The sequence below is a fragment of the Comamonas sp. F1-6 genome, from assembly GCF_039581415.1.
GTDB classification, from domain to species: Bacteria; Pseudomonadota; Gammaproteobacteria; order Burkholderiales; family Burkholderiaceae_C; genus Comamonas; species Comamonas thiooxydans.
The window spans coordinates 1-173,596 of the sequence record NZ_JBCPWN010000010.1 but is presented as its reverse complement, the minus strand read 5'-3'; the positions used below and the strand labels follow the sequence as shown (position 1 = coordinate 173,596).

The window sequence follows — 173,596 nt, the reverse complement described above, 5'->3', positions numbered from 1 at the left end:
ACGTTGCGCACATTGCTTTCCACGGTCAGCACGGCCCCTTGCGCTTGGCCAGCTTGTCGCTGCTGGCGACCAGCCAGCGCAGATAGCTCATGCGCGCCGCTGTGGAGGCGAACTCCAGCTCGGGCGGCGCGCCCGAGCCCGCCACGGCCGCGCTGAGCGCCGTACGCACGGAGTCGGCCAGCGGCTCTTCGAGCTGCCCGCCGGCCCAGGCCGCCTTCGGCCACAGCCAGCCGGCCGCCGGAGCGGCCAGCGCAGCGGCAGTCCTCAGGCAATGGCGTCGGCTCAGCAGGGTTTCGGGCATGGAAACAGCAGCTTACAGGCCCAGGCGGCTCTTGAGGTGAGCCAGCACCTCATTCGTCGCCAGCTTTGTGGCTTCTGTGTCACGGCGCTGCTGGTACTCGACCACGCCTTCCTTCAGGCCACGGTCGCCCAGCACCACGCGGTGGGGCACGCCGATCAGCTCCCAGTCGGCCAGCATGGCACCAGGGCGCTCGTCGCGGTCGTCCAGGATCACGTCCACGCCCAGTGCCAGCAGCTCGCCGTAGAGCTTCTCGGCCTCGGCCTTCACGGCCTCGCTGCGACCCATGCCGATGGGGCAGATCACCACGGTGAACGGCGCAATCGCATCGGGCCAGATCATGCCGCGCTCGTCGTGGTTCTGCTCCACGGCAGCGGCGGGCAGGCGGGTCACGCCAATGCCGTAGCAGCCCATCTCGAAGTGCTGTGGCTTGCCGTTGTCGCCCAGGAAAGTGGCCTCCATGGCCTTGGAGTACTTGGTGCCCAGGTAGAACACATGGCCGATCTCGATGCCGCGCTCGATCGCCAGCTCGCCCGCACCGTCGGGCGAGCGGTCGCCCGCCACCACATTGCGCAGATCCGCCACCACGGCGGGCTCAGGCAGGTCGCGGCCGAAGTTCACGCCGGTGATGTGGAAGTCTTCCTCGTTGGCGCCGCAGACCCAGTCGGCCATCACGGCCACATCGCGGTCCACCACGATGTTCACGGGCTTCTTGAGGCCGATGGGGCCCAGATAGCCGGGCTTGGCACCGAAATGCTCTTCGATCTCGCCTACGGTCGCGAAACGGAAGCCCGCCAGGCCCTCGACCTTGCCGACCTTGATCTCGTTCATCTCGTGATCGCCGCGCAGCAGCAGCAGCCACACTTGCGACTTGACGATCAGACCCTTGTCGTCGAGCTCGTCCGTGGCCAGCACCAGCGACTTCACGGTCTGCGCCAGAGGCAGACCCAGCTGCTCGGCCACGGCTTCGCAGGTGCTGTTGCCGGGCGTGGCGACCTTTTGCATGGCCTGGACGGCGGCAGGACGGGCCTGGGTGGGCGCCAGGCTCTCGGCCTTCTCGATATTGGCCGCGTAGTCGCTGTTCGGGCAGTACACGATGGCGTCCTCGCCCGTGGAAGCGATGACCTGGAACTCCTCGCTCAGATCGCCGCCAATGGCGCCCGAATCGGCACGCACGGCGCGGTACTGCAGGCCGAAGCGGTCGAAGATGCGCTTATAGGCTTCGCGCATGGTCTGGTAGCTGATCTGGGCCGCATCGCGATCCTTGTCGAAGGAATAGGCGTCCTTCATGATGAACTCGCGACCGCGCATCAGGCCGAAGCGGGGACGGCGCTCGTCGCGGAACTTGGTCTGGATCTGGTAGAGGTTCTTGGGCAGCTGCTTGTAGCTCTTGAACTCCTGGCGCGCGATATCGGTGACCACCTCTTCGGACGTGGGCTGGATCACGAAATCACGGCCATGGCGATCCTGGATGCGCAGCAGCTCGGGGCCCATCTTCTCGAAACGGCCGGTTTCCTGCCACAGCTCGGCAGGCTGCACCACGGGCATGGTGGTTTCAATGGCGCCGGCGCGGTTCATTTCCTCGCGCACGATGGCCTCGACCTTGCGGATCACGCGCAGGCCCATGGGCATGTAGTTGTAAATGCCAGCACCCAGCTTTTTGATCATGCCAGCCCGCATCATGAGCTTGTGGCTGACCACTTCGGCGTCGGCCGGAGCTTCTTTCAGGGTGGAGATGAGAAATTGGGAGGCTTTCATGGAACTGGCAATTCAGTGGAAATAGGCATGGCCCGCTTGTCGATCACAAGGGGCCATGCATAATGAACACAATTCAAAAATTTGGGGTTTGATTATGCTTGACCGGGACGGATTTCGCCCGAACGTCGGCATCATCCTGCTCAACCAAAGAAACCAGGTGTTCTGGGGAAAACGCATTCGCACCCACAGCTGGCAGTTTCCGCAAGGTGGCATTGATCGGGGTGAGACACCCGAGCAAGCCATGTTCCGCGAGCTGCACGAGGAAGTGGGGCTGAAGCCCAATCACGTTCGCGTGGTTGCCCGCACCAGGGACTGGTTGCGCTACGAGGTGCCAGACAGGTACATCCGCCGCGACGCGCGCGGGCATTACAAAGGCCAGAAGCAGATATGGTTTTTGCTTCAACTGGTCGGGCATGACTGGGACTTGAACCTGCGTGCCACCGACCACCCTGAGTTCGATGCCTGGCGTTGGAATGACTACTGGGTTCCTCTGGATGTGGTGGTCGAATTCAAACGCGGCGTCTATGAAATGGCGCTGACCGAGCTGGCGCGCTTTCTGCCGCGCGGCGAGCAGCAGCGCAACCGCTATCTGCGCAGCGGCATGCGGCCACGCGATCAGGAGGCAGGCCAGACCACTGGCGGCACTCCCCATCCTGGGCAGCACCATCAGGTCATGTACCCTGCCCGCACAGGGAGCTTTCGCATCAACCCCGGCATAGAGCTGCCGCCCGGTGCCAGTTTTGACCCGGACCCGCAGACCGGCATAGACAATCCGCCCGATCACAAGCCTCTGCAATGAACAAAGCCGTAATGCCTCACAGCATTACGGCTTTTTTGTCGGCGGCCTGGGCTCAGTGTCCTGCCACCACCATATTGTCGCGGTGCATCATTTCGGGACCTGCCGAGTAGCCCAGCAGCGACTCAATCTCCGAGGAGCTCTTGCGGCACAGCAGCCGCGCCTCGGCGCTGGCATAGCTGGCCAGACCACGGGCGATCTCGGCACCGTTCTCATCACGCACGGCAATCACTTCGCCGCGCGAGAAATCGCCCTCCACGGTGATCATGCCTATGGGCAGCAGGCTCTTGCCTTCATCGCGCAGCTTGGAGACGGCACCCGCATCCACGGTCACCGAACCGCGCAGCTGCAGATGGTCGGCAATCCACTGCTTGCGCGCCTGCATCTTGTGCGTGTTGGCAACCAGCAGCGTGCCTATGGACTCGCCACGCGTCAGACGCAGCAACACGTCTTTCTCACGTCCCCAGGCGATCACGGTGGAAGCACCGGAGCCCGCCGCACGCTTGGCCGCCAGGATCTTGGTGATCATGCCGCCCGTACCGATGGACAGGCCCGCACCACCGGCCATGGCTTCGAGCTCGGGGTTGCCGGCTTCGGCCACGTCGATGAACCTGGCATCGGGGTTCTTGCGCGGATCGGCGCTGTAGAGACCGCGCTGATCGGTCAGGATGACCAGTGCATCGGCCTCGACCAGATTGGCCACCAGCGCGCCCAGGGTGTCGTTGTCGCCGAAACGGATCTCGTCGATCACCACCGTGTCGTTCTCGTTGATGACGGGCACCACGCCCAGTTGCAGCAGCGTCAGCAGCGTGGTCCGGGCGTTCAGATAGCGCTCGCGATCGGCCAGATCCGCATGGGTCAGCAGCACCTGGGCGCTGGGCACGCCTTCGCCGCGCAGCTTGGTCTCGTACATCTGGGCCAGGCCCATCTGGCCGACGGCGGCTGCGGCCTGCAGCTCATGCACTTCTGTCGGCCGCGTGGCCCAGCCCAGGCGCTTCATGCCTTCGGCAATGGCGCCACTGGAGACCATGATGACTTCGCGTTTGACGCCGTCTTCACCATTCACCAATGCCGCCAACTGGCGGCTCCACTCTTCAATGGCGGCCTCATCCAGACCACGACCTTCATTCGTAACCAGGCTGGAGCCGACTTTGACGACGATGCGACGGGCATCACGCAGCACATTGGAAGACATGAGAATTTACAGTGTTTTAAGCCTCTGGCGCTTATGGGTAAAGCGCAACAAGCTATTAAATTCAAAGCAAAACAGCGCACCAAGTGCGCTGCTGGGTTATACCCTCTAGCTTATTCCGGATCGTAAGAGGCGAAACGCGGATCGGTCATATCCAGACCAGAATCCTCACCTCCCGCAAAGCGAGGATCAATCTCCTTGGGTGCCTGCTCCGCGAGTTGCTGGTTGTGCACATGCTCGAAGATCTTGCGGATCAGCGGCTCGCAGCCTTCACGGGTCAGCGCCGAGATCTCGAAGACCGGGCCCTTCCACTTGAAGCGCTTGACGAAGTCCTTGACCTTGGCAGCACGCTCTTCCTCGGGAACCATGTCCAGCTTGTTAAGCACCAGCCAGCGCGGCTTGTCGTAGAGCTCGGCGTCGTACTTCTTGAGCTCGGCCACGATGGCCTTGGCCTGCTCGACCGGGTCCACGCCCTCGTCGAACGGTGCAATGTCCACGATATGCAGCAACAGACGCGTGCGCTGCAGATGGCGCAGGAACTGGTGACCCAGGCCCGCACCTTCGGAAGCTCCTTCGATCAGACCGGGGATGTCGGCCACCACAAAGCTCTGCTCGGCGGCCACGCGCACCACGCCCAGATTGGGATGCAAGGTGGTGAAGGGATAGTCGGCGATCTTGGGACGGGCGTTGGAGACGGCCGTGATGAAGGTGGACTTGCCCGCATTGGGCATGCCCAGCAGGCCCACATCGGCCAGCACCTTGAGCTCCAGCTTGAGGTTGCGGCGCTCGCCAGGATAGCCGGGAGTCTTCTGGCGCGGCGCACGATTGATGGCGCTCTTGAAACGCAGATTGCCGAAACCGCCGTCACCGCCCTTGGCGATGGTGATGACCTGGCCGGGCTCCAGCAGCTCGAACAGCACTTCGCCGGTATCCGCATCGCTGATGATGGTGCCCACGGGCATGTTCAGCGTGATGTCGTCGCCGGCGGCGCCGAACATGTCGGAACCCATGCCGTGCTGGCCGCGCTTGGCCTCGTGGCGACGCGAATAGCGGTAATCCACCAGCGTGTTCAGGTTCACATCGGCCACGGCATACACATGACCGCCACGGCCGCCGTCGCCACCGTCGGGGCCGCCAAATTCTTTGTATTTCTCGTGCCGGAAAGACACGCAACCATTGCCGCCGTCACCGGCCGCAATGTCGATAAAAGCTTCGTCAACGAACTTCATGAGGCATCCAGTCTACAAAATCAGTGTGCACCAGAAGCTCCGGGCCACACCTGAGTGGTCTATTACCATGCCCCATCTGCCAGAAATCTGCTGCCTGGAGCCTTTTCAAACAACAAAGCCCCGACAAGTCGGGGCTTTGTTTGAGTCAAAGACGACTTATGCAGCCGTGATGTTGACTGTTTGCTTGGACAGAGCGCCCTTCACACCGAACGACACGTGGCCGTCAACCAGTGCAAACAGGGTGTGATCCTTGCCCACGCCAACGTTCTCACCGGGGTGGAACTTGGTGCCGCGCTGACGCACGATGATGGAACCAGCTGTCACCAGCTCGCCACCAAAGGCCTTCACGCCCAGCATTTTTGGCTTGGAATCACGTCCGTTACGCGTAGAGCCGCCGCCTTTTTTCTGTGCCATGACTTAGCTCCTAAAATTAAGCAGCGATTGCCACGATTTGCAGTTCGGTGAACTGCTGACGATGGCCTTGGCGCTTTTGATAGTGCTTACGACGGCGCATCTTGAAGATGTGCACCTTGTCGTGCTTGCCGTGAGCAACCACAGTTGCCTTTACAGATGCACCGGACACCAGGGGGGCACCAACCTTGATTTCAGCGCCGTTGCCGACGGCCAAAACTTGGTCGATCACGATTTCCTGGCCTACGTCCGCAGCAATCTGTTCTACCTTGATCTTTTCGCCAGCTGCAACGCGATACTGCTTGCCGCCGGTTTTTATGACTGCGTACATTGAAAACCTCTAAAGTCTGAGAGTTCCATGAAATGATTTCCACGGAGCCGGCAATTCTAGCACGCATGCATTTTTTCTGCTGTCATACCCCTAGGAACCGATTCAGGATCTCCGGAGGCCGCGCGGAATGGGATGCCACGCAGGTGCGTGGCAAGGCTTGCTCCTTGCAAGCGACCGCAATGCCACAGACTGCCCGCAAAGCCTCTGTTCACTTGAACGGGCTCTGAGGACACCACGCAAAACCCTGTTGCATCTTCCTATAATCGTGAGTCCACTTGGCGGTTCATCACCTTGACTACAGAAATTTCCACATCCAATCCGCTTGCCTTGATCGCAGATGACATGCGCGAAGTGGATATCGTCATTGCTCAGCGACTGACAACCAGCGTCCCCCTGATCGCACAGATCTCCCAATACATCATTGCAGCGGGCGGCAAGCGCCTGCGCCCGGCGCTGCTGCTGCTGATCGCCGGTGCCCTGGGGCATCAGGGCAAGAACAAATACATTCTGGCCGCCGTGGTGGAGCTGATTCACACCGCGACCTTGCTGCACGACGATGTGGTGGACGAATCCACGCTGCGTCGTGGCAGGGCCACGGCCAACGAGACCTTTGGCAACCCTGCCAGTGTTCTGGTCGGAGACTTTCTGCACACCCGCTCCTTCCAGATGATGGTGGAAGTGGGCAGCATGCGCGTGCTGCAAATCCTGTCCGACGCCACCAACGTGATCGCAGAAGGCGAAGTCCAGCAGCTCATCAATACCCATGATGCTTCGCTGAATGAAGCCGGCTATCTGCACGTCATCCGCTCCAAGACCGCCCAGCTCTTCGAGGCCAGCGCCCAGCTGGCAGCCGTGCTGGCGGGTGCCACGCCTGAAGTGGAGCAGGCCTGTGCCGCCTATGGCCAGGCACTTGGAACGGCGTTCCAGATCATTGACGATGTGCTGGACTACACCGGCAACACTCAGGAAATGGGCAAGAACCTTGGCGATGACCTGCGCGAAGGCAAATGCACCCTGCCCCTGATCGCCGCCATGCAGCGCGGCAGCGCCGAGCAGGCCGCCATCGTGCGCAACGCCATCGAACAAGGCTCTACGGATCAACTGGATGCCGTGGTGGAAATCGTGCGCAGCACCGGTGCCCTTGACGTCGCCCGAGCCGCCGCGCACGCGGAAGCCCAGCGCGCCATTGATGCACTGGCCTCGCTGCCAAGCAATGCATACACCGCAAGTTTGCTACAATTGGCCTCTCAGCTTTTGGAGCGCCGCACCTGAATCGCCAGGTGCACCACGGTGCTCGACAAACAAAGCCTGCGGGGTGTAGCTTAGCCTGGTAGAGCGCTACGTTCGGGACGTAGAGGCCGGAGGTTCGAATCCTCTCACCCCGACCAATCTCATTTTTGTCGCAGTTTCTTGCGCCATGTTCAATGACGCGGCATTGACGCATGCATGCGCGCCTGGCGACCTGCCGTTTGCCACAACAAGAATGGTAGGATAGATCCTCTACTCCCCTCCCAGACTTGGATACATGGCTGCTGCCGACACTCTGCAAAAGAACACTCCTGCGCCCATTGCCATCCCAGGTTTAGGCAGGGCCCTGATTTCTGCAGGAAAGGTTTCGCAGCAAGCCGCCGAGAACGCGGCCAAGAAAGCCGCCACAGGCAAGACCCCGTTCATCACCGAGCTCAGCCAGTCTGGTGAAATCAGCGCGCTGGAAATTGCCGAAACCATTTCCATGATGTTCAGCACTCCGCTGCTGGACCTCAACGCCATCGACGTCCAGCAACTTCCGCGCGAGCTGCTGGACCCGAAAATCAGCAACGCCTATCGCGTGCTGGCACTCAGCAAGCGCGGCAATCGGCTCACCATCGCCACGGCAGACCCTACTCAGCAGGAAGCTGCCGAACAGATCAAATTCACGACTCAGTTGCTGGTGGACTGGGTGGTTGTCGAGGCCGACAAGCTGCAAAAGCTCGTCGAGCAGACCGGCAAGAGCGTCAGCGAATCTCTGGACACCTATTCCAGTTCTGGGGACTTTGACTTTGACGACGTCAAGATCGAGGATGCCCCCGAGGAAAAAGACAATGCCGTCGGCGCCGAGGTCGAAGATGCGCCGGTCGTCAAGTTTCTGCACAAGATGCTGCTGGACGCCTTCAATATGCGCGCGTCCGACTTGCACTTCGAGCCCTACGAACACAATTACCGCGTGCGCTTTCGTATCGACGGCGAGCTGCGCGAGATTGCCTCTCCTCCTATCGCGATCAAGGACAAGCTGGCTTCGCGCATCAAGGTGATCTCGCGCCTGGACATCTCGGAGAAACGCGTTCCGCAAGACGGCCGCATGAAGCTCAAGGTCGGCCCTGATCGCGTCATCGACTTTCGTGTCAGCACCTTGCCCACGCTGTTTGGCGAAAAGATCGTGATCCGTATTCTGGACCCGAGCTCGGCCAAGATGGGCATCGATGCCCTCGGCTACGAACCCGAGGAAAAAGAGCGCCTGCTCAAGGCCATCAACCGCCCCTACGGCATGATTCTGGTTACCGGCCCCACGGGCTCGGGCAAGACCGTGTCGCTCTACACCTGCCTGAACCTGCTCAACCAGCCGGGCGTGAACATTGCCACCGCCGAAGACCCTTCCGAAATCAACATGCCCGGCGTCAACCAGGTGAATGTGAACGAGAAGGCCGGCCTGACCTTTGCCGCTGCGCTCAAGTCCTTTCTGCGCCAGGACCCGGACATCATCATGGTCGGTGAAATCCGTGACCTGGAAACCGCCGACATCTCGATCAAGGCCGCCCAGACCGGGCACCTGGTGCTGTCCACGCTGCACACCAATGACGCTCCGACCACGCTGACGCGCATGCGCAATATGGGCATCGCCCCTTTCAATATTGCCTCCAGCGTGATCCTGATCACCGCCCAGCGTCTGGCGCGACGCCTGTGCGCGCAGTGCAAGGAACCCGCCGACATACCGCACGACGCCCTGATCGATGCCGGCTACGACGAAGCCGAACTCGACGGCAGCTGGGTCAGCTACAAGCCTGTCGGCTGCCCTGCCTGCAACAACGGCTACAAGGGACGTGTCGGTATTTATCAGGTGATGCCCATCAGCGAAGAAATTCAGCGCATCATCCTGCGTGACGGCAGCGCCCTGGAGATTGCCGCACAGGCCAAGGCCGAGGGAGTACGCTCTCTGCGCGGCTCGGGCCTGCATAAAGTCAAGCTGGGTCTGACCTCACTCGAAGAAGTGCTGGCGGTCACCAACGAATAAAACCAGTATCAGTGAGGGAACGCCATGGCAAGCGCAGCGTCCAAGGGAATCAAGGAATTTCTCTTCGAGTGGGAAGGCAAGGACCGCAACGGCAAGATCGTTCGCGGCGAAACTCGTGCCGGCGGAGAAAACCAGATCCAGGCCATGCTGCGCCGCCAGGGCGTGACTCCGTCCAAGATCAAGAAGCGCAGGACCCGCGGCGGCAAGAAGATCAAGCCCAAGGACATTGCGCTGTTCACTCGCCAGCTGGCCACCATGATGAAGGCCGGCGTGCCGCTGCTGCAGTCTTTCGACATTGTGGGTCGGGGTAACACCAACCCTAACGTCACCAAGCTGCTCAACGACATTCGATCCGATGTGGAAACCGGCACCTCGCTGAGCGCTGCCTTTCGCAAGTTTCCGCTCTATTTCAACAGCCTCTACTGCAATCTGGTGGAGGCCGGCGAGGCCGCAGGTATTCTGGAATCGTTGCTGGACCGTCTTGCCACCTATATGGAAAAGACGGAAGCCATCAAGTCCAAGATCAAGTCGGCGCTGATGTACCCCACATCGGTCATGATCGTGGCCTTCGTCGTGGTGACCGTGATCATGATCTTCGTGATCCCTGCCTTCAAGGAGGTCTTCACCTCCTTTGGCGCCGACCTGCCCGCGCCCACGCTGCTGGTGATGGGCATCAGCGATTACTTTGTTCAGTACTGGTGGCTGATCTTCGGCGTGCTGGGCGGCGGCATCTATTTCTTCATGCAGGCCTGGAAGCGCAACGAGCGCGTGCAGCAGTTCATGGACCGCACCATACTCAAGCTGCCCATCTTCGGCGTGCTGATCGAGAAGTCCTGCGTGGCCCGCTGGACGCGTACGCTGTCCACCATGTTTGCCGCCGGCGTGCCGCTGGTCGAGGCGCTGGACTCCGTGGGAGGCGCCTCGGGCAACTACCTCTACAGAAATGCCACCGACAGGATTCAGTCGGAAGTCTCCACGGGCACCAGCCTCACGGTTGCCATGGCCAATGCCAACATCTTCCCTTCCATGGTGCTGCAGATGTGTGCCATCGGCGAGGAGTCGGGCGCCATCGACCATATGCTGGGCAAGGCAGCCGATTTCTATGAAAGCGAAGTCGACGAAATGGTGGCGGGCCTCTCCAGCCTGATGGAGCCCATCATCATCGTCTTCCTGGGCACCTTGATCGGCGGCATCGTGGTGTCCATGTATCTGCCTATCTTCAAGCTGGGTCAAGTGGTCTGATGATTTCCGAACTGGTGTTGAATGCCGCTGCCGGCGGCGTGCTGGGCTTGCTGATCGGCAGCTTTCTGAATGTGGTGATCCACCGCCTGCCTCTGATGATGGAGCAGGAATGGCATGCCGAAGGTGCGCAATGGGCCGAGGAACAAAAGGACAAGGGCGCCAGAATCGAGCTGCCGCCGGCCAAGCCTGCCATCACGCTGAGCCAGCCTCGTTCGCGCTGCCCGCATTGCGGCCATCAGGTCGCCTGGTACGAGAACATTCCCGTGCTGAGCTACCTGTTTCTGCGCGGACGCTGCGCCGAGTGCAAAAAGCCCATCAGCCTGCGCTACCCTGTGGTTGAGCTGGTCTGCGCCGCGCTGTTTGCCTTCTGCCTGGGCCGCGACGGCCTGACCGCCACCGGCTTTGCCTGGTGCGGCTTCAGCGCGGCGCTGCTGGCGCTTGCACTGATAGACTGGGACACCACATTCCTGCCGGACTCCATCACTCTGCCCCTGCTCTGGGCCGGCCTGATCGCCTCCGCACTGCAGTGGACCAGCGTGCCTCTGCAACAATCGCTGTGGGGCGCCGTCGCAGGCTATATGTCGCTATGGCTGATCTTCTGGGCCTTCAAGCTGGCAACGGGCAAGGAAGGCATGGGCTACGGCGACTTCAAGCTGTTTGCCGCACTCGGTGCCTGGTTTGGCTGGCAGGCACTGGTACCCATCATTCTCATGGCATCGGTCGTGGGCGCCGTCATCGGCATTGCACTCAAGATCAACAGCAAGCTGCGAGAAGGCGGCTATGTGCCCTTCGGCCCTTTTCTTGCCGGCGGCGGTTTCGTCAGCCTGATCTGGGGCCCGCAGGCGGTGCTCAGCTTTGCAGGCCTGTAAGCCATGAGAGTCGCACCTGAGCGCTCACCATTCAGACTGGGGCTGACGGGCGGCATCGGCAGCGGCAAAAGCACGGTTGCTGCCAGGCTGCAGGCATGCGGCGCGACGCTGATCGATGCCGACCATATCTCGCGCAGCCTGACGGCAAGCGGCGGCATGGCCCTGCCCCTCATTGCTCAGGCTTTTGGTGCCGACCTGATCGACGCACAGGGCGCCCTCAACCGCGCCCGCATGCGTGAGCTGGTCTTCGCCGATCCGTCCGCGCGCCAGCGCCTGGAAGCCATTCTCCACCCCCTGATCGCCGAGCAGACCCGGCAGCAGCATGAAGCAGCCGTGGCTGCGGGCAGCAAACTCATCGTGCACGACATTCCGCTGCTGGTCGAGTCCGGCCACTGGCGAACACGCCTGGATGGCGTGCTGGTCGTGGACTGCCGCGAAAGCACTCAGACAGAGCGCGTCATGGCACGCAGCGCTCTCACACGCGAGGCCGTGCAGGCCATCATCGACGCCCAGGCCACGCGTGCCCAGCGTCTGGCCACGGCCGACTGGGTCATCTATAACGATGACGGGGTCACAATCGGAACTCTCCACGCATATACCGATCAAATCGCTGCATGGTTCGGGCTATGATGCAGACCATGGCTTGGCCTGTGCGTGTGATCGCCGCATGTGCACGTTGACCGCTGATTCCTGTGCACCCCGAGGAGCCCAGCAAACGTGATCCTGTACGAATATCCTTTTAACGAGCGTCTGAGAACTTATCTGCGTCTTGAGCAGCTGTATCGCCGTCTGCGCGAGCTGCTGACCCGCGCGCATTCGGTCGATCATCATTTCGCCCTGATCACCATCTTCGAGATCATGGATGTGGCTTCGCGCAGCGATCTGCGGGCCGACGTCATCAAGGACCTGGAGCGCCAGAAGCATCTGCTGGACGTGTTGCGCGACAACCCCGATATTTCCCAGCACATGCTGCACCAGGTGGCGCGCCAGGTGGAGAGCTGCTTTGCCACCATCAATGCACAGACCGGCAAGACCGGCCAGGCGCTGACCGAAAACGAATGGCTGATGTCCATACGCAGCCGTGTGGGCATACCCGGCGGCACCTGCAGCTTTGACCTGCCGGCCTATCACGCCTGGCAGAACCTCGATCCGCGCTACCGCCAGCGCGACCTCGAAGACTGGGCCGGCGAGCTGACCCCGCTGGGTCAGGCGCTTGAGCTGATCCTGCAGCTGCTGCGCGAAACCGGCATTCCCCAGCGCGTGGTGGCCGAGCAAGGCGTGTTCCAGCAGGCCATGCCGGCCGGCCGCAGCTTCCAGCTGCTGCGCCTGCGCATAGAGCCGCATCTGAATCTGGTGCCGGAAATCAGCGGCAACCGCCTGCTGGTGTCGGTGCGCCTGCTCAAGCTGGCCCATGGCAGCAAGCCCCAGCCCAGCAATGACGACGCCACTTTCGAGCTCACGCTCTGCGCATAAGTCCCCGGCAGTCTTCTCGTCCCGATTGAGCCGCACATTGCGGCTCAATGGCTTTCAGGGTCGGCCACCCGTGTTTTCCAGCTGTGATACATCTACGCCATGAGCACTGACAAGCAATCCCCCACCATGGTGAAATGCCCGACCTGCGGCGGCCCCAGCGTTTTTTTGCCCAGCAACAAATTCCGCCCCTTCTGCAGCGAGCGTTGCCGCAATATCGACCTGGGCGCCTGGGGCAATGAAGAGTTCCGCGTCCCGGCTCAGACGCCTCCCGAAGATGCGCCGTTTGGTGATCCACGCACGGAAAACTAAGCAAGGCAGCAAAAAACAAGAGCGCCTTGCGCATGGAATGTCTTGATTTCAGCTTGATTGACCAAGAAAATCGAGATTCAACCAGAGCAAGGCGCTCTTTATTTCAGAGCATACCGCTTCAGACCAGAGGCTGCTGCGCCTCGTAATGGCTTTGATCAAAGACCAGGCCGCGCTCCTCGCTCAGCCATTGCAGCACGGGATAGGCACCAGGCAGGACGGGGTGCACATCGAGCGGCAACTGCTGCCAGGCCATTTGCTGGCCCTCGCGCATCTCGAACTCGCCCGTCCATTCCGTCACCTTGCACCAGTGCAGACGCACCAGCGCATGCGGGTAGTCATGCTCGGTCACCTTCCAGGCATGGGCCTGGCCAATGGTCACGCCCAGCTCTTCGATCAGCTCGCGGCGCAAAGCCTGCTCCACGCTCTCTCCGGCCTCCAGCTTGCCGCCAGGAAACTCCCAGTAGCCCGCATAAGGCTTGCCTGCAGGGCGGCTTGAAATCAGCAGCGCCCCATCGGATTCGCGCAACAGCACGCCCACGGCCACTTCCGTGTGCTTGCGCTGCGCCTGTGTTTCAGCAGTCACTTCCACAAAACTCTTTCTTCATTCCAGGTCTGCTTCTTCAGCCAGACCGTCCACATCTTCAATGCGCTTCTTGACCGTCACAGGGCGCTCGTTGCGGCCCGCGTAGTCGCGCGCGAACTGGTGGGCCACACGGCCGCTGCGCGAGCCGCGCTCCAGCGCCCAGACCAGGGCTTCGGGCCTGGCTGCCTCGATGGTGGCCTGGTCCATGCCCAGCGCAGACAGCCACTGCGCCACCACGCGCAGATACTCGTCCTGGCTGAAGGGGTAGAAGCTCACCCAGAGACCGAAGCGCTCGGACAGCGATATTTTTTCCTCCACCACTTCGCCGGGGTGGATCTCGCCGTTCTCGCTTTTTTGCTGCGCCAGGTTGTCCGTCATGTACTCGGGCAACAGATGGCGGCGGTTGCTGGTGGCATAGACCAGCACATTCGGCGTGGCCGCGGAAACCGAGCCATCCAGCATGGATTTCATGGCCTTGTAGCCTGGCTCGCCCTCTTCAAAGCTCAGATCGTCACAATAGATGATGAACTTCTCGCTGCGGCCGGCGACCACGTCGACGATGTCGGGCAGATCGGTCAGATCGGCCTTGTCCACCTCGATCAGACGCAGACCCTGGGGCGCAAAGCTGTGCAGACAGGCGCGGATCAGCGAGGACTTGCCCGTGCCGCGCGCGCCCGTCAGCAACACGTTGTTCGCCGTGCGACCACTGACGAACTGCTCGGTATTGCGCGCAATCTTTTCCTTTTGCACGTCGATGTTCTGCAGATCGGACAGCTGCATGGCGCCCACATGGCGCACCGGCTCCAGCACGCCGCAGCCGTTCGCGCGCTTGCGGTAGCGCCAGGCAATCGCCGCATTCCAGTCGGCGGGCGCCTGCAGGGGCTGGGGCAGCACGGACTCGATGCGCTGCATCAATTGCTCGGCACGCTCGACCAAGCGCTCCAAAGGGTTCATCACATCTTGCACGATCGAATCTCCATCTGTTTTTATAGCTGTTAGCGCTTGCTACTGCTTGACTTCAATGAGAAAAATAACTGAAACCCAATAAATACAAGCGATAGCAGCTTCTCAATTTATAGCCCCATCACTTTAAAACTGGCGCGCCCCAAACCAGAGACAGCGAGCAAGCTCCGCCGCGCAGCGAGGCTGTCGTCCCCCTCCCATAGCGCGCAGCGCGTAGAGAGAGGGGGAAGGCGCGTTGCCCAGGCGGGACCGCCCAGGCAACGCGCCTCAGGGGGTGATCATTTACGACCGGTAATCCGCATTGATCGTCACATATTCGTGACTCAGATCGCAGGTCCACACCGTCTGCGCGGCATCGCCACGACCCAGCAGCACGCGCACCAGGATCTCCTGCTGCTTCATCACGCGCTGACCGTCTTCTTCCTTGTAGGAAGGATTGCGACCGCCATCGACCACCACATGCACATCGTCCAGGTACAGATCGATTTTGGTCTGATCCAGATCGGCAATGCCGGCATAGCCTACAGCGGCCAGGATGCGGCCCAGGTTGGGGTCGGAAGCAAAAAAGGCCGTCTTGACCAGGGGCGAGTGGGCAATGGAGTAAGCAACCAGACGGCACTCTTCCTCATTCTTGCCGCCCTCGACCTTGACGCTGATGAACTTGGTGGCACCCTCGCCATCGCGAACAATGGCCTGCGCGAGTTTTTGCGCCACTTCCAGCAATGCTGCCTTGAGCTGCTCGCCTTCGGCACTGGAGAGCGCCGTGACCTGGGCATTGCCAGCCTTGTGGGTGGCGATCAGCACGAACGAGTCATTGGTGGAAGTGTCGCCATCAATGGTCACGCGGTTGAAGGAGCCGTCGGCCAGTTCCTTGACCAGGGGCTGCAGCAGCTCGGGGGCAATCGCCGCATCGGTAGCCAGAAAGCCCAGCATGGTCGCCATATTGGGGCGGATCATGCCCGCGCCCTTGCTGATGCCGGTGATGGAAACCGTCTTGCCGCCAATGCTGACGCTGCGGCTGAAAGCCTTGGGCAAGGTGTCGGTGGTCATGATGCCTTCGGCAGCCGTGGCCCAGTTATCAGCCTTGGCGGCAGCAATGGCCTTGGGCATGCCAGCCACGATGCGGTCCACGGGCAGCTCTTCCATGATCACGCCGGTGGAAAAAGGCAGGATCTGGCCCGCGTTCAGATCCAGCTCCTTGGCCAGCGCAGCGCAGGTGGCACGGGCATTGGCCAGACCGGCGGCGCCGGTGCCGGCATTGGCATTGCCGGTGTTGACGACCATGGCGCGGATGCCGGTGCCGGCCGCCAGATGCTCGCGGCAGATCTGCACGGGAGCGGCGCAGAAACGGTTCTGGGTGAACACGCCGGCCACCGAGGCGCCTTCGTCGAGCAGGAACACCGTCAGGTCCTTGCGATTGGCCTTGCGCACGCCGGCTTCGGTAACACCAATGCGAACGCCATTGATCGCCAGCAGATCAGCGGCGACGGGAGCGGAAAGATTCACGGACATTTCTGTATGTTCCTGAGAAAAGCCTCCCCCTGAGCCGCTGCGCGGCTTCCCCCTGAGGGGGACGACATCTTCGCCGCGAGGCGGCTCTTGCTCGATGTCTCCGGCCAAGAGCGCGCCCCGTGCAGCAGCCTAGGGGTCGAAAGTTAAAACGTTCCCCATTATCGGAACAAACAGAGGCCTGAACGGACTTGCCGGATTTTGTTGCGCAAAAAGCTGCGCCCCAATGCAAACACGAGCCGCAGCCCGTGTTGTTCGATAACGCATGCTCCAAGCCAGAGACGGCCAGCAAGGGGCGCCACCGCAATGAGTCCCCTTCAGGGGGAAGGCGCCAAGCGCCTCAGGGGGTCAGGACAGCTTGCCGTGGCAAAGCTTGAACTTCTTGCCGCTACCGCAGGGGCAAGGGTCGTTGCGGCCCACGTGCACGCCCTCGGGCATGGCCAGAGGCTCGGCCAGCATCACGTCGTCCTCGATGCTCATGCCTTCGGTTTCCGAGGGCGAGGCATAGCTCATGTGCTCCAGGCTCTGCGCGCCGCGCTCGTTCATGGCGACGGCGGCTTCGTCCATCTCTTCGCGCGAGCGGACCTGGACCGTCATCAGCACGCGGGTGACTTCGGTCTTGACCTGATCGATCAGTTGGCGGAACAGCTCGAAAGCCTCGCGCTTGTATTCCTGCTTGGGCTGCTTCTGGGCATAGCCGCGCAGGTGAATGCCCTGGCGCAGATAGTCCAGCGCAGCCAGGTGGTCGCGCCAGTTGGTGTCGAAGCTCTGCAGCAGCACGGCGCGCTGGAATTGCGTGAAGTTCTCCTGGCCGATCAAGGCCACCTTGGCGTCGAACAGATCGTGGGCTGCCTTGACGACCTTCTCCAGAATGTCTTCGTCAGTGATGGATTCGGAACCCGCCACGTCCTGCTGCAAGGAAAGATCGATCTGCCATTCGCTGGCCAGCGCCTTCTCCAGGCCGGGCACATCCCACTGCTCTTCCATGGACTCGGCCGGCACGTACTGACGCACCAGGTCGGTGATCACGTCCTCGCGCATGGCGGCCAGCATGCCATTCAGGTCTGTGGAATCCAGAATGTCGTTGCGCTGCTGGTAGATCACCTTGCGCTGGTCGTTGGCAACGTCGTCATATTCGAGCAGTTGCTTGCGCATGTCGAAGTTGCGTGCTTCGACCTTGCGCTGCGCCGACTCGATGGAGCGGGTCACGATGCCGGCCTCGATGGCTTCGCCTTCGGGCATCTTCAGGCGGTCCATGATGGCCTTGACTCGGTCGCCCGCGAAGATGCGCATCAACTGGTCGTCCAGGCTCAGATAGAAGCGCGAAGAGCCGGGGTCGCCCTGGCGGCCCGAGCGGCCGCGCAGCTGGTTGTCGATACGGCGCGATTCATGACGCTCGGTGGCGATGATGCGCAGACCGCCCAGTGCCACGATCTTGTCGTGGGCCACTTGCCAGTCGGCACGCAGCTGCTCGATCTGCTGGTTGCGCTCGGTCTCGCTGAGTGCCTCGTTGCTCTCGATGGCCTTGAGCTGCTTGTCGATATTGCCGCCCAGCACGATGTCGGTACCACGGCCGGCCATATTGGTGGCGATGGTGATCATGCCTTCGCTGCCCGCCTGGGCAATGATGTCGGCCTCGCGCTCATGCTGCTTGGCGTTGAGCACCTGATGGGGCAGCTTCTCGCGGGTCAGCAGCTGGTCGATGATTTCGGAGTTCTCGATCGAGGTCGTGCCGACCAGCACGGGCTGGCCGCGCTCGTAGCACTCGCGGATGTCCTTGATCGCCGCGTCGTACTTTTCCTTGGTGGTCTTGTAGACGCGATCGAGCTGGTCCTGGCGCTTGCTGGGCTTGTTGGGCGGCACCACCACGGTTTCCAGGCCATAGATTTCCTGGAATTCGTAGGCTTCGGTGTCGGCCGTACCGGTCATGCCCGACAGCTTCTTGTAGAGACGGAAGTAGTTCTGGAAGGTGATCGAGGCCATGGTCTGGTTCTCGGCCTGGATGGCCACACCTTCCTTGGCTTCCACGGCCTGGTGCAGGCCATCGCTCCAGCGGCGGCCGGCCATCAGACGGCCGGTGAACTCGTCCACGATCACGATTTCGTCGTTCTGCACCACATAGTGCTGGTCGCGGAAATACAACTGGTTGGCACGCAGCGCGGCGTACAGATGATGCACCAGAGAGATGTTGGAGGGGTCGTACAGGGACGAGCCTTCGGCGATCAGGCCGGCATGGGCCAGCAGGCGCTCGGCCGCTTCATAGCCCTGATCGGTCAGGTAGACCTGATGGGATTTTTCATCGACCGTGAAATCGCCGGGCTTGGTCACGCCCTCACCCGTGCGGGGATCGGCTTCGCCCTCCTGGCGCACCAGATTCGGCACGATCTGATTCATGGCCACGTACATGGCCGTGTGATCTTCGGCCGGGCCGGAGATGATCAACGGAGTACGCGCCTCGTCGATCAGGATGGAGTCCACCTCGTCGACGATGGCGTAGTTCAGCACGCGCTGCACGCGGTCGCCGGGCTCGTACACCATGTTGTCACGCAGGTAGTCGAAGCCGTATTCGTTGTTTGTGCCGTAGGTGATGTCGGAGTTGTATGCCTGCTGCTTTTGTTCGCGCGACAGATTGGGCAGGTTGATGCCCACCGACAGGCCGAGGAAGTTGTAGAGGCGAGCCATGGTCGTGGCATCGCGATTGGCCAGGTAATCGTTGACGGTCACGACATGCACGCCCTCGCCCGACAGGGCATTGAGGTACACGGGCAGCGTCGCGGTCAGCGTCTTGCCTTCTCCGGTGCGCATTTCGGCAATCTTGCCGTAATGCAGCGCCATGGCGCCCAGCATCTGCACGTCGAAGTGACGCATCTTCATGACGCGCTTGGAGCCTTCACGCACTACGGCAAAGGCTTCGGGCAACAACTCGTCCAGCGCCTCGCCCTTGGCAACGCGGTCCTTGAACTCCTGCGTCTTGGCGCGCAATGCCTCATCGCTGAGCTTTTCGTACTCAGGCTCCATCGCATTGATGCGAGCGACTGTTTTACGGTATTGCTTGAGCAACCGGTCATTGCGGCTGCCGAACAGTTTGGTGAGGAAATTGGTGGCCATGCGTGCGAAGGCACATTGCTTTTTTGCCTGTTGCGCAAAGCAATGTGTCCAGAATCCCTTGATTGTTGGTCTTCAGATGGGGCCGTCCCTGCGGCAGTCAAGAGCCACACCCGAAATGGGTGAAAAAACCTCCTGACGCACCCCAAACAGGGACAGGACCAAAAAATGATTCTAACCGCGCAAGCCTGCCTTGGCTTTTCGCTACTCCAGAGCACGTATGGGATTGCACTGCACGCGCAAATAGCCGGCACTGCGGCATTCATTCTCGGCTGAGCTAAGCTCGGGCTTGCCCTTGCCCAACTGTTTGCCGCTCGCATGACCATTGTTCGCCGCCATCACGCCGTAACTGCCATCAATGCCATGGAGTCTTCTCCCACATTGGCGCGCCTGGCAGCACTGACTCAGGACTCCAGCAACCGGCTCAAAGCCGTTTTACCCCTGGTTCCGCCCATGCTGCGCGCCAGCTTGCAGGCCGGCCCCATTGATGAAGACGGCTGGTGCCTGATCGTGAAAAACAACGCTGCTGCGGCCAAAGTGCGCCAATTGCTGCCGGCCATGGCGGCTCATCTGCGCACCAAAGGCTGGGCCGTCAACAGCATCCGCATCAAAGTTCAGGCCTGACAAGCCCTTTTTAAAGGCAGAAAAACAAAAAAGGCCTCCGAAGAGACCTATTTGTTTGGTGCCGGTTGTCGGATTCGAACTGACGACCTACCGCTTACAAGGCGGGTGCTCTACCAACTGAGCTAAACCGGCGAAGACTGAATTCTAACGTAGAAATTCAGCCCCAAAAGAAGAATCCTGAAATTTCCCGATCTGCCGGCAAAAACACTGGCCGGACTACTTCACACGCTTGAGCGCCGGACGACCACCAGCGGGTGGCGGCGTACGAGGAGCATCATCTTCGCCGGAAGCTTCTGCTTCCGCCTTGACGGGAACCAGTTGCACCACACGCTCGGCCGAGGACTCCTCATCCGACTCCATGTCGGGCTCGGCATCCTCCATCGATGGCGCATCGTCGTCCTCGGGGACTTCGTCCTCCTCGGGCGGGAAGGCCATGCCCTGGCCGGTCTCGCGGGCATAGATGGCCATGACGTTCGCCACAGGCACCATGATTTCCCGTGGCTGGCCGCCAAAGCGTGCCTTGAATTCAACATACTCATTGCCGATCAGCAGGCCGCTGGTCGCGTCATAGCTGATGTTGAGCACGATTTGACCATCACGCACAAACTCCATGGGCACCTGGGTGCTGCGGTCCACGCGCACGGCAATATGCGGCGTCAAACCATTGTCGGTACACCATTCAAACAATGCCCGCAGCAGATACGGACGGGTTGAAGTCGTTTCAGGGGCTGTCATCTCATTTCCTGACGAATCAAATCCAGAAGATTGCAAAGACAAAAAAGCGGGCAGATGAAGGAAAGCCCTTCAACATGCCCGCTCTGCGCTCATGTGCAATTACTTGCGCATGACCTTTTCAGAGGGAGTCAGTGCTTCAATGTAAGCGGGGCGCGAGAAAATGCGCTCGGCATACTTGAGCAGAGGGGCAGCATTCTTGGACAGCTCGATGCCGTAATAGTCCAGGCGCCACAGCAGGGGAGCAATCGCCACATCCAGCATGGAGAAGTTCTCGCCCATGATGTACTTGTTCTTCAGGAAGATAGGCGCCATCTGGGTCAGGCGGTCACGGATATGGGCACGAGCCTTCTCCAGAGCCTTTTCATTGCCCTTGACGTTGCGCTCTTCCAGAGCGCTCACGTGCACGAACAGTTCCTTTTCGAAGTTCAGCAGGAACAGGCGCACACGGGCACGGTCCACAGGGTCGCCAGGCATCAGCTGGGGATGGGGAAAGCGCTCGTCGATGTACTCGTTGATGATGTTGGACTCGTACAGGATCAGGTCGCGCTCGACCAGGATTGGCACTTGACCATAGGGGTTCATCACGGCGATTTCTTCGGGCTTGCTGAACAAGTCCACATCGCGGATCTCGAAATCCATGCCTTTTTCAAACAGCACAAAGCGGCAGCGGTGTGAGAAGGGGCAAGTCGTTCCCGAATAAAGCACCATCATGGTGGAGACTCCTAAAAATCAAAAAGAGTGGGTTGCCCACGGCACCCCACTCTGCACTAACACGGTTTGGCTGCAGACAACTTCTGCACGGCGGCAAAGCCTATTTCACGTCTTTCCAGAACGCGGCATTCAGGCGCCAAGCGATAAAGATGAAGAAGGCCAGGAAAATCAACACGCCCACCCCGATACGGGTTCGGGTGTTCTGAGCCGGCTCCCCCATCCATTGCAGGTAATTCACCAGATCGCCAACTGCCTGATCGTACTGCACTGCGCTCATCTTGCCAGGAGACACCTGCTCCCAACCCTTGAAGACCTGGGTCTTAGTTCCATGGTCGTCATGCTCTTCGAAGATGGCGCGACGCTCACCCTGCAGCTCCCACAGCGCATGCGGCATGCCTACGCTGGGAAAGGCAAGATTATTCCAGCCCGTGGCCTTGGTGTCATCCCTATAGAAAGTACGCAAGAAGGTATACAGGTAATCAGCGCCCGAGCCGCCCGAGCCGGCACGCGAGCGCGCGATCACGGTCAGGTCGGGCGGGTTGGCACCGAACCACTCCTTGGCTTCCTTGGGATTGATGGCTGCCTTCATGGTCTCACCTACCTTGTCGGTGGTGAACAACAGATTGTCCTTGATGTCCTGATCGGTCAGACCGATGTCCTTCAAGCGATTGAAACGCATGAAGGCAGCGGAGTGGCAGCTCAGGCAGTAGTTGACAAAGATCTTGGCACCATTTTGCAGGGATGCCGTGTCGCTGGTGTTGACTGGCGCCTTGTCCCAGTGGATGCCGCCTTCAGAAGCTTGCGCAGCGCCGGCAATACCCAGGGCTGCAACCAGGGTCAGAATCAGTTTCTTCATTCTTGTTCTCTCCTGCTTCAGTGAGGCTTGAAGGTGACACGCTCGGGCACGGGCTTGGTTTCACCCAAGCGGCTCCACCAGGGCATGAGCAGGAAGAAGCCGAAGTAGAACAGCGTGCCGACCTGCGACACCTTCTCGCCCACCGGCGACGGAGGCTGCACCCCCAGATAAGCCAGGACGACGAAGTTCACCACAAACACTGCATACACATATTTGTGCCAGCTGGGACGATAGCGGATCGACTTGACCGGGCTGCAATCGAGCCAGGGCAAGGCAAACAGGATGATGACCGCACCACCCATGACAACCACGCCCCAGAACTTGGCGTCGATGGACAGCATCATGGCGATGGCACCCAGGGCCACGATGGCGACGGCGCCCTTGGCAAAACCAGGCAGGCGCGACTTGAGAATGCCGTAGCCTGCACCCAGCACCACGCAGGCGATCAGCACATACATCATCTCGCTGGTGATGGCACGCAGCATCGAATAGAAGGGCGTGAAGTACCAGACAGGGGCAATGTGATTGGGCGTCTTGAGCGGGTCGGCGGGGATGAAGTTGTTGTACTCCAGGAAGTAGCCGCCGAACTCGGGCGCAAAGAACACCACGGCCGAGAACAGGAACAGGAACACCGTCACGCCAAAGATGTCATGCACCGTGTAGTAAGGGTGGAAGGGCACCCCATCCAGAGGGCGGCCCTTTTCATCCTTGGGCGCGTTCGGGCCCTTGATCTCGATACCGTCGGGATTGTTGGAGCCCACGTCGTGCAGCGCCAGCAAATGCGCAACGACCAGACCCAGCAGCACCAGAGGCACGGCGATCACGTGGAAGCTGAAGAAGCGGTTCAGAGTCGCATCGCCCACCACATAGTCGCCACGGATCAGCAGAGCCAGATCGGGACCGACAAAGGGGATGGCGGAGAACAGGTTCACGATCACCTGGGCGCCCCAGTACGACATCTGACCCCAGGGCAGCAGATAACCCATAAAGGCTTCAGCCATCAGCACCAGGAAGATGGCGCAACCGAAGATCCAGACCAGTTCGCGCGGTTTGCGGTAAGAACCGTACAGAAGACCGCGAAACATATGCAGATAGACCACCACAAAGAACGCCGAGGCGCCTGTGGAGTGCATGTAGCGGATCAGCCAGCCCCAGGGCACATCACGCATGATGTATTCCACGGAAGCAAACGCCTTTTCGGCATCGGGCTTGTAGTGCATCACCAGGAAGATGCCGGTGACGATCTGGATCACCAGCACCAGCAGCGCCAGCGAGCCGAAGATGTACCAGAAGTTGAAGTTCTTGGGAGCGTAGTACTCCGACATATGGACGCGGTACGCATCGAATGCCGTCGGAAACCGGTTCTCCAGCCAGTTCATGGCCTTCGCTCCGGTTGTGGAGTTCGGGTCGATTTGCTTGAATTCGTGAGCCATTGTTCTTGTCTCCCTCAGGCTGCCTTGGTGTCTTCACCAATCAGCAGCTTGGTGTCGGACAGATACATATGTGGCGGCACTTGCAGGTTGTCCGGCGCTGGCTTGTTCTTGAACACCCGGCCGGCCATGTCAAAGGTGGAGCCATGGCAGGGGCAGAGGAAACCGCCCTTCCAGTCTGCAGGCAGCGAAGGCTGGGGCCCGGCGACGAACTTGTCGGTGGGAGAGCAGCCCAGGTGGGTGCAGATGCCCACGACCACCAGGATTTCAGGCTTGATGGAGCGCGCTTCATTTTGCGCATAGGGCGGCGTGAACTCTTCGGGATGACGCGCCGAGGTCGGGTCTGCCAGTTCGCCATCGAGGCCTGGCAGGTCCTTGAGCTGCTCGGGTGTGCGCTTGATGATCCACACCGGCTTGCCACGCCACTCGACGGTGAGCTTCTCACCATCCTTGAGATTGGAGATATCCACCTCTACCGCAGCACCTGCTGCTTTGGCTTTTTCAGAAGGCTGGAAGGAGCTCACAAAAGGGACGGCCGTTGCCACACCGCCCACGGCACCAGCACATGCTGACGTGATGATCCACGTGCGCTTGCTGGAGTCGACTGGAGAGTCACTCATGGATTTCCTCGAAGTACATCGCTTGATTTGGGGTCAACTGCAAATTCTAGCGGTGGGGTTATGGTTATTCCAGCCCCAGTCCGACGTTGACAACCGCCAAAGTCACGCAATACTGCGCTATCTCAAACTCTTAGTGACTGGAACTGCTTATGGGCATGATGCAAGAATTCCGCGAGTTCGCAATCAAGGGAAACGTCATGGATCTTGCCGTGGGCGTGATCATCGGCGGCGCGTTCGGGAAAATCGTTGATTCCGTGGTCAACGACCTCATCATGCCTCTGGTGGGCCTGCTCTTCGGCAAGCTGGACTTTTCCAACCTGTTCGTCGTTCTGGGCACCATGCCCGAAGGAGTTCCACGCACTCTGGATGCGCTGAAAAAAGCCGGCATTCCCGTATTTGCCTATGGCAGCTTCATCACGGTTGCGGTGAACTTCGTGATTCTGGCCTTCATCATTTTCATGATGGTCAAACAGATAAACCGCCTCAAGCGCGAGGCTCCGCCTGCACCGGAGCAAGCACCCGCTACGCCCGAAGACATTCAGCTGCTGCGCGAGATCCGCGACAGCCTCAATCGCAAGGCCTGAGAGCGTTCAGCCCAGTGATGAAAAGCCTGCTGACCTCCAGCAGGCTTTTTTCATGGCATCGAGCATTCAGCGCGACCCAGCACACTGCATGAATCCATCCGGCAAGTGCTTGGATGCCTGAAGCATTGACGACTGGTGAACCAGCAGTTGAAGTCCCATCAACTCGCCAGGCTGCGGGCCATATGCACGGCTTCAAGCAGGCTGGCCTCATCGGCCACTCCCTGACCGGCGATATCAAAGGCCGTGCCATGGTCGGGACTGGTGCGTACCAGCGGCAAACCCAGGGTCACGTTGATGCCTTTTTCCACACCCAAATATTTGACTGGGATCAACCCTTGGTCGTGGTACATCGCCAACACCACATCGAATTCACCCGGGTGGGCTGGCGTATTTCGCGCCCGCATGAAGACTGTGTCCGGCGCAAACGGTCCCTGCACATCCATGCCTTCGGCCTGTGCTGCCGCGATCGCCGGGGCAATGATTTCGATTTCTTCACATCCGAAGATGCCGCCCTCGCCCGCATGCGGATTGAGCCCTGCCACGGCAATGCGAGGCGTACGTCCCAGGCTCTTGCCCAGCGCCTGATGCGTGATGCGCAAGGTCTGCAGAATCTGCGGCCCTGTCACGGCCTCGATGGCCTCGCGCAGCGACACATGGATGCTGACCAGCACGGTACGCAACTCGTCATTGGCCAGCATCATGCGCACCGGCATCTGCTCCAGCGAAACGCCCGCATGGGCGGCCGCCTCGGCCTGCAGAAGTTCCGTGTGCCCGGGGAAAGTCACGCCCGCCAGATGCAGTGCCTCTTTATGCAAGGGCGCCGTAACCATGGCGGCAATCTCGCCACGCAAAGCCGCTTGCGCGGCCCAGACCACGCATTGCGCCGCGGCCTGCCCGGCAGCCGCGCAAATCTGGCCATAGGGCTGAGGCCCCGCCAACCCCGGCAAGTTCAGCAGCGCGACGGCACCTTCCGGAACAGACCAGGCTTCGCCCGGCTCATCGATCACCACCACGGGCTGGGCAATGGCCTGATCGCCGTCGACGGCCCTGGCGGCCAGCGCCGTGGCCCGGCGCAGAGTCTGCAACTCGCCCACTACAAAGCAGCCGCGCATGGCCTGCGGCGCAGCCCGAAAAGCCTTGGCGATGATTTCAGGCCCTATGCCTGCGCAGTCGCCCTGGGTGATGGCGATGGTTTGGGTTGAAGCAATGACGGACATAGGCATCAGAGTTGCCGCAAGCCTCCTGTTCCAAAGTGCTTGCAGCCATCAAAAGTGAAAGACGAAGGTCCAGGAGCGGATCAGGCCGGGTTGTCGATATCGATGAAGCGGTGCTCCAGCCCGCACTCCTGGGCTACATGGGCAGCCACGGCCGGAGCACCATAGCGCTCGGTCGCATGATGGCCGGCAGCAATAAAGCTCACGCCCATCTCTTGCGCCAGATGCATCTGGGGCTCGGAGATCTCGCCGGTGATATAGGCATCGGCGCCGGCGGCAATCGCGGACTCGAAAAAGCCCTGCGCCCCTCCGGTGCACCAGGCCAGCCTGCGGATCGGCTTGTGCTCCTGCACACCGGCCAGCGTCACCTTTCGCCCCAGCACGCTTTGCACATGCCCTGCCAGAGCGGCGGCATCGGCAAAGTCCACATCGGCCAGCCAGCCCAGGTTCTGCTCGCCAAAGGCCGCCTGGCCCCGCACGCCGAGCCTGGCCCCCAGTTGCGCGTTATTGCCCAGTTCGGCATGGGCATCCAGCGGCAGGTGATAGGCAAACAGATTGATGTCATGCGCCAGCAGCAGACGGATGCGCTCCTTGAGCCAGCCCGTGATGCGACCATCCATGCCGCGCCAGAACAGACCGTGGTGCACGAAGATGGCATCGGCCTCGGCCTCGATCGCCGCCTCGATCAGGGCGCGACTGGCCGTCACACCGCTGACGATGCGACGAATCTCGCTCTTGCCTTCGACCTGCAAGCCGTTGGGTCCGTAGTCCTTGAAGCGTTCGGGCTGCAGCAGCCCGTTGAAAACGGATAACAGGGTGTTTCGCTCAATGCTCATGACTCGATTGTGCCCAAGCCCGCACGCAAACCCGGCCAGCAAGGCTTTGACAGACGTAAAAAGGGCAGCCCAGAGCTGCCCTTTTCCTTTTTATCAGAACAAGTGACTTCAAGCCTTCTTGGCTTGCCAGCCCTTGCAGGCCAGAGGCCAGAAGCCCATGGCCATGCCCAGCACGCCCATGGCCGCCACATAGTGGGCGGGAGCCATCACATCCACCTGCTGCCACACGGACACCAGCATTGGGGTCAGGCCGCCGAACACGGCATAGGCCATGTTGTAGGAGAAGGACAGGCCGGTGAAGCGCACCTCGGGCGGGAAGGCCCGCACACCCACCACGGGCAGCAGCGAGATGGAGCCCACGAAGAAGCCCACGGTCGCATAGTTGCAGATCAGCGATGCCTCGTTGCCAGGCAGGTTCAGGTAGAACAGATAGGCCGTGGCCGTCATGCCGCCCCAGCCGATGAGCATGGTCAGCTTGGTGCCGATCTTGTCGGACAGCCAGCCCCAGAACACGCAGCCTATGGTCAGCGTCACGGTCGCCACGGCATTGGCCTTCAGGGCCATGGCAGGCTCGATGTGGAACACCTTTTGCAGATAGGCCGGCGTGAACAGAATCACCACCACGATCGCCGTGGACAGCACCCAGGTCATCAGCGCCACGACGACGCAGGCTTCCCGGTGGTCGCGCAAGATGGTCTTGATCGGCAGTTCGCGGTCAGCGGCCTTGCGGGCCTGCAGTTCCTGGAAGATGGGGGTCTCGTGCAGGAACTTGCGCAGATACACCGACACCAGACCGAAGACACCGCCCAGGATGAAGGGGATGCGCCAGGCCCAGTCGTGGATCTCGCCCTGGCTGTAGGTGCTGTTGAGCCAGACCCCGATGATGGAGCCCAGGAAAATGCCGCCGGTAATGCCGGAGGTCAGTGCGCCGATCGCAAAGCCGTAACGCTTCTGGGGAGCATGCTCGGCCACGAACACCCAGGCACCGGGCATTTCACCGCCGATGGCAGCCCCTTGCATCACGCGCATCAGCAGCAGCAGGATGGGAGCGGCCAAGCCTATGGTTTCATAGGTCGGCAGCAGGCCGATGACCAGCGTGGGCACGGCCATCAGGAACACCGACAGCGTGAACATCTTCTTGCGGCCCAGGATGTCGCCGAAGTGGGCAATCAAAATGCCGCCGATGGGGCGCGCCAGATAGCCAGCCGCGAAAATGCCCAGCGTCTGCAGCTGGCGCATCCACTCCGGCAGCGAGGCTGGAAAGAACAGGCTGCCAATCACATTGGCAAAAAAGACGAACACCACGAAGTCGTAAAACTCCAGCGTTCCGCCCAGGGCCGATAAGCCCAGGGTCTTGTAGTCCTCCCGGTTCAGGAGACGATTCGTCGCTGCAGCCGGCGCGTCAGCCGATGCAGCGTGGTCAAGCGTAGTCATGGTGTTTCCTAGATCGAACAACAGGACAGCGCGGATAAGGCCGCTGATCACGGGTCAACGTGCAGTGGCAGACCGATTGCGGCGGGCTTCAGATGCAAAGCCACACCAGACCGAATATGAGCACCTTGTGGGCAGTCACTTCAGTAACGGCGGCGTAAGCGCAGTCGAAAAAACATTCTAGGGTTTCCACTCATATATCCTGGACACATAAAACTTTAGGTGCTTGCAGTCCTATAGCCATGGGCCCTGCATTCTGCAAAGCTTTGCGTTATGCATTTGCTTGCAAGCAAATGTTCGCTTCGACGCCTGGCGCAGCCATGCTTCACAATGTGGGCTTGTTCCCTTCACTACCTATACGCATTACATGAAACGCACCTGGTTGCTGTTTTCGCAGGTCGTCACCGTGCTGGTGGCTATCTATTTTGTAGTGGCTACCCTACAGCCCACTTGGCTTCAGCGCGGAAATATCCGTAGCAGTGCCGGTGTTTCGCTGCTGCAGGCTCCATCCACTCCAGCGGGTGAAGTCGCTCCCGGCAGCTTTGCGCCTGCCGCGCGCAAGGCCTCGCCCGCCGTGGTCAGCATCAACACCAGCAAGGCGGTTCGCCACCCGCGCGCCAACGATCCCTGGTTCCAATTCTTCTTTGGCGATCAGGGTCCGCAGGAGCAATCTGGTTTGGGTAGTGGCGTCATCATCAGTCAAGATGGCTACATCCTCACCAACAATCATGTGGTGGAAGGCGCCGACGATATCGAGGTCACGCTGACCGATAGCCGTCAGGCCAAGGCCAAGATCATTGGAACAGACCCCGAGACTGATCTGGCCATTCTCAAGATCGAGCTCGACAAGCTGCCCGTCATCGTGCTGGGCAACTCCGATCAGGTCGCTGTGGGCGACCGCGTGCTGGCCATCGGCAACCCCTTCGGTGTGGGCCAGACAGTGACCAGCGGCATCATCAGCGCTCTGGGCCGCAGCCAGCTGGGCATCAACACCTTCGAGAACTTCATCCAGACCGACGCAGCCATCAACCCCGGCAACTCCGGCGGTGCGCTGGTGGATGCCAACGGCAATCTGCTGGGCATCAACACGGCCATCTACTCGCGCTCTGGCGGCAGCATGGGCATCGGGTTCGCGATTCCCGTCTCCACAGCCAAGATGGTGCTGGACGGCATCGTCAAGGACGGCAAGGTCACGCGCGGCTGGATCGGCGTGGAGCCCAACGAGCTCTCGCCCGAGCTGGCCGAAACCTTTGGCGTCAAGGCCGATGCCGGCGTCATCATCACCGGCGTGCTGCAGGCCGGCCCCGCCGCCCAGGCCGGCATGCGTCCCGGCGACGTAATCGTCAAGGTGGGCGAGACCGCGACCCGCAATGTCTCCGAACTGCTGACGGCCGTGGCCTCGCTCAAGCCCGGCGAAGCCGCCAAGTTCGATGTGCGCCGCGGCGACAGCGAAGTGGTGCTGGACATCACTCCGGGAGCCCGCCCAGCAGCCAGCACCCTGCAGCAACAGGGTCGCCCACGCCGCTGATTGCAGCGCCAACAAACCGAAAAGCCAGCGCTAGCCGCTGGCTTTTTTCATGCTCCGGCCGGGCCAGCCACAACCTCTTCAACACGATTCATCAAGAGATATGACTCAAGCACTGATGGAAAAAATTGCAGACAGTCATCAAAACAAAAGCCCTTGAATTGCTTCAAGGGCTTTGCAGGAGGTCGGGGCGAAGATCAGTGGCCGTCCGAGGATTTCTCCACTTCCGAGCCCGTGCCTTCCTCGGCATCGGGCGCACGCGATACCCTGCTGAACCAGCCGGCGCCCAGAATGCCGATCTCGTAGAGCAGGCACATGGGCAAGGCCAGGGCCAGCTGAGAGATCACATCGGGCGGCGTGATGACGGCAGCAATCACAAAGGCCAGCACCACGAAATAGCCGCGGAAGGCCTTGAGCTTTTCGATCTCCACCAGACCGAAGCGCACCAGCAGCATCACCACGATGGGCACCTGGAAAGCCGCCGCAAAAGCGATGTAAAGCGACAGAATCGCTTCCACATACGAGGCGATGTCGGGCGTGGCCGCCACGCTGGCAGGCGTGAAGTGCTGGATGAACTTGAACATATTGCCCAGCACAAAGAACTGTACGAAGGCAATGCCGGCATAGGCCAGCAGGCTGCCGAACAGGATCAGCGGCAGGGCGAACTTCTTCTCGTGGCTGTACAGGCCCGGTGCCACAAAGGCCCAGATCTGGTACATGATCCAGGGCAGCGCCAGCAGCACGGCCACCATCATCAGCACCTTGAGCGGCACAAAGAAGGGCGAGAAAACGCCCACCGCAATCAGCTTGGCGCCGGGCGGCATATGCTCCTTGATGGGCAGGGCGATGAAGTCGATCAGGCCATCGGGGCCCGGCCAGAACATCAGCAGCCCGACGCCGATCAAAACGCCATACAGGCTGTAGAGCAGGCGGTCACGCAGCTCCATCAGGTGCTGGACAAACGGCTGTTCCGTACCTGCGAGTTCGTCTTCTTTAGAGGGTTCGGACATGGTGCAAAACCGCGCCGGAGCCCGATCGGCCCCACACGCTTGAGAAACAACAACGCCCGCGGATCACGGGCAAAGAGCAACATGCAGGCAGCAGAGCCGAACCCCTGGGGCCGGCCTTGGCCGGCATTGCGGCCGGCAGGCTGCTGAGCTGCATGTTCAATGGAACTTCTTGGGGCGAAAGCGCGCCACGCGCGCCGCACCCGACTGGACCTTGCTGCGTACCCCGGCACGGGCCTTGTACCACTGGGGCACTGCACCGCGCTTGACGCGCCAGTTCTTGCGCGGATGGCGGTAGCTGGGCACCACGCTGCTGTGCGTATCCAGACCGGTGTAGCCGCCTTCTGCGTCATAGGAGCCGAAGGACGAAGCCGAAGTCATGTTCGAGTCGTCGCGCAGGTCCTTGGTCGCATCGCTCCAGTCCTTTTCAAGATCGGAGGCCTGATTGCGCATGCTGGACTCCACGTCCCGCGCGGCAGTCTCGACCGTGTCCTTCATCTTGCGCAGCTCATCGAGCTCCATGGAGCGGTTGACCTCGGCCTTGACGTCGGACACATAACGCTGTGCCCTGCCAAGCAAGGTGCCCACCATGCGGGCCACGCGCGGCAGTTTCTCGGGACCGATGACCACCAGGGCCACGGCACCGATCAGCGCCATTTTGGACAGGCCAATATCAAACATCTAAATGTCAGTCCTGCCGCGATCAGCTCTTTTGCTTGGCTTCCACGTCGATGGTGGCCTTTTCGGCAGCCTGCTGGTTGGCCACTTGGCCGGTCGCAGCATTGGCATCGGCGTCAGTCGCGCCGTCCTTCATGCCGTCCTTGAAGCCCTTGACGGCGCCGCCCAGGTCGGAGCCGATGTTCTTGAGCTTCTTGGTGCCGAACACCAGAACCACGATGAGCAGCACGATCGCCCAGTGCCAGATAGAAAACGAGCCCATGAGAATCTCCTAGAAATTGCAAACCATTTTAGACGGGGCTTGTGACAGATACGAATCAATCACCCAAAAAGCCTGCAGCGCACAGCTCTATCGCCGCGTGCAGGCCCGGTGCGCCGCCTGATCAGCCCTTGAGCCAGGGGCGCGGGCCGCCCATGACGTGCAGGTGCAGATGGTGCACTTCCTGCCCGCCTTCGCTGCCGGTGTTGACCACGATACGGAATCCGCCATCGGGATAAGGGTTGCAGCCCTGCTCCATCGCCAGTTTTGGAGCCAGCGCCATCATGCGGCCCAGCAGGGGCGCATCCTCGGCGCCGACCTGGGCCATGGAGGGGATGTGCTTCTTGGGAATCACCAGAAAGTGCACAGGTGCCCCCGGGTGAATGTCATGGAAGGCGAACAGCTCCTCGTCTTCATAGACCTTTCGCGAAGGAATCTCGCCCTTGGCGATGCGGCAGAAAATGCAATGGGGGTCGTGGTGGTCGTGCATGGTCTCTGGTATCTCTACGGTTCAGTATTCCGGACGCCCTGCGCTATTCATGGCCTAGGAGGCCAGGAAGCAGGCAATGGCGTCGTCCCCTGCGGGGCTATCCCCTATTCTCGTTGAATCGCAGCGTCTGCTTGACGCCAAGGTGCTCGCGGTTGAGCTGCAGCCATTGCTGGCCGCGCTCGCGTCCCAGCTCGAACAGCTTGCGCACCATGCCCATGTCTGCGCGCACCTTGCTTGAGGCGCCAAAGGGCTTGAGCACCGAGCCGCCATCGATGCGGTGCATCAGCACATGCTTGTAGCGCTCGGGGTCCAGGCGCTTTTGCTCCAGCAGCTTGACCACGAACTCGATGGCCCTCAACTCGGCCAGCAAGCTGGCGTTGAAGGTGATTTCGTTCATGCGATCCATGATCTCGCGGGCCGTGTCGGGCGAGACATCGGACTCCTTGGGATTGATCTGCACCAGCAGGATGTCCCTGCTCCTGGTCTCGTAGATCAGCGGATACAGGGCCGGATTGCCCGAGAACCCGCCGTCCCAGTAGCACTCCCCGTCAATCTCCACTGCCTTGAACAGTTGCGGCAGGCAGGCCGAGGCCATGATGGCGTCTGCCGTCACCTGCTCGCCCTTGAAGATCTTGCCGCCGCCCGTGCGCACATTGGTGGCGCAGATGAAGAGCTTGGGCACCACGCTGGGGTGCTCGGGATGCGCCAGCATCTCGAAGTCCACCACCCGGGTGAGCAGCTGTCGCAGCGGGTTGATATTGAGCGGATTGGTCTGATAGGGCGACAGAAACTGGTTGAGCACGCCCATGAACTGCTTGCTGCCCGGCAACGGTGCGGCCCAGAACATCTTGCCCACGCTGCCCATGGTGCCCACGCCCTCCCACAGCTCGCGCAGAGACTGGCGCGCCAGTTGCCGTCCCAGGTAACGGGCATCGTCCACTTTCTTTTCCTGCGCGGCCGCCTGCGCGAAACCATGGGCCAGCGCCACGGCGTTCATGGCACCGGCGCTGGTGCCGCTGATGCCTTCGAAGATCAGTCCGTCATCGTCCAGCAATGCATCCAGCACGCCCCAGGTCAGCGCACCATGCGATCCCCCGCCTTGCAGGGCCAGGTTGAGGGTATGGGAAGTCTCTGCAGCCATGGCACGATCCTGTGAGGGTTGATGAACCAAGCAAGGGGCTTGGGACTCACGCAAGCAAAGAATGCACAGCGGGCATATCCATGGACAAAACACCATGCCCGATTCGAATCCGCTTAAGTCCCGGAGCTTATCCAGCACCGCGAGCATTGCACAGGCCCTGCACTCGTGTCAGCCTGCCACCCCGAATCTGTTGCAGCGCAGCACAACCGCTTGCAAAAACAAAAAAGCCCCGGCCGTACAGCGAGGGCTTGGGTGTCTGGCAAGTGCGGTTCAGGGCTGGATCGCGCGATTCTTGTTCATGGCGATCATGCCGCTGACGATGCGGTAGAGGAACCAGATGGAGATCAGCACCCAGGCAGGGTTGAAGATCAAGAGGCCCAGCAGGAAGAACGGGAAAGTCACCGCATAGAGCACGATGGCCCAGAGCACGCTGCGCAGCCGCCAGGAAAAGTGGCTCTCCTGCCAGGTGCCACGCGCATCATCACGCTTGACCAGATCGATGACAACTGCAATCAGCAACAGCAGCACACTGACCTGCGCGCCCGGGAGCACGGCGGCCACGGCCACGACCAGGTGCAGCAGATAGCTGACCCAGCCCCAGGCCTTCAGGCCCTCGATCTCGGTAGAGCTGCTGCTGCCTACATCGATGATGTCGCGATCGTCATTCATGCGCTTCCTCCTTATTGCTTGGCCGCCCCTTCCTGAGCAGCGCGTTCCTGGGCCTTGCGCAGGGCTTTTTCCTCCAGACCGCTGGTGCCCTCGCGGCGCTCCAGCTCGGCCACCACCTCTGCGGGTGTCAGCCCGTAGTGCGACAGCGCAATCATGGAGTGAAACCACAGATCCGCCACTTCATAGAGGATCTTGCCCTTGTCCGCACCATGATCGACATCCTTGGCGGCCATGACGACCTCGGTGGCCTCTTCGCCGATCTTCTTCAGAAAGGCGTCAGGCCCCTTGTGCAGCAGGCGCGCGACATAGCTTTTTTCAGGGTCGCCACCATTGGCGACCTTGCGGCTTTCGATCACGGCGGCCAGACGGGCCAGTGCGCCCTCGATCGACGCGGTGTTTTGTTCAGACATGACTTTATTTATAGATGGAAGCAGGATCTTTCAAGACCGGATCGACAGCAAGCCACTGTCCGTCCTTGAAAACGCTGTAGAAGCAGGAGTGGCGGCCGGTATGGCAGGCAATACCGGGATCATGCCCCTCTTGCGTGATCTTGAGCAAAACCACGTCGTTGTCGCAGTCGATGCGCATCTCATGCACGGTCTGCACATGGCCGGACTCCTCGCCCTTGAACCACAGCTTGTTGCGCGAGCGGCTGAAGTAGACGGCACGCCCCAGCTCGGCGGTCTTTTCCAGTGCCTCGCGGTTCATCCAGGCAAACATGACCACGTCGCCGCTGCTTTGCTCCTGCGCAATCACGGGCACCAGACCCTGCGCATCCCATTTGACTTGATCGAGCCAGCTCATTGCAGACCTTTGCTTTGTATAGCTGCCAGCGCAGGCCAGCAGCCAACATCAACCATAAAACATATGGAAAGCCGCTTGTAGCCTGCGCAAGCCGCTCTCAAAACAACTTTAGAGACGCACGGGAATGCCGCGCGCGCGCATGCATTCCTTGGCCTGCTGCACGGTGTACTCGCCATAGTGGAAGATGCTGGCGGCCAGCACGGCATCGGCGCCGCCAATGGTCACGCCATCGGCCAGATCTTCGAGATTGCCGACACCGCCCGAGGCGATCACGGGCACGGCCACGGCATCAGCCACGGCACGCGTGAGTTTCAGATCGAAGCCGCTCTTGGTGCCGTCCTTGTCCATGCTGGTCAGCAGGATCTCGCCGGCACCGCGCCTGGCCATCTCTTCGGCCCAGCGCACCACATCCAGCCCCACATTCTTGCGGCCGCCGTGGCTGTACACATCCCAGCCCGGCCCCATGGGCGTGCCGCCGGGACCGATGCGCTGCTCGTCCTCGGGCGTGCGGCGCTTGGCGTCGATGGCCACCACGATGCATTGCGCGCCGTACTTGTCGCTGCAGGCATTGATGGTGTCCGGGTTGGCAATGGCGGCGGAGTTGAAGCTGGTCTTGTCGGCTCCGGCATTGAGCAGGCGACGCACATCTTCCACGCTGCGCACGCCACCGCCCACGGTCAGCGGAATGAAGACCTGCGAAGCCACGGCCTCGATGATGGGCAGAATCAGGTCGCGGCCATCGCTGGTGGCCGTGATGTCCAGAAAGGTCAGCTCGTCTGCACCCTGGGCGTTGTAGCGTGCGGCAATTTCCACCGGGTCGCCCGCATCGCGCAGCTCCAGAAAATTGACGCCCTTGACCACGCGGCCGCCGGTCACGTCAAGGCAGGGAATGATGCGTTTGGCAAGCATGGACCAGTCTCGGAATATCTACGAACAAGGAGGCCAAAGATACCACGGCCTCGCCGCTGCCTAGGGCATCTGCCGACGGCGCCCCCCTGCCGCTGCCATGGCATTGCCAGCTGGCTTCGGCGGCACGCAGCCCGGCCACAGCCATCGCATCGCGAGTCAAACCCGCTCGATTTGAAACGATTCAACTCAGCAGCAGCCCCAATCCATAAAGCGGCACAAAATCCCCGTGCTCCCAATTGAATAACAGTAAACACAGAGCCGGCCTCACGATTTATTGTTTTCAGCCGCAATCTCTTTCCTGCATCGATATTCCGGCTGCGATTAACTGGCGCACATAGGACCATCGCCCACTCCTGACCAGGCATGCCACAAGCGATCCGGAAATAAAGGCACTGATATTCTCAATGAGAAGCCTCCACACCTGCGAGAAGCTGCACTGCCGAGAGCGGCATATGACTGCGTGACAAGCAAAGCTATTGCGGATTGGGCTTCGGCAAGCCGCCTGACGCTAGGGTTGACAGCAATGCAAAGCAATCTCGACCAGGCAGCGAAATACCTTAAATATTGTGTATAAAACCCCAATTCGGCTTCCAAATATTCATGACGTAAAAAGATGTTTCTTTTTACGCCGCCTTCTTGTTCGGATTGTTTTTGCTAGTGAAACTATGAAAAAAATAAATCAATAGTTTTTAATATTTCGACAGTGTTGAACCCATAAATAGTTGACCGAACCCGGAAACCCATCCCATTCGATGAATGTATTCAGGCACAGGTGATCATCATGGATATGAGACGCCAATATTTCGGTACCGACGGAATCCGTGGGCGGGCTGGGTATTTCCCCATCACGCCGGACTTCGCTCTGCATCTCGCCCATGTCGTCGGACGAATGCTTCATCGCAACGAAGAGCGCCCGACGGTGCTGATTGGCAAGGACACGCGTATCTCGGGTCACATGCTCGAAAGCGCCTTGGTGTCGGGCTTCAATTCGTCTGGCGTGGATGTGGTGCTGCTTGGGACGCTGCCAACACCGGGAGTGGCCTATCTCACGCGGGCCTTGCGTGCCAGTCTGGGAGTGGTCATCAGCGCCAGCCACAACACCTTCGAGGACAACGGCATCAAATTCTTCAGCGCCAAAGGCACCAAACTGCCCTATGTCTGGGAGGTAGCAGTCGAGCAAATGCTGCTGGATGAGCCGCATTGGGTCCCGGCAATCGCACTCGGAAAAACCCAGCTCCTGGATGACGCCGCCGGTCGCTATATAGAGTTTTGCAAGAGCACTTGCGACCATGCGTTCACCTTGCGAGGACTGAAGATCGTGGTCGATGCCGGCCATGGTGCGGCCTATCAGATAGCGCCCATGGTCTTGCATGAACTCGGTGCCGAAGTGGTGGCCATAGGCTGCGCTCCCGATGGCATGAACATCAACCAGGGGGCCGGAGCCGCACATCCGGAGCTCCTGGCCACGACTGTTTCCGGTTGCGGTGCGGATTTCGGCATCGCCCTGGATGGCGATGCGGATCGCCTGCTGGTCGTCGATGCCGCCGGGCGGCTCTACAACGGGGACGAGTTGCTGTACCTGATCGTCGCCGACCGCCTGGAGCATGACGAGAGCATTGCGGGCGCCGTCGGCACGCTGATGACGAATATGGCGGTGGAGCGGGCATTCGGGGTGCTGGATGTGGACTTCATGCGCACCAAGGTCGGCGACCGCTACGTGCTTGAGGAGCTCAGCCGCAGGGGCTGGACCTTCGGCGGCGAGGGGTCAGGCCATCTGCTGATACTGGACCGGCACAGCACGGGCGACGGTCTGGTGAATGCACTCCAGATATTGCAGGCCTGCGTGCGCACCGGCCGCACGCTGTCGCAATGGCTGCTGCCGGTGCAGCTCTACCCTCAGGCGTTGCTCAATGTGCACTGGTCGCCAGACCGGGATTGGCGCAGCAATGCCTTGCTGGCACGAGTGCAGGCGCAGGTCGAGGCCGAACTGGGTTCTACCGGGCGTGTGCTGGTGCGTCACAGCGGCACGGAGCCGCTGCTGCATGTGATGGTGGAAGCGCAGGATGGCGATCAGGCCAGCCGCTGTGCCGAGAGACTGGTCACGGCTGCCAGAGACGGTTAGCCCGCCGATGCAGCTGCGCCGCTCATGCAGCAGATAGAGCCGGCACCAATTGTGGCCAGCACGAGGAGCTGGCTGACATACCCCAAGCAGAGCGTGAAAGATGATTTTGAGCAGGTACGAATGAAGAACGTCTGATACCAATTGACTCAAAGGGAGAACGCAATGAATCAGGACTCCGAGGCTCTTCACGCCAAGCCAGACATCGTGCAGTTGCTCATCGTGTCCGGGACCAGGCCCGAAATCATCAAGCTGGCCCCTGTCTATCACGCACTGAAACAGACGCACTGGGCCCGCCCCATCTGGCTGCACACCGGCCAGCATGGCGACATGGCCGCGCAAATGCTGGACTGCTTTCATATCCAGCCCGATCATGTGCTGCAAAGGCAAGGAAGCTCTCTGCTGGAATTCGCCACAGGCTGCAGGGGTCAGCTGGAGTCCGTGCTGACGGATACGAGCTGTGAGGCAGTGATCGTGCAGGGCGACACAGAAAGCGCGTTTCAGGGTGCATTGGCCGGCTTCTATCTCAAGGTGCCCGTCGTCCATGTCGAAGCCGGCCTGCGCACCTACAACCTGCACCGACCTTTTCCGGAGGAAGGCCTGCGGCAAATGATAGGGCGCATCGCCAGCCTGCATCTGGCCCCCACCCCGAGGGCCCAGCAGGCGCTGGAGCGCGAAAACGTGGCCAAGGAAAAGATCGAGCTCACCGGCAACACCGTCGTCGATGCCCAGCTCTGGGCCAGCCAGCATCACCACATCCACCGCCGCATGCAGGGCCGAGGCCATATTCTGGTGACCATGCACAGGCGAGAGAACTGGGGCCCCGATGTAGACCATGTGTGCGAAGCCATTGCCGATATCGCGCGCGAGTTTCCCCAGATGCCGGTGCTGTTCCCGGTCCACCTCAATCCGGTGGTCAAGGAGCCGGTATACCGTCTGCTGGGCGGACTTCCCAATGTCAAGCTGACAGAGCCGCTGGATTACCTGGCCATGCAGCAGGCCCTGGCCGATGCCTGGCTGGTGCTGACCGATTCCGGCGGACTGCAGGAAGAGGCACCGACCTTCAAGGTACCGGTGCTGGTCTTGCGCGACGAGACCGAGCGTCCCGAGGTGCTGGAAGCCGGCTGCGCCGCTTTGGTTGGAGCCGACAGAAGCAGGATCGTTCAGTCCGTGCGCCACCTGATGCATGACGATGCTGCCTACCGGAGCATGCAGGCCAGCAGCAACCCCTTTGGTGACGGGACTGCAGCACAGCGCACCGAGAAAAGACTGCACCAGATGCTGAGGCCTGATCAAGCAGGCCTGGCACAGAAAGCCACAGAAAGGACACCTCATGTCCTGGCTTGACCTGTTCACCGGATACCTCTATGTGCTCAAGAGCATCGCCATCGTCATTGCGGTGGTGATCTTCATCAGCGGACTGGACGATCTGTTCATCGACCTCTTTTACTGGGGGCGGCGCACCTGGCGTGCACTGACCGTGTATTCGCGCCACGAGCAGATGAATCACAAGGCCTTGCTCGGTGTGGACGAGAAGCCGCTGGCCATCATGGTGCCCGCCTGGCAGGAGCATGGCGTGATCGGCAAGATGGCGCAGCTGGCGGCAACCACGCTGGACTATGAGAACTACCACATCTTCATCGGCACCTACCCCAACGACCCCCAGACCCACGCCGATGTGGAGCAGGTAAGAGCCCATTTCCCGAATGTGCACAGCGTGGTCTGCGCACGCCCCGGGCCGACCAGCAAGGCCGACTGTCTCAACAATGTGCTCGATGCCATCTTCCAGTTCGAGCAGCGCTCGGGCATAGAGTTTGCAGGCTTCATCCTGCATGACTCGGAAGACGTGCTGTCCAGGTTGGAGCTGAGACTGTTCAACTTTCTCGTGGATCGCAAGGATCTGATCCAGCTGCCGGTCTACCCCCTGGAGCGGCCGCTGCGCGAATTCACTGGCGGGCATTATCTGGACGAGTTTGCCGAGCTGCATGCCAAGGACATCGTGGTGCGCGAGGCCCTGGTGGGTCAGGTGCCCAGCGCCGGGGTCGGCACCTGCTTCAGCCGCCGCGCCATCACGGCGCTGCTGGAGATGGGCGATGGCGTGGCCTTCGATACCCAGAGCCTGACCGAGGACTACGACATCGGTTTCCGGCTCAAGCAGCTGGGCATGCGCGAGATCTTCGTGCGCTTTCCCGTGCATGACGCGGACCAGCCTACCGATCCCGACCAGCCACGCCGACACGGGCGCAGCGCGCGTGAAGCCAGCGTCATCTGCGTGCGGGAGTTCTTCCCCGATACGCTGAATGCGGCGGTGCGACAGAAGTCCCGCTGGATCACGGGCATCGTGATCCAGGGTTTCAAGACCCTGCGCTGGACCCAAAGCGGTGTGCTGAACTATTTTCTCTGGCGCGACCGCAAAGGGGCTCTCACCAATTTCGCCAGCTTTCTGGCCATGCTGCTGGCGATGCAGCTGATTGCCATCTGGCTCTACCAGCGCCTGGTACCGGACAGCTACCGGTTTCTCTCCATCTTCCAGGGCGACTGGTGGCTGTATGCGCTGCTGGCAGCGAACTTCGTGCTGATGCTCAACCGCATTGTCCAGCGCATGTTCTTCGTCACCAGCTACTACGGCATCGTCCAGGGATTGATGTCGCTTCCGCGCCTGCTATGGGGCAATTTGGTGAACTTTCTGGCCAACTGGCGGGCCATCGCCCAGGCGCTGCAGGCCAAGGATATCCGGCGCATGGCCTGGGCCAAGACCGATCATGACTTCCCCATGCTGGGAGAGGGACCCCGACTGCGCCAGCCCCTGGGACAGATACTGATCGCACAAGGTGCCCTGACAGAGAGCCAGCTGCAGGAAGCGCTGCTGCGCCCCACTCCCGGCTTGCGCCTGGGCAGTGCGCTGGTGCACAAGGACCTGATCAGCACCGCACAGCTGGCAGCTGCAGTTGCCCAGCAGGCTGGTGTTTCATGGGAATTTCTGGGAGAGCGTCTGATCCCCGACGAGATCGCTGCGCTGCTGCCTGCACATCTGGCACTGCATTACAGCGTGGTGCCGCTGCGCGAGGAGGGAGAAACACTGATCCTGGCCAGCGAGTCGGTCATAGACCCGGTCTCGCACGCAGCCCTGGAGCGCAAGCTGGAGAGGCCCGTGCGCTACCTCATTGCCCCCAAGGGAGAGGTCACGGTCGAGCTGCGGCGTCTGTATGCAAGACAACATGGGGAGCCGGCTCGCGAACTGCTGGCCTGGGCCGTGGAGCGCAAACGCGTATCCGCCGAACAGGCGAAAGAGCTGTGGAAATTCTATGTATCGCGGCAGCTGATGCTGGGCGAAGTGCTTCAAGCCCTGGGCCGCATCGACACGGCCGTGCTGAATGCCTTGCTGCTCAGACATGAGCAAAGCGATGACAGCCTGGGCCTGTTCCTGGTGAACCAGGGGGCGTTGACGCAGGCTACGCTGGATGAAGCACTGCGACTGCAGCAACAGCTGCAGGTCACCATGGCGCAACTTTTGCGCCGCCTTGATGCCGCCCCGATCGTGTCCGTTGCTTAGGTGCCAATATATGAAGCTTTCTCGTCCTATTCTGGTTCTTTCCCTGGCATGCGCCACTCCATACGATGGTCTGGCGCAGACGGTGGATCTAGGTCCGGATATCACTCCCAGACAGCGCTTTCAGATCTATCCCCGGATCGACAAGGCGTATGAGGCCATGGCGCGCGGCGATGGCCAGCGCGCCATCTCCGAGCTGCAGCAGGCTCAGCGTCTGGCACCGGACAACACCGAGATCGCCTTGCAGTTGGCCGCAGCCCATCGCCGCTTTGGCCAACCAGCACAGGCCGAAGCTGTACTGAAGGCCCAGCTTCAGCGCCACCCTGGCGATGCGCGTCTGGCCCAGGCTCTGCGCGATATGCATCAGGGAGCCGTTCCGGCCAGACAGCCCGAGTCTCAAGCCCTGCCCGCTCCTGCGGCCAAGGCTCCACCGAAGACGCCAGGCACAGCCACGCCTTCAGCAGCGCCAGCACCGGAGCCGGCAAAGGCTGCCTCCTCGACAGCGGACACCACGCCACGCCCGCGCAAGAGCCCGGCAGCACAGGCCATGCCTGCTGGTTACGCCAAGGCCAGCCAGGCCTATGCCGCCACCGAGCGGCGTGACTTCGCCACGGCCTTGCCTCTGGCAAGGCAGGCCGTAGCTGCGGCCCCAGGGCGTCTGGACTATCAGCGCCTGCTGGTCTACCTGCTCGTAGCGAACGGGCGCTTCGACGAGGCCGAAGCCCGGGCAACAAGGCTGGACAAGGTCAAGCAACTGCAGTCGGACTCCGATTGGCAGATGCTGCGCACATCCATACGTCAGCGCCGCGCACTGCGTCCCTTCGAGCAGGCCTTGCAGGCACGCGAGCAAGGCGACATGGTCAAGGCCCTCAGGTATGCCGAGACCAGCGTCCGAATAGCGCCGGATGCGCTGGCTCCCCGCCTTCAGTGGCTGGGCTTGCTGCTTCAGGATGGGCAGGCAGCCCAGGCGCAGCGCGTGGCAGAGCAAGGGCTGGCACTGCAGAACGATCCAGCACTGCAGGTGCTGCTGGGTGTGGCCCTGCATGCACAGGGTCGCGGCAATGCTTCTGTACAGGCTTTCGACGCTGCACTGGCGGCCCCCCATCTGGCGCGCTCGGAACGGCAGAATTACGGCGTCATTGCCGTTGATGCGGCACTGGCCGCCGGTCAGACCGATCGGGCGCAGCGACTTGTGCAGGCGCTGGAGACGGACAGCAATGCCGACGTCAGCAGCCGCCGAGAGCAGCTCAAGGCCCTGCGCTCCTCAACCATGTCACGCAGCTACGAGCTGCCACTGCCCCTGGTCAACTGCTTCAGCGCCGGCGATGTGCCCGGCTGCGAAATCTGGCCTGGGCAGGAGGCGCCAGACCCGGCATACAAAGTCGCCCATGAGGCCTATCAAGCCTACAGCGATGGGCAATATGCTTTGGCGGCAGAAAAGGCCGGGGCGGCCTTGCAGCTCAACCCCGGACATCTACCCTACCGTCAGCTTCGCCTGCAGGCATTGCTGGCTGCAGGCCAGAAGGCGCAGGCGCTTGAAGAGGTCGATCAAACACTGCAGCTACAGCCCGATGCAGTCGAAGTGCTGGCCTTGCGCAGTCGCCTGCGCCACGAGCAAGGCATGACCGAGGCCGCCAACACCGACGCACGGACGGCATTGCAAATGGGCGGCCTGTCCCTGTCCAGCGAGGTGGACCTGCTGCTTCAGCTGGGGCTGCGAGACGAGGCTGCTGCACGCTTTGCACAGGCCGTCTCGGAGCCTGAGCTGCAGCAAAGCGCCGACCCCAATCTGGCCTATCTGGCCGTCCGCGTGGGGGACGATCGCAGTGCCTTGTCCATCTTCAACCGCGCACGTGACCAGAGCCGCCTGCCGGACACGGCGCTGCGCGATGGCGCCTACGCAGCCAGCAGGCTGGCCGAGAACGAGCAGTCCATCGACTACTTCAAGCAGGCCATTGCCGCAGCACATGAAGGCAGGCTCGCCATGACGCCGCAGCAGCAATATGAGACGCGGCGTGAAGTTGCCGACCGGGACCGCTCCTGGGGCATCAACACCTTGCTGGGCTATCGGGGCATTGCCCTGGGCGCGGCAGGCGCCCAGCCCGGACTCTATGGCGACGTGGCCCAGCTCGTCAGCGAGGTGTACTGGCGCCCGCAGAAGTTCGGCGACGGCCGCTTCTGGGAGCTGTACGGCGGCGCTGCACAAACGGTCTACAGCCGCCACGATGTGCCCACGGGCGGAGAAACCACCCAGGGTGCCGTCGGTGTCCGTGCCAAGCCGCTGAGCGATCACAACCTCATACTCGCGGCCGAACGGCGCGTGCGCATCGGCTCGCTGTCCAGCAACGACTGGTTGCTGCGCATGGGATATTCGGGCGGCATGGGCACCGACCTGCGCGTGGATGTGCCCAGCTGGAACACGTTCAATATGTACGCCGAAGTAGGTCGCTTCATTCATCGCAAGCAGAACTACGCGACGTTCGAAGCCCAAGCAGGGCGCAGTTTCCGAATGGGGGGGAGCGACTCAAGACTGGTGCTGTTTCCGCATGCAGTCCTGGGTGCTGATTACAACTCTGAACGCACAGCCTCGGGCAAGCAAAGCTCGGTTGGCGCTGGCGTTGGTGTGAGCATGCGTTTCTGGTTCCGCGAGGACCGTGACCATGCACCTCGCTCCTACCTCGACCTCTCCCTGCAGTATCGCGCCCGGCTTGCCGGGGACGAACGAGGGAAAGGCGTGTTTCTACGTGCCGCCTTGGTATTTTGAGATGGCACGCCTCTAAGACCCGAACCCATCGCCATTTCTAGAGTTTGTGGAGATGGAGTTCTTCGACATTTTTCTTTCTGCCCTCCAGAAAGGAGGCTCTCATGCACTCCCATGATCAAAGGCAGGCCACGCGCGCGCTGCTCGCGCTGGCGCTGCTGACCTGGGCCAACTGGTCCCTGGCCTCGAACGTCATGCCGCCGCCCTTGCCGCCTGGTGCCTCCCAGATCCGCATGGATATCGGCGCAGCCCCCGAAGAGCGCAAGCGCAATGAACGTGCGCATCACCACAAAGGGCATTTCAAGAAGGATTTCACACGGGATGACACGCTGGATGAACTGCCAAGCAAACCCGGCAACCCATCCCCCGGCAATCCCCCGAAGGACAAGCCCAATCCGGGTGGCCCATTCCGTGGCCAGCAGCAATAGACCTCACCGTGTACTGATCTCAGGAGAGTCTCATGAAAACCCTAGGACGCATTCTTGGGGCATGGCTGCTAGCCATGCTCTTTGCGAGCCCTGGCGCCTTTGCGCAAACAGGTCCGCGCACACTGATCCTTTATGACGCGCCGCCCAATACGGCCTACACCAAGCTCGGCATGGGCTATGCCATCATGCTGCGCAATCTGCTCGGACATTTCGACAGCAAGGTCGATATGCTCCCGGTGCAGAACTACACGGCAGGCAAACTCAGCGGCTACGACGCCACGTTCTATCTGGGCTCGTATTACGACAACCCGGTGCCCGCCGCCTTCATGGCCGATGCCGCCAGCTCGAGCAAGACCATAGTCTGGTTCAAGTACAACATCTGGCAGTTTGCCTGGGATGCGGCCTACGGCTTCCAGTCCCGCTATGGCTTCAACCTGACGGCGCTTCGCGGACTCAATGCCGCACCAACCTCAAGCAACACCACACCGGGGTTCTTCGACACCATCACCTACAAAAACCTGCCCTTTGTCAAATACTACGCATACGACAGCAGCACCGGAGCCGTGAATGCGGATCCCGATGTGGGGCTGACGGCCATCACCGATACCACCAAGGCCCAGAACCTGGTTTCCATGTCCAATCCCAAGACCGGCGAGCAGGCGCCCTATGTGGTGAGGTCGGGCAACTTCTGGTATGTGGCGGATCTGCCGTTCAGCTATATCGGACCACGCGATCGCTATCTCGTGCTGGCAGACATGCTGCATGACATGCTGGGGGTGAACCATGCCGAAAGCCACAAGGCCATGGTCCGTCTTGAAGACGTGAGCGCATTGGTCAGTGTGGCGGCGATGAAATCGCTGACGGACTACCTCTACCAGCAACGGATACCGTTTTCGATTGCGACCATTCCGTACTACCGCGACCCTCTTGGCGTGTACAACTCGGGAGTGCCTATGCAGGTGCCAATGTCACTGGCGACCAACCTGAAGAGAGCTCTCAACTATGCACTGGTGCGCGGCGGCGAAATCGTGATGCATGGCTACACGCACCAGTACAGCAATATGCGCAACCGCTATACGGCCGTGAGTGGCGATGACTACGAGTTCTGGGACATTGTCAACAACAAGCCCGTACCCGAAGACTCGACCGCCTGGGCATTGGGACGTTATCGGGCCGGCCTGCTGGAGTTGTCTCTCAATGGATATCGCGCGACAGCCTGGGAGACCCCGCACTACCATGGCTCGGCGCTGGCCTCCAAGGCCACTACGCAGGTCTTTGCCAAGACTTATCAGCGCGTGGTGTATTTCACCGCAGACAAGCCCAATTTCACTGCATCGGTGGAGAAGGATTTTGCCGTGGGCCAGATCTTCCCCTACCCCATACAGACCGACTACTACGGCCAGAAAGTGCTGCCGGAAAGCCTGGGGAACATCGAATACGACATCTCCCAGATCGATCCGACCTCCTTTTACAACTACACATGGCAGGACATTCTCACCAATGCCCAGTATGTGAAGACAGTACGTGACGGCTATGCCTCGTTCTTCTTCCACCCGTTCTGGCTTGAGCCGCAGGTTGGAACCCCTGGTCTGGCGGACTTCAAGAGCCTTGTCAGCGGCATCTCCAATCTGGGCTTCACCTGGACGGTTCCGAGTCAGCTGCCATGAAAGAAAAGCGCTTTCTCCGAAAGGAGAAAGCGGCTCGATCCATAGATATGACAATGGAACAATGCACCAGACGCGAGGCGCTGGGCCTGGCCTGGGCACTGAGCTGCAGCCTGCCTGACGCACAGGCCAAACCCGGCCTGCGTCTGCCTGGCATGGTCTGGCAGCCCAGTGCCGACACTCTGCGGCCCCATGGAGCATGGCAGCGTCTGGGCATCCGCCGCCTGCTGGTGCAATGGACGGCCGTGGACAATCTGAGCCTGGTGCCCGGCACTTATCTGCCCTCCATGAGCCGCAACCTCCCGGACTGGGAGCGCATTGCTGCAGAGCCCTGGGCGCTGGAGCTGATTCTCGGCCTGGCCGGCATGCATGACGAGGCCAAGGCCCGCGCCAGTCTCGCGGATCTGGCAATGCAGTCCTATGCCTTGAAAGCCGCTATCACGGCGCTGCCACTGCGGGTTGCCGGCTGGTACTTCCCGGTCGAAGTCGATCCAACCTGGGCTGCGCCCAGTCTTCTCACCGAGGTTCTCAACAAGCTGCCTCGTCCGCTGTGGATCAGCGCCTATGACAATGCCAATATGGGTCCCCAGGCGCTGGTTGACTGGATCATGCGCTGGATACCCGAAGATGTGGGCGTGTTTTTCCAGGATGGAGTCGGCGTCCACGCGCGCACTCCCAGCGTGGCACGCGAATACCTGCAAATGCTGACCGCCCATCTGGGCCAGGCGCGTGTTCGTGTGATTGCCGAGGCCTTCCGGCCTGCGCAGGGCGGCGGCTTTCGCAGCGCCATGGCAGAAGAATTCCTGCCGCAGTTGGCGGCCTACCAAGGCTGGACGGTCTTCGCATTCGACGGCCCGCATTATCTGAACCCGCCTCTGGTCGATGCATTGGCGGATGCCCTGAGCACCAAATCCCGATGAGTCGTCATCCGCCTTGCCTCTGCAGCTGCGGCCCATGGAGCCGGCAACAGGGCTGAGCAGGCTGACGGCCAACAGGTCTTCGCACGAGGACAGGCCCAGGCTCGGGGTGGCATCACCCCGCCTCGTTCAAAGCCTCAAACGCATTCGAAGGTTTGCGCCGCATTCCAGCGCTGGTCGGGTCCAAGAACCACAGGGGCATCAATGGCCGCAGCCTCCACACACAGCATTTGCTGCCAGTTGTCGGCCTCCATGTCCTTGAGCGTGGCGCACAGTGCGGGGCCGGGATTCCAGACCACGGTTTCGCTCCAGGACGCATCCTGGGCAAGCTGCAGCCAGGGCCGGCCCGAGCTTTGCAGCTGCAGGGCTGCAGCCGCACGTGGATAGACGCGATCGGTCTCCGCACCGAAGCTGACGCAGCCCTCCTGCGTGACATGGGTGTCCGGCTGAGCCGCAGCAGCATCCCAATAGCTCAAACCTTCGAGACCATGCAAGCTGGTCTGCTCGACCTGCGCAACGCGAAGATAACCGTGCAAGGCCGCTGTAAAAGACAGGTCCTGCCGACCGCGGTTATGCACAGCCAGCTCCACACGCAACGCGCCGGGCCTGAGCTCAATCGTGAGCACTGCCTCAAAGGCGTGCAGCCAGACGGTGCGCGATGCTTCGCTGTCCGTCAGGCGCAAGGAGATTTGCACACCATCCTCGCCCAATGGCCGCGCAGCATCGGCCTGCCAGTGGCTGAGGCGCGCAAAGCCATGCTTGACCAAGGGACCACGCTGGTTGAACTGGGGAAAGCAGACCGGAATGCCGCCACGAATAGCGCTCTTGCCGTCATGGGATGCGCGGGGACTGAGGAACAGGCGCTCCTGCCCCAGGCCGACCCAGGACAGCACCTGGGCACCCTGCAGGCAGATCAGCACCGAATCCCCCTGGCCCAGCTTCAAAGCAATGGCAGGAAGCCCTTTCCAGTCAACGGCCTGGGCCTGAAACGCCAAATCACTCACCCGTGAGCTCGTCCGCACGCTCCTGGCCGGCGGCGAAGTCCAGATCGCCGGTATAGATGGCGCGGCCGCAGATAACGCCCTCCACGCCCTCGTCCTGCACCTTGCACAGCGCTTCGATGTCGGCCATGCCGGCCAGACCGCCCGAGGCGATGACCGGAATCTTCAGCGACTGGGCCAGCTTGACGGTGGCGTCGATGTTGATGCCGCTGAGCATGCCGTCACGACCGATGTCAGTGTAGATGATGGATTCCACACCCCAGTCCTCGAAGCGTTTGGCGGTTTCGATCACATCCTGGCCGGTGAGCTTGCTCCAGCCATCGATGGCCACCTTGCCGTCCTTGGCGTCCAGGCCCACGATGATGTGACCGGGAAAGGCGCTGCAGGCGTCCTGCAGGAAACCGGGGTTCTTCACGGCAGCGGTGCCGATGATCAGGTACTCGATGCCCAGATCGATGTAGCGCTCGATGGTATCCAGATCACGGATGCCGCCGCCCAGCTGCACGGGAATCTCGCCATCGACTTCCTTGAGGATGCTCTTGATGGCCGACAGGTTCTTGGGCTGGCCCGCAAAGGCGCCGTTCAGGTCCACCAGATGCAGGCGACGGGCGCCCGCATCCAGCCATTTGGCGGCCATGGCTGCGGGGTCTTCACCGAAAGTGGTGGACTGGTCCATATCACCCTGAATCAGGCGAACGCAGTGGCCGTCCTTGAGGTCGATAGCGGGGATGAGCAACATGATGGTGATCTGCTAGCAAGTTTGGCCGTCAGAAATGGCCGGTTGAAAAAATCGGGTTGACAGTGAACAAGCCCTGCGATGCAGCGCGCACTGGATTGGGATGGGCTGCGAGGCGCAAACCACAGCCGGGCTGATCGCCCGGCGAGGATTTGCAACGCTGCAGACCGCCCAAGCCAGGGATGCGATGCGCGCAAAGACTGGTTCAATGTTGACCCTTAGGGCTTCCAGCCCAGGAAGTTGCGGAACAGCGCCAGTCCCTGATCCGAGCTTTTCTCGGGGTGGAACTGGGTTGCGAAAATATTATCGCGTGCGACGGCACATGCAAAGAGGCCGCCATAGTCGGTCTCGGCCGCGCAATGCGCGCTTTGTTGCACCTGCGCATAAAAGCTGTGCACAAAGTAGTAGAAGCTGCCGTCTGGAATGCCGGCCCATAGCGCATGGTGCTTGCCGCCCTGCTGCGTCTGCTGCACCTGGTTCCAGCCCATCTGCGGCACCTTGAAACGGCTGCCGTCGGCCTGCGTCCTTCCTTCGAGATCGAACTTGCGCACATTGCCGGGAATCAGTCCCAGGCCCGGCACATCGCCTTCGTCGCTGTGGTCGAGCAGCATCTGCATGCCCACGCAGACGCCGAACAGCGGCTTGTTGACGGCGGCATCGAGCACGGCCTGCTGCAGGCCCGATTCGCGCAGCTCGCGCATGCAGTCGGGCATGGCTCCCTGACCGGGCAGGACCACGCGGTTGGCGGCATGGACCACATCGGGATCGGCCGTGACGACCACGTCCCAGCCGGTATCGGCTGCGGCCGTACGCACCGCCTGCGAGACCGAACGCAGATTGCCCATGCCGTAATCGACCACGGCCACGGTGTTGTTCTTCAAACTCATAGCAGCTACCGCTTATGGAGATTGGTTTTTAAAGACAAACAGCTTTGAAATGCAGTGTAAACAGGCGCAATTCGCTCCTGATTACAGAGCACCCTTGGTCGAGGGAATCACGCCGGCCATGCGCTCATCATGCTCCAGTGCAAAGCGCATGGCACGCGCAAAGGCCTTGAAGATGGTTTCACACTGGTGGTGGGCGTTGAAGCCTTTGAGGTTGTCAATGTGCAGGGTCACGCCGGCGTGGTTGACAAAGCCCTGGAAGAATTCGAAGACCAGTTGCGTGTCGAGCTGGCCGATGCTGCCCGCCGTGAACTTCACATCCATGTGCAGACCGGGGCGGCCCGAGAAGTCGATGACGACGCGGCTCAGGGCTTCGTCCAGCGGCACATAGGCATGGCCGTAGCGGCGAATGCCTTTCTTGTCGCCGATGGCCTTGGCGAAGGCCTGGCCCAGGGTGATGCCGATGTCCTCCACCGTGTGGTGGCCATCGATGTGCAGATCGCCCGCGCATTCGATATCCATGTCGATCAGGCCGTGGCGCGCGATCTGGTCCAGCATGTGGTCGAGAAAGCCGATACCGGAGTTCAGGCTGGCCTTGCCCGTGCCGTCGAGGTTGACGCGCACGGCGACGCGGGTCTCGGCCGTGTTGCGCTGCACTTCGGCAATGCGCGGCAGGTTCTGGGCGATGGAGGGGACGATATTGCTCATAGGCTTTCTTTCAGTGCCGCCAGCATCTGGGCGTTTTCTTCGCGGGTGCCCACGGTCAGGCGCAGGCAGTTGTGCAGCAAGGGGTGCATGGCCGATACGTTCTTGACCAGCACGCCGCGCTGCTTCATCTCGATCTGGGCCTTGCCGGCATCGCGCACGCGCAGCAGCACCATATTGGCTTCGGAAGGCCAGACTTTTTCCACGCCGTCCAGCAGGGCCAGGGCATCGATCAGCGGCTGGCGTTCGGCGCGGATGGCGGCGGCCTGCTCGGCATACAGAGACTCGTGCTGCAACGCAAAAATCGCCGTCTCGCAATTGAGCACGCTGATGTTGTAGGGCGGGCGCACCTTGTCGATCTCGTTGACGATGGCCGAAGGGCCGATCAGATAGCCCAGGCGCGCACCGGCCAGACCGAACTTGGACAGAGTGCGCATCAACAGCACATGGGCGTTGCGCGCGGGGTCGGCCTTCATGCGGGTGATCCAGCTGCGGCTGGCGAAGGGCTGGTAGGCCTCGTCCATCACGACCAGACCGCCAACCTCGGCCACGGCGTCGATCACGGCCTGAACCTTGTCCTCGGCCCACAGCGTGGCGGTGGGATTGTTGGGATAGGCGATATAGGTGATGGCAGGCTGGTGCTCGGCAATGGCGGCCTGCATGGCCGGCACATCCAGGTCGAAGTCGCTCGTCAGATTCACGCCCACGAAATCCAGGCCCTGCAACTTGGCAGACAGCGGATACATCACAAAGCCCGGCATGGGCGCCAGCATCTTGGCGCGGGCATTGTTGCAAGGCTGGGCCGTGGCCAGCGCCAGCAGGGTGATGATCTCGTCCGAGCCATTGCCCAGCAGCACCGATGTGCCGGCCGGAGCACCGGCGTAGTCGGCCAGCATCTGCTTGAGCACTTCCTGGCGCTCGCCGGGGTAGCGGTTGATTTCCAGGCCGCCCAGATGCTCGCCCAACTTTTTCTGCAGCTCGGGCGGCAGGCGGTAGGGATTCTCCATCGTGTCCATCTTGAGCAGGCCTTGCGCGGGCTGCACATGGTAGCCCTGCATGGCGCGTACATCGGCGCGAATGCGTTGCAGGGCTTTGGTCTGGATGTCTTGAGCAGTCATGGGTTCACTCCTTCACACAAGGCTTGCGTTGGCCAATGCAGTCGATACCGATCGCTGCAATTCTGGCGCTCAAGCCTCAAGATTCTGCGTGGCGGCTTGCTCCAGCGGGTGCACCACGGTTACGCCGCCAAACTCCGCCCCATGAGGCAGATGCAGGCTCAGCATCTGGTTGCAGCCGCTGTGCTGGGCGCAGGCCACGGCCAGGCAGTCGCCAAAGTCCAGCGCATGGCGGGCTTGCACGGCCCAGGCCGTCTCCAGCGTGGCGGCGTCGGTCTTCCAGGGCGTCCAGGTCTGGTAGCGGCGGATGGCGGCGCGGGCATCGCCCTGAGGCAGGGGCAAGGCTGCCGTGGTCGCCTGGTCATAGAACTCCACCAGCGCCTGGTTGCTGGTGCGGCCGCTACGGCTGCGCCACAGCAGATCCAGCCATTCCAGCGTGGCCGCATACAGCGCACCGCCGGCCGCATCTTCCGCGGCGATCAGCACCGAGGTATCGACAAATACGGGGTTCACCTGGCCACCTCGGCTTCGGCATTGCTTTGCACTGCAGCACGCTTGCTGCTGGCACTACGCGCCACGGATTTGGCAGACTGGCCGGCAGCTTGCCAGGTGCGCTCATCCGTGCGCCAGGCCAGATAGGCACGCTCGTAGGCATCCTCGCGCTGCATCAGCTCGGCCATGAAGTCACCCAGCATGCGCGAGACGCTGCTGCCGCGCCTGGCCGCTTCAATGCGCGCCCAGTCAAGCACGCTGTCTTCGACGGTGATGGTGACGTTCTTCATGCCTCGCATGGTACACGAATTTCGTGCAACACGAAATTCGTGTGAAATTTCAAATTGCCAGAATGGCCTGCAGGAATCCATACTGCGGAGCAAAAAGCAGTTCGCCAGAAACTTGCCCCTCTGCAAGCGCAGACCCACCAACCGGGAGGAGAAATCATGAGCCAGCCATCCAAGACCGCATGGACCAGACGCCAGATGCTCGATCGCACCGTCCGCGCCGGAGCCGGCCTGGGCATCGCGGCCGGCTCCGGGCTGGCTTTGGCGGGCTGCGGCGGAGACGATGGGCCGGCAAAAGGTCTGAGCGCCGCGGAGGCAGCCCGGCGGCTGCCCGAGCTGGCTGCAACGCTGCGCCGTGTCAGCGGTGTTCCGGGTATGGCCTGGGCCGTGGTCCAGGGCGCGCAAACGCTTGCCGCCCAAGGCCTGGGGCTTTGCGAGACCGGCGGCAGTGCGGCCGTGAATGCCGACACCGTGTTCCAGCTGGCCTCGGTCTCCAAATCCCTGGCCGCCACCGTGGTGGCGCGCCAGGTCGGCCAGGGACGGGTCTCCTGGGATAGCCGCATGCAGGACTTGCTGCCCTGGTTTGCACTGCGCAATCCGGGCAGCAGCGCGGTGCTGACCGTGGGCGATCTGTTTGCCCATCGCAGCGGCCTGCCCGACCATGCGGGCGACAAGCTCGAGGAGCTTGGCAACGGCCAGCAGGTGGTGCTGGAGCGGCTGCGCCTGCTGCCCGTCAAGCCTCTGCGCAGCGAATACGCCTACACCAATGCCGGCCTGACTGCCGCCGCGGTGGGCGTCGCAGGCGCGGCCAACACGGACTGGGCGAGTCTGTCGCGCCAGAGCCTGTATGCGCCTCTGGGCATGACGCGAACCACATCGGTCTATGCCGAATTCATGCAGCAGGCCAACCGTGCCAGCCCCCATGTACGCGCCGATGACGGCAGCTGGCAGCGCGGCACGCCGCGCAATGCCGACCCCCAGTCCCCGGCCGGCGGCGCCAGCTCCAGCGTCAACGACATGGCGCGCTGGCTGTCTCTGCTGCTGGCGCAGGGGCGCTGGCAGGGACAGCAACTGGTCGCCCCTGCAGCCCTGCAAGCCGCCTGGCAGGCCCAGGCGCCGGGAGGGCACTACGGCTTCGGCTTCAATGTCGCAGCGACCGATGGCGGGCTGAATTTCCTCAGCCATTCGGGCGCCTTCATGCTGGGTGCGGCCACCTGCTTCATGCTCATTCCCTCGCTGGACGCCGCCATCATCGTGCTCACCAACGGCATTCCCATAGGCGTTCCCGAAACCCTGTGCCGCCAGTTCGTGGACCTGATGGAAACCGGCCGCCTCACGCAGGACTGGTGGTCGCTGTACAGCGAAAAGATCGCTCCGCTGATGGCGCCCACGGGCTCCCTGCTGGGCCAGCAGCCCCCGTCTGCGCCCCAGCCTCCGGGCGCGCTGCAGCGCTATGCGGGAAGCTATGACAACGCCTACCATGGCCCGGTGCAGGTCAGCCTCGTCGACAACCGGCTGCAGCTGAGCATAGGCCCGCAAGCCCAGACCTATGTGCTGCAGCACTGGAGCGGCAGCCAGTTCTGCTTCGTTCCTGGCAACGAAAGCGCAGCTCCGCACAGCATTTCGCTGGCGGTCTTCGAGGCAGGTGACGCAGCGCCGGCCCAAAGCCTCTGGCTGGAGTTCTATGACGATGACGGATTAGGCCAGTTCAGCAGGCGAATCTGACAGGCGCTGCGGCTGCAGGCGGCAGCGCCACAGCCCTCAGCGCCGGTACTGCGGCGGCGGGGCATATCTGCCGTCGGCGGGAAAAGCCGCAGGCTCGGCCGCACCACGGGGCTCTGGCGCCGGCCGAGCGGCATCGCGCCCCTGCAGGCGGACTTCAAACAGGGCCGCTCCGATCACGCCCACGTTGCGCGCATCGCCAGCCGGGGTATTACCGGCATAGGCGCGCTCCTTGCCGGAAAAACGAAAGGCCGCCACTTCACGCTGGCTCTTGCGAAAACCCTCGATGCGCAGGGTCTCGCCGGGGCGCAGCAGATAGCCGGCATTGCGCACGCTGCCGGCCTGGCCGGTGAGCACATCCAGGCCGTCCACCGTGACCACGACCTCATAGTGGCGCTGGCTGCGGTTGCTGTAGACCAGCTCGTAGCGCTCGCCATGACGGCCGGCCAACTGATAGTCCCGAGCTCCGCGCATGGTGTAGATGGGCAGCGGCCGGCCCTGCCCGTCCTGCACAACCCACTCCACATCGCCGTCGGCCAGCTGCACGCTGAGCTGCTGATCAATGCTGCGCCCAAGGGCGCGGCGGATGCTGGCCTCATCGGAGTAGCGCAGCTGTGCCACGGTGCGCGGGCGTTCGGGATCCAGGCGCGCGGCTTCTACGGTCCGGGTGACCGACTCTCGCCCTTCCCCCCATTGCGTGCCCAGTGTGGACTCGACCCTGGGCGTGCGCGGCGCTGCCGATGCGCTCTCAGCGACCTGCAAGGCATCCTGCGCCGAAGGCGGTGCACCGCACGCGGCCAGCCCCGCGGCCAGCAACAGTCCGCCCAGCAGCCGCCAGCCGCGTTGCTGCCAGGAACTCATGACCTGATTCATCTTCACGCTCCCTTGTTGTGATTGGCTATTAAATGCTGCGCTGCCACGCAGCCCGCCGAGTGTCACAGCAAATCCGCGCATTCCCGCACCATGAAACATCTGGAGATGATTTGCCTCGAAACGGGGGGCATGCCGACCTGCCCGAAAATGAAAAAAGCCGTGGACGGGCCACGGCTGATGGGCAAGCACCGGCGGATTTACTTCAGGCGCATTTCGGCAGCCCTGGCATGGCCCTGAAGGCCTTCGCCATAGGCCAGCACAGCGGCGGTCTTGCCCAGGATCTGGGCACCGGCCTCGCTGACTTCGATGATGGAGCTGCGCTTCTGGAAGTCGTACACCCCCAGCGGCGAGGAAAAGCGCGCCGTGCCGCTGGTCGGCAACACGTGATTCGGGCCGGCGCAGTAGTCGCCCAGGCTCTCGGAGGTGTAGGCGCCCAGGAAGATGGCGCCGGCGTGCCTGAGCAGAGGCTCCCAGCGGTGCGGGTCGCGGCTGGAGACTTCCAGGTGCTCGGGCGCGATGCGATTGCTGATCGCGCAAGCCTCTTCCATGTCCTTGGTCAGAATCAGTGCACCGCGATCGCTCAGGCTCTTGGCGATGATGGCCTTGCGCGGCATCTCGGGCAGCAGGCGGTCGATCGCGGCCTGGACGGCATCGATATAGGCCGCATCGGGACACAGCAGGATGGACTGTGCCAGCTCGTCATGCTCGGCCTGGCTGAACAGATCCATGGCCACCCAGTCGGGCGGGGTCGTGCCGTCGGCCAGCACCAGGATTTCAGAAGGACCGGCAATCATGTCGATGCCCACGATGCCGAACACGCGCTTCTTGGCGCTGGCCACATAGGCATTGCCGGGGCCGGTGATCTTGTCCACCTTGGGCACGGTGGCCGTGCCGTAGGCCAGGGCAGCCACGGCCTGGGCGCCACCGATGGTGAAGGCGCGGTGCACGCCAGCCACATAGGCAGCAGCCAGCACCAGCGGGTTCTTCTGACCCTGGGGCGTGGGCACGACCATGATGATGTCCTGCACACCGGCTACATGGGCGGGAATGGCGTTCATCAGCACGCTGGACGGATAGGCGGCCTTGCCGCCCGGCACGTAGATGCCCACGCGGTCCAGCGGCGTGACCTTTTGGCCCAGCAGCGTGCCGTCTTCGTCGCGGTAGCTCCAGCTCTCACCATTGGCCTTTTTCTGCGCCTCGTGATAGCTGCGCACGCGGCGCGCCGCCGACTCCAGCGCTTCGCGCTCGGCTGCCGGCAAGCTCTCGAAGGCGGCTTTCAGCTCCTGCTTGGTCAGCTCCAGCGCAGCCATGGAATCGGCCTGCAGGCCGTCAAAGCGTGCCGTGTATTCAAGCACGGCGGCGTCGCCGCGCTGCTGTACATCGGCCAGGATGTCGGCCACCCGCTGCTCGATGGCTGCATCCGTGTCCGCCGACCAATGCAGACGCTGCGCAAAATCATGCTCGAACTGGGCATCAGCGGTTGACAGACGGGCGGGGGCAGCTACGAATTCCATAGTATTTACCAGTAGGAAAAATCAGTTGTTCTTGGCGGCAACGGCCTGCGCAAACGCATCGATGATGTGGCGCAGCGGAGCCTGCTTGAGCTTGAGCGAAGCCTGGTTGACGACCAGACGCGAGCTGATGTCCATGATGGGCTCGACCTCGACCAGATCGTTGGCCTTGAGCGTGTTGCCGGTGGACACCAGATCGACGATGGCATCGGCCATGCCGGTCAGCGGCGCCAGCTCCATGGAGCCGTAGAGCTTGACCATGTCCACGTGCACGCCCTTCTTGGCAAAGAAGTTGCGGGCAATCTCGGGGTACTTGGTTGCGATGCGCAGACGCGCGCCCTGCTTGACGGCCAGCTGATAGTCGAAGCCGTTGCGCACGGCCACGCTGACACGACACTTGGCAATCTGCAGGTCCAGCGGCTGGTACAGGCCCTGGCCGCCATGCTCGATCAGCGAGTCCAGGCCCGATACGCCCAGGTCTGCGCCGCCATATTGCACATAGACGGGCACGTCCGAAGCACGCACCAGCACCACGCGCACATCGGGACGGTTGGTGTCGAAAATCAGCTTGCGCGACTTTTCCACATCCTCGGTCACCGCTATGCCGGCGGCGGCCAGCAGGGGCACGGTTTCTTCAAAAATGCGGCCCTTGGACAGGGCTATGGTCACAGGCGTTGCGGTGCTCATGCGGAAATTCTCTCGATATCGGCGCCCAGGGCGCGCAGCTTGTCTTCCATGCGGTCGTAGCCACGATCCAGGTGGTAGATGCGATCGACGATGGTCTCGCCCTCGGCCACCAGACCGGCAATCACCAGGCTGGCCGAAGCGCGCAGGTCGGTCGCCATCACGGTGGCACCGGACAGGCGCTTGCCGCCTTCGATGGTCGCCACGCGGCCGTCGGTGGTGATGCGCGCGCCCAGGCGCACCATCTCGTTGACATGCATGAAGCGGTTCTCGAAGATGGTCTCGGTCACCATGCTGGTGCCTTCGGCCACCAGGTTCAGCGCCATGAACTGGGCCTGCATATCGGTGGGAAAGCCCGGATATTCGGTGGTGCGAAAGCCCTGGGCCTTGAGCTTGCCGGAGGACGCCACCTTCAGGCCGCCATCCACGCACTCCACGCTCACGCCCGCATCCTTGAGCTTGTCGATCACCGCGCCCAGATGGTCGGCACGCGCGTGGTGCAGCAAGGCTTCACCGCTGGTAGCCGCCACGGCGCAGAGGAAGGTGCCGGCCTCGATACGGTCGGCCACCACCTGATGCTCGCAGCCATGCAGCTTGTCCACGCCCTGAATCACGATGTGGCTGGTGCCGTGACCGGTGATCCTGGCCCCCATCTTGATCAGCATCTCGGCCAGGTCGGTGATTTCGGGCTCCATGGCGGCGTTTTCCAGCACCGTCTCGCCTTCGGCCAGCGCAGCGGCCATCAGGAAGTTCTCGGTGCCGGTCACGGTCACCATGTCGGTGGTGATGCGTGCGCCCTTCAGACGCTTCCAGCCTTCGGGCAGGCTGGCATGCATATAGCCGTTTTCCACGGTGATGATGGCACCCATGGCCTGCAGGCCCTTGATGTGCTGATCCACGGGGCGCGAGCCGATCGCGCAGCCGCCGGGCAGCGACACCTTGGCGTGGCCGAAGCGGGCCAGCAGCGGACCCAGGGCCAGCACCGAGGCGCGCATGGTCTTGACCAGCTCGTAAGGCGCTTCGGGCACCAGGCTGTCGGGTGCCACAAAGCTCATGCCGCCACGTTCGCCATGGGTTTCGGTCTGCACACCCATGTTGGCCAGCAGCTTGCGCATGGTGGCCACATCGTGCAGACGCGGCACATTGTGCAGATGCACGGGCTCGGCCGTGAGCAGTGCGGCACACATTTCAGGCAGAGCGGCGTTTTTGGCACCGGAAATGATTACTTCGCCCTTGAGGGGACGACCACCGTGGATCTTGAGTTTGTCCATGGCTTCAAGCCTTGAATGTTTATATGTAAAAAATGCACTCAGCGCTTATGTAGCAAGTGCTGACGGCTATCAATCTTGCGTCTCGACTCGCATCAAGCCTGGGCAGCAGCCCATTCTGCCGGGGTGTAGGTCTTCATGGACAGGGCATGGACTTCATCGGTGGCCATGCGGTTGCCCAGCGTGGCATAGACCAGGCGCTGGCGGCCCAGCAGACGCTGGCCTTCAAACTGTGCAGAAACAATGGTGGCAAACCAATGTCGGCCGTCACCTTCCAGCGCAATATGCTCGCAGGGCAGGCCGGCGGCGATCAGGTCTTTGAGTTGGTCTGCAGTCATGGGGAACCTTTAAGCGCAAAGCTGGCGAAACCGGTCATTGTCTCGCAAGCAGCCCCGCGTCAATTCTAAAAATCAGTTACGAATCTTGTAGCCGATACGCAGCAGGTGCACGGCCAGCGCGCTCACAGCCAGCCAGGCAGCGCCCACGATGGCGAAGCTGAGCCAGGGCGAGACATCGCTCTGGCCGAAGAAGCCATAGCGGAAGCCGTCGATCATGTAGAAGAACGGGTTGACATGGCTGACCGCCTGCCAGAAGCCGGGCAGCGAGTGCACGGAATAGAACACGCCGGACAGAAAGGTCAGAGGCATGATCAAAAAGTTCTGGAAAGCTGCCATCTGGTCGAACTTCTCGGCCCAGAGACCGGCGATCAGGCCCAGCGTGCCCATCAGGGCACAGCCCAGAAAGCCGAACACCAGAATCCACAGCGGCGCGGCAAAATCGGGCACGGCAAAGAACAAGGTGACCACAAACACGCCCAAACCGACCAGCAGGCCGCGCAGAATGGCCGCTCCCACATAGGCGCTGAACCAGGCCCAGTGCGACAGCGGCGTGAGCAGCACGAACACCAGCGAGCCCATGATCTTGCTCTGCACCAGGCTGGACGAGCTGTTGGCAAACGCGTTCTGCAGCATGCTCATCATCACCAGGCCGGGAATCAGAAACGCGGTGTAGGGGATGCGGTCGTAGACCATGACCCGGCCTTCGAGCACATGGCCGAAAACCAGCAGATACAGCACGGCCGTGAGCACCGGTGCGGCCACGGTCTGAAAGCTCACCTTCCAGAAGCGCAGCACTTCCTTCTTGAGCAGGGTCTGCCAGCCGTTCATTGGACACCTCCTGCAGGAGCCTGTGTCCTGGAGCCTTCATTCATGATGTGGATGAACACATCTTCCAGATCCGCGCGGCGGATTTCCACATCCTCGGGGGTCACACCCGCCTCGCGCAAGGCGGCCAGCAGTTGCTCCACATCGACTGCATGGGCGGCGGGAATCTGCACGATTCGACCGGTAACACGCGCTCTGTCGGCCACGGCCTTGGGCAGGGCGCTATCGGTCTTGAACTGCAACACATTGCTGGAAGCCGACTTGAGCAGCTCGCTCATGGGCGAGAGCTTGATGATCTCGCCGCGCTTGAGCATGGCCACGCGGCTGCACAACGCCTCGGCTTCTTCGAGATAGTGAGTGGTCAGCAGAACCGTGTGGCCCTGCTTGTTGAGTTTGGCAATGAAATGCCACAGCGTCTGGCGCAGCTCCACGTCCACACCGGCCGTGGGCTCGTCCAGCACGATGATGGGCGGCTTGTGCACCAGGGCCTGAGCCACCAACACGCGGCGCTTCATGCCGCCCGAGAGCTGGCGCATATTGTTGTGGGCCTTGTCCGTCAGGCCCAGGCTGTCGAGCAACTCGTCGATCCAGTCGTCGTTGTTCTTGACGCCGAAATATCCGGACTGGAACTTCAAGGCCTCGCGCACATTGAAGAAGGGGTCGAACACCAGCTCCTGCGGCACGATGCCCAGCTTGCGGCGTGCATCGGCGTAGTTCGCCTGCACATCGCTGCCCTGCACCAGCACGCGCCCGCCCGTGGCTTGAGCCAGTCCGGCGAGGATGCTGATCATCGTGGTCTTGCCGGCGCCGTTGGGGCCGAGCAGACCGAAGAATTCACCTTCCTCGATATCCAGGCTCACCGATTTGAGGGCCTGAAAATCCCCTTTGGGGGTACGGTAGGTCTTGGAGACGGATTGGAATGAGACTGCGGACATGGAGCCCATGATTCTAGGGCTTGCCCACAGCCTCTGCCTTGGCGGGGCTTAGCCGGACACAGTGATTCGTCAGCCTAGCCCTGCTGAGCGGTGGCGGCCGCATCGGGCACGGGAGCGGGCATCAGCAAGCCGTCCACGCCATACAGCGCGGCCATGGACTGCAGGCCCTTGGGCAGACCCTCGACGACGAGCTGCTTGCCCGCCTCCTGGGCAGCACGCCGGCAGGCCAGCAGCACGGCCAGAGCCGCCGAGTCAAACACCTTGACGGCACTGGCATCCAGCACCACCTGTGCATCCGCATGGCCCGTGACCAGCGGGCGCAGGCGCAGCAGACAGTCGCGCCCCTGACGATAGGTCAGTTCCTTGGGCAGTTGCAGAGGGTTGCTAGCTGAGCGGGCCATGACGTCTGAAGCGCTTTGCTTACTTGTTCGCCATGGCCGGCATGGAGCTGCGCGAGGCCAGGGTCTTGATCAGGCCGTCAATGCCGTTGGCATTGATTTCCTGCGCAAACTGGTTGCGATAGGTTTCCACCAGCCACACACCGAGCACGTTGAAGTTGTAGAGCTTCCAGCCCGTGGCCTGTTTTTCCAGACGGAAATCCAGTTGCACGGGGTCGCCACGGCCGTTGACCTGGGTACGCACCAGCACGTCGGTGTCGCCGGCTGCCATGCGCACAGGCTTGACGGTAATGGTCTGATCGCCGACCTGGGATAGGGCCCCCGCATAGGTGCGAATCAGCAGGGCCTTGAACTCATCCTGCAGCTTCTGGCGCTGCTCGGGCGTGGCCTGACGCCAGGCCGGACCGACAGCGGCCGATGTCATGCGGCGAAAGTCCACATAGGGCATGACCTTCTCGTTGACCAGTGCATTGATCTTGCTGGAATCGCCGTTGCGCAGCGAGGCATCCTTCTTGATGGTCTCCAGCACATCGGCAGAGACGCGCTTGACCAGTGCATCGGGAGCTTCCTCAGCAGCCTGGGCTGCGGGCAGACCCAGATTCAGAGCGAGCACGGCACCTGCTGCCATGCCCCACATGCGACGAGTAATCTTCATTGCGTTTTTTCTCCTAGGCCCGCAAGTGTCACCGCACTCGCGCAGCCTGTGCATCATGTTTGTAACCAAGCTCTACCGGCTCACTGGCCTTCCGGGGGCAGCTTGCCGGCGTTGTCGTCATCATAGTTTTCGAGGCGACCATCGCCGCCGGACGCCGCGCCGCCAATGCGTGAGCGCAGATAGACATCGCGCACCAGGCTGTATTTGTCGAGCGCAACGGAGTCCAGCACATCGCCGGCCTTGAGCAGATTGGCACGGTTGTTGACCATGCGCAGACCGAACAGGCTGTTGCGCCAGCGCACGTCATCCATGGAGTTGGCAGGATAGCCGAAGGCGTCAACCACCAGGCCGGCCGAATCTCGCACCGTGGACGGCCCCCAGAAAGGCAGCACCAGATACGGCCCCGTGGGCATGCCCCAGCGACCCAGAGTCTGGCCGAAGTCCTGCTTATGGCGCTCGATGCCAGCCTCGCTGGCGATGTCGAACAGACCGCCTATGCCCAGCACCGTGTTCACGCTGAAGCGCACCATGGAGTTGTAAGCCCCCTGACCCTGACCCTGCAGCACATTGTTGACGAAGGACCAAGCATCGCCGAGATTGTCGAAGAAGTTGGTCACGCCCTGGCGCGCCACACGCGGCGTCACGGTCTGATAGGCCGTGGCCACGGGCTTGAAGACCGCCTCGTCCACGCCTTCATTGAAGGAATAGATGCTGCGGTTCATGGACTCCAGCGGATCGGCAGGGTTGGCAGGGCCCGTGGTGGTGGCGCAGCCGGACAGCAGTGCGGCTACGGAAACGCTGGCTGCCAGCGCAACGCGCCTGAGCGCCTGATTCTCGTCTGACGTCAATTTCGTCTGTGGGCTTGTTGTAGTCATCATTCTTTCGCTCCCCCGTTGCCTGCGGCAGCGCCGGAATCACCACCCTGCTCCGCCTTGCTGTAGAGAAACTGACCGATCAGATTCTCCAGCACCACGGCAGACTGGGTGGCAGTCACACGGTCGCCTGCCTTGAGGTTCTCTTCGCTGGCGCCCGCTTCAATACCAATGTACTGATCACCCAGCAGGCCGCTTGTCAGAATTTTCAGCGAGCTGTCCTTGGGAAAGGCGTAACGGGTTTCCATGCTCATGGCCACGTCGGCCTGGAAGGTCTGGTCGTTGAAGGTAATGGATTCGATACGGCCCACGACCACGCCGGCGCTCTTGACCGCCGCCTTGGGCTTGAGTCCGCCGATATTGTCAAAACGCGCCGTGATCGCATAGGTCTTCTGGAAATTCAGACTCAACAGATTGGCCGACTGCAAGGCCAGGAACACCAGGGCCAGAGCACCGATCAGCACAAACAGGCCGACCCAGACATCACTTTTCTTTTGCTGCATGATTTTTTACCTCTATCTGCTGAGCAGCCTCAAATGCTGAACATGGTTGCGGTGAGCAGGAAGTCCAGGCCCAGAACCGCTAGCGAGGCCACGACCACGGTACGGGTGGTGGCACGGGAAACTCCTTCAGGCGTGGGCTTGGCCGCATAGCCTTCGAGCAGGGCCACAAAGGTCACGGCCAGGCCGAAGACAAAGCTCTTGAGCACGCCATTGCCCAGATCGCTCCACCAGTCCACGCCCTGCTGCATCTGGCCCCAGAAAGCACCGCTGTCGACGCCGATCATCACCACGCCCACCAGCCAGCCACCCAGCACACCCACGGCGCTGAAGACCGCAGCCAGCAAAGGCATGGTGATCAGCCCGGCCCAGAAGCGCGGCGCCAGAATGCGTTTGACGGGGTCCACCGCCATCATTTCCATGGCTGACAGCTGTTCACCGGCTTTCATCAGGCCGATTTCGGCCGTCAAGGCCGTGCCGGCACGACCCGCGAACAGCAGGGCCGTGACCACAGGCCCCAGCTCGCGCAGCAGGCTCAGGGCCACCATCATGCCCAGCGCCTCGGCCGAGCCATAGCGCTGCAGGATGTAATAGCCCTGCAGACCCAGCACAAAGCCCACGAACAGACCGGAGACGCCGATGATGGCCAGCGAATAATTGCCCAGAAAGTGAATCTGGTCGCCGATCAGGCGCGGGCGCCTGAGCGCCGGCCCCATCAAACCCAGCAGGCGCCACAGCAGGCGTGCGCCAATCCCCATGTTGACCAGCTGGCAGCGCACTGCCAGGCCAATGCGTGCGAGAAAGTTCATGCACGCCTCCTGCTGCCAAAGTCCTCGTCGGCGCTGACGCCCGGATAGTGAAACGGCACAGGCCCCGTGGGTCTGGCATGGATGAATTGCTGCACCAGCGGGTCGGTGCTGGCGCGCACCTCTTCGGGTGTGCCCTGGGCAGCAACGCTTCCGGCTCCCAGAATCACCACATGGTCGGCCACGCGGAAAGTTTCTTCCAGATCGTGGGATACCAGAATCGAAGTCAGGCCCATGGCATCGTTGAGCTGGCGGATCAGCTGTGCCGAGGTACCCAGCGAAATGGGGTCCAGGCCCGCGAAAGGCTCGTCATACATGATGAGTTCGGGGTCCAGCGCAATCGCGCGGGCCAGTGCCACGCGGCGGGCCATGCCGCCCGAGACCTGGGAAGGCATCAGATCGCGCGCACCGCGCAGGCCCACGGCATGCAGCTTCATGAGCACGATGTCGCGAATCAGCTCTTCGGGCAGATCGGTGTGCTCGCGCAGCGGAAAGGCCACGTTGTCGAACACGCTCATGTCGGTGAACAGTGCACCGAACTGAAACAGCATGCCCATGCGGCGACGCGCGGCGTAGAGCTGCTGCGCATTCATGATGGTCACATCCTGGCCGTCAAACAGCACCTGCCCCTGCTGGGCATGGTTCTGCCCGCCGATCAGACGCAACACAGTGGTCTTGCCGCCGCCCGATGCGCCCATCAGCGCCGTGACCTTGCCGCGCGGCACTTGCAGGGACAGATCGCGCAGGATGACGCGGTCACCATAGCCAAAGGTGACATTGCGCAGTTCCACAAAGGGTGCGTTGGGTGACATGCGTGAATAGCCGCTCAAGAGAAAGCAAACTGGTATTGTGCCGACAAGCTCGGCAAAAAGCTCGGGTTAGCCCCAAGTAAACATACATTCGTGAATGTTTCTTCAAGGCATGGCTTGGATCGCAGAGTCATCACTCCTGTTTCAGGAGCATTCAGCGCTTGTTGTGCATGCGCAAACTGCCTTTTTTGCGATATGAAATCGCATCGACAGCTGCGACTTATTTACAACATATTCTGCAGAAACGCCTTGGTGCGCTCGTGCTGAGGCGCCACAAAGAATGCTTCGGACGGGCCTTGCTCGACGATGTAGCCGCCGTCCATGAAGATGACGCGGTTGGCCACCTCTCGCGCAAAACCCATCTCGTGGGTCACGACCAGCATGGTCATGTGCTCCTCGGCCAGCTCGCGCATGGTGCGCAGCACCTCGCCGGTCAGCTCGGGGTCCAGCGCCGAGGTGGGCTCGTCGAACAGCAGAATGTCGGGTTCCATGGCCAGCGCACGGGCAATCGCCACGCGCTGCTTCTGACCGCCTGAGAGATGATTGGGATAGGCATCGCGCTTGGCGGCCAACCCCACCTTGGCAAGCAGGGCCTCGGCCTTGGGAATGATGTCTTCGCGCTTCATGCCCTTGACGATGACGGGCGCCTCGATGATGTTTTCCAGCACCGTGAGGTGGGGAAACAGATTGAAGGACTGAAACACCATGCCCATCTTGCGGCCGATCTTGCGGATTTCGGCATCGCTCACGTACTGAGCCCTGGCCTCACCCTCGGAGCGTGCCAACACCTCGCCTTCGATGCTGATGGTGCCGCGGTCAATCGTCTCCAGGTGGTTGAGGCAGCGCAAAAAGGTGCTCTTGCCCGAGCCGGACGGGCCGATCACGGCCACCACCTCGCCGCGCAGCAGCTCCAGAGAGACACCGCGCAGCACTTCGTTGCTGCCAAAGGCCTTGTGGATGCCCTGGGCGGAAATCATCACGTCAGGCGTCGTACTTGGCATATTTTTTCTCAAGATATTGGAAGCCCCAGGTCAGCACCAGGGTCATGATGAGATAGAAGGCCGCAGCCACGATGAAGGGCGTGAAGCTGAAGTCGCGCTGCACCACGCCGCGCGCCACGCGCAGCAGATCGTTGAGTGCCAGCACATAGATCAGCGAGGTGTCCTTGACCAGGGTGATGGTCTCGTTGCTGACGGGCGGCAGGATGCGGGCCCACATCTGGGGCAGCACGATGCGGCGCATGGTCTGGGCATAAGTCATGCCCAGCACCTTGGCTCCCTCGTACTGGCCGCGATCCACGGACTTGATGCCGGCGCGGAAGATCTCCGCGAAGTAGGCCGCATAGTTCAGCGCAAACGCCACCACGGCGGCGGGAAAGTCGGGCAGGCGCACACCGATGTAGGGCACAAAGGGCAGCGCAAAGTACACGAACAGCAGCTGCAGCATCAGCGGCGTGCCGCGCATCAGCCAGATATAGGCGCCCACGGCGCTGCTCAGCGGCTTGATGCTGGAGATGCGCATCAGCGCCAGCGCCAGGCCCATGGGAATGGACAGCGCCAGCGTGATGAAGAACAGCTTGAGTGTGACAAGGGCACCAGCCGACATGGGCCCCAGGAGCGAGATTACATAGTCCATCAAATGGCCTTCAGTGTGGCGCTGCAGCTATCGAAAGCCCGCCACAGGCACGGGCGTGCGCAGGAGGAAGTGTTTGCACGCATTGTCGTCGCAAAAAAAACCGGCAATGCCAGGCATTGCCGGTGCAGTCCGTCAAAAAGGGATTAGTGCTTGATGACGTCGGCGCCGAACCACTTCTGGGCGATTTCAGCAGCCTTGCCGTCCTTCTTCATTTCGGTCAGCACATCGTTGACCTTGTTGCGAGTGGCTTCGTCGTCCTTGCGGAAGCCCACACCGTAGTCTTCGGTACCGAAGTCCTCGGCCAGCACCACGTAGTTGTCGGGCTTCTTGTTGACGTAGTAGCGACCCACCACCTCATCCACCACTACCACATCCAGACGGCCTGCTTCCAGGTCCATCATGGCAGCGATGTTGTCGCCGAAGAGCTTTGTTTCCTTGAACTTGTCCGACAGTTCCTTGTCCTTGGTCAGGGCAGTCACGGCGCTGGAGCCTTCCTGGGCACCCACGATCTTGCCGACCATGTCAGCCTTGCCCTTGATGGGAGAGCCGGCCTTCACGATGATGATCTGCTTGTTCACCATGTAGGGGTCGGAGAACAGGATCTTTTCCTTGCGCTCTTCCAGAATGGTCAGGCCGTTCCACAGAGCGTCCACACGCTTGCCCAGCAGCTCGGCTTCCTTGGCGTTCCAGTCGATGGGCTTGAACTCCACTTCGATATTGGCGCGCTTGGCGACTTCACGAGCCATGTCGATGTCGAAACCGACCAGTTCGTTCTTTTCGTCACGGAAACCCATGGGCGGGAAGTTGTCGTCCAGGCCCACCACCAGCTTGGCGGCAACTGCCGCAGGAGTGGGCGCAGGAGCTGCAGCGGTGTTGCTTGCGGACTCGTTCTTGCCGCAGGCAGCCAAAATTGCAGTCAGGGCCACCGAGGCCAGCAGGGTACGTTTTTTCATGGCGTCAAAATTTGAAGTGGAAAAAGCGGAGGCAGGGGCTTTGTCTCCCGTCCGGGGCCACCGCAGCCGTCCCGAAGCCGGGCTGCCGCCAGCGCCGAATCCGCTATTGTCGCGCAGACGGGACAGAACGTCACTCGCCGGTCGCAAAACCATCACGACTTAGGCAAAACAGGTTCAGGCAAGACGGCTGCCTCAGAAGACTAGCCGTTGTTGCATTCTTGTTTGCACAAGTCCTCTCCATGTGCAGCTTGCCAAACTCCAGACCATGTCACCACCGTCACCAGACACCAGCCAGCTCCCGCCCGCCTTGCAGCAGGCCTATCGCAACGCGCTCTACCAGGTCGATGCCACCAAGGGCGCTGTCGCACAGACGCTACGCGTGGGCGAGCGCAATGACTGGCTCGAGCAGCAACTGGGACAGCAGCCCATCCAGGCCGCCTGCTATCTCACGGCCTGCAATCCCTGGGGACAGATCCTGGAGCCGGCTGAAAACGCGCGTCGCATGAGTGCTCTGCGCCATGCGCTGGACAGCGATGGCTGGCCGTATCTGGACGGCTGCGGCCAGGATCCGCAAGGCCTGTGGCCCGGCGAAGCCAGCGTGCTGATATGGGGCATGGACGCCCCCACGGCCCGCGCCTGGGGCGAGCAATGGGAGCAGAACGCCGTGCTCTGGTGCGGCGCCGATGCCATCCCCCAGCTGCTATGGCTCAGATAAATCGTTTTGATAGCAGCTTACATACGCTCTTCCTAGTTATCAGTCACAAACCAATCCGAAATCGTTATTAATAAATCGCATGCAGCTATCAATTCAGCCACTAGTCGATTGAGGCCATAAAAAAAGGCGCCCCGGTGGGCGCCTGTGAAAATCTTGAATATGCCTTGGCTCGCAAGGCCTTGGCTCAGCGAGGCAGTTCGCTGGCGCCCATCAGGAACTCGTCCACGGCACGCGCGGCCTGGCGGCCTTCGCGAATCGCCCACACGACCAGCGACTGGCCGCGGCGGATGTCGCCGGCAGCGAACACCTTGGGCACGCTGGTTGCATAGCCGCCGATGAAGTCGGTGCTGGCCTTGGCGTTGCCGCGCGCATCCTTGTCGACGCCAAAGGCTTCGAGCACCGTGGCAACCGGATTCACAAAGCCCATGGCCAGCAGCACCAGATCCGCAGGCCAGACCTTTTCCGTGCCGGGCACTTCGCTCAGCTTGCCGTCCTTGAACTCGACCTGGACGGTGGTCAGGCTCTTGACCTTGCCCTTTTCGCCGCCGAATTCCTTGGTCGAGATCGCGAACTCACGCACCACGCCTTCGTCGTGGCTGGACGAGGTACGCAGCTTGATCGGCCAGTAAGGCCAAACCAGGGGCTTGTTCTCCTGCTCGGGCGGCATGGGCATGACCTCGAACTGGGTCACGCTCTTGGCGCCATGGCGGTTGGAGGTGCCCACGCAGTCGGAGCCGGTATCGCCGCCGCCGATGACGATGACATGCTTGCCGTCGGCACGGATCTGACCCTTGAGCTTGTCGCCCGCGTTGACCTTGTTCTGCTGGGGCAGGAACTCCATCGCGAAGTGCACGCCTTCCAGATCGCGGCCGGGCACGGGCAGATCACGCGACTGCTCGGAGCCGCCGGTCAGCAGCACGGCGTCGAACTCGGCATTGAGCTGCTCGGGGCTGATGGTTTCCTTGGCCCAGTTGGTGACCTTGGAATCCTTGCCCAGACCGTCCTTGCCGGCAATCAGCACGCCGGTGCGGATCTTCAGGCCTTCGGCCACCATCTGCTCGACACGGCGGTCGATCAGGCCCTTGTCCAGCTTGAAGTCGGGAATGCCGTAGCGCAGCAGGCCGCCCACGCGGTCGTTCTTCTCGAACAGGGTCACGTCGTGGCCGGCGCGCACCAGTTGCTGGGCCGCTGCCATGCCTGCAGGGCCGGCACCGACTACGGCCACCTTCTTGCCGGTCTTGTGCTTGGGCAGCAGGGGCTTGACCCAGCCTTCGCTCCAGGCACGGTCGATGATGGAGTGCTCGATGGACTTGATGCCGATGGCGTCGCCGTTGATATTGGCCACACAGGCAGCTTCGCAGGGTGCGGGGCAGATGCGGCCCGTGAACTCGGGGAAGTTGTTGGTGCTGTGCAGCGTGGTGATGGCGTTCTTCCAGTCACCCTGATACACGAGGTCGTTGAAGTCCGGAATGATGTTGTTGACCGGGCAGCCGTTGTTGCAGAACGGCGTGCCGCAGTCCATGCAGCGTGCAGCCTGCACCTTGGCCTGATCGGTGGTCAGGCCGATGACGAATTCCTTGTAGTGCTTGAGACGTTCCGCAACGGGGGCATAGCCCTCTTCGATGCGCTCGTATTCCATGAAGCCGGTGGTCTTTCCCATGATCTTTAATCCTTGAAATCTGTGTTCGCTTGCAGTGCGGTGGCCGCCTGGCCGCCACCGCTTGGAGCCGTGTTTACTTGGCGGCTACTGCTTCTTTCTGAGGAGCTGCTGGCGCTTTCGCAGCTTGCTTTTCCTTCTGTTTGCGTTCAAAGATCTCGCCGAGTGCACGCTGGTACTCGGTCGGGAACACCTTGACAAACTTGGCACGCGCTGCGGCCCAGTTGTCCAGCAGATCACGGGCACGCTTGGAACCCGTCCAGCGGCTGTGAGCCTCCACCATGTTGCGCAGCTGCTGATCGTCGCTTTGGCCGCGGTGCCAGATGCCGGGATCGACACGCGAGACAAACTCGTCGTGCGGCAGCACCTTCTCCAGCTTCACCGAAGCGGTGTTGCAGCGCTCGGCAAACTTGCCGTCCTCGTCGTAGACATAGGCCACGCCGCCGCTCATGCCGGCCGCGAAGTTGCGGCCGGTCTTGCCCAGCACGACCACGGTACCGCCGGTCATGTATTCGCAGCCGTGATCACCCACGCCTTCGACCACGGCCGTGGCGCCGGACAGACGCACGGCAAAGCGCTCGCCGGCCACGCCGCTGAAGAAGGCTTCACCGCTGGTGGCGCCGAACATCACGGTGTTGCCCACGATGGTGTTGGTTGTGGTCGAGCCACGGAACTCATGGCTGGGATGCACCACCACACGGCCGCCCGACAGGCCCTTGCCGGTGTAGTCGTTGGCTTCGCCGCTGAGGTTCAGCGTGATGCCGTTGCACAGGAAGGCACCGAAGGACTGGCCGCCCGTACCTTCGAAGTGGATGCGGATGGTGTCGTCTGGCAGGCCTTCGGCGTGATGCTTGGTCACCGCGCCCGAGAGCATGGCACCGACGGAGCGGTTGACGTTGCGCGCCACTTCCATGATGCGCACCTTCTCGCCGTTTTCGATGGCGGGCTTGCAGCGCTCGATGAGCTTGACGTCCAGCGCCTTGTCCAGCAGGTGATCCTGGCTTTCCACGTGATAGCGGGCCACGTCGGCAGGCACTTCGGGCTGGGCGAACAGACGGCTGAAGTCCAGACCCTGAGCCTTCCAGTGCTCGATGCCCTTGCGGGTGTCGAGCAGATCGGAGCGGCCGATCAGGTCGTCGAACTTGGCGATACCCAGCTGGGCCATGATCTGGCGCACTTCTTCGGCGATGAAGAAGAAATAGTTCACCACATGCTCGGGCTTGCCGGTGAACTTGGCACGCAACACGGGGTCTTGCGTGGCCACGCCCACGGGGCAGGTGTTGAGGTGGCACTTGCGCATCATGATGCAGCCTTCCACCACCAGCGGAGCCGTGGCGAAGCCGAACTCGTCAGCACCCAGCAGAGCGCCGATGATCACGTCGCGGCCGGTCTTCATCTGGCCGTCGGCCTGCACACGCACACGGCCGCGCAGACGGTTCAGCACCAGGGTCTGCTGGGTCTCGGCCAGGCCGATTTCCCAGGGACCGCCAGCATGCTTGATGGAGGACCAGGGCGAGGCGCCGGTGCCGCCGTCGTGCCCTGCGATCACCAGGTGATCGCTCTTGCACTTGGTCACGCCTGCGGCAATCGTGCCCACACCGACTTCGGACACCAGCTTGGTGCTGATGCTGGCGTGCGGAGCCACGTTCTTCAGATCGTGGATCAGCTGCGCCAGGTCTTCGATCGAGTAGATGTCGTGGTGGGGAGGAGGCGAAATCAGGCCCACACCGGGCACCGAGTGACGCAGTGCACCGATGTAGTCGGAGACCTTGCCGCCGGGCAGCTGACCGCCTTCACCAGGCTTGGCGCCCTGAGCCATCTTGATCTGGATCTGGTCCGAAGAGGCCAGATATTCGGCAGTCACGCCGAAACGACCGGACGCGACCTGCTTGATCTTGGAGCGCAGCGAGTCGCCGGCCTGCAGTTCGATATCGGACTCGACCTTGTCCTTGCCGATGATGGAGGCCAGGGTTTCGCCCTTGCTGATGGGGATGCCCTTGAGCTCGTTGCGATAGCGCTTGGGATCTTCGCCGCCTTCGCCGGTGTTGCTCTTGCCGCCGATGCGGTTCATGGCCACGGCCAGCGTGGCATGGGCTTCGGTGGAGATGGAGCCCAGCGACATGGCACCCGTGGCAAAGCGCTTGACGATTTCCTTGGCCGACTCGACCTGGTCCACGGGAATCGCCTTGGCGGGATCGAACTTGAATTCGAACAGGCCGCGCAGCGTCATGTGGCGCTTGGTCTGGTCGTTGATCAGCTGGGCGTATTCCTTGTAGGTGCTGAAGTTGTTGGCACGTGTGGAGTGCTGCAGCTTGGCGATCACGTCAGGCGTCCACATATGCTCTTCACCACGGGCACGCCAGGCGTACTCGCCGCCGGCATCCAGCATGGTTTCGAGCACGGGGTCGTCGCTGAAGGCAGCTTCATGGTTGCGGATGGTTTCCTCGGCGATCTCGAAGACGCCGATACCTTCCACACGGCTGGCCGTGCCCGTGAAGTACTTGTCCACGGTCTCGCTGTTCAGGCCCACGGCTTCGAACAGCTGGGCGCCGCAGTAGGACATATAGGTGGACACGCCCATCTTGGACATGATCTTGGACAGACCCTTGCCGATGGCCTTCACATAGTGATAGATGGCCTTGTCGGCAGTGATGGGCGCAGCTTCGCGGCTGAAGATGTCGACCAGGGTCTCCATCGCCAGATAGGGGTGCACGGCTTCCGCGCCGTAGCCGGCCAGCACGGCGAAGTGATGCACTTCGCGGGCCGTGCCGGTTTCCACCACCAGACCGGCGGTGGTGCGCAGACCTTCACGCACCAGATGCTGGTGGATGGCGGACAGCGCCAGCAGCGCGGGGATGGCCACTTGCGTGGCGCTCATGTTGCGGTCGCTGATGATCAGGATGTTGGCACCGCCCTTGATCTCGTCCACGGCGTGCGCGCACAGCGAGGCCAGCTTGGCTTCCACGCCCTGCTTGCCCCAGGACAGCGGGTAGGTGATGTCGATCGTCGAGCTCTTGAACTTGCCGTTGGTGCGCTTCTCGATATCACGCAGCCTTGCCATGCCTTCGAAGTCGAGCACGGGCTGCTGCAGCTCCAGGCGCATGGGCGGGTTGACCTGGTTGATGTCCAGCAGGTTGGGCTTGGGGCCCACGAACGACACCAGCGACATCACGATCGCTTCGCGGATCGGGTCGATGGGGGGGTTCGTCACCTGGGCGAACATCTGACGGAAGTAGTTGTACAGCGGCTTGTTCTTGTCGGACAGCACGGCCAGCGGGCTGTCGTTGCCCATGGAGCCAATGCCTTCCTCGCCCTTTTCGGCCATCGGGGTCAGCAGAAACTTGATGTCTTCCTGCGTGAAGCCGAAGGCTTGCTGGCGGTCCAGCAGGGACAGCTCGGTCTTGGCAGCGGGAGCCTTGAAGTCGGCGGGGATTTCCACCTCGTCGAGCTTGATGCGCAGGTTCTCGATCCACTGCTTGTAGGGCTTGGTGTTGACGACGTTGGCCTTGAGCTCTTCGTCTTCGATCATGCGACCCTGCTCCAGGTCGATCAGCAGCATCTTGCCGGGCTGCAGGCGCCACTTGCGCACGATCTTGCTATCGGGCACGGGCAGCACGCCGGCTTCGGAAGCCAGGATCACCATATCGTCATCGGTGATGCAGTAGCGCGAGGGACGCAGACCGTTGCGGTCCAGCGTGGCGCCGATCTGGCGGCCATCGGTGAACACGATGGAGGCGGGGCCGTCCCAGGGCTCGATCATCGCAGCGTGGTATTCATAGAAGGCGCGGCGGCGCTCGTCCATGGCTTCGTGCTGCTCCCAGGGCTCGGGAATCATCATCATCACGGCCTGGCTGATGGGGTAGCCGGCCATAGTCAGCAGTTCCAGGCAGTTGTCGAAGGTGGCGGTGTCGGACTGGCCTGCAAAGCTGATGGGATAGAGCTTTTGCAGGTCTTCGCCCAGCACGGGAGAGGCCATCACGCCTTCGCGCGCCAGCATCCAGTTGTAGTTGCCGCGCACGGTGTTGATTTCACCGTTGTGGGCCACATAGCGGTAGGGGTGAGCCAGAGGCCACTCGGGGAAGGTGTTGGTGGAGAAACGCTGGTGCACCAGGCCGATGGCCGAGACGCAGCGCTCGTCGGCCAGATCACGGTAGTACACGCCCACCTGATCGGCCAGCAGCAGACCCTTGTAGACCACGGTGCGGCTGCTCATGCTGGGAACGTAGTATTCCTTGCTGTGCTTGAGGCCCAGGTTCTGGATGGCGGCCGAGGCCGTCTTGCGGATCACGTACAGCTTGCGCTCCAGCGCGTCCTGCACGATGACATCGGCACCACGGCCGATGAAGACCTGGCGCAGGATGGGTTCCTTTTCCTGCACGGTGGGCGACATGGGCATGTCGCGGTTCACCGGCACATCGCGCCAGCCCAGCAGCACCTGGCCTTCGGCCTTGATGGCGCGCTCCATCTCCTGCTGGCAAGCCAGGCGCGAGGCATGTTCCTTGGGCAGGAAGATCATGCCCACGCCATATTCGCCGGCGGGAGGCAGTGCCACGCCCTGCTTGGCCATTTCCTCGCGGTAGAGCTGATCGGGGATCTGGATCAGGATACCGGCGCCGTCACCCATCAGAGGGTCTGCGCCCACGGCACCGCGATGGTCGATGTTTTCGAGGATCTTCAGTGCCCCCAGCACGATGTCATGGCGCTTCTGACCCTTGATATGGGCCACAAAGCCCAGACCGCAGGCATCGTGTTCGTTGCTCTTGGAGTACAGACCGTGGTCCTGGAGATACTTGATCTCGGCAGCAGTCGTCATGGGGAATCCTCTTATATCAATCGCGGGGAACGCAAGATTACGACATGACATGAAGTTATGCAATAAGTATTAATTGGGGTCAGATTCTAATTAATTCCCAACTTTTTTTATTTGCATTTAATTAGGGACATATAAAAATCAAGGAAAGCAATCCAATGAAAACAAGGAGTTGGAAAAACTCCCTACTCCTCGTGCACCGAAGCTGTGCGTGCAGAAGGCCTGCCGGCCTTCTGCCGCTTCACGCGCCGCTCGGTTTTTTGTTGCAAATTTTCAATGAAATCAGGCTCGCCCAGAGCCCAGCCACGCAGTGCGGCATGGCTGATCTGCGCCTGGGTATCGGCATCCAGACCGGCCTCCACGGCCCTGACATAAGCGGCATCCCGGGCAAAGGGCGTGTTGCCCAGAGCCCAGAAAAGCGCGTGCGGGCTGATGAGCGCATCGCTTTGCAGGCCTGCGTTGTGCGCATAGCTGGACCAGGGCCAGTCCACCGCGCGCTGCACCAGCCCGTCGCGCACGGGGTTGAGATCCATGGAGACCATGGTGGCCATCAGCCATTGCTCGGCCTGCAGCACGGTGCAGCGGTAGCGCCCCTCCCAGAGGGTGCCGGTACGCCCGTGCCGATTGTTGAAGTAACGCACATAGCTGCGCCCCACGGCCTGCATGAACTGGGGCACGCCCTGCTCCGTCCTGGGCGTCAGCAGCAGATGGAAGTGATTGGGCATGAGCACATAGGCATGCACATCGACCTCGAAGCGCCGCGCCATCTCGCGCATCAGATCCAGCATGACCAGGCGATCCTGCGCGTCCACGAAGATCTCGCCGCTGTTGTTGCCACGCTGGATGATGTGGTGCGGCATGTTTGCCAGCGTGAGACGGGGAAGACGGGCCATGGAGCGGACTTGAACAGGGGCGACAGGGAAGGCGTTTCGGTCATTATGAAGCGTCGCGCCAGGGCCGACGCGTCCTCAGGCGCCAGACATCACAGATGCATGCGGCCCGAAGCACTCAGCAACTGGCTGATGTGGCGCGTAGCGGCCAGCAACTGCGGCAGCAACCGCTCGCGCATCATCTGCTCGCTGGTGCGGTTGGCCTGTCCGCTGATGTTGAGCGCCGCCACCGTCTGGCCGCGCGCGTTGCGTATGGGGGCGGCAATCGAGATCAGGCCCTCCTCCAGCTCCTGATTGAGCAAGGCCCAGCCCTGCTCGCGCACGCGGGCGATCTCGGCATACAGCTCGTCGTCGCCGGTCAGCGTGTGTCGCGTGAAGGCGCGCTGCTCGCGCCGGGCCATCAGCGCCCGCAGCTCATCGGGGGGCAGCGCCGCCAGCAGCACCCGGCCCATGGATGTCCAGAAGGCAGGCAGTCGCGAGCCCACGCCCAGATTGGTACTCATGATCTTGTGCGTGTGCACGCGCAGAACATAGACCACGTCCAGGCCTTCGAGCACCGCGGCCGAGCATGACTCCTTGACCTCGTACACCAGCGCCTCCATGGCCGGCTCGGCCAAATTCCACAGCGGCGTGGAGCTCAGATAGGCAAAGCCCAGATCCAGGATGCGCGGAGTGAGTGCGTAGTACTTGCCGTCGCTGCGCACATAGCCCAGCGTCTGCAGCGTCAGCAGGATGCGCCTGGCACCGGCACGTGTCAGACCCGTGGCGGCAGCCACCTCGCTGAGCGTCTGCTCCGGCGCCCTGGCGCTGAACGAACGTATGACTTCCAGCCCCCTGGCAAAGGACTGCACATAGCTGTCACCGGGCTTGAGCGAGACCGCTTCGCCCTCGACCGGGGTTTTCCCTGATGTGGTTTTTACAGTCTCCATTTTTATCATCCTTTTCTACAATTCTTTTAGCGAACAAATGTTCTATATACGAACATTTTAGCGCCAATGGCGCAGATCTTTGTGTAGGAAATTGGAGACACCCATGATCAACAAGATCGCCGACTCGGTCGCTCAGGCCCTGTCCGGCATTCAAGACGGCTCCACCGTGCTCATCGGCGGCTTCGGCACCTCGGGCATCCCCGGCGAGCTGATCGACGGCCTGATCGCCCAGGGTGCACGCGAGCTCACCGTGGTCAACAACAACGCCGGCAATGGCGACACCGGCCTGGCCGCCCTGCTCAAGACCGGCCAGGTGCGCAAGATCATCTGCAGCTTCCCGCGCCAGGTGGACAGCTGGGTCTTCGACGAGCTGTACCGCAGCGGCAAGATCGAGCTCGAACTGGTGGCCCAGGGCAATCTGGCAGAGCGCATGCGCGCCGCCGCCGCAGGCATAGGCGCTTTCTTCTGCCCCACGGCCTATGGCACCGAACTCGCCAAAGGCAAGGAAACGCGCGAGATCAACGGCAAGCACTATGTGCTGGAGTACCCCATCCATGGCGATGTGGCCCTGATCAAGGCGGAAAAAGGCGACCGCTGGGGCAATCTGACCTACCGCATGTCGGCGCGCAACTTCGGCCCCGTGATGGCCTCTGCCGCCAAGTTCACCGTGGCCACCGTGCATGACATCGTGGAACTCGGCCAGCTTGACCCCGAATCCGTGGTCACCCCGGGCATCTATGTGAGCCAGGTGGTGAAGATCGAGCGCGTGGCCACCCAGGCCGGCGGCTTCAAGAAGGCGGCCTGAGCCCGCCAAGGTCCAGCAAGGAGATACAAGCGTGAGCTATCAAAAACGAAGCAAGGACGAACTGGCCCTGCGCGTGGCCCAGGACATTCATGACGGTGCCTATGTGAATCTGGGCATAGGCCAGCCGACCCTGGTGGCCAACCACATCCCCGCAGGACGCGAAATTGTTCTGCAAAGCGAGAACGGCATTCTGGGCATGGGCCCGGCACCGGCGGCCGGCTCCGAAGACTACGACCTGACCAATGCCGGCAAGCAGCCCGTGACCCTGCTGCCCGGCGGCAGCTATTTCCACCACGCCGACAGCTTCGCCATGATGCGCGGAGGCCACCTGGACATCTGCGTGCTCGGAGCCTTCCAGGTTTCGGCCACGGGCGACCTGGCCAACTGGAGCACCGGCGAGCCCGGCGCCATCCCCGCCGTGGGCGGAGCCATGGACCTGGCCATTGGCGCCAAGCAGACCTGGGTGATGATGGATCTGCTCACCAAAAAAGGCGAGAGCAAGGTCGTGGCCCAGTGCAGCTACCCGCTGACCGGCCTGGGCTGCGTCAAGCGCATCTATACCGATCTGTGCACCCTGGCCTGCACACCCGAGGGGCTGCGCCTGATCGACAAGGTCGAAGGCCTGGAGCACGCCGAACTCGAACGCATCGTGGGCCTGCCCATCGCGGCCTGAACTTCAGGCCAATCCCGTCTGCACCAGAAGCTCAATTTTCATAACGGAGACATGCCATGAGCAACCAGAACCAAGCCTTTATCTGCGACGCCATCCGCACCCCCTTCGGTCGCTACGGCGGCGCGCTGTCCAGCGTGCGCACCGATGATCTGGGCGCCCTGCCCATCAAGGCGCTGATGCAGCGCAACCCCGACGTGGACTGGACCGCCGTGGCCGATGTGCTCTATGGCTGTGCCAACCAGGCCGGCGAGGACAACCGCAACGTGGCGCGCATGTCGGCGCTGCTGGCCGGCCTGCCCATCGATGTACCCGGTGCCACCATCAACCGTCTGTGCGGCTCGGGTCTGGACGCTGTCGGCACGGCCGCGCGCGCCATCAAGTCCGGCGAAGCCCGCCTGATGATTGCCGGCGGCGTGGAAAGCATGAGCCGCGCCCCCTTCGTCATGCCCAAGGCCGAGTCCGCCTTCAGCCGCAACAATGCCGTCTACGACACCACCATCGGCTGGCGCTTCGTCAACAAGCTGATGAAAGCCCAGTTCGGCGTGGACTCCATGCCCGAGACCGCCGAAAACGTGGCCGACGATTTCGGGATCGAACGCGAAGCGCAGGACCGCATGGCCCTGGCCAGTCAGGAAAAGGCCGCGGCCGCCATTGCGGCCGGCCATCTGGCGCGCGAGATCGTGCCTGTCTCCATCGCCCAGAAAAAGGGCGATCCCATCGTCGTGAGCCAGGACGAGCACCCCCGCGCCACCACCATCGAGGCACTGGCCAAACTCAAGGGCGTGGTACGCCCCGATGGCACGGTCACGGCCGGCAACGCCAGCGGCGTCAACGACGGTGCCTGCGCCCTGCTGCTGGCCAACGAGGAAGCAGCCAGCCAGTATGGTCTGGTGCCGCGCGCCCGTGTGGTCGGCATGGCCGTGGCCGGCGTCGCGCCGCGCATCATGGGCTTCGGCCCCGCTCCCGCCGTGCGCAAGGTGCTGGCCCAGACAGGACTGACTCTTGAGCAGATGGATGTCATCGAGCTCAACGAAGCCTTTGCCGCACAAGGCCTGGCCGTGCTGCGCGACCTTGGCATTGCCGATGACGACCAGCGCGTCAACCAGTGGGGCGGCGCCATCGCCCTGGGTCACCCCCTGGGCGCATCGGGCGCCCGCCTTGCCACCACGGCCGTGAACCAGCTGCATGCCTTCGGCGGCCGCTACGCGCTGTGCACCATGTGCATCGGCGTGGGCCAGGGCATTGCCGTGGTGCTCGAACGCGTCTGATCCCGACTGCGGCAGGGACCGGCCAAGTCCGGCCTGCTGCCGCCCCCTGCCTCCTACACCAAAACAACGACCGCTGGAGTTCAGCTCTTTTCGGAGCTACGCCACCGCGGCAGCCCGCGCCCCGGCCACTGGCCGGCGGTGTCTTGCCTTCTTCCGGAGACCTAAATGTCCAATTCCCTTTCCCTGTCTCGCCGCCGCAGCCTGCAAACCCTGGCAGCAAGCGCCCTGTTTGCTCTGGGCGCTGCTCCCTCCATGGCCCAGACGCCCTATCCCAGCAAGCCCATCACCATGATCGTGCCCTTCTCGGCCGGCGGCACGACCGACATCCTGGCGCGCGTGGTGGGCCAGGCCCTGAGCGCCGAACTGGGCCAGAGCATCATCATTGACAACCGCCCCGGCGCGGGCGGCAATATCGGCGGCCAGGCCGCAGCCCGTGCAGCTGGCGACGGCTACACCCTGTTCATGGGGACGGTGGGCACGCACGCCATCAACGAAGCCCTGTACAAGAAGATGCCCTTCGACCCGGTCAAGGACTTTGCTCCGCTGACCCGCGTCGCCAATGTGCCCAATCTGCTGGTGGCCCACCCCAGCCAGCCCTTCAAGACGGTCAAGGAAATGATGGCCTATGCCAAGGCCAATCCCGGCAAGCTGAATTTCGGCTCCTCGGGCTCGGGCAGCTCCATCCATCTGTCGGGCGAGCTGTTCAAGTCCATGACCCGTCTGGACATGGTGCATGTGCCCTACAAGGGCAGCGCGCCGGCCATCACCGATCTGCTGGGCAACCAGATCGCCATCATGTTCGACAACATGCCCTCGGCCATCCAGCATGTGCGCTCGGGCAAGCTGCGCCCCATCGCCGTGACCACGGCCAAGCGCTCGCCCGAACTGCCCGATGTGCCCACGGTCGCCGAAGCCGGCGTGCCCGGCTATGAAGCCACCTCCTGGTTCGGTCTCTTCGTGCCCGTCAAGACACCTGCCGACATCCAGCAAAAGCTGCATGCCGCCATTGCCAAGGTGCTCAAGGATCCCGCCGTGATCAAGAAGATCAACGACCAGGGCGGCGAAGTCATGATCGACACCCAGGAAGGCTTTGCCAAGTTCATCGACGCCGAAGCCAAGAAGTGGGGCAAGGTCGTCAAGGACTCCGGCGCCAGCGTCTGATCCCCCCAGGTGCCGGCCTGTCCCGGCCCCAGCACTGCCGGCGCATGCCGGCGGTTGCTGTTGCCCTCCCGGGCCCGCGCCTGTCGCAACCGCCCCGTTTTCCGTCTGAAAGTTATTGCCATGTCTTCCCAGAGCGCCTCCCTTACTGACCGCCCTCGCGTGTTGATCACCGGTGGCGGAGCCGGCATCGGCGCCGCCGCTGCCGAGCGCTGCCGCGCCGACGGCTACGAGCCCATCATCATCGACCGCGTGGTCGATCACGTTCCCGGTGGCATACAGGCCGACCTCAGCGATGCCGAGGACACGGCCCGCGCCCTGCGCCAGGCTCTGGAAACCGGCCCCATCACGCGCCTGATCAACAACGTGGGCGTGGTCGTACCCAACGACGCCGCCTCGCAGACCCTGGCCGAGTTCGACCTGGCCGTCTCGCTGAACTTGCGCTGCGCCTTCCAGTGCATGCAGGCCCTGCTGCCCGGCATGAAGCAAGCGGGATTCGGGCGCATCGTCAACATGTCCTCGCGCGCCGCGCTGGGCAAGGACTTGCGCACAGCCTACGCGGCCACCAAGGCCGGTCTGATCGGCATGACCCGCGTCTGGGCGCTGGAGCTGGGCCAATGGGGCATCACGGCCAACGCCATAGGCCCCGGCCCGATACGCACCGAGCTGTTCGACAAGGCCAATCCGCCCGACGCCCCGCGCACGCAGAAAATCATTGCTTCCGTACCTGTCAAGCGGGTGGGCACTCCCGAGGATGTGGCCCATGCCGTGTCTTACATGCTCGACGAGCGCAGCGGCTTTGTGACCGGACAGGTGCTCTATGTCTGCGGCGGCATGACCGTGGGCGTCGCCTCCGTGTAAGCGGCTCGATCCGAGCTGCTGCCCGGGCAAGCCAAGTCCCCAAGCCGCAGATGCATCACCCTCGTCCGGCGCGCACCCTGCAAGCCTTCGGGATCTGGATGCTTTTTAATTTTGATAGCATAAAGCGCCTTTCCCAGAATGATTTCAATGTGTTTTATGCTTGAAACCATTTATGGAAAGGCGACAGAAGCTCTCAATAAGAGAGCCCTCTTGCTTGCCATCTCGACGCGCACAGGCCGCGCCTTTGCTGGCCCTCAGGTATAGCGCTTGGCGCGCAGATTGTTCTTCATCTGCTCCAGCGCCGGCTGCAGTGCCGGCCCGATGCGCAAAGCCACACAGGTCGCCAGCACGTCGATGATGAGCAGGTGCAGCAGCCGCGAGACCATGGGACTGTAGCGGTCGTAGCCTTCGGGATGATCGGCAGCCAGATGCACCTGGCAAGCCGAGGCCAGAGGCGAGCCGCTGGCCGTGATGGCGATGGTGGTGGCTCCGTTCTTGCGGGCGATATCCGCCGCATCCATCAGATCTCGCGTGCGGCCGGAGTTCGAGATGATGACCACGCAGTCCCCCGGCCCCAGCAAGGTGGCGCTCATGACCTGCATATGGCCATCGCTGGTGGCCAGACTGGTCACACCGAGGCGGAAAAACTTGTGCTGGGCATCCAGCGCCACGATGCCCGAGTTCCCGGCGCCGTAAAACTCGATGCGCTTGCCGGTCTGCCAGGTCGCTGCAATCGCCTGCGCAGCCTGCTCTATGGCCGCCGTGCTGGCCGCATTGCGGTACTGCAGAAAAGCGGCAACCGCGTTGTCCACCACCTTGACCATGACATCGCTGGTCTTGTCATCGCTGTCCACACTGCGATGGATGAAGGGCACGCCTTCGCTGACGCTGCCCGCGAGCTTGAGCTTGAAGTCCGCCAGGCCGTCATAACCCATGCTGCGGCAAAAGCGCACCACCGTGGGTTTGCTGACATGTGCCCGCACTGCCAGCTCTCGCACCGGCAGATGCGCGAAGGCCCGCGGATCGGCCAGTACCAAGCGTGCAACACGCTGCTCTGCAGGCGCCAGGGACGGAAGGGAGGCAGTAATCCGATCAAGCATATTGGCGCAGATGAGGTGGAGGCAATGAATGAGTGCAGCAAAAGGCGAGCATAAGACCGAAGCGCCTCATGCCTCGCAAAATGGCAGCAAAACTTGAATATTTCCGCAAATAAATAGGCAAGCGCAAATATTCAGCAGGGTTTGCCTTGATACATCATCAAACAGAGTGGCGGCAGCCTCGTTTTCAATCTGGGATTCACGCTCTACACTTGCTGGTTAGTTTGAAACACAGCAAAGGATGGACATGAATCAGTTGGAGGCGCTCAAGCAATTCACGACCGTGGTCGCGGACACCGGTGATTTTCATCAATTGGCGCAGTTTCAACCGCAAGATGCCACCACCAATCCATCCCTGATTCTCAAAGCGGTTCAAAAGACCGAATATGCGCCGCTGATGCGCGCCACCGTGGCGCAATTCAAAGACCGGGGGCTGGACGAAATCATGGACCGAACGCTGGTGCGCTTCGGCTGCGAGATTCTGAACACCATACCCGGTCGTGTCTCTACCGAGGTCGATGCCCGCCTGTCTTTCGACACCGTGGCCACGGTCACGCGCGCCGAGCGACTGATCGAGCTGTATCAGGCCGCAGGCATCCACACCGAGCGCGTGCTCATCAAGATCGCCGCCACCTGGGAAGGGATTGAAGCGGCCCGCATTCTCGAGCAGCGCGGCATTCACACCAATCTGACGCTGCTGTTCTCCTTCTGCCAGGCCGTTGCCTGCGGCCAGGCCAAGGTCCAACTGATCTCGCCCTTTGTGGGCCGCATCTACGACTGGTACAAAAAGCAGGCCGGCGCGCAATGGGATGAAGCCGCCATGGCCGGCGCCAATGATCCGGGCGTGCGCTCCGTACAGAAAATCTACGACTATTACAAGCACTTCGATGTTTCCACCGAGGTCATGGGTGCAAGCTTTCGTAATACCGGCCAGATTCTGGCTCTGGCGGGCTGCGATCTGCTTACCATTGCACCTGAGCTGCTGGCCCAGCTCCGCGCACAGCAGGACGACGCCATGCCTTTGACCCGCGCCCTGGACCCGGACAAGGCCAGAGCCCAGCCGCAGGAGCGCGTTCTGTATGACCAGGCCTCGTTTCGCTTTGCGCTGAACGAAGATGCCATGGCCACCGAAAAGCTGGCCGAAGGCATTCGCGCCTTTACCGCAGACACCCTGAAGCTGGAAGCATTGATGCAGCAAGCGGCTGCAGATTGACGGAAATTTCCTTTGACGCCTCTTTGTCACGAGCTGCCTGCCTGGCAGGCTTTGCAAACCCATTACCGGGCGCAGATCCAGCATCTGGATTTGCGCCAGGCTTTTGCACAAGACCCGCAACGTCTTGACGCCCTGAGCATGCAGGCGCCACATGTCTTCGCTGATCTGTCGAAGAACCTATGGACTGGCGAGACCGAGGCCTTGCTGAGGCAGCTTGCCGTCGAGAGCCAGCTCTCGAGCAAGCGCGACGCCATGCTGGCCGGCGCAGCCATCAATACCAGCGAGCAGCGCAGCGCGATGCACTGGCTGCTGCGCACTCCTGCAAACGGCGGGCAGCTCGCCCAGTCCCCCGTCCTTCGGTCCTGGTCCCAGGACATGCATTCGGCGCTGCGTGAAGTTCACGACACGCAGGATCGAATGCTCGCCCTGGCCGATCAGATCAGGGGCAGCCAACAGATCACCGATATCGTCAATATCGGCATCGGCGGCTCGCACCTGGGTCCGGAAGTCGTGGTCAATGCCCTTGAGGACTGGATAGACCAGGACAAGAACTTTCACTTTGTATCCAACGTGGACGGCCATGAACTGGGACATGTGCTGCGCCGGGTCAAACCGGAAAGCACGCTGTTCCTGATTGCCTCGAAATCCTTCACCACGGCCGAGACCATGCTGAATGCTCGCTCGGCCAGGCAGTGGTTTCTCGATCATGGCGGCAGCGAAGATCCGCAGGCCCCATGCTCGATCGACCGACACTTCGTGGCCCTCACCACCAATACACAGGCGGCTGCAGAGTTCGGCATACAGCGCACTCTGGGTTTCTGGGATTGGGTAGGCGGACGCTTTTCGCTGTGGTCCGCCATCGGCTTGCCTATCGCCATCGCCATAGGCTCGGCGCAATTCAGGGCGCTACTGGGCGGCGCACACGCGATGGACGCCCACTTTTTCACTGCGCCCATGAAGAGCAATCTCCCGGTGCGCCTGGGACTGCTGGACATCTGGTATCGCAATTTCTGCCAGTTTTCCAGCCGCTGCATCGCCCCATACAGCCATGGACTGCGCCGCCTGACGGCCTATCTGCAGCAACTGGAGATGGAAAGCAATGGCAAAAGCATCAACAAGAATGGCGTTCGGCTCACAGCACCCACGGCACCGGTGATCTGGGGCGAGCCCGGCACCAATGGGCAGCATGCTTTTTTCCAGATGCTGCACCAGGGGCCGGATGTCATACCGGTCGAATTCATTGCCCTGCGCGACGGGGGCAAATACCTGGGCGAGCACCATCAAAGCCTGGTAGTCAACGCGATTGCCCAGGCCCAGGCGCTGATGGTAGGGCGCTGCGGCGAAGGTCTGGAAAAAGACTGCCCCGGCAATCGCCCCAGCAGTTTCCTGATGCTTGAAAGCCTGGACCCCGCCTCTCTTGGCGCCCTGATTGCGCTGTATGAACATCGCATTTTTGTCTCTGGCGCCATCTGGGACATCAACAGCTTCGACCAGTGGGGTGTGGAACTGGGCAAGAAGCTGGCAAAGCAGCTGCATGCCCGCCAGAACCACAATGACTGGGAAGGAGTGGACGCGTCAACGCAGGAGCTGATGAAACGCCTGATGGAAAGTCACTGAGCATCACAAGCAGCGGGCCCGACAGAGCTCATGCTTCAAGCCTGCTCAGATCGCGCTGGTTTGCTGCAAATGGGGATAGCGCACGCCAGCCAGACCTTCCAGTCCAAACTCGGCGAGCAGCTGACGCAAGCGTTGCGCCGCACTGCGCTTTTTCTGTCCCGTATAACGGGCCACAATCAATTCGTTTTTCATGCTGTGCTCCCAGCCCACCAGCTCGGTGACCGTGACCTGGTAGCCGCAAGCCTCCAGATACAGACAGCGCAGCACATTGGTAATCTGACTGCCCATCTCGCGAGTGTGGATCGGGTGACGCCACAACTCGGCCAGCGGAGTGCGCGCCAGACTCATGGCCTTGGTCTGGCGCAGGCATGCAGCCACCTCGGCCTGGCAGCAAGGCACCAGCACCATGGCCTTGGCCTGCTTTTCCAGCCCGAAGGCTATCGCATCATCGGTCGCCGTATCGCAGGCGTGCAAGGCCGTGACCACGTCAAACTGCGAAGGCATGAAGTCTGCTCGCGTGGACTCGGCCACCGACATATTGAGAAACTCCATGCGCTCGAAGCCAAGTTCAGCCGCCAGCTTCTGAGATGCCTCGACCAGCGGCGCCCGCGTCTCGATACCGAAAATCCGGCCCTGAGCCAAGGCCTTGAAATACAGGTCGTAAAGAATGAACCCCAGATAAGACTTGCCCGCACCATGGTCAGCCAGTGTCACGGCATGCCCATCCTTGGACAGCTCGGCAAGCAAAGGCTCGATGAACTGATAGAGGTGATAGACCTGCTTGAGCTTGCGGCGCGAATCCTGATTGAGCTTTCCCTCGCGCGTCAGAATATGCAGAGCCTTAAGCAGCTCAAGGCTCTGGCCGGGCTTGAGCCCCAGTTGCTCGGCGATATCAAGTGCCCCTGCTTTGGCGGGCTTTTGCAGGCTCTGCTTTTTATCAGTCTTGCCCATCACTTCTCTGCCTTCGTCTGACCATGGCCGGTCACGGGGCAGCGGGCCCCGACATCCAGGTCCAGCCAGCCTTCGATGCCGATCTTTTCCAGCGTTTCCATATTGCGCTCGTATATCGTTTCGGCTTCCGGAAACACCTCCACAGCCTTGTCGATGCTGTCTTCGCGCAGCAAGTGCAATATGGGATAGGGAGCACGATTGGTGCAGTTGGTAACGTCGTCCACATCCGTGCCCTCAAACTGAAATTGAGGATGAAACGAGGCGACCTGCAAAATACCACCCAGATCCAGCTCCTCGATCATGGCATCCGCCACTTCAAGAAAGTCATTGAAGTCCAGAAAATCCTGCAGGGCATGAGGCAGTATCAGCAGTGTGGTGTCGCGTTTTTCTGCGTTGGCTTCGGCCAGGGCTTCAAGCTCGCGATGCAGGGCCTCGGCAACCGCCTCTGCATCGGTCGCATCGCTGACGGCATAGTGGATCTGAGCCTTGACATGCACGCCTTTGGCGAAAGGGCATAGGTTGAGACCTATCACGGCCTTTTCCAGCCAGCGCACGGTATCCGCAATCACAAGCTCCGGCGGGAAAGCCTGATCGGCGATGGTTGAAGTTTCGGTCATGACAGGGCCCTCCAAAATGCAAACGGGGGCCATCGCCCCCAAAGAATGCGCACTGGGCGGGAAATATTCCGGCTCTAGATACACAGAACCGCTATTTTAGCGATCCGGCCTGTGCCATGCTCGCCACTGGCAGCAAGACCGTTGGCGAGCTTCCTTCAGGCCTCGCCCAGCAGCCTAAGCCCGGTGATGCGCTCATGTTCGCGCGCTGCATAACGATCCGTCATACCCGCAATAAAGTCTGCCACCACTCGCGCACGTTCATGCAGGGTAGTGACGATATGGGCACGCTGAACAAAGCGCGGCTTCATGCGTTCAGGCTCCACCATATAAGCGGCAAACAGCTCTTTCACAACTTGCTGGGCACTGTTCATGGTCTGCATGACTTGAGGGTGCCGATAGAGCTGCCTGAACAAGAACTGCTTTAGCACCAGGGACTGCGCTTTCATCTCTTCGCTGAAACCGATCAGCGTCCGATCATGCTGACGAACCTCCTGCACCGAGCGCACAGCCGCCTGTTCAATACCGGCCTGTGAGTGATGGATGACGTCATAGACCTGGTCACTGAGCATGCGTCGAATGCTCTCATAGAGCAGCTTGCGCTGAGCATCCGGCAGAGCCAGATCGGGCCAATCCGCCAATGTCGAGGCGTAATAGCGGGCAAACAAAGGCACGGCTTCACGCAGCTGGGCCATGGTGATCAGACCCGATCGAACGCCGTCGTCCACATCGTGGGCGTTATAGGCAATCGCATCCGCCAGATTGCATAGCTGTGCCTCCAGAGAAGGCTGAGTGCCATCCAGAAAACGCTGAGCCACGCCGCCGGGCTCACGTGCATTCAGCAATTGCGCATTGCTGAGCGAGCAATGCTTGAGAATTCCCTCGCGCGTTTCAAAAGTCAGGTTCAGACCGTCAAAGGCAGGATAACGTTCCTCCAACCTGTCCACTACACGCAGACTTTGCAGATTGTGCTCAAAACCGCCATGAGGCTTCATGCACTCATTGAGCGCGTCTTGCCCCGCATGTCCAAAAGGTGTGTGCCCCAGATCATGCGCCAGACAGATGGCTTCAACCAGGTCTTCATCCAGCCGCAAAGAACGCGCGATGGAGCGCCCCAGCTGCGCCACTTCCAGAGAATGCGTGAGCCGGGTTCGGAACAGATCGCCCTCATGATTCACAAAGACCTGGGTCTTGTAAACCAGTCGCCTGAAGGCCGAGGAGTGAACAATGCGATCCCGATCGCGCTGAAAGTCGCTGCGCGTGGGAGCCGGGGGCTCAGCAAAGCGACGCCCGCGGCTTTGCTGGGGATGGCAGGCGTAGGAAGCCAGAGCGGTCATGCAAATCGCCTCAACAACTCGATGCAATGACTCTAACAGCTATGGGCTCGCTTCCCCCAGGGTCTGCTCACATAGCGCCATCCATCAAGCGCAGCAACTGTCGATCACTTCACGCACCAGCGCATCGGGTGCCGACCTCATCACCGCCTTGCCGGGACCATCGATCAGCACAAAGCGGATTTCACCGGCTTCGGATTTCTTGTCGACCCGCATCAGTTCCAGATAGCGACCAGCATTGTCCTGGGCATCGATGACCGCTGCGCGCACCGGCAAGCCCGCTCGCTCAATCAGCTTGCGCAGACGCGAGACAAAGCTCGCCTCCACCAGGCCAAGACGTTGGGACAGCTCCGCCGCCATCACCATGCCTGCCGCCACACCTTCACCGTGCAGCCAGTTGCCGTAGCCCATGCCGGCCTCGATCGCATGACCGAAGGTATGGCCAAAATTGAGAATCGCGCGCAGACCCGCTTCCTTCTCGTCCTGCCCCACGACCCAGGCCTTGATCTCCACACTTCGCTTGACGGCATGGGCGAGCATGTCGCGATCGCGGCGCAGCAGGCCATCCATGTTCTGCTCAAGCCAGTCGAAGAACTGCATATCGGCAATAGGGCCGTATTTGATGATTTCCCCCAGACCTGCGCTCAACTCGCGCTCTGGCAGGGTATCCAGCGTAGCAAGATCGCAGAGCACCAGCTGCGGCTGGTAGAAGGCCCCAATCATGTTCTTGCCCAGCGGGTGGTTGATGGCAGTCTTGCCCCCCACCGAGGAATCGACCTGGGACAGCAGCGTGGTCGGCACCTGCACAAAAGGCACGCCACGCATATAGCTGGCGGCAGCAAAGCCCGTCATATCCCCCACAACACCGCCGCCCAGTGCAAACAGCACCGTCTTGCGGTCGCAACCATGCTGCAGCAGGGCATCAAAAATCAGGTTCAGAGTCTGCCAGTCTTTATGCGCTTCGCCATCGGGCAACACCACCTCGTGAACCTGGGCGTATTGGCCGCTCAAGGCCTGCTTGAGCGCAGACAGATAAAGCGGGGCCACGACATCATTCGTCACGACCAGAGCCGCCGCCGCCTTGGGCAATGCCTGCCAAGTGGAGCTCTGGGCCAGCAAGCCCTCTGCAATCACGATGGGATAGCTGCGCTCTCCCAGATCAATATGCACCGTTTCCACGTTCAACCTCTCTCAAAATACATAGCAGGAACCACACGCAGTGTATTGACCAACAAGCTTTTCAGCGCAATCAGGAATGCTGACCGAGTTCAATCTGCATGGCCACTCGCTGGGCCACCTGCGTGGCGGACAGGCCGCTGCCCGCCACCACAAAATCCGCAACCTCCTTGTAGAGCGGATCTCTGATGGCATGCAAATCCAGCAAGCGCTGCAAAGGATTGTCCACTTGCAACAAGGGACGCTGAGTATCCCGCTGCAGGCGCTTGGCAATCTCATGCGGTGATGCACTCAGATAGACCACCTGTGCATGCTCGGCCAGCTCCTGCCGGTTTTCAGCCTTCAGCACGGCACCGCCACCTGTGGCAACCACCGTTTTCTCAGGTCGCGCCAGCAGCGCTGCCAGCACCTCCTGCTCTACATCCCTGAATCTGGACTCGCCTTCCTTGGCAAAAAAATCGCGAATCGTGCAGCCGATATGCTCTTCGATGGCCACGTCCACATCCACAAAAGGCATAGACCAACGCTTGGCCAAATAGCGTCCGATGGTGGATTTGCCGGAGCCTGGCAAACCCACAAGGGCAATATGAAATTTCTTTAGAACAGTCATCGCGTTACCGTCATCCGCCAATCTGGCCAGCCCATGATTCTCGCAGCCCGCAGATATTACAAATGAAAAGGCCCGCATCAACTCGTGCGGGCCCTATGTAAAAACTGATAACAGTTATTTGCTGGTGCTGCGCGCCTGGCTCAGCATCTTGGGAGTGATGAAAACCAGCATTTCACGCTTGCTCGAAGCCTTGGTGTTGCTACGGAACAAATGCCCCAACACAGGCAGATCTCCGAACAGCGGTACCTTGTTGAGCTGGTTGGTTTCCTCCAGTTCAAAGATACCGCCAATCACGACCGTGCCGCCATTCTCGACCAACACCTGGGTCTTGACATGCTTGGTATCAATGGCGACGCCCTGAGTCGTGGTCTCACCGCGGCTGTCCTTGTTCACATCCAGATCCAGAATGATGTCGCCTTCAGGGGTAATTTGCGGAGTCACTTCCAGCTTCAGCACGGCCTTCTTGAACGAGATGGTCGTGGCGCCATTCGGCGCAGTCACGGAGTATGGGTATTCCGTGCCTTGCTCGATCAATGCCTTGTTCTGGTCTGCCGTCACCAGACGGGGGTTGGAGATGATCTTGCCATCACCTTCTGCTTCCAAAGCAGACAGCTCCAGGGACAGGAAACGCGTCATCGAGCTATTGAAGACAGAGAATGCGACCTGGCCCACAGTGTTGATTCCCGAAACACTGGCTGGCAAGTTGACGAAATTGCCACTGGGGAACTTGGAGCTTGATCCTGATCCGCTGTCAGGCAGGAACTGAGACGATGTCATGGAGGCATTGCTGCCAACAGCCCCTCCGCCAAACTTCACCCCCAGCGAACGGCCAAAGGTATCGCGTGCCTCCACAATGCGGGCCTCAATCATGACCTGGCGCACCGGCACATCCAGCGTTGCCAGCAAAGCCTTCATTTCTTCCAGCTTGGTCGGCGTATCCGTCACAAACAGCTGATTGGTGCGTGGCTCGGAAATAGCGGAGCCGCGCGATGACAGAAAGCGCGTGCTGGACCCTGTACCGCCTGCACCACCGCCGCCTGTCGAAGTCGTGATCTGCTGCAGGATGTCCGCCGCCTTTGCATAGTTGAGCTGGAAGCCTTGCGTGCGCAAAGGCTCCAGCTTCTGGATTTCCATGGCCGCTTCGTAGTCACGCTTGGTACGCGCGTCAATCTCGTCCTTGGGAGCGATCCAGAGCACGGAGCCGGACTTGCGCATGCCCAGCCCCTTGGCATCCATGATGATCTGAAGAGCCTGGTCCCAAGGCACATCCTTCAGACGCAGAGTCAAGGCACCTGTCACCGTATCCGAGGTGACGATATTGAAGTTGGTGAAGTCCGCGATGACCTGCAGCAAAGAGCGCACTTCAATATTCTGGAAATTGAGCGACAGCTTTTCGCCGCTGTAGCCCGGGCCTTGCGTCAACTTGCTGGTGTCGACCTTTTTCTGGCGCACTTCCACCACGAACTGATTGTCGCTCTGGTATGCGCTGTGCTCCCAATCACCCACAGGGTCAATGCGCATCCGAACACGATCGCCTTGCTGAGTGGTCGATATCGTTTGCACAGGCGTACCGAAATCCCCCACATCCAGCTTCTTGCGCAAATTTTCAGGCAGGGCTGTACGCAGGAAGTCCACCGTCAGGCCCTTGCCCTCCTGCCGCAGATCCACCCCCACCTGGCTGCTGCCAAGGCTGACTACAACCCGGCCGGAGCCATCGCTACCACGGCGAAAGTCTATACCGCGAATCGGAGCTGCATCAGAGGCTGCCGTCTTGTTCTCGAACACCGGAGCCATGACAGGAGCCGCAGCTGCAGCGGTTGTCGCGGCACCTGCGGGATCAAGCAAGATCAGCAAAGATTTTCCCTGGCGCTGCAAGCGATAGGTCGTAGCCGTCTTCAGATTCAATACCAGGCGTGAGCGACCCGATGCTTCCACCAGATTTGCCGAACGCAGATTGCCCTGATTGAATTCAAGCAACGACTTGCCCGAGCCATTGCTCACACCCGGAAAATCCAGAGCGATACGCGCCGGAGACTGAACCACGAATCCGGTCGGGTCTGCAGCCAGCGGTTCGGACAGCTCGACACGGACGACCTCGGAGCCAGACTGCAAAGCGCCTGTAACAGCCTCAATGCGGGCTTGCGCCCAAGCTGCCGAAGCAAGCAAAAGGCCGCTCAGGGTCAGACCCCAACGGGCCTTCGCCATAGTGCTGCGATTAATACCCATCATTTGCCGACCTCCTGCAACTCCAAAGTGCTTGTTCTTTCAATCCAGTCACCACCGCCATCCTGGACAATTTCTCTTAGCTGGATGGAGTTTTCCGTAATCTTGGTGATCTTTCCGTAGTTCTGCCCCAGATAGTTGCCGACACGTACCTGATAGAGCAGGCCGCCGACTTTGACCAAGGCCGTGGGCACGTTCTTTTTGTCGAGACTGCCCACCATGGTCATGGTGTCCAGCGGCTCGGCCTCCAGCGGCTCCTTGCGGCGACTCAGCTCTGGCGTGAGCAACGCCGTGCTGATGTTGGATTGCGCAGACTCCTTGCGCAGCACCTGGATCAGCTTGAGCGGATTGAAGGGATCCATGCCATCAGCCCCTGTATAGGCCTGGGGCTTGAAAGGCTTGGGCTCCTCCAGAGGAGTCACGCGAGGCTTGGCATTGGCACGCTCCTGGGCCATCCACTCACGCAGTTGCTCCTCCTCGGAGGAGGTGCAACCCGCCAGCAAAGCACTGCTCATCAGGACCAGCCAGACAGGGCTCAAGAATGCTCTGCTCATTTCTTCCCCTTGGCCGCGTCACGCTGCGCCTTGACTTCGTCCGCATCCAGATATCGGAACGTCCGTGCCGTGGCATCCATGGACAGCACATCCGTGTCCTTGCCGCCCGGGGCGATGGACAGATTGTTCAAGGTCACGATACGGGACAGGAAAGCGATATCCGAGGCAAAAGCACCGATGTCGTGATAGCGCCCCGTCACCTTCAGGGTGATTGGCAGCTCGGCGTAGTACTCCTTGGTCACCATGGCGCCAGGGCGGAATACTTCAAACTGCAGGCTACGTCCCAAGCCGGCCTGGTTGATATCGGAAAGCAGAGCTGCCATCTCCGCCTTGCTGGGCAGTTGCTTTTCCAGCTGCGTCACATACTGCTGCACCTGCTCGCGCTGCTTCTTCAAGCCCTCCAGGCTCACTGCCTTGACCATTTTCCTGGAATAGTCTTCGCGCAGAGTCACCTCGGTCGCACGCTCGGCGTCGAGCTCTGCTTCGTAATCCTTCAGAACGACGAACCACAGCAAGGCTGCGACAGCGACTGCAACGGCAACATACAGCAGTGCCTTGGGCAAGGCTGGCCAGACCGAAGGGTCATTGGGATCCAGATTCCGGAATTGGCGCTGAATTCTCTCTTGCAGCGCAGCGAAATCGATGTCCAGAGATTTCTTCTTTTTTGCCATCACTGCGCCTTCACAGAAGAGCTTGCAGCAAGCAGATTCTTCTCCGCATCGCTGGCCCTGGTCAGATTGAAGCGCAATGTGAATGCAGCTGCACGGCGCTTATCCTTGGCAGTCACATCAACCGTCTTGGCTACAATTTCCATCAGCTCCGGCTTGGAGAACCAGGGCGAGCCATCCGTAAGATTGCGCAGCATCTCGGAAATACGTTCATTCGACTGTGCAGTTCCCTGCATGGTCACCGACAGGCCTTCTTGCTTGATGCTGCTGATGTAGACACCGTCCGGCAGTTGCTTGACCAGCTCATTGAGCATGTACACCGGCAGGTTACGGTCGGACTGCAGATCCTCCACCGCCTTCTGCCGTGCACGCAGAGCGGTGATTTCGGCCTCGAGCCCCTCGATTTCCTTGATCTGTGTTTCCAGGACCTTGATTTCGGAGCGCAGCAGATTGTTCTTGTTCTGCTGGCCCTCGATCATCATCTGGAAGTACCAGTAAATCAGTGCTGCGATCAGCAGTCCACCCAATGCGCCCAGCACCATATTGACCTGAAACGCCTCTTTACGGCGCTTCTTGGCCGCCTCGCGGTGCGGCAAAAGGTTAATCAGTATCACTCTTGAAACCTCCGCATGGCCAAACCGCAAGAGGTCAGATAGGACGGCGCTTCACGCGCCATCTTCTTCAGACGCACGCCGCTGCCAATTTCCATGCCTTCGAAGGGATTGGCAAGACTGCAGGCACATCCAGTCTGCTGGCTGACGGCATCCACCAGCCCCGGCAAGGACGACGATCCACCTGCCAGCAACACATGATCGACGCGGTTGTAGGGAGTACTCGTGAAGAAGAACTGCAACGCTCGCGCCACTTCCTGGGTCAGGCTTTGCACGAAGGGCTTGAGCACACCAGCCGCGTAGTCGTCCGGCAATTCGCCGCTGCGCTTCTTGGCCTCCGCCTCTTCCGGAGAAAAGCCGTACTGGCGTGCAATCAACTGGGTAAGCTGTGCACCGCCAAAGGCCTGATCACGCTCATACAGGACCTCGTCATTGCGAAGCACCTGCATGCTGGTAGTCATCGCTCCCACCTCGAATAGCGCCACGACAGCGTCACGCCCGGCATTGGGCAAACGCGACACCAGACGCGTTGCCGCCATTCGGGCGGCGTAGGGCTCGATATCGATCACCATGGGCTTGAGACCGGCAGCCTCGGCCAGGCCCTGGCGGTCCTGCACTTTTTCCTTGCGCGATGCAGCAATCAGCACATCCACATCGCCAGGCGACACCAGCGACGGGCCTATGACACAGAAATCCAGGCTCACCTCATCGAGCGAGAACGGAATGTATTGATTGGCTTCGGACTCGACCTGAACTTCCATTTCCAGCTCGGTCAAGCCGGCTGGCAAGGTGATCTTCTTGGTAATCACAGCAGCAGCTGGCAACGCCATGGCCACTTGCTTTGTACGCGTTCCGCTTTTCTTGACCAGCCGGCGCACGGCCTCCGCCACCTCATCAAATTTCTCAATATTGCCGTCGGTGATCCAGCCTTTTTCAAGAGGCTCAATCGCACAACGCTCCAGTTGCCACTCGCCGGATTTGCTTTTGGCCAGTTCGACCAGCTTCACGCTGGAGGAGCTGACATCAATGCCAAGCAAAGGTGCAGGCTGACGGCTGAATAAAGAACTCAGAGCAATCAACATGCCCCCCCAAGTTTGTAAGAATGGAAACAAAAGCCAGCAATACCCCGGAATCCTAGCAGCAAGCTATAGCAGCACATGCTTTGCTGCAGCGCTTTTCACCGTATTTCGTGGTCAAAAAAAGACAAACTTGTGTAACGTCAAACCACAAGAACCTCAGCCCTTGCGCATACTGGTGCTTACCCTGTGATTTAGGATTCAATCAAAGCGCGGCCCCACCCCGGCCGCCACGATGCTTTTCCGGGCGGCATTTCTATAATGTCCTACCCCTTGCCAATACTGCGAAATGCCGCCATCAGAACATTCTGCTCACCAGGCACCTGCGCCTGGATCTCAAACTCCCAAAAAACGCATGCACTGGCTGCCGCGCTCCATTTTCTGGCTGATCGGAATTGCCGTCGCCGCTGCCCTGGCCGTTTTGCTGGCCGTGGCCGTGGCGCTGGCCATGGCTTACCCCAATCTTCCAGACGTCTCCGAACTTGCAGACTACCGCCCCAAGCTACCGCTGCGGGTCTACTCCAGCGAAGGCGCTCTGCTGGGAGAGTTTGGGGAGGAACGTCGCACCCTGACGCCCATCAACGAGATCCCCAAGGTCATGACGGATGCCGTGCTGGCCATCGAAGACACCCGCTTCTTCGAGCATGGCGGCGTGGACTACAAGGGCATGCTGCGTGCTGCGCTGGCCAACCTGGGCAAGGTCAAGAGCCAGGGCGCCTCCACAATCACCATGCAGGTTGCACGCAATGTCTACCTCTCTTCCGAGAAGACCTATACCCGCAAGATCTACGAAATCCTGCTGACCTTCAAGCTTGAGCACTTGCTCACCAAGGAGCAGATCCTCGAGATCTACATGAACCAGATTTTCCTTGGCAACCGTGCCTATGGCTTTGCAGCAGCCTGTGAAGCCTATTTCGGCCATCCGCTCAAGGACATCACGGTGGCCGAAGCCGCCATGCTGGCCGGCCTGCCCAAGGCTCCATCGGCCTACAACCCGATCAGCAACCCCAAGCGCGCCCGCATCCGCCAGCTCTACATCATCGAGCGCATGGAGGAAAACGGTTTCATCACCGCAGAGCAGGCCAGGCAGGCCCGCGAAGAGCCGCTCAAGCTGCGTACTGCCGCCAATTCGACCCGTGTACATGCAGAGTACGTGGCTGAAATGGCCCGTCAACTGATCTTTGCCCAATACGGAAGCGACGCCTATACCCGCGGCCTGAACGTCTACACCACTCTCAATGCCGGTGAACAGGAGGCTGCCTACAAGGCTTTGCGCGAAGGCATCATGAACTACGAACGCCGCCAGAAGTACCGCGGCCCCGAGAAGTTCATCACTCTGCCAGTCAACGCTCAGGAGCTGGAAGACGCCATCGACGATGCCCTGGCCAACCATCCCGACAACGGCGATGTGGTTGCAGCCGTGGTGCTGGAAGCCTCGCCGCGCAAAATTGTCGCGGCCCGTGCGGACGGTACCCATTTCGAGATAACGGGCGACAACCTCAAGCCCGCCGAATCTGGTCTCAGCCCCAAGGCACCGCCCAATATCAAGATCCGCCCCGGTGCCGTGATCCGCGCCATCAAGAACGCCAAGGGTGCCTGGGAAATCACCCAGCTGCCCGAAGTCGAAGGCGCTTTTGTGGCCATGTCCACGCAAACCGGCGCCATCCGCGCGCTGATCGGTGGCTTCGACTTCGAAAAGAACAAGTTCAACCACGTGACCCAGGCCTGGCGCCAGCCCGGCTCCAGCTTCAAGCCATTCATCTACTCGGCGGCGCTCGAGCACGGCTTCTCGCCCTCCACCATGATCAATGACGCACCGATCTTCTTCAGTGCGGCAACCACCGGTGGTCAGCCCTGGGAGCCCAAGAACTACGACGGCCGCTACGACGGTCCCATGACCATGCGCACGGGCTTGAACAAGTCCAAGAACATGATCTCCATCCGGTTGCTGCAGGCCATCGGCCCCAAGGCCGGGCAGGAATGGGCGACGCGCTTCGGCTTTGAAGCCGCCAAGCAGCCCGCCTACCTGACCATGGCTTTGGGCGCCGGTTCCGTCACTCCGCTGCAGATGGCGGGAGCCTATTCGGTGTTTGCCAACGGCGGCCATCGCATCAACCCCTGGCTGATTGCCCGAGTGACAGACCACAAGGGTCGCATCCTCTCCGAGTTCACCCCACCAGCGGTGAAGGAGCTGCCCCAGGCCATCCCCGAGCGCAATGCCTTCCTCACCGGCACCCTGCTCAATGATGTGGCACGCGTGGGCACGGCTGCACGTGCCCAGGCCACACTCAAGCGCCCCGACCTGTATGGCAAGACCGGCACCACCAATGACTCGGTGGACGCCTGGTTTGCCGGCTACCAGCCCAGCATTGCCGCTGTCTCCTGGATTGGCTACGACACCCCGCGCAACCTGGGTTCGCGCGAAACAGGTGGCGGCCTGAGCCTGCCCATCTGGATCAATTTCATGCAGCACGCACTCAAGGGAGTGCCGGTGGCCGAAGTGCAAACCCCGCCCGGCGTGGTCAATATGGGCGGCGACTGGTATTACGAAGAAAACGCCCGCAACGGCGGCGTCTCCAGCCTCGGCATGGAAGGCGCCTCCGATCCTGGCAACGCAGGCCCGGGTGCCACCCAACCGCCTGCCGCAGAAGAGCGCAGCCGCATTCTGGACCTGTTCAGAAACTAAGCCCTCCAACAACAAAAAGCCTGCCTCTCATCGAGGCAGGCTTTTTTATTCCAGCACCCTGAATGTTCAGGCCAGGGCCTTGAACTCCAGAGCCATGCCCGACTGCTCGCTTGCATATTGCGTCAGATTGGCAAAGAACTCGCCAGCACCCTTGGTGTCCAGCCAGACTTTCTTGTCTTCGTCAAAGCGATAGTGAAAGCCGCCTGCCTTGGCCGCCAGCCAGATTTCATGCAGGGGTTTTTGCTGGTTGATGACAATCTGGCTGCGATTGGCAAACACCAAAGTCACCATGCCGCCCACACGCTGGGCATCAAGGTCCGCATCGGTTTCGTCATTGATGCGATCACAGCATTGCTCCACAGCCAGCAGAAGTTGGTCGGCGCGATCCAGATATTCGAGGTCAGTCATTACAATTTGCCCATGTTGAAAGCCAACCAAATTTTAGTCAGGAGCATTGCCCTTGCGGCTTGTGCGGCGTCCCTGGCAGCACTTTCCGCCTGCGGGCAAAAAGGCCCGCTCTATCTGCCTACAGATCCTGCGGCGCAGGGTCGCGCCACGCTGCCCGAAACGCTGGGCATTTCCACCAAGCCTTCCAGCGCAGCAACACCTGCAACGAAAGCCACGCCGATAGAGGCCAACGAGATTCCCCAGACCGATGCCAAGCCCTGAGGCTTGATGCACATCAACATGGCGCCCGGACTTACTCTCTAGAGTGATGGCATCTTGTCCTTTGACAAACTGCCATGTCCATTGAGCTCTATCGCGACAAAAACCACGTCTGTCTGATGTTCACCGACCTCATCGAGGAGGACGGTCAGGCGATTCAGGCCAACCAGTTCCTGATCGTGGACAACGGCACGGGCGCCATCATTGATCCCGGTGGCAACCTGGCTTTCAACGAGCTGTTCATGGGCATGTCGCGGCATTTCCCGCCGCAAAAGCTCGCCTATCTGATTGCCTCACATGCCGACCCGGACATCATCGCCTCGCTGGATCGCTGGATGAGCAGCACGCGCGCACAACTGGTCATCTCGCGCATCTGGGAGCGCTTTGCACCGCACTTCACCAAGGTGGGCAAAACGGAAAACCGCGTCATTGGCGTACCTGACTCGGGCGGACGCCTGCCTCTGGGCCACAGCGAGCTGGTGCTGCTGCCCGCGCATTTTCTCCATGCCGAGGGCAACTTCCACTTCTACGACCCCATCAGCAAGATTCTGTTCACGGGCGACCTGGGCGTCTCTCTGACCACCGGCGCAGAAGCGCAGAAGCCCGTCACCGACCTCGCCCCGCATATTGCACGCATGGAAGGCTTTCACCGCCGCTACATGGTCTCCAACAAGATTTTGAGACTATGGGTGCAGATGGCACGGCAGTTGCCCATAGACATGATTGTTCCCCAGCATGGCGCTCCCATCATGGGCAAACAGGCGATTGGCGACCTGTTCAACTGGCTCGAAGGCCTGCAATGCGGAATCGACCTGTTCGACCAGCGCGCTTACCAGCTTCCTTCGGCAGAGATCGACCCGATCTCGCGTCAGGTACGTCCACCGCTGCGCGCCGTGGCAGGTTGATTGCTTCTGAGTGCACGCAGCACTCGCCAGCCGAGCAAGCTACCGAGAATGGCTGCATAGACGGCCACCTCGCCAAAATTGTTCTTGCCGGCGCGCATCCAGAAAAAATGCAGCAAGGCCAGCGGCACCGCCACATAGACTGCTCGGTGCAGCCATTGCCAGCGCTTGCCGCCCAGAGCCCTGAGCATGAACTTTGGCGAGGTGACGGCCAGCACCAGCAGCAGCAGCCAGGTGCTGAAACCCACCAAGATGAACGGGCGCTTGGGAATATCGGCCACGATATCGCCCCAGTCCAGCCCCATGTCGAACCAGGCATAGCAAAGCAGGTGCAGACAGGCGTAGAAGAACACATACAGGCCCAGCATGCGCCGGTAACGCACCAGCAGATTCCAGCCGCTGATCTGGCGCAGCGGCGTCACCGCCAGCACGATGCAGAGAAAACGCAGGGTCCAGTCGCCCGTGCTGCGCAGCAGGGCTTCGGCCGGATTGGCCCCCAGCCCGTCGGTGAACGCCGCATAGAACAGCCATGCACAAGGCAGCAGGCACAGCATGAAGACCAGTGGCTTGGCCCAGGGCTTGAGCAACCAGGCCTGCATCAGTAGAACTTCTTCAGGTCCATGCCCGCATACAGCGACGCCACCTGATCGCCATAGCCGTTGAACAGCAGAGTCTTGCGGCGCTTGGCAAACAGCCCGCCCTCACCGATGCGCCGCTCGGTGGCCTGGCTCCAGCGCGGGTGGTCGACCTCGGGATTCACATTCGAATAAAAGCCGTACTCGTTGCGTGCCGCCTTGTTCCAGGCGGTGCCTGGCTCCTTGTCGGTCAGGCGGATCGCCACCAGCGACTTGGCGCTCTTGAAACCATACTTCCAGGGCACGACCAGGCGCAGCGGCGCACCATTCTGATTGGGCAGTACCTCGCCATACATGCCGAAGGCCAGCAGCGTCAGCGGGTGCATGGCCTCATCCAGCCGCAAGCCTTCGGTATAGGGCCAGTCCAGCACGCCGCTTCTGAGCCCGGGCATCTGGGCCTTGTCGGCCAGGGTGACGAACTCCACATACCTGGCGCCGGAGAGCGGCTGCACTTTCTTGAGCAGTTCGGACAACGAGTAGCCCACCCAGGGGATGACCATGGACCAGCCCTCCACGCAGCGCAGGCGGTAGATGCGCTCTTCCATGGACGCGAGCTTGAGCAGGCTTTCGATGTCCAGGGTCTGTGGCTTCTGCACCAGGCCTTCTATGCGCACCGTCCAGGGCCGGGTCTTGAGCGTGTGTGCATTGCGTGCGGGCTCGTCCTTGTCGAGCCCGAACTCGTAGTAGTTGTTGTAGCTGGTCACGTCCTGGTAGCTGGTGGTCGCCTCCACGGTCATGGCGCCGGCCACCTTGCTGGCCACGCCCTTCAGGGCGGGTAGATGCACGCGATCGGCCGCAGCCAGCGCATCGCGGCCGGCCCAGCCGGCCAAGGTGGCGCCCGCCGCCCCCATGACCAGGGTCTGCAGAAAGTCCCGGCGCTGCAGGTATTGGGTCTGAGGCGTGATCTCGCTGCCCAGTGGATGCTCGAAGCCTTGGTTGCTGTGACGAATCAGCATAGGAATGCTCCCAAACGACAATCAAGAGTAGTGCGATTTGGAAGCCCTCTGCGTCAGCAAAGTTCCCCCGAAGTGCTTAATAAAAAAGGAGCTGCTTGCGCTTGATGATCAAGGGATTCAGAGTATTTTCCATCTGAAATCCTTATTCAATCAGCGCAAGCAGCTCCTGTTTTTTGGAGTGCTTGTTACGCGGCCTACAGCTCGCCGTAGCTGTGCAGGCCCGACAGGAACATGTTCACGCCCAGGAAGGCAAAGGTGGTGACGGCCAGACCCGCCAGCGCCCACCAGGCAGACACCGTGCCGCGAAGACCCTTCATCAGGCGCATATGCAGCCAGGCCGCATAGTTGAGCCAGACGATCAGCGCCCAGGTTTCCTTGGGGTCCCAGCTCCAGTAGCCGCCCCAGGCCTCGGCCGCCCACAGAGCGCCGAGCACGGTGGCGATGGTGAAGAAGGCAAAGCCCACGGCGATGGCCTTGTACATCACGTCGTCCAGAATCTCGAACGAGGGCAGACGGGCCGCAATGCGCTTGCGCGAGAGCAGGATGCCGGCCACGATCAGGGCCGAGATGCCGAAGTACACCATCCAGTAGCTGCCGCCGTTCTCGGTCGCGCCCTTGCGAAAGACGATGGGCTCGAAGCACAGCACCACGCCCAGCAGCCACAGCGGCGCAAGCTTGTACCACTTGGTCTCGGTGGCCTGCTGCTTGATCAGATAGGCAAACGCCACCATGGCAGACAGCGCAAACGTGCCGTAGCCTATGAAGTTGGCGGGCACATGCAGCTTCATCCACCAGCTCTTGAGAGCCGGCACCAGAGGCTGAATCTCATGGGCCTGGCGCACCAGCGTGTACCAGAGCAGAAAGCCCACGGCCGCGCTGACCACCAGCATCACAAAGCCGCCCAGGGCACGCGTGTCGTAATGCTGCTCGTAGTACAGATAGAAGATGGCCGTCATCCAGCAGAACATGACGAACACTTCATAGAGATTGCTGACGGGGATATGGCCGATGTCCGGGCCCAGCAGATAGCTCTCGTACCAGCGCACCATGGTGCCGATCAACGCCATGGCGACAGCCAGCCAGGCCAGGCGCGAGCCCAGCAGCGACATGACCGAGCGCTCGCCCTTGGCAAACACGCCTATCCAGTAGAACGCCGTGCTGATGAAGAACACCATGCTCATCCACAGGATGGCGGACTGGCTGGAGAGGAAGTACTTCAGGCCGAAGACAGTCTCCGACCGTGCCAGTTCGCCGCCATCTCCTCCCTGGTACAGACCGATGGCCATCAGCGAGAAGCCGGCCACGGTCAGCATCAGCACCGCCAGCGGGCGCCAGAACCAGCCCATCCAGATCATGGCCGGGATGGTCGCCAGCAAAATACCCTTCTCATACACATCCATATAGGCGGCGTAGCGCTGCAGCGCATAGCCCAGGCCCACGGCCACCACGACCGCGAACAACCAGTCAAACCAGTTGCGGCGGGCGAAATAGCCTTCGTTCAGAGTCAATGTCGTGGTTGCGGTGTTCATACAGAACCTCCGGGAGTCTTCTTTTGTAAGGGCTTGGCCCCGATCAGCTTGTCGGCCAGCATGACGAACTCGCGGTCGCCATCCATGGTCTTGCGGTTGGTGGACAAGGCCATGTTCGCATGGCTGCCATCATTCGCAGGGGTCAGCCAGATCCAGATGCGGCGGTCACGCACGTACAGCATGGCAAAAACGCCGATGATCAGGAAGAGGCAACCCAGGTAAACAATGTTTTTACCAGGGGCACGCGCCACCTGAAACACGCTTGCCTGGACCTGCTTGAAGTCCTGCAGCATGAAGACAACGGGTGCCGGATAGAACTGCGCGTCGCTGAGCGAGAACACCGATTGCGTCATGAAGGCCTGGGTCTTCTCGTCGTTCTCGAAAGGCTTGAGCCCCGCCTGCTGGCGCACCTGCTGAGCCAGCTCGAACAGCACGCCGTTGAGAATCCGCACCAGCACCTCGCCGGCGCGCTCGCGCTCGGCCTCGGGCACATTGCTGTCCATGAAGTCCGATATCGCCTGCAGGCCACCGAGCTGACGGCCGTCGGGAGCCTTGAGCTTGACGTCCTGACCGGCAAACAGCTCCAGCGCCTTGAGAGCGGACTGCGTCAGCGGCTCGGCCAGCTCGGGTTTGGAGACATCGACCGCCCGCTGCACATAGGCGCGCGCCGCCTTCTCGGCCTGGGCCTTGTTCTGCATGGCCTGGCGCAGCTGCATGAAGGTGTTCATCGTGCCCTCAGGATCGGCAGGCACGCGCAGATAGCGCATCTGGTCGGCCTGATTCTCACGCACGCCAAGCAGGAAGACAGGCTGGCCCTCGCCCGTGTCAACGGGCAGCATATAGTTCTGGAACTCGCGCGCCTGACCCGAGGCATCGCGCAGCTTGTAGCCCACGCTGGGGCCGATATTGCGCAAATCCTTTTTGTCCGTGGTCTTGTGGGCAGCGCCCAGACGCTCGTCGATAGCCTGCTTCAGATCGACCTTGCGCACATCGGTGCCGGCACCGCCCTTGTCCTGGCCGCCGAAGTTCTCCACATTGATGGTGCGCAGCGCCGTGTACTCCAGCGTCACCTTGTCCTGCTGGCCATCGGCCAGCTTGCGCACGAACTCGGTGGAGTTGCCGATCACGCCCTCCACGTCGAAAGGCTGGGAGACGCCGTCCATGGGCACGGCATGCAGCTTGACGCTGGAGCCGCCGTCATCGAAGCTGCTCTGGTAGATCTCTATGCCCTTGTAGCTGGCCGGATGGTTCACTTCCACGCGCTTTTCCAGCTTCTCGCCGGTGGCGCGGTCATGAATCACTATATCGCTGGCAAACAGCTTGGGCATGCCGGTGGAGTAGTACTCCACGATGAATTTCTTGAGTTCCACCGAAAATGGCAGATCTTGCAGCAAGATGCCATCCGATTGATTCAGGATCGCAGTACCGGACTGCGTGCCTTCGGACACCATGAGGTTGCCGCGGAAGGTCGGGTTCTTGATCGACAGACGATGCTCGGGCGCCACGTCCGAGATCATGCCGCCGCCGGTATAAGGCGTTTTGCCGCCCAGTAGCATCTGGGCCCGCACGATGAGATCGCCGTCAAACAGCCCGCCAATGCAGATCAGCACGATCGCGCAATGAGCGGCGATATAGCCCAGCTTGTTGGCCGCACCGGCCTTGGCTGCCAGCATCCAGCCGGTACCGGGCCCGGCCGCCGTATCGCGCTGCTGCATCTTGACCTTCCAGCCGCCAGACACCAGTTGCTGGCCGATGCGCTTGGCCGCCTCTTCGGTGCTGCCAGCCACATCCGCCTCGGCGCGATGGTGGAAGGCCTTGAGGCTTTGCTCGCGGAGGTTCTCCTTGTAGTTGCGGATGTCGGCCAGATATTTGGGAGCATGGCGGCTCACGCACAACGAGGTGCTGATGACCAGGAAGGCCAGAATCAGCAGAAACCACCAGGCGCTGTAGACCGCATTGAGCTTCAGCGCCAGAAACAGCTGCGCCCAGAAGGGACCGAACTGGTTGACATAGTTGACCAGCGGTTCATGTTGCTTGAGCACCGTGCCGATGACCGATGCGATGCAGATCACTGTGAGCAGTGAAATCGCAAAGCGCATGGAGGCCAGCAACTCCAGAGTCGCGCGCACTGCCTGTGAGCGAGAGGAGTCACGATCGCGAAGTGGAAGGTCTGACATGAGGATGAGATAGAGCCGAACGCAAAAAGGCGGGCCATCTGCTGAACTAGCCGATGGGCCCGCCTGACTTGGGGGGTGCCAGATGCCTGAAAGTTCCCGGAGTCACCCGCGCATCTGATGAAAAGGATTTTTAACGCAAGCCAGCTATATAGTCTGCCACGGCCTTGATTTCGCGATCATTAAGCTTGGCAGCAACCTGGGCCATGGGAATGCTATTGCTGCGCTTGCCGTCGCGGAAGTCCGTCAACGACTTCACGGTGTATTCCGCATGCTGACCCGACAGACGCGGGTACTGGGCCGGAATGCCGGAGCCGTTGGGACTGTGGCAGCTCGCGCAGGCGGCAATCTGGCGCTCCTGAATGCCACCGCGGTAAATGCGTTCACCCAGGGCGATGGAGTCCTTGTCCTTGGAGAAGCCGTTCTTGGGTGCCTGGGTATGCAGCCAGGCCGCAATGTTCTGCATATCGCCATCGCTGAGCGTGGCAGCGAAGCCCTTCATCACCGGGTCGTTGCGCTTGCCATCCTTGAACTCGCGCAGCTGCTTGACCAGATACTCGGGGTGCTGGCCTGCCAGCTTGGGCTGCAGGGGAATGGTGGAATTGCCGTCTGCGGCGTGACAGGCGGCGCAAACCGCCCCATAACTGGCTTGCCCTTTGGCAGCATCCGCCTTCACAGGTGTTTCTCCCGCCGAAAATGCGGGGAAGGCAGGTGCTGCGAAAATGGCAGCAGTCAGCAAAGAGGCAAGCAACTTCATATCAAGGGGCTGGGTCTATTGTTGAGAGCGCGAATCCGTCAAATTCTACAATGGGCCTCCCTGAAATAGTTACCGTCATGACCCATGCTTCCCCGGATACCACTGCCGGAAAAACACTTTCTTTGATCGACAGCAAGCTTGCGATGGGCTGGATGCACACCGCGCGCTTTTTCACGACCGCGGCCCAGCTCAACCAGCTGCCCAAGGTCGACGTTCCCGAGATTGCCTTCGTTGGCCGCTCCAACGCCGGCAAGTCCACCGCCATCAATACGCTGACCCAGCAAAAGCAGCTGGCTTTCGCTTCCAAGAAGCCCGGCCGTACCCAGCACATCAACCTGTTTGCGCTGGGCAAGCAGGGCGTGACCGACGCCGTGCTGGCCGACCTGCCCGGCTATGGCTACGCTGCCGTCTCCCGCACCGACAAGGAGCGCTGGCAGCGCGTCATGCTCAACTATCTGATGAGCCGCGAAAGCCTCTCCGCCGTGGTGCTGCTGTGCGACCCGCGCCTGGGCCTGACCGAACTCGACGAAGCCCTGCTGGATGCCATCCGCCCACGCGTGGAGCAAGGCCTGAAGTTCCTCATCGTGCTGACCAAGGCCGACAAGCTGACCCGCGCCGAGCAGGCCAAGATCCTGTCCATCACCAAGCTCAATGCGGGCGGTGGCGAGGTGCGTCTGTTCTCTGCCCTCAAAAAGCAGGGCGTGGACGATGTGGCCCAGTTGCTGTGGCACTGGTGCCACCCCGAGGGGTTGTCCCAGGCAGGTTTGCCCCAGGCGGGAATGCCCCAGGCGGCTCCCGTCACCCAAGCGACGCCCGCAGACGAGACACCTGCGCAAAATCAGCCATAGGCGCTTATCTTGTAAGCGCCAGGAGCTACAAAAAGGAGAGCTTCATGGTCATGACTTGCATGCATACCCTGTCCACAGGGATTGAACTGGAATGCCGCACCAGCGGCGAGCCGGGTCAGCCCCTGTTGCTGTTTCTGCACGGCTTTCCCGAAGGAGCCTTCATCTGGGATGGGCTGCTTGAGCAATTCGGCAACCGCTACCGCTGCGTGGCGCCCAATCTGCGCGGCTATGGCCGCTCCAGCCAGCCCACGGCCATCAGTGACTACCGTGCCAAATATCTGGTGGAGGATCTTGCCGCCCTGATTGCGCTGGAGAGTCGTGACAAGCGCGCTGCCTGCGTGATTGCCCATGATTGGGGCGGTGCCGTGGCCTGGGGTCTGGCCAACCGCTACCCCCAGCAGCTTGAGCGGCTGCTCATACTCAACTCCCCGCATCCCGGCAGCTTCTTGCGCGAACTTCAGTCCAACCCTGTGCAGCAGTCCGCCAGCCAGTACATGCATTTTCTGCGCCGGCCCGACGCCCCCGAGCTGCTGGCCGAAAACGGCTGGCAGCGCATGCTGGGATTCTTTCAGAACCCCGACGGCAGCATGCCCGCATGGTTGACGCCCGAGCGTCAGCAGCAATACCGCGAGCATTGGGATCTGGGCGTGCACGGCGCCTGCATGTTCTACGCTGCCAGCCCGCTGGTGCCCCCCCGACCCGGCGGCAGCGCCGATGAGCTGCAGGACATTCGCGAGCTCAGCCTGCCCGATGAAATGCTGCACATCCCTGTGCCGGTGCGCATTCTCTGGGGCGATAGTGACCTGGCACTGCAGCCCGCCCTGCTGCATGGGCTGGAGCAATGGGTGCCGCAGCTGGAGCTAGAGCATCTCCGGGGCTGCAGCCACTGGGTGGTCCACGAGAGGCCGGAGGCCGTGCAGCGCGCTCTGGCGGAGTTTCTTTCAGCGCCAGCTCGCTCCTGAAAAGGAAGCCTCTGGCGCCCATGCCATCAGGCATGGAAACGATTTAACGTCTATTTCCCGGAGTACAGCGATGGCTCGCCATCGGGGCGCGTCTTGAAGCGTTTGTGCACCCAGTAATACTGCGGCACCATGGTCATGATGGCGGCCTGCAGCTCGCGGTTCATGCGGGCGGTGTCGGCCACATGGTCGTCAGTCGGGAAGTTCTCCCAGGCCGGCGTCAGCTCGGCCACATAGCCTTCAGGCGTCATGCGGTTGTAGAGCGCCACCACCTTGGCCTTGCCCAGACGCGCAAAGCGCGAAAGCGAGGGAATCGTGGCCGTGTTTTCCACCGCAAAAAAGGGCACGAACACCGAATCGTTCTTGCCATAGTCCATATCGGGCAGCAGATACAGCAGCCCGCCCTTGCGCAGGCACTGGATGATGGGCTTGACGCCATCGGCACGATTGAGCATCTTCACATTGCCGAAGCGCTGACGGCCATTCATGAACCAGGCATCCAGGTCCGGATCGGGATTGGTGGCAAAGATGGAGGTGAACTCGCGCTCGGTATTGAGCGGCAGGGCCAGGCCACCGGCATCCATGCTGTAGAAATGCGGTGCGAAGACGATGGTGGGCGTATCGCCCTCCAGTTCATGCGTGGCCCCGACCAGCTTGACACGGCTGCGCACCAGCTCCTCGGAGCCGAACCACAACCAGCTTCTGTCGAGAAAAGTCTGGCAAAAGACTTCAAAAGACTCTTTCGCCCAGGCTTTGCGCTGCGCCTCAGGCACATCGGGAAAGCACAGCTCGAAATTGCGCAGCGCGATGCGCCGGCGCTGGCCCGCCACCACAAACAGCACACGCCCCACAAACTTGCCCAGGCCACGTAGCAGGGGTAGGGGCAGCTTGGCCAGCACATGCATGAAGCCGATGGCGATCTTGCTGGCGCTCATGCCTTCTCCCCCGAGAGTTGCTTGTCTTCACGCGGCTGCTTGTAGCGGCCATAGCCCCACAGGTATTGCTGCGGAGACTGGCGAATGGTGGTTTCCATGGCGTGATTGATCAGCGCCACGGTGGCTTCCAGCGATTGAGATTCGGGCACAGGCAATTCCTCTAGATACAGCGTGTAGCCCCGCCCCCAGGACTTGCGCTCGCACCGCGCCACGATGACCGTGGCCCCGGTTTGCAGCACCAGACGTGCCGCCAATGTCATCGTATACGCATCACGGCCGAAAAAAGGCGACCAGATGCCCAGACCGTTGGGCGGCACCTGATCGGGCAGCAGCCCCACAGCCGCCCCCTGGCGCAGCGCCTTGATCATCTGACGCACACCCGCGAGGGTGGTGGGAACGGCCTGAACGCCAGGACGATTGCGCGCGGTTTCCAGAATTTCGGCCAGCCAGCCCTGGCGTGCGGGGCGGTAAAGCACGGTGATTGCGCCATGCCGATCCGACCAGCGCCGCGCCGCAGCCTGCACGGACATCTCGAAGCAACCCAGATGTGGCGTGAGAAACACAATGCCCTTGCCACGCGCATAGGCCTTCTCGGCCACGGCTCCATTGACGATATCGCAATCCGGCAACTGGCCCAGCCAGATGCGCGGCATCTCGAACACCATGCGACCCGCATGTCCCACTGCAGCCCTGACCTGGGCAAATGCATAGCCAGCCTGGGCGGCGTTGGCCGCAAATCGGCGCCGATAGGTGGGAGATAGCGCCCAGGTCACCCACCCCATGGCAGCGCCAAGGCCATGCAATAGCCATAAAGGCAGTGCAGCAAACAGTCGAAACAGGGAAGGCATTAGAATAGCGGGGTCGCTGAGTTAAAGAGCAACTTGCAGGGCGACGTAAAAACAAAACTGCTAAAGCGTTCGCCAGACTTCGAAGCTCGGGCAACGCAATTGCCCAAGCTACAAGGAGTTATATCAATGGCGAACAGCGATTTTCTGTTTACCTCGGAATCGGTTTCTGAAGGCCACCCCGACAAGGTTGCCGACCAGATCTCTGACGCGATTCTGGACGCTATTTTCACCCAAGACCCGCACAGCCGCGTGGCTGCCGAGACACTGACCAACACCGGTCTGGTGGTATTGGCCGGTGAAATCACCACCGGTGCGAATGTGGACTACATCCAGGTCGCACGCGACACCATCAAGCGCATCGGCTACGACAACACCGAATACGGCATCGACTACAAGGGTTGCTCTGTACTCGTCGCCTACGACAAGCAAAGCCAGGACATTGCCCAGGGCGTGGACAAGGCCAGCGATGACGAGCTGAATACCGGCGCTGGCGACCAGGGCCTGATGTTCGGCTACGCCTGTGACGAAACACCCGAGCTGATGCCAGCGCCCATCTATTACGCGCACCGCCTGATGGAACGCCAGGCCCAGCTGCGCAAGGATGGCCGTCTGCCTTTCCTGCGCCCCGACGCCAAGAGCCAGGTGACCCTGCGCTATGTGGATGGCAAGCCCCACAGCATCGACACCGTGGTGCTGTCCACCCAGCACAGCCCCGATCAGTCGGAAACGGCAACCAAGATGAAGGCATCTTTCACCGAAGCCATCATTGAGGAAATCATCAAGCCCGTGCTGCCTTCGGCCTGGCTGCAAGAGACCAAGTACCTGATCAACCCCACGGGCCGCTTCGTCGTGGGCGGCCCTCAGGGTGACTGCGGCCTGACCGGCCGCAAGATCATTGTGGACACCTACGGCGGTGCCTGCCCCCATGGCGGCGGCGCCTTCTCCGGCAAGGACCCAACCAAGGTGGACCGCTCGGCCGCCTACGCCGCCCGCTATGTGGCCAAGAACGTGGTGGCCGCCGGTCTGGCGCGCCAGTGCCAGGTGCAGGTCGCTTACGCCATCGGCGTGGCCCGCCCCATGAACATCACCGTGTACACCGAAGGCACGGGCGTGATTCCCGATGCGGAAATCGCCAAGCTGGTGGCTGCGCATTTCGACCTGCGCCCCAAGGGCATCATCCAGATGCTGGATCTGCTGCGCCCCATCTACAGCAAGACTGCAGCTTACGGTCACTTCGGCCGCGAAGAGCCCGAGTTCACCTGGGAACGCACCGACAAGGCAGCCCTGCTGCGCGCCGCCGCAGGTCTGAAGTGATTCGGACACCCACTGGGCCTGAGAATCCAAGGGCTTGAGCCTTCAAGCCTCATCAAGAAGCCATCGCGAACCATTGCGGTGGCTTTTTTGTTGTCGGATCAAACCGACAAGGATTTCCCCCGAATGAGCACCGCAAGCCTGCGCCCGGCGGCTTAGGCTTGAAACATCGCTTCAGACAAAGGAGTTCCGATGCTCAAGTGGGCCATTATTTTTGCCATCATCTCCCTGGTGGCCGGTGTTTTCGGCTTTACCGGCGTAGCCGCGGGCGCAGCCGGCATAGCCAAGATCCTGTTCTTTATTTTCATTGCCGTTGCCGTGATCTTCGTGGTTCTGGCCCTACTGGGCATTGGCGCAGTCAGCTAACCGCCCTCCGCTGCACACCCGCCCAAATGCCTGCCTTGTGCAGGCATTTTTCATGCAGACCGACCTCAAAGCCCTCGGGCAGTCAGCGCCAGCGTCTGGCTGAAGCCGGGCTTGGCCCGGTAAAGCTGGGCAGGCCGGTGCGCCCCACCACCCAGCATGGCCCCAGGCACAGCTTCCAGCCAGTCCATCTCGTCCATCTTGCGCCTGAAGCTGACCTTGTTCAGCGGCTCGCCCAGAATGTTTTCATAGACCTGCTGCAGCTGCGGCAGCGTGAAGGTTTCGCCGCACAGATGCACGGGCAAGGAGGAATACAGGCTTTTGCTGCGCACTCGCTCCAGGGCTGCATCCAGAATGGCCCTGTGATCGAACGGCAGCTGCGGCAGGGCCGAGAGCGGCACCACGCTGATGTCGGCACGATCGGGCGGCAGGTTCTGCACGGGCAGCAGAGCGCAATAGGCGATTGCCACCGACCAGCCGCGCGGATCACGCGCCGGACCGCTGAAAGTGGCCAACTGCTCCAGATACGCACCTTCTATGCCCACCTTGGTTCTGAGCACGCGCGCCGCACTGGCCTTGGCGTCCGCATCCTCATCGGTATGAATAAAGCCGCCGGGCAAGGCCCACACCCCGGCAAAAGGCGCAGCCTGACGACGCAGCAGCACGGCATGCAGCTGCTGCTCCACCAGGGTCAGCAGCACCACATCCACACTCACCTGCACCGCTTCCCTGCGCTCATCGCTTTGATTCATTTTTTTACCAACTTCATTTTTCTTGTCTGATTATTTCATATCAATCCAAAAATACTTAGTTGCAAAAATATTTTAAGTGTTTTAGACTGCAGACATTGCATCTCGCATGAAAGCTGAACACCATGAGTCATCCACAAACCCAGCTGCTCATCATTGACCCGCAAAACGACTTCTGCGATCTGCCTGCAGACTGGTGCCCCCACTCACCAGACACTCATCAGCTGATAGCACCCAGCCTTCCGGTGACGGGCGCTCATGCCGATATGCAACGCCTGAGCAGCTGGATGGCAGCCCAGGGAGACAAACTGGGCCAGATCACCATCACTCTGGACTCGCATCAGGCTTATGACATTGCCCACCCCGCCTTCTGGCAGCAGCGCGATGGCCATGCCGTCCTGCCATTCACCTCGATCACGGCAGCGCAGGTCCGTGCCGGCGACTATGCACCGTGCAACGCTGCCGAACGCGAACGCACTCTGCAATACCTGGATCAGTTGGAGACCCAAGGCAGCTACACCCTGATGGTCTGGCCGCTGCACTGCGAGATCGGGAGCTGGGGCCATGGCATGCATGCCAGCGTGCTCGCGGCCTGCCGCCAGTGGCAGCAGTTGCAGCACCGAGCCACCCGCCATGTCTTCAAGGGCATGAACCCCTGGACCGAGCATTACAGCGCCATTCGCGCCGAGGTGCCCGATCCGCAGGATGGCGAAACCGGACTCAACACTGCCCTGCTGGCCCAGTTGCGCCAGAGCAGCACCCTGGTGATCGCGGGCGAAGCCAGCAGCCACTGCGTAGGCGCCACCACCGAGCACATCGTGGAGCACTGGGAAAGCAGCGACTACTCGCGCATCGTGCTGCTGACGGACTGCATGAGCCCGGTCGCCGGATTCGAGGGCGCGCACCTCGACTTCCTGCAACGCATGCGTGCAACCGGTGTACGCTGCGAAACCAGCGCCAGCTTTGGCTTATGAGACAAATCAGCCTCTAGCGCCTATGGATAAAGCGCTAGCAGCTCATATTTTTGAAAAGAAGAACGGCATGAAGCCCATCATCACCAGCCTGCTGGACACCGACCTCTACAAATTCACGATGTGGCAAGCCATGCTGCACCGCCACCCCCAGACCGAGGCCGAGTACGAATTTGTCTGCCGCACGCCCACGGCCTTCCCGCTGGCCGAGCTGTTGCCCGAGGTGGAGCGCGAGCTGGACGCCCTGTGCAGCCTGCGTTTCGACAAGGGCGAGCTGGACTATCTGGCCGGCCTGCGCTTCATGAAGAGCGACTTCATCGACTTTCTGCGCATCTTCCAGTTCCAGCGTGCCTTCATCCGCGCTTGGGCCGAAGGCGACCGGCTCCATATCGTTGCCAAGGGCCCGCAAGTCCATGTGATGGGCTTCGAGATCTATGTGCTGGCCATCGTCAACGAGCTGTACTTCCGCCGCTTCGATGCCGATGCCGCCCTTGTCGAAGGCCGCAAGCGCCTGCAGGTCAAGCTGGCCCAGCTCAAGCATCTGGCTGTCGAGGCCAGGCTGCACAACCCCTTCGAGCTGTTCGACTTCGGCGTGCGCCGCCGCTTCTCGGGAGCCTGGCAACGCGAGGTGGTACAGGCTTTTGCCCAGGAGACCGCGCAGTGGTTCAAGGGCACGTCCAACGTGCTGCTGGCTCGCGACCTGAACCTGGTGCCCATTGGCACCATGGCCCATGAGTATCTGCAGACCTATCAGGCCCTGGGCGTGCGCCTGCGCGACTTCCAGGTGGCCGCCCTCGAGGACTGGGTGCAGGAATACCGCGGCGACCTGGGTATCGCCCTGACCGATACCGTGGGCATGGACGCCTTTCTGGCCGACTTCGACATGTACTTTGCCAAGCTCTTCGACGGCCTGCGCCATGACTCCGGCGATCCCTTCGAGTGGGGCGAGAAGGCCATTGCCCACTATGAAAAGCTGCGCATTGCGCCGCAGAGCAAGCGCCTGGTGTTCTCGGACGGACTGGACCTGGACACGGCCCTGGCGCTCTACCACCGCTTTGCAGATCGCATCCAGTGCGGCTTCGGCATAGGCACGCGATTGACCAATGACATGGGACTGACCACGATCAATATCGTGATGAAGCTGACCCATGCCAACGGCCAGCCCGTAGCCAAGATTTCGGACTCGCCCGGCAAGACGCTGTGCAACGACGAGACCTATCTGGCCTATCTGCGCCAGGTCTTCAACATCCCTGAGCCTGCTGCCAAGGCCGCCTGATTCCCTGGAGAAAACCATGCTGAAAGTCACTCTCGCCCAGCTCAACTACATGGTGGGCGACATCAGCGGCAATATCCGCCGCATGAGAGAGGCCGCAACCAGGGCCGCGGCCGAACAGGCCGACCTGGTGGTGTTTTCCGAGCTGTCGCTGTGCGGCTACTACCCCGGCGACCTGCTGGACGAGCCCAGCTTTCTGCAAAGACTGGATGCAGGTCTGCAGGAGTTGCTGCAGGCCACGTGCCAGTTTCCCGATCTGCACTGGGTCGTGGGCGCACCCACGCGCCACGATGGCCCCGGCAAACCGCTGCACAACAGCCTGCTGGTGCTCAAGAACGGACAGATCCGCCTGCAGTACGACAAGCAACTGCTGCCCACCTACAACATCTTTGACGAGCGCCGCCACTTCGAGCCCGGGGCCGACACGGCCAAGGTGCTGCGCGTGGGCAACTGCCAGGTGGGCTTTCTGGTCTGCGAGGACGGCTGGAACGACCAGGGCGCCGACTACGCCACCAACCCGTTCGTGCGCATGGGCGATGCGGCCCCCGACCTGGTCATCAGCATCAACGCCAGCCCCAGCCACCTGGGCAAGCGCGAGCAGCGTCACGAGATCTTCACCCAGGCGGCGGCACGCCACAAGCTGGCCATCCTCTACATCAACCAGATCGGCGGCCAGGACCAGATCGTGTTCGACGGCGCATCGTTTGCCGTCGAGCCCGAGGCAGGACTGGTTTTTGAAGCCAGGCGCTTCGAAGAAGATGTCTGCACGCTGGAGCTGAATGCGCAGGGCCGGTTTCAGGCCTGCGACGGCACTGCCTTGCCTGCCGTGCCGACGCAAGGCCTGGCCACCATGGAGTTCTACCGTCAGCAGATCGTGCTGGGCCTGCGCGACTATGCGCGCCGCTGCGGCTTCAAGCAGGTGGTGGTGGGCAGCTCGGGCGGCATCGATTCGGCCTTGACGCTGGCCCTGGCCGTCGATGCCCTGGGAGCGGACAACGTGGTCGGAATCACCATGCCGTCGAGCTACTCCTCGGCGGGCTCGGTCGACGACTCCGTGCTGCTGTGCCGCAATCTGGGCATCAAGCTGTACGAGCATCCGATCAAGGAGCTGGTCACCACCTATGCACGCCAGTTCGAGGCCAGCTTTGGCGAGCCGCTCAAGGGCCTGGCACTGGAGAATCTGCAGGCCCGCGCACGCGGCACCACGCTGATGGAGTTTTCCAATGCCTTCGGCCATCTGCTGCTGACCACGGGCAACAAGTCCGAAGTCTCGGTGGGCTACTGCACTCTGTATGGCGACACCAACGGCGGTCTGGGCCTGCTTGGCGATCTGTACAAGACCGAGGTCTTCGAGCTGTCGCGCCATATCAACCGCCATGCGGGCCGCGAGCTGATCCCGCAGACCATCATCGACAAGCCGCCCTCGGCCGAGCTGGCTCCCGGCCAGAAGGACGAGGACAGCCTGCCGCCCTATGCCGTGCTCGACGAGATTCTCAAATGGCATATCGAGGGCCAGCATCTGTCCAGCAAGGAATATGCGCAGGCCGCGGCCTTTGTGGACAGGCTGCGCACAGAAGCCGGCGGCCCCGAGACCATTGCCCGCGTGCAGAAGCTGGTGTTCCGCAGCGAATACAAGCGCCGCCAGGCTCCGCCCATGCTCAGAGTACGCCCACGGGCCTTTGGCACGGGCCGGCAGATGCCGATTGCGGCACACTACGAGTAGCAATGCCCGGCACCTGCTTGAGACTAGCTGGCAAAGCCTTGCTGCACCTCGGGTGCGGCCGAGCGCCTGGCAGCCTGTCTCGAATGCCGACTTTGGCCGTACCGGGCCTGGTTAAACATTTAAAAATGTGAGCTACTCTCGCTTACCCAGTAAGCATTTAGCGCGTTTTTACCAATATTTGCCCTTGCGGGCGCTGATTTCTGTACGGGTTTCGCTCTCATGCCTCAAGCCAGTCCCAACACCTCCAGCAAGCGTGTCATCGCCGCCGCACCCGAGACCCTGCCCACCTCCGTGCCCCTGCATACCGCCGTGCTGATCGGCCGCTTTCAGCCACTGCACAACGGCCATATGGCCTTGCTGCATGCCGCACTGGAGCGGGCTCGCCAGGTCGTGGTGGTACTGGGCAGCGCCTGGCAGGCCCCCAATCCCAAAAACCCGTTCAGCTGGCAGGAGCGCGCGCAGATGTTGCGCAATGCGTTATCGAAAGAGGATGCCGAGCGCGTGCGCTGCGTGCCCGTGCGCGACTATTACAACGAGCCGCTGTGGGTGCATGCCGTACGCGAAGCCGTGCAGGCCCATGTACCCGAGGGCGCGAGCGTGGCCCTGGTCGGGCATTTCAAGGACTCCAGCAGCAGCTATCTGGCCCGCTTTCCGGGCTGGGAGCTGATCAGCCTGCCGCGCCTGGGCCAGTTCGACGCCACGCCGCTGCGCGAAATCTTCTTCGGTGAAGGCGGCGCCTCGCCCGAAACCATGGATGCCGCCCTGGCCAGGCTTTCCTCCCAGATGCCCGAGAGCACGCTGGACTTTCTGCGCCGCTGGGCCCAGACACCGCTGTATCTGCGCCTGCAAAAGGAATGGCATATGCTGCAGGACTACAAGCGGGCCTGGGCCAAGGCGCCTTATGCACCGGTGTTCGTCACCGTGGATGCGCTGCTGCGCTGCCGTGCCAAGGGCCAGGACCAGGTGCTGCTGATCCAGCGCGGCCATGCGCCGGGCCAGGGCCTCTGGGCGCTGCCCGGCGGCTTTCTCGAGCAGCGCGACAGCCTCTGGCAATCCTGCATGCGCGAGCTGCGTGAAGAAACCTGCTCCTCCATCAGCGAAGCGGATCTGCTGGCAGCCCTGCAGGCCGTGCAGGTCTTCGATCACCCGGACCGCAGCCTGCGCGGGCGTACCATTACCCATGTGCACTATCTGGATCTGGGCGTGCAGCCCAGCCTGCCTCCGGTACAGGGTGCGGACGACGCCGCCCTGGCCCGCTGGGTGCCGATTGCCGATCTGCCCCGCATGGAGGCCGAGTTCTTCGAGGACCATTTCCAGATCCTGTGCCAGTTCCTGCCCGTGACTCTGGCTCAGAGCGAGCCCGAGCGCCAGGTCGCCTGATACAACAAAACCATAGCTGCGAGCGCTTTACCATCAAGCGCTTGAGCCACTTTTTCCTAATATTTAATGAGCCAGCTCCATATCCGCCCCGCCACCGAGCAAGACATCGACCTGATCCTGCACTTCGTACGCGAACTCGCCATCTATGAAAAGGCCGAGCACGAAGTCAAGGCCACGCCCGACCATGTGCGTCGCACGCTGTTCTGCGCCAACCCGGCTGTCTTCGGCCTGATCTGCGAGATTGACGGCCAGGCCGTGGGCTTTGCCGTGTATTTCTTCAACTATTCCACCTGGCAGGGCCAGCATGGCCTGTATCTGGAAGATCTGTACATCACGCCTGACGCCCGCGGCCACGGCGCCGGCAAGGCCCTGCTCCAGCATCTGGCCCGGATCGCCATGGAAAAGGACTGCGGCCGCTTTGAATGGAGTTGCCTGGACTGGAATACGCCCTCCATCAAGTTCTATGACAGCCTGGGCGCCCTGCCACAGACCGAGTGGATCCGCTATCGCATGACGGGCTCGGCCCTGCAGGCCATGGCCACGGGTGACAAACAGGCTTGAGCCCCAGGCCAGATCATCCAGAGTGATGTGTGCAGCCCTTCGAAGTGATGCGCGCCCCTTTGCAGATTGAGTGTACGCAACATCAACAATGCGGCGCGTTCGCGCTTGCGCCAAAATGAATGGTTTTGCAAAACAATAACAAAGGCGGCAATCAGTGCTGACCTTTCACACTATCTCTGGAATCCAGAATGCCAAGCTATCAAGAACTCATCGCTCAGAAAAATGCGCTGGACAAGCGCATCGAAGAAGCGCGCAGCACCGAAGCCAAGGAAGCCCTGGCCACCGTCAAGCAACTGATCGCCACCTTCGGCTTTACCTCTCAGCAGGTTTTCCCCTGGAAGCCTGAAGAAAAGAAAAAGGTCGAGGCCAGGTACTACGACCCCGAAAGTGGTGCGACCTGGACCGGCCGCGGCAAGCCCCCAAAGTGGATCGAAGGCAAGGATCGCGGCCAGTACGAGATCAAGACCACGCCCAACGTGGACTTCAGCGCGCCGCGCGACGAAAAAAACCCGTTCCCGGTTCAATAAGCAGCCCGGCCGTTCAGCCGCCAGCAGCCTGCTCCGCCGGCTGCGGTGCCTTGAGCATGCGCACCAGGGCCGCCACGTTCAGGCACTGGATGAGCAAATCGCCGTCATTGGCCCGGATCAAGCGGTCAACCAGCTGATCCGCCGCACCCGCCATTGCAGGGGCCAGTCGCAGCTGCCCGCTCTCGAATCGCGCCACCCCTTCGAGATCGCTGACCAGCACACCCAGCTTGAGCCCCCTGTGCTCCAGCACGATCACCTGGCTTTGCGCCGTCCTGGTCACGGGCTTGCCAAAAAGCAGCTCCCCCAGATCGAATACCCAGACATAGCCAGCCACAACCCCTTGGCTGCGCCGCGCCAGCGTGCCCACGCAATGCGGCAAGCGACCGGCTGAAACGGGGGCGATGGCCGAGGCACTCTGAGCCTCGAGCACGCAGGCAGCATCCACGGCGAGCACGCTGCACCCCACAAAAAAGGTCGCCATCTCCATGCCCACGGCACTGCCCTGGCTGGCCGCCGCCAAGCTTTGCACCCTGGTGTTGCGGCGAGAGACGGCCGCCAGCGCATCGTCCTGCACGGCACCAAACGCCTGCACGGACAAGGCCAGCACCTCTTCGCTATAGCCGTCGCTGCGCTTGAACTCCCGGTAACCGCTGCCCGCCGTGATAGCCACCACGCAATACTGGCCCTGATACACCATGGCGCGGGCCATGCTCTGTCCAGATGCCAGGGCCAGCATCTGCGGCGGCAGATCCAGCTGCATGCCCGGCTGCAGCTGCACATCCGAGGAAGACATGACCAGGCCCGAGCGGTTCAGATAGACCACCCGCCTGCCGCCTGCCGCCTGAACACCGGTCACGCCCTCAAGCATGGCCTTGAATTCACGCTGTGCATGGAACACCAGGCCGATTCCGCCCAGCACCACGCCATCGGCATTGCGTATGGCCGCGTGATAGACATAGGTCGGGCCGTCCTCCTCGTGCTGAACACAAGGGCGCCATGGCGAGACGTGATAGGCCTGGGTCCCGCCCAGCGCCAGAACCTGGTGCAGGCTGTCCGTCTCTATATAGGTGCCCAGCAGCCCACGGATCTCGGCATCGGGGCGGCCTCGCTGACTGACGGCCACGACCCTGCCGCGAACGTCATAGACCATGATTTGCTGGTAGACCGTATACAGGTCGTGAATGGCGGTGAGCAGCGCACAGGCCTCGCTCACCTGATCCGGGGCCGTCTCGCCCAAGGCCAGGTCCTCGAGCAATTCGGACAGCTGCGGCGTCAAGGCCCACCAGCGGCAGTCGTTGGCACGCTCATAGAGATTGCGATCGAGCAGATCCACCAGCAGACTGGTCAACAGGCTGTTGTCTCTCAGTGCGGTGTTGAGCACCGTGCCGTAGAGCGCATCGATGGACTGGGAGAAGACCTCGTTGGTCCGCGCCCCCGTCTCGCCAATCTGCTCCAGCACGGCCTGCAGCCGCGTGTTGTCCATCTGCTTGCCTGCTGTCATGACGCGGCCGTTCCAGACCACACGACGTATGGTGTCCGCTGCGCTGCGTATGGCATGCAGGGGGGGGCAGAAGCGATGTGCATGTGCCAGCAGGCCCTGGGCCACCGCGGCATCCAGCCCATCCAGACCTGCTTGCGATTGAAGACCGAAGGCCAGCTCCAGCGGCGTCATGATCTGCGCCCGCCAGCCCTGGGGGCCCATATAGCCTTGATAGCCTGCCGAGGCCGCCGATTGCACCAGATAGGTGCGTCCTCCATGTACATACAGCGAATCCGCACCATCACGGTGAGGCCGCACGTTCGCACCCACACCAATCCAGTGCGGATCGCTGCTGGCCAGCACCAGTCCCCGATCATCGAGCAACAGGGCGATGCTGGTCTGAGCTTCGGGCGCGCCGCTACCGTCTGTCCGGTCTCGGCCGCTCCAGATGCCTTGCATCTCGCCATCAAAGTCAAAACACAGGCACAGCACGCCAATAGGCTGGCGGTTGCCGGCGTGCAGCATGCGATGCGCATAGATCAACGCGCTGCCGTGCCCTGGCAGCAGGTCGGTGGCACCGAAACTCTGCACAAAGCCCGGGCTTTGCAGAGCGCGGGCAATCAATGTATCCCGGCATGGCTGATCTGCGGCCTGACTCCTCTCGCGCGCACTCGTTCGCACCCGGCCTTCGGCATCCAGCAGCAGAATGTCCGCGTAGACCGTGTACTTGCTTCGGTAGGCACGCAGACGCTGGGTGATGGCCGCCTCGTCGCCATCCGCTGCGGCCATGAACTGGCACAGCATGGCGTCGGTCGCCAGAAACCCCACGTCGGCCGTGCGCTCGTAGAGATTGCGCACCAGGGTATCGATCAGATGCTGTGCCTGACTGGCCAGCCCCGCCGTCACCCCCGTCACCGCCTGCATCACCATGGACTGCACCAGCTCCTGCTCCAGCCGCTCGAAGCCGCCACGCGTGGCGGCCATCATGGGCAACAAGGCCTGCGCTTCCTGAGGGCAATTCATCTTGGCTGAGGACTCTATGAGCCGCCACATCAGATTCAGCTCCCTGAGCGAACTCTCGCAGCGCCCGACCTGGCGCATATGAGGAATGAAGACGTCTGTCTGCAGCAGATCCTGGGCGCGCTGCGCCGGGGCAGTCATGGTTTCTAGAGGCATGTTCTGCCAGAGCAAAAGCCAGGCCTATTTGTAAAAACACGTTACACATGACTAAGAACAAACCCTGTTTCCTCGCAGATTTGTCCTGCGAACGGCTGGGGAGAGGTCTTGAAAGCGCGAGAAATTGCCTTATTATTAGCACTCAATGGGGTTGAGTGCTAACAGCTTGACCCTAGATATTCCGAATGTCGGCCAGGATGGCTGGCAAGTCTTGTTTCAACTTTGTTGATGTATTTAGGAGTTGGTATGAACCTGCGTCCCCTGCACGATCGCGTGATCGTCAAGCGCCTCGAAAACGAAACCAAGACAGCCTCGGGCATCGTGCTCCCTGATGCTGCCACCGAGAAGCCTGACCAGGGCGAAGTGCTGGCTGTGGGTCCCGGCAAGCGCAATGACAAGGGCGAGCTGATCGCTCTGAACGTGAAGGTCGGCGACCGCGTTCTGTTCGGCAAGTACTCTGGCCAAACCGTGAAGATCCACGGCGACGAGCTGCTGGTCATGAAGGAAGACGACCTGTTCGCAGTCGTCGAGAAGTAATCCTTCCCGAACACCTCCCCCTATTCATGGCTGTCGGCGACTGATTGACAAGCGCTGGCAGCCCAATTGAACCCCATTCTTTAGGAGCCAAAAATGGCAGCAAAAGACGTAGTTTTCGGCGGTGAAGCACGTGCACGCATGGTTGAAGGCGTGAACATTCTGGCTAACGCAGTCAAGGTTACCCTGGGCCCCAAGGGCCGCAACGTGGTGCTGGAGCGCTCCTTCGGCGCCCCCACCGTGACCAAGGACGGCGTGTCCGTGGCCAAGGAAATCGAACTCAAGGACAAGCTGCAGAACATGGGCGCCCAGCTCGTGAAGGAAGTGGCCTCCAAGACCAACGACATCGCTGGTGACGGCACGACCACCGCTACCGTGCTGGCCCAAGCCATTGTGCGCGAAGGCTCCAAGTACGTGGCCGCCGGCCTGAATCCCATGGACCTGAAGCGCGGCATCGACAAGGCTGTCGCCGCCCTGGTGGAAGAGCTGAAGAAGCAATCCAAGGCCACCACCACTTCCAAGGAAATCGCTCAAGTGGGCACGATCTCCGCCAACTCCGACTCCGACGTGGGCGAAATCATCGCTCAAGCCATGGACAAGGTCGGCAAGGAAGGCGTGATCACCGTTGAAGAAGGCAAGAGCCTGGCCAACGAACTGGATGTCGTCGAAGGCATGCAATTCGACCGCGGCTACCTGTCGCCCTACTTCATCAACAACCCCGAAAAGCAAGCCGCGATTCTGGACAACCCCTTCGTGCTGCTGTTCGACAAGAAGATCAGCAACATCCGCGACCTGCTGCCCACGCTGGAAGCTGTGGCCAAGGCCGGCCGTCCTCTGCTGATCATTGCCGAAGACGTCGAAGGCGAAGCCCTGGCGACTCTGGTGGTGAACACCATCCGCGGCATCCTGAAGGTTGTGGCTGTGAAGGCTCCCGGCTTCGGCGACCGTCGCAAGGCCATGCTGGAAGACATCGCCATCCTGACTGGCGGCAAGGTCATCGCTGAAGAAGTGGGCCTGTCGCTGGACAAGGTGACTCTGGAAGATCTGGGCCAGGCTGCTCGCGTCGAAATCGGCAAGGAAAACACCACCATCATCGACGGTGCTGGCGCTGCTGACGAAATCGAAGCCCGCGTGAAGCAAATCCGCATCCAGATCGAAGAAGCCACTTCCGACTACGACCGTGAAAAGCTGCAAGAGCGCGTGGCCAAGCTGGCCGGCGGTGTTGCCGTGATCAAGGTTGGCGCTGCCACCGAAGTCGAAATGAAGGAAAAGAAGGCCCGCGTGGAAGACGCCCTGCACGCAACCCGCGCTGCTGTGGAAGAAGGCATCGTGGCCGGCGGTGGCGTGGCCCTGCTGCGCGCCAAGCAAGCCGTTGGCGCCCTGGCTACCGGCAATGCCGAACAAGACGCCGGCATCAAGCTGGTTCTGAAGGCCATTGAAGCACCTCTGCGCGAAATCGTGGCCAACGCCGGTGGCGAGCCCTCGGTGGTCGTGAACGCCGTGCTGAACGGTTCCGGCAACTACGGCTTCAACGCTGCCAACGACACCTACGGCGACATGCTGGAAATGGGTATCCTGGATCCCACCAAGGTGACTCGCACTGCTCTGCAGAACGCCGCTTCCGTGGCTTCCCTGCTGCTGACCACCGAGTGCATGATCGCCGAAGCCCCCAAGGCTGACGCAGCTCCTGCCATGCCCGATATGGGCGGCATGGGCGGCATGGGCGGCATGGGCATGTAATTGCTCTGCTGCTGACCGGGTGGTTTGCTCCACCTGGTTTGCCCACAACAAAAAAGGCCGCATTTGCGGCCTTTTTCTTTTACACCGAGCTTCACGAGCTGCTCTGAGCACAAAAAAGCCAGCCGATATCGGGCTGGCTTTTGTATCCAGAGATTCGCCTTAGAAACGATGACGCAGACCGATGGTGATACCGGTACGCTTTTTCGCGCCATTGGCATCAAGCATCACGCCCGCACCGCCTTTGGTCTTGGTGTGATCCACCGCGAAATAGGCATCGGTACGCTTGGAGAAGGCATAGTCAGCCACGGCAACGATAAAGTCGGCCTTGCCATTGAAGGCGCCAGTCGCCGATCCCGATTGCTTGGCATGGTAGTAATGCAGACCTGCATTGAGCTGCGGCGTGACCTGGTAGCCAAAACCGACCTTGAACATCTCACGCTTGTTGGCAAAATTTCCGGGCGCATTACCCGCGATAAAGCCACCATTGGAAGAGCCTGTCCAATATGCATTGAGCAGGCCGGCGTCAAAAATGGCACCAGCCCCCGCAGCACCGAGACTATCCTTGACCTTGTTCTGGCCGTAACCAGCCATCAGATACAGAGGCCCGGTGCGATAGGAGCCGCCCAGTGTCCAGGCATCCACATCGGTGCCGGCCGGCAAGGTGGAGCGCTGGAAAGCACCACCCACAGAAATGCCATTGGCAGAATAGCGCAGATAGCCGCCTGCGGTTTTCAATGCCAGACCACCTGGCGTCATATCAATACTGCCGCCCTTCTTGGCAAAGGTATTTCCTTCGTCAAAAGAATACTGCAGCCCCGCACGAACCGGCCCGAACTCGGCAACGTACTTCAGCATATTGTTTGCACGCGCGCCCAGAGACATGCCGATTTCAGGCTTGTAGGCATCCATATAAGGCGAATATGGGAACGATGCATAGGTAGAGGTCACCAGATCAAACAGCACGTTGTATTGGCGCCCCATGGTCACCTGACCAAAACTGGTGCTGCGCAAGCCCACCCAGGACTGCGCAAAGTAAGGTTGAGCGGTGCTGGGCGTGCCCGAATCCGTCCAGAAACGATTTTCCAGATTGGCAATAGCCGACAAGCCTCCACCCAGATCTTCCTTGATATTGATACCCCAGCGGCTCTCCGACATGCCGCCACCGATCATTTTGGTCAGACCACTTTTATTCGGACCCTCATTAGTCGTGTGACGAATCGCTGCATCCACAATGCCATACAGTTGCACGCTGCTTTGTGCATAAGCAATCGTCCCCAGCGAACCCAGCACAGCCAAAGCCAATGTTTTTTTCACAAATGAAGATGTCATTGTGTTGCCTCTCTCTTAATTCAATTCGCAAACAGTTGGTGGAAAATTCATTCTAGAAATGCTTTCCTCAACCGCGCGAGCATTGGCACAAGCGCAACACAGGCCTTTCCCTCTGGGGGCAAACCTCTCAGCAAACACCCTTTCAGGTTTAACCCCAGAAATAAAAAAGGCCTGTCTTTCGACAGGCCTTTTGGCTTTTAAGCAGTTACTGGCTTATGCCAGCAATTGATTAGAAAGCGTGGCGGATACCAACTTGCACGCCAGTCTGGTTGCGAGCAGCACCGCTGTCCTTCAGACCGATTTGGTTGCTCACGCCCTTAGCGTTCAGGGACATGAAAGAACCTTCCTTGTTCTTCAGGTAAGCAACGGTACCGTACAAAGCAGTACGCTTGGACAGGTTGTGCACATAGCCCAGGGAGAACTGGTGAGCCTTGGCATCATTAGCCTTTTGGTCATACATAGCGTACTGAGCCTTGACTTCACCCACGCCACCCACAGGAGCGGACACGCCCAGCAGGTATGTGTTGTACTTGTCGCTGCCAGCGCCGTCCCACTTGTACTTCACTTGCTGTGCCAGACCTGCAACCTTGGCAACGCCAAAGTTGTAAGAAGCGCCGATAGACATTTCGTCACGCTTGTTCTGGGAACCCAGCAGCAGTTCGCCGTAAGCAGCAGTCACGCTCAGGGGACCGTTGTCGTAACCAACGTTACCACCAACGTAGCGGCCAGCCTTGGTGTTGCCGTATTGCTTTTCGTCGAAAGCATAGCTCACGTTAGCGTTGAAGCCGTTGAAGTTAGGGGAGGAGTAGGACAGCATGTTGTCCTTACGGATGGTGTTGCCGTCAGCAATATCAGTACCAGCCCAGTCAGCGTAGGACATGTTCTGGCCGATACCGGTGGCGCCGAACAGGTCATACTTCAGACCAGCACGGAAAGTGGGGGTGGTTTCACGACCCAGACGAACTTCACCGAAGTTGCCCGACAGACGCACTGTGGATTCACGGCGGAAATTGAAACCACCAGTGTTGCCGCTGTCGCCGAAGATTTCGCCTTCCAGCCAGAAGCCAGCCTTCAGACCGCCACCCAGGTCTTCAGTGCCGCGCAGGCCCAGACGGCTGGTAGCGTTACCGCTGCTGTGCACGCCGTAACGGCTGCTGTCGCCGGAAGCGTTGTCGACGTAGGAAACGCCAGTGTCAACGATACCAAACAGGGTCACGGAAGATTGAGCCATTGCGGCGCCGGAAGCGGCCAGCACTGCCAGGGCGATCAGAGATTTTTTCATTACGAGTTACTCCAAGGTTTAGAAGGGCGCCGGTTCTATGGGAGAGAGACTTGAGCCTCGAGCTCCACCGGTTTCCCGCGCCAACCTCCTGGTGGGGAAGTTGGGTCTATTGCACCAGACCACCGAGCCCAGCGCAAAGGAATTCACCCAAAACTGCTCGATTCGGCGCGTTTTCGTTGCACTACCGCAACAAACACCAAGCCGCACTAGCGGGCACACCCTTAGGGGTTCCTGCCTAGGATTGCCCCAGCGCAAGTTGCGGATGAGCCACTCTGGTGTACCTTATGTGCATTGACGCCAGACAGGCGCCGCACTGAGTTCTTTTTAGCCATGGACAAGTTACTGACCGCTGCCGACGCAGCTCTTCGCACTCTGTTTGCCGACCCGGTGGCCGCAGAGCGCTCGCCTGCCGCAGGGATCGCCGAAGCCGATCTGAGCGATGAACAGCGCAAGCTCTCCGCAGCCTTGATGCGCGTCAATCATGTGGGCGAGGTCTGCGCTCAGGCGCTATACAACGCTCAGGCCATGGTGACCAAGGACATGGAGTTGCGCGAGCATCTGCTGCATGCCGCTCGCGAGGAAATGGACCATCTGGCCTGGACCCGCGAACGCCTGCATGCCCTGGGTGACAGACCCTCGTTGCTGAACCCGCTGTGGTTTGCTGGCGCTTTTGCCATTGGCACGATTGCCGCCAAATTCAGCGATGCCGCCAGTCTGGGCTTTGTGGTCGAGACAGAAAATCAGGTTTCTGCCCACCTGGCAAGCCATCTGGGTCGCCTGCCCGAGGAGGACGAGGCTTCGCGTGCCGTGGTCGAGCGCATGAAGGATGACGAAGAGCGTCATGCCGCAGCAGCGATCGACGAAGGTGCAATGCAACTGCCTCCGATTGCCCAGGGGCTGATGCGTGTGGCGGCCAAAGTCATGACGATTACAGCGCATCGCATCTGATTAGCGCCTGTTCAACAAAAACGGGCCGTTGAGGCCCGTTTTTTCGATCGAACGTCCAGTTCAGGCTTCGACGATGTCGAAGCCCGTCGTGATTTCGGCCGTCTTGCCCAGCATGATGGTGGCCGAGCAGTATTTGTCGTGGCTCATGGCGATGGCGCGTTCGACGGCTCCGGCAGACAGGTTCTTGCCGCTGACCGTGAACTGCATGTGGATCTTGGTGAACACCTTGGGGTCGGTCTCGGCGCGCTCGGAAGTCAACTGCACGCTGCAGCCCTTCACATCGTGACGGCCACGCTTGAGGATGAGCACCACGTCGTAGGCCGTGCAGCCGCCGGCGCCGGCCAGCAGCATCTCCATGGGGCGAGGAGCCTGATTGCGACCGCCATTGGCCGGGTTCTTCTCGTCCGGTGCGCCGTCCATATTGACCACATGGCCGCTGCCGGTCTCTGCCACAAAGCCCATGCCCGAGCGCGTTCCGGTGGCCGCGCCTGTCCAACTAACCGTGCATTCCATTGTTTTTCCTCTCAAAACTGTTGCAATTTTGCATCAAATACATAAAAACCCGAATCTTTTGATGCACAGAAAACACAAGCCTCATACAATACAACCCAGGCGTTACCTGTGAGGTCAAACCCGCAGGCAGACTGCAGATTACTGGTTAACACCAATCTGTATCGCACCATTTGTCTCCTCCACCTCCTCTAATGGTGGATTCAGCCCCTAGCTCCTGAGCTAGGGGCTTTTTTTCGTGCCTGCTCATCCTGCTTCTCAGAGCAGCAGCATGCACCTCTTGAGCGAGTACTGCAGCGCAGCAAGCAAGCGCCTATCATGGTCGGCTTCCATGCACCCGGCAGGCTGATTACCCTGGCTCTGGTGCTCTGCTTTCGATTTGCACCATGACTCAAGCCCTGACCCCTGCCGATTATCTGACTCGCATCCTCAATGCACGCGTCTATGACGTGGCCGTGGAGTCGGATCTGGACATTGCCAAGAACCTCAGCCGCCGCCTGCACAACAAAGTGCTTCTGAAGCGCGAGGACCAGCAGCCCGTGTTCAGCTTCAAGTTGCGCGGCGCCTATAACAAGATGGCCAATCTGACGGCCGAGCAGCTGCAAAAGGGCGTGATCTGCGCCAGCGCGGGCAACCATGCCCAGGGTACGGCGATGAGCGCCAAGAAGCTGGGCTGCCGCGCCGTGATCGTGATGCCCACCACCACGCCCCAGGTGAAGATCGATGCCGTGATCGCCCTGGGCGGCGAGGCGGTGCTGGCCGGGGAAAGTTACTCGGACGCCTACAAACACGCCGTCAAGCTCCAGAAGTCCGAGGGCCTGACCTTTGTCCACCCCTTTGACGACCCCGATGTGATTGCCGGCCAGGGCACCATCGCCATGGAGCTGCTGCGCCAGTTGCAAAAGCTGGGCAGCCAGCGTCTGGATGCCATCTTCGTGCCCATCGGCGGCGGCGGCCTGATTGCCGGCATTGCCAACTACATCAAGGCCGTGCGCCCCGAGGTGAAGGTGATCGGCGTGCACACCAAGGACTCGAACGCCATGATGCAGTCCGTGCAGGCGGGCGAGCGCGTGGAACTGGCCGATGTGGGCCTGTTCGCCGACGGCACCGCCGTGAAGCTGGTGGGAGCGGAAACCTTCCGTGTCACCCAGGGCCTGGTGGATGACTATGTGACCGTGGACACCGATGCCGTCTGCGCCGCCATCAAGGACATCTTCACCGACACCCGCTCCATCGTCGAGCCCTCGGGCGCCCTGGGCGTGGCGGCCATCAAGCAGTATGTGGCCAAGCACAAGACCAAGGGCGAAACCTACGCCGCCATACTGAGCGGCGCCAATATGAACTTCGACCGCCTGCGCTTTGTGGCCGAGCGCGCCGAAGTCGGCGAGGAGCGCGAAGCCCTGTTCGCCGTCACCATCCCCGAAGAGCGCGGCAGCTTCAAGCACTTTTGCGAGGTGGTGGGCAAGCTGCCCGGCGGCCCGCGCAACGTGACCGAGTTCAACTACCGCATCAGCCACGACAGCAAGGCCCATGTGTTCGTGGGTCTGACCACGCCGACAAAGGGCGAGTCCGAGAAGATCTGCAAGAACTTCCAGAAGAACGGCTTTGAGGCGCTGGATCTGACCTTTGACGAGATGGCCAAGGAACATCTGCGCCATATGGTGGGTGGCCACTCGCCGCTGGCACAGGACGAGCGCCTGCTGCGCTTTGTCTTCCCCGAGCGCCCCGGCGCGCTGTTCAAGTTCCTGAGCCTGATGGCGCCGACCTGGAATATCTCCCTGTTCCACTACCGCAACCAGGGCGCCGACTACGGCCGCATTCTGGTCGGCATGCAGGTGCCTGCCAAGGACCACAAGAAGTTCGACAGTTTCCTCAAAAACCTCGGCTATCCCTGGGTAGAGGAAACCGGCAATCCTGCGTACCAGTTGTTCCTGAAGTAAAACAAAAAAAGGAGTTGCTACCGTATTCCCCACAATGATTTCAGATAGAAAAGAATCTGAAACATAGGAATACCAAGCGAAACCAGCTCCTTTTTTATTCGCAACACCATGCAAGCCCTGCGCCACTATCTGCTGGCCGTCCAGTTCTTCAGCCGCATCCCCGTGGCTGGACGTCTGGCGGCCTGGGTGGGCTGGAGCCCCGAGATGCAGCGTGCCAGCGCCGCGCATCTGCCGGGCGTGGGCTGGCTGGTGGGCCTGTGGGCCGCGCTGCTGCTGGCAGCCCTGCTCTGGCTGCTGCCGGCAAGCCCCTGGTCGCCGCTGGCGGCCGCGCTCATCAGCACCGCCGGCACCTTGTGGCTGACCGGCGGTTTTCATGAGGACGGCCTGGCCGACGTCGCCGACGGGCTGGGCGGCCTGGTCCCGCCCGAGCGCGCGCTGGAGATCATGAAGGACTCGCGCATAGGCGCCTATGGTGTGATGGCTCTGCTCATGGCACTGCTCACCAAGGTCGTGCTGATCGCCCTGCTGCTGTCCGTCATGCAGCCGTTCTGGGGACCGGCGCCGGTACTCATCCTCGTGTGCTGCATTCATGTGCTGTCGCGCTTTGCGCCGCTGGTGCTGATGCGCGGCCTGCCCCACGTCGGCCTGGCCGCGAGCAGCAAGACCCTGCATATCGCGGGCAGGCAACTGGGCTGGCAAGGCATGCTGACCGGCGGCCTCTGGTGTCTGCCGGCACTGGGTCTGCTGGGCTGGCTCGGCGTCTGGAGCTTTGCGCCCAGCCTGCTGGCTGCCATGCTGGTCACCACCTGGCTGATGAAGCGCTGGTTGCTGCAGCGCCTTGGCGGCATGACGGGCGACTGTCTGGGCGCCTGCCAGCAGCTCAATGAGCTGGCGCTGCTGCTGGCCAGCTGCATCTATCTGCGCCAGCTGCTATAGAACGGCCATGAAGACACTATGGCTGGTGCGCCACGCACGTCCCTTGATCGATACCGAGCGCTGTTATGGCCGCCTCGATATCGCCGCCGATGCAGAGGCCACCCGGCAAGCTGCTCAGACCCTGCAGCAATCTCTGCAGCGCCTGCATAGCAAGCTGCAGATCCGGCACTCGCCGCTACAAAGATGCAGGCAGTTGGCGTTGGATCTGCAGGTACTGGAGCCGGATTTCGTCTCCACCCCCGACGGCAGACTGCTGGAGATGGACTTCGGCCATTGGGAAGGCTTGCGCTGGAATGACATCGGCGAAGCTGCCATCGGTGCCTGGGCGCAGGATCTGGCGCGGCACGCACCCGGCGAGGGCGAATCACTGGCACAGATGCTGCAGCGCGTCCACGAGGCGCTGCAGGACGCGCTCAGCAGCGACAGCGAACATATGGTGTGGATCTGCCATGCCGGTGTGGCACGCTGTGCGCAGTGGCTGCTGCAACATGGCCGCCGGCTGCCGCAAAGCCATGAATGGACCTTGCCGGCGCCCGCCTATGGACAGTGGCTGCAGCTCGAACTCAGTTGAAGCTGGCCATGGGCGGCCTGGGCAATTGCAGCACCGTGCTGGCCGGCCCATTGGCAGGGCCCAGTCGCGCTTCGCGCGCCGCCAGAGATTGCAGAATCACGCCATCCTCCACGGCTTCACCTACACGCACGGCCTTGCTGCCCTTGCCTTCCACGGCGATCACCGCGGCACCGCCACCTGTTTCGTGCCCTGCCAGCACCCCCAGCAGCGCATAGCGGCTGGCCACTGGCGCGGCCACGGCGGCAACAGGCGCGGCGACCGCCCCCAAAGCCTTGGCCATGGCCTGGACATTGGCCTGTACCGGCTGCGCAGGCGGGACGACATGTAACTGCTCACTGCCACTGCCGACGAACCGGAGTGTCCAGAACACCACCACCGCAGCGGCAATCGCCCACAGCAGCAGGGTCGTGAGTTTGACCGGCATGGAAAGGCCCTGACCGGTATTGAAAGATTGCAGTCGCATTCGACGATTATGATGGTGCAATACTGCATTTTTCCTACAGTTTCCAATGAGCACCAACTGCCGTCATCCGATGTCTGCTATTCGCCACGCCGCATCGCGCGGCTTTACCCTGATCGAATTGATGGTGGTGCTGGTCATCATTGGCGTGCTGGCAGCGCTTATCGTGCCCAATGTGCTGGACCGCGCCGACGATGCGCGCGTGACCGCAGCCAAGACCGATATCGCCAATATCAACCAGGCGCTCAAGCTCTACCGCCTCGACAACCAGCGCTATCCAACGGCCGAACAGGGCCTGCAGGCGCTGGTAACCAAACCAACCACCGGCCCCGCTCCGCAGAACTGGAAGCCCTACCTGGAAAAGTTGCCCAATGACCCCTGGGGCAATCCTTATCAATACCTGAATCCAGGCGTGAAGGGCCCCATCGACATCATGTCCTTTGGCGCTGACGGCAAGGCCGGCGGCGAAGGCAAGGATGCGGATATTGGCTCCTGGCAATAGCAATGAGCCCCCACGCTCCCTCACAGCGTGTGGTCGCTGCCCCCAGAGGGGGCCCTGACCGGCTGGTGCCGGGGTTTGCCTTGGGGCGGCCCGGCGGCAACCCCGCATGCATCAAATGCCTGTAAAGCCGGCGCGCTCAGCCACAGGGACAGCCAGCAAGGGCCGCCCCGCAGCACAGGCTGTCGTCCCCCGGGGGGGAAGGCGCGCAGCGCTTCAGGGGGGATTCACACTCTTGGAGTTACTGGTGGTGATTTCCATCATGGCGCTGGCGACGGCGGGTGTGAGCCTGGCCATACGCGACAGCGGCGAGCAGCAGCTCGAACGCGAGGCCCAGCGTCTGGCCACCTTGCTCGAATCGGCACGCGCCCAGGCCCGTACCAATGGCGCCCTGGTGGTCTGGCGCCCGATGCCGCAGGGCTTCCGGTTTGAAGGCCTGCCACCCAACGTCAAGATGCCCACTCAATGGCTGCAGACTCCTGTGCTGGTGCAGCCCAATACACCCGTGGTGCTGGGACCGGAGCCGCTGATTCCAAGGCAGAGCATTACCTTGTCACTGCCCGGCAGCAACTCGGCGCCACTGCGGCTGGCCACCGACGGGCTGCGCCCGTTCAGCATTCAAAATCTGCAGGTGACGCCATGAAGCCCGCCCTGCTGCAGCGCGGCTTCACGCTGATCGAGGTACTGGTCGCGGTCGGTATCGTCGGCGTCACCCTGCTGGCTGGCCTGCAGGCCAGCAGCGCCCTGACGCGCAACGCCCAGCGCCAGTCCGACGTCATCCTGGCCCAGCTCTGCGCGCAGAACGAACTGGTGCGACTGCGCCTGTTCAATCAGATGCCTGCCGTCGGCGACACCACCATCCAGTGCCAGCAGGCCGGCAGACAGATGCAGGTACAGCTCAGCGTGCGCCCTACGCCCAACCCCAGCTTCAGGCGCGTGGATGCCCAGGTGTTTTCCGAAGCGGCTGCGGTGCTGCGCGTCTCCACCATCGTCGGTCGCTACTGAATCATGAGCAGCATGCGCAACAGAAACCAAGGTTTCACGCTGATCGAGCTGCTGGTCGCCCTGGCTGCCATGGCCCTGCTGTCCATCATGAGCTGGCGCGGCATCGACGGCATGCTGAGGGCGCAGGAAGTGACACGCGAGCAAGGTGAGCAACACGCCGTCATGCAGACCGTGCTGGCCCAGTGGAATGCCGACCTCAACGCGCTGATGCCGCTGCAGGGTCGCCAGGTGCTGGACTGGGACGGCCAGGTGCTGCGCCTGACGCGCAAGACCAGTGCAGCCGTCGACAACGGGGCGCTCATCGTGGCCTGGAGCCGTCGCAATGTCGATGGCCGCTTCCAATGGGTGCGCTGGCAATCGCTGCCCGCGCGCACGGTCAGCGAATGGAACGATGCCTGGAACCAGGCGGCCCAATGGGGCCGCAATCCTTCCAGCGACCAGATGCGCCGCGAGACCGTGCTGATCCCGCTTGATCTGTGGCGCGTCTACTACTACCGCAGCAACGCCTGGACCAATCCGCAGTCCAGCGATCAGGGCAGCGATGACGGCAGCAGCGTCGGCAGCGACGGCAACCCCGTGCTGCCGGTCGTGCCCGACGGCATACGCATAGAACTGACACTGCCCCCAGGCCGCGCGCTCAATGGAGTGATGACGGTGGACTGGGTCAACCCGCTGCGCTCGAACTCCAGATCATGAAATCCCCCCTGAGTCGCTTCGCGCCTTCCCTCCAGAGGGACAACGCCATCGCTGCGGGGCGGCCCATGCTCGGGGTTTCCGGCTTGGGGTGCGCCAGTTTCCGACGCGCGCGCCAGCGCGGTGCAGCACTGCTGGCAGCCATGCTGACGGTGGTGCTGGTTGCCACCCTGGCCTCGGCCGCGCTCTGGCAGCAATGGCGCGATGTGGAAATCGAGACCGCCGAACGCAATCGCGTGCAGGCCAACTGGTTGCTGCTGGGCGCGCTGGACTGGTCGCGCGTGGTGCTGCAGGAGGACTCGCGCGCCAACCGCAGCAACCCGGTCGATCATCTGGGCGAGCCCTGGGCGGTTCCGCTAAAGGAGGCTCGCCTGTCCACATTTCTGGCAGCCAAGAACAATGTCAGCCAGGTCAATGACGGTCTTGCCGACATGCAGGACGCTTTTCTCTCGGGCGAGATCGTGGATCTGCAGTCGCGCCTGAATCTGCGCAATTTGCTCAGCGGGGCCGACTCGAGCGTGAAGGAGGAGAACCTCAAGCCTTTTCTGCGCCTGTTCGAGCGCCTGGGTCTGCCCGGCAGCTCCGTCATGCAGATCGCCACGGCCTTGCAGCAGGCCCTGCGCGGCAAGAGCCAGGCTGCGGCGCTGATGCCGCGCACCGTCGGGCAACTGGGCTGGCTGGGCGTCGATCCGCGCATCATCGCGCGCATCGAGCCCTATGTCTCGCTGTTGCCCGAGCGCACCATGGTCAATCTCAATACGGCCAGCGCCGAGGTCATCTGGGCCAGCACCGAGGACCTGGACTGGGCCCGCGCCAACCAGCTGGTGCAGTTGCGCGACGCCTCGCCTTTCAAGTCCCTGAATGCAGCGGCTGCGGCCATAGGGCTGACCGGCGTCTTCAACAGTGCCATGCACTCCGTGACCACCAGCTATTTCGAAGCCCGCGGTCGCCTGCGCCTCGGGGACAACGTCTTGAGCCAGCGTTCACTGATTCAGCGCAAGGACATGAACGTGACTACCCTGTGGCAGGAGCACGCCGACTGGGGTATGCCCGCAGTTGCCAGACCCTGACACCCTGATGTCACACTGCCCCCATAGAATGCTGCATCTTCCCTCATGAGCACATTGCTAATACAGCTGTCGGCGAAGCACGCCAACTCCGCCACGGAATATCTCTACGTCCTCAGCGACGATGGCCAAAGCATTCAGCGCAGCGGCCAGGCTGCGGCGTCCCTGCTGCCGGCCACGGGCCGCGCGGCCCAGATCACCGCCGTCATCCCGGTCGCTCAGCTGTCCTGGCATGCCGTCACCCTGCCTCCAGGACTGAATGTGCAAAGCCGGCGCCAGCAGCGTCTGCGCGTCGTGCTTGAGGGTTTGCTGGAAGAAAAGCTGCTCGATGAGCCGTCCTTCATGCACCTGGCACTGGACGCTGGCTCGGCGGCGGGTCAGACCTGCTGGGTGGCTGCCTGCGACAAGGGCTGGCTGCAATCCCATTTGCAGGCCCTGGAACAGCATGGTCATGCCGCCAGCCGTCTGGTGCCCGAACAATGGCCAAGCAGCAAGGCCCAGCTGCTTCTGTCGGGCGACAGCACCCAGCCCCAGCTGAGTGCCACCGGACTGGATGCACAAGCCTGCCTCGTCGTCCTGCCCCAGCATGCCGATGCCGGCCTGTTGCAGCCACTGCTGGCTCGCCTACCCGAGGATCTGCCGGTGCTGGCCGAACCCCATCTGGCACGCAGCGCGGAGACACTGCAGCGCCCGGTCAGTATCTTCACCGCCGCCCAGCGGCTGCTGCAAAGCCATGGCTACGCAGGCGACCTGGCCCAGTTCGATCTGGACCTGGGCGGCAGCACCCGCGCCAAGCGCCGCCTGCTCGATGCCTGGCATGGTTTTGCCAAGGCTCCGCAATGGCGTGCTGCGCGCTGGGCTGCAGGCATTGCCGTCGTCGCCCAGTTGGTCGGACTCAACGCCTGGGCCTTCAGGGAAAACCGTGCCATCGAACTGCGCCAGCAGCAGGCCAAGCAGGTACTTCAGACCACCTTCCCTCACGTGCCCGTCATCATCGATGCTCCGGTACAGATGCAACGCGAACTGGATCTGCTGCGCAGCAACTCCGGCGCACTGTCCGCCAGCGACCTTGAAGCCCTGCTGGCCGCAAGCGCCGGCATTCAGGGCGTGCAGAATGCCAAGAGCCTGCAATACCAGGACAAGCAGTTGCGTATCTCGGGTCTGGACCTGAGTCCCGAAGCAGTGGGCGACGCACAGCAAAGCCTGCAGGCCAATGGCTATATGCTGCAACGCGAAGGAGCAGATCTGGTGCTGAGTGCAAAGGCTAGGCCATGAAGCAGAAAAACGCCTTGAAAACCGCATTGGCTCCGCTGCGCCAGCGCTGGAGCGTCCTGGCCCAGCGCGAACAGAATCTGTTGCTGATCGCCGCCAGCGTCGTGCTGCTGGCCCTGCTCTGGTGGGTGGCACTGGCACCGGCCCTGCACAGCCTGCGCACGGCCCCCGCACGCCATGCGGCAGCGGAGCGCGAGCTACAGAACATGCTGCAGATGCAGGCCCAGGCCGAGCTGCTGCGCCAGCAGCCGCAGGGCAATAGCGCTGATGCGCGCACGCAGCTGGAGCAGTCGCTCAAGACCGAACTCGGCAGCAGCGCACAGTTGCAGTGGCTGGGCAACCGTGCCCAGGTCAGCCTGAGCAATGCCGCCGCTCCCGCCCTGGCCCGCTGGCTGGCACAGGTGCGTGACAACAGCCATGCCTCGGTGGCCGAGATGAAGCTCAACCGCAATCTCGGCGAAAGCGTCGACGGCGCTGCCGTCACACGTTGGAGCGGCAATCTACTGCTCGACTTGCCCGACAACGCAGGTGTACAGAATTAGCCGCGACCATGAGCCTGAGCACCTCACGCACCACCAGCAAAGCCTCGCGCAGACCGCGTGAGCCGGGCGATCCGCGTTCGCCGCGCCGCTGGGCAGTGGGCGGTGCCTTGCTGGGTGCTCTGCTGACGGTGCTGGTCCAGGCTCCGGCGGCCTGGCTGGCCGCAGGCGTGCAATCGATCACAGCCGACCAGGTACAGCTGCAGGAGCCGCGCGGCACGCTCTGGCGCGGCTCGGCCAGGCTGGTGCTCACGGGCGGCAAGGACAGCCAGGACCAGAGCAGCCTGCCCACGCGCCTGAACTGGACACTGCGACCCGGCCTGAGCGGCGCCAGCATCAGCCTGCAAAGCGATTGCTGCACCAGCACCCCGATGCTGGCGCAGTTGCAGCCGGGCTGGAACGCCATGACGGTGCGCTTCAAGGACAGCGTGCTGCAACTGCCCGCCGACATGCTGGCCGGCCTGGGCACGCCCTGGAACACCGTGGCCCTGCAGGGCCAGTTGCGCCTGTCCACCGTCGGGCTGACGATGCAATATCGCGCCGGCCGGGCTACCAGCCAGGGCCTGACGCGGCTGGAAGCGCTGGCCGTATCGTCCAGGCTGTCGTCGCTCAAGCCCCTGGGCAGCTACCGCCTCGATATACAGGGCGGAGACAATGCCCAGCTGAATCTGACCACGCTGGGCGGCGACCTGCAGCTCAGCGGCCAGGGCCAATGGGTGGGCTCGCGCCTGCATTTCAGTGGCGAAGCCTCTGCCAGCCCCGAGCGCGAAGCCGCTCTGTCGAATTTGCTCAATATCTTGGGGCGCCGCCAGGGTGCGCGCTCCATCATCACCTTTGGTTGACACATGACTCAGCATTCACGCACCGCCTGGCAAAACACACTGCATTCGATAGCTGTTGCCTCGCTTGCCGTCTGCATTTCAGCACCTATTCATGCTCAAACCCAGAGCGGACAAGCGAATGCCACTCCCAGTTTGCGACCTGGCGAGCCGGTCACGCTGAACTTCACCAATGCCGATATCGAGGCCGTGTCGCGCGCCATGGCAGCCATCACCAATCGCAATGTGGTGGTGGATCCGCGCGTCAAGGGCCAGATCACGCTGCTGACCGACAAGGCCGTCTCGCCTGCCACTGCCTATCAGCAATACCTGGCGGCACTGCGCATGCAGGGCTTCACGGTGACGGAGTCGGCAGGTCTGTTCAAGGTGATTCCCGAAGCCGATGCCAAGCTGCAGTCCAGCGAGGTCTCCGTCGGCCAGGGCGGACGCGGCAGTCAGGCTGGCGGCGGACAGATCGTCACGCAGATCTTCAAGCTCAACTACGAGAACGCCAACAATCTGGTGCCCGTGCTGCGGCCGCTGATCAGCCCCAACAACACCATCAACGTCAACCCCGGCAACAACTCGCTGATCATCACCGACTACGCGGACAATCTGCAGCGCATCTCGCGCATCATCGCCAGCACCGATGTATCCAACGCCACCGATGTGGAAGTCATCGCGCTGCGCCATGCCGTTGCCGCCGACATGGTGGCCCTGGTCAACCGTCTGATGGAAGGCGGCTCTGCCACCGCAGGCGGCGTGGTCCAGGCCGGAGCCGGCGCGGCAGCAGGCCTGGCGGACACCAGCTTCCGCACCTCCATACTGGCCGAGCCGCGCAGCAACTCGGTGCTGATCCGTGCGGCCAACCCGGCCAAGCTGTCGCAGATCCGCTCGCTGATCGCGCGTCTGGACCAGCCGGCCATGACGGGCAACGGTGACGACGGCAACATCCATGTGGTGTATCTCAAGAACGCCGACGCGGTGTCCCTGGCCGCCACGCTGCGTGCCGCCATCAACGCCCAGACCAGCGCCAGCACCGCCCTGGGTGGCCAGCCGGGCATGACGGCAGCCGCCGGCTCGACCACGAATGCAGCAAGCTCCCAGCCCGTGATCTCGCGCGGCACGGACGGCAGCGCCACCGTAGGCCTGGGCGGCGGCAACAGCGGCCCCAGCTCGCGCTTCGGCACGGCCCAGCAACCCTCCACGGGCGGCATGATCCAGGCCGACCCCACGACCAACTCGCTGATCATCACCGCCCCCGGCCCGCTGTACCGTCAATTGCGCACCGTCATCGACAAGCTCGACGGCCGCCGCGCCCAGGTGCTGATCGAAGCACTGATTGTCGAAGTCTCGGCCGACAAGGCGGCCCAGCTCGGCGTGCAGTGGAGTTCGGTGATCCGCAACAACGGCCGCGTGCTGGGCGTGCTCGGCAACGGTACTTCCATCAGCGGCATCTCGAACATCTTCGGCCTGTCGGGTGCCGTGGGCAATCTGGTCAACGGCACGCCTCTCACCGACAGCCAGGCCTCGGCGATCGGCGGCATGAAGGGCATGAACCTGGGCTTCACCCAGAACGTCAACGGCAACACCAGCCTGGGCGCCCTGGTCAACCTGATGCAGGGCGACGGCGACACCAACATTCTCTCCACGCCCAATCTGATGACGCTGGACAACGAGGAGGCCAGCATCATGGTGGGCGAGAACGTGCCCTTCCCCACAGGCTCCTATACCAACACCGCCGGCACCTCGGGCTCGGTCAATCCCTTCACCACCTATGAGCGCAAGGACGTGGGTACGCTGCTCAAGATTCGTCCGCAGATCAACGAGAACGGCACCATCAAGATGGCCGTCTACCAGGAGAACTCGGCGGTCAAGCAGGGGACGGCGAATGCACAGTCCGGTGCCACCACCACCAAGCGCTCCATCGAGTCGAATGTGCTGGTTGAGGACGGCGCCATCGTGGTGCTGGGCGGCCTGATTGCCGACGAATACAGCCAGAGCCAGGAGCGCGTGCCGCTGCTGGGCGACATTCCCTTGCTGGGCAATCTGTTTCGCAACACCAGCCGCGAGCGCAAGAAAACCAATCTGATGGTGTTTCTGCGCCCCACCGTGCTGCGTGACGCCAACTCCACCAGCCAGCTCTCGCAGGACCGCTATGAGTCCATTCGCGGCATGCAGCAAACCGTGCAGCCCGACCCCAATCTGCTGATGCGCAATGTCAATGCCGCGCCCTTGCTGCCCGCATCCAGCGGTGCTGCACCGGCGAGCGTGCCCAATGTGGCCATCGTTCCCGGGGCCAAGCCCGAGATCGTGGACTTCACGCGCCCGGGTCAGCCCACGGTGAACGGCCAGCCTGTGACCGTGACGCCTGTGACGCCCGCCACCCTGCCCCCGGGCACCCTGTAAGCGAAGGCCAGGCATGCGCTACCCCCTGCCCTATGGCTTTGCCCGCAGCAGCCAGCTGCTGATCGAGGATGACGGCCAGGAGCCCGTGCTCTGGCATGGTCCGCAACCCGACTGGTCGGCCATCTCCGAAGTGCAGCGCAAGCATGCGGTGCAACGCTGGCAGTTGCTGGACAGCGGCGCGCTGGCCCATCGCATCAGCGCGGCCTATGCGCAAAGCGACTCCAGCGCCGCCATGGTGGTCAGCGAGGTCGAGTCCGACGCCGATCTGACGCGCATGATGCAGGACCTGCCAGCCGTGGAGGACTTGCTGGAAACCGCCGACGACGCCCCCATCATCCGCATGCTCAACGCCCTGCTCACGCAGGCTGCGCGCGACGGTGCTTCGGACATCCACATCGAGCCCTACGAGCGCCATTCCAGCGTGCGCTTTCGCGTGGACGGCGATCTGCGCGAGGTGGTTCAGCCCAATCGCGCCCTGCACGCCGCCCTGATCAGCCGCCTGAAGATCATGGCCGATCTGGACATTGCCGAGAAACGTCTGCCCCAGGACGGGCGCATCAGCCTGCGCCTGGGCACGCGAGCCATTGACGTGCGCGTCTCCACCCTGCCCAGCGCCCACGGCGAGCGTGCCGTGCTGCGCCTGCTGGACAAGAGCGAGAGCAAGCTCAGCCTGGAAGCCGTGGGCATGGGCGGCGAGACGCTCAGGCGCTTTACCCATCTCACGGCACAGCCGCACGGCATCGTGCTGGTCACCGGCCCCACGGGCTCGGGCAAGACCACCACGCTCTACGCCGCGCTGCAGCGCATGGATGCCAGCCACAGCAACATCATGACGGTGGAAGACCCCATCGAATATGAGCTGGCCGGCGTGGGCCAGACCCAGGTCAACGCCAAAATCGAGCTTACCTTTGCCAAGGCCTTGCGCGCCCTGCTGCGCCAGGACCCTGACGTGATCATGATCGGCGAAATCCGCGACTTCGAAACCGCGCAGATCGCCATCCAGGCTTCGCTCACCGGCCACCTGGTACTGGCCACGCTGCACACCAACGACGCACCCAGCGCCGTCACCCGCCTGATCGACATGGGGGTCGAGCCCTTTTTGCTGTCCTCATCGCTGCTGGGAGTGCTGGCACAGCGCCTGGTACGCAAGGTCGACCTGAGCGAGCCCAGTGGCTACCGTGGCCGCACCGGCATCTTCGAGCTGCTGGCCGTGGACGATGCGATTCGCGCCCAGATCCATCGCGGTGCCAGCGAGGCCGAGATCCGCGAGACTGCCATGGCTGCAGGCATGCAGCTCATGCGCGAGGATGGCGAACGCCTGGTTCGCGAAGGCATCACCACGCAAGCCGAGGTGATGCGCGTCACGCGCGACTGAGGACCCGAGACTCACTCGCGCCAGCGCAGCATGGCAGGCCCCGTGAGCAGCACGCGCACGAAATCGGCCTGCCGCCCCACACCGACCTTGAGCGCCGCCGATTTGAATTGCGAACGCGCGGTATGGATGGACAGGCCCTGTCTCTCGGCGAACTCCTGCAGGGTCCAGCCATTGATCAGCGCCTGGGCCAGTTGAGCCTCTGCCAGCGTGAGCCGATAGAGATTGCGCAGCAAATCCTGCAGCGAAGGAATGCGCAGCGCCGGATCGCTGATCAGCAGCATGGCAGCACTGCGCTCGCCATAAGGGCTGCTATGTATGGGCAAGGGCGACACCATGACCTGCAACTGCTGTCCGGCCAGCCCTGTGAAGCGGCTGGCCCGCCCGTGGTGCAACGCCTTGCCCAGCCCCGTGGCAACACAGTCCCGCATGGCTTTCTGCAGCCAGCGCTGGTCTGCGGCATTGGTGGCCTGCAGGCTCTCGTCGGCCGCGCGATACATCAGCTGGCTTTGCTCCATCAGGCGCAAGGCCCGGCTGCTGGCATGCATCACGGCCGCACGTTCGTCCAGAAGAACCACGCCTACCGGCAGATCCTCCAGTACGGCCAGCGATGCATTCAGCAATGCCTGGGTACGGTACAGGCGTCGGTGAATTGCAAATGCGCTCTGCAGGTGCGGCATGAGCTGCTGCACAAGGCCCAGCTCTTCGGCGCTGTAGGCACCCACGGCATGCGGCCTGACAACGGTGATGTTGAACGATCGGTCATGCTGATTGTCGACCACGGCCGCGCAGGAATAGAACAGGTCCTGAGGTCGCAGCCAGTCGCCATACCACTCGGTACCGGGCAGGTTCCGGTCGGGAAACAGTGTGGAGGAATTCACCACCGTGCCCGGTCTATGCAGACTCTGGTCCTGCAGCCAGACATTGCACTGACAGTAGTGCGTGGCAAAGCTTTCCAGTTCGGCGGCGGCAAAGCCCTGACTGGCGCCGAAAGTGCCAAAACCCCCGTCCAGATCCACCGTCCGCTGCGCAAAGTCGTTGGCCCAGATGACGCTGGCCGGTGAACGCAGGGCCGCGCCGAACAAGGCCAGAAAGCCCTGCCAGCGCGCCGGCTCCAGTGCCGACTCGTAGATGGCCGCAATCAATGCGGGCAACCGTTCCTGCAACATCAAAGGCAGATGCGCTACCGCCATAGAGCCTCCTTCCAAGGCTCGCCACAGCAAGCACCTCATGGAGCTTCGCTGGGGATTCATTTCATTTACTCACACTTTGAAATAGCTGCAAACCCTTCACCCAATTTGGTGATGTTTTCGCGACAACAAGTGCTTACAAACAACGGCAGCCACTCTATCAACCAAAGGCTGCCATGTCACAAGCACTCACCACAACTCCATTCATCCGCCGCTCGGTGTCCCTGGGCACCCTGGTCCTGATTGCCTCCATTGCCGGCTGCGGCGGCGGCAGCGACAGCGCTTCTCCTGCTCCGTCGCCCGCCCCGGCTCCGGCCACAAAATCGATCTCCACCACCGTGATCGACGGCGCCTTGCAAAACGTCAGGGTCTGCATGGACAGAAACGACAACGGCAGCTGCGACGCAGGGGAGCCCAGTGCCGTCACCAATGCCGCCGGTCAGGCCAGCCTGGAAGTGCCAGAGGCCGATGTGGGCAAATTCCCGATTCTGGCCCTGGTCACCAAGGACTCTGTCGATGCCGACACCGGCGCCGTTCCCGTGGCTTTCATATTGCGAGCACCCGCCGATCAGCCTGGTGTCGTCAGCCCGCTGAGCACCCTGGTCCAGGCGCACAGCCAGGCCACGGGCAGCAGCACCGCCGATGCGGCAGCAGCCATCCAGAGCCAGCTGGGCCTGGGCACTTCGGTGCTGGCGGATTTCACCCAGGACGACAGCAACGCCGGCAAGCTGGCCGCCACCATGGCGCGCCTGATCGTGGTGACCACCCAGACCCAGCTCACCAACACGGCAGGCGCCACAGGCGTCGACGGCGCGCCGCTGACTTCGGTACAGCTCAACGCCGCCGTCAACAGCGTGCTGCTGCAGCAGCTGCAAACCCTGGCCACGGCCGTGCTGGACAATCCCGCCCTCAGCGACACCAGCAGCTCCATGAAGGACAAGCAATCCGCCATGGAAACCGCCGCCCAGCAGGTGGCCAGCGCTTCGGGCGTCACGGCCGGCAATGTGGGCCTGATCGCAGCCATGCAGTCGCAAACCAGCATCCCCGAGGCCGGCGGCCCCACGGCGAGCACGCAGCTGCGCTGGCTCAGCTTTACCGACACCAGCAACTACTACATCCGGGCCTTCGAAGCCACGGCCGAGCAGAACACTCCCGATGCGAACGGCAAACGCTATTTCACGGAGTTCCGCGAGCGCGTGGTCAGCGGCCAGGAGCAGCCCTGGACAAGGCCTCAGATCTATTGGACCGGCAGCGAATGGTTTGCCTGCCCCACGGACTTCGTGCAGCAGGTCACCAGCCTCGCGAGCGGAGAGAGCGAATCCCTATACTGCAAGAGCCTGGTCAGCAGAGCCAAGCAGAGTGTGCGCAATATCGCAGGCCTGAAGATGCGTGACATCGTCACCGAGATCCGCTCCGCCCCCTGGCAGGACTCTGCCGACGGCAGCTTTGCCAACTGGGGCCCGAGGCCCGATCAGCTTCCGGCCGAAACGACCTTCCCCAACGGCTCCACGCTCAGCTATCGCACCGTCACCGACCTGGGCGGCAGCGACTACTACCTGAGCAACAACGCCAACCGCGCCACCATTGCCCGTGCCGACGCACCGAACAACCCTGACACCAGCACCTGGCGCAGCGCCACGCTTGCGGAATTCATCGCCTGGAATGCCGGCGACTTTGCGCCCAATGTCTCGGCCGCCGATGTGCATGGCAACAACTCGCGCGTGCTGGTCAGCCGCCGCGACTATCTCAAGCCCGATGGCAGCGCCGCCTACAAGCGCTATATGGTGGGTTTCGAGAACGGCGGCGAGCAGCGCGCGCGCTTTTATGAATGCGAGGGTGATATGAGCACCTTGCCCAACAACCGGACCCTGTTCATCAACGGCGTGTCCACCTGCAAGACGATCCTGGTCAGCAATTACAGCATCGCCACCCAGGCAGATGCCAAGGTGCTGCGCTTCGCACAGGAGCCCACCCAGCTCAATGTCAGCAACTTCCAGAACTACCGCCTGTTCGTCGAGCGCGGCGGCATCACCTATGTCGGCTATCGGGACAAGCAGATGGTCAGCAATCAGCAGCGGCTCAATGGCACTGCCGCCGATGCGCTGCTTGCCGCCCTCGGCCTGAACTGACTCCCCGCCCTAGCGCAGCACAGCCCACCTCTCGGTGGGCTTTTTCATGCATGGCCTCAGCCAGCAGCGGTCATTGAGCTTTGCCAGAATCGTTGCCATGCTTGAAAACCTTCGCACTTCCGTCCAGCCCTATGGCGGCGATCTGTTTCTGCTGCTGATCGCCCTGGCTGTCATCAGCCTCGCCGTGCTGTTCAACCTCAAGGCCCGCCTGCCCGTGGACCAGCTGCGCCGCGTGATCCGCATGGCGGCGCTGGTGGCCTTGCTGGGCTCGGTATTTGCCATGCAGGCCGGCAGCAGCTATTACGCCATGGCCGCCGTGCTGCTGGCCTGGGGTGTGCTGGTCGGCATTGTGCTTGGACGTGAGATCGGCCGCAAACGCTGACCCAGAAAACGCTGCAAGCTATCAAAACCATATAGATCAATCGCCATGAAATCCCTGAACAACGTCAAGCTGTCCATGCTGGACCTGGTCGCCGTGCGCGAAGGCGGAACGGTGGCCGATGCTCTGCAGATTGCCGTGCGCACCGCGCAGCAGGCTGAAAAGCTGGGCTTCACCCGCTACTGGCTGGCCGAGCACCACAATATGCCGGGCATTGCGAGTTCGGCCACGGCCGTGCTGATCGGCCACATCGCAGGCGCCACGCAGAGGATTCGTGTGGGCTCGGGCGGCATCATGCTGCCCAACCATGCACCGCTGGTGGTGGCCGAGGCCTTCGGCACGCTGGCCGAGCTCTACCCGGGCCGCATCGACCTGGGCCTGGGCCGCGCGCCGGGCACCGACGGTGCGACCATGCGCGCCCTGCGTCGCGACCGCGTGGAGACCGAGGAGGACTTCCCGCGCGACGTACAGGAGCTGCAGCGCCTGCTGGGCGATCACCAGGACGGCGCCCGCATCATCGCCATGCCGGGCGCGGGCACGCATGTCCCGATCTGGCTGCTGGGCTCCAGTCTGTTCTCGGCCCAGCTGGCTGCACACATGGGCCTGCCCTACGCCTTTGCCTCGCACTTTGCGCCGCGCATGCTGCACCAGGCCCTGGCCCTGTATCGCCAGATGTTCAAGCCCAGTGCCACGCTGGCCAAGCCTTACGCGATTGTCGGCGTGCCCGTGATTGCAGCCCCCAGCGATGAAGAGGCGCGGTTTCTGGCCAGCAGCACCTATCAGCGCGTGCTCGGCATTCTGACCGGCAACCGCACCCGCCTCATGCCCCCGGTACCGGACTTCTGGGAGCAGCTGGATGGGCGCGCCCAGGCGGCGATTGCCGATTTCCTGGCAGTGGGCGTCATCGGCGGCCCCGATACCGTGCGCCAGGGCCTGCAAAAGCTGGCCGACGAGACCCAGGCCGATGAATTCATGATCGTCAGCGATGTCTATGACGCCGAGCTGCGCCTGCGCAGCCTGGAGATCACGGCTGACGCCATGAACTCCGCCTGAGCGGTCCTGGCAGCTCCCTCCTCTCACGCTGCGCGGTAGGAGGGAGTGCAGAGAGAACGACAAACCAGCGTCCCGGCATGAGAGCATGCCAAACTCCTGCGTCTTTCACCTCTCAGATTTCGCCCATGAGCCGTTCCGCCCGTCTGCTGCAATTGCTGGATACGCTGCGCCGCGCCCGTCAGCCGCAGACCGGGCCCGAGCTGGCCCAGGCGCTGGGCATCAGCCTGCGCACGCTGTATCGCGATATTGCCACCTTGCGCACCCAGGGCGCCGACATCCTGGGCGACCCCGGCATAGGCTTCGAGATGCGGCCCGGCTTTCTGCTGCCGCCGCTGATGTTCAACGCCGACGAGCTGGAGGCCCTGCTGCTGGGCGCTCGCTGGGCCAGCCTGCAGGCCGATCCGCAACTGGCACAGGCCGCCACCGCCGCCATGGACCGCATACGCACAGCACTGCCACTGGAGCTACGCATTGCCGTCGATACCAGCGGCCTGCTGGTTCCCAATATGCAGAACGACCCGCCGCCCGAGCCCTGGCAGGCCGCGCTGCGCCGCGCCATCCGTGCCGAACACAAGGTCGTGCTGCATTACCGGGACCAGCATGGCGTGCCGAGCCAGCGCCGGGTCTGGCCGTTTGCCATGGCCTACTTCGAGCGCAGCCGCGTGGTCTCGGCATGGTGCGAGTTGCGCCAGGCCTTTCGTCACTTTCGCGCCGACCGCGTGGACGCGCTGGAGGATTTGGGCGAACGCTATCCGCAGCGACGCCAGGCGCTGATACAGCGCTGGCTGGACGAAACCGGCTACACGCTGGATTGAGCGGCGCTGCTGACAGAAACTGTCAGCCCCCGCTCCTACATTGGCTGCATGGCGTTTTTGCCATGTCACAACAGCCCGCCAAGGAGAGCCGCAATGTCCACACCTCAGCAACCCAAGCTGCGCTTTTTCAGCAACCCCAGATCGCGCGCCCGCATGGTGCGCTGGATGCTGGAGGAATGCGGTGCCGACTATGAAACCATTGAGCTGGAATTCGGACCCGAGATGAAGTCGCCCGAGTACCTGTCCATCAACCCCATGGGCAAGGTCCCGGCGCTGCAGCATGGCGATGCCGTGGTCACCGAGACCGGAGCCATCCTCGCCTATCTGGCCGAGCTTTTCCCCGAGAGACGACTGGCCCCGGCGATGGGCAGCCCGGAGCGCGCCAGCTACTTTCGCTGGCTGTTCTTTGTCGCCGGGCCGGTGGAGGCCGTCACAACCGCCCGCAACGAAGGCTGGCTGCAATCGCAAACTCATCAGCAGGCCATAAGCGCGGGCTTTGGTCGCTTTGACGATGTGCTGAACACATTGCTGCATGCGGTGGCCGGCAAACGCTATGTCTGCGGCGACCACTTCACGGCCGCCGATCTGTATCTGGCCAGCTATATCGGCTGGAGCATGATGGACGGCAGCTTGCCCAGGCGGCCCGAATTCGAGGCCTATGCCACGCCGCTGCTGCAGCGTGCAGCCTCGGTGCGTGCCGACGAGATCGACGGCGATATGCAAGCCGCCGCCATGGCGCCAGTCGCCTAAGGGTTTTGGCCTGCAGCGACCGCCAGTCAAGCGCAGGGCCATCAAGACCTTTAGCAAACCGCTGCAGACCACTCAGCGTGCCAAGTAACCGCCGTCGACCGGGTAATAAGCACCCGTCACAAACGACGCACGGTCGCTGGCCAGCCAGGCCACCAGCTCGGCAATCTCCTCGGGCTGGCCCAGCCGTCCCATGGGGTGGGCCGCCACCAGCGCCGCATGCGTGGCAGGGTCCTGCTCCAGACCGCTGATCATGGGGGTCTGGATAAAGCCCGGCCCCACGGCATTGACGCGCACGCCCTGGGCTGAATATTCGAGCGCAGCGGCCTTGGTCAGACCCAGCACGCCATGCTTGGCGGCCGTATAGGCCGCAGAGTTGGCAAAGCCCACTGCACCGAGGATGGACGCCATATTGATGATGGAGCCGCCACCGCCTTGCAGCATGGCGGCAATCTGGTATTTGCAGGCATAGAAGACACCCGAGAGATTGACGCGCAGCACCTGCTCCCAGGCATCGAGTGGATAGTCGGCGGTTGGCGCGCTGGCTCCGCCGATGCCGGCGTTGTTGCAGGCCACGTCCAGCCTGCCGAAGTGGCGCATGGTCAGGGCCACCAGCGCTTCATGATCCGCCGGGCTGCCGGCGTCGGCGCGCAGATACAGTGCCTCGGCACCCAGCTCGCGCACCAGGGCCGCGCTCTCCTGGCCCTGCTCCTCGTTGAGGTCGGCCAGCACCACCCGCGCGCCTTCCCTGGCCCATGTCAGCGCCACACAACGGCCTATGCCGGATGCAGCCCCCGTCACCAATGCAACCTTGTCCTTGAGCATCGAAACCTCGCATTCTTGAATCGGCAGACCATTGTGCCGACCTCAGCCGCGGCAGTCCTGACCTGCGTCAAGCCGGGTTCGCTCTCTCAAACGCCGAAGTGCTGACATCATTAGTCGCTACCATCTGCACTAACCCCTCACCTGTCAGATCGATTCGCGCATGCCCGCCTTTACCTTTGAAGCCCTGGATGCCCAGGGCCAGACCCGCAAGGGCACCCTGGAAGCCGACAACGCCCGTGCCGCGCGCAGCCAGCTGCGCAGCCAGGCCCTGGTGCCGCTGCAGGTCGAGCCCGTCGCCGCAGGCAAGGGCCAGGGCCGCACCGGCGCTTCCGGATGGTTCACGCGCCCGGTCTTCAACTCCACCAGCCTCGCGGTATGGACCCGCCAGCTCTCGGGGCTGGTCAGCTCCGGCCTGCCCATAGAACGCGCACTGGCTGCGCTGTCCGAGGAAGCCGAGGACGAACGCCAGCATCAGCTGGTCGCAGCGCTGAGGGCCGAGGTCAATGCCGGCTCCAGCTTTGCCAGGGCGCTGGAACAGCATCCACGCGAGTTTTCCGATATCTTTTGCGCCGTGATCGGCGCCGGTGAATCCAGCGGCAGCCTGGGTCCGGTGCTGGAAAACCTGGCCGACGACCTGGAGGCGCGCCAGGCCTTGCAGTCCAAGCTCATCGGCGCCTCGCTGTATCCGGCCATCGTGACGCTGGTGGCCATCGTCATCGTGATCTTTCTGGTCAGCTATGTGGTGCCGCAGGTGGCCGGCGTGTTTGCCGGCACCAAGCGTGCGCTGCCGTTTCTCACCGTGGTCATGCTCGGCATCAGCGACTTTGTGCGCCACTACGGCTGGCTCATGCTGGCCGTGCTGCTGCTGGCTGCCGTGGGCTTTCGGCTGGCGCTCAGGAACGAGGCGTTTCGCGAGCGCTTCGATGCCCAGTGGCTGCGTCTGCCGCTCATAGGCCGGCTCTCGCGCAGCTATAACGCGGCGCGCTTTGCCGGCACTCTGGCCATGCTGGCCGGAGCGGGCGTGCCCATTCTCAAGGCCTTGCAGGCTGCGGCCGAGACGCTGAACAACCGCGCCCTGCGCGCCGATGCCATGGATGCGCTGGTGCTGGTGCGCGAAGGCGCGCCACTGGCCTCGGCCCTGGCTCAGAAGAAGCGCTTTCCGGGCCTGGTCGCCATGTTCGCCCGGCTGGGCGAGCAGACGGGCCAGCTGCCGCTGATGCTGCAGCGTGCCGCCACCCAGCTGTCCACCGAGGTCCAGCGCCGTGCCATGCACCTGGCCACGATCCTCGAGCCGCTGCTCATCGTCGTCATGGGACTGGTGGTCATGCTCATCGTGCTGGCCGTGCTCATGCCCATCATCCAGCTCAACCAGTTCGTCAAATAGGCCGGCCGCGCCCGCAACGGTGCGGAAGCACCCACTCCAGCCTGGCGCAATTCTTGCTTTCTTTTAGTGCATTGCGGGTTTTTTACGCAATTTCGCACCAATAAATAGCAAATTTCAGCTGGAGCGTTTTCATGCAAGCACTAAAACAGGGCGCGGATGCCCTGTTCATTCTGATGGGCGCCGTCATGGTCCTGGCCATGCACGCCGGTTTCGCCTTCCTGGAGCTGGGCACCGTGCGCCGCAAGAACCAGGTCAATGCCCTGGTCAAGATCCTGGTCGACTTCTCGGTCTCCACCGTGGTCTATTTCGCGCTCGGCTATGGCGTGGCCTACGGCACGCACTTTTTCGTGGGTGCCGAGCAGCTGACGACACTCAACGGCTACGGCCTGGTCAAGTTCTTCTTTCTGCTGACCTTCGCGGCCGCCATTCCCGCCATCATCTCGGGCGGCATTGCCGAACGCGCCAAGTTCTGGCCCCAGCTGATCGCCACGGCCATGATCGTGGGCCTGATCTACCCCTTCTTCGAGGGCATTGCCTGGAACCAGCATTTCGGCGTGCAGGCCTGGATCAAGGCGCTGACCGGTGCCGAGTTCCACGACTTTGCCGGCAGCGTGGTGGTCCACGCCGTGGGCGGCTGGATCGCTCTTGGCGCCGTGCTGCTGCTGGGTCCGCGCAGCAATCGCTACCGCCAGGGCGGAGCGATCGCCGCCACGCCCCCCTCCAGCATTCCCTTCCTGGCGCTGGGAGCCTGGATTCTGATCGTGGGCTGGTTCGGCTTCAATGTGATGAGTGCCCAGAGCCTGGACAAGATCTCCGGTCTGGTCGCCGTGAACTCGCTAATGGCCATGGTGGGCGGCACGCTGGCTGCCCTGGCCGTGGGCAAAAACGACCCGGGCTTTGTGCACAACGGCCCGCTGGCCGGTCTGGTTGCCGTCTGCGCGGGCTCGGATCTGATGCACCCTCTGGGGGCACTGGTCGTGGGGGCTGCCGCCGGCGCCATCTTTGTCTTCATGTTCACGCTGACGCAGAACAAATGGAAGATCGACGATGTGCTGGGCGTGTGGCCGCTGCACGGTCTGTGCGGCGCCTGGGGCGGCATTGCAGCCGGCATCTTCGGCACGCAGGCACTGGGCGGGCTTGGCGGCGTACATCCGATGGCCCAGCTCATAGGCACGCTGATGGGCGTGGCCTGGGCAGCGCTCGGCGGCCTGCTGGTCTATGGCCTGCTCAAGAAAACCATGGGGCTGCGCCTGAGCCAGGAGCAGGAATTCGACGGCGCCGATCTGTCCATACACCATATCAGTGCCACGCCCGAGCGCGAAGCCAACTGGTGAGGGCGCGGCGGCCTGCGTATCATCGAAGCTTGTCTGCACATCCGCTCAAAGCCGTACCGCCATGGCCATGACCCTGAACGACAAGCTCGTCGTCGCCATCTCCTCGCGAGCCCTGTTCGATTTCGAGGAGGAAAACCGCCTCTTCGAGGACAGCGACCCGGCGACCTATCTGCGCTTGCAGCGCGAGCGGCTGAACGTGCCTGCCGCGCCCGGCGTGGCCTTCTCGCTGGTCAAGAAGCTGCTGGCCTTCAACACCGAGGCACAGCAGCATGTGGAAGTGGTGCTGCTCTCGCGCAACGACCCCGTCAGCGGCATGCGCGTCTTCCGCTCGGCCCAGGCCCACGGCCTGCACTCCATACAGCGCGGCGTATTCACCCAGGGGCGCGACCCCTTCGGCTATCTGCGTCCGCTGGGAGCCCAGCTGTTTCTCTCGGCGAATGCCGATGACGTGACCCAGGCACTGCAGCTGGGCTACCCGGCAGCCCATGTGTTCACCGACTCCATGCGCGCCAGCAGCAGCCATCCGCGCGAAGTGCGCATCGCTTTCGACGGCGATGCCGTGCTGTTTTCCGACGAGGCCGAGCGCATCTTCCAGGCCCAGGGCCTGGAGGCTTTCCAGCAACATGAGCTGGAGAAAGCCGCCCAGCCGCTGCCCGAAGGCCCGTTCAAGCCGCTGCTGGCCGCCCTGCACCGGCTGCAGCAGGCAGATGTGGCCGGCATGCGCGTGCGCACGGCGCTGGTCACGGCGCGCAGCGCCCCGGCCCATGAACGCGCGCTCAATACGCTGATGGACTGGAAGATCGATGTCGATGAAGCCATGTTCCTCGGCGGACTGGCCAAGGGCGGGTTTCTGCGCGAGTTCGAGCCCGATTTCTTCTTCGACGACCAGACCGGCCATGTACGCAATGCGGCAGGGCATGTTCCCTCGGGCCATGTGCGCAGCGGCATTGCCCATGACAAGGCGGCGCTGCCTACGTAAAGCTTGGCAAAGTCCGGCAAGCGAATGCAAAACTTTGAAAGTGCGGCGGGACAGTGCTTGAGAATGCCGTCATGGCCCTCACCTGTACCGCTATGTCAAAAGCCAAGAAACACCCCTTCGTCGCGCGCAGCAGCTCGGTCATGAAAACCGCCATGGGCGTGCTGCTGACCAGCGCCGTGCTGCTGCTGCCCACGGTGCGCGCCGAGGAAACTGCCGGCGACAAGATGGCGGAAAGACAGGGAACCCAGCTCTCCAAGGGCGAGATCAAGGCCCAGCAGCAGTTCAAGATGCTGGACTTCAACCAGGATGGCAAGCTCAGCCGCAAGGAAGTGGCCATCATCCCCAAGCTGGCCGCCGCCTTTGACGAAACCGACACCAACAAGGACGGCTTCGTCACCTATGAGGAAGTGCGCGCCTTTGCCGTCAAATACCGTGCAGCGCGTGAAAAGGCCAAGGCCGCGGAAGCCGTGGCAGCTGCACCGGCCAAGGACGACGCTCACAAATCAGAAGCTGACAGCGCTGATCCTGAAAGCAAATAAGATATAAAAATAGCTGAAGCGCTTGAATATCAAGCGCAATAAGCTCTCAAAATAAAAGCAATCGCTTACTTGGCGTTGCCGCTGCGCTTTATCCGGGGCTCGGAATAAGTCAGCGGCTCATTGCGCGCCGTCTGCTTGCTCTGCAGCAGATCTTCCGACTTGCTGGTTTCCTGCGCCTGCTCCACCGCCTGGGCGCTGGCGCGCCACATGGACTGGATGAACTCGATCAGCTGCTTGGAGATCGGCTCCTTGGGTGGCTCCTCGACCTCCTCCTTTTGCTTGACCTCCTCGGCCAGCGTCCAGTCTCGGTTCTCGGTATCGGGAGCCGAGGGCTTCTCGGGCTCGCGCACCGTGCGGCCCTCGCCGATCTTGTCCACCGACTCCGTCGCATTCACCGCATTCACGGGGCGCACCGGCGCGGCGCCAGAGGCGCCTGTGGAATACAAATCCGCACCCTGGGTACGCCAGGGCGTCTGTGTCCGGTCTAGAGGTGGAATTTGCATGGCTTGGCCCTCGGCAGTAAAAAGGTGCAGGCGGAAAATCAGCTATCTCGCCCTGTTATCGGCCACGCTTGAGAAAACTGTAGGATTATTTTCAATCCTATTTTGATAGCTATTAGTCTATATATATCAAGCACCACTGCGCAATTTGATACAAAAAAGGGCCTCGCGATTATGCGAAGCCCTTGAAATAGTCGCGCTGCGCAGCTTACAGAAAGCGCTCCAGCAGCTTGCGCGAATGCCGGTCCAGCTTGCTGCTGTCGGGAATCCGATATTGCACGCCATCCTGGCCCGTGATTTGCAGTCGGGTGCGCCCTGACAGCTTGCGGATGTCTTCCTCGGCCTTGAGCACCATCTGCGTCAGACCGCGATCCGTCTGCAGCTCCCAGGTGCTGGGGGTGGAGAAACTCGAGACCTTGAGAATACGCTCTATGGTCGGCACGAACTCCCGCACTGCCAGGTCCTGCTCGATCAGCTGACGATGCTCGGGCTGCAGGTCTGCCATGCGGGCCACCCACAGCGCTTCCTTGCCATCGGAGGCGATCAGCGACAGCCCTTCGGCAGGCGCGGCAATCGGAAATGCGCGCACGGGAACGACGGCTTCGTAGACCAGGCCGTTGCCCAGGGTCAGCACCAGACGGCCATGGGCGTTGCGCTCCAGCTGCATGCCGCTCAAATTGGATTGGGGAGCTTCGATCATTGTGTTTCCTTGGTCTGCAGCTTGAGGCCGGCCGCTTGCGCATCCTCTTCGGCACGACGTGCCTGCGCGTCGTACAGGCGGAAGTAATGGCCCTTGAGATCCATCAGCTCGTCGTGCGGGCCGACTTCGACGATCTCACCACGATCCATGACCACCAGACGGTCGGCCTTGCGCAAGGTGGACAGGCGGTGGGCAATGGCGATCGTGGTGCGCCCCTGCACCAGATTGTCCAGCGCCTTCTGGATCTCCTTTTCGGTCTCGGTATCCACGGCCGAGGTGGCTTCGTCGAGGATCAGGATGCGCGGATCGATCAGCAGCGCACGCGCGATGGAGATACGCTGGCGCTCGCCACCCGACAGGCCCTGGCCGCGCTCGCCGACCAGGGAGTCATAGCCGTGGGGCAGGCGCAGGATGAACTCGTGGGCATGGGCGGCACGCGCCGCGGCCACGATTTCCTCGCGCGTGGCATCGGGCTTGCCGTAGGCGATGTTCTCGGCGATCGTGCCGAAGAACAGGAAGGGCTCCTGCAGCACCAGGCCGATATTGCTGCGGTAGTCGGACACGGACATGCGGCGCACGTCCACGCCGTCGAGCTGGATGGAGCCCTCGGAGACGTCGTAGAAACGGCAGATCAGGTTGACCAGGGTGCTCTTGCCCGAGCCGCTGTGGCCGACCAGTCCGATCATCTCGCCGGGCTTGATCTCCAGGTTCAGATGCTTGATGACGGCACGGCTGCCGTAGCGAAAGCCCACATCCTCCATGGTGATGGCACCCTTGGCCTTGCCGGGCAGCTTCACGGGGTTGCTGGGCTCGGGCACATTGCTGACATGGTCGAGGATGTCGAAGATGCGCTTGGCACCGGCAGCAGCCTTCTGCGTGACCGAGACAATGCGGCTCATCGAATCCAGGCGGGTATAGAAACGGCCGATATAGGCGATGAAGGCGGTCAGCACACCGACCGTGATGGAGCCGCCGGCCACCAGATAGATGCCGAAGCCCCAGACCACCAGAATGCCGACCTCGGTCAGCAGCGTCACCGTGGGGGTGAACAGCGACCAGGTCTTATTGACCTTGTCGTTGGCCTGGAGATTGATCAGATTGGCGTCGGCAAAGCGGTCGGCTTCACGCTTTTCCTGTGCGAAAGCCTTGACCACGCGGATACCGGGAATGGTGTCGGCCAGCACATTGGTCACCTCGGACCAGACGCGGTCTATCTTCTCGAAGCCCGTGCGCAGGCGATCGCGCACGGTATGGATCATCCAGGCGATGAAGGGCAGCGGCACCAGCGTGACCAGCGCCAGCCAGGGGTTGATGGAGAACAGGATGGCCGATGTCATCACGATCATCAGCACATCGGTTGCAAAATCAAGTGCGTTGAGCGACAGAAACAGATTGATGCGATCGGTTTCGGCACCGATACGCGCCATCAGATCCCCCGTGCGCTTGCTGCCGTAGTAGTCCACCGACAGGTTCAGCAAGTGGTTGTAGGTGGTGGTGCGCAGATTGGAGCCTATGCGCTCGGACACCTTGGCCAGCACGAAAGTACGTGCCCAGCCCAATGCCCAGGCCAGCAGCGCCGACAGCAGCAGCATGCCCAGATAGAAGAAAACCAGATCCCGGTCGATTTTTTCACCGTTCTGGAACGGAATCAGGATCTTGTCCATCAGCGGGATGGTCAGATAAGGCGCCACCAACTGGGCCGCCGTGGTGGCCAGGGTCAGCAAGAAGCCCAGCAGCAGCTGGCCCTGGTAGGGCTTGGCAAAACGCCACAGGCGCAGCAGCACCCAGGTGGAGGTCTGGGGTGCCTGCTGGCGTGCGCAGGCCGGGCATTCCTCGGTATCGGGCGGCAGCACCGAGCGGCAGACCGGGCAATGCGGGACATCCTCATCGCTGACCGCGCTATAGGCCTCCTGACGTGCGATGCGCTCGCGCTGGCGGTCGAACTGCTGCATCAGCTGCAGCATGGAGGTCTGATGCTTCAGCGTGATCAGCCACTGTGCAAGACGCGCGCTCCTGTCATGCAGTTCCAGGTTGCCTACACCGCCATGATCCTGCAGGCGCAGGCTTTGATCTACTGCCAGGGCCCATTCACGCCACTGCTGGGTCTTGGGATCGCAGGCCAGCAGACGCTCCTGGGTCAGGGCCAGCAGGCCGCTGCCGAACTGCAAATCCGCACTCAGGTCAACCGGGACGACGGCTAATACGTTTTCATGTTCAGCGAGTCTTGCTCGCAGCTCGCCCCCCAGGGGGCCGGCGAAGACTGCCGAGGCGTCCACAGTATGGTGATGTTGCATGTTGAGTTATTTTTCTCCGCCGATGGCGGCTCCAAGAGTCATGCGGGCAACCGCATCGGCATGGTGAATATGGCTGCGCCTGACGTCCGATATATCCTGGTTAACGCGCGAACCTGCATTTAGGCTGACAAGCTTCACAATGCAGATTCTGGGCGCACAATGCCAACCTATCAGGGGCAGGAGTTTAAGAAAACCTGCTCTCCTCATTCCTATCCGCTGATCAACATGGCGAAATTCAACGACATCCAACTCTTGCGCACAACTTTCCTGCGTGGCCCCAGTGTCTGGACCTACCGCCCGGTACTGGAGGTCTGGCTGGATCTGGGAGAGCTGGAAGACTATCCGTCCAACAAGATTCCCGGCCTCAACGAGCGCCTGACCAGCTGGCTGCCCGACCTGATCGAGCACACCTGTGGCGTCGGCGAGCGCGGCGGCTTCATCCAGCGCCTGGAAGGCGGCACCTGGATGGGTCATGTGATGGAGCATGTAATCATCGAGCTGCTGAACCTGGCCGGCATGCCCGCCGAGTTCGGTCAGACCCGCGAAATTTCCAGGCGCGGCGTGTACCGCATGGTGTTCCGCTGCCCCGAAGAGGCCGTGGCCCGCGTGGCGCTGGAATATGGGCACAAGCTGCTGATGGCGGCCATCAATGACGAGCCGTTCGACCTCAAGCCCGCCGTGCATGCCATCAAGACGGCCATCAACGACCGCTACCTGGGCCCCTCGACAGGCTGCATCGTCGATGCCGCCAGCGAGCGCCGCATCCCCCATATCCGCCTCAACGACGGCAACCTGGTGCAGCTGGGTTATGGCGCGGCACAGCGCCGCATCTGGACCGCAGAGTCCGACCAGACCAGCGCCATCGCCGAAGGCATTGCCCAGGACAAGGACTTCACCAAGCGCCTGCTGGCCGCCTGCGGCGTGCCCGTGCCAGAAGGCCAGATCGTGGCATCGCCCGAAGAAGCCTGGGAAGTGGCGCAGGACATCGGCTTTCCCGTGACCGTCAAGCCTTCGGACGGCAACCATGCCCGTGGCGTGACCCTGGAGCTGTCCAAGGAAGCGGACATCAAGGCCGCGTTTGCACTGGCCCAGCCCGAAGGCTCGGACGTGATCGTCGAAAAATTCATCGACGGCGTGGAGCACCGCCTGCTGGTCGTGGGCGGCAAGGTGGTGGCAGCGACCAAGGGCGAGACGGTTTCCGTCTACGGCAATGGCAATGCCACGCTGCGCGAGCTGGTGGAAGTGCTGAACCAGGACCCGCGCCGCGGCCCCGAGCAGGAATACCCGCTGGATTGGATCAATCTGGAAGCCGGCGCCGTCAAGCTGGAACTCAATCGCCAGCATGTGACGCCCGACAGCGTGATCCCCCAGGGTCAGGGCGTGCTGTTGCAGCGCAACGGCAATATGGCCATCGACTGCCTGGACGATGTACACCCCGACGTGGCTTACTACGCCGTGCTGGCCGCCAAGATCGTTGGCCTGGACATTGCCGGCATGGACATGATCCTCAAGGATGTCTCCAAGCCCATGCAGGGCCAGGGAGCGATTCTGGAAGTCAACGCCGGCCCCGGCCTGTTGATGCACCTCAAGCCCACCAGCGGCGCACCGCGTCCTGTGGGCATGGCGATTGCCGACCATCTCTTCCCCCGCGAAGACGGTGCCGGCGCTGGTCGCATTCCCGTGGTCGGCATTGTGGGCACACGCAACAACGCCTTCATTTCGCGCCTGGTCGGCTGGCTGCTGCAGCTGTCGGGCAAGCTGACCGGCGTGGCCAGCAGCGAAGGCATGTTCCTCGCCAATCGCCATACGCAAAAGACCAATACCGCCAACTGGGCCGGAGCCCATCGTCTGCTGACCAACCGTCTGGCCGAAGCCGCCGTCATCCAGACCACGGCCCGTTCCATTCTGGAAGAAGGCCTGGCCTATGACCGCTGCCTGGTCGGCGTGGTCACCGACATGGACGGCTACGAGCAACTGGCCGATCACGATGTGCTGGAGCCCGGCCAGATGCGCCGCGTGATGCGCACCCAGATCGACGTGGTGCTGGACGAAGGCGCGGGCGTGCTCAACGCCGACCTGCCCGAAGTGGCCGATCTGGCCGAGCTCTGCGACGGCGAAGTCATTCTGTACGCCACCGGTGCCGACAATGAATTTGTCGCCGCCCACCGCGCCAACACCGAAGCCCGTCATGAAGGTGGCCGCGCCGTCTTCCTCAAGGGCAATAACGTGGTGCTGGCCACAGGCACGCAGGAGCGTGTGCTGGGCACGCTGGAAGCGCTGTCGCTGGCAGGCGGCAAGCGCCCCGACACCAGCGCGCTGCTGGCTGCGATTGCCTCCGCCTGGGCGCTGGACATCACGCCCGAGCTGATCGGCGCCGGCATCAAGACCTTTGAATACCAGGCTTGATTGCCCCATAAAACGCTTCAACAGATATAGCTGCTGACGCTTTCCTCACAAGCGTCAGACCAAGAAAAAGCTTGAAATCCAGCTGAAAGAAACACTATGCAGATCACTCGCAACCGAGCCTTGCGCGGCCCCAACCTCTGGACCCGCAGCACAGCCATCGAAGCCATCGTGCACTGCGAAGACAGCGAGCTGCTGTACACCGCCATGCCCGGCTTTGAAGAAAAGCTGCGCGCGCGTTTCCCCACCATCGGTACGCTGCAGCCGCATGGCGCAGACCAGCGCCTGTCGCTGGCCCATGTGCTGGAAGTTGCCGCCCTGTCGCTACAGGCCCAGGCGGGCTGCCCCGTCACCTTCAGCCGCACCCACGAGACCGTGGAGCAAGGCACCTTCCAGGTGGTGGTCGAGTACACCGAAGAATCCGTGGGCAAGCTGGCCATGGAGCGTGCCGAAGCCCTGATTCAGGCGGCATTGAACGACACGCCCTTCGACGCCGACGCCACGATTGCCGAGCTGCGCGAGCTGGACGAGGACGACCGTATCGGCCCCTCGACAGGCGCCATCGTCGATGCCGCCGTAGCACGCGGCATTCCCTTCCGTCGCCTGACCACCGGCTCGCTGGTGCAGCTGGGCTGGGGTTCGCGTGCGCGCCGCTTCCAGGCCGCCGAGATCGACTCCACCAGCGCCGTGGCCGAATCCATTGCGCAGGACAAGGATCTGACCAAGCGCCTGCTGCATGCAGCCGGCGTGCCCGTACCCATGGGCCGCCCCGTCACCGACGTGGAAGACGCCTGGGCCGTGGCCCAGGAAGTGGGTCTGCCCGTGGTGGTCAAACCCCAGGACGGCAACCAGGGCAAGGGCGTGGTGGTGAACATCACCACCCGCGAAGGCCTGGAGGCCGCTTACAAGACCGCCAGCGAATTTGGCGACGAGATCCTCGTCGAGCGCTTTTTGCCCGGCCATGACTTCCGCATGCTGGTCGTCGGCGGCCAGCTGGTCGCTGCCGCCCGCCGCGAGCCTCCCCAGGTGCTGGGCGACGGCCAGCACACCATCCGCGAGCTGGTGAACATCGTCAACCAGGACCCGCGCCGCGGCTCCGGCCACGGCACGGCACTGACCAAGGTACGCCTGGACGACATCGCCATCGCCCGCATCGCCAGCGAAGGCCTGACGCCTGACAGCGTGCCCGCCCAGGGCCAGCGCGTGGTGCTGCGCAACAACGCCAATCTGTCCACCGGCGGCAGCGCCACCGATGTGACCGATGATGTGCATCCCGAAATCGCCGCGCGCGCCATCGAGGCCGCACAGACCATCGGCCTGCATATCTGCGGCGTGGACGTGGTCTGCGAAACCATGCTCAAGCCTCTGGAAGAGCAAAGTGGCGGCATTGTGGAAGTCAATGCCGCCCCCGGCCTGCGCATGCACCTGGCGCCCTCCTTCGGCCGTCCCCGCAATGTGGGCGTGCCCATGGTGGACGAGCTGTTCGCGCCCGGCGACGACGGCCGCATCCCCCTGGTCGCTGTCACCGGCACCAACGGCAAGACCACGACCACGCGTGTGATCGCCCATCTGTTCACCTCGCATGGCTGGCGCACTGCCATGACCAATACCGATGGCGTGTACGTCAACGGCCGCCAGATCGACAGCGGCGACTGCTCTGGCCCCAAGAGTGCGCGCAACGCCCTGGCCCACCCCGAGACCGATGCGGCCGTGCTGGAATGCGCACGCGGCGGCATCTTGCGTGAAGGCCTGGGCTTTGACCGCTGCCAGGTCGCCGTGGTCACCAATGTGGGCGAAGGCGACCACCTGGGCCTGAACTTCATCACCACCAAGGAAGATGTCAGCGTTCTCAAGCGCGTCATCGTGCAGAACGTGGCTTCCACGGGCTATGCCGTGCTCAATGCCGCCGATCCACTGGTCGCGGCCATGGCCCATGTCTGCCCCGGCAAGGTCATCTTCTTTGCCGCCGACCGCCACCACCCCGTCATGGCCACGCACCGTGCCCAGGGCAGCCGCGTGGTCTATGTCGATGGCGACGCCATCGTGGCCGCAGAAGGCTCCTGGCGCGAGAGCATCGCGCTGCGCGACATTCCGCTGACCCGTAACGGCACCATCACCTTCCAGGTGGAAAACGTCATGGCCTCCATCGGCGCCGCATGGGCCGCAGGCCTGCCCTGGCAGACCATCCGTCGCGGTCTGGCCGGCTTCCTCAACGACAGCGACAACGCCCCTGCCCGCTTCAATGTGATGGATTACAAGGGCGCCACCATCATTGCCGACTACGGCCACAACCCCGACGCCATCCGCGCGCTGTCGCAGGCCGTGGAAGCCATGCCCGCCAAGCGCCGCAGCGTGGTGATCTCGGGCGCCGGCGATCGCCGCGACCAGGACATCACCGAACAGACCCAGATCCTGGGCAAGGTGTTCGATGATGTGGTGCTCTATCAGGACGCCTGCCAGCGTGGCCGCGTGGATGGAGAAGTCCTGGCCCTGCTGAAAAAGGGCCTGGAAGGCGCTCCGCGCACCAGCTACAGCACAGAGATCCATGGCGAGTTCCTTGCCATCGACCATGCCCTGGCTCGCCTGCAGCCCGGCGACCTGTGCCTGGTGCTGGTGGATCAGGTGGAAGAAGCTCTGGAGCATCTGCGCAAGCATGTGAATGGACAGTGACCCCCTGAGGGGGACGACGGCCTCGCCGCGAGGCGGCGCGGCCGTCCAGGCTCTCGCTTGAGCGAGTGCCTATATTCCAGCCCAGGAGCCGTGCATGAACCCTCGGCCCCTCCATACCGACCCGGCCTTGCGCCGGGTTCTGTATTTGAAGTCACAGCACTTTGCACCTGCGGCAGGGCTTGCGCGGCGGTTTTCACGCATGGTCTGAGGCGGCAGACGACGTATGATGCGGACGCATATCAGCACCGCCCGACCCATGACCTTGCAACAGCTTCGCCGCATTGCCACCTGCCTGCTGGGCCGGTGCGTGCTGGCATGGATGGCACTGTCCATGGGGGTGGCGGCAGCCGCGCCGCTGATCCAGTCCCAGGGGTTTGAGCTGATCTGCACCAGCACCGGCGCGGTCAAGCTGATCGTCAAGGGCGAAGACGGCGGCAGTGCCCTGGGTGCGGGCCACCTCGATTGCCCCATGTGCCTGCCCCATGCAGCACCGCCTCCGCCCGCGCTGCAGCTGCCGCCCCCTACCGCATCGCCGCTGTGGCATGCGCTGCAGCCCGTGCAGCGGGCGCGCATCGCCTCACTCACCGCAGCCCCCCTGCCTGCGCGCGGACCGCCTCCCGTTTACCTCTGAACCATTTCAGGCTCTAGCGCAGTTCCGATCTGCGCTGGCCGCAATCAGATTCATAGGGACAACCACGTCCCAAGGTAAGCATTCATGAAACAGATTTTTCTGCCGCTGGTGGTCAGTGGTATTGCATGGCCGTGCCTGGCCCAGACCTCAACCGATTCCGCCGACCTGCCTGAGCGCTCCAAGACCCTGGGCGTGGTCACCGTCAACGGCGGCCAGCCCAGCTCGCTGCCCACGCAGATTCCGACCACCATCGAAGGCATCACGCGCGAGGAGATAGAGACCCGCATCAATGCCACCGACAGCGAGGATGCCCTCAAATATCTGCCCAGCCTGCTGGTGCGCAAGCGCTATATCGGCGACTACAACCACGCCATCCTCTCTACCCGCGCTTCGGGCACGGGCAATAGCGCGCGCTCGGCCGTCTATGCCGACGGCATTTTGCTGTCCAACTATCTGGGCAATGGCATTGCCAACGGCAGCAACTATGCGCCGCGCTGGGGCCTGGTGACGCCTGAGGAGATCGAACGCGTCGATGTCATGTACGGCCCGTTCTCGGCCGCCTACCCCGGCAATTCCGCCGGCGCCGTGGTGGACTATGTGACGCGCATGCCCGACAAGCTCGAAGCCCATGTGGCCGCCGGCTATGCCCACCAGAGTGCCGACGTGCTGGGCAGCAGCGGCCATTACCGCAGCTGGAATACCAGCGCCTCCATCGGCAGCAGAAGCGGCGACTGGTCGTACTGGATCAATCTGAGCCGCAGCGACAGCCAGGGCCAGCCCATGACCTTCCCCACCGTGCTGCAGTCCGCCGGCGTGGCGGGCGGTGCCGGCACGCCCGTGACCGGGGCGATTGCCGGGCTCAACACCACCAACCAGCCCTGGTACATCCTGGGCGCGGGCACGCAGTACCGCACCCGGCAGGATCACGCCAAGATCAAGCTGGCCTATGACATCACGCCCACGCTGCGCGCCAGCTACACGCTGGGCTGGTGGCAGAACAGCGCCAGAGGCAGCTCCGAGACCTATCTGCGCGGGCCCGACGGCCAGCCGGTCTATAGCGGCAACATCAATATCGACGGCAAGACCTACAAGCTGGCCGACACCGCCTTCGGCCTGAGCCAGGACCAGCAGACACACACCATGCATGGCGTCTCGCTCAAAAGCCATACCCAGGGCGAGTTCGACTGGGAGCTCAGCGCCAGCCTCTATGACTACGGCAAGGATCAGCAGCGTGTTCCCACCGTGGCCCAGCCGGCTGCCAGTCTGGGCGGCAAGGGCACGCTGCAGGATCAGGACGGCACGGGCTGGAACACGCTGGCAGCCAAGGGCACATGGCGACAGAACGACATACTGGGCCTGCAGGGCACACATATCGTGGACTTCGGCCTGGGCCGCGATGCCTACAAGCTCAACATCAGCAAATACAACGTGCTGGGCGACTGGCAGTCCGGCCCGGCCAACGAGCAGGCTGTCGTCAGCCAGGTCGGCGGCAGAGCCGAGACCCACTATGCCTGGGCACAGGACAGCTGGCAGCTGGCCAGGGACTGGAAGGCCGTGCTGGGTCTGCGCTGGGAGGACTGGACGGCCAGCCAGGGCCGCACCGCCACGGCCAGCAGCCAGCTGAGTTACGCCCAGCGCAGCGAATCGCATTTCTCGCCCAAGGCCGCGCTGGCCTACCAGCTGGCCCACAGCACCACGCTCAAGGCCTCGCTGGGCCGTGCCGTGCGCTTTCCCACCGTGGGCGAGCTGTATGGCGCGACTTCGGGCGGCGCGCTGTCCTTCATCAATGACCCGAATCTGAAACCCGAAAAATCCTGGACGGGCGAGCTGACGGCCGAGCAAGACCTGGGTAACGGCCTGCTGCGCGCAACCTGGTTCCACGAGCGCACGCGCGATGCGCTCTACAGCCAGCTGATTCCCGGCACCACCATCTCTGCGGTGCAGAACGTAGATCAGGTTCGTACCTCGGGGCTGGAGCTGGCTTACTCGGCGCAGTCGGTGTGGATTCGGGGGCTGGACCTGGGCGGCAGCCTGACCTGGGCCAATTCGCGCATCACGGCCAATGCCGCCAATCCGGCCAGCGTCGGCAAATGGCAGCCGCGCGTGCCACGCTGGCGCGCTACGGCCTGGGCCACCTACAAGCCCGATGAACGCTGGGCCCTGACGGTGGCCGCGCGCTACAGCGGGCGCCAGTACTCGAATCTGGACAACAGCGATGTCCATGCCGACACCTATATGGGTGCCAGCCAGTACTTCAGCGTCGATCTGCGGGCACGCTATCAGATCGACAAGCAGTTGTCGGCCGCCTTTGGCATAGACAACGCCAACAATGCCAGGTACTGGAACTTCCATCCCTATCCGCAAAGAAGCTTTAGCGCCTCCCTGCGCTGGGATCTTTAGGCGCAGGCGGTTCTAGGCCAACCTGGCCACCAGGCCATGGGTCTTGCGCATCCTGAAAGTGCCCAGGCAGGCCAGCAGCGCCAGGGCCGGGCCCAGCACGCAGGCACCCTGCCAGCCGTCAATGCGCCAGGCGAGAGTCCCCAGCGCCGAGCCCGCCGCCGCGCCCGTGAAATAGCCCGTCATATAGACGGCATTCATGCGGCCGCGCGCTGCGGGCAGCAACTGGGCCACCGTGGCCTGGTTGGTGATGTTCAGGCATTGCAGACCCAGATCGATCACCACCATGCCCAGCACGAACCAGCCCAGATGCGCTCCGCCCACCCACAGCAGCGGCCAGGACAGCAGCAGGGCCAGCGCCCCGATGGCACAGCTCACGCGGCCCAGGCCCTTGTCCACCAGCCGCCCCGCCTGCGTGGCCACCAGGGCACCCGCTGCGCCAGCCAGACCGATCAAGCCGATCTGGCCGTCATCCAGACCCAGGGGACCGCTGGACAACTGCAGCGCCATGGTCGAGAACAGCACGCTGACCGAGGCGAACGCCAGCGCGCTGACCAGGGTGCGCTGGCGCAGGCCCGGCTGACTGCGCAGCAGATGCCACATGCTTCTCAGCACCTGTGGATAACTGACAGGGCTGGGGTTGCGCGATGCCGGCAACGCCCTCCACAGCCACAGCGCCACCACGGCCATCACCAGCGCCGCGCCCTGGTAGACGGCTTGCCAGCCCCAGGCCTCCGAGACCATGCCGGCCACGCTGCGCGCCAGCAGAATGCCCAGCAGCAGACCGCTCATCACCCAACCGACGGCCCGCCCGCTTTGCCCAGGCTGGGCCAGCGCCGCCGCCATGGGCACCAGCACCTGGGCCGCAACCGAGAACAGACCAGCCATCAGCGTGCCCAGCAAAAACAGATCGAACTGACCCGCCAGGCCGCACAGCGCCTGCCCCAGGGCAGCCAGCAGCATCAGGCTCACGGCCAGGCCGCGCCGCTGCAGCTTGTCGCCCAGCGGCGCCAGCAGCAAAAGACCTGCGGCATAGGCCACCTGGGCCAGCGTCACGCTGGTCGCGGCCGCCGACTCGCTGACCGAGAAATGACCGGCAATCGAGTGCAGCAGCGGCTGGTTGAAATAGTTGCCGCCCGCACACAGGCCGCAGGCCAGTGCCATCAACAACAGGGAGGAAGCGCTCAGACCGGGCGCGGAAACGTTCACCGACATAGATAACAGCCACATCCGGTGGATGCGGCGCTTGCATGGAGCCACCGCCCGAGGGGCCGTCGCAGATCAAAGAGGGAGTTAGCAAGTCCGGCATGCGCTGTGTCATGCCTGTGGCAGCGTCTCAGCTGCCGGCGCCCGCCAGCAGGCCGGGGCAAACCGTGATGCAATACAGAAAGCTCTGCAGCAGCCGGTATTGTCTTCAGCCCGGCTGCCAATCCCTTGTTCGGGACACAATGCCCTTTCAAAAGACAAGGGTTAACCCTTAACTCACTGTATGCGCACCACCATGAAATTGCTCTCCGCCGCTCTGGCCGTTGCAGCCGCCACCGTAGGAACCATGGCCTTTGTCGGCATGAGCCATGCCGAGCAGATCGGCGCCGTGGATACCGTCTTCAAGTGGATTGGCCCGGATCACAAGATCGTGGTCGATGCCTATGACGACCCCAAGGTGCCGGGCGTGACCTGCTATGTCTCGCGTGCCAAGACCGGCGGCATCAAGGGCGGCCTGGGCCTGGCCGAGGATCGCTCGGAAGCGTCTATCGCCTGCCAGGCCACGGGCAATATCCAGTTCCCCGCGCCGCTCAGGCAGCAGGAAGAAGTGTTTACCGAGCGCACCTCGCTGCTGTTCAAGCGCCTGCGTGTGGTGCGCATGGTGGATGCCAAGCGCAACGCCCTGATCTATATGACCTACTCGGATCGGGTGATCGAGGGCTCTCCGCAGAACAGCGTCACCGCCGTGGCCGTGCCCCAGGGCACGGCTATCCCGCTGAAATGAAAATCAGGGCAGGCTGCGCTTGTGCGGCCTGCGTTTTAGGCAGTTTTAACTCAAGACCCAGGCCGCGCGAGCTACTGACTGAAGATCAGGCCGCCTGCGTCCAGCGCCGGCGGGCGCAGCAAATCCTCGTTCACGCCCATGGCCTGGCTGGCGCGCTCCACGGCCTGCCAGAGTCCGGCAGGCATCTGCAAAATGGCCTCGGGGGACTGCGCATCGTCGATCCAGTGGCTGATCTGCAGATGCTGTTCATGAGTGAGCAGGTCCAGGTGCAGCATTTCATCGATGGTTTTCATGGTGTTCCTCCCTGCTTGAGAAAGCCGGCGCCGTGCAACCCGCGCCTGACTTGTCTACCCAATATAGGGGCAAAAACCGCTGCCGCAAGCAAAATCATTGTCAAGAAAACATAGCTACCTGCGACTGTCATTCAAGCGCTACAGCATATTTGGAGCTTGGGCTGCGGACGGCTCGAGCGACGGCTGCTCGCCGGCCTTGCAGGCATCGACAAAGGCCTGCAGCGCAGGCGAGCGGCGCTTTCCGGCGCGCTGCACCAGAGAGAAGTTGCGCCACATGCGCGGCAAGGTGGTGGGCAGAATCTCCAGCGCACGAGCCTGCAGCTGTGACTGCACCAGCACGCGCGACAGACAGCTGATGCCCAGCCCCTGCTCGACACAGCGTGCAATCGCCTCGGAGCTGCCCAGCGTGGCGGTCGCAGGCAGCTGATGCAGATGCGGCAGCAGCGCATGCTCGACCATCTCGCGCGTGCCTGAGCCCGCCTCGCGCAGCAGCCATGCCGCCTTGCGCAGCGCTGCCACGCCCAGCGGCTTGCTGCGCGCCTGCTCGGCCAGCGGGTCCTGCGGCGATGCCACGATGACCAGTTCGTCACGCAGCCAGGGCTCGACCTCCAGCCCCTGCCAGTGGCTGCTGCCCTCGATCAGGCCCATGTCGACCTCCATGGCCAGCACGGCTTCGCCCACTTCCTGGGTATTGGCGATCTGCAGGTCCACGCGCACCAGCGGATGCGAGCGTGCCAGCCGCGCCAGCACTTCGGGCAGCGCATAGGTGCCGATGGTGGTGCTGGCCGCCACGCGCAGGCGCACCGGCATATTGGCCGCACGCGCGGAAAACGTCTGCTCTATGCCTCTTGCCTGCTCCAGCACGCTCAGGGCCTGAGGCAATAGCGCACGACCCGCATCGTTGAGCACCAGGCGCTTGCCCACGCGCTCGAACAGTTGCACGCCCAGGCCTTGCTCCAGCTGCTGCAGCGCGGCACTGGTGGCCGACTGCGAAAGCGCTACGGCCTCTGCGGCAGCCACCGTGGTCCCGCTTTGAGCCACGGCGCAGAAGATCTCGAACTGACGCAAGGTGAGGTGCAGCATGACGATGATTCGTATATTCGTATCGATGACAGCAGGCTCGCCAGGAGCCCTGGCCTACCAGCAAAAAATGGGCGGCCCGGCCCCTACGGCACCGGCTCATCCAGTCAATGATTGAGTCGAATCGCAGGATGCAGAGAGCTCAATCTACCTGTTTTATAGGTTGATCTTACAAAAACTATTAGTTATACAAATATAACCAGGAAATCTAAAGTGATCTCCATGCCGGCAATCAGACCTGTTGTCTTGCCTGCTGCGAAAGGTCACGATGAACACTACAACACTGAAAAACTCCGCACCCTCGCAAGGCTGGATGCACAAAACCGGCGGGATGATTCCCGGCCTGCTGCTGGCGGGCGCCATCGCTGCCGTGGCCACCTGGGCCGCGCAGTTTCCGGCCATCAGGAACAACGGCCTGAGCGCGCTGACGCTGGCCATCATCATCGGCCTGTTGATCGGCAACACCGTCTATCCGGCCATCGCCAGCCAGTGTGCCAGCGGCATCGCCTTCACCAAGGCCCGTCTGCTGCGCACCGGCATCGTGCTCTACGGTCTGCGCCTGACCTTCCAGGACATCGGCCAGGTCGGCATGGCCGGTGTGGTGATCGATGCGCTGGTGCTGTCCAGCACCTTTTTGCTGGCGCAGTGGATAGGCCAGAAGTTGCTGGGCATGGACAAGCGCACCACCATGCTGGTGGGGGCAGGCGCCTCCATCTGCGGCGCTGCCGCTGTGCTGGCCACCGAACCCGTGGTCAAGGGCCGTGCCGAGGACGTGGCCGTGGCCGTGGCCACCGTGGTGGTGTTCGGCACCATCGGCACCTTTCTCTACCCGGCGCTGTTCCACTGGAATGCCGAGTACGGCTGGATAGACACCAGCATGCAGCAGTACGGCGTTTTCGTCGGCTCCACCGTGCATGAGGTGGCCCAGGTCGTGGCCGCCGGCGAAGCCATAGGCAGCCAGGCCGCCGATACGGCGGTGATCGCCAAGATGGTTCGCGTGATGATGCTGGCGCCCTTCCTGCTGGTGCTGTCCATGTGGCTGACACGCAGCGAACGGACCCTGGGTGTGAACAACGGCCAGCCCGGCAACCGGATCACCATTCCCTGGTTTGCCGTGGGCTTCGTGGCCATGGCCGGCGTCAACTCCCTGGGCGTGCTGCCCAAGGAAGTGGTCAGCGTCGGCATTCAACTCGACAACGCGCTGCTGGCCCTGGCCATGGCCGCTCTGGGCCTGACCACCCATATCCGCGCCGTGCGTGCTGCCGGCACCAAGCCGCTGATTCTGGCCCTGGCTCTGTTCGCCTGGTTGCTGGTCGCCGGCCTGGCATTGAACCTCTGGATTCCAACACTTTTTTGATAGCGGCTTGCGCCTGACTGGATTAGAAATAGAAAATCTACAGGTCTGAAACCCTTTGGAAGAGAGCGCTTGTCGCTCTCTTTTTTTGCATGAATACAAGGGAATACCCTTGTTATAAATGCAGACTCAATTAGTTTGAATTGCAAATTAATTGTGTGAGCATCAAAATTCGGCCATGTCTTTTGCCGATGCTCCCTCCCGCGACCGCCTGGGCTTTCTCATGGTCACCCTGACCCGCCAATGGCGGCGTTTTGTCGAAGAACAGCTGGCGGCCAGCGGCCTGACCGACGCCACCTGGACGCCGCTTCTGCATCTGCGCGCCTGGGGCGACGGCGTGACGCAAAAGGAGCTGGCCGAGCGCGTGGGCCTCGATGGCTCCAGCCTGGTGCGCCTGCTGGACATTCTCGAGGGCAAGGGCTGGGTGGAGCGCCGAGCCGATGTGGCCGACCGCCGCAGCAAGCGCATCTTCCTCACGGCCGAAGGCAATAGCGCCGTGGACCATGTCCGCGCCACCATGCTGGAGGCCGAGCTCAGCCTGCTGCAGGACCTTGAGGACTCCGAGGTCGAAGCCATGCTGGACGGCGTCAACAAGATTCGCGCCCGCATCGAGCAGATGCACGAGCAGCGCTCAGCCCAAGTCCATCCCGGTACCGAGGAGCGCGCATGAGCGTGGCTGCCTACGACCGCCTGCTGGAGCGCGCCACGTTATGGGGCTTTGACAGCGCCCGCCTGCGCCAGCATCTGCGCACGGCTTTTGCAGCCTGTATTGCCGTGTTCGCTGCCTGGGCCCTGGGGCTGGAACATCCGCAATGGGCGGGCATGACGGTCTGGGCCGCCTCCCAGCCGCTGCGCGGCCAGTTGCTGGAGAAAAGCTTTTTCCGTACCACGGGCACGCTGGTCGGCACGGCCGCCGGCGTGGTGCTGGTGCTGGTGGCCAATGGCGATCTGCTCTGGCTGGTCACGGGGCTGGCGGTGTGGATAGGCATCTGCGCGGGCCTGGGCAATCTGCAGCGCAGCTTTGCCTCCTACGGCACCATGCTGGCCGGCTATTCGGCCTCAATGGTAGCCCTGCTGGACAACGGCAACCCCGCCCATGTCTACGCGCTGGGCTGGGATCGTTTGTTCACCGCACTGACCGGCGTGGCTGCCGCCCTCGTCGTGGGCTGGCTGTTCACGCCCGTGGGCGCTGAAATCCCCGGCGACGGCAGGGTACGGCGACTCTGCGCCCGCCTGCTGCGCGACATCGCGGACGCCGCACAGGCCACGGCCAGCGGGCATAGCGCCCTCAGCCCCAGGGACCTGGCTGAGCGACTGGCCGTGATGGCTGCCATCGAAGAAGGGCTGGACCCACATGCCGCGGGCTCGCAGCGTTCGCGCCGCGCCGTGCGGGCGCTGCGCCGCCTGATCAACACCCAGATTTCGGCCCTGCTCTGGCTGCGCGACAGCACGGGCAAGACCATCACCCCGGCATTCACGCCTGCGCAGGCCCAGGCCATGACGGCCGCGCTGGAGCAGGCCGCCATGCTGCTCGAAACCCAGCCCGCACCGCTAGCCGCCATCGACGCCATCGCCACGGCCCGCAGCGCCGCCGCCGGCTGGGGCCATGCCGAGGAGATTCTGGGCAATATCGGCCTGGCCCTGCAGGCTCACTTTGTGGCTGCCAGCGACCTGACTCTGCCAGCCCACCATCGCGCACGCCAGTTGCCCGTGGTCCTGCACAGCGACTGGGTGGGCGCGCGCCGGGCCATGCTGCGGGCCTTCAGCTCCATTTTTCTGGTCGGCCTGATCTGGGTCGTCACGGGCTGGCATGGCGGCGCCTATATGTTGCTGGGCCTGTCGGTGATGATCACCGTGTTCTCCTCGTTCGAGAACCCGGCCTTCACCATGCGCTTTGTGATTCTGGGCCAGGCCATGGGCGCGGGCGTGGCGCTGGTCTGCCAGTGGTTTGCCTGGCCGTTCGCCAACAGCCAGCTGCAGATGGTGCTGATGATGCTGCCCTTCATCTTCCTTGGCGCCCTGCTGCTCAGCCACCGCCGCACCACGCTGTACGGCTTTGACTGCAATATGGTGATCCTGCTGGCGCTGTCGCCGCATTTCCCCTACCAGCTCGATGTGGGCCACTCGCTGTCCATGGCCTTTGCCATCGTCACCGGCCCGCTGGCCGGCTGGGCCGCCTATCGCTTCATCCTGCCCGTCACCGCGCAAGGCAGGCTCAACGGCCTGCGCGCCATGATGGTTCATGAGTTGCAGGACATGGCCTGCGCCCCGGTGCACGCCCGAGACGTGCGCGTGTGGCGCGCCCGCCTCTATCACCGCCTGCTGCGCCTGGTGCGCGCCTCCGAAAAAGTCAGCGCCCCCGCCGTGCAGGACGCGGCCGACTGCGGTCTGGCCGCGCTGCGGGTGGGCAAGGCCGTGCTGATCCTGCACCAGTTGCAGGCGGATGTACTCCTGTCCGAAAGCAGCTTGCGCGGTGTGCGCAGCGCGCTGCAGAGACTGCAGCAATTGCCCAGCGCTCCCGCCAGGGCCGTGCCGCTGCTGCAAGGCCTGGCCCGGCGCATACAGCAGCGCCAGCCCGAGCAGGCGCTGCAACTGCGGCTGGCCGCCCAGGACATCCGCGAGCATCCGGCCTTCTTTGCCTCCAGCGCCGCGTTGCGCTGACCACTTCAGAGGCTGCCCGAGAGATGGGCGGCAATCGCCGCCTTGCTGACGCCATAGAGCTCAGCCAGCGCTGCGGGCGTGGCCACGGCGCGCGGCTCGCCCACGCCCAGCAGCCGACCATGGCCCAGCAAAGCGATCCGGCTGGCCACGCGCAAGCCGTGCTCTGGCTGGTGGGTGGACAACAGCATGGCCATGCCCTGTGCGCTCAGCGCCCCGATCTGCTCCAGCACGCGGATCTGGTTGCCGAAGTCCAGGCTGGCCGTGGGCTCGTCCATGACCAGCAGCGCCGGCTCCTGCGCCAGCGCGCGTGCAATCAACACCAGTTGCCGCTCGCCGCCGCTGAGCTCGGTGTAGCGGCGCGCGGCCAGATGGGAGATCTTCAGCCGCTCCATGCAGGCCAGTGCCATGGCCCGGTCCGCTCCGGACGGCCTGGCCAGAAGGGGCAGGCGCGCGGCGCGTCCCATGAGCACCATGTCCAGAGCCTCGAAGGCAAACACTCCGGCCTGGGCCTGGGGCACATAGCCGACGCGGCGCGCGAACTCCGCGCGCGGCCAGTGCTGTACCGGCTGGCCCTCCACCAGCACCCGGCCCGCCAGCGGCGGCAGCAGGCCCAGAACCGTGCGAAACAGCGTGGTCTTGCCGCAGCCGTTGGGGCCGAGCAGACACAGCACCTCGCCCGCGTCAATCGACAGATCCACCGCTTCGCTGACCACGCAGCGGCCATGGCCGGTGCTCAGGCCCTGCAAGTCCAGCACCGTCATCAGACATCTCCTTCGCGGCGGCCCGTGCGGGCCAGCAGATAGAGAAAAAACGGTGCGCCGACCAGAGCAGTCAGAATGCCCAGCGGCAGCTCGATGCGCGCCATGCTGCGGGCCAGCGTATCGGCCGCCACCACAAAGCCCGCACCCAGCAGGGCCGAGGCCGGCAGCAGGCGCACGAAATCGGGGCCGACCAGCAGGCGCGCCACATGCGGCACCACCAGCCCGACCCAGCCGATGATGCCGGCCAGCGACACGGCCGCCGCCGTGCCCAGCGTGGCGCAGACCACCAGCACCAGGCGCAGCCGCCCGACCGGCACGCCCAGAGCCCGCGCCTCCTCATCGGGCAGGGCCAGCAGATTGATGCGCCAGCGCAGCAGCAGCAAAGGCAGCAGGGCCGCCAGCATCACGGGCGCCGTGGCGGCCACTTCCTGCAGCGTCACGGCCGACAGGCCGCCCATGAGCCAGAAGGTGATGGACGGCAGCTGGGTGTTCGGGTCGGCCAGGGTCTTGATCAGAGCAATGCCGGCCCCCAGCAGGGCGCCCAGTGCAATACCGGCCAGTACCAACACCAGCACCGGATCGTGCCTGCGCACGCAGGCGCTGATAGCCACCACGACGGCCACTGCGATCAGACCGCCACCAAAGGCCAGCCATTGCACGGCAAACATCGACAGGCCCAGATAGATGGCGATGACGGCACCCAGGCCGGCACCGGCCGAAACGCCAAGAATGTCAGGCGAGACCAGGGGGTTGCGAAACATGCCCTGGTAGGCCGCACCGGCTGCAGCCAGCATCGCGCCGACCGCCATGCCGGCTGCGATGCGCGGCAGCCTGATGTTCCAGAGCACGGTTTCGGCCGCTGACGGCAGCGGCGAAGCCGCCCCCGTGGCCCGTGCCCATAGCGCTTCGGCCAGCTGTGCCGGTGCCAGCGCAAACTGGCCCGAACCCAACGCCCAGAGCAACACCAGAGCCAGCAGGGCCAGGGCCAGCCACCAGCCCATGCCCACACGCAGATGACTGCGCTGGCGACTATGCCCGGAGGCATTGCTTGATGCCGCGCTTTCCGAGTTTCCCGCTTCTTTCGAGCTTTGAGCGCCTTCGCTGATATCGAATGAGTTCATGCCAGCCCCATGCATTCAGCGCGCCGCCTGCAGCAGCGCTTGCAACTGCGACGGCGACAGCTGGATGCCATAGAACAGTGCATAGAACTCGCGTACCGCCTGCTCCAGGGGCTTGGCGCCATGCCGCGCGGGCCGGCCAGGATGCAACTTCTCAAGCAGCCAGCGCACGCCGATCAGCCGGTTCACGCTGGGCGGGCCGTCCAGCCAACCGAAAGGCAGCACGGGCGCACAGTGCACTCTGCCGCTGCGCACGGCGCTGATGCCGCGCCACAAGGGGTCCTGGCGCACACGCTCGGCAAAACCCGCCTCCTGGGTCAGTATGACTTCGGGGTCCCAGGCCAGGATCTGCTCCATGGAGACGCGCGTGAGTCCGCCCCTGCCGGCCTGGGCCGCCACATTGCGGCCGCCCGCATACTCGATCACCTCGACATTGATGGAGCCGGCCAGCCCGGTTTCCAGGCCGTTGGCGCCGCGCCCCAGATAGACACGCGGCCGGGCCTGCTCACCAAGGCCGGCAGTCACGGCGCGCATCAGCCTGGCCGCTTCGTCGGCATGTCGGGCCAGGGTCTCGCCACGCTCGGCTGCACCCAGCAAAGCTCCGACCTCGCGCAGCTGGCGCGCATGGTCGCTCAGGCTGCCCTGCACCAGCACGCATGCCAGGCCCGTCTGGCGGGCCAGACGTTCGATGGCAGAGACATGGGTGGCGTCGGAGGTCCCGGAGTCCAGCACCAGATCGGGTTGCAGCGCCAGCAGCTTTTCAAGCGGCAGCGTGCTGCCGCGCCCCGACAGGCGTCCCAGATAGGGCAATGCCTGCAGCGGCGACCCCAGATGGGCGCGCGCCGCATCGCCGAGCTGCATGGGCCAGCCCAGCAGTTGCTGCGGCGCCAGCGCGGCCAGCAGCACGCCGGCCGGCGGACCCGAAGCGAACACGCGGCCCGGCCGTGCCGGCAGCGAGCCAAAGCGGGCTGCGATGACCGAGCCGCCATCCTGGGCCCAGGCCTCGCCCTGATACAGGCCCGAGGCCAGCGTCGCAGCTCCGGCCTGCAGCCATTGGCGCCGCGTCAGCATGCAAGGTCTTCCCTGTCTTCGCGTGCCAGCTGCTGCCGGCACCAGTGCAGCAGTGCCTGCTCGTCGACCGGCAGGCGCACGAAGGCGCCGCCGGTAAAGCTCTGCCAGCCGGCCTCGTGGCGGGCCGCCACGGCCGTGATCACGGGAATGCCGG

At 62.3% G+C, this 173,596-nt stretch carries 163 protein-coding genes, 2 tRNA genes and 1 pseudogene; 74 read left to right on the top strand and 92 right to left on the bottom strand.

Features of this window, described 5'->3' with window-relative positions:
• Positions 1–37: 37 nt before the first annotated feature.
• Together AAIL66_RS12885 and AAIL66_RS12880 are read right to left on the bottom strand one after the other, a co-directional pair.
• Positions 38–301: pseudogene (locus tag AAIL66_RS12885) on the bottom strand (lytic transglycosylase domain-containing protein); the annotation flags it as partial.
• 12 nt (positions 302–313) lie between these two features.
• A complete protein-coding gene (locus AAIL66_RS12880) occupies positions 314–2,056 on the bottom strand; it encodes a proline--tRNA ligase (RefSeq protein WP_034409158.1) in 1,743 nt (580 codons plus the stop codon).
• A 94-nt stretch (positions 2,057–2,150) separates the two neighbouring features.
• Here AAIL66_RS12880 and AAIL66_RS12875 point away from each other — a divergent pair, with 94 nt between their 5' ends.
• On the top strand, positions 2,151–2,855 hold the full coding sequence (locus AAIL66_RS12875; protein ID WP_034357533.1) for an RNA pyrophosphohydrolase: 705 nt from the start codon (positions 2,151–2,153) through the stop codon (positions 2,853–2,855).
• Positions 2,856–2,907: 52 nt separating this feature from the next.
• Here the strand turns inward: AAIL66_RS12875 and proB are convergent, their stop codons facing one another.
• The 4 genes from proB to rplU all read right to left on the bottom strand — a co-directional run bounded on the left by proB (position 2,908) and on the right by rplU (position 6,015).
• Complete coding sequence (gene proB, locus AAIL66_RS12870) at positions 2,908–4,047, bottom strand: glutamate 5-kinase (protein ID WP_034381631.1); 1,140 nt, start codon at positions 4,045–4,047, stop codon at positions 2,908–2,910.
• A gap of 110 nt (positions 4,048–4,157) precedes the next feature.
• The gene (cgtA, locus tag AAIL66_RS12865; protein WP_034357529.1) at positions 4,158–5,273 is read right to left on the bottom strand and encodes an Obg family GTPase CgtA; all 1,116 of its coding nucleotides are present in this window, start codon (positions 5,271–5,273) and stop codon (positions 4,158–4,160) included.
• 156 nt (positions 5,274–5,429) lie between these two features.
• Entirely contained in the window at positions 5,430–5,687 is a 258-nt protein-coding gene (gene rpmA, locus AAIL66_RS12860; RefSeq protein ID WP_003058534.1) for a 50S ribosomal protein L27, read from the bottom strand.
• A 16-nt stretch (positions 5,688–5,703) separates the two neighbouring features.
• Positions 5,704–6,015 carry a 50S ribosomal protein L21 gene (rplU, locus tag AAIL66_RS12855; protein WP_003058536.1) on the bottom strand — a complete coding sequence of 104 codons (312 nt, stop codon included), beginning with the start codon at positions 6,013–6,015 and terminating at the stop codon, positions 5,704–5,706.
• A gap of 342 nt (positions 6,016–6,357) precedes the next feature.
• Here rplU and AAIL66_RS12850 point away from each other — a divergent pair, with 342 nt between their 5' ends.
• The 8 genes from AAIL66_RS12850 to AAIL66_RS12815 all read left to right on the top strand — a co-directional run bounded on the left by AAIL66_RS12850 (position 6,358) and on the right by AAIL66_RS12815 (position 13,176).
• Entirely contained in the window at positions 6,358–7,287 is a 930-nt protein-coding gene (locus AAIL66_RS12850) for a polyprenyl synthetase family protein (RefSeq protein WP_003062198.1), read from the top strand.
• Positions 7,288–7,326: 39 nt separating this feature from the next.
• A tRNA-Pro gene (locus AAIL66_RS12845) sits at positions 7,327–7,403 on the top strand.
• Positions 7,404–7,540: 137 nt separating this feature from the next.
• Positions 7,541–9,283 (top strand): type IV-A pilus assembly ATPase PilB, encoded by a 1,743-nt coding sequence (gene pilB, locus AAIL66_RS12840; RefSeq protein ID WP_003062195.1) that lies wholly within the window; start codon positions 7,541–7,543, stop codon positions 9,281–9,283.
• Between the two features lie 24 nt (positions 9,284–9,307).
• Entirely contained in the window at positions 9,308–10,525 is a 1,218-nt protein-coding gene (locus AAIL66_RS12835) for a type II secretion system F family protein (RefSeq protein ID WP_012837103.1), read from the top strand.
• Positions 10,525–11,394, top strand: coding sequence for an A24 family peptidase (locus tag AAIL66_RS12830; RefSeq protein ID WP_034381629.1), 870 nt, complete (start codon positions 10,525–10,527; stop codon positions 11,392–11,394). The genes AAIL66_RS12835 and AAIL66_RS12830 overlap by 1 nt, the downstream gene beginning before the upstream one ends.
• 3 nt (positions 11,395–11,397) lie before the next feature.
• Positions 11,398–12,024, top strand: a complete 627-nt coding sequence (gene coaE / locus AAIL66_RS12825) for a dephospho-CoA kinase (protein ID WP_343496881.1) — start codon at positions 11,398–11,400, stop codon at positions 12,022–12,024.
• 87 nt (positions 12,025–12,111) lie between these two features.
• Positions 12,112–12,867 carry a cell division protein ZapD gene (gene zapD / locus AAIL66_RS12820; RefSeq protein WP_003062189.1) on the top strand — a complete coding sequence of 252 codons (756 nt, stop codon included), beginning with the start codon at positions 12,112–12,114 and terminating at the stop codon, positions 12,865–12,867.
• Positions 12,868–12,966: 99 nt separating this feature from the next.
• Positions 12,967–13,176 (top strand): DNA gyrase inhibitor YacG, encoded by a 210-nt coding sequence (locus AAIL66_RS12815; RefSeq protein ID WP_034357520.1) that lies wholly within the window; start codon positions 12,967–12,969, stop codon positions 13,174–13,176.
• A 118-nt stretch (positions 13,177–13,294) separates the two neighbouring features.
• Here AAIL66_RS12815 and AAIL66_RS12810 read toward each other — a convergent pair whose 3' ends face one another.
• The 4 genes from AAIL66_RS12810 to secA all read right to left on the bottom strand — a co-directional run bounded on the left by AAIL66_RS12810 (position 13,295) and on the right by secA (position 19,339).
• Positions 13,295–13,765, bottom strand: coding sequence for an NUDIX domain-containing protein (locus AAIL66_RS12810; protein ID WP_003062186.1), 471 nt, complete (start codon positions 13,763–13,765; stop codon positions 13,295–13,297).
• Positions 13,766–13,777: 12 nt separating this feature from the next.
• Positions 13,778–14,713, bottom strand: a complete 936-nt coding sequence (locus AAIL66_RS12805) for an ATP-binding protein (RefSeq protein ID WP_034357518.1) — start codon at positions 14,711–14,713, stop codon at positions 13,778–13,780.
• Between the two features lie 291 nt (positions 14,714–15,004).
• Complete coding sequence (gene argJ, locus AAIL66_RS12800) at positions 15,005–16,234, bottom strand: bifunctional glutamate N-acetyltransferase/amino-acid acetyltransferase ArgJ (protein ID WP_343496880.1); 1,230 nt, start codon at positions 16,232–16,234, stop codon at positions 15,005–15,007.
• 345 nt (positions 16,235–16,579) lie between these two features.
• Positions 16,580–19,339: a preprotein translocase subunit SecA gene (secA, locus tag AAIL66_RS12795; protein ID WP_045838439.1), complete on the bottom strand. Its 2,760-nt coding sequence runs from the start codon at positions 19,337–19,339 to the stop codon at positions 16,580–16,582.
• Between the two features lie 315 nt (positions 19,340–19,654).
• Here secA and AAIL66_RS12790 point away from each other — a divergent pair, with 315 nt between their 5' ends.
• A complete protein-coding gene (locus AAIL66_RS12790; RefSeq protein WP_003062178.1) occupies positions 19,655–19,960 on the top strand; it encodes a hypothetical protein in 306 nt (101 codons plus the stop codon).
• A gap of 56 nt (positions 19,961–20,016) precedes the next feature.
• On the opposite strand, the gene AAIL66_RS12785 is transcribed toward AAIL66_RS12790, so the two are convergent.
• The 6 genes from AAIL66_RS12785 to petA form a co-directional block, all read right to left on the bottom strand.
• A tRNA-Thr gene (locus AAIL66_RS12785) sits at positions 20,017–20,092 on the bottom strand.
• Between the two features lie 84 nt (positions 20,093–20,176).
• Positions 20,177–20,695: a ClpXP protease specificity-enhancing factor gene (locus AAIL66_RS12780; protein WP_034357512.1), complete on the bottom strand. Its 519-nt coding sequence runs from the start codon at positions 20,693–20,695 to the stop codon at positions 20,177–20,179.
• 99 nt (positions 20,696–20,794) lie between these two features.
• Complete coding sequence (locus AAIL66_RS12775; RefSeq protein WP_003058564.1) at positions 20,795–21,406, bottom strand: glutathione S-transferase N-terminal domain-containing protein; 612 nt, start codon at positions 21,404–21,406, stop codon at positions 20,795–20,797.
• A gap of 100 nt (positions 21,407–21,506) precedes the next feature.
• The gene (locus AAIL66_RS12770; protein WP_003062174.1) at positions 21,507–22,262 is read right to left on the bottom strand and encodes a cytochrome c1; all 756 of its coding nucleotides are present in this window, start codon (positions 22,260–22,262) and stop codon (positions 21,507–21,509) included.
• Between the two features lie 17 nt (positions 22,263–22,279).
• On the bottom strand, positions 22,280–23,695 hold the full coding sequence (locus AAIL66_RS12765) for a cytochrome bc complex cytochrome b subunit (RefSeq protein ID WP_003062172.1): 1,416 nt from the start codon (positions 23,693–23,695) through the stop codon (positions 22,280–22,282).
• A 14-nt stretch (positions 23,696–23,709) separates the two neighbouring features.
• Positions 23,710–24,312 (bottom strand): ubiquinol-cytochrome c reductase iron-sulfur subunit, encoded by a 603-nt coding sequence (gene petA, locus AAIL66_RS12760; RefSeq protein ID WP_034357510.1) that lies wholly within the window; start codon positions 24,310–24,312, stop codon positions 23,710–23,712.
• Between the two features lie 149 nt (positions 24,313–24,461).
• Here petA and mscL point away from each other — a divergent pair, with 149 nt between their 5' ends.
• Positions 24,462–24,896, top strand: a complete 435-nt coding sequence (gene mscL / locus AAIL66_RS12755; protein ID WP_034357508.1) for a large conductance mechanosensitive channel protein MscL — start codon at positions 24,462–24,464, stop codon at positions 24,894–24,896.
• Positions 24,897–25,054: 158 nt separating this feature from the next.
• On the opposite strand, the gene pdxA is transcribed toward mscL, so the two are convergent.
• From pdxA to AAIL66_RS12740, 3 genes are all read right to left on the bottom strand, one after another.
• Positions 25,055–26,113, bottom strand: a complete 1,059-nt coding sequence (gene pdxA, locus AAIL66_RS12750) for a 4-hydroxythreonine-4-phosphate dehydrogenase PdxA (protein ID WP_343496884.1) — start codon at positions 26,111–26,113, stop codon at positions 25,055–25,057.
• Positions 26,114–26,193: 80 nt separating this feature from the next.
• Positions 26,194–26,946, bottom strand: a complete 753-nt coding sequence (locus AAIL66_RS12745; RefSeq protein ID WP_343496879.1) for a Nif3-like dinuclear metal center hexameric protein — start codon at positions 26,944–26,946, stop codon at positions 26,194–26,196.
• A 108-nt stretch (positions 26,947–27,054) separates the two neighbouring features.
• The gene (locus tag AAIL66_RS12740) at positions 27,055–28,380 is read right to left on the bottom strand and encodes an MFS transporter (RefSeq protein WP_034357504.1); all 1,326 of its coding nucleotides are present in this window, start codon (positions 28,378–28,380) and stop codon (positions 27,055–27,057) included.
• Positions 28,381–28,744: 364 nt separating this feature from the next.
• Between AAIL66_RS12740 and AAIL66_RS12735 the strand changes: the two genes are divergently transcribed.
• Positions 28,745–29,905, top strand: coding sequence for a trypsin-like peptidase domain-containing protein (locus AAIL66_RS12735; protein WP_034357502.1), 1,161 nt, complete (start codon positions 28,745–28,747; stop codon positions 29,903–29,905).
• A gap of 194 nt (positions 29,906–30,099) precedes the next feature.
• Here AAIL66_RS12735 and tatC read toward each other — a convergent pair whose 3' ends face one another.
• The 9 genes from tatC to hisF all read right to left on the bottom strand — a co-directional run bounded on the left by tatC (position 30,100) and on the right by hisF (position 35,859).
• Positions 30,100–30,912, bottom strand: a complete 813-nt coding sequence (gene tatC, locus AAIL66_RS12730; protein WP_034357499.1) for a twin-arginine translocase subunit TatC — start codon at positions 30,910–30,912, stop codon at positions 30,100–30,102.
• A 156-nt stretch (positions 30,913–31,068) separates the two neighbouring features.
• A complete protein-coding gene (gene tatB, locus AAIL66_RS12725; RefSeq protein ID WP_003062149.1) occupies positions 31,069–31,590 on the bottom strand; it encodes a Sec-independent protein translocase protein TatB in 522 nt (173 codons plus the stop codon).
• A 22-nt stretch (positions 31,591–31,612) separates the two neighbouring features.
• Positions 31,613–31,849: a Sec-independent protein translocase subunit TatA gene (gene tatA / locus AAIL66_RS12720; RefSeq protein ID WP_003058595.1), complete on the bottom strand. Its 237-nt coding sequence runs from the start codon at positions 31,847–31,849 to the stop codon at positions 31,613–31,615.
• A gap of 121 nt (positions 31,850–31,970) precedes the next feature.
• Positions 31,971–32,336, bottom strand: coding sequence for a histidine triad nucleotide-binding protein (locus AAIL66_RS12715; RefSeq protein WP_034357497.1), 366 nt, complete (start codon positions 32,334–32,336; stop codon positions 31,971–31,973).
• A 97-nt stretch (positions 32,337–32,433) separates the two neighbouring features.
• Complete coding sequence (locus AAIL66_RS12710; RefSeq protein ID WP_034357495.1) at positions 32,434–33,477, bottom strand: patatin-like phospholipase family protein; 1,044 nt, start codon at positions 33,475–33,477, stop codon at positions 32,434–32,436.
• 270 nt (positions 33,478–33,747) lie between these two features.
• Positions 33,748–34,146 (bottom strand): membrane protein, encoded by a 399-nt coding sequence (locus AAIL66_RS12705; RefSeq protein WP_034409137.1) that lies wholly within the window; start codon positions 34,144–34,146, stop codon positions 33,748–33,750.
• 11 nt (positions 34,147–34,157) lie between these two features.
• Positions 34,158–34,556 carry a phosphoribosyl-ATP diphosphatase gene (locus AAIL66_RS12700; protein ID WP_034357492.1) on the bottom strand — a complete coding sequence of 133 codons (399 nt, stop codon included), beginning with the start codon at positions 34,554–34,556 and terminating at the stop codon, positions 34,158–34,160.
• A 4-nt stretch (positions 34,557–34,560) separates the two neighbouring features.
• Positions 34,561–34,989, bottom strand: a complete 429-nt coding sequence (gene hisI / locus AAIL66_RS12695) for a phosphoribosyl-AMP cyclohydrolase (RefSeq protein WP_255538961.1) — start codon at positions 34,987–34,989, stop codon at positions 34,561–34,563.
• 69 nt (positions 34,990–35,058) lie between these two features.
• Complete coding sequence (gene hisF / locus AAIL66_RS12690) at positions 35,059–35,859, bottom strand: imidazole glycerol phosphate synthase subunit HisF (RefSeq protein ID WP_003058607.1); 801 nt, start codon at positions 35,857–35,859, stop codon at positions 35,059–35,061.
• A gap of 787 nt (positions 35,860–36,646) precedes the next feature.
• On the opposite strand from hisF, the gene glmM reads away from it, so the two are divergent.
• The 7 genes from glmM to AAIL66_RS12655 all read left to right on the top strand — a co-directional run bounded on the left by glmM (position 36,647) and on the right by AAIL66_RS12655 (position 47,301).
• Positions 36,647–37,981, top strand: a complete 1,335-nt coding sequence (gene glmM, locus AAIL66_RS12685; RefSeq protein WP_003062134.1) for a phosphoglucosamine mutase — start codon at positions 36,647–36,649, stop codon at positions 37,979–37,981.
• 162 nt (positions 37,982–38,143) lie between these two features.
• On the top strand, positions 38,144–39,325 hold the full coding sequence (gene wecB, locus AAIL66_RS12680; RefSeq protein WP_343496878.1) for a UDP-N-acetylglucosamine 2-epimerase (non-hydrolyzing): 1,182 nt from the start codon (positions 38,144–38,146) through the stop codon (positions 39,323–39,325).
• Positions 39,312–41,531 (top strand): cyclic di-3',5'-guanylate-activated glycosyltransferase NrfB, encoded by a 2,220-nt coding sequence (nrfB, locus tag AAIL66_RS12675; protein WP_343496877.1) that lies wholly within the window; start codon positions 39,312–39,314, stop codon positions 41,529–41,531. Before wecB ends, nrfB begins: the two co-directional genes overlap by 14 nt.
• A 10-nt stretch (positions 41,532–41,541) precedes the next feature.
• Positions 41,542–44,292, top strand: coding sequence for a tetratricopeptide repeat protein (locus AAIL66_RS12670; RefSeq protein ID WP_343496876.1), 2,751 nt, complete (start codon positions 41,542–41,544; stop codon positions 44,290–44,292).
• 101 nt (positions 44,293–44,393) lie between these two features.
• Positions 44,394–44,717 (top strand): hypothetical protein, encoded by a 324-nt coding sequence (locus tag AAIL66_RS12665; RefSeq protein WP_034357484.1) that lies wholly within the window; start codon positions 44,394–44,396, stop codon positions 44,715–44,717.
• 32 nt (positions 44,718–44,749) lie between these two features.
• Positions 44,750–46,384, top strand: a complete 1,635-nt coding sequence (locus AAIL66_RS12660; protein WP_343496875.1) for a DUF2334 domain-containing protein — start codon at positions 44,750–44,752, stop codon at positions 46,382–46,384.
• A gap of 47 nt (positions 46,385–46,431) precedes the next feature.
• Entirely contained in the window at positions 46,432–47,301 is an 870-nt protein-coding gene (locus AAIL66_RS12655; RefSeq protein WP_343496874.1) for a DUF4434 domain-containing protein, read from the top strand.
• 134 nt (positions 47,302–47,435) lie between these two features.
• Here AAIL66_RS12655 and AAIL66_RS12650 read toward each other — a convergent pair whose 3' ends face one another.
• From AAIL66_RS12650 to AAIL66_RS12620, 7 genes are all read right to left on the bottom strand, one after another.
• Positions 47,436–48,302, bottom strand: a complete 867-nt coding sequence (locus AAIL66_RS12650; RefSeq protein ID WP_343496873.1) for a D-hexose-6-phosphate mutarotase — start codon at positions 48,300–48,302, stop codon at positions 47,436–47,438.
• Positions 48,295–49,038, bottom strand: coding sequence for a 1-(5-phosphoribosyl)-5-[(5-phosphoribosylamino)methylideneamino]imidazole-4-carboxamide isomerase (gene hisA / locus AAIL66_RS12645; protein WP_003058631.1), 744 nt, complete (start codon positions 49,036–49,038; stop codon positions 48,295–48,297). The genes AAIL66_RS12650 and hisA overlap by 8 nt, the downstream gene beginning before the upstream one ends.
• A 215-nt stretch (positions 49,039–49,253) precedes the next feature.
• On the bottom strand, positions 49,254–49,922 hold the full coding sequence (gene hisH / locus AAIL66_RS12640; protein WP_045838448.1) for an imidazole glycerol phosphate synthase subunit HisH: 669 nt from the start codon (positions 49,920–49,922) through the stop codon (positions 49,254–49,256).
• 81 nt (positions 49,923–50,003) lie between these two features.
• Positions 50,004–50,627, bottom strand: a complete 624-nt coding sequence (hisB, locus tag AAIL66_RS12635) for an imidazoleglycerol-phosphate dehydratase HisB (protein WP_003058637.1) — start codon at positions 50,625–50,627, stop codon at positions 50,004–50,006.
• A complete protein-coding gene (gene hisC / locus AAIL66_RS12630) occupies positions 50,624–51,742 on the bottom strand; it encodes a histidinol-phosphate transaminase (RefSeq protein WP_343496872.1) in 1,119 nt (372 codons plus the stop codon). Before hisC ends, hisB begins: the two co-directional genes overlap by 4 nt.
• Before the next feature lie 69 nt (positions 51,743–51,811).
• Positions 51,812–52,252, bottom strand: coding sequence for a PIN domain-containing protein (locus AAIL66_RS12625; protein ID WP_003058641.1), 441 nt, complete (start codon positions 52,250–52,252; stop codon positions 51,812–51,814).
• Complete coding sequence (locus AAIL66_RS12620) at positions 52,249–52,521, bottom strand: hypothetical protein (protein WP_034357468.1); 273 nt, start codon at positions 52,519–52,521, stop codon at positions 52,249–52,251. Before AAIL66_RS12620 ends, AAIL66_RS12625 begins: the two co-directional genes overlap by 4 nt.
• 156 nt (positions 52,522–52,677) lie before the next feature.
• Here AAIL66_RS12620 and AAIL66_RS12615 point away from each other — a divergent pair, with 156 nt between their 5' ends.
• Positions 52,678–54,243, top strand: a complete 1,566-nt coding sequence (locus AAIL66_RS12615; protein ID WP_343496871.1) for a serine hydrolase — start codon at positions 52,678–52,680, stop codon at positions 54,241–54,243.
• 36 nt (positions 54,244–54,279) lie between these two features.
• On the opposite strand, the gene AAIL66_RS12610 is transcribed toward AAIL66_RS12615, so the two are convergent.
• The 16 genes from AAIL66_RS12610 to AAIL66_RS12535 all read right to left on the bottom strand — a co-directional run bounded on the left by AAIL66_RS12610 (position 54,280) and on the right by AAIL66_RS12535 (position 67,302).
• Positions 54,280–55,212, bottom strand: coding sequence for a hypothetical protein (locus tag AAIL66_RS12610; RefSeq protein WP_343496870.1), 933 nt, complete (start codon positions 55,210–55,212; stop codon positions 54,280–54,282).
• A gap of 98 nt (positions 55,213–55,310) precedes the next feature.
• Positions 55,311–56,627 carry a histidinol dehydrogenase gene (gene hisD / locus AAIL66_RS12605; RefSeq protein ID WP_034381583.1) on the bottom strand — a complete coding sequence of 439 codons (1,317 nt, stop codon included), beginning with the start codon at positions 56,625–56,627 and terminating at the stop codon, positions 55,311–55,313.
• Between the two features lie 21 nt (positions 56,628–56,648).
• Complete coding sequence (gene hisG, locus AAIL66_RS12600) at positions 56,649–57,311, bottom strand: ATP phosphoribosyltransferase (protein ID WP_003062096.1); 663 nt, start codon at positions 57,309–57,311, stop codon at positions 56,649–56,651.
• A complete protein-coding gene (gene murA / locus AAIL66_RS12595) occupies positions 57,308–58,579 on the bottom strand; it encodes a UDP-N-acetylglucosamine 1-carboxyvinyltransferase (protein WP_034357460.1) in 1,272 nt (423 codons plus the stop codon). Before murA ends, hisG begins: the two co-directional genes overlap by 4 nt.
• Before the next feature lie 92 nt (positions 58,580–58,671).
• The gene (locus AAIL66_RS12590; protein ID WP_003062090.1) at positions 58,672–58,914 is read right to left on the bottom strand and encodes a BolA family protein; all 243 of its coding nucleotides are present in this window, start codon (positions 58,912–58,914) and stop codon (positions 58,672–58,674) included.
• A 72-nt stretch (positions 58,915–58,986) separates the two neighbouring features.
• Positions 58,987–59,742 carry an ABC transporter permease gene (locus AAIL66_RS12585; RefSeq protein WP_003058656.1) on the bottom strand — a complete coding sequence of 252 codons (756 nt, stop codon included), beginning with the start codon at positions 59,740–59,742 and terminating at the stop codon, positions 58,987–58,989.
• Positions 59,739–60,674 carry an ABC transporter ATP-binding protein gene (locus AAIL66_RS12580; RefSeq protein ID WP_034348309.1) on the bottom strand — a complete coding sequence of 312 codons (936 nt, stop codon included), beginning with the start codon at positions 60,672–60,674 and terminating at the stop codon, positions 59,739–59,741. The genes AAIL66_RS12585 and AAIL66_RS12580 overlap by 4 nt, the downstream gene beginning before the upstream one ends.
• 74 nt (positions 60,675–60,748) lie before the next feature.
• The gene (locus AAIL66_RS12575; protein WP_034357458.1) at positions 60,749–61,075 is read right to left on the bottom strand and encodes an STAS domain-containing protein; all 327 of its coding nucleotides are present in this window, start codon (positions 61,073–61,075) and stop codon (positions 60,749–60,751) included.
• 19 nt (positions 61,076–61,094) lie between these two features.
• Positions 61,095–61,727, bottom strand: a complete 633-nt coding sequence (locus AAIL66_RS12570; RefSeq protein WP_343496869.1) for an ABC transporter substrate-binding protein — start codon at positions 61,725–61,727, stop codon at positions 61,095–61,097.
• Between the two features lie 80 nt (positions 61,728–61,807).
• Complete coding sequence (locus AAIL66_RS12565) at positions 61,808–62,605, bottom strand: VacJ family lipoprotein (RefSeq protein ID WP_034357456.1); 798 nt, start codon at positions 62,603–62,605, stop codon at positions 61,808–61,810.
• On the bottom strand, positions 62,602–63,102 hold the full coding sequence (gene mlaD, locus AAIL66_RS12560; RefSeq protein ID WP_034357454.1) for an outer membrane lipid asymmetry maintenance protein MlaD: 501 nt from the start codon (positions 63,100–63,102) through the stop codon (positions 62,602–62,604). The genes AAIL66_RS12565 and mlaD overlap by 4 nt, the downstream gene beginning before the upstream one ends.
• Positions 63,103–63,131: 29 nt before the next feature.
• Positions 63,132–63,908: a lipid asymmetry maintenance ABC transporter permease subunit MlaE gene (gene mlaE, locus AAIL66_RS12555; protein ID WP_003062071.1), complete on the bottom strand. Its 777-nt coding sequence runs from the start codon at positions 63,906–63,908 to the stop codon at positions 63,132–63,134.
• Complete coding sequence (locus tag AAIL66_RS12550; RefSeq protein ID WP_034357452.1) at positions 63,905–64,717, bottom strand: ABC transporter ATP-binding protein; 813 nt, start codon at positions 64,715–64,717, stop codon at positions 63,905–63,907. The genes mlaE and AAIL66_RS12550 overlap by 4 nt, the downstream gene beginning before the upstream one ends.
• Before the next feature lie 221 nt (positions 64,718–64,938).
• Complete coding sequence (locus tag AAIL66_RS12545; protein WP_003074094.1) at positions 64,939–65,691, bottom strand: amino acid ABC transporter ATP-binding protein; 753 nt, start codon at positions 65,689–65,691, stop codon at positions 64,939–64,941.
• A 4-nt stretch (positions 65,692–65,695) separates the two neighbouring features.
• The gene (locus AAIL66_RS12540) at positions 65,696–66,349 is read right to left on the bottom strand and encodes an amino acid ABC transporter permease (protein WP_003058677.1); all 654 of its coding nucleotides are present in this window, start codon (positions 66,347–66,349) and stop codon (positions 65,696–65,698) included.
• A 143-nt stretch (positions 66,350–66,492) separates the two neighbouring features.
• The gene (locus tag AAIL66_RS12535; protein ID WP_034357450.1) at positions 66,493–67,302 is read right to left on the bottom strand and encodes an amino acid ABC transporter substrate-binding protein; all 810 of its coding nucleotides are present in this window, start codon (positions 67,300–67,302) and stop codon (positions 66,493–66,495) included.
• 265 nt (positions 67,303–67,567) lie between these two features.
• Between AAIL66_RS12535 and AAIL66_RS12530 the strand changes: the two genes are divergently transcribed.
• The gene (locus AAIL66_RS12530; RefSeq protein ID WP_343496868.1) at positions 67,568–68,017 is read left to right on the top strand and encodes a DUF3293 domain-containing protein; all 450 of its coding nucleotides are present in this window, start codon (positions 67,568–67,570) and stop codon (positions 68,015–68,017) included.
• 184 nt (positions 68,018–68,201) lie between these two features.
• On the opposite strand, the gene AAIL66_RS12525 is transcribed toward AAIL66_RS12530, so the two are convergent.
• The 4 genes from AAIL66_RS12525 to AAIL66_RS12510 form a co-directional block, all read right to left on the bottom strand.
• Positions 68,202–69,677: a glutamate synthase subunit beta gene (locus tag AAIL66_RS12525; protein WP_012837053.1), complete on the bottom strand. Its 1,476-nt coding sequence runs from the start codon at positions 69,675–69,677 to the stop codon at positions 68,202–68,204.
• A gap of 73 nt (positions 69,678–69,750) precedes the next feature.
• Positions 69,751–74,487, bottom strand: coding sequence for a glutamate synthase-related protein (locus AAIL66_RS12520; RefSeq protein ID WP_003074103.1), 4,737 nt, complete (start codon positions 74,485–74,487; stop codon positions 69,751–69,753).
• A gap of 182 nt (positions 74,488–74,669) precedes the next feature.
• Complete coding sequence (locus tag AAIL66_RS12515) at positions 74,670–75,377, bottom strand: transposase (RefSeq protein ID WP_211457759.1); 708 nt, start codon at positions 75,375–75,377, stop codon at positions 74,670–74,672.
• A gap of 89 nt (positions 75,378–75,466) precedes the next feature.
• Positions 75,467–76,303, bottom strand: a complete 837-nt coding sequence (locus AAIL66_RS12510; RefSeq protein WP_343496867.1) for an IclR family transcriptional regulator C-terminal domain-containing protein — start codon at positions 76,301–76,303, stop codon at positions 75,467–75,469.
• Positions 76,304–76,406: 103 nt separating this feature from the next.
• On the opposite strand from AAIL66_RS12510, the gene AAIL66_RS12505 reads away from it, so the two are divergent.
• From AAIL66_RS12505 to AAIL66_RS12485, 5 genes are all read left to right on the top strand, one after another.
• The gene (locus tag AAIL66_RS12505) at positions 76,407–77,108 is read left to right on the top strand and encodes a 3-oxoacid CoA-transferase subunit A (RefSeq protein ID WP_003058692.1); all 702 of its coding nucleotides are present in this window, start codon (positions 76,407–76,409) and stop codon (positions 77,106–77,108) included.
• A gap of 31 nt (positions 77,109–77,139) precedes the next feature.
• Entirely contained in the window at positions 77,140–77,781 is a 642-nt protein-coding gene (locus AAIL66_RS12500; protein WP_003058693.1) for a 3-oxoacid CoA-transferase subunit B, read from the top strand.
• A 56-nt stretch (positions 77,782–77,837) separates the two neighbouring features.
• On the top strand, positions 77,838–79,049 hold the full coding sequence (gene pcaF / locus AAIL66_RS12495) for a 3-oxoadipyl-CoA thiolase (protein ID WP_034409096.1): 1,212 nt from the start codon (positions 77,838–77,840) through the stop codon (positions 79,047–79,049).
• A 165-nt stretch (positions 79,050–79,214) separates the two neighbouring features.
• A complete protein-coding gene (locus tag AAIL66_RS12490; RefSeq protein ID WP_034409092.1) occupies positions 79,215–80,210 on the top strand; it encodes a tripartite tricarboxylate transporter substrate binding protein in 996 nt (331 codons plus the stop codon).
• Between the two features lie 120 nt (positions 80,211–80,330).
• Entirely contained in the window at positions 80,331–81,068 is a 738-nt protein-coding gene (locus AAIL66_RS12485; protein WP_034357427.1) for an SDR family oxidoreductase, read from the top strand.
• A 254-nt stretch (positions 81,069–81,322) separates the two neighbouring features.
• On the opposite strand, the gene AAIL66_RS12480 is transcribed toward AAIL66_RS12485, so the two are convergent.
• Positions 81,323–82,168 (bottom strand): SIS domain-containing protein, encoded by an 846-nt coding sequence (locus AAIL66_RS12480; protein ID WP_003058703.1) that lies wholly within the window; start codon positions 82,166–82,168, stop codon positions 81,323–81,325.
• Positions 82,169–82,412: 244 nt separating this feature from the next.
• Between AAIL66_RS12480 and tal the strand changes: the two genes are divergently transcribed.
• Entirely contained in the window at positions 82,413–83,378 is a 966-nt protein-coding gene (tal, locus tag AAIL66_RS12475) for a transaldolase (RefSeq protein WP_034409255.1), read from the top strand.
• 12 nt (positions 83,379–83,390) lie between these two features.
• Positions 83,391–84,995, top strand: coding sequence for a glucose-6-phosphate isomerase (pgi, locus tag AAIL66_RS12470; protein ID WP_343496866.1), 1,605 nt, complete (start codon positions 83,391–83,393; stop codon positions 84,993–84,995).
• Positions 84,996–85,040: 45 nt separating this feature from the next.
• On the opposite strand, the gene AAIL66_RS12465 is transcribed toward pgi, so the two are convergent.
• The 10 genes from AAIL66_RS12465 to AAIL66_RS12420 all read right to left on the bottom strand — a co-directional run bounded on the left by AAIL66_RS12465 (position 85,041) and on the right by AAIL66_RS12420 (position 94,815).
• Positions 85,041–85,946, bottom strand: coding sequence for an SAM-dependent methyltransferase (locus tag AAIL66_RS12465; RefSeq protein ID WP_343496865.1), 906 nt, complete (start codon positions 85,944–85,946; stop codon positions 85,041–85,043).
• Positions 85,946–86,563 (bottom strand): DUF1415 domain-containing protein, encoded by a 618-nt coding sequence (locus tag AAIL66_RS12460; protein ID WP_003062011.1) that lies wholly within the window; start codon positions 86,561–86,563, stop codon positions 85,946–85,948. Before AAIL66_RS12460 ends, AAIL66_RS12465 begins: the two co-directional genes overlap by 1 nt.
• Before the next feature lie 155 nt (positions 86,564–86,718).
• The gene (locus AAIL66_RS12455) at positions 86,719–87,897 is read right to left on the bottom strand and encodes a deoxyguanosinetriphosphate triphosphohydrolase (protein ID WP_034357421.1); all 1,179 of its coding nucleotides are present in this window, start codon (positions 87,895–87,897) and stop codon (positions 86,719–86,721) included.
• A gap of 84 nt (positions 87,898–87,981) precedes the next feature.
• Positions 87,982–89,079: a 3-dehydroquinate synthase gene (aroB, locus tag AAIL66_RS12450; protein WP_034357420.1), complete on the bottom strand. Its 1,098-nt coding sequence runs from the start codon at positions 89,077–89,079 to the stop codon at positions 87,982–87,984.
• A gap of 64 nt (positions 89,080–89,143) precedes the next feature.
• Positions 89,144–89,680 (bottom strand): shikimate kinase, encoded by a 537-nt coding sequence (locus AAIL66_RS12445; protein WP_034381543.1) that lies wholly within the window; start codon positions 89,678–89,680, stop codon positions 89,144–89,146.
• Between the two features lie 114 nt (positions 89,681–89,794).
• Positions 89,795–91,909: a type IV pilus secretin PilQ gene (locus AAIL66_RS12440; protein WP_343496864.1), complete on the bottom strand. Its 2,115-nt coding sequence runs from the start codon at positions 91,907–91,909 to the stop codon at positions 89,795–89,797.
• Complete coding sequence (locus tag AAIL66_RS12435) at positions 91,906–92,457, bottom strand: pilus assembly protein PilP (protein ID WP_034357416.1); 552 nt, start codon at positions 92,455–92,457, stop codon at positions 91,906–91,908. The genes AAIL66_RS12440 and AAIL66_RS12435 overlap by 4 nt, the downstream gene beginning before the upstream one ends.
• The gene (locus AAIL66_RS12430) at positions 92,454–93,128 is read right to left on the bottom strand and encodes a type 4a pilus biogenesis protein PilO (protein WP_034381535.1); all 675 of its coding nucleotides are present in this window, start codon (positions 93,126–93,128) and stop codon (positions 92,454–92,456) included. The genes AAIL66_RS12435 and AAIL66_RS12430 overlap by 4 nt, the downstream gene beginning before the upstream one ends.
• The gene (locus AAIL66_RS12425; RefSeq protein ID WP_012837038.1) at positions 93,128–93,739 is read right to left on the bottom strand and encodes a PilN domain-containing protein; all 612 of its coding nucleotides are present in this window, start codon (positions 93,737–93,739) and stop codon (positions 93,128–93,130) included. Before AAIL66_RS12425 ends, AAIL66_RS12430 begins: the two co-directional genes overlap by 1 nt.
• A complete protein-coding gene (locus AAIL66_RS12420; RefSeq protein WP_003061991.1) occupies positions 93,736–94,815 on the bottom strand; it encodes a pilus assembly protein PilM in 1,080 nt (359 codons plus the stop codon). Before AAIL66_RS12420 ends, AAIL66_RS12425 begins: the two co-directional genes overlap by 4 nt.
• A 352-nt stretch (positions 94,816–95,167) precedes the next feature.
• Here AAIL66_RS12420 and AAIL66_RS12415 point away from each other — a divergent pair, with 352 nt between their 5' ends.
• Positions 95,168–97,498, top strand: coding sequence for a penicillin-binding protein 1A (locus AAIL66_RS12415; protein WP_343496863.1), 2,331 nt, complete (start codon positions 95,168–95,170; stop codon positions 97,496–97,498).
• A 66-nt stretch (positions 97,499–97,564) separates the two neighbouring features.
• Here AAIL66_RS12415 and cyaY read toward each other — a convergent pair whose 3' ends face one another.
• Positions 97,565–97,906, bottom strand: a complete 342-nt coding sequence (gene cyaY, locus AAIL66_RS12410) for an iron donor protein CyaY (RefSeq protein ID WP_003061987.1) — start codon at positions 97,904–97,906, stop codon at positions 97,565–97,567.
• 12 nt (positions 97,907–97,918) lie between these two features.
• Here cyaY and AAIL66_RS12405 point away from each other — a divergent pair, with 12 nt between their 5' ends.
• The gene (locus tag AAIL66_RS12405) at positions 97,919–98,167 is read left to right on the top strand and encodes a lipoprotein (RefSeq protein WP_034357410.1); all 249 of its coding nucleotides are present in this window, start codon (positions 97,919–97,921) and stop codon (positions 98,165–98,167) included.
• 74 nt (positions 98,168–98,241) lie between these two features.
• On the top strand, positions 98,242–99,069 hold the full coding sequence (locus AAIL66_RS12400; RefSeq protein WP_059439788.1) for an MBL fold metallo-hydrolase: 828 nt from the start codon (positions 98,242–98,244) through the stop codon (positions 99,067–99,069).
• Here AAIL66_RS12400 and AAIL66_RS12395 read toward each other — a convergent pair.
• The 5 genes from AAIL66_RS12395 to AAIL66_RS12375 form a co-directional block, all read right to left on the bottom strand.
• Positions 99,033–99,665: a protein-methionine-sulfoxide reductase heme-binding subunit MsrQ gene (locus AAIL66_RS12395; RefSeq protein WP_012837034.1), complete on the bottom strand. Its 633-nt coding sequence runs from the start codon at positions 99,663–99,665 to the stop codon at positions 99,033–99,035. The two genes, AAIL66_RS12400 and AAIL66_RS12395, sit on opposite strands and share 37 nt — an antisense overlap.
• Positions 99,665–100,657 carry a protein-methionine-sulfoxide reductase catalytic subunit MsrP gene (msrP, locus tag AAIL66_RS12390; RefSeq protein ID WP_343496862.1) on the bottom strand — a complete coding sequence of 331 codons (993 nt, stop codon included), beginning with the start codon at positions 100,655–100,657 and terminating at the stop codon, positions 99,665–99,667. Before msrP ends, AAIL66_RS12395 begins: the two co-directional genes overlap by 1 nt.
• A 194-nt stretch (positions 100,658–100,851) precedes the next feature.
• Positions 100,852–102,186, bottom strand: coding sequence for a c-type cytochrome biogenesis protein CcsB (gene ccsB, locus AAIL66_RS12385; protein WP_003058739.1), 1,335 nt, complete (start codon positions 102,184–102,186; stop codon positions 100,852–100,854).
• Positions 102,183–104,363 carry a cytochrome c biogenesis protein ResB gene (locus tag AAIL66_RS12380; RefSeq protein WP_034390597.1) on the bottom strand — a complete coding sequence of 727 codons (2,181 nt, stop codon included), beginning with the start codon at positions 104,361–104,363 and terminating at the stop codon, positions 102,183–102,185. The genes ccsB and AAIL66_RS12380 overlap by 4 nt, the downstream gene beginning before the upstream one ends.
• A gap of 130 nt (positions 104,364–104,493) precedes the next feature.
• The gene (locus AAIL66_RS12375) at positions 104,494–105,117 is read right to left on the bottom strand and encodes a c-type cytochrome (protein ID WP_034357400.1); all 624 of its coding nucleotides are present in this window, start codon (positions 105,115–105,117) and stop codon (positions 104,494–104,496) included.
• Positions 105,118–105,194: 77 nt separating this feature from the next.
• Between AAIL66_RS12375 and yihA the strand changes: the two genes are divergently transcribed.
• Both yihA and AAIL66_RS12365 read left to right on the top strand, forming a co-directional pair.
• Complete coding sequence (gene yihA / locus AAIL66_RS12370) at positions 105,195–105,965, top strand: ribosome biogenesis GTP-binding protein YihA/YsxC (RefSeq protein ID WP_034409060.1); 771 nt, start codon at positions 105,195–105,197, stop codon at positions 105,963–105,965.
• 44 nt (positions 105,966–106,009) lie between these two features.
• Positions 106,010–106,927: an alpha/beta fold hydrolase gene (locus AAIL66_RS12365; RefSeq protein ID WP_343496861.1), complete on the top strand. Its 918-nt coding sequence runs from the start codon at positions 106,010–106,012 to the stop codon at positions 106,925–106,927.
• 50 nt (positions 106,928–106,977) lie between these two features.
• Here AAIL66_RS12365 and AAIL66_RS12360 read toward each other — a convergent pair whose 3' ends face one another.
• Together AAIL66_RS12360 and AAIL66_RS12355 are read right to left on the bottom strand one after the other, a co-directional pair.
• Entirely contained in the window at positions 106,978–107,859 is an 882-nt protein-coding gene (locus AAIL66_RS12360) for a lipid A biosynthesis acyltransferase (protein WP_034381516.1), read from the bottom strand.
• Positions 107,856–108,707, bottom strand: a complete 852-nt coding sequence (locus tag AAIL66_RS12355; RefSeq protein WP_034381514.1) for a lysophospholipid acyltransferase family protein — start codon at positions 108,705–108,707, stop codon at positions 107,856–107,858. The genes AAIL66_RS12360 and AAIL66_RS12355 overlap by 4 nt, the downstream gene beginning before the upstream one ends.
• Before the next feature lie 126 nt (positions 108,708–108,833).
• On the opposite strand from AAIL66_RS12355, the gene metK reads away from it, so the two are divergent.
• Positions 108,834–110,021: a methionine adenosyltransferase gene (gene metK, locus AAIL66_RS12350; RefSeq protein WP_034357390.1), complete on the top strand. Its 1,188-nt coding sequence runs from the start codon at positions 108,834–108,836 to the stop codon at positions 110,019–110,021.
• A 189-nt stretch (positions 110,022–110,210) separates the two neighbouring features.
• The gene (locus AAIL66_RS12345) at positions 110,211–110,384 is read left to right on the top strand and encodes a DUF1328 domain-containing protein (protein ID WP_003058756.1); all 174 of its coding nucleotides are present in this window, start codon (positions 110,211–110,213) and stop codon (positions 110,382–110,384) included.
• A 65-nt stretch (positions 110,385–110,449) separates the two neighbouring features.
• On the opposite strand, the gene AAIL66_RS12340 is transcribed toward AAIL66_RS12345, so the two are convergent.
• Positions 110,450–111,133, bottom strand: a complete 684-nt coding sequence (locus AAIL66_RS12340; RefSeq protein WP_343496860.1) for an NUDIX domain-containing protein — start codon at positions 111,131–111,133, stop codon at positions 110,450–110,452.
• A 122-nt stretch (positions 111,134–111,255) separates the two neighbouring features.
• Between AAIL66_RS12340 and AAIL66_RS12335 the strand changes: the two genes are divergently transcribed.
• From AAIL66_RS12335 to AAIL66_RS12310, 6 genes are all read left to right on the top strand, one after another.
• A complete protein-coding gene (locus AAIL66_RS12335; RefSeq protein ID WP_343496859.1) occupies positions 111,256–112,104 on the top strand; it encodes a cysteine hydrolase in 849 nt (282 codons plus the stop codon).
• A gap of 67 nt (positions 112,105–112,171) precedes the next feature.
• A complete protein-coding gene (gene pncB, locus AAIL66_RS12330) occupies positions 112,172–113,377 on the top strand; it encodes a nicotinate phosphoribosyltransferase (protein WP_034357386.1) in 1,206 nt (401 codons plus the stop codon).
• Between the two features lie 16 nt (positions 113,378–113,393).
• A complete protein-coding gene (locus AAIL66_RS12325) occupies positions 113,394–115,097 on the top strand; it encodes an NAD+ synthase (RefSeq protein ID WP_343496858.1) in 1,704 nt (567 codons plus the stop codon).
• A gap of 219 nt (positions 115,098–115,316) precedes the next feature.
• Positions 115,317–116,477, top strand: coding sequence for a bifunctional nicotinamide-nucleotide adenylyltransferase/Nudix hydroxylase (locus AAIL66_RS12320; protein ID WP_052052681.1), 1,161 nt, complete (start codon positions 115,317–115,319; stop codon positions 116,475–116,477).
• A gap of 66 nt (positions 116,478–116,543) precedes the next feature.
• Positions 116,544–117,038 carry a GNAT family N-acetyltransferase gene (locus AAIL66_RS12315; protein ID WP_034357384.1) on the top strand — a complete coding sequence of 165 codons (495 nt, stop codon included), beginning with the start codon at positions 116,544–116,546 and terminating at the stop codon, positions 117,036–117,038.
• 188 nt (positions 117,039–117,226) lie between these two features.
• Positions 117,227–117,565: an H-NS histone family protein gene (locus AAIL66_RS12310; RefSeq protein ID WP_034381503.1), complete on the top strand. Its 339-nt coding sequence runs from the start codon at positions 117,227–117,229 to the stop codon at positions 117,563–117,565.
• Between the two features lie 13 nt (positions 117,566–117,578).
• On the opposite strand, the gene AAIL66_RS12305 is transcribed toward AAIL66_RS12310, so the two are convergent.
• Entirely contained in the window at positions 117,579–120,221 is a 2,643-nt protein-coding gene (locus AAIL66_RS12305) for a chemotaxis protein CheW (RefSeq protein WP_343496857.1), read from the bottom strand.
• Positions 120,222–120,467: 246 nt separating this feature from the next.
• On the opposite strand from AAIL66_RS12305, the gene groES reads away from it, so the two are divergent.
• Complete coding sequence (groES, locus tag AAIL66_RS12300; protein WP_003058782.1) at positions 120,468–120,758, top strand: co-chaperone GroES; 291 nt, start codon at positions 120,468–120,470, stop codon at positions 120,756–120,758.
• A 93-nt stretch (positions 120,759–120,851) separates the two neighbouring features.
• Positions 120,852–122,495, top strand: a complete 1,644-nt coding sequence (gene groL, locus AAIL66_RS12295; RefSeq protein WP_003061955.1) for a chaperonin GroEL — start codon at positions 120,852–120,854, stop codon at positions 122,493–122,495.
• 159 nt (positions 122,496–122,654) lie between these two features.
• Here groL and AAIL66_RS12290 read toward each other — a convergent pair whose 3' ends face one another.
• Positions 122,655–123,824 (bottom strand): porin, encoded by a 1,170-nt coding sequence (locus AAIL66_RS12290; protein ID WP_034357378.1) that lies wholly within the window; start codon positions 123,822–123,824, stop codon positions 122,655–122,657.
• 229 nt (positions 123,825–124,053) lie between these two features.
• Positions 124,054–125,106, bottom strand: coding sequence for a porin (locus tag AAIL66_RS12285; RefSeq protein WP_003061951.1), 1,053 nt, complete (start codon positions 125,104–125,106; stop codon positions 124,054–124,056).
• A 330-nt stretch (positions 125,107–125,436) separates the two neighbouring features.
• Between AAIL66_RS12285 and coq7 the strand changes: the two genes are divergently transcribed.
• On the top strand, positions 125,437–126,054 hold the full coding sequence (gene coq7, locus AAIL66_RS12280) for a 2-polyprenyl-3-methyl-6-methoxy-1,4-benzoquinone monooxygenase (protein ID WP_034357373.1): 618 nt from the start codon (positions 125,437–125,439) through the stop codon (positions 126,052–126,054).
• A 60-nt stretch (positions 126,055–126,114) separates the two neighbouring features.
• Here coq7 and AAIL66_RS12275 read toward each other — a convergent pair whose 3' ends face one another.
• Positions 126,115–126,567: an OsmC family protein gene (locus tag AAIL66_RS12275; RefSeq protein WP_063661888.1), complete on the bottom strand. Its 453-nt coding sequence runs from the start codon at positions 126,565–126,567 to the stop codon at positions 126,115–126,117.
• 383 nt (positions 126,568–126,950) lie between these two features.
• Here AAIL66_RS12275 and ilvA point away from each other — a divergent pair, with 383 nt between their 5' ends.
• The 3 genes from ilvA to AAIL66_RS12260 all read left to right on the top strand — a co-directional run bounded on the left by ilvA (position 126,951) and on the right by AAIL66_RS12260 (position 130,011).
• Positions 126,951–128,504, top strand: coding sequence for a threonine ammonia-lyase, biosynthetic (gene ilvA / locus AAIL66_RS12270; protein WP_034381497.1), 1,554 nt, complete (start codon positions 126,951–126,953; stop codon positions 128,502–128,504).
• Positions 128,505–128,612: 108 nt separating this feature from the next.
• Positions 128,613–129,440 carry an adenosylcobinamide-GDP ribazoletransferase gene (locus tag AAIL66_RS12265; RefSeq protein WP_343496856.1) on the top strand — a complete coding sequence of 276 codons (828 nt, stop codon included), beginning with the start codon at positions 128,613–128,615 and terminating at the stop codon, positions 129,438–129,440.
• A gap of 7 nt (positions 129,441–129,447) precedes the next feature.
• A complete protein-coding gene (locus tag AAIL66_RS12260; protein ID WP_343496855.1) occupies positions 129,448–130,011 on the top strand; it encodes a histidine phosphatase family protein in 564 nt (187 codons plus the stop codon).
• Here the strand turns inward: AAIL66_RS12260 and AAIL66_RS12255 are convergent.
• Positions 130,004–130,474, bottom strand: coding sequence for a general secretion pathway protein GspC (locus AAIL66_RS12255; protein ID WP_034357363.1), 471 nt, complete (start codon positions 130,472–130,474; stop codon positions 130,004–130,006). The two genes, AAIL66_RS12260 and AAIL66_RS12255, sit on opposite strands and share 8 nt — an antisense overlap.
• 70 nt (positions 130,475–130,544) lie before the next feature.
• Here AAIL66_RS12255 and gspG point away from each other — a divergent pair, with 70 nt between their 5' ends.
• The 10 genes from gspG (at position 130,545) to AAIL66_RS12205 (ending at position 140,148) form a co-directional block, all read left to right on the top strand.
• Positions 130,545–130,973: a type II secretion system major pseudopilin GspG gene (gspG, locus tag AAIL66_RS12250; RefSeq protein WP_083994671.1), complete on the top strand. Its 429-nt coding sequence runs from the start codon at positions 130,545–130,547 to the stop codon at positions 130,971–130,973.
• Positions 130,974–131,232: 259 nt separating this feature from the next.
• Positions 131,233–131,613, top strand: coding sequence for a type II secretion system protein GspH (locus tag AAIL66_RS12245; RefSeq protein WP_232096946.1), 381 nt, complete (start codon positions 131,233–131,235; stop codon positions 131,611–131,613).
• On the top strand, positions 131,610–131,975 hold the full coding sequence (gene gspI, locus AAIL66_RS12240; protein WP_034357356.1) for a type II secretion system minor pseudopilin GspI: 366 nt from the start codon (positions 131,610–131,612) through the stop codon (positions 131,973–131,975). The genes AAIL66_RS12245 and gspI overlap by 4 nt, the downstream gene beginning before the upstream one ends.
• Positions 131,976–131,978: 3 nt before the next feature.
• Positions 131,979–132,671: a prepilin-type N-terminal cleavage/methylation domain-containing protein gene (locus AAIL66_RS12235; protein ID WP_080746943.1), complete on the top strand. Its 693-nt coding sequence runs from the start codon at positions 131,979–131,981 to the stop codon at positions 132,669–132,671.
• A gap of 65 nt (positions 132,672–132,736) precedes the next feature.
• Positions 132,737–133,738 (top strand): type II secretion system minor pseudopilin GspK, encoded by a 1,002-nt coding sequence (gene gspK, locus AAIL66_RS12230; protein WP_343496883.1) that lies wholly within the window; start codon positions 132,737–132,739, stop codon positions 133,736–133,738.
• Between the two features lie 45 nt (positions 133,739–133,783).
• Positions 133,784–135,010, top strand: coding sequence for a type II secretion system protein GspL (gene gspL / locus AAIL66_RS12225; RefSeq protein WP_343496854.1), 1,227 nt, complete (start codon positions 133,784–133,786; stop codon positions 135,008–135,010).
• Positions 135,007–135,549: a type II secretion system protein GspM gene (gene gspM / locus AAIL66_RS12220; RefSeq protein ID WP_343496853.1), complete on the top strand. Its 543-nt coding sequence runs from the start codon at positions 135,007–135,009 to the stop codon at positions 135,547–135,549. Before gspL ends, gspM begins: the two co-directional genes overlap by 4 nt.
• 8 nt (positions 135,550–135,557) lie before the next feature.
• Positions 135,558–136,388: a type II secretion system protein N gene (gspN, locus tag AAIL66_RS12215; RefSeq protein ID WP_343496852.1), complete on the top strand. Its 831-nt coding sequence runs from the start codon at positions 135,558–135,560 to the stop codon at positions 136,386–136,388.
• 3 nt (positions 136,389–136,391) lie between these two features.
• A complete protein-coding gene (gene gspD, locus AAIL66_RS12210) occupies positions 136,392–138,773 on the top strand; it encodes a type II secretion system secretin GspD (RefSeq protein ID WP_343496851.1) in 2,382 nt (793 codons plus the stop codon).
• Between the two features lie 13 nt (positions 138,774–138,786).
• Positions 138,787–140,148, top strand: a complete 1,362-nt coding sequence (locus AAIL66_RS12205; protein WP_034357344.1) for an ATPase, T2SS/T4P/T4SS family — start codon at positions 138,787–138,789, stop codon at positions 140,146–140,148.
• Between the two features lie 11 nt (positions 140,149–140,159).
• Here the strand turns inward: AAIL66_RS12205 and AAIL66_RS12200 are convergent, their stop codons facing one another.
• Positions 140,160–141,338 carry a helix-turn-helix transcriptional regulator gene (locus AAIL66_RS12200; protein ID WP_034357343.1) on the bottom strand — a complete coding sequence of 393 codons (1,179 nt, stop codon included), beginning with the start codon at positions 141,336–141,338 and terminating at the stop codon, positions 140,160–140,162.
• Positions 141,339–141,511: 173 nt separating this feature from the next.
• Between AAIL66_RS12200 and AAIL66_RS12195 the strand changes: the two genes are divergently transcribed.
• The 5 genes from AAIL66_RS12195 to AAIL66_RS12175 all read left to right on the top strand — a co-directional run bounded on the left by AAIL66_RS12195 (position 141,512) and on the right by AAIL66_RS12175 (position 146,461).
• Positions 141,512–143,464, top strand: coding sequence for a hypothetical protein (locus AAIL66_RS12195; protein ID WP_343496850.1), 1,953 nt, complete (start codon positions 141,512–141,514; stop codon positions 143,462–143,464).
• Between the two features lie 97 nt (positions 143,465–143,561).
• The gene (locus tag AAIL66_RS12190; protein ID WP_034357691.1) at positions 143,562–143,846 is read left to right on the top strand and encodes a hypothetical protein; all 285 of its coding nucleotides are present in this window, start codon (positions 143,562–143,564) and stop codon (positions 143,844–143,846) included.
• 45 nt (positions 143,847–143,891) lie between these two features.
• On the top strand, positions 143,892–144,896 hold the full coding sequence (locus tag AAIL66_RS12185) for an LLM class flavin-dependent oxidoreductase (RefSeq protein ID WP_343496849.1): 1,005 nt from the start codon (positions 143,892–143,894) through the stop codon (positions 144,894–144,896).
• A gap of 125 nt (positions 144,897–145,021) precedes the next feature.
• Positions 145,022–145,711, top strand: coding sequence for a YafY family protein (locus AAIL66_RS12180; RefSeq protein WP_034409031.1), 690 nt, complete (start codon positions 145,022–145,024; stop codon positions 145,709–145,711).
• A gap of 93 nt (positions 145,712–145,804) precedes the next feature.
• Positions 145,805–146,461 carry a glutathione S-transferase family protein gene (locus AAIL66_RS12175; protein ID WP_343496848.1) on the top strand — a complete coding sequence of 219 codons (657 nt, stop codon included), beginning with the start codon at positions 145,805–145,807 and terminating at the stop codon, positions 146,459–146,461.
• Positions 146,462–146,533: 72 nt separating this feature from the next.
• On the opposite strand, the gene AAIL66_RS12170 is transcribed toward AAIL66_RS12175, so the two are convergent.
• A complete protein-coding gene (locus AAIL66_RS12170) occupies positions 146,534–147,283 on the bottom strand; it encodes an SDR family oxidoreductase (protein ID WP_229228061.1) in 750 nt (249 codons plus the stop codon).
• 160 nt (positions 147,284–147,443) lie between these two features.
• On the opposite strand from AAIL66_RS12170, the gene gspF reads away from it, so the two are divergent.
• From gspF to AAIL66_RS12150, 4 genes are all read left to right on the top strand, one after another.
• The gene (gene gspF, locus AAIL66_RS12165; RefSeq protein ID WP_003061898.1) at positions 147,444–148,667 is read left to right on the top strand and encodes a type II secretion system inner membrane protein GspF; all 1,224 of its coding nucleotides are present in this window, start codon (positions 147,444–147,446) and stop codon (positions 148,665–148,667) included.
• A gap of 131 nt (positions 148,668–148,798) precedes the next feature.
• The gene (locus AAIL66_RS12160; protein ID WP_034357332.1) at positions 148,799–150,001 is read left to right on the top strand and encodes an ammonium transporter; all 1,203 of its coding nucleotides are present in this window, start codon (positions 148,799–148,801) and stop codon (positions 149,999–150,001) included.
• 61 nt (positions 150,002–150,062) lie between these two features.
• Entirely contained in the window at positions 150,063–150,980 is a 918-nt protein-coding gene (locus tag AAIL66_RS12155) for a 5'-nucleotidase (protein WP_003061895.1), read from the top strand.
• Positions 150,981–151,051: 71 nt separating this feature from the next.
• Complete coding sequence (locus AAIL66_RS12150; RefSeq protein WP_034409026.1) at positions 151,052–151,519, top strand: EF-hand domain-containing protein; 468 nt, start codon at positions 151,052–151,054, stop codon at positions 151,517–151,519.
• Between the two features lie 65 nt (positions 151,520–151,584).
• Here AAIL66_RS12150 and AAIL66_RS12145 read toward each other — a convergent pair whose 3' ends face one another.
• The 3 genes from AAIL66_RS12145 to AAIL66_RS12135 form a co-directional block, all read right to left on the bottom strand.
• Positions 151,585–152,022 carry a hypothetical protein gene (locus tag AAIL66_RS12145; protein ID WP_034357327.1) on the bottom strand — a complete coding sequence of 146 codons (438 nt, stop codon included), beginning with the start codon at positions 152,020–152,022 and terminating at the stop codon, positions 151,585–151,587.
• A gap of 205 nt (positions 152,023–152,227) precedes the next feature.
• Entirely contained in the window at positions 152,228–152,719 is a 492-nt protein-coding gene (locus AAIL66_RS12140; protein WP_034381453.1) for a DUF1854 domain-containing protein, read from the bottom strand.
• Complete coding sequence (locus tag AAIL66_RS12135) at positions 152,716–155,013, bottom strand: ABC transporter ATP-binding protein (protein ID WP_343496847.1); 2,298 nt, start codon at positions 155,011–155,013, stop codon at positions 152,716–152,718. Before AAIL66_RS12135 ends, AAIL66_RS12140 begins: the two co-directional genes overlap by 4 nt.
• 225 nt (positions 155,014–155,238) lie before the next feature.
• On the opposite strand from AAIL66_RS12135, the gene cphA (AAIL66_RS12130) reads away from it, so the two are divergent.
• From cphA (AAIL66_RS12130) to AAIL66_RS12115, 4 genes are all read left to right on the top strand, one after another.
• The gene (gene cphA / locus AAIL66_RS12130; protein ID WP_034409253.1) at positions 155,239–157,419 is read left to right on the top strand and encodes a cyanophycin synthetase; all 2,181 of its coding nucleotides are present in this window, start codon (positions 155,239–155,241) and stop codon (positions 157,417–157,419) included.
• Between the two features lie 96 nt (positions 157,420–157,515).
• Positions 157,516–160,086, top strand: a complete 2,571-nt coding sequence (cphA, locus tag AAIL66_RS12125) for a cyanophycin synthetase (RefSeq protein WP_034390920.1) — start codon at positions 157,516–157,518, stop codon at positions 160,084–160,086.
• 256 nt (positions 160,087–160,342) lie between these two features.
• A complete protein-coding gene (locus AAIL66_RS12120; RefSeq protein WP_256629734.1) occupies positions 160,343–160,717 on the top strand; it encodes a DUF2946 family protein in 375 nt (124 codons plus the stop codon).
• An 84-nt stretch (positions 160,718–160,801) separates the two neighbouring features.
• Positions 160,802–163,117 (top strand): TonB-dependent receptor, encoded by a 2,316-nt coding sequence (locus AAIL66_RS12115; protein ID WP_343496846.1) that lies wholly within the window; start codon positions 160,802–160,804, stop codon positions 163,115–163,117.
• A 12-nt stretch (positions 163,118–163,129) separates the two neighbouring features.
• Here AAIL66_RS12115 and AAIL66_RS12110 read toward each other — a convergent pair whose 3' ends face one another.
• The gene (locus tag AAIL66_RS12110; protein WP_343496845.1) at positions 163,130–164,329 is read right to left on the bottom strand and encodes an MFS transporter; all 1,200 of its coding nucleotides are present in this window, start codon (positions 164,327–164,329) and stop codon (positions 163,130–163,132) included.
• Between the two features lie 274 nt (positions 164,330–164,603).
• On the opposite strand from AAIL66_RS12110, the gene AAIL66_RS12105 reads away from it, so the two are divergent.
• Positions 164,604–165,104, top strand: coding sequence for a CreA family protein (locus AAIL66_RS12105; RefSeq protein ID WP_034357315.1), 501 nt, complete (start codon positions 164,604–164,606; stop codon positions 165,102–165,104).
• Positions 165,105–165,175: 71 nt separating this feature from the next.
• On the opposite strand, the gene AAIL66_RS12100 is transcribed toward AAIL66_RS12105, so the two are convergent.
• Both AAIL66_RS12100 and AAIL66_RS12095 read right to left on the bottom strand, forming a co-directional pair.
• Positions 165,176–165,397: a hypothetical protein gene (locus tag AAIL66_RS12100; protein WP_034357313.1), complete on the bottom strand. Its 222-nt coding sequence runs from the start codon at positions 165,395–165,397 to the stop codon at positions 165,176–165,178.
• 138 nt (positions 165,398–165,535) lie between these two features.
• Positions 165,536–166,480, bottom strand: a complete 945-nt coding sequence (locus AAIL66_RS12095) for a LysR family transcriptional regulator (RefSeq protein ID WP_343496844.1) — start codon at positions 166,478–166,480, stop codon at positions 165,536–165,538.
• A gap of 265 nt (positions 166,481–166,745) precedes the next feature.
• Here AAIL66_RS12095 and AAIL66_RS12090 point away from each other — a divergent pair, with 265 nt between their 5' ends.
• From AAIL66_RS12090 to AAIL66_RS12080, 3 genes are all read left to right on the top strand, one after another.
• The gene (locus AAIL66_RS12090) at positions 166,746–167,834 is read left to right on the top strand and encodes a YeiH family protein (protein WP_034381442.1); all 1,089 of its coding nucleotides are present in this window, start codon (positions 166,746–166,748) and stop codon (positions 167,832–167,834) included.
• Between the two features lie 175 nt (positions 167,835–168,009).
• Positions 168,010–168,501: a MarR family transcriptional regulator gene (locus tag AAIL66_RS12085; RefSeq protein WP_034390959.1), complete on the top strand. Its 492-nt coding sequence runs from the start codon at positions 168,010–168,012 to the stop codon at positions 168,499–168,501.
• Positions 168,498–170,492 (top strand): FUSC family protein, encoded by a 1,995-nt coding sequence (locus AAIL66_RS12080; RefSeq protein ID WP_343496843.1) that lies wholly within the window; start codon positions 168,498–168,500, stop codon positions 170,490–170,492. The genes AAIL66_RS12085 and AAIL66_RS12080 overlap by 4 nt, the downstream gene beginning before the upstream one ends.
• A 5-nt stretch (positions 170,493–170,497) precedes the next feature.
• Here AAIL66_RS12080 and AAIL66_RS12075 read toward each other — a convergent pair whose 3' ends face one another.
• The 4 genes from AAIL66_RS12075 to AAIL66_RS12060 form a co-directional block, all read right to left on the bottom strand.
• Complete coding sequence (locus tag AAIL66_RS12075; RefSeq protein WP_343496842.1) at positions 170,498–171,253, bottom strand: ABC transporter ATP-binding protein; 756 nt, start codon at positions 171,251–171,253, stop codon at positions 170,498–170,500.
• Complete coding sequence (locus AAIL66_RS12070; RefSeq protein ID WP_080746190.1) at positions 171,253–172,254, bottom strand: iron ABC transporter permease; 1,002 nt, start codon at positions 172,252–172,254, stop codon at positions 171,253–171,255. The genes AAIL66_RS12075 and AAIL66_RS12070 overlap by 1 nt, the downstream gene beginning before the upstream one ends.
• 135 nt (positions 172,255–172,389) lie before the next feature.
• Positions 172,390–173,442, bottom strand: a complete 1,053-nt coding sequence (locus AAIL66_RS12065) for an iron ABC transporter substrate-binding protein (protein WP_343496841.1) — start codon at positions 173,440–173,442, stop codon at positions 172,390–172,392.
• On the bottom strand, positions 173,436–173,585 hold the full coding sequence (locus tag AAIL66_RS12060) for a DUF2478 domain-containing protein (RefSeq protein ID WP_343496882.1): 150 nt from the start codon (positions 173,583–173,585) through the stop codon (positions 173,436–173,438). The genes AAIL66_RS12065 and AAIL66_RS12060 overlap by 7 nt, the downstream gene beginning before the upstream one ends.
• Positions 173,586–173,596 lie beyond the last annotated feature (11 nt).

Coding starts and splice junctions, on each gene's coding strand:
- AAIL66_RS12180 (WP_034409031.1), top strand. CDS start 145,022: ATGAGCCGTTCCGCCCGTCTGCTGCAATTGCTGGATACGCTGCGCCGC.
- AAIL66_RS12575 (WP_034357458.1), bottom strand. CDS start 61,075: ATGGCCCGCTCAGCTAGCAACCCTCTGCAACTGCCCAAGGAACTGACC.
- AAIL66_RS12105 (WP_034357315.1), top strand. CDS start 164,604: ATGCGCACCACCATGAAATTGCTCTCCGCCGCTCTGGCCGTTGCAGCC.
- AAIL66_RS12780 (WP_034357512.1), bottom strand. CDS start 20,695: ATGACAGCCCCTGAAACGACTTCAACCCGTCCGTATCTGCTGCGGGCA.
- AAIL66_RS12305 (WP_343496857.1), bottom strand. CDS start 120,221: ATGCCTCTAGAAACCATGACTGCCCCGGCGCAGCGCGCCCAGGATCTG.
- glmM (WP_003062134.1), top strand. CDS start 36,647: ATGAGACGCCAATATTTCGGTACCGACGGAATCCGTGGGCGGGCTGGG.
- gspD (WP_343496851.1), top strand. CDS start 136,392: ATGACTCAGCATTCACGCACCGCCTGGCAAAACACACTGCATTCGATA.
- hisD (WP_034381583.1), bottom strand. CDS start 56,627: ATGGAATTCGTAGCTGCCCCCGCCCGTCTGTCAACCGCTGATGCCCAG.
- AAIL66_RS12875 (WP_034357533.1), top strand. CDS start 2,151: ATGCTTGACCGGGACGGATTTCGCCCGAACGTCGGCATCATCCTGCTC.
- tal (WP_034409255.1), top strand. CDS start 82,413: ATGAATCAGTTGGAGGCGCTCAAGCAATTCACGACCGTGGTCGCGGAC.
- AAIL66_RS12715 (WP_034357497.1), bottom strand. CDS start 32,336: ATGCACGACCACCACGACCCCCATTGCATTTTCTGCCGCATCGCCAAG.
- AAIL66_RS12110 (WP_343496845.1), bottom strand. CDS start 164,329: ATGTCGGTGAACGTTTCCGCGCCCGGTCTGAGCGCTTCCTCCCTGTTG.
- gspN (WP_343496852.1), top strand. CDS start 135,558: ATGAGCCTGAGCACCTCACGCACCACCAGCAAAGCCTCGCGCAGACCG.
- AAIL66_RS12665 (WP_034357484.1), top strand. CDS start 44,394: ATGCACTCCCATGATCAAAGGCAGGCCACGCGCGCGCTGCTCGCGCTG.
- AAIL66_RS12325 (WP_343496858.1), top strand. CDS start 113,394: ATGCTGAAAGTCACTCTCGCCCAGCTCAACTACATGGTGGGCGACATC.
- AAIL66_RS12160 (WP_034357332.1), top strand. CDS start 148,799: ATGCAAGCACTAAAACAGGGCGCGGATGCCCTGTTCATTCTGATGGGC.
- mlaE (WP_003062071.1), bottom strand. CDS start 63,908: ATGAACTTTCTCGCACGCATTGGCCTGGCAGTGCGCTGCCAGCTGGTC.
- AAIL66_RS12400 (WP_059439788.1), top strand. CDS start 98,242: ATGTCCATTGAGCTCTATCGCGACAAAAACCACGTCTGTCTGATGTTC.
- hisB (WP_003058637.1), bottom strand. CDS start 50,627: ATGAGCAATATCGTCCCCTCCATCGCCCAGAACCTGCCGCGCATTGCC.
- pcaF (WP_034409096.1), top strand. CDS start 77,838: ATGAGCAACCAGAACCAAGCCTTTATCTGCGACGCCATCCGCACCCCC.
- AAIL66_RS12880 (WP_034409158.1), bottom strand. CDS start 2,056: ATGAAAGCCTCCCAATTTCTCATCTCCACCCTGAAAGAAGCTCCGGCC.
- AAIL66_RS12530 (WP_343496868.1), top strand. CDS start 67,568: ATGTCACCACCGTCACCAGACACCAGCCAGCTCCCGCCCGCCTTGCAG.
- AAIL66_RS12770 (WP_003062174.1), bottom strand. CDS start 22,262: ATGAAGAAACTGATTCTGACCCTGGTTGCAGCCCTGGGTATTGCCGGC.
- AAIL66_RS12670 (WP_343496876.1), top strand. CDS start 41,542: ATGAAGCTTTCTCGTCCTATTCTGGTTCTTTCCCTGGCATGCGCCACT.
- cyaY (WP_003061987.1), bottom strand. CDS start 97,906: ATGACTGACCTCGAATATCTGGATCGCGCCGACCAACTTCTGCTGGCT.
- AAIL66_RS12115 (WP_343496846.1), top strand. CDS start 160,802: ATGAAACAGATTTTTCTGCCGCTGGTGGTCAGTGGTATTGCATGGCCG.
- AAIL66_RS12140 (WP_034381453.1), bottom strand. CDS start 152,719: ATGATCGAAGCTCCCCAATCCAATTTGAGCGGCATGCAGCTGGAGCGC.
- AAIL66_RS12620 (WP_034357468.1), bottom strand. CDS start 52,521: ATGAAGAACGTCACCATCACCGTCGAAGACAGCGTGCTTGACTGGGCG.
- AAIL66_RS12440 (WP_343496864.1), bottom strand. CDS start 91,909: ATGATGGGTATTAATCGCAGCACTATGGCGAAGGCCCGTTGGGGTCTG.
- AAIL66_RS12520 (WP_003074103.1), bottom strand. CDS start 74,487: ATGACGACTGCTGCCGAGATCAAGTATCTCCAGGACCACGGTCTGTAC.
- rpmA (WP_003058534.1), bottom strand. CDS start 5,687: ATGGCACAGAAAAAAGGCGGCGGCTCTACGCGTAACGGACGTGATTCC.
- AAIL66_RS12135 (WP_343496847.1), bottom strand. CDS start 155,013: ATGCAACATCACCATACTGTGGACGCCTCGGCAGTCTTCGCCGGCCCC.
- AAIL66_RS12415 (WP_343496863.1), top strand. CDS start 95,168: ATGCACTGGCTGCCGCGCTCCATTTTCTGGCTGATCGGAATTGCCGTC.
- AAIL66_RS12235 (WP_080746943.1), top strand. CDS start 131,979: ATGAGCAGCATGCGCAACAGAAACCAAGGTTTCACGCTGATCGAGCTG.
- AAIL66_RS12120 (WP_256629734.1), top strand. CDS start 160,343: ATGACCTTGCAACAGCTTCGCCGCATTGCCACCTGCCTGCTGGGCCGG.
- AAIL66_RS12570 (WP_343496869.1), bottom strand. CDS start 61,727: ATGAAGATTACTCGTCGCATGTGGGGCATGGCAGCAGGTGCCGTGCTC.
- yihA (WP_034409060.1), top strand. CDS start 105,195: ATGACCCATGCTTCCCCGGATACCACTGCCGGAAAAACACTTTCTTTG.
- AAIL66_RS12790 (WP_003062178.1), top strand. CDS start 19,655: ATGACCATTGTTCGCCGCCATCACGCCGTAACTGCCATCAATGCCATG.
- AAIL66_RS12175 (WP_343496848.1), top strand. CDS start 145,805: ATGTCCACACCTCAGCAACCCAAGCTGCGCTTTTTCAGCAACCCCAGA.
- AAIL66_RS12430 (WP_034381535.1), bottom strand. CDS start 93,128: ATGGCAAAAAAGAAGAAATCTCTGGACATCGATTTCGCTGCGCTGCAA.
- AAIL66_RS12585 (WP_003058656.1), bottom strand. CDS start 59,742: ATGAACGGCTGGCAGACCCTGCTCAAGAAGGAAGTGCTGCGCTTCTGG.
- AAIL66_RS12710 (WP_034357495.1), bottom strand. CDS start 33,477: ATGGCTGCAGAGACTTCCCATACCCTCAACCTGGCCCTGCAAGGCGGG.
- argJ (WP_343496880.1), bottom strand. CDS start 16,234: ATGTCCGTGAATCTTTCCGCTCCCGTCGCCGCTGATCTGCTGGCGATC.
- pdxA (WP_343496884.1), bottom strand. CDS start 26,113: ATGTCCGTCATTGCTTCAACCCAAACCATCGCCATCACCCAGGGCGAC.
- mscL (WP_034357508.1), top strand. CDS start 24,462: ATGGGCATGATGCAAGAATTCCGCGAGTTCGCAATCAAGGGAAACGTC.
- AAIL66_RS12365 (WP_343496861.1), top strand. CDS start 106,010: ATGGTCATGACTTGCATGCATACCCTGTCCACAGGGATTGAACTGGAA.
- gspM (WP_343496853.1), top strand. CDS start 135,007: ATGAAGCAGAAAAACGCCTTGAAAACCGCATTGGCTCCGCTGCGCCAG.
- AAIL66_RS12145 (WP_034357327.1), bottom strand. CDS start 152,022: ATGCAAATTCCACCTCTAGACCGGACACAGACGCCCTGGCGTACCCAG.
- pncB (WP_034357386.1), top strand. CDS start 112,172: ATGAAGCCCATCATCACCAGCCTGCTGGACACCGACCTCTACAAATTC.
- AAIL66_RS12375 (WP_034357400.1), bottom strand. CDS start 105,117: ATGAAGTTGCTTGCCTCTTTGCTGACTGCTGCCATTTTCGCAGCACCT.
- hisH (WP_045838448.1), bottom strand. CDS start 49,922: ATGAGTTTGAAGAACAACACCGTGGCCGTGGTCGATTACGGCATGGGC.
- hisA (WP_003058631.1), bottom strand. CDS start 49,038: ATGTTGCTCATCCCCGCTATCGACCTCAAGGACGGCCACTGCGTTCGC.
- ccsB (WP_003058739.1), bottom strand. CDS start 102,186: ATGAACACCGCAACCACGACATTGACTCTGAACGAAGGCTATTTCGCC.
- AAIL66_RS12580 (WP_034348309.1), bottom strand. CDS start 60,674: ATGTCCGCAGTCTCATTCCAATCCGTCTCCAAGACCTACCGTACCCCC.
- AAIL66_RS12490 (WP_034409092.1), top strand. CDS start 79,215: ATGTCCAATTCCCTTTCCCTGTCTCGCCGCCGCAGCCTGCAAACCCTG.
- AAIL66_RS12700 (WP_034357492.1), bottom strand. CDS start 34,556: ATGTCTGAACAAAACACCGCGTCGATCGAGGGCGCACTGGCCCGTCTG.
- AAIL66_RS12075 (WP_343496842.1), bottom strand. CDS start 171,253: ATGACGGTGCTGGACTTGCAGGGCCTGAGCACCGGCCATGGCCGCTGC.
- AAIL66_RS12465 (WP_343496865.1), bottom strand. CDS start 85,946: ATGGGCAAGACTGATAAAAAGCAGAGCCTGCAAAAGCCCGCCAAAGCA.
- AAIL66_RS12380 (WP_034390597.1), bottom strand. CDS start 104,363: ATGTCAGACCTTCCACTTCGCGATCGTGACTCCTCTCGCTCACAGGCA.
- coaE (WP_343496881.1), top strand. CDS start 11,398: ATGAGAGTCGCACCTGAGCGCTCACCATTCAGACTGGGGCTGACGGGC.
- tatA (WP_003058595.1), bottom strand. CDS start 31,849: ATGGGCTCGTTTTCTATCTGGCACTGGGCGATCGTGCTGCTCATCGTG.
- AAIL66_RS12360 (WP_034381516.1), bottom strand. CDS start 107,859: ATGAGCGCCAGCAAGATCGCCATCGGCTTCATGCATGTGCTGGCCAAG.
- AAIL66_RS12405 (WP_034357410.1), top strand. CDS start 97,919: ATGTTGAAAGCCAACCAAATTTTAGTCAGGAGCATTGCCCTTGCGGCT.
- AAIL66_RS12735 (WP_034357502.1), top strand. CDS start 28,745: ATGAAACGCACCTGGTTGCTGTTTTCGCAGGTCGTCACCGTGCTGGTG.
- ilvA (WP_034381497.1), top strand. CDS start 126,951: ATGACTCAAGCCCTGACCCCTGCCGATTATCTGACTCGCATCCTCAAT.
- AAIL66_RS12745 (WP_343496879.1), bottom strand. CDS start 26,946: ATGAGCATTGAGCGAAACACCCTGTTATCCGTTTTCAACGGGCTGCTG.
- AAIL66_RS12255 (WP_034357363.1), bottom strand. CDS start 130,474: ATGCGACTGCAATCTTTCAATACCGGTCAGGGCCTTTCCATGCCGGTC.
- AAIL66_RS12815 (WP_034357520.1), top strand. CDS start 12,967: ATGAGCACTGACAAGCAATCCCCCACCATGGTGAAATGCCCGACCTGC.
- AAIL66_RS12615 (WP_343496871.1), top strand. CDS start 52,678: ATGAGCCAGCCATCCAAGACCGCATGGACCAGACGCCAGATGCTCGAT.
- hisC (WP_343496872.1), bottom strand. CDS start 51,742: ATGACTGCTCAAGACATCCAGACCAAAGCCCTGCAACGCATTCGCGCC.
- murA (WP_034357460.1), bottom strand. CDS start 58,579: ATGGACAAACTCAAGATCCACGGTGGTCGTCCCCTCAAGGGCGAAGTA.
- AAIL66_RS12080 (WP_343496843.1), top strand. CDS start 168,498: ATGAGCGTGGCTGCCTACGACCGCCTGCTGGAGCGCGCCACGTTATGG.
- AAIL66_RS12315 (WP_034357384.1), top strand. CDS start 116,544: ATGAGCCAGCTCCATATCCGCCCCGCCACCGAGCAAGACATCGACCTG.
- AAIL66_RS12065 (WP_343496841.1), bottom strand. CDS start 173,442: ATGCTGACGCGGCGCCAATGGCTGCAGGCCGGAGCTGCGACGCTGGCC.
- AAIL66_RS12355 (WP_034381514.1), bottom strand. CDS start 108,707: ATGCCTTCCCTGTTTCGACTGTTTGCTGCACTGCCTTTATGGCTATTG.
- AAIL66_RS12455 (WP_034357421.1), bottom strand. CDS start 87,897: ATGACCGCTCTGGCTTCCTACGCCTGCCATCCCCAGCAAAGCCGCGGG.
- wecB (WP_343496878.1), top strand. CDS start 38,144: ATGAATCAGGACTCCGAGGCTCTTCACGCCAAGCCAGACATCGTGCAG.
- AAIL66_RS12850 (WP_003062198.1), top strand. CDS start 6,358: ATGCGCGAAGTGGATATCGTCATTGCTCAGCGACTGACAACCAGCGTC.
- AAIL66_RS12660 (WP_343496875.1), top strand. CDS start 44,750: ATGAAAACCCTAGGACGCATTCTTGGGGCATGGCTGCTAGCCATGCTC.
- groL (WP_003061955.1), top strand. CDS start 120,852: ATGGCAGCAAAAGACGTAGTTTTCGGCGGTGAAGCACGTGCACGCATG.
- hisF (WP_003058607.1), bottom strand. CDS start 35,859: ATGCTTGCCAAACGCATCATTCCCTGCCTTGACGTGACCGGCGGCCGC.
- secA (WP_045838439.1), bottom strand. CDS start 19,339: ATGGCCACCAATTTCCTCACCAAACTGTTCGGCAGCCGCAATGACCGG.
- AAIL66_RS12090 (WP_034381442.1), top strand. CDS start 166,746: ATGAACACTACAACACTGAAAAACTCCGCACCCTCGCAAGGCTGGATG.
- AAIL66_RS12070 (WP_080746190.1), bottom strand. CDS start 172,254: ATGGGCTGGTGGCTGGCCCTGGCCCTGCTGGCTCTGGTGTTGCTCTGG.
- AAIL66_RS12340 (WP_343496860.1), bottom strand. CDS start 111,133: ATGAATCAAAGCGATGAGCGCAGGGAAGCGGTGCAGGTGAGTGTGGAT.
- metK (WP_034357390.1), top strand. CDS start 108,834: ATGGCGAACAGCGATTTTCTGTTTACCTCGGAATCGGTTTCTGAAGGC.
- AAIL66_RS12535 (WP_034357450.1), bottom strand. CDS start 67,302: ATGAAAAAACGTACCCTGCTGGCCTCGGTGGCCCTGACTGCAATTTTG.
- AAIL66_RS12345 (WP_003058756.1), top strand. CDS start 110,211: ATGCTCAAGTGGGCCATTATTTTTGCCATCATCTCCCTGGTGGCCGGT.
- cphA (WP_034409253.1), top strand. CDS start 155,239: ATGGCGAAATTCAACGACATCCAACTCTTGCGCACAACTTTCCTGCGT.
- proB (WP_034381631.1), bottom strand. CDS start 4,047: ATGTCTTCCAATGTGCTGCGTGATGCCCGTCGCATCGTCGTCAAAGTC.
- cgtA (WP_034357529.1), bottom strand. CDS start 5,273: ATGAAGTTCGTTGACGAAGCTTTTATCGACATTGCGGCCGGTGACGGC.
- AAIL66_RS12515 (WP_211457759.1), bottom strand. CDS start 75,377: ATGGCCCGTCTTCCCCGTCTCACGCTGGCAAACATGCCGCACCACATC.
- coq7 (WP_034357373.1), top strand. CDS start 125,437: ATGGACAAGTTACTGACCGCTGCCGACGCAGCTCTTCGCACTCTGTTT.
- AAIL66_RS12265 (WP_343496856.1), top strand. CDS start 128,613: ATGCAAGCCCTGCGCCACTATCTGCTGGCCGTCCAGTTCTTCAGCCGC.
- AAIL66_RS12480 (WP_003058703.1), bottom strand. CDS start 82,168: ATGCTTGATCGGATTACTGCCTCCCTTCCGTCCCTGGCGCCTGCAGAG.
- AAIL66_RS12095 (WP_343496844.1), bottom strand. CDS start 166,480: ATGCTGCACCTCACCTTGCGTCAGTTCGAGATCTTCTGCGCCGTGGCT.
- AAIL66_RS12835 (WP_012837103.1), top strand. CDS start 9,308: ATGGCAAGCGCAGCGTCCAAGGGAATCAAGGAATTTCTCTTCGAGTGG.
- AAIL66_RS12445 (WP_034381543.1), bottom strand. CDS start 89,680: ATGACTGTTCTAAAGAAATTTCATATTGCCCTTGTGGGTTTGCCAGGC.
- AAIL66_RS12260 (WP_343496855.1), top strand. CDS start 129,448: ATGAAGACACTATGGCTGGTGCGCCACGCACGTCCCTTGATCGATACC.
- AAIL66_RS12155 (WP_003061895.1), top strand. CDS start 150,063: ATGGCCATGACCCTGAACGACAAGCTCGTCGTCGCCATCTCCTCGCGA.
- AAIL66_RS12525 (WP_012837053.1), bottom strand. CDS start 69,677: ATGGGAAAGACCACCGGCTTCATGGAATACGAGCGCATCGAAGAGGGC.
- AAIL66_RS12435 (WP_034357416.1), bottom strand. CDS start 92,457: ATGAGCAGAGCATTCTTGAGCCCTGTCTGGCTGGTCCTGATGAGCAGT.
- AAIL66_RS12290 (WP_034357378.1), bottom strand. CDS start 123,824: ATGACATCTTCATTTGTGAAAAAAACATTGGCTTTGGCTGTGCTGGGT.
- AAIL66_RS12610 (WP_343496870.1), bottom strand. CDS start 55,212: ATGTTTCATGGTGCGGGAATGCGCGGATTTGCTGTGACACTCGGCGGG.
- AAIL66_RS12505 (WP_003058692.1), top strand. CDS start 76,407: ATGATCAACAAGATCGCCGACTCGGTCGCTCAGGCCCTGTCCGGCATT.
- AAIL66_RS12170 (WP_229228061.1), bottom strand. CDS start 147,283: ATGCTCAAGGACAAGGTTGCATTGGTGACGGGGGCTGCATCCGGCATA.
- AAIL66_RS12805 (WP_034357518.1), bottom strand. CDS start 14,713: ATGAACCCTTTGGAGCGCTTGGTCGAGCGTGCCGAGCAATTGATGCAG.
- AAIL66_RS12565 (WP_034357456.1), bottom strand. CDS start 62,605: ATGATGACTACAACAAGCCCACAGACGAAATTGACGTCAGACGAGAAT.
- gspK (WP_343496883.1), top strand. CDS start 132,737: ATGCTCGGGGTTTCCGGCTTGGGGTGCGCCAGTTTCCGACGCGCGCGC.
- AAIL66_RS12285 (WP_003061951.1), bottom strand. CDS start 125,106: ATGAAAAAATCTCTGATCGCCCTGGCAGTGCTGGCCGCTTCCGGCGCC.
- AAIL66_RS12395 (WP_012837034.1), bottom strand. CDS start 99,665: ATGCAGGCCTGGTTGCTCAAGCCCTGGGCCAAGCCACTGGTCTTCATG.
- AAIL66_RS12510 (WP_343496867.1), bottom strand. CDS start 76,303: ATGGAGACTGTAAAAACCACATCAGGGAAAACCCCGGTCGAGGGCGAA.
- AAIL66_RS12335 (WP_343496859.1), top strand. CDS start 111,256: ATGAGTCATCCACAAACCCAGCTGCTCATCATTGACCCGCAAAACGAC.
- AAIL66_RS12100 (WP_034357313.1), bottom strand. CDS start 165,397: ATGAAAACCATCGATGAAATGCTGCACCTGGACCTGCTCACTCATGAA.
- AAIL66_RS12085 (WP_034390959.1), top strand. CDS start 168,010: ATGTCTTTTGCCGATGCTCCCTCCCGCGACCGCCTGGGCTTTCTCATG.
- AAIL66_RS12150 (WP_034409026.1), top strand. CDS start 151,052: ATGGCCCTCACCTGTACCGCTATGTCAAAAGCCAAGAAACACCCCTTC.
- hisG (WP_003062096.1), bottom strand. CDS start 57,311: ATGAGCACCGCAACGCCTGTGACCATAGCCCTGTCCAAGGGCCGCATT.
- gspG (WP_083994671.1), top strand. CDS start 130,545: ATGTCTGCTATTCGCCACGCCGCATCGCGCGGCTTTACCCTGATCGAA.
- gspL (WP_343496854.1), top strand. CDS start 133,784: ATGAGCACATTGCTAATACAGCTGTCGGCGAAGCACGCCAACTCCGCC.
- AAIL66_RS12310 (WP_034381503.1), top strand. CDS start 117,227: ATGCCAAGCTATCAAGAACTCATCGCTCAGAAAAATGCGCTGGACAAG.
- AAIL66_RS12540 (WP_003058677.1), bottom strand. CDS start 66,349: ATGGACTATGTAATCTCGCTCCTGGGGCCCATGTCGGCTGGTGCCCTT.
- msrP (WP_343496862.1), bottom strand. CDS start 100,657: ATGCTGATTCGTCACAGCAACCAAGGCTTCGAGCATCCACTGGGCAGC.
- gspF (WP_003061898.1), top strand. CDS start 147,444: ATGCCCGCCTTTACCTTTGAAGCCCTGGATGCCCAGGGCCAGACCCGC.
- AAIL66_RS12205 (WP_034357344.1), top strand. CDS start 138,787: ATGCGCTACCCCCTGCCCTATGGCTTTGCCCGCAGCAGCCAGCTGCTG.
- AAIL66_RS12185 (WP_343496849.1), top strand. CDS start 143,892: ATGAAATCCCTGAACAACGTCAAGCTGTCCATGCTGGACCTGGTCGCC.
- AAIL66_RS12320 (WP_052052681.1), top strand. CDS start 115,317: ATGCCTCAAGCCAGTCCCAACACCTCCAGCAAGCGTGTCATCGCCGCC.
- AAIL66_RS12460 (WP_003062011.1), bottom strand. CDS start 86,563: ATGACCGAAACTTCAACCATCGCCGATCAGGCTTTCCCGCCGGAGCTT.
- petA (WP_034357510.1), bottom strand. CDS start 24,312: ATGAGTGACTCTCCAGTCGACTCCAGCAAGCGCACGTGGATCATCACG.
- AAIL66_RS12545 (WP_003074094.1), bottom strand. CDS start 65,691: ATGATTTCCGCCCAGGGCATCCACAAGGCCTTTGGCAGCAACGAAGTG.
- AAIL66_RS12830 (WP_034381629.1), top strand. CDS start 10,525: ATGATTTCCGAACTGGTGTTGAATGCCGCTGCCGGCGGCGTGCTGGGC.
- tatC (WP_034357499.1), bottom strand. CDS start 30,912: ATGTCCGAACCCTCTAAAGAAGACGAACTCGCAGGTACGGAACAGCCG.
- AAIL66_RS12655 (WP_343496874.1), top strand. CDS start 46,432: ATGACAATGGAACAATGCACCAGACGCGAGGCGCTGGGCCTGGCCTGG.
- AAIL66_RS12485 (WP_034357427.1), top strand. CDS start 80,331: ATGTCTTCCCAGAGCGCCTCCCTTACTGACCGCCCTCGCGTGTTGATC.
- tatB (WP_003062149.1), bottom strand. CDS start 31,590: ATGTTTGATATTGGCCTGTCCAAAATGGCGCTGATCGGTGCCGTGGCC.
- AAIL66_RS12195 (WP_343496850.1), top strand. CDS start 141,512: ATGTCACAAGCACTCACCACAACTCCATTCATCCGCCGCTCGGTGTCC.
- AAIL66_RS12200 (WP_034357343.1), bottom strand. CDS start 141,338: ATGGCGGTAGCGCATCTGCCTTTGATGTTGCAGGAACGGTTGCCCGCA.
- AAIL66_RS12550 (WP_034357452.1), bottom strand. CDS start 64,717: ATGTCACCCAACGCACCCTTTGTGGAACTGCGCAATGTCACCTTTGGC.
- AAIL66_RS12275 (WP_063661888.1), bottom strand. CDS start 126,567: ATGGAATGCACGGTTAGTTGGACAGGCGCGGCCACCGGAACGCGCTCG.
- groES (WP_003058782.1), top strand. CDS start 120,468: ATGAACCTGCGTCCCCTGCACGATCGCGTGATCGTCAAGCGCCTCGAA.
- AAIL66_RS12775 (WP_003058564.1), bottom strand. CDS start 21,406: ATGATGGTGCTTTATTCGGGAACGACTTGCCCCTTCTCACACCGCTGC.
- AAIL66_RS12245 (WP_232096946.1), top strand. CDS start 131,233: ATGGCGCTGGCGACGGCGGGTGTGAGCCTGGCCATACGCGACAGCGGC.
- nrfB (WP_343496877.1), top strand. CDS start 39,312: ATGTCCTGGCTTGACCTGTTCACCGGATACCTCTATGTGCTCAAGAGC.
- gspI (WP_034357356.1), top strand. CDS start 131,610: ATGAAGCCCGCCCTGCTGCAGCGCGGCTTCACGCTGATCGAGGTACTG.
- AAIL66_RS12190 (WP_034357691.1), top strand. CDS start 143,562: ATGCTTGAAAACCTTCGCACTTCCGTCCAGCCCTATGGCGGCGATCTG.
- cphA (WP_034390920.1), top strand. CDS start 157,516: ATGCAGATCACTCGCAACCGAGCCTTGCGCGGCCCCAACCTCTGGACC.
- AAIL66_RS12705 (WP_034409137.1), bottom strand. CDS start 34,146: ATGAATGACGATCGCGACATCATCGATGTAGGCAGCAGCAGCTCTACC.
- rplU (WP_003058536.1), bottom strand. CDS start 6,015: ATGTACGCAGTCATAAAAACCGGCGGCAAGCAGTATCGCGTTGCAGCT.
- AAIL66_RS12740 (WP_034357504.1), bottom strand. CDS start 28,380: ATGACTACGCTTGACCACGCTGCATCGGCTGACGCGCCGGCTGCAGCG.
- AAIL66_RS12765 (WP_003062172.1), bottom strand. CDS start 23,695: ATGGCTCACGAATTCAAGCAAATCGACCCGAACTCCACAACCGGAGCG.
- AAIL66_RS12590 (WP_003062090.1), bottom strand. CDS start 58,914: ATGACTGCAGACCAACTCAAAGACCTGATCGCCGCCGGCCTGCCCTGC.
- mlaD (WP_034357454.1), bottom strand. CDS start 63,102: ATGCAGCAAAAGAAAAGTGATGTCTGGGTCGGCCTGTTTGTGCTGATC.
- pilB (WP_003062195.1), top strand. CDS start 7,541: ATGGCTGCTGCCGACACTCTGCAAAAGAACACTCCTGCGCCCATTGCC.